The organism is Maribacter dokdonensis DSW-8 (genome assembly GCF_001447995.1).
In the GTDB taxonomy this organism is placed as follows: domain Bacteria; phylum Bacteroidota; class Bacteroidia; order Flavobacteriales; family Flavobacteriaceae; genus Maribacter; species Maribacter dokdonensis.
Window position 1 is genome coordinate 346,030 of sequence record NZ_LDPE01000001.1, and the last position, 230,686, is coordinate 576,715.

General features: G+C 35.6%; 223 protein-coding genes, 1 other RNA gene, 1 pseudogene and 2 riboswitches (2 of these 227 running past the window's edge). Of the genes and pseudogenes, 137 read left to right on the forward strand and 88 right to left on the reverse strand.

Annotation, left to right across the window (positions count from 1 at the left end; genetic code table 11):
* From I600_RS01565 to I600_RS19375, 10 genes are all read left to right on the forward strand, one after another.
* Positions 1–531, forward strand: the 3' portion of a protein-coding gene (locus I600_RS01565) for a YHYH protein (protein WP_082642866.1). 492 nt of this gene lie to the left of the window's left edge; the window shows 531 of its 1,023 coding nt (coding positions 493–1,023); its start codon lies off the left edge, out of view; its stop codon occupies positions 529–531.
* 6 nt (positions 532–537) lie between these two features.
* A complete protein-coding gene (locus tag I600_RS01570) occupies positions 538–1,170 on the forward strand; it encodes a hypothetical protein (RefSeq protein ID WP_058102757.1) in 633 nt (210 codons plus the stop codon).
* A gap of 117 nt (positions 1,171–1,287) precedes the next feature.
* Positions 1,288–2,079 carry a YHYH protein gene (locus tag I600_RS01575; protein WP_058102758.1) on the forward strand — a complete coding sequence of 264 codons (792 nt, stop codon included), beginning with the start codon at positions 1,288–1,290 and terminating at the stop codon, positions 2,077–2,079.
* A gap of 2 nt (positions 2,080–2,081) precedes the next feature.
* Positions 2,082–2,702, forward strand: a complete 621-nt coding sequence (locus I600_RS01580; protein WP_157490827.1) for a toxin-antitoxin system YwqK family antitoxin — start codon at positions 2,082–2,084, stop codon at positions 2,700–2,702.
* Positions 2,699–3,373 (forward strand): SCO family protein, encoded by a 675-nt coding sequence (locus tag I600_RS01585; protein WP_058102759.1) that lies wholly within the window; start codon positions 2,699–2,701, stop codon positions 3,371–3,373. The genes I600_RS01580 and I600_RS01585 overlap by 4 nt, the downstream gene beginning before the upstream one ends.
* A 187-nt stretch (positions 3,374–3,560) precedes the next feature.
* Positions 3,561–4,631, forward strand: a complete 1,071-nt coding sequence (locus I600_RS01590; RefSeq protein ID WP_058102760.1) for a nickel-binding protein — start codon at positions 3,561–3,563, stop codon at positions 4,629–4,631.
* A 118-nt stretch (positions 4,632–4,749) separates the two neighbouring features.
* Positions 4,750–5,526: a methanethiol S-methyltransferase gene (gene mddA / locus I600_RS01595; protein ID WP_058102761.1), complete on the forward strand. Its 777-nt coding sequence runs from the start codon at positions 4,750–4,752 to the stop codon at positions 5,524–5,526.
* Between the two features lie 22 nt (positions 5,527–5,548).
* A complete protein-coding gene (locus tag I600_RS01600; protein WP_058102762.1) occupies positions 5,549–6,940 on the forward strand; it encodes an FAD-binding oxidoreductase in 1,392 nt (463 codons plus the stop codon).
* 158 nt (positions 6,941–7,098) lie between these two features.
* Positions 7,099–7,242 carry a hypothetical protein gene (locus I600_RS19370; RefSeq protein WP_209439178.1) on the forward strand — a complete coding sequence of 48 codons (144 nt, stop codon included), beginning with the start codon at positions 7,099–7,101 and terminating at the stop codon, positions 7,240–7,242.
* A 49-nt stretch (positions 7,243–7,291) separates the two neighbouring features.
* Complete coding sequence (locus I600_RS19375; protein WP_209439184.1) at positions 7,292–7,552, forward strand: dihydrofolate reductase family protein; 261 nt, start codon at positions 7,292–7,294, stop codon at positions 7,550–7,552.
* 17 nt (positions 7,553–7,569) lie between these two features.
* Here I600_RS19375 and I600_RS01610 read toward each other — a convergent pair whose 3' ends face one another.
* The 4 genes from I600_RS01610 to I600_RS01625 form a co-directional block, all read right to left on the reverse strand.
* Complete coding sequence (locus I600_RS01610) at positions 7,570–8,247, reverse strand: type 1 glutamine amidotransferase domain-containing protein (RefSeq protein ID WP_058102763.1); 678 nt, start codon at positions 8,245–8,247, stop codon at positions 7,570–7,572.
* Between the two features lie 43 nt (positions 8,248–8,290).
* Positions 8,291–9,289 (reverse strand): NADP-dependent oxidoreductase, encoded by a 999-nt coding sequence (locus tag I600_RS01615; RefSeq protein WP_058102764.1) that lies wholly within the window; start codon positions 9,287–9,289, stop codon positions 8,291–8,293.
* Between the two features lie 231 nt (positions 9,290–9,520).
* The gene (locus tag I600_RS01620) at positions 9,521–10,915 is read right to left on the reverse strand and encodes an NAD-dependent succinate-semialdehyde dehydrogenase (protein WP_058102765.1); all 1,395 of its coding nucleotides are present in this window, start codon (positions 10,913–10,915) and stop codon (positions 9,521–9,523) included.
* A 109-nt stretch (positions 10,916–11,024) separates the two neighbouring features.
* A complete protein-coding gene (locus tag I600_RS01625; RefSeq protein ID WP_058102766.1) occupies positions 11,025–11,765 on the reverse strand; it encodes an SDR family oxidoreductase in 741 nt (246 codons plus the stop codon).
* Positions 11,766–12,005: 240 nt separating this feature from the next.
* On the opposite strand from I600_RS01625, the gene I600_RS01630 reads away from it, so the two are divergent.
* Positions 12,006–12,761 (forward strand): aspartate/glutamate racemase family protein, encoded by a 756-nt coding sequence (locus tag I600_RS01630; protein ID WP_236973409.1) that lies wholly within the window; start codon positions 12,006–12,008, stop codon positions 12,759–12,761.
* Here I600_RS01630 and I600_RS01635 read toward each other — a convergent pair.
* Positions 12,758–13,654, reverse strand: a complete 897-nt coding sequence (locus I600_RS01635; protein ID WP_058102767.1) for an AraC family transcriptional regulator — start codon at positions 13,652–13,654, stop codon at positions 12,758–12,760. The two genes, I600_RS01630 and I600_RS01635, sit on opposite strands and share 4 nt — an antisense overlap.
* 186 nt (positions 13,655–13,840) lie before the next feature.
* Between I600_RS01635 and I600_RS01640 the strand changes: the two genes are divergently transcribed.
* The 17 genes from I600_RS01640 (at position 13,841) to I600_RS01720 (ending at position 30,626) form a co-directional block, all read left to right on the forward strand.
* The gene (locus I600_RS01640; protein WP_058102768.1) at positions 13,841–14,140 is read left to right on the forward strand and encodes a putative quinol monooxygenase; all 300 of its coding nucleotides are present in this window, start codon (positions 13,841–13,843) and stop codon (positions 14,138–14,140) included.
* A gap of 207 nt (positions 14,141–14,347) precedes the next feature.
* Positions 14,348–15,022, forward strand: a complete 675-nt coding sequence (locus I600_RS01645) for an NAD(P)H-dependent oxidoreductase (protein WP_058102769.1) — start codon at positions 14,348–14,350, stop codon at positions 15,020–15,022.
* A gap of 27 nt (positions 15,023–15,049) precedes the next feature.
* Entirely contained in the window at positions 15,050–16,063 is a 1,014-nt protein-coding gene (locus I600_RS01650; protein ID WP_058102770.1) for a zinc-binding alcohol dehydrogenase family protein, read from the forward strand.
* A gap of 22 nt (positions 16,064–16,085) precedes the next feature.
* Complete coding sequence (locus tag I600_RS01655) at positions 16,086–16,925, forward strand: DUF4437 domain-containing protein (RefSeq protein ID WP_058102771.1); 840 nt, start codon at positions 16,086–16,088, stop codon at positions 16,923–16,925.
* A 56-nt stretch (positions 16,926–16,981) separates the two neighbouring features.
* Positions 16,982–18,625: an FAD-dependent oxidoreductase gene (locus tag I600_RS01660; protein WP_058102772.1), complete on the forward strand. Its 1,644-nt coding sequence runs from the start codon at positions 16,982–16,984 to the stop codon at positions 18,623–18,625.
* 14 nt (positions 18,626–18,639) lie between these two features.
* Entirely contained in the window at positions 18,640–19,506 is an 867-nt protein-coding gene (locus I600_RS01665) for an AraC family transcriptional regulator (RefSeq protein WP_058102773.1), read from the forward strand.
* A gap of 122 nt (positions 19,507–19,628) precedes the next feature.
* Positions 19,629–20,474, forward strand: a complete 846-nt coding sequence (locus tag I600_RS01670; protein WP_058102774.1) for an enoyl-CoA hydratase/isomerase family protein — start codon at positions 19,629–19,631, stop codon at positions 20,472–20,474.
* Between the two features lie 168 nt (positions 20,475–20,642).
* Positions 20,643–21,626 carry a zinc-dependent alcohol dehydrogenase family protein gene (locus I600_RS01675; RefSeq protein ID WP_058102775.1) on the forward strand — a complete coding sequence of 328 codons (984 nt, stop codon included), beginning with the start codon at positions 20,643–20,645 and terminating at the stop codon, positions 21,624–21,626.
* A gap of 204 nt (positions 21,627–21,830) precedes the next feature.
* Positions 21,831–22,793, forward strand: a complete 963-nt coding sequence (locus tag I600_RS01680) for a hypothetical protein (RefSeq protein ID WP_058102776.1) — start codon at positions 21,831–21,833, stop codon at positions 22,791–22,793.
* Between the two features lie 93 nt (positions 22,794–22,886).
* Positions 22,887–23,666, forward strand: coding sequence for an SDR family NAD(P)-dependent oxidoreductase (locus tag I600_RS01685; RefSeq protein WP_058102777.1), 780 nt, complete (start codon positions 22,887–22,889; stop codon positions 23,664–23,666).
* A 181-nt stretch (positions 23,667–23,847) separates the two neighbouring features.
* Positions 23,848–24,963: an esterase-like activity of phytase family protein gene (locus I600_RS01690; RefSeq protein ID WP_058102778.1), complete on the forward strand. Its 1,116-nt coding sequence runs from the start codon at positions 23,848–23,850 to the stop codon at positions 24,961–24,963.
* A gap of 161 nt (positions 24,964–25,124) precedes the next feature.
* Positions 25,125–25,748 carry a MarC family protein gene (locus I600_RS01695; protein WP_058102779.1) on the forward strand — a complete coding sequence of 208 codons (624 nt, stop codon included), beginning with the start codon at positions 25,125–25,127 and terminating at the stop codon, positions 25,746–25,748.
* Positions 25,749–25,791: 43 nt separating this feature from the next.
* Positions 25,792–26,343: an NAD(P)H-dependent oxidoreductase gene (locus I600_RS01700; protein ID WP_058102780.1), complete on the forward strand. Its 552-nt coding sequence runs from the start codon at positions 25,792–25,794 to the stop codon at positions 26,341–26,343.
* Between the two features lie 41 nt (positions 26,344–26,384).
* Positions 26,385–28,283, forward strand: a complete 1,899-nt coding sequence (locus tag I600_RS01705) for a monovalent cation:proton antiporter-2 (CPA2) family protein (protein WP_058102781.1) — start codon at positions 26,385–26,387, stop codon at positions 28,281–28,283.
* Positions 28,284–28,477: 194 nt separating this feature from the next.
* Positions 28,478–29,062, forward strand: a complete 585-nt coding sequence (locus tag I600_RS01710) for a DUF6515 family protein (RefSeq protein WP_058102782.1) — start codon at positions 28,478–28,480, stop codon at positions 29,060–29,062.
* Positions 29,063–29,223: 161 nt separating this feature from the next.
* Positions 29,224–29,838, forward strand: coding sequence for a DUF6134 family protein (locus tag I600_RS01715; RefSeq protein WP_058102783.1), 615 nt, complete (start codon positions 29,224–29,226; stop codon positions 29,836–29,838).
* A gap of 26 nt (positions 29,839–29,864) precedes the next feature.
* A complete protein-coding gene (locus I600_RS01720; RefSeq protein WP_058102784.1) occupies positions 29,865–30,626 on the forward strand; it encodes a patatin-like phospholipase family protein in 762 nt (253 codons plus the stop codon).
* A 7-nt stretch (positions 30,627–30,633) separates the two neighbouring features.
* Here I600_RS01720 and I600_RS01725 read toward each other — a convergent pair whose 3' ends face one another.
* From I600_RS01725 to I600_RS01750, 6 genes are all read right to left on the reverse strand, one after another.
* A complete protein-coding gene (locus I600_RS01725) occupies positions 30,634–31,245 on the reverse strand; it encodes a DEAD/DEAH box helicase (RefSeq protein ID WP_058102785.1) in 612 nt (203 codons plus the stop codon).
* An 87-nt stretch (positions 31,246–31,332) separates the two neighbouring features.
* Positions 31,333–32,232, reverse strand: coding sequence for a DMT family transporter (locus I600_RS01730; RefSeq protein ID WP_058102786.1), 900 nt, complete (start codon positions 32,230–32,232; stop codon positions 31,333–31,335).
* 126 nt (positions 32,233–32,358) lie between these two features.
* Complete coding sequence (locus I600_RS01735; RefSeq protein ID WP_058102787.1) at positions 32,359–33,516, reverse strand: iron-containing alcohol dehydrogenase; 1,158 nt, start codon at positions 33,514–33,516, stop codon at positions 32,359–32,361.
* A gap of 39 nt (positions 33,517–33,555) precedes the next feature.
* Positions 33,556–34,188 carry a nitroreductase family protein gene (locus tag I600_RS01740; RefSeq protein ID WP_058102788.1) on the reverse strand — a complete coding sequence of 211 codons (633 nt, stop codon included), beginning with the start codon at positions 34,186–34,188 and terminating at the stop codon, positions 33,556–33,558.
* A 13-nt stretch (positions 34,189–34,201) separates the two neighbouring features.
* Complete coding sequence (locus I600_RS01745) at positions 34,202–34,867, reverse strand: NAD(P)H-binding protein (RefSeq protein WP_058102789.1); 666 nt, start codon at positions 34,865–34,867, stop codon at positions 34,202–34,204.
* A gap of 1 nt (position 34,868) precedes the next feature.
* A complete protein-coding gene (locus I600_RS01750) occupies positions 34,869–35,453 on the reverse strand; it encodes a TetR/AcrR family transcriptional regulator (protein WP_058102790.1) in 585 nt (194 codons plus the stop codon).
* 223 nt (positions 35,454–35,676) lie between these two features.
* Between I600_RS01750 and I600_RS01755 the strand changes: the two genes are divergently transcribed.
* The 4 genes from I600_RS01755 (at position 35,677) to I600_RS01770 (ending at position 40,907) form a co-directional block, all read left to right on the forward strand.
* A complete protein-coding gene (locus I600_RS01755; RefSeq protein ID WP_058102791.1) occupies positions 35,677–36,885 on the forward strand; it encodes a patatin-like phospholipase family protein in 1,209 nt (402 codons plus the stop codon).
* 102 nt (positions 36,886–36,987) lie between these two features.
* Positions 36,988–38,025: a leishmanolysin-related zinc metalloendopeptidase gene (locus I600_RS01760; protein ID WP_058102792.1), complete on the forward strand. Its 1,038-nt coding sequence runs from the start codon at positions 36,988–36,990 to the stop codon at positions 38,023–38,025.
* Between the two features lie 200 nt (positions 38,026–38,225).
* Positions 38,226–39,542, forward strand: coding sequence for a DEAD/DEAH box helicase (locus I600_RS01765; protein ID WP_058102793.1), 1,317 nt, complete (start codon positions 38,226–38,228; stop codon positions 39,540–39,542).
* A gap of 9 nt (positions 39,543–39,551) precedes the next feature.
* Positions 39,552–40,907, forward strand: a complete 1,356-nt coding sequence (locus I600_RS01770; protein WP_082642868.1) for a M24 family metallopeptidase — start codon at positions 39,552–39,554, stop codon at positions 40,905–40,907.
* Between the two features lie 67 nt (positions 40,908–40,974).
* Here I600_RS01770 and I600_RS01775 read toward each other — a convergent pair whose 3' ends face one another.
* Complete coding sequence (locus I600_RS01775) at positions 40,975–42,270, reverse strand: Na+/H+ antiporter NhaC family protein (protein ID WP_058102795.1); 1,296 nt, start codon at positions 42,268–42,270, stop codon at positions 40,975–40,977.
* A gap of 51 nt (positions 42,271–42,321) precedes the next feature.
* Positions 42,322–42,418, reverse strand: a riboswitch (SAM-I-IV-variant riboswitch).
* Positions 42,419–42,701: 283 nt separating this feature from the next.
* On the opposite strand from I600_RS01775, the gene I600_RS01780 reads away from it, so the two are divergent.
* The 3 genes from I600_RS01780 to I600_RS01795 all read left to right on the forward strand — a co-directional run bounded on the left by I600_RS01780 (position 42,702) and on the right by I600_RS01795 (position 45,373).
* Positions 42,702–43,976: an arylsulfotransferase family protein gene (locus tag I600_RS01780; RefSeq protein ID WP_058102796.1), complete on the forward strand. Its 1,275-nt coding sequence runs from the start codon at positions 42,702–42,704 to the stop codon at positions 43,974–43,976.
* 230 nt (positions 43,977–44,206) lie between these two features.
* Positions 44,207–44,944 carry a hypothetical protein gene (locus I600_RS19380; RefSeq protein ID WP_058102798.1) on the forward strand — a complete coding sequence of 246 codons (738 nt, stop codon included), beginning with the start codon at positions 44,207–44,209 and terminating at the stop codon, positions 44,942–44,944.
* Positions 44,945–45,073: 129 nt separating this feature from the next.
* A complete protein-coding gene (locus tag I600_RS01795) occupies positions 45,074–45,373 on the forward strand; it encodes an EF-hand domain-containing protein (RefSeq protein ID WP_058102799.1) in 300 nt (99 codons plus the stop codon).
* 123 nt (positions 45,374–45,496) lie between these two features.
* Here I600_RS01795 and I600_RS01800 read toward each other — a convergent pair whose 3' ends face one another.
* From I600_RS01800 to I600_RS01840, 9 genes are all read right to left on the reverse strand, one after another.
* Entirely contained in the window at positions 45,497–46,354 is an 858-nt protein-coding gene (locus I600_RS01800) for an outer membrane beta-barrel protein (protein ID WP_058102800.1), read from the reverse strand.
* Between the two features lie 257 nt (positions 46,355–46,611).
* Positions 46,612–47,823 carry a cytochrome-c peroxidase gene (locus I600_RS01805; protein ID WP_058102801.1) on the reverse strand — a complete coding sequence of 404 codons (1,212 nt, stop codon included), beginning with the start codon at positions 47,821–47,823 and terminating at the stop codon, positions 46,612–46,614.
* Positions 47,824–47,973: 150 nt separating this feature from the next.
* Entirely contained in the window at positions 47,974–49,428 is a 1,455-nt protein-coding gene (locus tag I600_RS01810; protein WP_058102802.1) for a vanadium-dependent haloperoxidase, read from the reverse strand.
* A gap of 169 nt (positions 49,429–49,597) precedes the next feature.
* Entirely contained in the window at positions 49,598–52,099 is a 2,502-nt protein-coding gene (locus tag I600_RS01815) for a TonB-dependent receptor plug domain-containing protein (RefSeq protein WP_058102803.1), read from the reverse strand.
* Between the two features lie 23 nt (positions 52,100–52,122).
* Positions 52,123–53,034, reverse strand: coding sequence for a FecR family protein (locus I600_RS01820; RefSeq protein ID WP_058102804.1), 912 nt, complete (start codon positions 53,032–53,034; stop codon positions 52,123–52,125).
* A 37-nt stretch (positions 53,035–53,071) separates the two neighbouring features.
* Positions 53,072–53,593, reverse strand: coding sequence for an RNA polymerase sigma factor (locus tag I600_RS01825; protein WP_058102805.1), 522 nt, complete (start codon positions 53,591–53,593; stop codon positions 53,072–53,074).
* Positions 53,594–53,757: 164 nt separating this feature from the next.
* On the reverse strand, positions 53,758–54,414 hold the full coding sequence (locus tag I600_RS01830) for a hypothetical protein (protein ID WP_058102806.1): 657 nt from the start codon (positions 54,412–54,414) through the stop codon (positions 53,758–53,760).
* 178 nt (positions 54,415–54,592) lie between these two features.
* Positions 54,593–54,976: a response regulator gene (locus tag I600_RS01835; RefSeq protein WP_058102807.1), complete on the reverse strand. Its 384-nt coding sequence runs from the start codon at positions 54,974–54,976 to the stop codon at positions 54,593–54,595.
* Between the two features lie 300 nt (positions 54,977–55,276).
* The gene (locus tag I600_RS01840; protein ID WP_058102808.1) at positions 55,277–55,657 is read right to left on the reverse strand and encodes a Fur family transcriptional regulator; all 381 of its coding nucleotides are present in this window, start codon (positions 55,655–55,657) and stop codon (positions 55,277–55,279) included.
* An 81-nt stretch (positions 55,658–55,738) separates the two neighbouring features.
* Here I600_RS01840 and I600_RS01845 point away from each other — a divergent pair, with 81 nt between their 5' ends.
* The 10 genes from I600_RS01845 to I600_RS01890 all read left to right on the forward strand — a co-directional run bounded on the left by I600_RS01845 (position 55,739) and on the right by I600_RS01890 (position 67,250).
* A complete protein-coding gene (locus I600_RS01845; RefSeq protein ID WP_058102809.1) occupies positions 55,739–56,143 on the forward strand; it encodes a MerC domain-containing protein in 405 nt (134 codons plus the stop codon).
* Positions 56,133–56,798 (forward strand): GTP cyclohydrolase I FolE, encoded by a 666-nt coding sequence (folE, locus tag I600_RS01850; RefSeq protein ID WP_058102810.1) that lies wholly within the window; start codon positions 56,133–56,135, stop codon positions 56,796–56,798. Before I600_RS01845 ends, folE begins: the two co-directional genes overlap by 11 nt.
* Positions 56,799–56,897: 99 nt before the next feature.
* Positions 56,898–57,140: a hypothetical protein gene (locus tag I600_RS01855; protein ID WP_058102811.1), complete on the forward strand. Its 243-nt coding sequence runs from the start codon at positions 56,898–56,900 to the stop codon at positions 57,138–57,140.
* A 151-nt stretch (positions 57,141–57,291) separates the two neighbouring features.
* Positions 57,292–59,661 carry a TonB-dependent receptor gene (locus I600_RS01860; RefSeq protein ID WP_058102812.1) on the forward strand — a complete coding sequence of 790 codons (2,370 nt, stop codon included), beginning with the start codon at positions 57,292–57,294 and terminating at the stop codon, positions 59,659–59,661.
* 106 nt (positions 59,662–59,767) lie between these two features.
* Positions 59,768–60,592: a DUF4625 domain-containing protein gene (locus I600_RS01865; protein WP_082642932.1), complete on the forward strand. Its 825-nt coding sequence runs from the start codon at positions 59,768–59,770 to the stop codon at positions 60,590–60,592.
* Positions 60,593–60,649: 57 nt separating this feature from the next.
* Positions 60,650–61,129, forward strand: coding sequence for a DUF4625 domain-containing protein (locus I600_RS01870; RefSeq protein ID WP_058102813.1), 480 nt, complete (start codon positions 60,650–60,652; stop codon positions 61,127–61,129).
* Between the two features lie 135 nt (positions 61,130–61,264).
* Positions 61,265–62,002, forward strand: a complete 738-nt coding sequence (locus tag I600_RS01875; protein ID WP_262493597.1) for a DUF5995 family protein — start codon at positions 61,265–61,267, stop codon at positions 62,000–62,002.
* 299 nt (positions 62,003–62,301) lie between these two features.
* Positions 62,302–65,529 (forward strand): WD40/YVTN/BNR-like repeat-containing protein, encoded by a 3,228-nt coding sequence (locus tag I600_RS01880; protein ID WP_058104241.1) that lies wholly within the window; start codon positions 62,302–62,304, stop codon positions 65,527–65,529.
* Positions 65,530–65,785: 256 nt separating this feature from the next.
* Positions 65,786–65,950 carry a Lacal_2735 family protein gene (locus tag I600_RS01885; protein WP_058104242.1) on the forward strand — a complete coding sequence of 55 codons (165 nt, stop codon included), beginning with the start codon at positions 65,786–65,788 and terminating at the stop codon, positions 65,948–65,950.
* A gap of 46 nt (positions 65,951–65,996) precedes the next feature.
* Complete coding sequence (locus I600_RS01890) at positions 65,997–67,250, forward strand: NAD(P)/FAD-dependent oxidoreductase (protein WP_058102815.1); 1,254 nt, start codon at positions 65,997–65,999, stop codon at positions 67,248–67,250.
* A 25-nt stretch (positions 67,251–67,275) separates the two neighbouring features.
* Here the strand turns inward: I600_RS01890 and I600_RS01895 are convergent, their stop codons facing one another.
* A complete protein-coding gene (locus tag I600_RS01895) occupies positions 67,276–68,190 on the reverse strand; it encodes a helix-turn-helix domain-containing protein (RefSeq protein WP_058102816.1) in 915 nt (304 codons plus the stop codon).
* 149 nt (positions 68,191–68,339) lie between these two features.
* On the opposite strand from I600_RS01895, the gene I600_RS01900 reads away from it, so the two are divergent.
* Genes I600_RS01900 through I600_RS01920 form a run of 6 tightly spaced genes read left to right on the forward strand, consistent with a single transcriptional unit; the run spans position 68,340 to position 72,007 of the window.
* Positions 68,340–69,104: a hypothetical protein gene (locus tag I600_RS01900; RefSeq protein ID WP_058102817.1), complete on the forward strand. Its 765-nt coding sequence runs from the start codon at positions 68,340–68,342 to the stop codon at positions 69,102–69,104.
* A 46-nt stretch (positions 69,105–69,150) separates the two neighbouring features.
* A complete protein-coding gene (locus I600_RS01905; protein ID WP_245188825.1) occupies positions 69,151–70,077 on the forward strand; it encodes an alpha/beta hydrolase in 927 nt (308 codons plus the stop codon).
* A gap of 18 nt (positions 70,078–70,095) precedes the next feature.
* Positions 70,096–70,266, forward strand: coding sequence for a hypothetical protein (locus I600_RS19440; protein ID WP_245188826.1), 171 nt, complete (start codon positions 70,096–70,098; stop codon positions 70,264–70,266).
* Positions 70,267–70,277: 11 nt separating this feature from the next.
* Complete coding sequence (locus I600_RS01910) at positions 70,278–70,751, forward strand: cupin domain-containing protein (protein ID WP_058104243.1); 474 nt, start codon at positions 70,278–70,280, stop codon at positions 70,749–70,751.
* Positions 70,752–70,761: 10 nt separating this feature from the next.
* Positions 70,762–71,535, forward strand: coding sequence for a carboxymuconolactone decarboxylase family protein (locus I600_RS01915; protein WP_058102818.1), 774 nt, complete (start codon positions 70,762–70,764; stop codon positions 71,533–71,535).
* 10 nt (positions 71,536–71,545) lie between these two features.
* Positions 71,546–72,007 carry a cupin domain-containing protein gene (locus I600_RS01920; RefSeq protein ID WP_058102819.1) on the forward strand — a complete coding sequence of 154 codons (462 nt, stop codon included), beginning with the start codon at positions 71,546–71,548 and terminating at the stop codon, positions 72,005–72,007.
* Between the two features lie 36 nt (positions 72,008–72,043).
* On the opposite strand, the gene thiH is transcribed toward I600_RS01920, so the two are convergent.
* The 6 genes from thiH to thiS form a co-directional block, all read right to left on the reverse strand.
* A complete protein-coding gene (gene thiH / locus I600_RS01925) occupies positions 72,044–73,156 on the reverse strand; it encodes a 2-iminoacetate synthase ThiH (RefSeq protein ID WP_058102820.1) in 1,113 nt (370 codons plus the stop codon).
* Between the two features lie 5 nt (positions 73,157–73,161).
* The gene (locus tag I600_RS01930) at positions 73,162–73,926 is read right to left on the reverse strand and encodes a thiazole synthase (RefSeq protein ID WP_058102821.1); all 765 of its coding nucleotides are present in this window, start codon (positions 73,924–73,926) and stop codon (positions 73,162–73,164) included.
* A 1-nt stretch (position 73,927) separates the two neighbouring features.
* Entirely contained in the window at positions 73,928–74,581 is a 654-nt protein-coding gene (thiE, locus tag I600_RS01935; protein ID WP_058102822.1) for a thiamine phosphate synthase, read from the reverse strand.
* Positions 74,582–74,593: 12 nt separating this feature from the next.
* Positions 74,594–75,235: a thiamine phosphate synthase gene (locus I600_RS01940; protein ID WP_058102823.1), complete on the reverse strand. Its 642-nt coding sequence runs from the start codon at positions 75,233–75,235 to the stop codon at positions 74,594–74,596.
* Positions 75,236–75,338: 103 nt separating this feature from the next.
* Positions 75,339–77,198, reverse strand: coding sequence for a phosphomethylpyrimidine synthase ThiC (thiC, locus tag I600_RS01945; RefSeq protein WP_058102824.1), 1,860 nt, complete (start codon positions 77,196–77,198; stop codon positions 75,339–75,341).
* 70 nt (positions 77,199–77,268) lie between these two features.
* Positions 77,269–77,472: a sulfur carrier protein ThiS gene (gene thiS, locus I600_RS01950; protein ID WP_058102825.1), complete on the reverse strand. Its 204-nt coding sequence runs from the start codon at positions 77,470–77,472 to the stop codon at positions 77,269–77,271.
* A 101-nt stretch (positions 77,473–77,573) separates the two neighbouring features.
* A riboswitch (TPP riboswitch) is annotated at positions 77,574–77,667 on the reverse strand.
* Between the two features lie 336 nt (positions 77,668–78,003).
* Here thiS and I600_RS01955 point away from each other — a divergent pair.
* From I600_RS01955 to I600_RS02050, 21 genes and pseudogenes are all read left to right on the forward strand, one after another.
* Positions 78,004–79,671, forward strand: coding sequence for a DUF6377 domain-containing protein (locus I600_RS01955; protein ID WP_157490829.1), 1,668 nt, complete (start codon positions 78,004–78,006; stop codon positions 79,669–79,671).
* 275 nt (positions 79,672–79,946) lie between these two features.
* Positions 79,947–83,060: a SusC/RagA family TonB-linked outer membrane protein gene (locus tag I600_RS01960; protein ID WP_058102827.1), complete on the forward strand. Its 3,114-nt coding sequence runs from the start codon at positions 79,947–79,949 to the stop codon at positions 83,058–83,060.
* Between the two features lie 12 nt (positions 83,061–83,072).
* Entirely contained in the window at positions 83,073–84,587 is a 1,515-nt protein-coding gene (locus I600_RS01965; protein ID WP_058102828.1) for a RagB/SusD family nutrient uptake outer membrane protein, read from the forward strand.
* A 17-nt stretch (positions 84,588–84,604) separates the two neighbouring features.
* Positions 84,605–85,477: a PKD domain-containing protein gene (locus tag I600_RS01970; RefSeq protein WP_058102829.1), complete on the forward strand. Its 873-nt coding sequence runs from the start codon at positions 84,605–84,607 to the stop codon at positions 85,475–85,477.
* A 165-nt stretch (positions 85,478–85,642) separates the two neighbouring features.
* Positions 85,643–87,127: a glycoside hydrolase family 30 protein gene (locus tag I600_RS01975; RefSeq protein ID WP_058102830.1), complete on the forward strand. Its 1,485-nt coding sequence runs from the start codon at positions 85,643–85,645 to the stop codon at positions 87,125–87,127.
* Positions 87,128–87,152: 25 nt separating this feature from the next.
* On the forward strand, positions 87,153–88,223 hold the full coding sequence (locus I600_RS01980; protein WP_058102831.1) for a glycoside hydrolase family 16 protein: 1,071 nt from the start codon (positions 87,153–87,155) through the stop codon (positions 88,221–88,223).
* A 206-nt stretch (positions 88,224–88,429) separates the two neighbouring features.
* Complete coding sequence (locus I600_RS01985; protein WP_058102832.1) at positions 88,430–89,104, forward strand: NUDIX hydrolase; 675 nt, start codon at positions 88,430–88,432, stop codon at positions 89,102–89,104.
* A gap of 97 nt (positions 89,105–89,201) precedes the next feature.
* Complete coding sequence (locus tag I600_RS01990) at positions 89,202–89,639, forward strand: nucleoside 2-deoxyribosyltransferase domain-containing protein (RefSeq protein WP_058102833.1); 438 nt, start codon at positions 89,202–89,204, stop codon at positions 89,637–89,639.
* Between the two features lie 10 nt (positions 89,640–89,649).
* Positions 89,650–91,104, forward strand: a complete 1,455-nt coding sequence (locus I600_RS01995; protein ID WP_058104244.1) for a nicotinate phosphoribosyltransferase — start codon at positions 89,650–89,652, stop codon at positions 91,102–91,104.
* Positions 91,105–91,115: 11 nt separating this feature from the next.
* Entirely contained in the window at positions 91,116–92,114 is a 999-nt protein-coding gene (locus tag I600_RS02000) for a hypothetical protein (protein ID WP_058102834.1), read from the forward strand.
* Positions 92,115–92,117: 3 nt separating this feature from the next.
* The gene (locus I600_RS02005) at positions 92,118–92,882 is read left to right on the forward strand and encodes a phosphoribosyltransferase family protein (protein ID WP_058102835.1); all 765 of its coding nucleotides are present in this window, start codon (positions 92,118–92,120) and stop codon (positions 92,880–92,882) included.
* 239 nt (positions 92,883–93,121) lie between these two features.
* On the forward strand, positions 93,122–94,171 hold the full coding sequence (locus tag I600_RS02010) for a serine hydrolase domain-containing protein (protein ID WP_058102836.1): 1,050 nt from the start codon (positions 93,122–93,124) through the stop codon (positions 94,169–94,171).
* Positions 94,172–94,282: 111 nt separating this feature from the next.
* The gene (locus I600_RS02015; RefSeq protein WP_058102837.1) at positions 94,283–95,014 is read left to right on the forward strand and encodes an NAD(P)-dependent oxidoreductase; all 732 of its coding nucleotides are present in this window, start codon (positions 94,283–94,285) and stop codon (positions 95,012–95,014) included.
* 15 nt (positions 95,015–95,029) lie between these two features.
* Positions 95,030–95,599, forward strand: coding sequence for a hypothetical protein (locus tag I600_RS02020; protein WP_058102838.1), 570 nt, complete (start codon positions 95,030–95,032; stop codon positions 95,597–95,599).
* 223 nt (positions 95,600–95,822) lie between these two features.
* Positions 95,823–96,545: an alpha/beta hydrolase gene (locus I600_RS02025; protein ID WP_082642870.1), complete on the forward strand. Its 723-nt coding sequence runs from the start codon at positions 95,823–95,825 to the stop codon at positions 96,543–96,545.
* Between the two features lie 77 nt (positions 96,546–96,622).
* Positions 96,623–97,222 (forward strand): DUF6642 family protein, encoded by a 600-nt coding sequence (locus I600_RS02030; protein WP_058102840.1) that lies wholly within the window; start codon positions 96,623–96,625, stop codon positions 97,220–97,222.
* Positions 97,223–97,770: 548 nt separating this feature from the next.
* Positions 97,771–98,385, forward strand: a complete 615-nt coding sequence (locus I600_RS02035) for a hypothetical protein (protein ID WP_245188827.1) — start codon at positions 97,771–97,773, stop codon at positions 98,383–98,385.
* Between the two features lie 33 nt (positions 98,386–98,418).
* Positions 98,419–98,616: a hypothetical protein gene (locus I600_RS19275; RefSeq protein WP_167342506.1), complete on the forward strand. Its 198-nt coding sequence runs from the start codon at positions 98,419–98,421 to the stop codon at positions 98,614–98,616.
* A gap of 101 nt (positions 98,617–98,717) precedes the next feature.
* Positions 98,718–99,635, forward strand: a complete 918-nt coding sequence (locus I600_RS02040) for a TolB-like translocation protein (protein WP_058102841.1) — start codon at positions 98,718–98,720, stop codon at positions 99,633–99,635.
* A gap of 9 nt (positions 99,636–99,644) precedes the next feature.
* A complete protein-coding gene (locus tag I600_RS02045; RefSeq protein WP_157490830.1) occupies positions 99,645–100,325 on the forward strand; it encodes a DUF6624 domain-containing protein in 681 nt (226 codons plus the stop codon).
* Positions 100,322–100,714, forward strand: a pseudogene (locus tag I600_RS02050) (DUF6642 family protein); the annotation flags it as partial. The gene I600_RS02045 and the pseudogene I600_RS02050, both read left to right, overlap by 4 nt.
* A 12-nt stretch (positions 100,715–100,726) precedes the next feature.
* Here the strand turns inward: I600_RS02050 and I600_RS02055 are convergent.
* Positions 100,727–101,605 (reverse strand): LysR family transcriptional regulator, encoded by an 879-nt coding sequence (locus I600_RS02055; RefSeq protein ID WP_245188828.1) that lies wholly within the window; start codon positions 101,603–101,605, stop codon positions 100,727–100,729.
* 100 nt (positions 101,606–101,705) lie between these two features.
* On the opposite strand from I600_RS02055, the gene I600_RS02060 reads away from it, so the two are divergent.
* From I600_RS02060 to I600_RS02080, 5 genes are all read left to right on the forward strand, one after another.
* Positions 101,706–102,614: a DUF1338 domain-containing protein gene (locus I600_RS02060; protein WP_058102844.1), complete on the forward strand. Its 909-nt coding sequence runs from the start codon at positions 101,706–101,708 to the stop codon at positions 102,612–102,614.
* 192 nt (positions 102,615–102,806) lie between these two features.
* Positions 102,807–103,004, forward strand: a complete 198-nt coding sequence (locus I600_RS02065; RefSeq protein ID WP_167342508.1) for a hypothetical protein — start codon at positions 102,807–102,809, stop codon at positions 103,002–103,004.
* A gap of 724 nt (positions 103,005–103,728) precedes the next feature.
* Positions 103,729–105,018 (forward strand): DNA (cytosine-5-)-methyltransferase, encoded by a 1,290-nt coding sequence (dcm, locus tag I600_RS02070; RefSeq protein ID WP_058102846.1) that lies wholly within the window; start codon positions 103,729–103,731, stop codon positions 105,016–105,018.
* Entirely contained in the window at positions 105,011–106,447 is a 1,437-nt protein-coding gene (locus I600_RS02075; protein ID WP_058102847.1) for a MutH/Sau3AI family endonuclease, read from the forward strand. Before dcm ends, I600_RS02075 begins: the two co-directional genes overlap by 8 nt.
* A 47-nt stretch (positions 106,448–106,494) precedes the next feature.
* Positions 106,495–107,166, forward strand: a complete 672-nt coding sequence (locus tag I600_RS02080; protein WP_058102848.1) for a hypothetical protein — start codon at positions 106,495–106,497, stop codon at positions 107,164–107,166.
* 902 nt (positions 107,167–108,068) lie between these two features.
* On the opposite strand, the gene I600_RS02085 is transcribed toward I600_RS02080, so the two are convergent.
* The 11 genes from I600_RS02085 to I600_RS02135 all read right to left on the reverse strand — a co-directional run bounded on the left by I600_RS02085 (position 108,069) and on the right by I600_RS02135 (position 122,246).
* Positions 108,069–108,866 carry a CPBP family glutamic-type intramembrane protease gene (locus I600_RS02085; protein WP_058102849.1) on the reverse strand — a complete coding sequence of 266 codons (798 nt, stop codon included), beginning with the start codon at positions 108,864–108,866 and terminating at the stop codon, positions 108,069–108,071.
* Between the two features lie 66 nt (positions 108,867–108,932).
* Positions 108,933–109,763, reverse strand: a complete 831-nt coding sequence (locus I600_RS02090; RefSeq protein WP_058102850.1) for a class I SAM-dependent methyltransferase — start codon at positions 109,761–109,763, stop codon at positions 108,933–108,935.
* Between the two features lie 21 nt (positions 109,764–109,784).
* Complete coding sequence (locus tag I600_RS02095; protein ID WP_058102851.1) at positions 109,785–111,548, reverse strand: efflux RND transporter periplasmic adaptor subunit; 1,764 nt, start codon at positions 111,546–111,548, stop codon at positions 109,785–109,787.
* A 2-nt stretch (positions 111,549–111,550) separates the two neighbouring features.
* Positions 111,551–112,042, reverse strand: coding sequence for a DUF305 domain-containing protein (locus I600_RS02100; RefSeq protein WP_058102852.1), 492 nt, complete (start codon positions 112,040–112,042; stop codon positions 111,551–111,553).
* A gap of 12 nt (positions 112,043–112,054) precedes the next feature.
* A complete protein-coding gene (locus I600_RS02105) occupies positions 112,055–112,762 on the reverse strand; it encodes a PepSY domain-containing protein (RefSeq protein ID WP_058102853.1) in 708 nt (235 codons plus the stop codon).
* Between the two features lie 8 nt (positions 112,763–112,770).
* Positions 112,771–115,281 (reverse strand): heavy metal translocating P-type ATPase, encoded by a 2,511-nt coding sequence (locus I600_RS02110; protein ID WP_058102854.1) that lies wholly within the window; start codon positions 115,279–115,281, stop codon positions 112,771–112,773.
* Between the two features lie 237 nt (positions 115,282–115,518).
* On the reverse strand, positions 115,519–116,103 hold the full coding sequence (locus I600_RS02115) for a DUF3347 domain-containing protein (protein WP_058102855.1): 585 nt from the start codon (positions 116,101–116,103) through the stop codon (positions 115,519–115,521).
* A 67-nt stretch (positions 116,104–116,170) separates the two neighbouring features.
* The gene (locus I600_RS02120; protein ID WP_058102856.1) at positions 116,171–116,737 is read right to left on the reverse strand and encodes a helix-turn-helix domain-containing protein; all 567 of its coding nucleotides are present in this window, start codon (positions 116,735–116,737) and stop codon (positions 116,171–116,173) included.
* A 3-nt stretch (positions 116,738–116,740) separates the two neighbouring features.
* Complete coding sequence (locus I600_RS02125; RefSeq protein WP_058102857.1) at positions 116,741–117,958, reverse strand: TolC family protein; 1,218 nt, start codon at positions 117,956–117,958, stop codon at positions 116,741–116,743.
* Complete coding sequence (locus I600_RS02130; protein ID WP_058102858.1) at positions 117,955–121,707, reverse strand: efflux RND transporter permease subunit; 3,753 nt, start codon at positions 121,705–121,707, stop codon at positions 117,955–117,957. Before I600_RS02130 ends, I600_RS02125 begins: the two co-directional genes overlap by 4 nt.
* A gap of 125 nt (positions 121,708–121,832) precedes the next feature.
* Positions 121,833–122,246: an HYC_CC_PP family protein gene (locus I600_RS02135; RefSeq protein ID WP_058102859.1), complete on the reverse strand. Its 414-nt coding sequence runs from the start codon at positions 122,244–122,246 to the stop codon at positions 121,833–121,835.
* A 534-nt stretch (positions 122,247–122,780) separates the two neighbouring features.
* Between I600_RS02135 and I600_RS02140 the strand changes: the two genes are divergently transcribed.
* Complete coding sequence (locus tag I600_RS02140; protein ID WP_058102860.1) at positions 122,781–123,251, forward strand: FKBP-type peptidyl-prolyl cis-trans isomerase; 471 nt, start codon at positions 122,781–122,783, stop codon at positions 123,249–123,251.
* Here the strand turns inward: I600_RS02140 and I600_RS02145 are convergent.
* The 3 genes from I600_RS02145 to I600_RS02155 all read right to left on the reverse strand — a co-directional run bounded on the left by I600_RS02145 (position 123,244) and on the right by I600_RS02155 (position 125,517).
* A complete protein-coding gene (locus I600_RS02145; RefSeq protein WP_058102861.1) occupies positions 123,244–124,485 on the reverse strand; it encodes a hypothetical protein in 1,242 nt (413 codons plus the stop codon). The two genes, I600_RS02140 and I600_RS02145, sit on opposite strands and share 8 nt — an antisense overlap.
* Positions 124,485–124,994 (reverse strand): TlpA family protein disulfide reductase, encoded by a 510-nt coding sequence (locus I600_RS02150; RefSeq protein WP_245188830.1) that lies wholly within the window; start codon positions 124,992–124,994, stop codon positions 124,485–124,487. The genes I600_RS02145 and I600_RS02150 overlap by 1 nt, the downstream gene beginning before the upstream one ends.
* Positions 124,995–125,088: 94 nt before the next feature.
* A complete protein-coding gene (locus I600_RS02155; RefSeq protein ID WP_058102862.1) occupies positions 125,089–125,517 on the reverse strand; it encodes an FKBP-type peptidyl-prolyl cis-trans isomerase in 429 nt (142 codons plus the stop codon).
* Positions 125,518–125,778: 261 nt separating this feature from the next.
* On the opposite strand from I600_RS02155, the gene I600_RS02160 reads away from it, so the two are divergent.
* The gene (locus I600_RS02160) at positions 125,779–127,287 is read left to right on the forward strand and encodes a TolB family protein (RefSeq protein WP_058102863.1); all 1,509 of its coding nucleotides are present in this window, start codon (positions 125,779–125,781) and stop codon (positions 127,285–127,287) included.
* A 28-nt stretch (positions 127,288–127,315) separates the two neighbouring features.
* Here I600_RS02160 and I600_RS02165 read toward each other — a convergent pair whose 3' ends face one another.
* From I600_RS02165 to I600_RS02175, 3 genes are all read right to left on the reverse strand, one after another.
* Positions 127,316–127,861 carry a DUF4251 domain-containing protein gene (locus tag I600_RS02165; protein WP_082642872.1) on the reverse strand — a complete coding sequence of 182 codons (546 nt, stop codon included), beginning with the start codon at positions 127,859–127,861 and terminating at the stop codon, positions 127,316–127,318.
* A 55-nt stretch (positions 127,862–127,916) separates the two neighbouring features.
* Positions 127,917–128,189, reverse strand: a complete 273-nt coding sequence (locus I600_RS02170; protein ID WP_091603929.1) for a hypothetical protein — start codon at positions 128,187–128,189, stop codon at positions 127,917–127,919.
* Positions 128,190–128,360: 171 nt separating this feature from the next.
* Positions 128,361–128,693: a hypothetical protein gene (locus I600_RS02175; protein ID WP_058102866.1), complete on the reverse strand. Its 333-nt coding sequence runs from the start codon at positions 128,691–128,693 to the stop codon at positions 128,361–128,363.
* Between the two features lie 232 nt (positions 128,694–128,925).
* Between I600_RS02175 and I600_RS02180 the strand changes: the two genes are divergently transcribed.
* Complete coding sequence (locus tag I600_RS02180) at positions 128,926–129,228, forward strand: HPF/RaiA family ribosome-associated protein (protein WP_058102867.1); 303 nt, start codon at positions 128,926–128,928, stop codon at positions 129,226–129,228.
* 24 nt (positions 129,229–129,252) lie between these two features.
* Here the strand turns inward: I600_RS02180 and I600_RS02185 are convergent, their stop codons facing one another.
* Complete coding sequence (locus tag I600_RS02185; RefSeq protein WP_071342334.1) at positions 129,253–129,582, reverse strand: hypothetical protein; 330 nt, start codon at positions 129,580–129,582, stop codon at positions 129,253–129,255.
* 308 nt (positions 129,583–129,890) lie between these two features.
* Between I600_RS02185 and I600_RS02190 the strand changes: the two genes are divergently transcribed.
* Complete coding sequence (locus I600_RS02190; RefSeq protein ID WP_058102869.1) at positions 129,891–130,850, forward strand: TerC family protein; 960 nt, start codon at positions 129,891–129,893, stop codon at positions 130,848–130,850.
* 5 nt (positions 130,851–130,855) lie between these two features.
* Here the strand turns inward: I600_RS02190 and I600_RS02195 are convergent, their stop codons facing one another.
* From I600_RS02195 to I600_RS02240, 10 genes are all read right to left on the reverse strand, one after another.
* Positions 130,856–131,107, reverse strand: a complete 252-nt coding sequence (locus tag I600_RS02195) for an acyl carrier protein (RefSeq protein WP_058102870.1) — start codon at positions 131,105–131,107, stop codon at positions 130,856–130,858.
* A gap of 44 nt (positions 131,108–131,151) precedes the next feature.
* On the reverse strand, positions 131,152–132,426 hold the full coding sequence (locus I600_RS02200) for a beta-ketoacyl-[acyl-carrier-protein] synthase family protein (protein WP_058102871.1): 1,275 nt from the start codon (positions 132,424–132,426) through the stop codon (positions 131,152–131,154).
* A 3-nt stretch (positions 132,427–132,429) separates the two neighbouring features.
* Entirely contained in the window at positions 132,430–132,867 is a 438-nt protein-coding gene (locus I600_RS02205; RefSeq protein ID WP_058102872.1) for a 3-hydroxyacyl-ACP dehydratase FabZ family protein, read from the reverse strand.
* 11 nt (positions 132,868–132,878) lie between these two features.
* The gene (locus I600_RS02210) at positions 132,879–133,661 is read right to left on the reverse strand and encodes an SDR family oxidoreductase (protein ID WP_058102873.1); all 783 of its coding nucleotides are present in this window, start codon (positions 133,659–133,661) and stop codon (positions 132,879–132,881) included.
* Between the two features lie 12 nt (positions 133,662–133,673).
* Positions 133,674–134,729, reverse strand: a complete 1,056-nt coding sequence (locus I600_RS02215; RefSeq protein WP_058102874.1) for a type III polyketide synthase — start codon at positions 134,727–134,729, stop codon at positions 133,674–133,676.
* Positions 134,730–134,751: 22 nt separating this feature from the next.
* A complete protein-coding gene (locus I600_RS02220) occupies positions 134,752–135,459 on the reverse strand; it encodes a methyltransferase domain-containing protein (RefSeq protein WP_058102875.1) in 708 nt (235 codons plus the stop codon).
* Complete coding sequence (locus I600_RS02225; protein ID WP_058102876.1) at positions 135,459–136,580, reverse strand: NAD(P)/FAD-dependent oxidoreductase; 1,122 nt, start codon at positions 136,578–136,580, stop codon at positions 135,459–135,461. The genes I600_RS02220 and I600_RS02225 overlap by 1 nt, the downstream gene beginning before the upstream one ends.
* A gap of 81 nt (positions 136,581–136,661) precedes the next feature.
* Entirely contained in the window at positions 136,662–137,345 is a 684-nt protein-coding gene (locus I600_RS02230) for an OmpA family protein (RefSeq protein WP_394332422.1), read from the reverse strand.
* A 37-nt stretch (positions 137,346–137,382) separates the two neighbouring features.
* Positions 137,383–137,862, reverse strand: a complete 480-nt coding sequence (locus tag I600_RS02235; RefSeq protein ID WP_058102878.1) for a lipocalin family protein — start codon at positions 137,860–137,862, stop codon at positions 137,383–137,385.
* A gap of 148 nt (positions 137,863–138,010) precedes the next feature.
* Positions 138,011–139,987 (reverse strand): alpha-ketoacid dehydrogenase subunit alpha/beta, encoded by a 1,977-nt coding sequence (locus I600_RS02240; RefSeq protein ID WP_058102879.1) that lies wholly within the window; start codon positions 139,985–139,987, stop codon positions 138,011–138,013.
* A gap of 121 nt (positions 139,988–140,108) precedes the next feature.
* Between I600_RS02240 and I600_RS02245 the strand changes: the two genes are divergently transcribed.
* The 6 genes from I600_RS02245 (at position 140,109) to I600_RS02270 (ending at position 146,226) form a co-directional block, all read left to right on the forward strand.
* Positions 140,109–141,059 carry an isopenicillin N synthase family dioxygenase gene (locus tag I600_RS02245; protein ID WP_058102880.1) on the forward strand — a complete coding sequence of 317 codons (951 nt, stop codon included), beginning with the start codon at positions 140,109–140,111 and terminating at the stop codon, positions 141,057–141,059.
* Between the two features lie 5 nt (positions 141,060–141,064).
* The gene (locus tag I600_RS02250; protein WP_058102881.1) at positions 141,065–141,394 is read left to right on the forward strand and encodes a translation initiation factor; all 330 of its coding nucleotides are present in this window, start codon (positions 141,065–141,067) and stop codon (positions 141,392–141,394) included.
* A 107-nt stretch (positions 141,395–141,501) separates the two neighbouring features.
* On the forward strand, positions 141,502–142,434 hold the full coding sequence (locus I600_RS02255) for a DUF1835 domain-containing protein (protein ID WP_058102882.1): 933 nt from the start codon (positions 141,502–141,504) through the stop codon (positions 142,432–142,434).
* Position 142,435: 1 nt separating this feature from the next.
* On the forward strand, positions 142,436–143,302 hold the full coding sequence (locus I600_RS02260) for a nucleoside phosphorylase (RefSeq protein WP_058102883.1): 867 nt from the start codon (positions 142,436–142,438) through the stop codon (positions 143,300–143,302).
* A 55-nt stretch (positions 143,303–143,357) separates the two neighbouring features.
* Entirely contained in the window at positions 143,358–145,394 is a 2,037-nt protein-coding gene (ppk1, locus tag I600_RS02265) for a polyphosphate kinase 1 (RefSeq protein ID WP_058102884.1), read from the forward strand.
* A complete protein-coding gene (locus I600_RS02270) occupies positions 145,381–146,226 on the forward strand; it encodes a substrate-binding domain-containing protein (RefSeq protein ID WP_058102885.1) in 846 nt (281 codons plus the stop codon). Before ppk1 ends, I600_RS02270 begins: the two co-directional genes overlap by 14 nt.
* A gap of 2 nt (positions 146,227–146,228) precedes the next feature.
* Here I600_RS02270 and I600_RS02275 read toward each other — a convergent pair whose 3' ends face one another.
* Together I600_RS02275 and ung are read right to left on the reverse strand one after the other, a co-directional pair.
* A complete protein-coding gene (locus tag I600_RS02275) occupies positions 146,229–146,657 on the reverse strand; it encodes a response regulator (RefSeq protein ID WP_058102886.1) in 429 nt (142 codons plus the stop codon).
* Positions 146,658–146,737: 80 nt separating this feature from the next.
* On the reverse strand, positions 146,738–147,424 hold the full coding sequence (ung, locus tag I600_RS02280) for a uracil-DNA glycosylase (RefSeq protein ID WP_058102887.1): 687 nt from the start codon (positions 147,422–147,424) through the stop codon (positions 146,738–146,740).
* Positions 147,425–147,600: 176 nt separating this feature from the next.
* On the opposite strand from ung, the gene I600_RS02285 reads away from it, so the two are divergent.
* The 5 genes from I600_RS02285 (at position 147,601) to I600_RS02305 (ending at position 153,531) form a co-directional block, all read left to right on the forward strand.
* Positions 147,601–149,772 (forward strand): endonuclease MutS2, encoded by a 2,172-nt coding sequence (locus I600_RS02285; protein WP_058102888.1) that lies wholly within the window; start codon positions 147,601–147,603, stop codon positions 149,770–149,772.
* Positions 149,773–149,852: 80 nt separating this feature from the next.
* On the forward strand, positions 149,853–150,770 hold the full coding sequence (locus tag I600_RS02290) for a polysaccharide lyase family 7 protein (RefSeq protein ID WP_058102889.1): 918 nt from the start codon (positions 149,853–149,855) through the stop codon (positions 150,768–150,770).
* 254 nt (positions 150,771–151,024) lie between these two features.
* Positions 151,025–151,444 carry a thiol-disulfide oxidoreductase DCC family protein gene (locus I600_RS02295; protein ID WP_058102890.1) on the forward strand — a complete coding sequence of 140 codons (420 nt, stop codon included), beginning with the start codon at positions 151,025–151,027 and terminating at the stop codon, positions 151,442–151,444.
* A gap of 130 nt (positions 151,445–151,574) precedes the next feature.
* Positions 151,575–152,684: a DUF748 domain-containing protein gene (locus tag I600_RS02300; protein WP_058102891.1), complete on the forward strand. Its 1,110-nt coding sequence runs from the start codon at positions 151,575–151,577 to the stop codon at positions 152,682–152,684.
* A gap of 55 nt (positions 152,685–152,739) precedes the next feature.
* On the forward strand, positions 152,740–153,531 hold the full coding sequence (locus I600_RS02305; RefSeq protein ID WP_167342511.1) for a DUF1206 domain-containing protein: 792 nt from the start codon (positions 152,740–152,742) through the stop codon (positions 153,529–153,531).
* Positions 153,532–153,536: 5 nt separating this feature from the next.
* Here the strand turns inward: I600_RS02305 and I600_RS02310 are convergent, their stop codons facing one another.
* Entirely contained in the window at positions 153,537–154,838 is a 1,302-nt protein-coding gene (locus tag I600_RS02310) for a dicarboxylate/amino acid:cation symporter (protein WP_058102893.1), read from the reverse strand.
* A 60-nt stretch (positions 154,839–154,898) separates the two neighbouring features.
* Positions 154,899–155,963, reverse strand: coding sequence for a chorismate synthase (gene aroC, locus I600_RS02315; protein ID WP_058102894.1), 1,065 nt, complete (start codon positions 155,961–155,963; stop codon positions 154,899–154,901).
* 229 nt (positions 155,964–156,192) lie between these two features.
* Between aroC and I600_RS02320 the strand changes: the two genes are divergently transcribed.
* Positions 156,193–157,059, forward strand: coding sequence for a UDP-2,3-diacylglucosamine diphosphatase (locus tag I600_RS02320; protein WP_058102895.1), 867 nt, complete (start codon positions 156,193–156,195; stop codon positions 157,057–157,059).
* On the opposite strand, the gene I600_RS02325 is transcribed toward I600_RS02320, so the two are convergent.
* Positions 157,056–159,974, reverse strand: a complete 2,919-nt coding sequence (locus I600_RS02325; protein ID WP_058102896.1) for an FAD-binding and (Fe-S)-binding domain-containing protein — start codon at positions 159,972–159,974, stop codon at positions 157,056–157,058. The genes I600_RS02320 and I600_RS02325 overlap by 4 nt on opposite strands.
* Positions 159,975–160,064: 90 nt before the next feature.
* Between I600_RS02325 and I600_RS02330 the strand changes: the two genes are divergently transcribed.
* Positions 160,065–160,559, forward strand: a complete 495-nt coding sequence (locus I600_RS02330; protein WP_058102897.1) for a hypothetical protein — start codon at positions 160,065–160,067, stop codon at positions 160,557–160,559.
* A gap of 102 nt (positions 160,560–160,661) precedes the next feature.
* Positions 160,662–161,780: a TlpA disulfide reductase family protein gene (locus tag I600_RS02335; RefSeq protein ID WP_058102898.1), complete on the forward strand. Its 1,119-nt coding sequence runs from the start codon at positions 160,662–160,664 to the stop codon at positions 161,778–161,780.
* 71 nt (positions 161,781–161,851) lie between these two features.
* Here I600_RS02335 and I600_RS02340 read toward each other — a convergent pair whose 3' ends face one another.
* Positions 161,852–163,510, reverse strand: coding sequence for an LVIVD repeat-containing protein (locus I600_RS02340; protein ID WP_058102899.1), 1,659 nt, complete (start codon positions 163,508–163,510; stop codon positions 161,852–161,854).
* Between the two features lie 127 nt (positions 163,511–163,637).
* A complete protein-coding gene (locus I600_RS02345) occupies positions 163,638–164,288 on the reverse strand; it encodes a rhomboid family intramembrane serine protease (protein ID WP_058102900.1) in 651 nt (216 codons plus the stop codon).
* 36 nt (positions 164,289–164,324) lie between these two features.
* On the opposite strand from I600_RS02345, the gene I600_RS02350 reads away from it, so the two are divergent.
* Positions 164,325–165,242: a lysophospholipid acyltransferase family protein gene (locus I600_RS02350; RefSeq protein WP_317038717.1), complete on the forward strand. Its 918-nt coding sequence runs from the start codon at positions 164,325–164,327 to the stop codon at positions 165,240–165,242.
* A gap of 67 nt (positions 165,243–165,309) precedes the next feature.
* Here the strand turns inward: I600_RS02350 and glmM are convergent, their stop codons facing one another.
* Positions 165,310–166,698 carry a phosphoglucosamine mutase gene (gene glmM, locus I600_RS02355; protein ID WP_058102902.1) on the reverse strand — a complete coding sequence of 463 codons (1,389 nt, stop codon included), beginning with the start codon at positions 166,696–166,698 and terminating at the stop codon, positions 165,310–165,312.
* A gap of 94 nt (positions 166,699–166,792) precedes the next feature.
* Here glmM and I600_RS02360 point away from each other — a divergent pair, with 94 nt between their 5' ends.
* From I600_RS02360 to I600_RS02375, 4 genes are all read left to right on the forward strand, one after another.
* Positions 166,793–167,386, forward strand: a complete 594-nt coding sequence (locus I600_RS02360) for an acyl carrier protein phosphodiesterase (protein WP_058102903.1) — start codon at positions 166,793–166,795, stop codon at positions 167,384–167,386.
* Positions 167,387–167,450: 64 nt separating this feature from the next.
* Positions 167,451–169,142, forward strand: coding sequence for a gamma-glutamyltransferase (gene ggt / locus I600_RS02365; RefSeq protein ID WP_058102904.1), 1,692 nt, complete (start codon positions 167,451–167,453; stop codon positions 169,140–169,142).
* Between the two features lie 74 nt (positions 169,143–169,216).
* Positions 169,217–169,915 (forward strand): hypothetical protein, encoded by a 699-nt coding sequence (locus I600_RS02370; protein ID WP_058102905.1) that lies wholly within the window; start codon positions 169,217–169,219, stop codon positions 169,913–169,915.
* A gap of 14 nt (positions 169,916–169,929) precedes the next feature.
* Positions 169,930–170,364: a GNAT family N-acetyltransferase gene (locus I600_RS02375; protein ID WP_058102906.1), complete on the forward strand. Its 435-nt coding sequence runs from the start codon at positions 169,930–169,932 to the stop codon at positions 170,362–170,364.
* Here I600_RS02375 and I600_RS02380 read toward each other — a convergent pair.
* Positions 170,361–171,128 (reverse strand): XRE family transcriptional regulator, encoded by a 768-nt coding sequence (locus I600_RS02380; RefSeq protein ID WP_058102907.1) that lies wholly within the window; start codon positions 171,126–171,128, stop codon positions 170,361–170,363. The genes I600_RS02375 and I600_RS02380 overlap by 4 nt on opposite strands.
* A 139-nt stretch (positions 171,129–171,267) precedes the next feature.
* On the opposite strand from I600_RS02380, the gene I600_RS02385 reads away from it, so the two are divergent.
* The 6 genes from I600_RS02385 (at position 171,268) to I600_RS02410 (ending at position 176,908) form a co-directional block, all read left to right on the forward strand.
* Entirely contained in the window at positions 171,268–172,527 is a 1,260-nt protein-coding gene (locus I600_RS02385) for a putative DNA modification/repair radical SAM protein (protein WP_058102908.1), read from the forward strand.
* Positions 172,528–172,735: 208 nt separating this feature from the next.
* On the forward strand, positions 172,736–173,509 hold the full coding sequence (locus I600_RS02390) for a TIGR03915 family putative DNA repair protein (protein ID WP_058102909.1): 774 nt from the start codon (positions 172,736–172,738) through the stop codon (positions 173,507–173,509).
* 216 nt (positions 173,510–173,725) lie between these two features.
* A complete protein-coding gene (locus I600_RS02395) occupies positions 173,726–174,289 on the forward strand; it encodes a TetR/AcrR family transcriptional regulator (RefSeq protein ID WP_058102910.1) in 564 nt (187 codons plus the stop codon).
* A 212-nt stretch (positions 174,290–174,501) separates the two neighbouring features.
* Entirely contained in the window at positions 174,502–175,248 is a 747-nt protein-coding gene (locus I600_RS02400) for an SDR family NAD(P)-dependent oxidoreductase (protein WP_058102911.1), read from the forward strand.
* Positions 175,249–175,395: 147 nt separating this feature from the next.
* Positions 175,396–176,367 (forward strand): alpha/beta fold hydrolase, encoded by a 972-nt coding sequence (locus I600_RS02405; RefSeq protein WP_058102912.1) that lies wholly within the window; start codon positions 175,396–175,398, stop codon positions 176,365–176,367.
* A gap of 133 nt (positions 176,368–176,500) precedes the next feature.
* Positions 176,501–176,908: an OsmC family protein gene (locus tag I600_RS02410; RefSeq protein ID WP_058104247.1), complete on the forward strand. Its 408-nt coding sequence runs from the start codon at positions 176,501–176,503 to the stop codon at positions 176,906–176,908.
* 61 nt (positions 176,909–176,969) lie between these two features.
* On the opposite strand, the gene I600_RS02415 is transcribed toward I600_RS02410, so the two are convergent.
* Positions 176,970–177,974, reverse strand: a complete 1,005-nt coding sequence (locus tag I600_RS02415; protein ID WP_058102913.1) for a sugar kinase — start codon at positions 177,972–177,974, stop codon at positions 176,970–176,972.
* A gap of 182 nt (positions 177,975–178,156) precedes the next feature.
* Here I600_RS02415 and I600_RS02420 point away from each other — a divergent pair, with 182 nt between their 5' ends.
* On the forward strand, positions 178,157–178,798 hold the full coding sequence (locus I600_RS02420) for a GyrI-like domain-containing protein (protein ID WP_058102914.1): 642 nt from the start codon (positions 178,157–178,159) through the stop codon (positions 178,796–178,798).
* Between the two features lie 119 nt (positions 178,799–178,917).
* A complete protein-coding gene (locus tag I600_RS02425) occupies positions 178,918–179,958 on the forward strand; it encodes an alpha/beta hydrolase (protein WP_058102915.1) in 1,041 nt (346 codons plus the stop codon).
* Positions 179,959–179,977: 19 nt separating this feature from the next.
* Here I600_RS02425 and I600_RS02430 read toward each other — a convergent pair whose 3' ends face one another.
* The gene (locus I600_RS02430; RefSeq protein ID WP_058102916.1) at positions 179,978–180,508 is read right to left on the reverse strand and encodes a hypothetical protein; all 531 of its coding nucleotides are present in this window, start codon (positions 180,506–180,508) and stop codon (positions 179,978–179,980) included.
* 162 nt (positions 180,509–180,670) lie between these two features.
* Here I600_RS02430 and I600_RS02435 point away from each other — a divergent pair, with 162 nt between their 5' ends.
* Positions 180,671–181,714, forward strand: a complete 1,044-nt coding sequence (locus tag I600_RS02435; RefSeq protein ID WP_058102917.1) for a ThuA domain-containing protein — start codon at positions 180,671–180,673, stop codon at positions 181,712–181,714.
* 11 nt (positions 181,715–181,725) lie between these two features.
* Here I600_RS02435 and I600_RS02440 read toward each other — a convergent pair whose 3' ends face one another.
* Positions 181,726–182,193, reverse strand: a complete 468-nt coding sequence (locus tag I600_RS02440; protein ID WP_058102918.1) for a hypothetical protein — start codon at positions 182,191–182,193, stop codon at positions 181,726–181,728.
* A gap of 136 nt (positions 182,194–182,329) precedes the next feature.
* Here I600_RS02440 and panB point away from each other — a divergent pair, with 136 nt between their 5' ends.
* Genes panB through I600_RS02455 form a run of 3 tightly spaced genes read left to right on the forward strand, consistent with a single transcriptional unit; the run spans position 182,330 to position 184,430 of the window.
* The gene (gene panB, locus I600_RS02445; protein ID WP_058102919.1) at positions 182,330–183,148 is read left to right on the forward strand and encodes a 3-methyl-2-oxobutanoate hydroxymethyltransferase; all 819 of its coding nucleotides are present in this window, start codon (positions 182,330–182,332) and stop codon (positions 183,146–183,148) included.
* A gap of 18 nt (positions 183,149–183,166) precedes the next feature.
* Positions 183,167–183,865, forward strand: a complete 699-nt coding sequence (locus tag I600_RS02450; protein WP_058102920.1) for an RluA family pseudouridine synthase — start codon at positions 183,167–183,169, stop codon at positions 183,863–183,865.
* A gap of 31 nt (positions 183,866–183,896) precedes the next feature.
* On the forward strand, positions 183,897–184,430 hold the full coding sequence (locus I600_RS02455; RefSeq protein WP_244745109.1) for a DUF4252 domain-containing protein: 534 nt from the start codon (positions 183,897–183,899) through the stop codon (positions 184,428–184,430).
* A gap of 5 nt (positions 184,431–184,435) precedes the next feature.
* Here I600_RS02455 and I600_RS02460 read toward each other — a convergent pair whose 3' ends face one another.
* Positions 184,436–185,296 (reverse strand): DMT family transporter, encoded by an 861-nt coding sequence (locus I600_RS02460; protein ID WP_058102922.1) that lies wholly within the window; start codon positions 185,294–185,296, stop codon positions 184,436–184,438.
* Positions 185,297–185,311: 15 nt separating this feature from the next.
* On the reverse strand, positions 185,312–186,856 hold the full coding sequence (locus I600_RS02465; RefSeq protein ID WP_058102923.1) for a hypothetical protein: 1,545 nt from the start codon (positions 186,854–186,856) through the stop codon (positions 185,312–185,314).
* Positions 186,857–187,001: 145 nt separating this feature from the next.
* Between I600_RS02465 and I600_RS02470 the strand changes: the two genes are divergently transcribed.
* Together I600_RS02470 and leuB are read left to right on the forward strand one after the other, a co-directional pair.
* The gene (locus I600_RS02470) at positions 187,002–188,174 is read left to right on the forward strand and encodes a 2-isopropylmalate synthase (protein ID WP_074674129.1); all 1,173 of its coding nucleotides are present in this window, start codon (positions 187,002–187,004) and stop codon (positions 188,172–188,174) included.
* 2 nt (positions 188,175–188,176) lie between these two features.
* Positions 188,177–189,295 (forward strand): 3-isopropylmalate dehydrogenase, encoded by a 1,119-nt coding sequence (gene leuB, locus I600_RS02475; protein WP_058102924.1) that lies wholly within the window; start codon positions 188,177–188,179, stop codon positions 189,293–189,295.
* A gap of 1 nt (position 189,296) precedes the next feature.
* Here leuB and I600_RS02480 read toward each other — a convergent pair whose 3' ends face one another.
* On the reverse strand, positions 189,297–190,520 hold the full coding sequence (locus tag I600_RS02480; protein ID WP_058102925.1) for a TlpA family protein disulfide reductase: 1,224 nt from the start codon (positions 190,518–190,520) through the stop codon (positions 189,297–189,299).
* Between the two features lie 127 nt (positions 190,521–190,647).
* On the opposite strand from I600_RS02480, the gene pheT reads away from it, so the two are divergent.
* Complete coding sequence (pheT, locus tag I600_RS02485; protein ID WP_058102926.1) at positions 190,648–193,077, forward strand: phenylalanine--tRNA ligase subunit beta; 2,430 nt, start codon at positions 190,648–190,650, stop codon at positions 193,075–193,077.
* On the opposite strand, the gene I600_RS02490 is transcribed toward pheT, so the two are convergent.
* Positions 193,078–193,650: a fasciclin domain-containing protein gene (locus tag I600_RS02490; RefSeq protein WP_058102927.1), complete on the reverse strand. Its 573-nt coding sequence runs from the start codon at positions 193,648–193,650 to the stop codon at positions 193,078–193,080.
* Positions 193,651–193,857: 207 nt separating this feature from the next.
* Here I600_RS02490 and I600_RS02495 point away from each other — a divergent pair, with 207 nt between their 5' ends.
* Positions 193,858–194,580: a hypothetical protein gene (locus I600_RS02495; protein WP_058102928.1), complete on the forward strand. Its 723-nt coding sequence runs from the start codon at positions 193,858–193,860 to the stop codon at positions 194,578–194,580.
* A gap of 12 nt (positions 194,581–194,592) precedes the next feature.
* Here I600_RS02495 and I600_RS02500 read toward each other — a convergent pair whose 3' ends face one another.
* A complete protein-coding gene (locus I600_RS02500; protein WP_058102929.1) occupies positions 194,593–195,714 on the reverse strand; it encodes a hypothetical protein in 1,122 nt (373 codons plus the stop codon).
* A gap of 35 nt (positions 195,715–195,749) precedes the next feature.
* A complete protein-coding gene (locus tag I600_RS02505) occupies positions 195,750–197,372 on the reverse strand; it encodes an ABC-F family ATP-binding cassette domain-containing protein (RefSeq protein WP_058102930.1) in 1,623 nt (540 codons plus the stop codon).
* Positions 197,373–197,551: 179 nt separating this feature from the next.
* Between I600_RS02505 and I600_RS02510 the strand changes: the two genes are divergently transcribed.
* Entirely contained in the window at positions 197,552–198,934 is a 1,383-nt protein-coding gene (locus I600_RS02510) for a hypothetical protein (RefSeq protein WP_058102931.1), read from the forward strand.
* On the opposite strand, the gene I600_RS02515 is transcribed toward I600_RS02510, so the two are convergent.
* Together I600_RS02515 and ffs are read right to left on the reverse strand one after the other, a co-directional pair.
* Positions 198,931–199,740, reverse strand: a complete 810-nt coding sequence (locus I600_RS02515; RefSeq protein WP_058102932.1) for an SDR family oxidoreductase — start codon at positions 199,738–199,740, stop codon at positions 198,931–198,933. The two genes, I600_RS02510 and I600_RS02515, sit on opposite strands and share 4 nt — an antisense overlap.
* An 89-nt stretch (positions 199,741–199,829) precedes the next feature.
* Positions 199,830–199,928, reverse strand: an RNA gene (gene ffs, locus I600_RS18805) — signal recognition particle sRNA small type.
* A 134-nt stretch (positions 199,929–200,062) separates the two neighbouring features.
* On the opposite strand from ffs, the gene I600_RS02520 reads away from it, so the two are divergent.
* The 8 genes from I600_RS02520 to I600_RS02550 all read left to right on the forward strand — a co-directional run bounded on the left by I600_RS02520 (position 200,063) and on the right by I600_RS02550 (position 207,919).
* On the forward strand, positions 200,063–201,118 hold the full coding sequence (locus I600_RS02520) for a glutaminyl-peptide cyclotransferase (RefSeq protein ID WP_058102933.1): 1,056 nt from the start codon (positions 200,063–200,065) through the stop codon (positions 201,116–201,118).
* Between the two features lies 1 nt (position 201,119).
* Entirely contained in the window at positions 201,120–201,509 is a 390-nt protein-coding gene (locus I600_RS02525) for an acyl-CoA thioesterase (RefSeq protein WP_058102934.1), read from the forward strand.
* 26 nt (positions 201,510–201,535) lie between these two features.
* Positions 201,536–203,062 carry a hypothetical protein gene (locus I600_RS02530; RefSeq protein ID WP_058102935.1) on the forward strand — a complete coding sequence of 509 codons (1,527 nt, stop codon included), beginning with the start codon at positions 201,536–201,538 and terminating at the stop codon, positions 203,060–203,062.
* 144 nt (positions 203,063–203,206) lie between these two features.
* Entirely contained in the window at positions 203,207–203,938 is a 732-nt protein-coding gene (locus I600_RS02535) for a LytR/AlgR family response regulator transcription factor (protein WP_058102936.1), read from the forward strand.
* Positions 203,939–204,074: 136 nt separating this feature from the next.
* A complete protein-coding gene (locus I600_RS19145; protein WP_157490831.1) occupies positions 204,075–204,251 on the forward strand; it encodes a hypothetical protein in 177 nt (58 codons plus the stop codon).
* A 92-nt stretch (positions 204,252–204,343) separates the two neighbouring features.
* Positions 204,344–206,380: a tetratricopeptide repeat-containing sensor histidine kinase gene (locus tag I600_RS02540; RefSeq protein ID WP_058102937.1), complete on the forward strand. Its 2,037-nt coding sequence runs from the start codon at positions 204,344–204,346 to the stop codon at positions 206,378–206,380.
* 76 nt (positions 206,381–206,456) lie between these two features.
* Entirely contained in the window at positions 206,457–207,125 is a 669-nt protein-coding gene (locus I600_RS02545; protein WP_058102938.1) for a response regulator, read from the forward strand.
* A gap of 155 nt (positions 207,126–207,280) precedes the next feature.
* On the forward strand, positions 207,281–207,919 hold the full coding sequence (locus I600_RS02550) for a hypothetical protein (RefSeq protein ID WP_058102939.1): 639 nt from the start codon (positions 207,281–207,283) through the stop codon (positions 207,917–207,919).
* 26 nt (positions 207,920–207,945) lie between these two features.
* Here I600_RS02550 and glyA read toward each other — a convergent pair whose 3' ends face one another.
* Positions 207,946–209,220 carry a serine hydroxymethyltransferase gene (gene glyA, locus I600_RS02555; protein WP_058102940.1) on the reverse strand — a complete coding sequence of 425 codons (1,275 nt, stop codon included), beginning with the start codon at positions 209,218–209,220 and terminating at the stop codon, positions 207,946–207,948.
* Positions 209,221–209,466: 246 nt separating this feature from the next.
* Here glyA and I600_RS02560 point away from each other — a divergent pair, with 246 nt between their 5' ends.
* Entirely contained in the window at positions 209,467–210,651 is a 1,185-nt protein-coding gene (locus I600_RS02560; RefSeq protein WP_058102941.1) for a hypothetical protein, read from the forward strand.
* A gap of 27 nt (positions 210,652–210,678) precedes the next feature.
* Here I600_RS02560 and ytxJ read toward each other — a convergent pair whose 3' ends face one another.
* Entirely contained in the window at positions 210,679–211,074 is a 396-nt protein-coding gene (gene ytxJ, locus I600_RS02565) for a bacillithiol system redox-active protein YtxJ (RefSeq protein WP_058102942.1), read from the reverse strand.
* Between the two features lie 157 nt (positions 211,075–211,231).
* Between ytxJ and clpB the strand changes: the two genes are divergently transcribed.
* Both clpB and I600_RS02575 read left to right on the forward strand, forming a co-directional pair.
* Complete coding sequence (gene clpB, locus I600_RS02570; RefSeq protein ID WP_058104248.1) at positions 211,232–213,832, forward strand: ATP-dependent chaperone ClpB; 2,601 nt, start codon at positions 211,232–211,234, stop codon at positions 213,830–213,832.
* Between the two features lie 110 nt (positions 213,833–213,942).
* Positions 213,943–214,536 carry a TetR/AcrR family transcriptional regulator gene (locus I600_RS02575; protein WP_058102943.1) on the forward strand — a complete coding sequence of 198 codons (594 nt, stop codon included), beginning with the start codon at positions 213,943–213,945 and terminating at the stop codon, positions 214,534–214,536.
* A gap of 55 nt (positions 214,537–214,591) precedes the next feature.
* Here I600_RS02575 and I600_RS02580 read toward each other — a convergent pair whose 3' ends face one another.
* Positions 214,592–216,226, reverse strand: a complete 1,635-nt coding sequence (locus tag I600_RS02580; protein ID WP_058102944.1) for a PorP/SprF family type IX secretion system membrane protein — start codon at positions 216,224–216,226, stop codon at positions 214,592–214,594.
* An 84-nt stretch (positions 216,227–216,310) separates the two neighbouring features.
* On the opposite strand from I600_RS02580, the gene I600_RS02585 reads away from it, so the two are divergent.
* Positions 216,311–216,853, forward strand: a complete 543-nt coding sequence (locus tag I600_RS02585) for a SixA phosphatase family protein (RefSeq protein ID WP_058102945.1) — start codon at positions 216,311–216,313, stop codon at positions 216,851–216,853.
* An 80-nt stretch (positions 216,854–216,933) separates the two neighbouring features.
* Positions 216,934–217,395, forward strand: coding sequence for an SsrA-binding protein SmpB (smpB, locus tag I600_RS02590; RefSeq protein ID WP_058102946.1), 462 nt, complete (start codon positions 216,934–216,936; stop codon positions 217,393–217,395).
* Here the strand turns inward: smpB and I600_RS02595 are convergent.
* Positions 217,392–218,033, reverse strand: a complete 642-nt coding sequence (locus tag I600_RS02595; protein ID WP_058102947.1) for a protein-L-isoaspartate(D-aspartate) O-methyltransferase — start codon at positions 218,031–218,033, stop codon at positions 217,392–217,394. The two genes, smpB and I600_RS02595, sit on opposite strands and share 4 nt — an antisense overlap.
* Positions 218,034–218,180: 147 nt before the next feature.
* Here I600_RS02595 and I600_RS02600 point away from each other — a divergent pair, with 147 nt between their 5' ends.
* The 7 genes from I600_RS02600 to I600_RS02630 are packed head-to-tail and all read left to right on the forward strand — an operon-like array spanning position 218,181 to position 224,376.
* Positions 218,181–219,155, forward strand: a complete 975-nt coding sequence (locus tag I600_RS02600) for a Gfo/Idh/MocA family protein (protein WP_058102948.1) — start codon at positions 218,181–218,183, stop codon at positions 219,153–219,155.
* A complete protein-coding gene (locus tag I600_RS02605; protein WP_058102949.1) occupies positions 219,152–220,042 on the forward strand; it encodes a 3-hydroxyacyl-CoA dehydrogenase family protein in 891 nt (296 codons plus the stop codon). The genes I600_RS02600 and I600_RS02605 overlap by 4 nt, the downstream gene beginning before the upstream one ends.
* 21 nt (positions 220,043–220,063) lie before the next feature.
* Positions 220,064–220,717, forward strand: coding sequence for a YggS family pyridoxal phosphate-dependent enzyme (locus tag I600_RS02610; protein ID WP_058102950.1), 654 nt, complete (start codon positions 220,064–220,066; stop codon positions 220,715–220,717).
* A gap of 38 nt (positions 220,718–220,755) precedes the next feature.
* Positions 220,756–222,123, forward strand: a complete 1,368-nt coding sequence (locus I600_RS02615) for an exonuclease domain-containing protein (RefSeq protein WP_058102951.1) — start codon at positions 220,756–220,758, stop codon at positions 222,121–222,123.
* A 1-nt stretch (position 222,124) separates the two neighbouring features.
* The gene (locus I600_RS02620; RefSeq protein ID WP_058102952.1) at positions 222,125–222,982 is read left to right on the forward strand and encodes an ion transporter; all 858 of its coding nucleotides are present in this window, start codon (positions 222,125–222,127) and stop codon (positions 222,980–222,982) included.
* Positions 222,975–223,895, forward strand: a complete 921-nt coding sequence (gene miaA / locus I600_RS02625; RefSeq protein WP_058102953.1) for a tRNA (adenosine(37)-N6)-dimethylallyltransferase MiaA — start codon at positions 222,975–222,977, stop codon at positions 223,893–223,895. The genes I600_RS02620 and miaA overlap by 8 nt, the downstream gene beginning before the upstream one ends.
* Positions 223,888–224,376 (forward strand): gluconokinase, encoded by a 489-nt coding sequence (locus I600_RS02630; protein WP_058102954.1) that lies wholly within the window; start codon positions 223,888–223,890, stop codon positions 224,374–224,376. The genes miaA and I600_RS02630 overlap by 8 nt, the downstream gene beginning before the upstream one ends.
* 53 nt (positions 224,377–224,429) lie before the next feature.
* On the opposite strand, the gene I600_RS02635 is transcribed toward I600_RS02630, so the two are convergent.
* The 7 genes from I600_RS02635 to recN form a co-directional block, all read right to left on the reverse strand.
* Positions 224,430–225,143: a response regulator transcription factor gene (locus tag I600_RS02635; protein ID WP_027067244.1), complete on the reverse strand. Its 714-nt coding sequence runs from the start codon at positions 225,141–225,143 to the stop codon at positions 224,430–224,432.
* A 6-nt stretch (positions 225,144–225,149) separates the two neighbouring features.
* The gene (locus I600_RS02640; protein ID WP_058102955.1) at positions 225,150–226,733 is read right to left on the reverse strand and encodes a sensor histidine kinase; all 1,584 of its coding nucleotides are present in this window, start codon (positions 226,731–226,733) and stop codon (positions 225,150–225,152) included.
* An 83-nt stretch (positions 226,734–226,816) separates the two neighbouring features.
* The gene (coaE, locus tag I600_RS02645) at positions 226,817–227,401 is read right to left on the reverse strand and encodes a dephospho-CoA kinase (protein ID WP_058102956.1); all 585 of its coding nucleotides are present in this window, start codon (positions 227,399–227,401) and stop codon (positions 226,817–226,819) included.
* Positions 227,398–228,363: a YbbR-like domain-containing protein gene (locus tag I600_RS02650; RefSeq protein ID WP_058102957.1), complete on the reverse strand. Its 966-nt coding sequence runs from the start codon at positions 228,361–228,363 to the stop codon at positions 227,398–227,400. Before I600_RS02650 ends, coaE begins: the two co-directional genes overlap by 4 nt.
* On the reverse strand, positions 228,363–229,370 hold the full coding sequence (locus I600_RS02655; protein ID WP_058102958.1) for a glycosyltransferase: 1,008 nt from the start codon (positions 229,368–229,370) through the stop codon (positions 228,363–228,365). Before I600_RS02655 ends, I600_RS02650 begins: the two co-directional genes overlap by 1 nt.
* 55 nt (positions 229,371–229,425) lie before the next feature.
* Positions 229,426–230,232, reverse strand: coding sequence for an enoyl-ACP reductase FabI (locus I600_RS02660; protein WP_058102959.1), 807 nt, complete (start codon positions 230,230–230,232; stop codon positions 229,426–229,428).
* 83 nt (positions 230,233–230,315) lie between these two features.
* Positions 230,316–230,686: the final stretch of a DNA repair protein RecN gene (gene recN / locus I600_RS02665; protein WP_058102960.1), read on the reverse strand. 1,282 nt of this gene lie beyond the right edge of the window; the window shows 371 of its 1,653 coding nt (coding positions 1,283–1,653); the start codon falls outside the window, past its right edge — the gene reads right to left on this strand; it ends in the stop codon at positions 230,316–230,318.

Below are 230,686 nucleotides of genomic sequence, written 5' to 3' on the forward strand. Positions count from 1 at the left end.
AATGTTGGTGCTGAATATGAAAATTTTTGTGTGGAATGTCTGCCTTCCTATATTACCAACCTAAACCAAACTTGGACAATTCCCATAACCCCAGTTGTACAAGATACTCCCGTTCTTTTTAACTCTGGCGGACAAGGACCACAAACCACTCAGGCCCCATCTACACGTGGTATTGCACTTAATGGCATTGAGTTTTCTGCACCGGCTCCGGTAGATAATATTCTTGGCGCCTATACTTTGGCTCCTTTTGATGATGCTGGTGGTCATATTAATGTACACCAAGGTTATCACTATCACGCTGCTACAGGCTACGGTACAAAGGTTGTACAAGATGATGGACATGCCGCTTTAATTGGATATGCTTTAGATGGATTTGGAATTTACGAATTGGAAGATAGTGAAGGCTTTGAAGCTACCGATCTAGATGAGTTAAGAGGTCATGAAGATGACACCAGAGGCTATCACTACCACGTAGATGCCGCCGGTAACAACAATTTTATTAACGGGCTTAAAGGGGCCTACGTAAACTAAGGTTATATGAAAACGTATTTATTAATTCTGGCAAACCTTCTATTCATAATTATTGGCCATGCCCACAGCCCAAATGCTTCAACAACCATGTTGGTCGAAAAAAGTAATGGCTCTTGGATATTACAGATCAGCTCTTCTTTGACCGCTTTTCAGCAGGAAGTAAGAACCCATTTTACCGAAACTCCGTATAAATCCCCCGAGGAGTTTCAACACATGGTTCTTGAACATTTAAAAAACAATATTGATATAGATTATAACAATGGTTCTTCAGTAAAAATTGGTAATGGTAGTGTAAAACTAGGGCATGAAACCAAAGTGATTTTTGAAGTTTTTGGAATAGATGAAAATATGAAAACACTTAACATGAGAAATACTGCGTTCAATGATATTACGCAAAGTCAAAGTGCACTGTTTATATTTAAAAATGGGTTTAAAAAAGACCAATTCATTTTAAACAATGAAAATGAACATTCTATTGCATTAAAAGTTGATGATAACAAATTTGTGGAAATAGATAAACAAAAAGCCGGAATTGACCCATGGATAGTTATTTTTCTCTTAACAGGTTTATTGCTCATTGGGCTATTGACCAAAAGGTTAATTGAAACTAACGCACTATATCTACCAAGAAAATATTAAATAAAATACAATTCCACTTAAAATTAGGGGCTGTTCACTGATTTCCAAAAATCCATAGTAATCAAGACATTAGTTTTATACAGCTTTATTAACATTAATCAATTTAAAAAGTCAATTATGAGAAAAAATAACATCAAAAGAATACCCTCTATTTCTTTTGCTCTTGCATTAGCATTTATAACCTTTGTTGCCTGTAGTAGCGACAGTGTAGATGATGGAGTGATAGATGATAGTACAACAGATGATAGTGATATAGATGATGATGAAGTGGTTACTGAGCTTCATGCTGCCTATAGTGCGTTTAATTCAGATGCCGTGACTGTGTATTTAGATGGTTCTGAAGTTGTTATAGAGACTACCGGACTTCCAAATCATGAAACGGTTTATTGGGGAGAGGGTAATTCCCTATATAAAGAAGAGCCAGATGTTGCCCTTACTCCAAGTATCATGTCCAGTAATAACAATGCTTATACCATACGTGTAGATGCTACTCCCGATTTAACGGGTAGTACTGTACAAACAGAATTAGGAACTGTTGGTATTGCGGTAAGCGGCTCTTCAATATTCAATGATCAAGAAGGTGGGGGTGCCTTAGATCAAGCTGCTGCTAGTTTAGATTGGACAGGTGCCCATATTGGTCCCGGAGTATATCATTATCACCTAGAGCCAAAGGCTTTTACCAATGACGACGATAACCTAGTAGGTATATTATTGGACGGAGTATTTCTTTACGGACGTAAATGCAGTGCAACGGGAGATTACCCAACGGATTTAGATGCTTCTGGCGGACATACTTCTACCACACAGTATACTGATGGTGAAGAAGAATACCATTATCACATTATCAATGAAGTGTATTCTACTACTGGATCCTATTTAGCATTTGCCGGTCCATATCAAGGCTACTAAAAATGAATAATAAACACTTCCATATCCTTTGCCTTGCACTGATGTTGCAAACCGGTTGTAAACAAAGTTCCGGTTCAAAGCATCAGGTAGCAACCCCAGTTGAAGTCAGTCAAGTAACTAAATTCAAGGAAGAGTTGACCCTTAATCAATTAGAAGGTACCTGGTATTACAAAAACTCACCTTATGATGGTTATGCATTAACCTTACATGAGAACGGCACATTGGCAGAAAAGGTGGGTTTTGTTAAAGGAAAAAGAGAAGGAGTCGCCAAAAGATGGTCTGTCAATGAAGTTCTTAGGGTTGAGTATCATTATAAAAATAACCGACTTGAAGGTTCTTACAAAACATGGTGGGAAAACGGTCAGTTAGCTCAAGAAGCTAATTACGTAAATGGTAAAATGGATGGTGTGGAGAGAAAATGGTATCCTGATGGGCAATTGGCAAAAGAAAGACAATTGGTAAACGGTAGGGAAGAAGGACTACAAAAGGCTTGGTTACAAAACGGAACCTTATATGTAAACTATGAAGCCAAAAACGGACGCATATTTGGTCTACGAAGAGCAAATTCTTGCTACCAATTAGAAGATGAAGTTGTAGTTAGATCAGAAAATGAACCTTTATGAAAAAGACTTTATTTTACGTAGCAGCTATACTAGTTTTGATTTCCTGTAAACAAACAGTAAAAAAAAAGCATATTCAGGTAACTGAAACTAGCCGGGTAGCGTATTTGCCTTATTATAATGACGAATCTTTTACACCACATTGGTTGACCCCAAACTCTGAAGAGGAGAAAAAATTTCATAAAATACCGGACTTTAAACTGGTTGATCAATTAGGTGATACATTGACACAGAAGTCATTTGAAAATAAAGTATATATTACCGACTTCTTTTTTACTACATGCCCCGGCATTTGTTTGAAGATGACGAACAATATGACCAAGGTACAAGAGGCTTTTCTAGATAATCCTGAAGTTGCTATCCTTTCCCATTCCGTAACACCATCCATAGATTCTGAGGCTGTGCTTAAAACGTATGCGGAAAAAAACGGAGTAATAGATTCTAAATGGCACTTGGTTACTGGTGATAAAACTGAAATTTACAACTTAGGTAGAAACGAATATTTTGTGGAGAACGATTTAGGTATACCAAAGGACATCAATGACTTTTTACACACAGAAAACTTCTTGCTCATAGATAAAAATAAACACATACGGGGTATCTACAACGGACTCAACCGTGCTTCAATAGCACAATTGATTACAGATACTGAAGCATTATTGAAAGAAATGTAATTCGCTCTACACTAGTTTTACAAATCAAATAGTGCAAACATATAAATCTAATATTATGTGTCTTTTTGTTAAATATTGATTTACAGACTTTTAAGCATCTATGGTCTATAAAAAATCCTTACTTTTATAGGCTTACAAAACATAATCCTCCGGTTTTTACGAGCAATAATCTAGTAAAAAAAACAACATGCCCATATACATGGATAGGCACGATGTGTCAAAAGGAGTAACCGCAGAGGATGTAGCCGCACTACACAACCAAGATTTAATTATACAGCATAAGTATTGCTGTAAAGGACTTAGTTATTGGTTTGACGAAGATCGTAGCACAGCTTTCTGTTTAGTAGAAGCACCAAGTATGAAAGCGATTGTTGAAATGCACACTAAGGCTCATGGCGATGTACCCAATACCATAATTGAGGTAGATGCCAGTATCGTTGAATCTTTTTTAGGACGTATTGAAGATCCCAGTAAATCACAAAAGAAAGAACTTAATATTGTAAATAATCCTGGGTTTCGAATTTTGGCTGTTCTTAAATTTATGGATGCTCAACATTCAACTTCTCCGAAAAAAGAAGTTATGAAACAATTGGTAACCATCATAGAAAATTTTGAAGGTCGCCTTATAGATAGCCATAATGAATATTTACTGATATCATTTACATCTACCACCAATGCTTTAGATGGTATTTTGAAATTAAAAGATTGTTATCTGTCAACAAAAACTAGTACGGAACAAATTCGTATAGGCATTGCTGCTGGCGTACCCGTTACCCAAAACCATGGTTTCTTTGAAGAAACGATTAAAACTGCCAAACGTTTAACTGATATTCAACATTCATACATCATTATAACTACTGAAGTTAAAGAGTTATATGAAAGTGAAAACCAGAACAAAGAATTAAATCCTAAAACATTTAAAACCCTGCTTTTTCAAGAAGAAGAATTTTTAAACGATGTTATGAATTATTTAGAAAGCGAATGGCAAAACTCCAATTTAGGTGTAGACGATTTTTGTTCTCATTTAGGGTTAAGTACTTCGCAACTTTATCGTAAAACCAAAAGTTTATTACAGACATCAACTAATAATTTAATTCAAAGTCATCGTTTAAATAAGGCTATTAAACTTCTGCTAAAAAAGGACCGTAATATTTCTGAAGTAGCTTTTGAAACGGGTTTTAATAGTGCTGCGTATTTTACAAAATGTTTTCAAAAGAAATATAAAGTACTACCTTCTAATTACTTAAAGAGTATTTAAACATATTTTTTGTTCCTTTCTATATTGAACGAAATGTTATAGTGTTTGGTTGAAATGTAGAATTAACAATGAAAAAGCATGATTAGTTTTGGAATGTATAACCAAAACAAACAATGTCATGAAAAAAATCATCATCCTTATTTACGGTATTTTAGCTTATATCATTTTTCTAATCGCATTTCTATATGCAATTGGTTTCGTCAACAATTTATGGGTGCCAAAAAGTATAGATTCCGGGGTAGAAATTGATACTATGAATGCATTACTTATCAATATTGGTGTGCTCAGTGTTTTTGCTTTTCAACATAGTATTATGGCAAGACCGGCATTTAAAAAGTGGTGGTTTAAAATAATTGGCAAGGCAGCGGAACGGAGCACCTATATTCTTTTATCAAGCTTGGCACTCATACTGATTTACTGGCAATGGCAGCCTATGACCGCTGTGGTATGGTCTGTTGATAATGTAATCTTAGCTACTATTGTTCAAGTTGTATTTTTTATAGGATGGTTAATTGTTTTATTATCCACATTTATGATAAGCCATTTTGAACTTTTTGGTCTTACCCAAATCGTGGATAATCTAAAAAATAAGGTTACAAAAGAACCTTCCTTTAGAGTAAATTATTTTTACGGATTGGTACGTCACCCAATAATGCTAGGATTCATAATCGCTTTTTGGGCTACACCAATTATGACCGCAGGTCACCTGTTATTTGCTTTAATAACAACTAGTTATATCCTAGTTGCCGTTAAATTTCTAGAAGAAAAAGATCTTAAAAAGGCATTAGGCAAAACCTATGAGGAGTACCAAAAAAAGGTTCCCATGATTATTCCTTTCACAAAATTTTCTAACAATAATACCATAGAGTCAAAAGGTGTGCAAAGCGGACTATAATACCAATCTAAAAATTTAAATTATGAAAATAGAATCACAATCCTTTTCAAAAAAATTAGTTGACGACCTACGCAACTTAATAAACTGTACTATAATAACACCTACAGACCAGGAATATAATATTTCGCGTAAGGTGTATAATGCAATGATAAACAAACATCCGGGGGCTATAGTCATTTGCACTAATACCACAGAAGTTCAAACCGCTGTCGATTTTGCACGGAAAAACAATTTACTTGTTGCTATAAGAGGTGGCGGTCATAATGGGGGTGGTTTAGGCTTATGTGATGATGGTATGGTCATTGATTTATCGGGTTTAAAATCCATCAGCGTAAATGCAGAAAATAATATCGTAAAAGTCGGCGGTGGTTGTATTTGGAACGAGGTAGATAATGTTACACATGAATATGGTTTGGCAATCCCTTCTGGCATGGTATCAAGCACTGGTGTTGGCGGACTCACACTTGGTGGAGGTGTTGGTTATCTTTCTCGAAAATATGGCTTAACCATTGATAATCTTTTAGAAGCTGAAATGGTTTTGGCAGATGGATCAATTGTTATAACTAATAAGGATGAACACTCTGACCTTTTTTGGGCTATTCGCGGTGGTGGTGGCAATTTCGGAGTAGTAACGGAATTTACTTTTCAAGCACACAAACAAAAAATGGTCTATGGCGGACCAACATTATGGCCTATAGAACAGACTGAAGAAATTATGGGTTGGTTTGATGGTTTTATTAGAACTGCACCAGATGATATTAATGGGTTTATAGCCACCATGATAATTCCTGAATCTCCATTTCCTGAGCATCTTCATAACAAGAAATTTTGCGCCATTGTTTGGTGCTATACAGGTGCTATGGACCAAATGGAAGAGACTTTTGCTCCTATATTAGATAAAAAACCGATTTTTGCCCATACAGCAGAAATGCCTTACCCAGCGCTGCAAGCTATGTTCGATGGTTTGTTTCCTACAGGAATGCAATGGTATTGGAGAGCTGATTTCTTCAAATCGCTGACACCTGAAATAAGTGCTCAACATTTAAAATTTGGTTCTAAAATACCTACTCCTTTATCACAAATGCATTTATACCCAATAACAGGTGCCGCAAGTAGGGTAGGAGCAACCGAAACTCCTTGGGCATACCGTGATGCTGATTATTGTGGTGTATACGTTGGTGTTGATCCCAACCCAAATAATGCTACTAAAATTACGGAGTGGTGCAAAGGATATTATGATGCATTGCATCCATATTCTGCAGGTGGTGCCTATTCCAATTTTATGATGAATGAAGGGCAAGAACGGGTACAAGCGAGTTATAAACACAACTATAATCGTTTAACTTCTATTAAACGTCAATACGACCCAACAAACTTATTTAGAGTTAATCAGAATATAATTCCAAAAGCGTAACTTGATATCTTAAAGGATATGATGAGAAAGGTAGTGTATTATGTAGCTATTTCCATTGATGGATATGTGGACCCAATGCCGATATAAGCGGATTTGTTGGCGAAGGTGATGGTGTTAGGCAATACCTAGATGATTTAAAAGCATTTGAAACTGTAATCATGGGACGAAAAACCTATGAATTTGGGTATGCATACGGATTAAAACCTGGGCAGCCAGCTTATGCGCACATGCAGCATCATATTCTCTCCAAATCTTTACAGTTTGATGACAAAAGTGATCAAGTACATATATATTATTTCTGAATATGACTTAGATAAGATTACAGAACTGAAATAAAACTCAACCACAGATATTTACTTATGTGGAGGTGGCGTTTTCGCCGGATGGCTTTTTAACAATAAACTAATAGATGTCATAAAGGTAAAAATCAACCCCTTGATTTTAGGAGTTGGCGTACGGTTATTTGGTGAATCTATATCTTGTTATAAATTAGAACTCACAGAAACCGAAACTTATGATGGCGGACTGGTATTCAACACGTATTCTATAAATTATAATCTTTTAAAACAAAATAGTCCAGAAAACCAAGTGATCTTCTGGACTATTAACTAACAACCAAACTAAACTTCTTATTTCAGTGCTGCCAATAATTTTTCAGCTACCAATTCTGATGAGGCAGGGTTTTGACCTGTAATTAAATTACCATCTTGTACTGCATATGCCGCCCAATCCTCTTTCTTAGAGTATATTCCGCCGTTTTCTTGTAGCATATCTTCTACCAAAAATGGTACAATCTCAGTTAGCTGTACAGCTTCCTCTTCACTATTAGTGAATCCTGTTACTTTTTTACCTTTTACCAAAGGATTACCATCTGTACCAGAAACTCTTTTAAGAGCAGCAGGTGCATGACATACAAACGCAATTGGCTTTTCTTGCTCATTAAAAGCCTCAATCAATTTTACAGAAGTAAGGTCGTTTGCCAAATCCCATAACGGACCGTGACCACCAGGGTAGAAAACGGCATCAAAATCATTGGCATCTACATCTGCCAATACTTTTGTGTTGGCAATTACCTCCTGCGCTTCTTTATCTTCTTTAAAGCGTTTGGTATCTTTTGTTTGTGCATCTTCAGTATCACTACTAGGGTCAATTGGTGCTTGACCTCCTTTTGGTGTTGCTACCGTAATTTCTGCTCCTTTATCTAAAAGAGCATAATATGGAGCTGCAAACTCTTCAACCCAAAATCCTGTTTTCTTTCCCGTGTCTCCCAATTGATCGTGAGACGTTAATACAAATAATATTTTCATTTTATCCTCTTTTTAGTTACGCAATTATTTTGAAGTCTTATTATTAGACTTTTACTATCATTTTACCTTTGTTCTTACCATCCATCATATCCAAGAATGCTTGTGGCGTATTATCAAAACCTTCTACTATTGTTTCTTTATAGGTCAGTTTTTCTTCGCCCAACCATGTAGACAATTGTTTCATTGCCTGTGGAAATTTGTCGGCATAATTAGACACAATGAACCCTTGCATTAATGCACTGTTCTTTACCAAGAAAGGCTGTACGGCTACCGCCATGGGCAATTCGGTTTTATTGTAGACCGATATAGCCCCACAGATAATAATACGGGCAAACTGATTTATATTGAATAATACCGCATCAGATATTGGTCCGCCAACATTATCAAAGTAGACATCCACTCCGTTTGGTGCTGCTTCTTTAATAGCAGCTTTCATATCTTTGGTTGTTTTGTAATTGATACCGTGATCAAAACCGAATTCTGATTTCAGCATATCAATTTTTTCATCAGTTCCAGCGATACCGATGACATTTAAACCAAGAATTTTACCGATCTGTCCTACAACACTACCCACAGCACCCGCAGCACCAGATACTACCAAGGTTTCACCTTTTTTAGGCTTCCCAATTTCATGAAGGCCTAAATAGGCGGTCAATCCGGTCATACCGACAATACCTAAAAAGGCACTTAATGGTGCTTTGCTTTTATCTATTTTCTGCAAGCCTTCGCCTGTAGAAATTTGCTTCTCTTTCCATTGTAATAGACCTGAAACAAAATCTCCTTTTTGGAAATTACCATTTTTAGATTCCAACACTTCTGCTACAATACCGGAACTTATAGGTTCTCCCACTTTAAATGGAGGAACGTATGATTTTGCATCGCTCATTCTACCGCGTAAATAGGGGTCAACGGATATATATTTCGACTCTAATAAAAGCTCACCGTCAGAGACCTTTAATTCATTGTCCAATTCTTTAAATTCAAAATCGGAAAGGGTAGGGGTTCCTACCGGACGTTGTTTTAAATTAATTGACTTATTCATAAGTTATCTTTTAAATTATATAATAATTCTACAACTGGAACGCTGGTCTATACCGTTTTAAAAAGTGCATTTACTCACTTAGAATTCCAGTGTATTTTTCGCTATTTCTAACTACAGTTCAAAGGTATTCAAAAAAAGAATGAATATTCATTTATTAACAAAGCTTTAAAAAATTGAACTGTAGAACAGGTATAAAAAAAGCACCATTTAGGTGCTTTTAAAACTTAATTATTATTCCATGATCATTATAGATTTCACATTTACGAATTCCTTCATTCCAAATCCGCCATGTTCTCTACCATATCCTGAATCTTTCACTCCACCAAATGGCATACTTGGTTCTGCCAGACCAAATGAGTTTATAAATACCATACCGGTGTCAAAATGTTTTTCAGCAAGTTCTGTCGCCTTCTTTATATCTTTAGAAAATATACCACCACCTAAGCCAAATCTACTGTCATTGGCTATACGCATGGCATCTTCATTATCTTTCGCTTTAATTAATGAAGCCACAGGTCCGAACAACTCATCATCATACGCTGGTTGCCCCGGCGTAACATTGGCAAGTACCGTTGCAGGGTAGAAGTAACCCTCACCGTCTGGTATTTTTCCTCCACATAATACATTGGCTCCTTTCTCTACACTTTCTTGTACTTGTTCGTGAATTTTCTCTCTAAGATCTTCACGAGCCATTGGTCCCAACTCGGTATCCTCATTCTTTGGGTCTCCTACTTTTAAGGCATCCATGGCTTTTACGAATTTTTCCTTGAATTCATCATATACCTTCTCGGTAGCTATGAATCGTTTGGCAGCAATACAGGTTTCCCCATTGTTATAAATACGTCCCATGACACTCTTTTCTACCGCTACATCTATATCTGCATCATCCAGTACCAAATAAGCATCGTTACTACCTAATTCCAAAACCGTTTTCTTTAGTTGGGCACCTGCTTTTTCTCCAATTTTCTCACCTGCCACTGGACTTCCGGTCAGGGTAACACCTCTAACCAAATCATTTTCGATTATGGCATTCGATTGGTCATGTTCTATAACCAGGACATTGAAAAGATGTGCTGGCAAACCAGCCGTATCAAAAATGGTCTTCAATAATTTAGCAGTACCGGTTACGTTAGATGCATGTTTCAGTAAAATACTATTACCTGCCATTAGGTTTACAATAGTATATCGCAATACTTGATAACTAGGGTAATTCCAAGGCTGTATACCGTAAATAATTCCCATAGGGGAATAGGTGATAATTCCTTTTCCTCCATTTGATAGTTCACGCTCTTCATTCTTTAAAAACTCTGGTGCGTGTTCTGCAGAGTACTCACATATTGCAGTACATAAGTCGACCTCTTGATTACTTTGCTTAAGTAATTTTCCCATTTCATCGGTCATTAACTCCGCAAGTTCTTTCTTATAATTTTGAAGCTCCTTACCAATTGCTTTTATGATTTCACCACGTTCTTCAACGCTTTTCATCTTCCATTTTAGAAAAGCCTTATGAGATTGTTGAATGCTTTCTTCAACTTGGTCATCGGTCATGTATGCATGAGATGCTATTTCTTTTCCCGTTGTGGGGTTAATTGTTTTAAATGTATCTTGTTTTGTTGTCGTAGACATAATGTTATTTTTAAGTTACTCGATAATCGAGGTTTTAATACTTCATTGATTAAGCGGAAATATTAATTTGTTTTCAATTCATAGCTTTGGGGCTTACCCCAGAGATTGTTTACTGTTGCTCGCTTGGCACTAAATAAACATCGTTGATATTTACTCTAGCTGGCTGAGTTAACACGTAATAAATGGAATTTGCAATATCCTCCGCCTCAAGCGTTTCCATTTTTTGCATTTCCTTCATCTTATCTTTAATATCCTCATCGGTTATCGTGCTGGTTAAATTTGTAGCCACCGCACCAGGTTCTATAGAGGTAATGTTGATACCATATTTTGGTGCCAATTCTTGGCGCAAACCTTCCGAAAACATTTTCACTGCAGATTTCGTTGCACAATACACCGCTCCACCAGGAAAATACCTGTTGGCGGCCATAGACGATATATTTATGATATTACCGCCTTTATTTTCTTTCAATGCAGGTAGCACTGCCGCAACACCATTTAATACACCTTTAATGTTAACATCCACCATTTTATTCCATTCGTCTGTCTTCAATTTTTCAACAAACGATAACGGCATTAAACCTGCATTGTTGACCAATCCTGTAATTTTACCGTATTCTCTCTTTGTTTTGGAAACGACCTTTTCAAAATCTTCTTTTTTAGTTACATCTCCGGTAACCACAAGAGCTTCTCCACCTTTTTTGGTGATGTCTGATTTTAAATCGTTCAATTCATCTTCACTACGTGCCATTAAAACTACTTTAGCTCCATTATCCGCTAATTTCATTGCTGTAGCTCTACCAATACCACTAGATGCTCCTGTTATAATAATTACTTTATCTTCTATTTTCATTACGTTTTAATTTGATTTAAGCACAAGATAGGAGCAGTTTTTGAGTTCTATTGACCAGATGAACTCAACTATTGACGTATATAGTTTTACGATACTTCTTTATTGATTTAAGTCAAAAAAAACCTGCTATTTAGAGTGTTAAAAAGGATACTGAAGAAATTATAGATTTATTAAGACCATTACTTATTTAAATGCCATTAATTTGACGCCTTATTTCTTTTTCTAAATAAAGGTAGAGTTATGATGACAAACAAAATGATAGGCATTGTGGGTGGTGTTGGTAGTTATGCGGGCATAGATTTAATTAAAAAAGTCTACGACCTTACGGAAGCCACATCTGATCAAGAACATTTACCGGTATCTATGCTATCTGTACCTCATAAAATTATTGATCGTACCAAATTTTTATTGGGTGAGACCGATGTGAACCCTGGCATTGCCATTTCTGAAATCATAGCTTCGTTGATTGCTAGTGGAGCCGGTATTATTGGTATTCCCTGCAACACCGCGCATGCCAAGCCTATTTTAAGTTTCATTGAAAAGAGCATTCCTGAATCCTGTATTTTGGTAAACTTAATTGAGGAAGTTGGTAAATATATTTCGGAAAAACATCCAGAAATTACTAGGGTAGGTGTATTGGGAACTACTGGTACAATTTTGGCGAAAGTATATCCTGAAGTACTGTCAAAATACGGTATTGAGGTAATACAACCTTCTGAAGATATTCAAGATTTATTTGTGCATCCGTCAATTTATGATACTAGTTATGGTATAAAGGCTTTCTCTAATCCTGTTCATCAAAAGGCAAAAGAAAATTTGAGTATGGCAGCCACATATTTATCTAGAAAAGGTGCCCAAGCGGTAATATTAGGTTGTACCGAAATTCCATTAGCTATTCAATATGAAAAAATAGAAAACAGTTTAATTATTGATGCCACTACGGTATTGGCAAGTGCCCTTATCAGAGAATCTAAAAAAATGGAACAATTAGTTTAAGTATGCATAGCAGGCATACAAGTTGCTCTTTTCAATAACATATATTCGCCTTTAATTTTAAAATCCCGAATAGATGAGCCTGTGTAACGTTTAAAGGTTTTTGAAAGATGACTTACATCTGTAAAACCTAAATCATCTGCTATTTGGGTAAGGGTAAAGTCTGAATTTAAGAGGCGAATTTCAACCAATTTCAATTTTGCCTTTATTATATATTCACGTAAAGACATACTTACTTGTTTTTTAAAATATTCACTTACATAGGTGGGCGACATGTTAAATACCTTGGCTAAATTTTCGACCTTTAATAATTCTGTCTTATCGATATGGGTATTAATATAGGTGAGCATTTTAGTGATGCGATCATCAACTTGGTTCTTTGGTAATTCAAAATAATTGCTCTTTTTAATATTGCGAATCAAAATTTCTAAAATACTCGTCATTAAACTAGTGACCAAGTTTATAGATTCTTCTCCATAATTTCTAGACTCTTGAAGAATCATACCTATTAAATTTTCTAGATAGTTACGATCCATTTCGTTCTTAATGATATCGCCTGGCAATTGATTGTAGTTAGATAGTATGTACGACGCTTCTTTAAACCATTCATTTCTATCAATGGTTATCCTATTCGCATTTTTAAAAAACGAATCGGTTAACTTTAAAAAAATAAAACGTGTAGGTTTTTCTATGGTAAAAGAATGGCACTTTAAGGGTGGTAACAAAAACATACTATTTTTACTATAGTTATAGTCATTATAGTTTATGCACTGCGTACCTTCACCTTCTTTAATTAAAACCAGTTCAAAAAAATTGTTCTTCACCGGGCGTTGCTTCCAGCTAGTCAATTCAATTTCTTGTATTTCAAAAGGTTTATGTGCTTCTAATACCTGCATTTTACGAACATTTGGATGGAAAATTACAAAATAAGTATAAAATTGAATACAAAACATCAAAAACAACCTTAAAAAATACATGTTACATTTATCTCACTTACCTTTTATTTAAAAGCTGAAGTTTATTTTACTTAGTTTTAGTTTTTATTTTTCCTATTTTCAAATCATTTAATTAGAAACATTTTCATGAAGAAATCTTATTTAACCCTAGTAGTACATATTTTAGTAAAAGAAGCATATAGAGAAGAAATAAAAGCTGAATTACTAAAGCTTATTAGTCCTACAAGAGGCGAAGAAGGTTGTATTGCTTATGATTTACACCAAGATAATGACAACCCAAACCTATTCCTATTTCATGAAAAATGGGTAAATCAAGAATATTTAACCAAACATTCTCAAAGTGACCACATTGCGGCATATAGAATTATTTCTAAAGATAAATTAGAGAATGTTACTGCTTACAAAATGACGGAGCTTACCAACTAGACTAGTAAAAATAAAGGTTTTATATCTAAAACATATAATATAAACCACTATTTATATTGGCTTACAGCTTATTTTGGCAATATTTTAATATTTGATTGCTCTAAAACCTGTTTTTGTACATACATCACCTTTTTTTATACTACAACATAGGCTCATTACCTATATATCTTTGTCTCAAAATTAAATAACAGACATAAAATATATATAATGAGCACACCTAATATTGCCAAAGAAGACATCCTAAACGCTTTTAATTACAGACACGCTACTAAGGAATTTGATGCTACAAAGACCATTTCTGATGCCGACATGAAATTCATCTTAGAAACGGCACATTTATCGCCTAGTTCATTTGGTTTTGAGCCTTGGCATTTTGTGGTCGTACAAGACAAAGAGTTAAGAGAGCTTTTAAAACCGGTTGCTTGGGGCGCTCCTTTAAAATTAGATACTGCCAGTCACTTTGTTTTAGGTTTGGCTATGAAAGCACCAATGGTAAAACACAATGCGCCTTACATAGAACACATGATGAAAGAGGTAAAACAAATGCCTGCCGAAGTTATAGAAATGTACTCTAAATTTTATAGGGAATTTCAGGAGCGCGATTTTAACCTGAATACGGATAAAAAGTTATTCGATTGGTCTTCTAAGCAAACCTATATTGCATTGGGTAATATGATGACATCAGCGGCACTAACAGGCATAGATTCTTGCCCAATTGAAGGATTTCATCAGGAAAAAGCAGAGGCTTTATTACAGGAGAAATTTGGAATTGATACCGATAAATACGGACTAGCTTTTATGGCCGCCTTTGGATATAGAAAAGCAGACCCAGAGTTTCCAAAATCTAGAAGGAATTTTGATGATATCGTAACTTGGAAATAAGGACAAGTTCATTTAAAAATCACATTTATGAAAGCAATAGGATATAAAGAAAATCTTCCGGAAACAGATGTTAATTCGCTTCAAGATATAGAAGTAGAAACGCCAAAAGCAACTGGTAGAGATATTTTAGTTGAAGTAAGAGCCATTTCGGTAAACCCTGTAGATTATAAAATTAGAGCCAATAGACCAGCTCCAGATGGAGAATGGAGTGTTATTGGTTGGGATGCCACAGGTGTTGTTAAGGAAGTAGGAGAAGATGTATCTCTTTTTAAAGTAGGTGATGAAGTTTGGTATGCTGGTGATTTAAACCGACAAGGTAGTAATGCCCAATATCAGTTGGTTGATGAACGTATTGTAGGTAAGAAACCTGCAAGTTTATCATTTGCTGAAGCCGCTGCCTTACCATTAACTACGCTAACGGCTTACGAAATGCTATTTCATAGATTAGAGGTTTCTAAAGATGATGCCAAAAAATCTATTTTGGTTATTGGTGCTGCTGGTGGCGTGGGTTCTATTTTGGTGCAACTGGCTAAAAAGCTTACAAAATTGAATATTATTGGTACCGCTTCTAGAGAAGAAACTACTTCTTGGTTAAAAGAATTGGGTGCAGATACGGTAATTAATCACAGAAATAAGCTTAGTGATGAATTTGTAAAATACCACTTGCCAGCACCTGAATACGTAGTGAGTTTAAATGCCACGGAACATCACGTGGATGAAATTGCTAAACTGATTAAACCACAGGGGAAATTTGGATTTATAGATGACCCAAAATCATTAAACGTGATGCCTTTTAAGGGTAAAGCGGTATCTACACACATTGAGTTAATGTTTACACGCTCTATGTTCCAAACCGATGATATTATAGAGCAACATAATATCTTAAACGAAGTTTCTGAGCTTATAGACAACGGAACAGTAAGAACCACTTTGGGAGAAAACTTCGGGACTATAAATGCTGAAAATCTTAGAAAAGCACACGCTTTTTTAGAGACCGGAAAAGCAAAAGGCAAAATTGTTTTAGAAGGATTTCAAGATTAACTATTTAGATACTGAAAATAAAATGAAAAATATATTATCAATTTTAGCTGTAGCGGCTGTATTTGCAAGTAACAAGATAACTGCACAAACACCAACAACAGACGACATTAAGTCTGTAAATGAAGTGGTAACCGCAGATAATGTAGAGTGGGGTTGGTTAAACCCTTTGCGAGGCGATAAAAGTCCGGCTGCACGAGAACTTTGGGGCGACAGAACCAAAAACGAACCAGCGGGATTTTTGGTGAAATTCAAAAAAGGATTTTCATCACCACCACATATTCACAATATAACCTATAGAGGTGTAGTAATTAAGGGATTGTTACATAATGATGATGAGAATGCCGAGAAACAATGCCTGCCAGCAGGTTCTTATTGGCAACAGCCAGCGGGAGAAGCGCATATTACCGCTGCTGACGGTGAAGAAAATTTAGCTTTTTTAGACATTCAAGAAGGTCCGTATTTGGTAAAACCAACATCAGAAGCTTTTGATAATGGCGAAAGACCTGTAAATGTTGATAAAACAAACTTGGTTTGGTTAAATGCTAACGACATCCAATGGGTTTCTGAAAAGAGCAATGTAGAAACTGCATTTTTATGGGGAAGTCACGAAAAAAATCAGCTACGTGCCGCACTTTTAAAATTGCCAGCTGGTTTTAATGGAAAGATTAAAAACTTAAGTCCTAATTTTAGAGCAGTGGTCATTTCTGGTGAAGTAACACATCAGTTTTCTAAAAAAGATACTAAAAATGAGTTGCAGCCCGGTTCTTATTTTGGAGCTGAAGAAAATGCAACTTCAATCATTTCCACAGCTAAAGAAACAGTTATCTACATTAGAAGTAATGGAGATTATGAGGTAAAATAGATTACAAACATTATCTTATGTTCAAGGTTATCACTATCTAAACAATCAAACCAATTATGATCGATCCAAAATTTCCTGAATTAACCAATGTTCAGGTAGAAAAACTTAAGAAGTACGGTGAAATAGAGTTCTATAAGGAGCCAACGGTCGTTTTGGATTTTGGAAACCGGCATTATGATTTTTTTGTGGTGCTTACTGGCGGAATCAGAATTATTGATCCTGATAAAAAAAATGAAAATATTGCCATTCATACCAGGCATCAATTCTCAGGTTCAAGTAGTATTCTTTCGCACAGAGCCGTTGGGGTTTGTGGTGAAACCTTGGCAAATACCCAGCTTATAAGAATTAGTCCTGATAATCTAAAAAGTGCCATTGCCAAATTCAGTGATATTAGCGATGTACTTCTGAATGCATTTTTATTGCGTGAAGATGCGCTGAAAAACAATGTTCAGGGTATTAAGCTCATTGGTTCTGAACATTCCAATGAAACCTATGCTATTCGTGATTTCATGGATAAGAATGATATTTGGTACAATTTTATTGATTCTGATAAAGAAGACGGATTGGTACAGCTATTGGAAACTTTCAATTTAAAAGAATCTGACCTGCCAGTTTTGATCAATAGTCAGAATGAGATTTCCGTTCGCCCATCCATAGATGAAATTGGTACGTGTACCGGTGTTAGATTACAATTGGATGATGATATTTATGATGTTCTGGTGGTAGGTGCTGGTCCCGCTGGCTTGGCTGCTAGTGTTTATGCCGCTTCAGAAGGCTTAAAAGTGTTGACCATAGATAGTAATTCCCCTGGCGGACAAGCCGGTAAAAGTTCTAAAATTGAGAACTATCTTGGGTTTCCTACCGGAATTTCAGGACGTGACCTTGCGAATAATGGCTATATACAGGCACAAAAATTTGGTTGTACCATATCCGTGCCGCATAGGGTAGAGGGCATAGTGCGCAAAAATGGTTATTACGAAGTTAATTCTAACAACACATCTATATTAAAGGCTAAAACGGTCATTGCCGCAACAGGTGCCGCGTATAGAAGACTGCCTTTAGAAGGTATTGAAAAATTTGAAGGTTCCGGAGTGTACTACAGCGCCACTTCAATGCATGCCAATATGTGTAAAAACAGCGAAATAGGTATTGTGGGCGGTGGCAACTCCGCAGGTCAGGCGGCATTGTTTTTAGCAAACCATGCGCATAAAGTATATGTAATCATAAGAAACGAGGATATTGGTGCAAAAATGAGCGACTATCTAGTGCAGCGAATTTTCGCATGTGATAATATTGAAGTTTTAACAGGTAGTAATGTCGTTAAGGTTGACGGCGATACGTATTTGGAAAAGGTAGAAATCAAGCAAAACGATACTTTAGTCCAAAACAACATTAATTACCTATTTACATTTGTTGGCGCAAAACCGTGTACGGAGTGGTTAGACAACATTATAGACACAGATGCTAAAGGCTTTGTACATACAGGGCTCACTATTTGCGACAATGCTTTAAATGGCGAATCAGTTTTTAAACATAGAAAGCCTTACACTTTTGAAACCAGTTTACCAGGACTTTTTGCTGTTGGCGATGTGCGTTCCGGGTCGGTTAAACGTGTAGCTTCGGCAGTAGGTGAAGGGTCTATTGTAGTTAGTGACATCCATAAATTTTTAGCGCTTGAAACCGAAGCCAAAACTATATAGTACTTTTAAGCCCTATGCCACGTACCATAATCGAAAATATTGTAATTCAAGAATACAAAGACCAAACCTTTTTTGAGTTTTGTAAGTATACTACCATCAGGTTTTTTGAAATCGTGTATTTTGAAAAGGGTAGCGGCACCATAAAGATTAATGGGAAAACAGTAAACTATTCGGCTAACAGCATTTTTGTTTTTGTACCAGATGATATTTATATCGTAAATCCGGAATCGGCAACTACTACCATTGCCATTAAATTCTTGAAAAGCTTTTTTAGGGGAGATGCGCCACAAAATGCAAATCTTCCAGTGAACGATTGGTTTCGTAAAATTGAAGGGATTCTAAACAGTGAAAGTCATCAATTACGTGAAATGCGTTTTGAAACCGAATCGGACAAAATACATTTATTATCATTGATAAAAATGGTGGCTGCAGAAAACGATAAAAAGAAATCATACGATCTGTTTATCATTCAAAATTCACTTTCTGTAATTCTTCACGTTATTGCCCGTAACATTCAGTTTCTAAATGCTGATATGAGTACCAAAATTGTGGAGTCTTCTAAAATTCAGCAAATCATCAACTTTATTCACACCAATATTTACAATCCGGAATTGCTGACCACCAAAAACTTGGCAGAAGAGTTTCATATGGCGGACAATTACATCAGTGAATATTTTAAAAAACATACTGATGTGTCGCTAAAAAAGTACATTCTTAACTACAAATTAAAACTGGTAGAAACCCGATTAAAATATACGGATCTGCAGTTCTCAGAAATTGCAATGGAATTAGGCTTTACAGATTCTAGTCACCTTAACAAGACTTTCCAAAGTTATAAGGGGATGACTATTGGTGCTTATAAGGCAAGTATTTCCCAATAAATTACCATTTACCTCTTTTTTTACTAAAAGCCCTTTGTTTTTTACTTATCCAAAGCTTGAGTGCCTAGGTAACTTTGTCCTGTAATACTAACAGAACAATAATTAACCAAAAACTCAATACTATGGAATACAAGAATTTTCAAACATTTAAAGCAGAACAAAAAGGAGGAATTTTAACAGTGACTATCAATTTTGGTCCTGTAAACGTACAAGGGCAAGAAATGCTTGCAGATTTAAGTAGTCTTTGTTTACGACTGGAGCGCGACAGAAGCGTAAAAGTAGTAGTTTTTGAATCTTCAAATCCAGATTATTGGGTATGTCATTATGATACCAACTTACTTAGAGATATGTCTATGGAAGCGGTGCCAAGAAACGAAGTACAGTTATTAGACTTACAAGCTGTATTAGAAAGATTAAGCAACGTACCGCAAGCAACTATTGCTAAAATTGAAGGTTTTGCACGTGGGGGCGGACACGAAATGGCTTTGGCACTGGATATGCGTTTTGCAGCAAGAGGTAAAGCCAAATTTATGCAAATGGAAGTAGGTATGGGCATTTTACCTTGTGGTGGCGGAGCTTCACGTATGGCAAGACAAACAGGTTTAGGTAAGGCATTGGAAATTATTTTAGGTGCCAAAGATTGGGATGCAGACGAAGCTGAAAAGTTCGGAACTATTAACAAAGCATTAGATGCAGACGAAATAGGACCTTATGTAGATGCTTTGGCAGAGCGCATTTCTAAATTTCCGGCAGATTCTATTGCAGCTAGTAAACGTGCAGTTTATGCATCCATAGACTTACCAATTAAAGAGGCTTTAAAAGAAGAAGCCTACCAATTGTTTCAGGCTACGAGCAGAACACCTGCCATAAAAAGATTCACCTACGCCGATGAGAATGGCGCTCAGTTTGACCATAACAACCAAAAGAATTGGGAACAAATGGTAATGGATATTCAAGAAGTAAATTAAGGGCGCCGAGCGCCTTGCGCTACACACTTTACGCCAATCGCATATCGCAGTTTGCGTAGAGCGTGTTGCGCACAGCGAAAAGGAAAAGCGAATAAAATAAAGTCTCTGTCTAAGGCTAGAGATATTTCCACAAATAAACAGATTAAAACAATAAAAAGAAGAAAGATTATGAAAGCAATGCTTATAAACAACTACGGAGAAAACGGAAATTTCGAAGTATCAGAAATTGAAAAACCAACAGTAAAGGCAAATCACGTATTGGTAAAAATAGCGGCATCTAGTGTAAATACAATTGACACTATGATTAAGAATATGGGAACCGATTTACCATTATCACCAGCTACACCAGCCTTATTAGGTATGGATTTTTCAGGAACTGTTGAAGCAGTTGGCGATGGCGTAGAAGGTTTGAATGTAGGCGATGAAGTGTACGGTTGCGCTGGCGGATTAGCCGATTTACCTGGAACCTTAACGGAATATATTGTAGCAGATAGCAACCTCGTAGCGCACAAACCAAAATGCTTAACTATGCGAGAAACTGCAGCCTTACCATTAGTAGCTATTACAGCTTACGAAGGTTTAACAAGAGCAGGGGTAAAAGAAGGTCAGAAAGTATTGGTACACGGTGGTTCTGGTGGTGTTGGTCATTTAGCGGTACAATTGGCAAAGTATTTTGGAGCAGAAGTTTTTGCTACAGGTACTGGTGATAATCAAAAAGCTATTGTTGAAAAATTTGGTGCAACCTTCATCGATTTTAAAACTGAAAAAGTAGCAGATTACACAGCAAAATATACCGATGGTGGTTTTGATGTGGTTTTTGATACGGTTGGTGGTGCAAACCTTACCAATTCTATTGAAGCTATTGCCTTAAACGGACACATTTCTACTACGGTGTCGTTATGTGAATTAGATTTAACGCCATTGCATTTTAAAGGAGCATCATTACACGTAGTATTTATGCTAATACCAATGTTGCACAATTTTAAAAGAGAGGAACACGCTACTATTTTAGAGCGTTTAGCTGAAATTTCTAATGAAGGACATTTAACGCCAATAGTAGATGAAAACAAGTTTTCCTTAGAAGAAGTTGGTGATGCTTACGCACATTTACAAAGCGGAAAAGCTATTGGTAAAATAGTAGTTGAGAACTAAAAACAATAGGGATTTGCAATGTATCCTTATGGTTGATTAATAGTGTTAAATGCCTCTAAAAAGAGGCATTTTTCATTTAATACATAGCAAAACCTTGTTTTTTACTAAAACCTCCATTTTTACTACCAAAGTCAAACAGGGGTCTGTGCTTAATTTTGTTGTAGATAAAAACAATAGCAGTAGCTATACTTAAAACATATAATTATGAAAACAATAGAACATACCAATGCACTTGCTGAAGCTCGTGTGCTAGAAGTACCATCAAGAGAATTATCCTTAAGACGCGATCCATCTGTTTCTCAATTTTGGAATGAAAACCGTAAATTGTTAGAAGCTGCTTGGGCAGAATGGGAAATAGAAAACAAAGACGATTTACTAGTTCCTGACGAAACTTTGCTAGATCCGAGTTTACGTAAAGCAATTAAGGACGCTTGGGAAAATCCGGAAAAAGAATCTGCTGTTGCCGATTTATGGGAAGAAGTTATACCAGGAGTTTATGTAGCGCAGTTTTTTGATGTAGATCGTCTAGCGGATTTTCGCAACTACTTAGAAGCTATTGCAAACTCAAGAGTACCAAAACGTGCGCCTTATGGCATACAGCTAAACCGATATGGAATGATGCTAGACCCTCGTTCTGAAGGGCATTTGGCAGCACCTAATTTTCAGGCTTTTTATAATGATATGATGGACCGTTTTATGCGTCCGATAGCACGTTTATTATTGGGAACTTACGGTTATGACAATCAGACTTTTGGATTTTCAATCCAGTACAATCCAGATAAGGACAAGGATTTACACGCACATACCGATGCTTCAGCCGCTACCTTGAATATCAACATTAACTTACCGGATGAAAAGTTTACAGGATCTGAAGTAGATTTTTATGATAAAGCTTCTGGAAAAACGGTACAAGCTATTTTTGAGCCAGGAAAAGCCATCATACATAGAGGTAATGTGCCACACGCAACACACCCAATTACAAGCGGACAACGTAGTAATTTAGTTGTGTGGCTATACGGAGACCGTATGCAAATACCACGTGGTAGTACTAGCAGTTACGGAAATAGTAGCAATGACAACATTAAAGATGTTGCATTGGAAAGCGTTACCGCTCGACAACGTTGGAGTCTACCTGACGGTCCTAAAGATACCGTTGCACCATTTTAATTACAGCAAGCGTAGTTTATTATATTAGACAAAAATGAAACAATAAAACTGGCTATAGTTGTATTGCCAGTTTTCATCAACATAAAAAATACAATGAAACATATTTTAATAACAGGAAGTACAGACGGCATAGGAAAATTACTAGCCTTGCGTTTGGCTAAAGAAGGGCACTTTGTTGCCATTCACGGTAGGAGTGATGCTAAATTAAGCGCTACTTTAAAAGAAATTAAACAACAATCTAATAATGAAAATGTAATAGGCTTTTTAGCGGATTTTTCAGACTTAATTGCGGTTAAAAATATGGCTGAAGAAGTTGCTGAAAAAATGCCAATAATTGATGTTTTGGTCAATAATGCAGGCGTTTTAATGACAAACAGCAATAGTGGTACTACAGATATTCGGTTTGTGGTAAATTACTTTGCGCCTTATATATTAACCAATAGCGTATTAGCAAATTTAAAAGCATCGGACGCACCAAGAATTGTGAATTTAAGTTCTGCAGCGCAAACTACCATAAACATACAGGCGTTAGAAGGCAAAACGGGCTTAGGCGCCAACGAAGCTTACGCACAAAGCAAACTGGCATTAACAATGTGGAGTTTTAATTTAGCGGAACAAGAACCATCAATCACGGTAGTGGCGGTAAATCCGGGTTCCTTATTAAATACCAAAATGGCTAAAGAAGCTTATGGGCAGCATTGGTCTCCTGCAGAAAAAGGAGTTGACATTCTGTACAATTTAAGTATGACAGATTTAGCAAAATCAGGTGAGTATTTTGATAATGATAAAGGTTCATATGCCACAGCACACGCAGATGCATACAACACTCAGAAAATTGAAAATTTACTTTCTATAACAAATACATTGGTTTAGGACTTTTTTGTTCTTTTAATTTGATACAACCTTTTTATTATGAATAATTTTGCTAAAGTAAAACACCTCAGGATAACCCCATGAGACATTCAAAGGAAACAAACTTTTAAATTCGAGGCAAGCCTCGGGGTATTATACCCTTTGGCGGTGCCAATAAAATTTCCCTATTAACACCAATAAAATGAGGATTGTAGTAAAATTGCTATTTGCATGCACAGCTTTAATAATAACGTCTTGCGGTGGTAAAAAGGATAGCAAGAAAGCCGAAAACACTATAAACTTACGTTTTGTAGATGAGTATGTTCTGCCGGCAGAATCAGCTCTTAACAGTACTAAAGTTGGTGGCTTATCCAGTATTGATTATGCAAATGGCAGTTATTATTTAATCAGTGATGATACTGAATCTCCAAGATTTTATCAGGCTGAGATTTCGTTTGACTTAAATGGCTTTGATTCCATCTTCATGAAATCGGTCACACTCCTTAAAGATAAAAATGGTCTAGGTTTTTCTAAAGGAAGTATTGATCCAGAATCTTTAAGATATGATAACGGCTCGTTCATTTGGACTAGTGAAGGTAATATCAATAATGGAGTAAACCCATTTGTACGTATTTCAGATTCAAACGGAAAATTCGTTAAAGAAATTGATATCAGAGACCGCTATTTAATTCACGCTGACCCAAAGTTTGGGCCTCGTCATAATGGTGTTTTTGAAAGTATAACCTTAAGTCATCACCAAAAAGGGTATTGGGCGGCAATGGAATTGCCACTAAAACAAGATGGCCATGAACCAACAGTAGACGAGACTGATTCGCCAGTAAGAATTGCTTTTATCAATAAAGAAACCGGTAGTTTTGAAAAAGAAATAGTGTACGAATTAGATAATGTGGCTAGGCAAGCTATAAATGGGCATTCTTTTGAATTGAACGGTGTTGTAGAAATTTTGGAATATGATACCAATAAGTTTTTAGTATTGGAACGTTCTTACGCTATGGGGTACAAAGATGGTGGTAACACGGTTAAAATTTATGATGTAGATGCCAGTAATGCAACAGACGTAAGTAATTTTAAAAGTTTAAAAGACAGAAACTACACAAAGGCAACCAAAAAGCTTTTGTATAATTTTGATACTATCCGAAATGATTTAACAAACGGTGTTGTAGACAATATTGAAGGTATTACGTTTGGCCCAAATTTTGAAAATGGTAAAAGGTCTTTAATTGTGGTTGCCGATAACAACTTCAATCTTTACGGCAGTCAACTCAATCAGTTTATTTTGTTTGAAATTGGCAAGTAATTTAAAACCTGTACCCTTAAAGTATTTGAGTTTAAAAATGAGATTAATTTTAAAATGGTCCAAGCTTTTCTTATTTTTCAATAATTCCCAAAAGTTTCAAAATTATTTAGGAATTTAAAATGGAATTGAAGTTCTTGCACGATTAATTTTTGCTCAGAATAATGGATGACTTAATTACATTTTCAATTGCCGTTTTTACTGGTTTCTTTGCCATTACAAACCCAATTTCTAACATGACCGTTTTTTTATCGTTAACTCAAGGTGCCGATAATAAAACTAAGGAAGATATCAATAAAAGAGCAAACCTAATTGCGTTTATTATTGTATTGGTATTTGTGCTTTTAGGCAAGTATATTTTTGAACTTTTCAATATCAGTATTCCTGCGTTTAAGATCACGGGCGGAATTCTAATTTTCTATATCGGTTTTGAGATGCTACAATCAAAACAATCTAACGTAAAAAATATAAAACACGTTAATATTGATGAGAATATTGCCGTGTCTCCACTTGCCATTCCAATTTTGGCCGGTCCGGGAACTATTGTTACCGCAATGAACTTTGTGTCCAGTGCACAACCGGTACATATTGCTATAGTTATTGCCGTATTCGGTTTTATGAGCCTTCTCACTTATTTCACGTTCAGACTTAGTAATTTAATAGTAAAATTAGTTGGCTTTAACGTTATTTCGGTAATTGGAAAAATAATGGGTCTTATCATAGCCATTATTGGTACGGGTATGATCATAGAGGGTATTAAAATTTCCTTTAATTTAATTACGAAGTAATTGGCTTACTAAACCATAGGTCATTATTCTTAATTGATATAACATGAAAAAAGTACTTGTTTTGTTTGCTCACCCAAAGTTTGAAAAATCTAGGGCAAATACCATTTTGGTCAATTATATCAGAAATAAAGAGGGTGTAACCTTTCACGATTTGTATGAAGAGTATCCAGATTTTCATATTGATGTTTCCTATGAAAAAAAATTATTGGAAGAACATGATGTAATCGTTTGGCATCATCCAATGTACTGGTACAGTTGTCCGCCTTTATTAAAGCAATGGATAGATATGGTGTTGGAATTTAATTGGGCATACGGACCAAAGGGCAAGGCCCTAACTTCAAAAATATGTTTAAATGCCATTACTACCGGTGGAAGTAAAGAATTGTATTGCTCACAAGGTAGCAATAGCTATACCATTACCGAGTTTTTAAGACCTTTTGAACAGACCGCCAACCTTTGTCTAATGAATTATAGACAACCATTTACCGTAATGGGTACCTATAGATTAACTGATGAACAGCTTAGCGAATACGGTTCGCAATACAGTTCTTTGATAGATAGCCTACAAAATGAAAAGACGGTGCTTAGTACTTAAGTTTGAGTTCTATTAAAAGCACCAAATAAACCAAACCAATTATGACCGGAAGCCTTCTTTTTGATGCCATTGTATTTTTATTGGGAGCGATCATCTGTGTCTCAATAGCTAAAAGATTAGGCTTGAGCTCTGTTTTGGGCTATCTGATCGCCGGAGTTTTAATTGGTCCGTATGTTTTGGGATTTATAGGTGAAGAGGGAGAAGACATCCTTCATTTTGCTGAATTTGGGGTAGTGGTCATGCTTTTCTTGATTGGGCTTGAAATTGAACCAAAGAACTTCTGGAATATGCGTAAATCCATTGCTGGTATGGGTGGTTTACAAGTTGCCGGGACCATGCTGCTCTCTTATCTCTTTTTTATACTAATTGATTTTGATTGGAAGGTTGCCTTGGTGATATCTATGGCGGTTGCCTTATCATCAACGGCTATAGCCATGCAAACTATTGATGAAAAAGGCCTTATGGAAACTACCTTTGGTAATTCGGCATTTTCCATATTATTATTTCAAGATATCATCGTGATCTTTATGTTGGGAGCAATTCCTTTGCTTTCCAATACCGAGGTTGAAGCAGCTACAGATAGTCATGAAACTACCGGTAATCTTTTAGATGGTTTGCCCATGGGCTACCAAACATTGGCCATTATTCTATCTGTGGTGTTGATCATAGGTGCCGGTCAATATTTAATTGTTCCCATGTTAAGAAGAGTCGCTAAAACGGGAGTAAGGGAACTGCTGTTTGCCTCTGCTTTGTTAATCGTATTCAGTATTTCATTCTTAATGGAGTATGTTGGTCTATCACCTGCTTTAGGTGCCTTTTTAGGCGGAGTGGTACTTTCTAGTAGTGAGTACAAACATGAACTTGAAAGTAACCTTGAACCTTTTAAAAACCTTCTTTTAGGTTTGTTCTTTATAGCCGTAGGTGCGTCCATCAATTTTGTGGTCATTGCCAAAATTCCTTTGACCATTGGCGGTATATTATTGGCAATAGTATTGATAAAGGCTTTGATACTTTTTATTACGGGAAAGGTATTCAAACTAAAACTGGACCAAAACTTGTTGTTAACATTTAGCTTGGCCCAAATTGGGGAATTCGCTTTTGTATTGCTATCCTTCGCATTTCAATTAAATATCCTAGATCAGGAACAGATGGATATAATGCTGGTAATCACGGCACTGACTATGTCCATTACTCCCATTATCAGTATCATAAACGAACGTTTCATCTTACCAAAAATTGGAACTAAAGAATCCATCAAAAGACCTATGGATCATATTGCGAAATCACAAAATGTTATTTTGGTAGGTTTTGGTCATTTTGGAAGTACGGTCGGAAGATTTTTACGGTCTCATGGTATTGAAGCTACTATATTAGATCAAGACTCCAATAGGGTAGATGTACTCCGCAAAATGGGTTTTGAAGTATATTATGGTGATGCCACTAGAATAGATCTTCTTGAAGCTGCAGGTATTGCAAAGGCTAAAATATTGATATGCGCCATAGATAATCCTCCTATAACACAAGAAATTACCAAACTTGTGAAAGAAAAATATCCTCATGTAGAATTAATGATACGTGCCCAGAATAGAAATGATGCATATGAATTGCTGAATTTGGGCTTTGAGAATATTTACCGAGAATCATTAGATACCTCTTTAGCATTGGCAAAAGATGTTTTAAGTAAACTAGGTTTTAGAAAATACACCTTAATTAGACAAGTCCAGAATTTTATTAAATATGATGAATCTAGTTTAAGAAGGCTGGCAATGGAACCCAAAGGCGATGATGATTACCTTTTTAAGGTTAGAAAAGAACTTGAAGAGCAAGAGCGATTATTGGAGGAGGATTTTAAAAGAGGCATTGTTGAATATGATATTCATTGGGATAGTGAGTCTATTAGAAAAGTATTGAAAAACCAACAGAACAATGCCAAATCTTAAACGCTAAACCAATAGCGTAAAGTACCACCAAAACTCAATCTTAAAACTTCTATACAATTTACTCATTCGTAGATCAAATTCCCTAAATCATCAATTAGTACAGTTTTTTCATCTGTTTCATTTAAACCACTTGCCATATTACTTGTCAAAGTATGGAACGATAAAGTAAAGTTTAACTTTTAAAACTAAAACAGATGAAAACAAATACTAAAACATATGCAATACTTGGTTTGTTATTAATTGCTTTTGCTTTACCTAGCAATGCCCAAACACGTAAAAGAACAACAACAAAAACTACCACTACCAGGACTGTAACTAAAACACCTGGAAGGGTTTCCAGTAAGAAAGTAGTATACAGAACACCAACGAAAAAGGTGGTTTCGGTGAGATCGATTCCTAATAAAACCGTGGTTAGACACAATGGTCAAAATTATTACTATGCCAATAATAAATATTATACGGCTTCTAGAGGTAGATATATTGCTATTGCACCAAAAGTAGGATTTAGAATCAACACTTTACCTGCTAATTCAGTAAGAGTAAGATTTAATAATCGACTTTATTTTAATGTAGGGGGCACTTTTTATATTGAAGCAAATTCTGGATATGAGGTAGTTGAACCAGAAATTGGCACCGTAGTTTATGAATTACCAGACGGGTATGAAAAAGTTACTATTGACGGTTTAACATACTATGAATATGCTAACATACTTTATGAAAAAATACAACTGGACGGTTCTAGAGCCTATGAAGTGGTAGGTATTATTGATATGGAATAATTAGATTATAATTGAATTTGTAAAGGGCTTACCCATAATGGGTAGGCCTTTTCTGTTTATGAATAGTAGTGAAATATGACAACGGTTAGTTTTTACAAGAACACGTTTTGTTAGATTTACTACTTCATTACATTATTCATCATCAAAACAATAATTAACCAATGCTGTCAACAAATCAACTACTTGGTATTTTCATTTTTGCTATGACTCTGCTAAGTGCTACCTCAAATACTTTTAATACCAGTAAGAACACCCTAAACTTTACCATTATCAACAAAGACAAAGCCATTGGCACCCTAAAAGCTACCAAAGTTGTTAATGGTTCAAAAACTCATTATCAAAGTATTACGGCAATTAAAACAAGGGTGATCAAGGAAATTGAAGTAGATTATAAATATGATGTTGTATTTGAGGATAACCTATTAAAAAAGGCTAGCGTAATCATTGGGGTAGATGATAAACCCTATGCCGATATCATCACTAACCGTGCAGACAAAACCTATCTAATTACTAAAAACAAAAAGAAAGAATCGGTTATAGAAAATGCTATACATTACGCGACCATAGTTTTATATTTTAAAGAACCAATAGGTATTGATAGTTGCTATTCTGAACAAGATGGTAGCTTTAACACCATTGTACCTTTAGGCAATCATGTCTATAAAAAGATCAACGCCAAAAAACATGAAAATGTGTACTATTATGAAGGTGGATATTTACAGAAGGCTGAAATTGATGGCGGATTGATAAAATTTGAAATAGTGGCGGAAAATTGAATTTTAACCTATTAAAATAAATGGTCATGAATACAGGATTAGTGTTATCTGGAGGTGGTATTAGGGGTGTAGCCCATATTGGAATCATAAAAGCCTTGGAAGAATATAATATTTTTCCGACCCATATTTCAGGTACCAGTGCAGGTGCCATAGTTGGTGCCCTATACGCAGGTGGTATTCAATGGCAAGAAATTTTAGACTTTTTCAAGGCAATTCCAATTTTTCACACCAATAGGTTCGCAAGAAGAAAACCCGGATTTTTAGATACCGAAAAGTTTTATGACGAGTTTAAAAAGTTTTTTCCAAATGATAATTTTGGCGCCTTACCAAAACCATTGTTTATTACTGCTACCGACATTATAAAGGGCGAATTGGTCATTTTTGAAAAAGGAGAATTGATCAAACCAATTTTAGCCTCGGCAACTTTTCCCGGTGTTTTCTCTCCAATTGATATAGAAGGGTCTTATTATATAGATGGCGGTGTACTGAACAATTTCCCTGTAGAACCTCTATTAAGCTCTTGTGAAACTATAATTGGCAGCTATGTAAACGCTCTTAAACCTGTAGCCATCAATGACCTAAAACATTCTTACAATGTTCTTGAAAGAGCATACAAAATAAAATCAGCCGCAGAATCTCTTGCAAAATTCCCTACTTGTAAATTTGTAATATCACCTAATGAACTTTGTGAGTTCGCAACTTTTGATATGCGTAATATAGATACGATCTTCAAAATTGGTTACGAAAGCACCATTAAGGTTTTAAAGGATTTAGAATATAAAAAGTAAAACGTATTTACTCAGAGACATACTGTGCGCGTTCCATGAAGAAATCTTCAAATCGCTCTAATTTTGGAGACAATTTTTCAGCATATAGTACATACTGGCATTTTCTAATACTTTGTGAAACCGTAACCATTGCGGTATAATCGGATTTCTGAATTAAAAAATCACCGTCATCAATACTGCAAATTTTTAATTGTGAAGTACTTACACCATTTAACAAAAACAATTTATGTAGGGTAGTAGGGGTGGTAATCAATACATCGATTCCCTCAAAAATTTCCGACTTCTGAATGTCTATATGCAGTTCTTTATAACTGGCATAGAGCCTCATATCCGTATACTTGGTATACTCAAAAAACTTATCATAGAGCTCCAGCACTTTTTCTTTGTTTTCAACAACGACCACTGCTCTAGGCGCATTTCCTTCTGCCTTACATTGTAATTTCTGTAATGTTGTCAAAATTAAAGCGGTGGTTTTTCCACTCTCCTTAGGACCATAACAATATACATTTGCTCCACTTTTAATAACCGGTATACTCTTCTTCTGAAGTGAAGTGGGCTTTTCAATTGCCAATGCTGTCAACCTTTCAAGTAAATGCGGATTCAGTTTTTTAAATGCCATAGCTAATGATACAAATTAAACGAGCTGTTCATTTGCAAAGATACTACCTACAAGGGGGCAATACCAATTAGAAGGAATATTTAAACACTAGCTATACAGTATTAGAAAAACGCCCAGCATAATACCTGCCAACGGAACTAGTTTTTTACGTTTATTTTGCTCTTTGAAGATAAAGCCACCTATGACCACGGCAATAAGAATTTGACTTCGTTTAATGGCCGATAAAAGCATGATCAATGCATCTGAATCCTGTAATGCCTTAAAGTAAAAGTAATCTGCAATTTGAAGTAAAATACCCACCAATGGTATGGTCCATTTCCAAGTAAATGCCTTTCTTTTTTCGGCATACGGAAACCAAGTTACCGTAAGTATGATCAATAAAAATAGAACTGTGTAAAAGCAAAACCAGAATTGCAATGTCTGCGGATTCAAGGCTAAGCTTTGAATTAAAAATTTATCGTACAAACCACTTGAAGCTCCTAAAAAAGTTGCCCCAACAATAGCAAAGATCCATTTATTTCGCTTAAAATGGATTCCTTCTTTTTTACCGATTCGTGAGTAGAGAATCACAGAAAATATGATAAGAAAAAAACCGATCCACTGCCATGAATTCGGTTTTTCCTGATAAATGGTGATGGCACCTATAAAAGTAAAAAATGGTCCCGCAGATCTTATGGGCGTAACAATGGTTATGGGCAAATGTTTTAATGCTTGGTAGGCCAGCACCCATGATGCCGCCATGATCGCTGATTTAATTGCAATAAATCCGTGAGTTTCAAGAGGAATATTGGTGATATAAAAATCTATGGATAACATATATTCCTTGAAGAACAAGGAGCCAAAATAAAAGGGCAGGAGCAATAAAAACCCAGACGAAATCGTACCCAACAATACAGGAAAAACCTCATTGCCCTGTACAGCATGTTTTTTGCATAAGTTGTGTAATCCTAAAAATAACGCCGCTAAAAGTCCAAGGTACATCCACATAATGCGCGCGAAGATATTGGTTTTATCTTATTTGTTCATAACCGAAAAACCTTGTGTTGCACCTTTAAAACAAAAAGGGGATGCCTTTTGTAAAGACACCCCCTTTTTCAACACTCAAACTTAATGTTAATATGCCATTTTTACGATTTTTTCAGCGTCTTCAGGCATTAAAGCTTGTCGCTCACCTAATTTCCAACCTCGGTCTGTAAAACGTTTAGCAATCTCTTCAGCAGTACCTTCGTATTCTTTGGTATAATCTGACAATTTGGTATCTATGCCCAATTCTTGAAAGAAAGCTTCGGTTTTCTCAATAGCCGCATAAGCCTTGTCATCAACACTTCCCTCGGTTATATTCCATACACGTTCGCCATATTGAGCCAATTTTTCCTTTTTGGCCTCAAAATTATACTTGTAATGACTTGGTGCCACAATTGCCAATGTACGTGCATGATCAATACCGAACAATGCGGTTAATTCATGCCCCATCATGTGTACGGCCCAATCTCCAGGTACTCCTTTTTGAATTAATCCGTTCAAGGCCATGGTACAGCTCCACATAAAATCGGCCGCAGGTTTATAATCCGTAGGGTCTTTAATCACCTTTGGCGCTACTTCAATCAACGTTTGCATAATACTTTCTGCAAATCTATCTTGTAACGACGCTTCTATAGGATATGTCATGTACTGTTCCAAAACATGTGTAAACGCATCGGTAATACCGTTTACCAATTGACGTTCAGGAATAGATGTAATCACTTGTGGGTCAAGTACGGAAAACTCTGGGAACAATCCTGGTCCGCCCATGGCTAATTTTTCCTTTGTTTCCGCTCTTGTGATTACCGCTCCTGAATTCATTTCAGAACCTGTTGCCGGTAACGTCAACACCGTACCAAATGGCATTCCTTTTTGGGTTCTCACATTTTTAGTAAGTATATCCCATGGGGTGTCACCTTCATAAACAGCTGCCGCAGAAAGGAATTTTGTCCCGTCAATTACAGAACCGCCGCCTACTGCCAATAAGTAAGATATATTTTCATCCTTAATAACCTTCAACGCCTTAATCAATGTATCATATTCAGGATTGGCAGGAATTCCGCCAAACTCAATAACATCAAAATTGGACAGTGCCTTGGTTACCTGATCGTAAATGCCATTTTTCTTAATACTTCCGCCACCGTAGAGCATAAGTACTTTAGCATTGGCGGGTATTTCACTTTCTATTTTTTTAATCGTATCCTTTCCAAAAATTATTTTGGTGGGATTCTTAAATTCAAAATTGTTCATTTTCTTTCTCTTTTAATTTTTAATTGTTCATTGGCTTTACTATTCTATAACAGTAACCAAATCTTTCATTGGTTTTCTCACCTTTACAAGGTTCACCAACCAATCTTCACTTTCATTCCTATAGCCTAACGGCAATAATACCGCACTTCTTAATCCTTTTTCACGAAGACCCAATATTTTATCTACAGCTGCAGGATCAAAACCCTCAATAGGCGTTGCATCTACTTTTTCAAAAGCTGCCGCAGCAATGGCTTGTGAAAAAGCAATATAAGCTTGCTTTGCCGCGTGGTTAAAATTCTCCTCTTCATCTTTTTGTGGGTATGAATCCAACAACATCTTTCTATAGTTTTCCCAACCTTCATTTTTAAAACCACGAATTTCATTGGTAAGGTCGAACATATAGTTAATGCGTTCTTCCGTATACGTGTCCCAAGCGGCAAATACCAAAAGGTGAGAACAATCTGTAATCATAGATTGGTTCCATGCTACCGGTCTAATCTGTTCTTTTATATCTTGATTTTTGACCACTATAATTTCAAAAGGTTGTAAGCCACTAGAAGTAGGAGCCAAGCGTGCCGCCTCTAATATGCGTTCCACTTTATCTTCAGCAACTTTTTCACCATTCATGGCTTTAGCTGCATATCTCCAATTCAATTTATCCAATAATTCCATTATCTAATTTTAATTAAGTTGTTTTTGCTAATTGTTCTATATCATCCGACGTAATTATAACATCGGTATTACTCGTGGCATTTGCCAAATTGAGCATTGCTTGTGCAATACTATCGGCATTAATTATTCTATATTTCTTTAAGGGACCAATGAATAGGGGCTGAATTACTTTAAAAACTATTAGACCTATCTTTTCTAGTAATCGTTGTTCATTTCTTTCCCCGCCTATTAAAGAAGGTCTTAAAATGGAAGTTCTCGGTATTGCCTGATTTAAAACCTCTTGCTCCATTTCTCCTTTAGTACGGTTATAGAAAACACTACTTTTCTTATTTGCGCCCATTGCGGAAATAACCAAAAAAGTGTTGATTCCATTATCCTTTGCCAATTTTGCCGCGGCTACAGGTATACCATAATCAATGTCTCTGTACAAAGATTTATCCGGAGTCTTTTTTGCGGTGGTACCTATACAACAATAGACTTCATTACCGGTAAAATCATTTTTAAACTGTTCCAATTCTAAAAGATCGCCTATATACTGCTTCACTTTATTGGGCAAACCCTTTATGCTAGACCTTGAAAACAACTTTATGCTTTCATATCTATCATCAACAATAAGTTTCTCTAAAAGCAAGCCACCCGTTAAACCAGAAGCTCCTAAAATAATTGCCGTCTTTTTCATCCTATTCGCATACTTTTATACTGCTCCAAGCTGCCTCAAAAGCTAATTCCAATTGTTTATCGTCCAAAACTAAGGCACCACGATTTTGAGCAATGGTTAAAAAGGAAAGCGGATTTATAGCATAGGCATACAACATATAATCTGACATGGGTTTTATGACTCCTTCTTTAATTCCTCTTTTCCATAAATCTAACAACGGTTGTAAATGCCTTATCCCTTCTTGTCTGCTTTCTTCATCAATCATGGGCGTATTATCACATTGGGCCAAGAACATGGCGTATGCATCTTCTTTCAGTTTAAATTCAGCAATACGTTTCCAGATTACTTCAAAACCTTTTTTGACCGACATGGTTTCATCATAAGTAGCAAAAGCGTAAGCAGTGTAACTTGATTTCACCTCTAAATATGTCTTGTTTACCAAATCTTGCTTGTTTTCAAAATAGAGGTAAATAGTGGCAGGAGAAACACAGGCCATTTTAGCAATTTTGCTCATAGGCGTTGCATGAAAGCCGTCGTTATTAACAAGCTCTATAGTTGCATTTATTAATGCGTTGCGTTTGTCTATACTTTTTTGAAGTGCTGCCATGAATTAAAATCTTTGTACAAAGTTACAGAAAATGAACGTTCATTCTTTTTTATTAACAGAACTTTAATTGGTCATATTAAAATATAATATCCTCATAAATTCTAAGAACATCCTATAACGGCTCTAACTGATAATTCACTAACTTTAAAATGTCTAATAAAGGTAGTTCCCACGTCCTTTTCATTTACTACATCATCTAACCTGAGTAGGTATTCCATAACACATGTATAAAATTCTATCTTTAGATGGCGGCGGAAGTTGGGCAATAATTCAATTGCTTACCTTAAAAGATCGTTACGGAAATTTAAACGGTCACCAAATACTTCAAAAATTTGATTTAATTATTGCAAACTCAGGGGGCAGTATCGTGTTGGCGGCATTGGCAGAAAATTATACATTAGACAAGGCAATTGCCCTTTTTAAGGAGAAAAGAAACAGGGAGCTTATATTTCATAAAAATACTTTTAAAGACCGCTATTTTCCGGTGGATTATCTCGGACTCTTCAATGCAGGTTTCGGACCTAAATATAGTACCAAAAGAAAAAAGGAAGCGTTTGAGAGCTTATTTCCCGAAATCGATAAAATACAAATGGATGAACTTCCAAAACTCATTGGAAAGGATTCACTTAAAATTGTTGTTGCAACATACGATGCACTGAACAATCGTGCAAAATTCTTCAAATCGTTCTCATCGAATTCCGAAGGAGATGATTCCGTTAGACTTACACAGGCCATAAACGCTTCATCTAACGCTCCCGTACAATATTTTGATTTTCCTGTACGCTTTAAGTCTAAGGGTAGCGATATATTCTATGAGCTTTGGGACGGTGCTCTCGGCGGATTCAACAATCCTATTTTAGCGGGAATCATTGAAGCGTATAAATTGGGTGTTGACCTAGATACCATTCGCGTTGTTTCTTTAGGTACCAGCAATTCCTTAATGTCAGCAGATTCTAAAAGGGACTTTTGGAACTGGAAACAAATTGCGCTTCAATTCAGAAGAAAGAAATTCCATTTTTCAAAATGGAAACCTCAATTTAATTTTTTTAAAGAAACGGTACTGCACCAAGCTAAAACCATATTATATCAACCGCCAGACACCGCCAATTACATTGCTATGATGTTCTTAAAAGCTGCAACGGGCAATAAACCCAATGAGCAGATTATTAGATTATCTCCTTTAATACATTATGATAGCCAAAGTTCTGAAGAAATTATTCCATTGATCCAACAGCTCTATAAAATGGATATGGACTTAACTACAGATGAAGAAATCGATAAATTAATAAAGTGTTTTATTGGTTGGAAAAACGGACTGATCTATAACCAACCTATTGAATTTAGAGTAGAACGCAGTAATGACCTTCTGTTCTTACAGGGCGATAAATGGTACAAAGACGGTATGGATAGGTGGATTACTTGGGAACTTTGATTTAAAAATTGCACATTTAGAATTATTATGTTAAATTTAACATAATTTTATTACCAAATTAGATAATACAATACACTTTAAACATTAAACACTATATATTTTATGAAAAATGCTTTTAAAACCGGTAAATTTTTAGCGATGACATGTGCCTTTAGCACATTGATTTTCACATCTTGTTCAGAGGAAAAATTAGATACAGAAATTGAAACTGTACAAGAAGTTAAGACGCTTGAAATTGCCTTAAAATCCCCCACTGAAAATCCTATTATTATTGATGATCTGGGGATGACCAATATACAATCCGCAAAATCAAGTAATGCAACCAAAGGCCGTTATAATATTACTTTAAAGTATTTGTTACCACCCACCGAAAGACAAGTTGAAGTTTTTGAAGCTGCGGCAGCAAGATGGGAAAGAATTATTATTAAAGATGTACCAGATGTAGCAGGACCAATACCTTCTGCTTTCGCTGGTTTTCCTGATATTGAAACTATAGATGATTTGGTAATTGAAGTTGCCTTGGCGCCAATTGACGGACCAGGTGGAATTTTAGGCCAAGCAGGTCCTCAATTTGTTAGAACTGAAGATTTCTTATCATTGACCGGAGTTATGTTCTTTGATGTGGATGATCTTGATTTTCTTGAGGAAATAGATTTATTTGAAGAAGTAATTGTTCATGAAATGGGCCATGTTTTAGGTATTGGTACATTATGGAACACAGCTCCTTTTGGCTTTGACAGAACCCTTAGAGCAGGACCTGATAGCAACCCTTATTTTACAGGAAGAAAAGCCAATGTGTTCTGGAATGCAGAAGGTGGTACAAACGAATTACCTATTGAGAATATGGGCGGTCCTGGTACTGCTTTAGGTCATTGGAGAGAATCTACATTAAACAATGAGTTAATGACCGGTTTCTTAAATCTTGGTGAAAACCCATTAAGTCGTATTACGGCCGGGTCAATGAAAGATTTAGGCTATGGATCTGCATCTGTTGGGGAGTCTTATGATTTACCTCGTGGAACTGAAGGTGTTGACATTAATGATCTTGGTGATTTTGGCACTGCTGAAAATCAAGGTTTAAACATAGCCAAAATGGAAGAGTTAGTGCCTTTGAGAGGTTTTGTAAATGTTAAAAAATAACACACACCCTCTTACAAGGATATCATAACCCTTAAACCGTTTAAATTATTAAGCTTGCACCATTTCTCCAATGGTGCAAGCTTTTTATTTTCCCGCACATCTACATATACCCTGTGGTTATTCTACATTTTATATACAACCTTTAGGCGTAAGTAGTCTTAGCTACTAAAAGTGTACCTATCTTTGTTTAAAATCATTTTATGCCAAGCCAATTTTCAGATTTAGGAATATCTAAGGATTTACAAAAAAGTCTAGATGAATTACAGATAACCGAACCCACCACTATTCAGAAGAAATGCATTCCTATAATTTTGGAGAAAAAGGATGACCTTGTTGCCTTAGCAAAAACCGGAACTGGAAAAACCGCTGCCTTTGGTCTACCATTATTGCAAATGATAAACAGCAAAAGTACAGCTGTACAAGCTATTATTTTAGCACCAACAAGAGAATTGGCACAGCAAATTCATGCCAACTTAATATCGTATACCTCAAATAACCCTGATATTTCCATTGCTGCTTTATGTGGTGGTATTCCCATTAAACCCCAAATAGAGGTACTTAAAACTCCTACCCAAATTATTGTCGCTACACCTGGTAGATTAGTTGATTTAGTAAAACGCGAAGTTTTGGATATTACTAAACTGAAGTATTTGGTTTTAGATGAGGCCGATGAAATGGTAACTGCATTAAAAGACGATTTAGATACCATTATTGCTGGCATACCTAAGGCTAGACGTACTTTTCTATTCACTGCAACCATGTCCGGTGCTATTAAACAAATGGTGCAAAATTATATGTCCAAACATGTGGTGCATATTGAAGCTGATATGTCTACCCTTGGTCATAAAGGCATTGATCATAAATATGTAGTTGTGGAGCCCATTGAAAAACTAGATGTATTAACTCATTTTTTGAATTCAAAAGAGGGACAAAGCGGAATCATATTTTGTAAGACCAAGGCCGCCGTAAACAAACTGGCAAAAAAATTGGCTATAAATAAATTTTCTTCGGGAGCGTTGCACGGTAGTCTATCTCAACCCATTAGAGATCGCATTATGGGGCAATTTAGAGAGGGACATATTAAAATTCTTGTGGCTACCGATTTAGCTGCCAGAGGTATAGATGTTAAAGAATTGGGTTACGTAGTAAATTACCATTTACCAGACACCTATGATGCCTACGTGCATAGAAGTGGACGTACGGCCAGAGCAGGGGCAAAGGGACTTTCTTTGACCATTTTACAAAAAGAAGAGGTTGCAGAGGTTTTCGATTTTGAGAAAGAATTAGGTATTTCCTTTTCTAAATATCAAAAAGCGGATGCCAAAAGTATTGAAGAGAACAACACTTTATTATGGGCCAAGAAAATATTTAAGACAAAACCGAACAAAGAAATTTCAGATGAACTTAGAACGAAAGTTAAAACGGTATTTCACCATTTGACTAAAGATGAACTCGTTGAGAAAATTTTGGCACATTACTTATCTGAGCATAGCACTTCTGATAACCAATCTAAGTAAAAGTAGAAAATGAAAGTAATTTTAACATGTTTAGTATCAATTTTAGCTATGGTGGTTGTAAATGGTCAAACACCGGTGCAATCTTATTTTGAGTGGACTGATTTACCTTTTACAAAAGAAGAATTAAACACTAGACGAGAAAATCTGATGACTGAATTAGCCCGATTAAATAAAAAAGGGCTAGTATTAATTCCCGCGAAAGACGGATTTTCATTTGGTGAAACATTTAGGCAAACAGATGATTTTTATTACTTTACTGGTTTAGAATTGCCAAATGCCATTTTAGTTTTTAACTTGGACAATCAAAAAGTTACTATCTATACTCCAGAACAGGATATACGGTTTGAAAACAGTTCTAGAAAAAATGATTTTCCCGGAAGACCTCTATTAAATGATAAAAAGATCATAAACAGAACAGGTATCCCACTCGCTTCCATAGAAGATTTTACTAATCTGTTGAATTTAGAAAACTCCAATAAATCTAAAATATTAATAAATAACGGTAGACCTGGTGAAGTAAAATTTGCACCCAATGACTACATAGCTACCTATTCTCCTGTTCAAGTTCTTTTAGAGGCAATCAAAAAGAAACATACAGATTTAAGTTTTGAAAATATCTACGAAGCAATTGCCAAAGTACGTATGATAAAATCTGAAAATGAAGTAAAAATCTTAAAACAGGCGGCAAATATAACAGTTAAAGGTATTAAAGAGGCGGCAAAAGCTATAAAACCAGGAATAGACGAACGTTATTTAGAAGGCGTTTTAGAAGGCGATTTCAAGAAAAATGGTTCACAAAGGCTAGCCTTTGGGTCCATCATAAAATCCGGACCAAACTCTCATTGGCCCTGGAGAATTTTAGCAACACATTATAATCGAAGAAACCGTATTATGCAAAATGGGGATCTTGTTATTTTTGATGTGGGGTGCGAATATGAACAATACGTAAGTGATATAGGAAGAACATTTCCGGTTTCTGGCAAATTCACAAAAGAACAAAGAGAGATTCTGATGATGGAAACCAAAATTGCTGATGAAATTATTAAGTTTTTAAAACCAGGTATAACCTTTAAGGATGTGCAGAAATTCACCAATACCATTATTCCTGAACACTCAAAAAAATATATGCAAGTAGGTTTGTTTTTTGGTCACCATTTAGGCTTATCAACAGGCGATCCAAACTTATCGAATGCACTTTTAAAACCAGGCATGGTATTTACTGTAGAGCCGTGGTATTATAATCATGATAACAATATTTCAGTATTTACAGAAGATATGATTTTAATCACGGAAGATGGTTGTGAAGTGTTAAGTTCGGACTTACCTAGAACACCTGAAGATTTAGAGAATTTGATGAAAAGTTAATCGCTACATTTTATTATACCTTATTTTAATGCTATTGAGAATGTTTTTTAATATTCCTGTAGGCTATTTACTTCTTAGATTTTAATCCTACAACCAACACAGTAGACACCAATAATAACAATAGATACCAAGTATTACTTACAAGGTCCAAATAAGTTATACTACCCTTTGCAAAGCTCAAAATCATAAGCACCTGGGCTCCATAAGGCAATAATCCTTGAGTTATACAAGCAAAGACATCTAAGATAGATGCAGTCTGTTTGTTCTCTAAAGCATACTCATCATTAATAGATTTAGCAATGGGTCCAGATATAATTATGGAGACCGTATTGTTCGCAATTGCCATGTTAATAGTTGATACCAGTGTTGCAATACCAAACTGTGCCGACTTCTTACTTTTTACAAAAGTTTTAATTTTTAATAGTATAAACGCTATACCGCCATTGAACGTCACCAAAGCGGCCAAACCGCCCGTTAATAATGATAAAAGAAATATCTCCGTCATATTGGTAAAGCCTGTATATGATATTCTTGTAAATTCCAACACTGTGAAATCACCATAAAAGACACCTAAGATTCCAGCCGAAATTGCGCCCAATACAAGCGTCACAAAAACGTTCACACCTATTACTGAAAGTATAATTACAATTAAATAAGGCAAAATTTTAAGAATGGAATAATGATACTCTTCCATTTCCATTCCTACGGTATTCATGCTTAGACCTTCATACATTAAAATGGCCATACTTATAATGGCAGCAGGTACGGCTATTTTGATATTCGCCTTGAACTTATCACTCATTTTTACGTTCAGTGATTGTGTAGCGGCAATGGTGGTATCTGAAATTACCGATAGATTATCACCGAACATGGAACCTCCTAACAAGGCACCGCATAAAATACCCAGCGAAAAATTACCGGTATCCGCAAAACCAATTACAATTGGAGCCAGCGCTACTATAGCGCCAACAGAGGTACCCGTAGAAATAGACAAAAATGCAGCAATTACAAACACACCTACATATATATAGTGTCCGCTGATAACATCCAGACCTAAATGAACAATAGCATCTACACTGCCCATAGCTTTGGTTGTCGCTGCAAATGCTCCTGCCAATAAGTATATAAGACACATGGTCAAAATTTTATCATTACCGCACCCTTCTAAAAGAATGGCAATTTTCTCCTTCATAGATTGCTTAAACATGAGAAATGCTACCAGTATACCAGCAATTACGGCAATAGGAGCGGGTAGGGCATAAAAATCATTTTGAAAAATGCCTACGCCTAGAAATATTGCAATGAATATTAAAAATGGAATAAGTGCCTTTGCATTGGCTGTTACAGCTTTTACTTGAGTCATATATGGTTATTTGAAGAATCACGTTTAGAGCTATAACAAATACAATAGGAAGGATTTAACGTTTTTTCCAAGGTATTGGCTTATCGCTTTTAGCACCTTGCTCGTTATTGCAGGTTGCTATCTCTATTTGAGATTCTTGATAATTTAAGGGCGCAAAATTAATAAACCATCGGTACATAAAACCAAAAATTATACTAATTATATCTTAATTTAAACCGTTTTGACCAATTGCAGAAAATGCCATTTTAAGATGACAAAAGGCTAAAAAATTTCACTTATACAAAAGGGCCGTTTGCTGAATTATAAGCTCCATTCGCTGAGAAGCTTCATTTTCATTTAAACTTCGAACTACATTTAAAATCTAAACGGAGACTGGTATCTATACCTACTTAGATGCTTAAACCGTATAACAACCCTAAAAATTAAAATCGATGAGAAAAATGAATCTTAACTTAGGAACAACTGCATTATTTGTATGCCTGCTTTTCTTAACTTCTTGCAGTAATGATTCCGATGATGTTTCAATCACCGAAGAAGAAACAACAGATGATACTAGCGACACCAATGAAGCAAGTAGTACTGTGGACAGTGACTCCTACATTTTAGCCGTTGCACCGGACAATGGGGTATATTTAATTGATCATGATGGCAATACCTTATTTGATTGGGATTTCAATGGTGACCAATTGGGTAATGATGCCATGCTTCAATCTGATGGCAGCTTGGTAGCTACGATAAAAGCTGATAATCCACAGATAACCTTTGGTGGTTATGGTGGCGGTTTTAGAAAAATAAATGCTGACCAATCCATTGAATGGGAAGTGGACTATTCTACTAATACCTACATCTCACATCATGATGTTAATTACTTATCGAACGGAAATATCATATTTCCCGTATGGGAAGAAGTAAGTGCTGCAGATGCTGCGGAGATGGGATTTTCGGGTAATTTTAATATTTACCCTGAAGCTATTATTGAAATGAATCCATTAACCCAAGAAATAGTTTGGGAGTGGCATGCTACGGACCATATTGTTCAAGATTACGATGAAAGCAAATTAAACTTTGGTGTCGTGGCCGATGTTCCCAACCTTATTGACATCAATTATAATAATGATCAAACTGATGGTGACATTATGCATGTAAACGGTATAACCCTAGATGAAACGAACGACCTTTTATACATGACCGTTAACTTTTATAGCGAGGTTTGGGTTATTGATCATAGCACCTCAACAGAAGAGGCTGCCACCAATACCGGCGGAAACTATAATTTAGGTGGTGACCTGGTTTACCGTTTTGGAAACCCCCTTACTTATGACAATGTTGGTGAAGTGACCATGAACAGGGTACATTATCCTAATCTTTTTGATGATAATAAAATGTTGGTTTTTGTAAATAACAAATACGATAACCAGTCTGCAGTAGCAGAATACCAATTGAGTCCGCCTTATGAACTGGTAGCCGGTCAAGATAATGAGCCTGAATTAATATGGGAATTCACAGATACCGATTTATATAGTAATGGTTTAGGCAGTGGGGTTAGAATGAGTAATGGCAACACCCTTATCTGCGAAGGCACAGGTGCTATTTGGGAAGTTAATAGCGACGGAGATGTGCTGTGGAGATTTACAAATTACAATAGACCGTGGCGTGCGTATGCATTTACAAAAGACGACGATGCAATAACCGCATTAGGTCTATAATTAAAGATAGTTTTTTTGATTGATTGATTGATGACGAAGGGCTCCAATAGCAATATTGGAGCTTTTCTATTTTTAAAATTCATCTACATGATGAAATATAAGCAACTAGCATTGTTCAAATATGTAACTGGTAAAGATTCAGGTATTCGCTTTAAATCTTATGGCATCCACTTAAAACTCCTCTTTAGTCTTTGTTTTATCAATAGGTTTACCATTCCAGAATTACTAAGATGAAAATATATACTACGCTATTATTGTTATTTGGTTGGGCAATTGGCCAAGCTCAAAATACAGAGGATAACATTACTTATCAAAGCATTATAGACGCAGAACATATTATGGTCCAATTAAGTACAGTAGACCAAGCTACTATGATGTCTATGTTGCACCAGGGCTTTTACGTGTATTTTGATGTTAAAGGAAAAAAGAAGAAAAATGTTTCCATTCAATATCCAATCAATATTACTCCGCCAGAACGTCCAGAACGAAATGAAAAAGATAATTCTCGTAAAAAAACGGATGAACAAGAGCGTAAAGGACCAGACATGAACAAGCTATTGGAAGAAATGCCCAGAACGGCACGCTTTATTAATTTTGACCATGAAGAAGAATTTCATTTAGACCTAAACAATCTAGGTGTTACCATAAACTACAATTTTGACGAAGCTAAAGAACTTCATTATCACTTAAAAATACCAAAAAATAGCATTGTTGATAATGACACCAAGCTATCCAAATTATCCATTGGTATTATGACTCCAAAAATAAAATCCGAAACAAAAACTGAAAGCCCAAATGTAAGTTTTGGTGCTGGAGGTCAAGGTAGCGGACCTGGAGGTCGCAGAGGTGGTCAAGGTGGTGGTCCTGGCGGTGGAGGTAGAGGAGGTTCTCAAGGAACACCACCACAAGATCAGCGACCAGAAGAAGTCTCCTTTAATATTTGGTTTAAGGCCGATGCTAACAATTAAGTATTACAAAATTTTTCATCTATTGATTCTATAGATACGTAGTAATAATTACACTATTGGTATATATTGTTTTCACTTACTAAGAGGTAAATATACTTTTGTAACACATAAATATTAAAACACATAACCATGAAAAAAGTAATTGCAACGTTTATCATTATTGCTTCAATAACCAGTTGTAACAGTGTAAAGAACATGAACACCTCATCTATGTCCGATGCTGCTACATTATTAAGCTCACTAAGTTCTAATTCTACGGTACAGCAGGTGGCGAGCTTATTTAGCCTATTGGATACCAACAATGATCAAGCTATTAGCTCAACTGAAGCTATTGGCGAAGTTTCTGAAAATTTTGATGTATTGGACACTGATAATAACGCTAGCCTTAATTTAACCGAATTGGAAGGTATACTTGGTTTGTTAAAATAAAATCTTCCATATAAACGTATTCCCCCCGAATACGTTTATTTTCATTTTGAGTTATTTGCTAAGAACCCCCTGTTTATCTTAAACAGGGGGTTCTTTTTTTTGTAAAAGATTAATAATGAAAACTTAATTCGTTGCTTTATTAAATTTGTAAGTAATACCAATATTTAATCCAAAAGAAGAGTATGGTACTTTCTGGGACAGTTCTTTAGATGTATCAGTATTGGTATTGGATAGGTTATCTACGTAGGTAGTAGTTCTATTTACGCCTTCTGGCAAATTATCAATGGTATATAGCCCACTAACCGCTATAGTACCATCAGGTAGTTTTAAATCCGTATTGAATTCGGATATTTCCGAATCTTTACGCTTTAAACTAATACCGTAATATTCAGCTTCTACAAACAGGCTAAAGTTATCATCTAAATCATATTTATATCCAAGAGCTCCCACGAACCCTAAAGGAAAATGTCCATGAAAATCCTCTTTATAGTTCGTTTCGGAATAAGAGCCTTCCGGTACACCAAAAGCCTCGGCTTCAGCTTCAGAAAAAACAGATTTTTGGTAAATGACACCTTCCGTTTTACCTCCCAATTTTAATAATGCTCCAAAACGTCCATATATATTATTGGTGAATTTATATACCACGGATGCGGAAGCACCAAATGCCCTTGCCCTTGCAACAGCATTCACTTCTGTATCCGGTAGACTAACAATAGAAATATCCTGGTCAGAACCATGCAAATAACCTACTCCAAGATCAAAACCGAAAGAGTCGTCAAAAAAATAGGTGCCTCTAAGTTGAAAGTTTGTGCCTTCTCCATAACTGCCATATGAGTTTTCTGTTTCCGTTGTCGTAATTCGTTCTCCCAATTTCATACCTGCACTTCCAACGGCATAGCCAGAACTTGCCGAGACTTGCCATTGCCCATATGCCGTTGTGCTAAAAATTGCCAAAACAGCTATTAACATTTTATACTTCATAATTCATTATTTATGTATTAGACTAAGTAAATTTCATTCTATTCATTAAACCCAATTTTTCTTATAAATACCTAATAAATATTACGTTTAACACTTGCTAGAGTGCGTATAAAAGAGGTAGAATAAGAGTTTTAGTATTGAGCTTTTTTTAAATTGAACGCCAAATTTACATCAAACCAATAATACAGCTTAGCTTAAAAGATTTTTTAACTAATTATATTAATTTGAATTATAAACCTATTGAAATAAATGAATGGTTAATCCTCTATAAACGGATCGGCATATTTCTCATCAGTGATAAATTCTGTATCGGTCAAGGTATGTAGAAAATCAACTAATGCTTGTTTGTCATTATCGGATAAGTTTAGTCTGCGAACGTTATTACCTTGCGTAAGTCTATTATCCAAATTTGGGTTGTTCTGTACTCCGCTATTGTAATGCTCTATAACCTCTTCTAGAGTTTCAAATCTACCATCGTGCATGTAAGGTCCTGTTAAAGCAATGTTTCTTAAAGATGGTACTTTAAATTCGCCCAAATCGTTATTATTACCGGTTATACTGCCCACGCCCGGATCTGTAATAGTAGCATCTAGCCCGTTGTTTCTAGCAGCATCACCCACAAAAACATTGGTAGCATGACAATCAAAACATCTGGTCTGGTTGCTCATAAAAAGTTGCTTACCTCTATTTTCTGAATTTGTAAAATTTGGAAAGTTGTCATCTATATCGTTTACTTGTGCCAAACCTTCATCAAATTTAGATTCATATGAAACCATAGAACGTATAAATTGAGATAACGCTAATGCTATACGCTCACTGGTAACATTGTCATCACCGAAGGCATTAGTGAATAAAGCTTCATAATAATCTACGACCGACAGTTTTGCTTCCAATTCAGGCAAAGTTAGTCCCATTTCCACAAGGTCTTGAATTGGAACCAATGTTTGCTCTTCTAGACTAACCGCTCTTTCATCCCAAAAAAACCTTCCATTTTCATAAAACCTGGCATTTGCCAGTCCCATGGAATTCCTAGAAGTTAATTCACCATCAAACCCTGTACTTAAGGCAGTAGGATCAGAAAAACCATGTTCTTGAATATGGCAAGACGCGCAAGAAATAGTATTGTTCCTAGATAAATTAGTATCATAGAACAACACCCTGCCTAAAGTTGCTCCGTAATCTGTTATTTCGTTATTGTTAGGGGTATTTTCTTCATTTCTAACATCGTTATCTAAAAAGAAATCCGGCAAAAGTATATTGGCATAATTGAATGGAGAATCTGGCAAGGCTAAAATAGATGAATCAACGGCAAGGTCATTAGTATTTTCTTCATTATCATCAACAACCGTATCATTATTTTCATCATTGACCAATAGTTGTTCTTCTTCGGTTATATCTATATACTCATCTTTACTACACGAACTTAAAGTAATCACTAGTAAGCAAATTGGGACAAAACACTTTTTCATATTACATTGTTTTTTAAAAGATTGATAAAAATTAAAAAGTAGTTTTCTGTCATATAGGCCAATTAAATTAGGGTAGGGTAGCGGTAGGAATATGGTATTGCAAAAGCTTCGCCATTACTGGCGAAACTTCTACAATCCAAGGGTTAAGAATTAAAAATTAGGGGATAAACTAAAGTTGTTCACTGCGGCTGAAATCTCATAACCTAAACGAGCGCCTTCATCGCTATCAGCTTGTATATGTACACCCAATGGTATTCTAGAATATCCATTTTCTTCGGCCATTTCCGTAAAAGAACTGAACCTTCTAGGGGTGCCATCAAAATCTGATCTTCCTGCATGGGTTCTATCGGTAAAGTTAATGGCGTCTCCCCCAAATATGTCTATAAATACTCCCGATGCCGCCGCTGCAAATGTAGCATGCCCTGACGGATAAGCCGGAAAAGCTGGATTGGGGCTGGAAATGAATCGTGCTAAATTTGTTTGAAAATCATCGTTGATGTACTCCAGAATAAATCTACTTGGTCTTTCTGAATTATAGGTGTATTTATCATCCCAAGCAGAAACCGCAGCATCATTAGTTGCAAAACCAAGCTTTAACAACAACTCCAATGCTTGTTCAAAATCCAAGTCTTCCTGTTCAATTAATTGATTGGCAATGGAAAACTGTCTACCAGGAGGACTCATCATTAACCCTTCTACATCATCTGACCAAAATTCGGCTATCCAAAGATCTTCGTTATCTGATAACCTAGCGGTTGTAGCAGAAATCTCAACTTCTTCCATTTGCTCATAATAGCCACTATTTCTATTAGTGTTGTGGGAAAATGGCGGCGGTGTGCTAGAGGTCTGTTCCGGACTGATCACAAATGTTCTTACCCTGTTCCAATAAGGAAACCACGCACTTTCTCCTTCAGATGCCGCCCATAAGCCTTCACCAACAGGTGCTACATATGATACAGGATTAGGATCTAACTGTTGAGATTCTGCTTCGGTATCGGTTTGGCTATAGGCAATTACACTTTCTGCGACCAAAGTCCCCCATGCTATGGAATTCTCAATTTCTTCCTGTGAAAGTTCTTCCGTTAGTTCATCTGCCAACTCATTCTCTAAAGTTGCAATACCCGCTTTTGCATTATTGGAAACACTGAACATAAAATGGTCCATTACCAGGGCGTAACAAGTGTTAAGTGCCAAGTCTCTATCTACGTTATTTGCTCTTTCATCTAAATCAAGATTAAAGCCCTGTAATTGACTCTGTGTAGATCCATAACCATCCATATCCGCTACGGCAGTTTCGTACCCGGCCAAATGAATGTAGGCTAAAGCTCTTGCTGTAGTATTAGGTCTTAAGCCATCAGTATATCTATCCAAAACCAGCCAAAGATCATTCCAATCCACAATTAATTGCACAGTCTCCTCAGATGGGTTCAAGCCATTGTTACGGTTATTTTGCCTTCTAGCGGTCAAAGAGTCTTGGGCTACTGTTTCAAAATCATCTGTGTCCGTTTCACTAATTTCAAGTACGTCTAACTCATCTTTTGCACAAGCCTGTAGTAGGATCACCGATAGGATAATCAACACCCATCTTAAATTATAATTTCTCATAAATTTCTGTATTAAAGGTTAATGTTTAACTAAAGGCCATTTGTGCCTTTCCCTTAATACGCTGAGGTAGTACATATACCCAACCCTCTTTTTGAAAAAAAATAAAATCTATTGATTTACTACCTAATTAATGGAAAAACCAAAGTAGTATTTGAAGTATAATTAGTTATTAAAAATGTATGCTGAACTGTAGGTTGGGGGCAAAACCAATAGTTTTACGATAAGGTTCATCTACTGGTGGTTCATTTTGAAAAATATTGACAATATTGTCCTGATCAAATAAATTAACGATTGACAAGCCCACAATTCCTTTCCAACTTTTCTTAGTGTTCGTAAAGCCATACGTGGCAGAAACATCAAATTGATGCATACTTGGAAAACGTTCTGTATACGCTATATCCAAACTATTTTGTGAGGTATTGCTGTCTTCATCAAAATCTGGAACAACTACGGGCATACCTGAAAAGTAACCCCAGGTCACCGCCAAATTAAAAGGATCTAAGTGCCATAAACCCGTAACGTGTAAGATATGGCGTTGGTCAAAAAAAATGGGTAAATCAGTATCAAATTCGGTATCTACCTCACTTAATGAATAACTGAATAACGATTCAAAATTATTCCAACGCTTTTTTATAAATAAATCAGCCCCTTTGCTTTTTAACTTTCCTTCTTCAAGTGTACTAGTGTTGGTCTGTACGGTTACGTTTTTCGTATTCCTACTGTACAACTCTACATCAAACAGCCAGCCCGATCTATTGTACAAAGCTCCTATCATGGCTTGGTAGCCCTCTAAAACGGATGTAGTTGCATCTGGCAGATACCAAAATTGAGATTGATCGTTAAAATCATCAAAATCGTCACGTAGTTTTTTTTGAATAAATTGATGTGAACGACCGGCAGATGTTTTTAAATACAATGCATCACTTAGACTTATATTTATTGATAACCTGGGATCCGCATAAAATCTTTTATTGGGTTCAAAATAGTCCGCATGCATGCCTAAATTGGCCGTCACTTTATCATTCCAGTTTTTATTGTATGAAATGAAAGTACTATGGGTCAATGCATTTTGATCCCTACGACTGTCAATACTATTTTCATCATTTCGCTGATCAAACCGTAAATTATAATCGGTAAGGGTGTACCCGGTTTCTAAAGTAGTATTCTCGTTCAATTGTAGCTGAACTTCACTAATAAACCGAGTATCGTTTATCGTATTTGAATATTTTTCAAAACTTGAGCGTACATCTGCAGAAAAGCCCTCACTTTTATTATCAATATACAAGGACGATGTACTTACTCTTGCCTGTGCACTTAATCTGTCCGAAAATGTACCTTCCCATTTTATAGTCATTCCCCAATTATCCAAATATAAATCCCTGAAATCCCTGTTATCTTTATCATCCGAATCCTCTAAAACTGCAGACAGTCTATTCTGTATATTTATATAACTAATTGTTGCTTTATGATTCTCATTAATATCATAAATCAATTTTGAATTTATATCATAAAAGCCAACTTTAAAATAATCACTATTTACATCGTTGGCAACAGATTCTAAGCGGCTGCCTTGAAAATTTAAATTTGAAAAAGCCCTTAATTTAGGTGAGTTAACTCCTGGATAGTTAGATCTACCTGCCACATAAAGTGCAAGTTTATCTTTTACCAAAGGTACTTCTACCGTTGCACCAGCATAAACCGTATTCGCTTGAACGGTATAAGAAGTTGAATCTGGCACCTTGTTTTTTGTGGTCATGTGAATAAGTCCGCCAACACGACCTCCCCATTTGGCAGAAAGCGTATTTCTTTGAATCTCAATTTCACTTACAGTAGTTGGGTTATACGGTGCGATAGCTCCAAAAAAATGTCCATTATGGTATATTGGTATATCATCAATTTCAATAAGGGACTGATCAAAGGTATTGCCCCTAAAATTTAAACTACCTGGCTTACCGCTGGGGGTGTGTACACCTGGTATATTTTTAACTACATTAAAAACATCTCCGTCCGTTTCACCGGCAAGCAAACCCAAAGATTCCATGTTTATTTGAAACGTATTATCACTAATTTTAGCATTGACCCCCCTGGTCAAATAATCTGTTATTTGAACCTCATTTAAATGAATCATTGCGTGTTGTAGTCGCAATGGAGATTTTAGTTCATTTAGATCCATGGCTTTAATATGTATGGTATTATAAAAAGCCGAATGGATATGAACGGAATCTAATGGAAATAAATTCTTAATGGTATAAGTAGATTTTATAGGATATAAAAACCGTTCTTCTCCTGAATTTATCCGAATAGTAACATTACTTACAAATTCTTCAGATTCTGAATCTACTACCGTAAATGTTACATTTTGCCTAACTGGAATAATCATAAAGGAATTGGTCCCGTTCTCTACAAATTTGACAGGAGCTATTTCTTTAATAGCATTTATGCAATGAATTAAATTATCACATTTAAAATTAGAGGGTAGAACTACTGGGGCTAAAAGGGTATGGTTATAAGTAAAATCTACATTGTAAACATCTTTGAGTTGCTCTAAACGATCAACCAACTTTAAAGCAGGTTCATTTTGTGAATATGCAGAATGATGATAAAATATACAGAAGAAAATACTAAGGAGAACCGTTATTATTGCACTCTTTTTCTGTTTATAATTTATCATACTAGGCTTTAACTGATTCAATGTTATTCAAAAATAACCTTATTACGGTCTTTAATCCGGTATTCAATCTCCATAGTGGTAAAAATAGTGGTAAGAGTATGTTGCAAATCTTTATGTTCTATTGTTCCTGTAAATTGTAATGACTCATAAGCTTTGGGAAGATCTATTTCCACATTATAATATCGTTTAACATCAGCAATTACATTTTTTAGCGGTGTTTTTTCGTAATTGCTAATACCGCTCATCCAATCTGGACGAGACAATTGATGGGTTGTTAATTGGAGTTCTCCATTATGCAGCGTTACGCTTTGACCCATGGTTATTATTTTGTCATTTTCTTGGTATGAAACTTTTATTTTACCTTCATAACAATACACTTTAAATTGATTATTTTGTGTATTGATATTGAATTGTGTTCCTAAAACCGAAACTTGTGCTGTAGGTGTATTGACCACAAATGGTGACCCACTGGTCACCTTAAAATAAGCTTGCCCTTTAAGTGTAACAAGCCTACTTTCTTCCCATTTGTTTTCATTATACGTAATACTAGAACCAGCATCAATTGCTACCTGTGAACCCAATGGCAAGTCTATTGTTTTATTTTCTGCAATTTCGGTTGTGATGGTAGTTGCCCCGGTAGACATAAAATACCAAACGATGCTACATGTAAATAGTACGGCCAAACCTGCGGCAATACCCAACCAATTTTTATTTGTAGATTTTTTGATAGGTACAACCGTAGCATTCGCTTCTTTTAATCTGGACAAACCCGCATCTGCATTAAATGGTTTAACTTTCCAAGTATCAATATCATCTATAACCGTTTTGAGCGCATCTAATTCACCCGATGCTTTCAGTTGTTCTTTCTCCTCGTCACTTAAACGATCATCCATCCAACGGGCAATTAAATTATTATCTTCTAAATGCTTGCTCATACCACTAATACGTTTGAAAAACTATTTAACCAACCCGTTAAATTGAAAAATCTTTAATTTCTGAAATATTGTTCAATTTTATCAAGGCTTTTGAAATGCGTTTCTCAATTGCTGTTTCACTAACTTCTAATCTTAATGCAATTTCTTTATAGGTTAATTTATCTATCCTGTTCATTAAAAAAGCTTCTCTTTGCTTTTCTGGCAGATTAGATATAACAGTTTCAAGCTTTAACCTAAACTCTTTGGTTCTAAGTTTAAAATAAGGATCTTCATTCTCTTGTTCAAGCACTAAACCCCTTTCAAATTTTAATGCTACTTTTTTATTACGGAGCGTATCTATCATAAGGTTTCTTGCCATTTTATATAAAAAACCAGCTACCCTATTGTAAAGTACGGCACTACATTTAGACCACAATTTCACGAATGAATCATGCACAATATCCTCTGCACGTTGCATATCCCCAAATTTGTAATACAGGTAATTACGTAAACTTTCTGCATGGGTTCTATACACTTGATTGTAAACCTGCTCTTCACAAATAGATGGTTCTTGCCCCATTAATCTAAATTAATTCCTTTATCTATAATAATCCGTACTACTATATTTAACAGCCTTTAAAGCTTAAGATGCAATATACTATAAAAATAAAAGCCTATAGATTACTATAGGCTTTGATATATTCATTGTTGACTATTTTGACGATGTTCAAGGAGCGTATTTAATTACTTACTACAGTTTTGATTATAATACAGGACAATAGCTGCTAATTCTGCTCCCTTACCATATTCATCATCTTTAAAGTCCCCATTGTTCATTTTATCAATAAGTGCTTTGCAGTCTCCTAATTGCTTCTTCACCTTTTTCTTGTATCCGATCCAGTCTACATCGCCGACAATTAGCCTATATACCTGTTCAAGATCCGAACCTGGCTTTTTAATGAAGTATTTAATAATAGTACCTCTGGTACTTGGTCCCCTTACAACTCTTCTTGATACCTGTTTTGTTTGACTAGCGGTTAAGTTTCCACTTTGTACAGAATAGGTATCGTAATCAGTTTGTATACTACCATAATTGGTTTGAATATTTTTGGCCAAAAGCATAGTACTGCCATAAACCATAACTTGATATTCCTCTAATTTCTTAGATTTTGCGGAGGTTCTAAAATATTCAATGTCACCTGTCTTTATATGCTCAATTTCTTCATGTGCAATTTTAGCGGTTTCTGAACCTTCTACTGTAAATAGAATCTTACTACCCTTATTTTCTACTATACCCTCTTTAACATCTCCATTTTTAAAGGTTACTGTACCTTTGTGTTGTGCTGATAAATTTGATAATATTAAAAGTAATGCTACTAATGATAAAGTTTTGAATTTCATTTGTTAATGGTTTAAGAATTTTAGAAATTCTATAACGCACTACAAATAAATTAATTACATACAACTCAATCTTTGAAGAATCTTTGTCAAGTTCAAATACAATTGTTACAAACAAGTACTTGTATAGAATCTTCTGCAAAAAGCAGGTATAACCAGACATTTATAGTTACACGATAACCTACTTATAATTACTTACTTTTTCGCCAAACATGTGGCTATAAACCTCATCAATTGCATTATGAATATCTGATTTTGTAAAAGGTTTTGCTACAAAATCTATACAACCAAGCTCTTTTGCCACTACTTCAAATTCTTGTTTGGTTGAGGTTGATATAAAGGGCAACCTATCACTGAACATTTCTAAAAATGAGAGTCCGTTCATACCAGGCATTTCTATATCTGAAATTACAAACTGAGGTTTGTTGATCTGTATATGTACCCATGCATCATAAGAATCTTCAAAAGTGGTTATTTTACCTACTAAAGGGTGGCTTGCAGCCAACTTTTCAGCCAAGGACAACCAAAGATGAGAGTCATCTACAATAACTAGTTCGAGTTTCATACTTTTCGAGTTTAAAGAGGGAAAAGTATCCTATTGTCTCAAAATGAAAAATTAATTCGGTTGAACGGTTTAAAAAGGTCTTCAAATGTTGAAACAAGACATTGAAATCTCTCTTATTCAATACATTTATCTGTAAAAACAGGTGCCTAAAATATCCTGTTAAACCAGTGTTTGCCACAAAAGTAGAAGGCTAGAATTTCTTCTAGCCTTTTGTTCCTTATAACCTTCTTAGGTTTATACCTGTCAAGACTGTACTAATTATTGACAAACGGCTCACCATATCCGTGACCGCAAGTTAATTTAAACAAAACATGCTTCGCACTTACCTTGTATCAATAATTGTGATATCTCTATTTTTCTGTTTGGAATTTCGGGAAGTGATACATGTACGGGCAAACAATCTACCTTACCACATTGTAAACATTGAAAATGTGGATGAACATCTTTATGTTCTTTAGAGGTACAGCCGTTGCATTTTGCATACCATTTTAATCCATCTTTCCCTAAAAAGGAGTGTAGAACTCCATCATCTTCCAACTTATCCAATACACGATAAATAGTGGTTTTATTGAACGTATCTCCTAACTGCTCAATTAAAGTTTTTGCAGAAATGGCCACTGAGCCTGTGCTAAACTCATTAAGTAAAACCTCAACAGCCTTTGTTTTTCTAATTACTCCCATAAAACAAATATAACGCAACTTTGTTGCATTAACAAATATTATGATTACATTTGCAACTCAGTTGTATTAACAATAACATCAATGCTATTAATTAAACAAAAATCTGACATTTTAGGAACTTTTGCCAGTTCCTTATGTCTTATTCATTGTATTGCCACTCCATTTCTATTTCTGGCTCAAGCTAGCGCAGCAACCTTTCACAGTGGTCCGCCTGTGTGGTGGAAATCTTTAGATTACGTGTTCTTGGCTATTTCATTTCTTGCCATATTTTGGTCAACAAAAAACACAACAGTAAAATGGATAAAACCAATGCTTTGGTTAAGTTGGTCTGTACTGGCGGTAATAATTCTAAATGAAAAATTAGACCTTTTCCCAATACCAGAATTTGCTATTTATATTCCTGCTATTGCATTAGTTACATTGCATTTGTATAATAGAAATCATTGTAAATGCGCTACGGATAATTGTTGTATACATGAAGAATAAAGAACAAATAGAGATAGTAGGGGATAACCACTTTTCCTCAAGCATAGAAACCCCGTTAAGAACTGATGCTTTTGCTAAAAGCGATGATGAAAAAATAGAAAACATTCAGCATCATTTTGCCAAAATCATGGAAGAGCTAGGTTTAGATTTAACCGATGATAGTTTATCCGGTACGCCATACCGTTTCGCAAAAATGTATGTAAAAGAATTGTTTTATGGTTTAAACCCAAAAAACAAACCGAAGCTTTCGGTTTTTGAAAATAAGTATGAATACAAGAAAATGCTTATTGAGCAAAACATCACTATAGATTCATCTTGCGAGCATCATTTTTTACCCATTACCGGGCATGCAAATATTGCATACATACCAAAAGATAAAGTTATTGGTTTGTCAAAAATCAATCGCTTAGTAGATTATTATGCTCGTCGTCCTCAGGTTCAAGAAAGACTGGTTCTTCAAATCTTAAACGACCTGCAAGAAGCATTGGGTACTGAAGACGTTATTGTTTCAGTAACCGCCAAGCACCTTTGTGTATCTTCTAGAGGAATTAAAGACCAGAGCAGTTTTACCACAACCTTAGAGTTTGGCGGTCGTTTTTCAGAGACCGATATACGTAATGAGTTTTTAAAAATTATTGGACAGGAAAAGATATAGATCATTAAAGCTTATTACAATCATAAATTTTCAATGAAGGGTAGTCGTATAAAACATAGTATAACTAGAATACTTCTAGTACTTTATCTTTTCACGAATGTGTCTGGACTACATGTTTTATCCCATTCAAATGATGAACAAGAGCATGATACTTGCATTATTTGCGATTATGCCATAATAAATAACTTTACCCCAACTATTTCCCCCAGTTCAAGCTATTTCGGAATAGAGAATCCTGAATTTATAATACCACTTGAAATTGTCACCAATTACCATTTTACAATAGATAGTACTATTGTTACCAAGGCACTATTCTCTAGACCTCCACCTGTATTGCTATAAGTTTCACTACAATTTATGCTAAAAGTTGTCCGATCTATATACCTTATACTATTTGGCTATATAGACTCAATTCATACACTTTTAAGCTAAACGCACCTCTATCATTTTGCTTTTTTAAAGAGCAATAATTCAACTCTTATAGTTCATTATTATGTTTTATAAAATACTGGGTATATGGCTATTCTTTGGTCTATACTCAATGGCACTTGCACAAAATACTTATCAAATTAAAGGTGTTGTGTTACATGCTAAAGACTTATCACCGGCACAAGGCGCCACTATTGTTAGTAAAAATTTGTATGCCGTTTCTATGGAAGATGGAGCTTTTACGATAAACAATGTAGCTGAAGGTACTTACTCCTTTACCGTATCACATATTGGGTGCCAGCCTGCAACCATGAATGTTGAAGTACAGCAAAACATAAAGGAAATAAAAGTTTTTTTACTTGAAGCTGCCACTGAACTAGAGGAGGTAAAAGTCAACGGAAAGACCAAAAATAGGGAAGCCAAAGAAGTACCGATTGTTACACAAACCGTATCAAAGGAGTTTCTAGAACAAAATAGGGAAAACACCTTAATGCAAACTTTGAGCAAAATTGCCGGTGTAAGTACTATTAACATAGGTTCCGGGCAATCTAAACCTGTAATTCGCGGTTTAGGGTTTAATAGGGTTGCCGTCGTACAAAACGGCATAAAACATGAAGCACAACAATGGGGCAATGACCACGGACTGGAAATTGACCAGCACGGCATTGAAAACATACGTATTATTAAAGGACCGGCTTCTTTATTGTATGGTTCAGACGCTATAGCGGGTGTTGTAGATATTCAACCGAATAAAACTCCGTTAACCAATTCTTTTAATGGTGAAGTGAATATTCTAGGTGAAAGCAATAATGATTTGCTGGGTGTTTCTACAGGTATTACGGCTAGAAAAGATAAATGGTTTTATCGCGGAAGATTAACATATAGAGATTACGGAGATTACAAAGTACCTGCAGATAGAATCAATTATGAAAATTACATATTTGAATTGCATGAAAATAATTTAAGAAATACAGCCGGATATGAGGCTGATGCAAGTTTAGGTATAGGTTTTGTCTCTGAGGGTATTAAATCTGAAACCGTCTTTAGCAATGTTAATGCGAAAAACGGATTCTTTGCGAATGCACATGGTTTGGAGGTAAGAACTTCCAGTATAGATTATGACATCTCTAACAGAGATATTGATCTTCCATATCATAAAGTAAACCACTTTAAAATTACCAACAATACTGTTTTAAGCGCGGGTGCACATATTTTAAACATTGACCTTGGCTACCAAAATAACAATAGGGAAGAGCATTCAGAACCCGTACCACATGGGTATATGCCAACACCGCCCGATACCAAGGAAAGATTGTTTATTAAAAATACCTATTCCCTAAATTTTCGTGATACGTTCAAACCCACTGACCAACATAACCTGGTCTTGGGCTTAAATACGGAATACCAAAATAATAATATAGGAGGATGGGGCTTTTTAATCCCGGAATACAATCGGTTTACTGCTGGTGTTTTTGGCTATGATCAGTTTAAGGTAAATTCCAATCTTCATTTGCTAGCAGGTTTACGCTATGATATTGGTAGGGTAGACACCAAAGCGCATTATGATTGGTACCCGTCCACAGTAAATAACGATGATGGTTCCACATCATATATACACCTGCAAAGGTCTAAAAACAAAACTCTTGATTTTGGCAGTCTTAGTGCTTCTCTTGGGCTTAGCTACATTCAAAATAAGACCAGCTATAAAATTAACATTGGTAGAAGTTTTAGAATGCCTTTGGCAAATGAATTAGCATCTGACGGTGTCAACTATCACATGTACCGTTTTGAGCAAGGTAATCTTGATCTAGACCCAGAAATATCATATCAGTTAGATTTAAGTGTAGACCATGCTGAAGAAACTTTTAGTGTAGGGGTTAGCCCGTTCGTGAATTTTTTTCAAAATTATATTTACCTCAATCCAACTTCAAGCTATTTTGAAACCATACAAATTTATGAATATACACAAGCTAAGGTTTTTAGAATGGGAGGAGAGTTCAACGCAAGTGCCTCTATTTTTAAAAATCTGCAATTAGATGCATCTGTAGAATATGTGTATTCTAGACAGCAGAGCGGTCCAAAAGAAGGATTTACGTTGCCATTTTCACCGCCTTTATCTGCCTTACTTTCCGCAAAATATCAATTTAACAAGCTGCTATTCTTTGAGAAACCTCAATTGATCGCAGATTTTAGAATTACAGCCGATCAAGAAGACATTGTTCCTCCCGAAGAAAAAACAGATGGCTATCAAGTTTTAAACATGTCTTTCTTATCAGAATTAGATGCGTTTAGAAATAACGCCCCACTTGAAATGCGCATAAAACTGAATAACGTATTCAATACCAAATACTTTAATCATACCAGCTTTTACAGACTTATAGATGTTCCGGAGGCTGGCAGAAACATCTCATTGTCCCTAACAATACCTTTTTAAAATCAGAAATCAATAATCAATAATCAGTAATCAGTAATCAGTAATCAGTAATCAGTAATCAGTAATCAGTAATCAGTAATCAGTAATCAAATTAAAAATGAAAACAATGAAAACAACTATTATGAAACCAAATTTGAAATTTTTAGCAATCGTTGCGTCTGTCGGACTCTTTTTACAATCATGTAGTAGTGATGATGATGAAGGAGCTATTGAATTAAATGCTCCAGTAATTACCAATTTTGAATTTGGTGAAGGTCATCATGACGAAGATGGGGATGATGATCATGATCATGATTCAGAAGAAGCATACGCTTTTAAAGGTTCAGATATTCATTTAGCAGCAGAAATTGCTGCAGATGCTACCGTAAGTAGTATTACACTTTCTATTCATTCCGATGAAGTAACTGCCGGAGAAGGAGAAGTAGATTGGGATTTTGAACAAGTATTTACAGATGCCAAATACTTGGTGCTTAATCCTGAATTTCATGAGCATGTAGATGTACCAACAAACATTCCTTCTGGCGAATACCATATTGAACTTTTGGTTACCGATGAATTGGGGAACAGCACAGAAGTAGATGGTCACCTTATAATACTAGATGCCATAGCTATTAGTGGTTTTGAAATGGAAGAAACAGTAGCTAGAGGAGATGATTTCCATATTGAATTTATGATTCTAGCTGCGCATGGTATACATAGTATAACCGTAGATATTCATGCAGACGGAGTTACACCTGGAGAAGGAGAAGTAGCATGGGATTTTGAAGAAGAATTTTTAGAAGGTTACCATGAAGAAATGGAAGCGGAATTCCATGAACATATAGATGTACCTGCTACTGCTCCTGCTGGGGAATATCATATCATCTTTACTGTTGAAGATGAAGATGGTAATACCGTAGCATACGAAGCACATATTGATGTAACTGCTTAAATTATAAACAAAACCGCACGGCGTACCAACATGCTGTGCGGTCTTAAATCTAATCTTATGAAATCTACTTTTAAATATTTTTATATTTTATCCATTATAATGCTAACTGCGGCATGTACTAGTGACGACAGCGTTGAAATTGATGAAGAAAAGCCTACAATTACAGTTAACTATACGGCAGGATTTCCTCAAGGTTGCGCGTTACTTACTAGAGGAGAAACCTATAATTTTAGAGCTATGGTAACGGATAATAGTGAACTTGCAGCATACAGCATAGACATACATCATAATTTTGATCACCATACCCATGATGACCAAGTAACAGAATGTGATTTAGGTGAAATTAAATCAGCTGTAAATCCTTTGATCTATGTGGAAAACTTTACTATTGAAGGCGCCTTGTCCAGTTATGAAATCAATATCCCGGTAACTATACCAAATGACATAGATACGGGCGATTACCACTGTGCATATTCGGTTACAGATGCAACCGGTTGGCAAAGCAGAACATCTATAGATATTAAAATTGTGGAGTAAATCTTTATATTAGCGTATCCATTTTGCAGTTTAAAAATTTTAAATGTTCTACATTAGAACAATGAAATTCAATTTTCTTTTTATAAATACGTTTCATCAATAAACTAGATACACAAAATTAGCCGAGCAACCACCATACAACAGGTACTTGACCAATTGGACATCATTATTGATGATGCCATGGTCACGAATAGCCGCATTGGTTATTTTGCTTATCTATACAGAAGGGTAACCGCTGAAATTCAAAAGGAGATAATACTAGGCAATTTTGAAGACAATGCCCGAATGGAAATCTTTGATGTAGCCTTCGCCAATTACTATTTAGATGCCTACAATGGTTATAAAAAGCAGACGTCAATCAGTAAATCTTGGCAATTTTCCTTTGGTTCAAAAGATGAACCTTTGACCATTTTACAGCATATCATGTTAGGTATCAATACCCATATTAATCTTGATTTAGGATTAGCCGCAAGCGCTGTAATGCAAGGCAAACAAATTAGCGATATAGAAAATGATTTTAATATCGTAAATAATATTCTTGGTAATATCATCAATGAAATGCAAGACAGATTAAGTAGGGTTTCTCCCTTACTTTTTCTATTGGACATTGCAGGTAAGAATTCCGATGAAGAGATTATCAATTTTAGTCTGGGCAAGGCTAGGGCATTTTCATGGTACAATGCCAATTTGCTTTGGGGCTTGGGCGTTGGTCATCAAGATAACGCTATACGTCAAATGGATTTAGCGGTTTTACGATTAGGGGAATTCATTAAATCCCCGAAATCAACTCTTATCAACTATACCCTTAAGTTTATAGGGAAATTTGAAGAAAAGAACGTGGGTGCAGTAATTTCTAAATTGCGCAAGGATTAATTTTTATTAAATTGATCAAAACTATATTTACTTTAAAAATATTAATTAGAAATTACTAAAAATCGCAACTGTTTAATAACCAATTCTAAATAATATACCCTACAACTATTAAATTTATAATTGTAAGTTAAAAGAGTATTAAATAATCTTCTTAACCCTAGTAATTTCACTAATTTGAAGCTACATCTAAATAGTAAATTTGAGTTCTTTTTAAGGGACAGTTGGTAGATTTTCAACTTGTCTTTTACCCTTTATTTTCTATTTCGAAGTTACAACACAAATTAAACTACAATCAAACTATGAAAACTATTATTAAAACTGTACTACTATTGCTATGCATTAGTAGTATCGGGTTCTCTTTGCGTGCACAAGAAAAAAACAAAAATCCCTTTAGTGGACTAAAATTTAGAAATATTGGTCCTGCAATGACCTCTGGTCGTATTGCCGATATTGCTATTCATCCTGAAAATGAAAATATCTGGTACGTAGCCGTTGGTTCTGGCGGCATGTGGAAAACAATGAATTCTGGAACTACCTGGACACCTATTTTTGAAAAACAAGATGCCTATTCAATGGGTTGTGTAACCATAGACCCTAGTAATCCACACACTATTTGGGTAGGAACAGGTGAAAACGTAGGTGGTCGCCATGCCGGTTTTGGTGATGGGATCTATGTTAGTCATGATGATGGTAAAACATGGAAGAATATGGGTCTAGAAAATTCTGAACACCTTTCCAAAATTATTGTACATCCTACCGATTCCGACACCATTTGGGTAGCTTCACAGGGTCCTTTATGGAGTAAAGGTGGCGATCGTGGTGTCTATAAAACTATAGATGGTGGTAAAACTTGGAAACGTACCTTGGGTGATGCTGAATGGGTAGGAGCAACAGATATGCTAATAGATCCAACCAATCCTGATGTTCTATATGCGGCTACATGGCAAAGACACAGAACTGTTGCCGGCTATTTAGGCGGCGGTCCTGGTTCTGGACTTCACAAAAGTACGGATGGTGGTGAAACTTGGAAGCCTTTAAAAAATGGTATCCCAAAATCTAATCTTGGTAAAACGGGCTTGGCCATGTCCCCATTTAACCCAGAAGTTATCTATGCCGCGCTTGAGCTTGACAGAACCAAAGGTGGTTTCTATATGTCCAACAATGGTGGAGAATCTTGGGTTAAACAATCTGATGCCGTTTCTGGTGGTACGGGTCCACATTACTATCAAGAAATTATTGCTTCGCCACATGAAGAAGGTACGGTTTACTTTATGAACAATAGTGCATTGGTAACTAAAGACCACGGGAAGACCTTTACACAAATGAGCAGGTCTAACCAACATAGTGACAGTCATGCACTGGTATTTAAAAAATCGGACCCAAATTATTTATTAATCGGTACTGATGGTGGCTTATATGAAAGTTTTGATAATACCCAAAGCTGGAAATATGTAAGAAACCTGCCTATAACCCAATATTTTAAAATTGCCGTTGACGATGCTAAACCATTTTATAATGTGTATGGCGGCACGCAAGATAATGGTTCACATGGTGGACCTTCACGTACCAGAAGTTCCGATGGTATAGCTAGTGCAGATTGGTGGAAAACCCTAGGTGCGGATGGTGCACAAACGGCTACAGAACCTGGTAATCCTGATATTACATATGGTGAATTTCAGCAGGGGGCGTTATGGAGAATTGATAGTAAAACTTTAGAAAGTGTTTTTATACAACCTCAAGCCAGGGAAGGTGACCCGTTTGAACGTTTCAACTGGGATGCTCCAATTCTTGTGAGTCCACATAACCCAACTCGCTTATATTTTGCATCGCAACGTGTATGGAAATCAGAAAACAGGGGAGATGCTTGGGAACCTATTTCAGAAGACCTTACATTGAACCAAGAACGGATGGAGTTCCCTTATTATGGAACATCGCAAAGCTGGGACAATGCTTGGGATATTAAAGCGATGTCTAATTACAATACCATAACCTCACTAGCTGAATCTCCAAAACAGGAAGGTTTAATTTATGCCGGTACGGATGACGGACTTATTCAAGTTACTGAAGATGGTGGAGCAACGTGGAGAAAATTTAGCCTAAATAACATTAAAGGTGTTCCTGAAACTCCCTTTGTAAATGATGTTAGAGCTGATCTTTTTGACGCAAATGTGGTATATGCTGCATTGGACAATCATAAATACGGAGATTACAAACCATATATTATTATAAGTAGTGACAAAGGAAAATCTTGGACTTTAATCAATGGTAACCTACCGAATAAATTACTGATTTGGAGACTGGTACAGGACCATGTTAAAAAAGATATACTTTTCGCTGCCACTGAATTCGGTGTATACGTCACCTTAAATGGTGGTGGTAAATGGACTAAGCTTGAAGATGGTATGCCTAATATTCCTATCCGAGATATTACCATACAACGTCGAGAAAATGATTTGGTTGCAGGATCGTTCGCAAGAGGTATCTATATTTTAGATGATATCTCACCATTGCGTGAGTATGATGCTAGTGCTTCGGCTAAACTTTTCCCAGTTAAAACCGTGCCATGGTATAAACCATCTAGTAGGGTAGGTAGCCAAGGTGATGCTGAATGGATAGGTGAAAACCCACCTTTTGGCGCAACATTTACTTATTTCATGTCTAATAAACTAAAATCAAAAAAAGACATTCGTAAAGCTGCGGAGAAAAAAGGTACAGGCAAATTTCCTGGATGGGATGCGCTGGAAGAAGAGAAATTACAAGATGGACCATCAATCGTATTGGTAATCAAAGACGCTAGCGGAAATGTGATAAACAGCGTAAAAGGTACCAACAAAGAAGGCTTTAATCGCGTAAGCTGGAATTTGAGCTATCCAAATAAAAATGGAGAACGTTTAGAAGCCCCAAGAGGAAGACGTGGTCGCCGTGGAGGTGGCATTATAGTTACACCGGGCGAATATTCAGTAACATTAATGAAGCGTGAAGATGGAGTGAATACTGTTTTACAAGGTCCGGAATTATTTAATGTAACACCTGTATTTGAAAGTGCTTTACCTAGAAAGTCAAATGAAGAAATCAGTAATTTTAGAGAAGCTGCTTTTGCTTTTCAACAAGATTTAACAGCTACAAATATTGCCTTGTCCACAAGTCAAAAAACCGTTAATGCCATGTTACGTGCCTTGAACAAAGCACCTAATCCTTCTGAAGATTTGTATAAAAAATTATACGATACTAAAAACAACTTATTGGCTATCGATAAGGAGTTAAACGGTGATGAGATAAAAGAAGAAATAGGTGAACGTTCTAACCCTACAGCCAGTGATGGTAGTTCAATAGGGTGGAGAGCCTTAGGAACTACCTACGGACCAACAGGTGAACATAAAGCCTTTTTAAGTCGTGTACAAAGTCAGCTTAAGAAAGTAAAGACCAAGCTTCAGCCGATAATAGAAACCGAACTACCAGCACTTGAAGGTGAATTGAAAAAATCTGGAGCTCCTTGGATTGAAGGTCAAGGACTTATCAAAAATTAATTTCAAGAATAGTTATAAGCAGCACTAGTACTGCTCAACAAGAACATATACCGCTTAAAAACTTAGTCGTACAAATTCATATGTCTAAGTTTTTAAGCGGTATTTTTTTATGTTAGCACGTATAAATTTCAACTTAATTACTTCAATAACACCTAGGTTTGGATTATTTTGTTTAACTATTTATTGTATTAATTAAACATTATGTATTTTTAGTGTCTAATTTGTAGAGATAAAATTCATGAGTAATATTAAAATTATGTTCGGAATATTTAAAAAAAAGTCGGAAAAAGAAAAGTTACAATCTCAATATGAAAAATTGTTGAGTGAAGCTCATAAACTTTCTACCACCAATAGAAAAATGAGCGATCAAAAAGCTTTTGAAGCCGATGAAATAATGAAAAAAATTGAAATGCTTTCTTAATTAAACTTATTCAATTAGAAATAGTAATAAAGTGAAGTAGGTAAACATGGATAAGCAGGATTATAAAATACATATTATAGGTGCCGGAGTTAGTGGATTGATAGCTGCGACTGTTTTAGAACAAAACGGATTTTCTCCTATAATTATTGAAGCTACGGATAGAGTTGGAGGTAGGGTAAAGACAGATAAGATAAATGGTTATCAATTAGATCAAGGTTTTCAAGTATTGTTAACTGCATATCCAGCTGCTCAAAAATATCTAGATTATAAATCTTTGGAGCTACAACACTTTTTACCTGGCGCGTCAATTTTCAAGAATAAAAAACAAGAGGTAATAGGTGATCCGCTAAGGGATACATCGCTGCTGTTTTCAACTCTTTTTTCTAGTATTGGTTCATTTTCAGACAAATTAAAAATTTTAAAATTAAACACTAGACTTAAGAATAAAACTATTGATGAGATTTTCTCAGACAAAGAACAATCTACTCTTTCTTATTTAAAAGCACTAGATTTCTCTGAAAGTATGATCAATGATTTTTTCAAACCATTCTTCAGCGGAATATTTTTAGAAGACCAACTAGAAACCTCTAGCAGAATGTTTGAGTTTGTTTATAAAATGTTTGGTGAAGGCAGTGCTGCATTACCTAAAGGTGGCATTGTAGAAATTCCTAAACAATTATTACAGAAATTAGAAAATACTACAGTTACGTATGACTCAGCCGTATCCTCAGTCGTAGATGGTAAAATTATTCTTAGAAATGGACAAGAAATAGTAAGTGATTTTATTATCGTTGCAACTGAAGCTAGTAGCTTAATTCAAAACTTAAAGAATCAGACAATTGATTGGCAGCGTTGTGATACTTTATATTTTGAAACGGAAGACAGGGCAATTCAAAAACCGTTGATCGGATTAATTCCTGATCAAAACACATTGATCAACAATATTGTTTACCATACCGGTCTCAAAACATCCGTAAATGGCGGTAAAGAATTACTCTCGGTTACCGTGGTGAATAATCAGGGCTTATCCGGGAATACTCTTGTTGACCAAGTACAAAAGGAGCTAAAAGAATTTTGTGGTATTACCACTGGCTCATTTATAAAACACTACAGCATTCCTAAGTCACTACCAAAACTAAGTGATTTGCAATATGAAATATCACCTTCTGAAACTCGCTTGACGGAAACTATATATTTGGCAGGTGACGTACAATTAAACGGTTCATTAAATGCCGCAATGATTGCCGGTGAAAAAGCGGCGCTTGGTGTTATAGAAAATTTGCAGGGTTTATTTAAATAATGCTTATATATAGTCTTTACTCTGTTTAATTCAGAGAGGCCCTGAATTCCTTTGGTGAATGTCCCACCTTTTGCTTGAATAACCGACTAAAGTGTTGCGGATATTTAAATCCTAGTTCATAAGCAATTTCACTGACCGATTTATTTGAATCGAACACTTTCTCTTTTGCCACATCGATCAGTTTTGATTGAATATATTCTTGTGCAGATTTACCGGTTTCCTTTTTAACCAGATCACCAAAATAATTGGAAGATAAATGTAGTTCATCTGCAAAATAACCTACGGACGGCAATCCATTGGTTTTTGGCTTATCCGAAGAAAAATAGCTACTTAGAAGGTTGTCAAACTTTTCTAAGGTTCCTTTGTTCACCACTTCTCGTGTAATGAATTGACGATCATAAAAACGAAGGCAGTAATCTAAAAACAATTCAATATTGGTAACGATCAGATTCTTGCTATGCTTATCTATAGGCTGTTCTAGTTCAAATTGGATTTTATCCAATAAACTCAAAATTACTTTTCGCTCTTTTGCCGACAGATGCAAGGCTTCATTACTGGAGTAGGCAAAGAAATTAAATTCATGTATTTTTTTAGCCAAGTCCGTACCCAATAAAAGGTCCGGGTGAAATAACAAGGCATAACCTTTTGGCACATAACCCGGTTCATACCCCCCAAATTCTATAGTTTGGTTGGGCGCCATAAAAACCAAGGTACCCTCATCATAATCGTATGAACTACCGCCGTATTTTAATTTACAGCCTACGGCATCTTTCAAAAAAATAGCATAACAGCTATAATGAAATCCATCATAGGATTTATTGGTATATCCGCTTTCATCTACCCTAACAAAGTCTACAATACCCACCAACGGGTGAAGTACCTCGTAATTTCTTAGTTTAAAGTAATCTGCAATGGTTTTGATTTCCAATATATTTTTCACGACCGGTTGATTTTAAAATAAAGATAACCTATTGATAGACAAATCATCAAGTGTAATGATAATATCAGTAATAATGGTATAAACATCAGTTATTCGGGTAGTATAGTACCTGTTTTCTTAGCCTAATTTTGGCAATGTAATCACGTTAAATGAAGAAGATAGGAACTTTTTTGCTATTGCTATTAGGCATGACCTCTTATTCGCAGGAAAATGAACAAGAGAAAAACAACATGTTTTTAGATGATTTTAGAGGTACTGCCAGTATTACCCATAATGGCGTATCATTGGTTCCTTCTTTTTCTTTAGGTGATCCTGCTTTGTTGTTCGATTTAAAGTTTATTAAAAAGAAATTCAGTTTTGAACCAGATATGCGTTTTTCGCTCGAAGGCAAACCATGGACCATGCTTTTTTGGTTCAGGTACAAAGCAATGGAAAATAAAAAGTTCTCTTTAAGGTTAGGGGCTCATCCGGGATTAAATTTTAGAACGGTCAATATCATACGTAACGGACAAAGTGAAGCTCTTTTAGAATCTAGAAGATACTTAGGTGCAGAAGTGGTGCCTAAATATCAAATCACCAATAAAATAGGAGTAGGTATGTATTATTTATATGGTCGAGGTTTTGACGAAGGAGTGAAAGAAACTAATTTTTTGGTATTCAATCTTTCATTCAACCAAATAGCTCTCTCAAACTCGTTATTTTTAAACTTTACGCCACAAGTTTATTATCTTACTTCAGATGAACTTACGGGATACTATACTTCGGGATTTTTAACCATAGCGAAGAAGAACTGTCCATTTTCATTGACCGGAGTTATAAACAAAGGCATTAGCACACAAATATTGCCCGATGACGATTTTACATGGAGTATTCTTTTAAACTATAGTTTTCTATCAAAAAAAAGAAAGATTTAGGAAAGGGTACAACTTTATTAAATTGACTATTTAAACAAAGTAATACATGATAAAGCTAAAATATACATTAGTACTTGCAAGCCTACTTTTATTTGCTAGTTGTAATGAACAAAACAAGCAAATAGCAGATACATCTGTTGAAACAAATGATATTATTTCTATTCAAAAACAAGGGACTTTTGCCGTTGGTGGTTCGGTTAAGAAAAGCCCTGGAACTTTTGACCCCATTACCCATGGTGCTTTTAATCCTTCAAATCAAAGTACCCAAGGGCAGACTTTGCATGGAGACCATGCGTCAGTATTCTATCAAATTCCTATAAGGCCCCGTAAGCTTCCGCTAGTATTTTGGCACGGTTACGGTCAGTCCATGCGAACTTGGCAAAGTACTACAGATGGCAGGGAAGGGTTTCAAAGTATATTCCTTAAAAAACGGTATCCTATCTATTTATTGGATCAACCCAGAAGAGGATTGGCAGGACAAAGCTTAGAACCAAAAACATTGGAATCAAGAACTGAAGACCAACTATGGTTTGGTATTTTTAGATTGGGCGAGGGTACAAGTTTTTATCCAAACGTTCAATTTTCTAAAACTCCTGAAGCTTTAGATCAATTTTTCCGTCGTAGTACTCCAGATACGGGACCTTTAAACATCAACCTTAATATTGAAGCGGTTTCTCAATTATTCGGAAAAATTGGTGACGGAATTCTCGTTACTCATTCCCATAGTGGTGGACAAGGTTGGAGTGCAGCTCTAAAGAATGATCGCATTAAAGCTATAGTAGCGTATGAACCTGGTAGTAATTTTGTATTTCCAGAAAATCACATTCCTGAGCCAATTTCTTATGTGGGCGGAACATTACGTGCTAGTGGTATAGCTATGGAAGAGTTTCAAAAACTGACCAAAATTCCTATAGTAATTTATTATGGGGATTATATCCCTGAAAATGAGGTTGAAAACCCTGGTCAAGATTAATGGCGTGCCGCTCTTTCCATGGCGCGTAAATGGACAAAAACACTAAACGATGCTGGTGGTGATGTTACTTTAGTAGTCTTACCAGAAATAGGAATAAAGGGAAATACACACTTCCCAATGTCCGATTTAAATAATCAAGAAATAGCCGATCTGATGTACAATTGGCTAGAAGAAAAGAAATTAAACTAAAAAACAAGGAAATGAAAAATCTAATGACAATAGTACTGTTTATCCTTCCCATTTGCATTTTTGCCCAAAATACGGACTACAAAGTATCTTCATATAAAGACGAAGGCTTTAAAGCACCAAATACGCATTATATTGGCGAAGCATGGTTGAACGGTGTATTACAGGCAGATGATGAAACCGACTTTAATATTACCAAAGCCACTTTTAAGGCAAATTCTACATTAGACTGGCACAAACATTCAACTTCTCAAATTCTTATTTACGTTGACGGTGAAGGTTATTATCAAGAAAGAGGAAAAGACCCTGTGATACTTAAAGCAGGCGATGTGATTAAATGCGATAAAGAAACAGAACACTGGCACGCTTCAACCAAGGATAGTGATGTCACTTATTTAGCAATTTATGGAGGAGGACAACCCACCACATGGACCGAAGTGATATCTCAAGAATATTATGATAGCGTTGCCGATCAACTGAAAGACTAATATACCCCTTATGAAATTAAAGCAATTGAGTACTAAACCTATAATACGTTTAAGCAATATCCTTACTACGGCAACAGTATTGTTTTGGGTATTATTATTTATCAGTTTTCAATCTAACGCGCAAGAATTAACTTTAAACAATGCTTTAACTGATAAAGAAACCAGCATCATCAAAATTGCAAGTTATACTGCACAAGGTGATTTAGAGAACTTAAAGGTTGCGCTCCATGATGGGCTGGATAATAAGCTCACCGTTAACCAAATTAAAGAGGTGTTGGTACATGTGTACGCCTATGCCGGGTTCCCAAGAAGTATTCGTGGTTTACAAACTTTTTTACAAGTGCTTGATGACCGTAAAGAAATGGGCGTTATTGATGAAAGGGGAGTAGAGGCAACTCCTATTTCAGATACAGGCGAAAAATACATGCGAGGAAAGCAAATTTTAGAGACTTTGATAGGTAGATCCTTAGACGGACCTAAACCGGAATACCAAAAGTTTTCACCCGAAATGGACAGGTTTCTTAAAGAACACTTATTTGCCGATATTTTTGAGCGCGATGTACTTACGTATAAACAACGTGAACTGGTGACCATTTCTGTCATAGCTAGTTTAGGTGCCTTAGAGCCCATGCTAACCAGTCACCTAAACCTTTCATTGAATGTGGGTTGGCAACCAGTTCAACTGCATTACTTTATAACCACTATAGAACGCACAGCTTCACCTGAGCACGTAAAAACTGCAAAAGATGTTCTTGCCAAGGTTCTAGAAAATGTAACAGATTAAATAAGATATAATGCTAATTAGAAAATTAATATACATCAGTATCGTTATGGTAATTGCTGGATGTAGCGGAACCAGTCACCTTAAGCAGCAAGACACTATATTCCCAAAAGGAACGGAAATAACCAATGACCACTTTACAGGAACTGCATGGTTAAATATGTTAGCCCCTCCAGACGGATTAAATACCATGTATGCTGGTTTAGTCACCTTTGAACCCGGTGCACGTACCAATTGGCATTCACATCCTGCAGGACAAATATTGATTGTAACACAAGGAGAAGGTTATTACCAAGAGGAAGGAGAACCAAAGCGTATATTGCGTAATGGCGAGACTGTAAAATGCCTGCCAAATGTTAAGCATTGGCATGGTGCCACTCCAAATTCAACGGTTGCACATATTGCAATCTCGGACCGTCATCAAGGTCCGGCGCAATGGTATGATCCCGTTACGGACAATGAATTTCACAATTAAGGTTTTGGCGACATATATGTTACCCCAATAATATGTTTACCCCCAATTGTTAGACCAGTCTTTCCAAACCACATCTAATCCTTGTGCCTTCAGCATTTCTGTAATTTCCTCCGTTGGCCTTTCATCAGATATTTCAAATTGTTCCAATGATTCTGGCGCTACGGCATACCCACCTGGGTTGGTTTTGGATTCTGCGCTTATGGAGGTAATGCCTAAATTGACAATGTTATTTCTAAATATTTCACTTTCACGTGTAGATATAGAAAGTTCTACATCTTCATCCAATAACCGAAAAGCACAAATTAGCTGCACCAAATCTGGATCCGTCATTTCAACTTTAGGTTCCAGCCCGCCCGAATGTGGTCTTAACCGAGGGAAAGAAATGGAGTATTTTGTCTTCCAATAGGTTTTCTGTAAATATTTTAAATGTAGTGCTGTAAAAAAACTATCGGCTCGCCAATCTTCCAGCCCGAATAAAGTACCTAATCCAATTTTATGAATACCCGCCTTGCCCAAGCGATCGGGCGTGTCCAACCTAAAATCGAAATTCGACTTTTTACCTTTTGGGTGGTGTTTTTTGTATTCGTCCCTATGATAGGTCTCTTGATATACCAACACAGCATACAATCCGCTTTCGATCAATAGCTCATATTCATCTTGCAATAAAGGCTGAACTTCAATAGTAATGTTCGCAAATTGAGAACGAATCAATTGTAAGGCATTATTGATATAGTCTACACCAACTATTTTGTTTGCCTCACCGGTTACCAAAAGAATATGGTCATAGCCTTTAGATTTTATATAGGCAACTTCTTTTAAAATTTCAGCATCGGTCAAGGTTCTACGCGGTATTTTATTGGTCATGCTAAATCCGCAATAGGTACAAATATTTTGGCATTCGTTACTTAAATACATGGGCGAATACATTTGTATGGTATTGCCAAAGCGCTTTTTGGTCAACTGCCTACTTAACTGCGCCATTTGCTCCAAATAAGGTTTTGCAGCGGGCGAAATCAATGCTTTGAAATCTTCTAAATCGTGTTTAGAATTGCCCAGTGCACGTAACACATCATGCTCCGTTTTTACAAAAATACTCTCTAAGGTTTTATCCCAATTATAGGTATCAAAGACTGACTTAAAATTTCTCATGTTGCTTAGTTCAAGAAACTGGTTAACGGACTGCTTGCTTCGGCTTTTTTATGCACTACCGGAGCCAATTTTGCTTCATAGGCCATTCTGCCCGCTGTTACGGCCATTTTAAATGCTTTTGCCATTTCAACAGGATGTTGGGAAACCGCTATTGCCGTATTTACCAGCACTGCGTCTGCACCTAATTCCATCGCAAAGGCAGCATGTGATGGTGCCCCAATACCGGCATCAACGATAACCGGAACATTGCTCTGGTCTATTATAATCTCCAGAAAATCTTGCGTTTTCAGGCCTTTGTTACTGCCTATTGGAGCGCCTAACGGCATTACACTTTGCACACCGACTTCTTCCAAACGTTTGCACAAAACGGGATCGGCATGTATGTAGGGCATCACCACAAAACCTAATTTCACAAGCTCTTCCGCTGCATTTAAGGTTTCTAAAGGGTCTGGCAGCAAGTATTTTGGATCAGGATGTATTTCCAATTTCACCCAGTTGGTCTCTAGAGCCTCACGAGATAATTGGGCGGCAAATACCGCTTCTTTTGCCGTACGCACCCCAGATGTATTGGGCAATAAATTTATACGTTCATGTTGTAAATGCCGTAATATATCGTCTTGTGTATCTTCCACATCTACACGTTTAAGGGCAACGGTGACCAACTCACTTTCTGAAGCCAATAAAGCTTCTTTCATTAATGACGACGAGCTAAATTTCCCTGTCCCTGTGAACAATCGTGAACTAAACTTTTTATCTGCGATCTGTAACATATTATTTTATTTTTTCGTCTGAGATCCAACGCTGCTCATCAAGCGGACCTCCATTAATCAATTTTTTAAATTCTGATATGGAATTGAAGTTTCGGGTTATTTCGCCAGATACCGCAATACCATGAACACCGGTTTTCATTAGTTCCGTAACATCTTCCAAAACAATACCACCTATGCCGATAACCGGTACCTGCGATTTTAATTCTTCAAGGATGGTCAAATACCCGTTTATGCCTAAAACCGGACTCAAATTTTCTTTGGTCTTCGTAAAACGAAAAGGACCTAGACCTATATAATCCACTTTCTTATCCAATAAAGCTTCACAATCTTCTAAGGTATTGGCCGTACCGCCAATAATTTGCCATGATGCCAGTTCTTTTCTAGCAACGGTAGGGCAGGTATCGGTCTTTCCTAAATGTACTCCGTCCGCTTTTACCGAAGCTGCAATCTTATAAAAGTCATTGATTATTAATCTCGTCTGGTATTTTTCCGTGATCTCCCTTGCTTTTTTTGCGGTTTCCCAAACCACTTTTCCCGGTAACTTCTTTAGGCGTAGCTGCACCAGTTCCGCTCCTGCAGTACATGCTTTTTGAATGTGCTCTAAATGCTCTTCGGGTGTTTGTCCCTGTGATATATAGTGTAATTTCGGAATCATATATTTTACTGCTTAATTGCCTTTTGTATTGTTCTTTATTTGTGCCTTCCGCTTTTTCATCCATGCCTGTTCATATGCCGTTTTTAAGTTTATAAAGCTTTGTATAGGGTTGTCCATATTCCATACACCGCCTAAGACCCCAATTCCCCCAAATCCTAAACTTAAGGTTTCTGCTATGTTGGTATTGGTAATACCGCCCATACCTATAATTAATTTAGTACTATGGTTAACATTAAAACCTTTGCCTTCATATCCTTTTTTAGAGATGGATGTAAAAACGGGACTCAGCAAATGGTAATCGAACTCAAATTCACAAGCTTCCAATACCTGTGGGTCATGAAAAGAGGAACTTATGGTTTTACCATACATATTCAATTTTTTAAAGTACTGACCGGGGTTATCAATATGATCTATTCGCATTTGTTCTTGAAAATGCAACCCTTTAAGAGGATAATCATTGATCAGCTCATGATGTAAGTGTACTACGATCCTATTATGATATTTTGAATCTATCGAATTCAAATAATCACAATGTTCTTGATAGTCCTTAAAAGGTTTTCTTAGATGATAATATTCCAAACCTTCCTGAAACAATTGATGTAGCAGTTCAATTTCGTTAGGAATATCTTTTTCCGGTGCTATTAGTACGATCATTTTTTTGAGTTAAGGATTGCAATGAAAATCCTTTTGCCTTTTTGCAAAAGATTGAAATGGAAAGCCTGCCCACGCTTTTTAGCGTGGGAACTTCCTTAAACACTTAAAGATAGACTTCTGAACCTTTCTCTTTAAATTCTTTTGACTTTTCATCCATTACCTTTTGAATGACCTCATTGTTTACAATTTCATTGCTTGCAGCAAAATCACGTACTTCTTGAGATATTTTCATGGAACAGAATTTGGGTCCGCACATGGAGCAGAAGTGGGCAATTTTAGCCCCTGCCGCAGGTAAGGTTTCATCATGATACTCGCAGGCGCGTTCTGGATCTAAACCTAAGTTGAATTGATCTTCCCATCTAAACTCAAATCGTGCTTTGCTTAATGCATTGTCACGGTGTTGAGAACCCGGATGACCTTTTGCCAAATCTGCGGCATGGGCCGCCAATTTATAGGTTACCACACCTACACGCACATCTTCTTTATTGGGTAGGCCCAAATGTTCTTTTGGGGTTACATAGCATAGCATGGCGCAACCGTACCAGCCTATCATTGCTGCACCTATTCCTGAGGTTATATGGTCATAACCTGGCGCAATATCGGTAGTCAAGGGTCCTAAAGTATAAAAAGGTGCTTCATCACAAACTTGGATCTGCTTTTCCATATTTTCCTTGATCATATGCATGGGAACATGGCCAGGACCTTCAATAAAACATTGCACCTCATGCTTGCGCGCAATTTGTGTTAATTCCCCTAAGGTTTCCAGTTCTGCAAACTGAGCTTCGTCATTGGCATCTGCTACCGAGCCCGGGCGCAGACCGTCGCCTAATGAGAATGCCACATCATACTGTTTTAAAATCTCGCAGATTTCTTCAAAATGTGTATATAAAAAGCTCTCTTTATGATGCGCCAAGCACCATTTGGCCATAATAGACCCTCCACGAGATACAATACCCGTTACGCGCTTTGCGGTCATGGGTATATAACGCAGCAATACCCCGGCATGAATGGTAAAATAATCTACCCCTTGTTCCGCCTGTTCTATTAAGGTATCCTTAAAAATCTCCCATGTAAGATTTTCTGCAACTCCGTTCACCTTTTCCAATGCCTGGTAAATGGGTACCGTACCTACCGGAACAGGAGAGTTGCGGATGATCCATTCACGGGTTTCGTGAATGTTTTCACCTGTTGACAGGTCCATAATGTTATCCGCTCCCCAACGGCATGCCCAGACCGCCTTTTCCACTTCTTCTTCAATAGAGGAGGTCACTGCGGAATTACCTATGTTCGCATTTATTTTTACCAGAAAATTACGCCCCAAGATCATAGGCTCTGCCTCTGGGTGGTTAATATTAGAAGGTATTACGGCACGGCCACGTGCCACTTCGTCCCTTACAAATTCTGGCGTAATCTTTTGTGGAATAGACGCTCCAAAATGTTCGCCCTTATGTTGTTCCCTAATCTGGGTCATTTCATCTATACGCTGATTTTCGCGTATGGCTATATACTCCATCTCTGGAGTAATGATCCCTTTCTTAGCATAATGTAGCTGCGTAACATTTTCGCCTTTTTTTGCCCGCAACGGTTTCTTCAGCAGCTTAAAACGCATGTGATCTAAACTTTTATCGTTCAATCTCTCGTTGCAATATTTTGATGAGTACGTATCCAATTCTTCTACATTACCTCTTTCCCTGATCCAATTTTCACGAATCCGCTCAATACCGGCGTGCACATCTATTTCTATGTTAGGATCGGTATACGGACCAGAAGTATCATAAACGGTTACCGGTTCATTAGGAGTTTTCTTTTTGGTCAAGGAATCTATGGTATCCGTCAACGTTATTTCACGCATTGCTACCTTTATTTCAGGATACAATTTTCCCGGTACATAAATTTTTTGCGAATTGGGAAATGGTTTACGGGTTATACCGCCTTGTTTGGGTGCTGTATCTTTATTCTTCATATTCCTGTATGGTGATTTTTGTGGTCGTTATCTCTTGTACCTAGTGTTATTTACAATTTGAAGTGGAATTTTATCCTCCTTGTGTAGCCCTGATCACTAAAACTTTATCATTTTCGTTCAGCGTTTTGGTGTTCCAAGCACTCTTGGTAATAATATTCTCATTGACCGCTACGGCTATGCCATTTTCGGAAATCTTCAATTCTTTGATAATAAGGTCTAAAGTAGTGTCAGACCTAAATAGGTGAGGGGTGTCGTTTACAATTATGTTTATCATCTGCTAAAAAATTTAATCAAGAGCGCATGGCTACATTGATGTGATTACAGTGTAAACTAGGTGAATTTGAAATTGAAATGATAATTGGAAAGTACAGGTAGTTGTTCCCGATAACTTTTCCCTACGTTGATATTAATCAAATCAGGTTCTAAGGATATTTCTCAAACTATGAAATAGCTACTCCTAAAGTCTACATGGCTAAGTTAGGAATTAGATATGAGATATGATGGTGAAAGTGGTTATGATTGCAATAAAATTTTCATATCCATTTTAGGTATACCTCATAGACCAATATTCCCTAAACCTTCAAATACAAACAGAAATATATGATATTATCCATATTACTATTGATAACAGTAGTATTACAATTTGTTTTGAAGGTATAATTGAAATATCAAGCGTATAAAACCAAATAACCCAAAAACATGACGAATTAGATTGCTTACATAGACCTTTATCTAACTTAAAATCATTTTTTTCTTAAACTTTATAGATATTTGTTTTAATTGTAGAAAAAGTAAAAAACTGTCTTTGATACTTTCAAAAATTTATAGCATTAGAATACTGCTTTTCCTAGGGTTCCTGGTAGCTCCATTTATATCGCACGCACAAAACATTGACTCCTTACTTGTCGTAATGGAAGAGGTTATGTTAAAACGCAATGTGTACGATCTTACTAAAGAAGAAAGAATCAACAATCTAAAGTTGTTACTTGAGGATCCAGATGCTTCTATAGAAAACCAATACTATATTATAAATAGATTAATTGATGAATATGAATATTACAGTTTTGACGCTACCCTAGCCTTCATTGAAAAGAACATTGAATTAGCTAAAAAATTAGACCGTACTGAATTAATTCAAGAATCAACATTAAGACTTGCTAAACTTTTGGCAACTTCCGGTAGATATGATGAGTCTATAAATCTGCTTGAAGAAATATCTACATCTAATTTGTCAGAAGATTTAATTACTGAATATTATAGTGTCTATAAAAAATGCTATTATGAACTTAGAAATATTTCCAGAGTTAATAGCATAAGCGAAAAATACGAACAGTTCTACTTTATTTATAGAGATTCCCTAAATACACAAATTGCCAAACTAGATGGTAACTCCAAACTAGTTTTAGAAATTGAAGAACAGAATTTTAGAGATAAATCAGACACCAAAAAAGCGTTGAAGATCAATGCTAAAAGATTAGCACTTGCAGAAATAGGTACGCGTGAGTATGCCACGATAGCATTTAATAGGTCATACATGAGTTCTGAGGTGGATGGTAACAGAATTAACCAGAAAAAATTCCTAATATTATCTGCTATTTCAGATATTAAATCCTCTGTTAAAGATAATGCTTCAATGGCAAATTTGGCGGTCATTCTTTTTGAGGAAGGTGATGTCAAAAGAGCTCATAAATACATTAATTTTTCTTTTGAGGATGTAAAATTTTATAACTCAAAATTGAGGTTTTTAGATATTTCCAACGTCTTACCGGTTATCTCAAAGTCCTACGAAAAGGAGAGTGTTTTACAAAGCAGCAAACTAAAGAAACAGCTTATTTTTATTAGCTTCCTATCCATAATATTATTGATTGCCTTGTTTTTTATTTTTAGACAATATCAAAAGATCAGGTTAGGTAGAGAAAGTTTGAAAACGGCCAACATACAACTGCAAAACTTAAATGAACAGTTAAGTTTTAAAAATAGTGATCTTAAAAGATTGTACGAAGAACTTTCTGCCGTAGATTCCATTAAAGAGCAATACATAGGTACATTTTTAAACTTGTATTCTGAGTACATCGACAAATTGGATGTTTACAGAAAGACTGTCCGAAAATTTATTGTTACCAACAAAACAAATGATTTGCTCAAGCTCATTAAATCCAAGGATGTTGTAGATGAAGAATTGAAAATATTCTATATGAATTTTGACAAATCTTTTTTACACATCTATCCTAATTTCATTGATGATTTTAATAATTTATTGCAAGAAGGGGAAAAAATCAATGTAAAGAAAGAAGATAGCTTAACCGTAGAATTAAGAATTTTTGCTTTGATAAGATTGGGTATTTCCAATAGTTCTCAAATAGCAAAAATCTTAAGGTACTCGGTAAATACAATTTATAATTATAGAGTTAAAATTAGAAACAGCGCTATTGACAGAGAAACCTTTGAGGATATGGTAAAAAAGATAATGTAAAAATTATTTTGTGCTAAAATAATAGCACACAAATTGCCAAATTCATGATTTTTAGTTCTTAAAAATCGTATTTTTTCTATATGCCACTTATACTTTCACTACTTTATTTAGCTGCCAATATTTACACAACTAACTGAAAATTAAACAATTAATTTAATTTAAGTATTACAAAATTCTACTTATGTAATACTTCCCTTTGTACCTACACCCACTTCTAGGTTTAATTTGCTTCAAGGCATTTATCATTTGATGCCAAAAACTAAATCAAACTTAATATGAAACAAAACAAACTGATTTTAAAATCATTCATGATTTTATGCATTCTATCTTCATGGTTTTCTGTTGCGCAAGAAATTACCATTAATGGAATTGTAAATGACGAAACGGGTGTTCCTATTCCTGGCGCAAACGTCATTGAAAAAGGTACTACTAATGGTACCGTTACAGATTTTGATGGTGCATTCACAATTAAAACAGAGATTGGAGCATCACTAACTTTCAGTTACCTTGGTTATATAAGCCAAAACATCGTTGTAAAAAACAGCGCCGATCTAAACATTGTACTAACAGAAGATTTACAACAACTAGATGAGGTAGTTGTCGTAGGTTACGGTACACAGAAAAAGAGTGTAATAACAGGTGCCATTTCTGGTGTTAAGCAGAGTGAACTTGAAGATTTGCCTATTACACGTGTTGAACAAACATTACAAGGTAGGGTTTCAGGTATTACTATAGCCGCTAATTCCGGTCAACCTGGATCTTCTTCCACGGTTAGGGTAAGAGGTATTACCACATTGGGCAGCAATGAACCATTATGGGTCGTTGATGGCGTTGTGGTCGATGCTGGTGGTATTGGATATTTAAACCAATCCGATATCGAATCCATAGAAGTTTTAAAAGATGCGGCATCCCAGGCAATTTATGGAGCAAGAGCAGCAACTGGAGTTATTCTAGTAACTACTAAGAAAGGAAAATCAGGTAAATTAAGCGTTAACTACAATGGCTATACCGGTATATCATCCGCAGCAAGAAAATTAGATCTTTTAAACGCTACAGAATATGCTACCTTATTAAATGAAAAATCCGTTAATGGTGGTGGCAGTATTTTATATTCCAATCCCGCTTCATTGGGCGAGGGTACGGACTGGCAATCAGAAATTTTTAATAAAGGTGCTACTAGAACTAGCCATGAATTAAGTTTAAGTGGTGGTAACGACGTTTCTAAATATTATGCATCATTTGGATTTACAGATCAAGAAGGTATTGTACTAAGTGATATTTCTAACTACACAAGAAAAAATATTCGTCTAAATTCTACCCACAACATTACGGATAAACTTCGCTTTGGACAAACAGTTGGATACTCTAACGAAAAAAATGTGGGAATTGGTAATACCAATAGTGAATTTGGCGGTCCATTATCATCTGCCATAAACTTAGATCCGTTAACCCCAACTGTTGAAACCGATCCAATTTTAACTGCTCAAGCTCCATATACCAATAATGGCATTTGGAGAGATGAAATGGGCAACCCTTACGGCATTTCTACCTTGGTAGCACAAGAGATGTCAAATCCTTTGGCATACCAACAAACTTTACTGGGAAATTATGGCTGGGCAGATAATTTTGTAGGTAATGCGTATCTTGAATATAAGCCAATTGAAGGACTGACCTTTAGAAGTACTTTAGGCGGTAAACTCGCTTATTGGGGTTATGAGAGTTATACTCCTGTTTCTTACTTAAATGCTTCTTCAATTACTCCGCTGAATAATATCTCTAGAGGTACCAATAAAGGTTTTGGTTGGAATATAGAGAACACGGTTACCTATGCCAACAAATTGGGCAACCATAACTTTAGTGTATTATTGGGTCAAGGAGCATATGTCGATAATATTTCTTCAGGGGAAACAGTTACCTATTTTGATATTCCGGTAGATAGCTACAAAGATGCGTCGTTTAATTTTAGCGTTCCCACTGATCAAATTACCGCATCGGCCTATACGGGCAACGAGCACAAGGTAAATTCATTATTTTCTAGGTTAACTTACGATTATGATGAAAAATACCTGCTAACAGCAATTGTAAGAAGAGATGGATCTTCACGTTTTGGTGCCAACAACAAATATGGATTCTTTCCTTCCTTTTCTGCAGGCTGGGTGCCTTCCAGAGAAAATTTTTGGAAGGAAAATGAAGTCGTAAACCAATTAAAGTTCAGGGGTGGATATGGAGTTACAGGTAGTGACGCCATTGGAGATTTTCAATATCTATCAACGGTTAGTGGCGGTAGAAACTATACAATAGGTACTTCTGGATCTGTAATAATCGGTAATAGTCCAGATGCCCCCTCTAACCCAGATTTAAAATGGGAAGAAACAAGCCAGTTAAACATTGGGTTTGATACCAGATTGTTCAATGATTTCTCTTTGGCTTTTGATTGGTACAAAAAGGAAACTACCGGTATTTTACAAAGTGTTACTATACCGGGTTATGTTGGTGCAGTTGGTAGCCCTACCGGTAACGTTGCCGATATGGAAAATACCGGTATCGATCTAGAAATTGGCTACAACAAAAGTTTCAATGATTTTAATGTATCGTTGAACGGTAATGTATCGTTCTTAGAAAATGAAGTAACCTTCTTGGGTAATGGTGTAGATTTCTTGTCCGGTGGGGCTACATTACAATCAAGTACCTATCCAATTACCAGAACGCAAGTAGGGCAACCTGTAAATTCTTTCTTTGGGTTTAAAACAAATGGAATATTTCAAAATCAAGAGGAAATAAACAATTATGTGAATTCAGCTGGTACGGTTATCCAACCAAATGCACAGCCTGGTGATTTTAAATGGCAAGATTTAGATGATGATGGGGATATCGATTCTGATGATAGAGATTTCTTAGGTAGTTCTATACCAAAAATAACATTTGGTTTCACTTTTAATATCGATTATAAAAACATTGATCTTTTAGTTTTTTGTCAAGGTGCTAGTGGAAATAAAATTTTCCAGGGCTTAAGAAGGTTAGACGTGGAAAATGCTAATTATCAAACAGCGGCACTAAGTAGATGGGTAGGTGAAGGTACTTCCAATACCTATCCAAGACTGACAACAAACGATACCAACAACAATTTTTCCAATCCTTCAGATTTTTACTTGGAAGATGGTGATTACCTAAGATTCAAGACCATACAACTAGGCTATTCAATTCCTTCAGATATTCTAAACCAATACGGCATAAGCAAATTAAGAATTTACCTGACTTCAGAAAATTTGTTCACATTTACCAAATACAGTGGCTATGACCCTGAAATTGGAGGGGGAATCTTTGGTATTGACCGTGGTTATTATCCACAGGCCATTACAAACCAAGTTGGTATTAATTTACAATTTTAAAAAATTAGCAATATGAAAAGAGTTAACAATATAATCGCTGCAGGTGTTGCCATGGCAACCATGGTACTAACGGTATCCTGTAGTGAAGATTTCTTAGAAGTAGAACCTAAAGGAACTGCGTTAGAAGAAAACTATTATTCAAATGAGGCAGAAGCGTATTCTGGTCTAGTAGCTGTTTATGACGTTATTGGAAAACAATCGCGTGGATTTGAAAATATGATTGCACTTTTAAATTCTGGATCAGATGATCATTTTGCCGGTGGTGGTAGCTCTTCAGATGGTACACAGTTTCAAGTATTTTCTAATTATACTATAAGTGAGGCTACAGTGGGTACTAGCTACTGGAGCGATTTTTACCAAGGTATATTCAGGGCAAATACTTTATTGACAAAATTACCCGATGTTGATATGCCTAATACTACAAAGGCAAGATTTACCGCCGAAAGTAAGGCTTTAAGAGCCGTTTATTACTTTGAATTGGTGAGGTTGTTCAAAAACATACCCTTGATTACAACTCCTATTAGTACCGATGCAATCTATGATGTTACCCAAGCCGATCCTAGTGAGGTGTATTCACAAATTGAAACCGATCTGTTAGAGGCAATACCGGACCTACCTATTACCCTAGACCTTTCAAATGAGGCTGGACGCTTAACCCAAGGTGCAGCTAAAGCTCTATTGGGCAAAGTGTACTTATATCAGGGTAAAAACGTCGAAGCTGCTTCTCAATTGGCAGAAGTAAACGGCACACCTGGTTCTACCAGTGCCTACGGGTATAAATTACTGGACAATTTTTCCGATTTATGGATTGTTGGCAATAATTATAATAGCGAGTCTATCATTGAAATTGCACATACTGATAAAAGTAACGCAGACTGGTGGTTCTGGGGCGCTGGTGATGATGAGGGCAATAGCTTGAATGTGATGGTTGGACCACGTGGATTTGTTCGTACATCTGGCTCTACTGCGCCGGACTATGCCGCTGGATGGGGTTTTAATATCATTACCCAAGGTTTGTACGATGCACTTAGCGAAGACCCAAGGTTTGATGCTACCATTGAAGACTTACAATCCTTAAGGGAAGCTGGCGAGGTCGAATTAGAGGAGAATTACCAATATACGGGTTACTTCCTTAAAAAATTCATGCCTTTAAATGCCGATGTTTCAACCGGTGGTGGCGCTTCTGTTCTTAACTACAAGCAACATACTTATATGATGCGTTTAGCCGATACCTACTTACTGGAAGCTGAAGCTTTAGGTGGTTCAGGTGCTCGTGCTCAGGCATTATTAGATGCGGTGAGGGCACGGGTAGGCTTACCTTCCGTTCCTGTAACAATGGAAGCTATTTTAAACGAACGTCGTTTAGAACTTGCGGGCGAAGGTCACAGGTGGTACGATTTGGTTAGAACGGGTAGAGCCGCAACCGCTTTGGCTGATAGAGGTTTTGTTGCCGGAAAGCACGAAATATTACCTATACCGTTAACCGAATTGGAAAACACATTGTTGGAACAAAATCCTAATTATTAATCTCTAAACATATCAAAATGAAATTAGCTATAAATTTAAATAAGGGGATTAGGTATACTGCAATAGCACTGGCATCTCTTTTAATTGCATGTCAACCAGATGAAATAGGAGAAGGCAATGGTATTGAAGCAACCGAATTGGATGCGGGCTTTTCAATAACCGGTGTTGCCGATGCCAATAACACGTTTTTGTTAACCGCAAATAACAATTACTTGACTTCTAGTTGGGATTTGGGTAAAGGTGCAGGTTTTGTTTCCGGAGGAACCGAAGAAACTGTTTTTTATCCAGACGCAGGCACCTATACCGTGCATCATAAAGTTACTGGAATAGGAGGGGTATCCCAAACATTTACGCAGAGTATCGATGTAGAATCATCTGACCCCGTTGCAGGTAATTTGGTAGTAGGGGGAAAGTTTGAAAATGAGAGTGATCATGTGGCATGGACTATTTTAAATATAAGCGCTAGCGGAGCTAATTGGAGCTTTAATGACGCTAGTGCAACCATTACCGCCAGTGGTTATAATCAACAAGGCATTTATCAAGCCATCGATGTGGTTGCTGGTAAGGAATATGTAATCGACATGATTGTCTCCGGTGAGTCAAATGATGAAACTTGGTTTGAAGTTTTCGCCAGTACGGTTGAACCCGTACAAGGTAATGATTATACCAATAATGTTGTAATGGGACTTAATACCTGGGCGGGTTGTGGCACCGGGTCATTTAACGGTCCGCTTTCTTCCGTAGGCTGTGTCGATAATTCGTACACCGGTTCTAGAAGTAATCTTGTCTCTTTTGATGCCTCAGGTACAATCTACCTAGTTATTAAAAGTGGTGGAAACCAAACCAACGGTATTTCCATTTCAAATGTAGAAATGAGAGGAGCCAATTAAACCAATAATTATTTTAAAGAGTGTTTTATTTAAGTTAGTTAATTTAGGCAGCCCATGTCCTATTTTTTTAGAGATGTGGGCTTTAACTTAAAAAGGTATAATGTACAAGTTCACATTATCCGGCATAACGGTCATAAGCACTCAAATTAGATATAATCAATACTTATGATCAAAAAATCAATTTTCATCCTTTTTATCTCTTTTTTGGGCTTTTCCTGTACTACAAAAAAGAACAATGATGCTAATACCGTAACAGATGGCGAGCAAAAAAATGAGAAAATAAACTACCAAGGAAAAGAAGTAGGGGTCTATACGACCGCCAAGGATACCGATAAAAGATTGTCCGTCGATTCAAAAGCTATTTTTAAGTTAGCTACTCAACCAATGGAAAATGAAGTGGCCGTATTTGTGCATCCAGAAAAGCAATTTCAAGAGTTTTTAGGTATAGGTGGTGCAATTACCGATGCTGCAGCGGAGGTATTTTCTTCACTTAGCAAAGACAAACAAGAAGAATTGTTACATGCGTATTATTCTGAGGAAGGAATCAATTATAATATTATTAGAACAAGTATTCATAGTAGCGATTTTGGTTTGGGCAGCCATACGTATATTGAAGAAGGCGATAAGGAACTTAAAACATTTTCAATAGAAAAAGACAGGCAAAAGCGTATACCTATGATCAAACGTGCACAAGCCCTGATCAATAATGACATGGTATTTTATGCAAGTCCTTGGAGTCCGCCTGCCTTTATGAAAACGAACAACAATATGTTGCAGGGTGGTAAATTGTTGCCAGAATATAATCAAGCATGGGCCAACTATTACATTAAATTCATAGAAGCCTATGAGGGCGAAGATATACCTGTGTGGGGTGTAACCATTCAAAATGAGCCGATGGCCGTACAACGATGGGAATCTTGCATATATACCGCTGAAGAAGAAAGAGATTTTTTAAAGAATTATTTAGGGCCCACATTTGAAAAAGCGGGAATGAGCGATAAAAATATTGTAGTTTGGGACCATAATAGAGATTTAATATCGCATCGTGCAAACACAATTTTTGATGATCCAGAAGCTATGAAATATGCTTGGGGCATTGGTTTTCATTGGTATGAAACGTGGAGCGGTGGTGTACCTAAATATGATAATCTAAAAAATATCAAAGAGTCCTTCCCAACTAAAAACCTTTTATTTACAGAAGGTTGTCAAGAACGGTTTGATCCTACGCAATACCAAAGATGGTCTAACGCAGAGCGATATGGTAATTCTATGATCAATGACTTCAATAATGGGACCGTAGGATGGACAGATTGGAATATTCTATTGAATGAAAATGGCGGTCCAAATCATGTTCAAAATTTTTGTTTTGCACCTATTCATGCCAATACTAAAACCAACGAACTTATTTATACACCCTCTTATTTTTATATTGGCCACTTTTCAAAATTCATTAAAAAAGGTGCCCAAAGAGTAAGTACAACTACGAGCAGAAGCTCCATTGAAAGTACTTCGTTCAAAAACCCAGATGGGCAGCTGGTTACCGTGGTAATGAACAGAACAGATGAAGCCATTACCTATAAGTTATTGGTGGATGAATCTGAAATTAGCTACGAACTACCGCCTCATGCCATGCAAACTTTAATTTACTAAAGCTATAACCTTTAAAAAATAAATAATGAAAAATACATTCCTTTTAGTACTTACTGTACTACTATCCTTTTTATCCTGTAGTAGCAGCGAAAATGAGTCTGCCGAACTTAGTTTGCCTAGTAATTTATCTATAACCGGTGTAAAATTGGGTGCAGATGGCAATAATCCTAACGGTGATGGCAGCGGCATTGTAGATTTTACCATTTCCGCCACAAATGCTACCTCTTACAAGGTTTTAATTAACAATGAAACTATAGAGCTCACGCAGAACACGTTTAGCTATACGTTTACGGAAAGTGGTACTAATGATTATGATATTTTAGTAGTTGCCTATAACTCATCCGGAAATACAAGTATTAATTATGCTATTACCGTAGCTGTAGAGACAGAACTCAGTTTAGTATGGCAAGACGAGTTTGACCAAAATGGTGCACCTGATAGCACAAAATGGGGCTATAATACCGGAACAGGTGATAATGGTTGGGGCAATAATGAGTCACAATATTATACGGATAGGCCGGATAATGCCACCGTAGAAAACGGAGTCTTGAAAATCATTGCTAAAAAAGAGGATTACCAAGGTTCGGAATATACTTCGGCAAGACTACTAACTTCGGGCAAATTCGAATTTACCTATGGTAGAGTAGATGTAAAAGCCAAATTACCATCGGGTGGCGGGGTTTGGCCCGCAATTTGGATGCTTGGCGCAAACTTTGGTACTGTGGGCTGGCCGGCTTGTGGTGAAATAGATATTATGGAATATGTAGGGAATAATCCAGGGCAAATATCTAGCGCTTTACATACCACTTCTAGCTCTGGTGCCACCATTAATCATGATGTAACTGCTATAAATAATGAAACATCGGAATTTCATATTTATTCTACTATTTGGACAGAAAACAGTATCACCTTTCTGCTAGATGATGTGGCGTACTACACTTATGATCCAGCAACAAAAAATGATGCAACATGGCCGTTTTACAATGACCAATTTCTTATACTGAATATTGCCATGGGCGGTAACCTAGGAGGCACCATTGATCCTAATTTTGATGTCTCCACTATGGAAATAGATTATGTAAGGGTCTATCAATAATTACAATGATTAATTTAACAACAAAAAGGGAGGGTCCAAGTGGCCTTCCCTTTTTGCTTTGTATAATGATTACAGCTATCCATCAATTTAAGTCCTACACCAAGACTTTTATTTTATCCCTATATAAATGATGTAGTTTGAGCTACTAAAAGGAGCACTTTATATTCTATAATCTTTCATATATTAGCGTAAAATATACGCATAGTATGCAACAATCTATCAAGCTTTCTGTAGACGCCGTAGTATTTGGGTATGAATCTGAAACCATATCCGTATTACTCATCAAAAGAAAATATGACCCTTTTAAAGGAAAATGGGCAATACCCGGCGGATTCGTTTTAGATTCAGAGTCGCTGGAAGAAGCGGTAGAGCGGGAGCTAAAGGAAGAAACAGGTATTAAAATCAATTATCTGGAACAACTTTACACTTTTGGCAAACCGGATAGAGACCCCAGAAATAGGGTAGTATCCGTTGCGTATTTTGGACTCATTAAACCAAGTGCCTTTAAATTATTGGCATCCACTGATGCCGAAGAGGCACAATGGTTTACCATTAATAATCTCCCAGAACTTTCCTTTGATCATGCCGAGATTCTAAAACTTGCCATAACTAGGTTACAGGCTAAAATAACGTATGAACCTATTGGTTTTGAGCTGTTAGACACAAAATTCCCATTTTCAGATTTAGAGAAACTGTATGCTGCAGTACTAGGAAGAGCTATTGACAGGCGAAATTTTAGAAAAAAAATGCTAGGTCTTAATGTTTTAGATGAACTAGATGAAAAAGTCTCTAAAGGTTCCGGTAGGCCCGCAAACTTGTTCATGTTCAATAAAGACAGGTATTTCAAGCTTAAAAAGGAAGGAATCATCTTCGAGATATAATCGACTTTTTTTAATTTGCGTAAAATAAACACAAATAATTCTTTGTAAACTTAAATTATGTTCTATATTTGCGTCATAATTACGCAAATATAATTTTATGTTATTCACTTCCAAAAACACATTACCAATAAATAAGGACAACTTACGTTCTATTTTCCTAGCAGGTAGTATGGACCATAGACAGGAGCATAGTTGGAGAGATGAAATCATTGGCGAATTTGGTTCGCACCATATTTTTGACCCTACACATACACAGCATGATGATTTAAGCAATGCGGAATTAAAGCATCACATTATGTGGGAGTTAGAGGCCATGCAGCAATCAGATTTTATTTTGCTCAATTTTCTAAAAGATTCCAAATCTCCTATATCACTTGTGGAACTAGGACTATATGTACAGTCTGGCAAGCTGATCGTGGTTTGTCCGCAAGAATTTTATAAACACAATTATGTACATATACTTTGCGAAAAATACAGCACTCCAATTTTCAATACCATCAAAGAAGCAAAAACACTACTAAAAAACAGCATTTAAAATAATGATTATGAACGGACTATTATTAACCGACGGATACAAAACAGGACACCACCAACAATACCCTAAAGGTACAGAAGAAGTATATTCTAACTGGACACCAAGAAGCAACAAATACGCACCCAAAGGGTGCGACAAAGTAGTTTCTTTTGGGCAACAATATGTTTTTCAATGGTTACATGATTATTTTCAAGATAATTTCTTTTCCAAACCAAAAGCTCTGGTTTGTAATGAATTGAAAGAAGAGCTGTCGTTGTATTTGGGTACCGATTATGATGTTACGCATTATGAGGAACTACACGATCTTCAATACTTGCCCATTAAAGTAAAATCTATCATAGAAGGGGTAGAGGTACCTGTAAGGGTTCCCATGGTTACCGTTGTGAACACGGATAAAAAATTCTACTGGATCACCAATTTCCTAGAGACCATTTTATCTACCATGCTTTGGCAACCAATGACATCTGCATCTATTGCATTGTGTTACAAACGAATATTTAAAAAATGGACCTTAAAGACCGATAAGGACAACTTGGCTTTCATCGATTTTCAAGGACACGATTTTTCCATGAGAGGTATGGGCGGTCTGCAAAGTGCTATATCATCTGGTATGGGGCATGCATCTGTATTTTTGGGGTCAGATACCTTACCGGTCATTAGTAGCCTACGTAACTATTACAAAGCTAAAGGTTTTGTGGTAGGCTCTGTAAATGCTACCGAACACTCCGTTATGTGTGCAGGTACCAAAGATGATGAAATTGGAACGTTCAGAACCCTAATGCAAACCTACCCAACGGGCATTTTATCCGTGGTTAGTGATACGTGGGATCTATGGAAGGTATTGACCGAATACCTACCAAAACTTAAAGAAGAGGTGCTTTCTAGAGATGGCAAATTAGTGATCAGACCAGATAGCGGCGATCCTGTAGATATCATTTGTGGAGAGTCTCGTGAGCTTGGTAGCAACACTCCTAAAGAAAAAGGGGTAGTGGAGCTACTTTGGGATATTTTTGGAGGTACCGTAAACAAACAGGGGTATAAAGTGCTAGATGCACATATTGGCGCCATTTACGGTGATAGTATTACCACAGAAAGAGCAGAGGCTATCTGTCAACGCTTAAGCGATAAAGGTTTTGCCACAACTAACGTGGTATTGGGCATTGGATCGTTTACTTACCAATTTAATACTAGAGATACGTTTGGTTTTGCTATGAAAGCAACTTCTGTTGTAGTAAATGGTGAGCGTAGGGAAATCTTCAAAGATCCTATTACCGATGACGGTGTTAAAAAATCTGCGAAGGGATTGGTAAAAGTAGAATTACAAAATGGCGAATATGTATTGGTAGACCAGGTGACTCCTCAAGAAGAAAATACGGGCGAGTTACAAGTAATCTATGAAAATGGAAAATTTGTAAACCAGGTGAATATACAGGAGATAAGAGACCGTATTAATAGCAACCTTTAAAAAATCTTATCATGTGGTTTGAAGAATTGACGGGATTTGTAGAGTTATCACCTAGTAATGTACGTGATCATATCAGTATTGATGGAAAGCATTTAATTTCTAAAATCAATAACAGATCCTTTCAATTCGGAAAACTAGATGTTTCCTCTTTAGAAGAACTAAGAAAACAGGATTTACGGGTTAACACTTCTAACCAAATAAAGGTCTCAGAATTGGTGGCTGATATTCAAAAAGTACATTGCGATCCAAATAATGCAAATGCACTATTTCAAGCAGCCTCTCAATTTAATCTATTGGAAATGGTTGGTCCTGAGGTTTCGCCTAAAGCGGGAGTTGGTATTTACGAAAATGACTTTACCCAAGGACCGGCGTGCGCCATAGCTTGTGGTGCAGGTACCATTTACAGAAACTATTTTGTGCCTATTGAAAACCAAATTGGGCAAACGGGTTCCTATCAGATCGATTGTTTAGATGAAATCGGTAAAGAGCTTCATAATCAAGAGTTCCAATTATGGAAAATGACGAACGGTTATGCTGTTTTAAGTCAAGAAGGCTTGCTCAGTATTAATAAGCAGTTAGGACGCTTTACAGATGCCCAAAGAGAGAAATTAAAAGGTAAACTAAAGGTAGGAATACAATGGAATACAGAAGTTACCCTAACGGATGAAAAACAGATAGTATCTCAAATATATTGTGCTGCACTACCTGTAGCATATTCGCATATCGAATCTTATTATTGGGAAAATTTTGCTAGAATAATTTTAGAGGCTACTTATGAAGCCACATTATACACGGCATTATTAAATCTAAAAAACAACAAGTCAAACAAGGTCTTTTTAACCTTGGTAGGCGGTGGTGCTTTTGGTAATGATCTAGATTGGATATTAGAATCAATGTTCAAAGCGCTAGAGAAATTCAGAAAAACGCCTTTAGATGTGAGCATTGTAAGCTACGGAAACTCAAATCATATTTTGAAACAGGAAATTGATAATTTCAACAACAAGAATTAACACATGAAATACGAAAGCAAAAGATTTAAAGACGGACAAGTAACTGCCAAAATCATTGAAGGCGGGGATATTCATATAAAAATTAGAGGTAACAGTTACGAAGATTTGTTTAAAGCCGCAGCCATTAAAGAAGCCTGGGATGCAGAAAATACCACCAACAAAACTGCTGTTGCCAAACTAACTATCTTTTGTCTGATAGGGCAGCGTTCGGATAGGCGATTCAATAAAGGAGAATCGTTTGATTTAAAGGTAATTTGTAAGTTTATCAATGACATGAAATTCGACTCCGTGGCTATTTTACATCCACACAGTCCTATTTCTTTGGCGCTAATTGATAATTCCGAAAAAATATCTCATGTAGATTACGTTGAAAAGGCTTTCAAGCACATTGGTAACCCTGTATTGGTGAGTCCCGATGCTGGTGCGTATAAAACCACCCATGAAATTGCTGAAAAATTGAATGCCGATTTGGTACCGTCCAATAAAGTACGGGTAGATGGTGCTCCGATAATTAGTATTCAAGGTGATGTAAACGGCAAACAATGCTTAATTGTTGATGATCTAGCCGATGGAGGAAGAACATTCAAATTCTTGGCGGAAGCGTTAAAACAGCAAGGTGCCGCGGAAGTGTATTTATATGTTACCCACGCCCAATTCAACTATGGTTTTGATGAACTCAAAGAAACCATTGACCATGTGTATTGCACCAATAGCTACAAAGATATTGATGATGATTTTGTTACGCAGTTCAAGTTAGAAGGGTTGTAGACTTCTTAATAATAGTAAAATAAAAAATAGCGCAGAAATGCGCTTTTTTTTGTTCAAAATTTTTAAAACGTACTTACTCCGCTATATACTAACTGCCATCCTTTTAAATATGGTTTACTTATATTGAACCAATAGTATTCAATTCATCCTCAATAATATACATTTCGGTAATTCGTAATTTATTTCTTTACTGTTACGCTCTAAGTTTGTATCATCAATCAAACCAAAAGCAATGCATCATGGAAAATGCCCAACCTAAAGTCAGTAAGAATAAACAGATTTTTAGAATCATATTATTTACTGGTACATTCATTTCTTTATGGTTCGTCCCTTGGATTTTAGTAAAAGCATGGATTTTACCATTGCCCAATACGGTTCAAGAGCAGATAGACCAAACGTTAAGCCATGGTTTTGACGGAGTAATCGTGTATGTTGATGAAGCGGGCAAACCACCGGCATTCTATACCGCTGGGTACCACAATAAAGAACAGCAAATACCTGCCAAACCTAATGCTTTGTTCAAAATAGCTAGTATCAGCAAGTTATACGTTGCGGTTGCAATCACTAGATTAGCGTATGAGAACCAAATAGATTTGGACCAACCGCTTTCCGATTATTTTCCCGAGCTTATAGGTAGTATTGAAAATACAGATAAAATCACATTACGAATGATGGTTCAGCACCGTAGTGGTATTCCCAATTTTACCGATAATCCAGACTATTGGAAAAATCAACCGAACACCAATATAGATGTACTTACATATGCTCTCCATTTGCCAGCGGAATTTGAACCCAACAAGGATTATGGTTACTCCAATACCAATTACTTATTACTTTCTAGAGTTATAGAGCAGGTAACAGGCGGTAGTCGTCAAGATTATTTTAAACAGGAAATACTGATTCCTTTAGGGCTTAACCATACCTACGGATCGCTTAGCGAAGTAAACATAGATGATGTAATGAGCGGTTATTATGTGGGTGTCGATGAAGATTTTAAATATGAGGACAATGGCATGATGCTGGCTACCGCAGCAGATGTTGGCACCTTCTTAAGGGCATTGAACAACGGAACCTTGCTCAAAGAACAAGAAATGGAAATCTACACGTCACTGTATGAATTTAATCACGGTGGCTTGGCTGCAGGATACCAATGTCTGGCTGAATACCATAAAGATATTGATGCCGTGGTCGTGCAATTCATGAATACAACCGATTTTGAAGGCTATCAATGGAATTTGCTACAAATAACACATAGCAGAGTGGTTAAAATACTACGTAAAGGAAAATAACACCAAAATCTTATAACTATCTCAAAATTATATGATTACACACTTAAACATGTAACAATTATAGTTTTTCATCGTCCTACAGACAAATCATCAATCAATCCATCAATCAATATGAAAATTTTAGTGGTCGGCGCCAGTGGTGCCACAGGTAGTCAATTGGTAGCGCAACTTCTTTTGCAACAGCACTCCGTAAAAATTGTTGTTCGTTCTCCCCATAAGCTCCCTGAATCATGGAAGAACAATGAGCATCTTCAAATGATTATAGCTAGTATATTAGACCTTACCGATACCGAAATGCAAGATTTGGTAAGCGATTGCCATGCAGTGGCATCGTGCCTAGGACACAATTTAACTTGGAAAGGTATCTACGGTCAACCTAGAAGATTGGTTGCCGATGCTACCAAACGTTTATGCAATGCCATAGAAGCCAATAATTTGGAACGCACTACAAAGTTTGTTCTAATGAATACGACCGGTAATCGAAATCGTGATTTGGACGAACGGATTTCTTTCGCCCAAAAATGCGTAATCGGTTTGCTTCGCATACTACTTCCTCCTCATGTAGATAATGAAAAGGCGGCAGATTATTTAAGGACAGAAATTGGACAAAACAATACAGCCATTGAATGGGTAGCCGTAAGACCGGACGGGTTAATTAATGAAGAAAAAGTAAGTGATTATGAAATTTTTCCTTCACCCACGCGTAGCGCTATATTCAATGCCGGTAAAGTTAGCCGGATCAATGTTGGTCATTTTATGGCTAGCCTTATCAATGACAATAACTTATGGAGTACATGGAAGGGTAAAATGCCCGTTATCTATAGTTCATCGCAAAAAAATTAATTAAAGATTAGAAAAATGGGAAGAATCATTAAACAGTTAGAAAAACAACGATCAGGGAAAAAGGTTCTGGTGCTTTTCTTGTTAACCAATATCGTTTATGCGTATATGCTTTTAGTTACCATACCGGCAACAATGACTTTCTCTAACGGATTGCAATTATTAGATATGATGCCCGCCGGATATAATCTAGATTATGTAAACACCCTTTTGCAGACACTAGGAAATACCGGTCGCCAAATGTATCTTACCAAACAAATTCCTGTTGATATGATTTACCCATTACTCTTTGGTATTTCTTATGCAGCAGTTCTAGCATATTTCCTAAAGAAACTACCTGGACTAAATCAAAACTACCTATATCTGTGTCTTTTACCTGTAATTGCCGGTATAGCAGATTATTTTGAAAACATTGGTATTGTAACTATGCTGAATGCCTACCCAACTGTTACGGAAACTTCTGTACATCTCACCAGTATATTTTCAATTATTAAAAGTAGTGCTACCAGTATTTATTTTTTAGTTTTAATAGTCGTCTTAATCGTACTCGGTTTTCGTACATTGAAACCTAAAGGTAAAAATTTGTAATACTAACAAAATTCTAAGAACTGTCAATAGGAGGGAAGCACTATTTCATACAAAGCACTACACTGCCAAAAACACGTAAAAACAAATCATTGCTTTAATTTTATACTATACCATCCCAAAACAAATACACTTTATCTATAAAATTAAAAATATATAGTTACCACTACATGTAAGCAAATACCCTAAAGGCAGACTCATACACTTATAACCAACAACACTATTTATGAAAACGATTTTCTCCTTTGTCTTAAGCTTAAGCTCCATTTGTATGTTCGCACAGAAAACTATAGACTTTCCTTCTAAAGACGGTTTACTGATTACTGGAGATTATTATGAAGCCAAAGGGAGCGAAACCTTTATACTCCTTTTTCATCAAGCAGGGTGGAGCCGTGGAGAATATAAAGAAATAGCACCCAAACTAAACACTTTGGGTTATAATTGCTTGGCAATTGACCAACGTTCTGGCGGAGCGGTAAATTCCGTTACCAACCAGACCAATCAAAGAGCGGTAGCGGCAGGGAAGGAGACCACATACCTAGATGCTTTTCAAGATATTGAAGCAACCGTAGCTTATGTTAAAAAAGCATATTCCCCAAAGAAAATCATTATTTGGGGCAGTTCCTATTCTTCTTCTTTGGTACTTAAATATGCAGGTGACCATCCTGATCAGATAGACGCTGCCTTGGCATTTTCTCCCGGAGAATATTTTGGCAAAGACGATTTCATAAAAAATAGTGCCGCACACATTAAAGTACCTACGTTTATTACTTCCGCACAAAACGAACAAGATAATTGGGCGGCAATAAACCAAGCGATACCAACTACAAGAAAAGTAACCTATGTACCGGCAACGGCAGGAAATCATGGTTCGCGAGCGTTATGGGAAAAGTTCAAGGATAATGATGGCTATTGGAATGCCGTAAAAAACTTTTTAAAACAATTATAGTTTATCCCAAAAACGCTAAAAAGAATACAACAGTTGCTGTAATTTTGTATTTCATACACCCCAAATAATACAAAAGCTTGCTAGAAAAAAGACGACAATTACCCCAAACCCAATTAACAGATGAAGACCATTTCATTTACTGTTTAGAAGGTGTCGATGATATAGAAAACGAATTGCTGACCGAAGCGCAACAAAGCTTGGAACAACTGGCCATGAAATATGGTATTGCAAGTATTTATAAAACATGCGATACTATTGAGGGTCTGGAAGACAGTTTAAACGCACTGGTCTTAGATGATCACAATTTTAAGGACTATGAAATCATCTATTTGGTGATGCATGGTGAAGCCAATAGCATTTGCTTAAACGATTACTATTATACCTTACAGGAAATTGCAGAGATTTTTGAAGGACGATTAAAAGGAAAGATTTTACATTTCTCCAACGCAAAAATTCTAGATTTAGACGAAGAGGAATCGCAATACTTTTTAGATATCACTGGCGCAAAAGCTGTGTCTGGTTATGGCAATGCATTTAACGGAGTAAGTAGCGCCAACCTTGACAAGGCATTCTTCAACTTATTTAAAGAAGATGATGATATGTTTGAAGTGGTAGAAGAACTGCACCAAAGACATTACAATATCTGTAAAATGTTGGATTTTAGGTTGTATTATTAGAGTTGACGATAGCAACAAGTGTATACACACTAATTTTTCTTTATTCTCTGTTTGCTTTAGTTATCATTAACTAGGGTAACCTGCACTAGCTTTGGTTGAAAATCAAGATGATGTCTATTATGCCAAAGGCACCATTAACATGTATCAATTTTAAAAAGTAGTAGGAGAGGGACAAGTAAACAAAGCCCTGAGCCATTTTCTAGAGGACTGGAACACTACCAATAGAATACTCAAAACAAATACAAACCGATATGCCACAAGCGAAGATCTTATAGGTTATTTCAGAAAAGTTACGCCAGATTCGCTACAGTACTTGGCAACTGATTTATTTGAAAGTGTTAAGCCAGCGTCTGTAAAATAATAACTTCATTTTAGAAATTTACTATAATGCTAGCATCAGAACAATTCATCCCTATTATTTAACAGTTCAGTAATTCGTGTTTAATATTTACCTAAAGCTAATAGACATTTGCAGTATGAAACTCTATATCATTATAGAGTTTCATTAAAAAAGAAATCATCAATCATTAATCAAAAAACGAACAATCATGAAAAAAATTAAAATGTTATTAATCAAAAATCAAATCGTATCAAAAATAGCTTGTGTAGCCTTTGTATTAATAACTAGTATTACATACGCGCAGAACACAAATACCGGAACAACACAAAGGGAGGGTTTTATCTTTGAATTTGCAGTAGGAGGAGGTATTATCAGTTTAGAAGATAGTGCCGGTTTTCAAACTTTCGACAAATCTCAAGGAACTTTTGTATTTCCAGATTTAAAGTTTGGCTATATGTTAAATGAAAATCTTGCCATTACTGCCGCAATGCCTGGGAACATATATAAGTTTCAGGATAATGACAGGCATTTTGGAGCTTTTGTTCCATCGCTACAATACTGGGTAAAAGATCGTTGGTGGATACATGGAGGAATAGGTCTAGCTGTAGATTCGCCAGCACTATATGATATTGAAGACAATGTAAATGACGATTGGAACTTTGGTTGTGCTGTAATGGCAAGTACAGGTTACGAAATTTACAAAAAGAAAAACTTTGCACTTAATCTGCAGTCTAAATTAGTTCTTGGTCGTGCATCGTTAAGTGGTGACGCACATAGAGACGCTGTACTCTTTAATATAGGTGTAGGGTTTAGTTGGTTCTAAGCATTACAACCTATTCATATGTAAGCATTGCTAATGAATACAAAAACATTACAAAAAATAGGTGGGTTCTGTTCCATTTCTCTCGGATTAATCTACATCATAGCGTTTATAGTTTATGGTGGAATTTTAGATTATCCAAAAGCAGACGCAACGGATACTGAAAGTTTACATTTCTTAATTGACAATTATGTAAACATCCATGATTCGCAAACCAGATACATCCTTAGTTGAATACATAAGATCGTAATTATTTAAAATTCTGAATAACATCTTATTACCCTATTTATTACTAGTTTTAAAGTGTTCAAGCAAAACCAAAATAGAGCTTAAAAATGAAGAAAACCTATTTTATATCGACACTTATATTGTTTGCTTTACTGTATGCTTGTAAAACTGAATCAGAGCATACAAATAATCATATTACACCAACCTTTAAAAACGCATACTTAGGTCAAAAGCCACCGGGTTTAACTCCCATACCATTTGCTCCAGGTCTTGTGTCTACAGAAATTTATGAGTACGATGGTGCATTCTCCAAAGATATGAAAGCATTTTATTTTATAAGAAGAGGAGAAGAACATAAAAAATCAGCTTTTTATGAATACAAATACAATGAAACGAACGGAAAATGGGAAAAATCTGAAATAGCATCTCCATGGATTGGAAGACCGGTAATAGCTCCAGATGGTGAAACCATGCATTTAGGTGACAAGTATCTAAAAAGAACAGAATCTGGATGGTCAGAATTACAAAGCCTTGAGCCGCCTACGGTAAGTAATGATTCTATGTATATTATGAGGCTTTCATCTTCTTCGAAGGGTACATATTATTTTGACACCTATAAGGAGAACGATCCTACCTTTCCAATTCGCTATTCACGTTTAATTAATGGTAAACACGAAGAGCCCAAAGCATTACCCAAATCTATAAATACAGGAACTTTTTTAAGCCATCCATTTATTGCCCCAGATGAATCTTATATATTATTTGATGCTGAAAGAGAAGATGGTTTCGGAGATGCTGATATTTATATCAGTTTTAAACAAAAAGATGGTAGTTGGGGCAATAGTATCAATTTAGGTGATAAAATAAACACCAACGCGTGGGAAGCTTCTGCAAGTATAACCCCAGATGGTAAATACCTTTTCTTTAGTAGAAATGTAGGTACAGACGATTTTGCAAATGTAGATATTTTTTGGGTTGATGCCACAATCATTAATGCATTAAGACTTAATCAAACTAATCAATAGTTAAAACCAATGAAATATATAGTATTATTTAGTTTACTAATAACGATGAGTTGTTCCAATACAACGAAGTCGAAAGAAACATCGACAACTTCAAAAAATCAACAAAACTTTATTGCCGTTCTTGACACCATTTGGGCAACAGAGCAGAATCCGATTAGATCTAGAGATTCATTAATTTCTATATATGGTGTCGACTCTGAATTAGTGAAAGCAAAGCAATTGCTTATTGATAAAAATCACATAATCAATGAAAAAAAAGTAAAAGATATACTTGACACATATGGCTGGCCAACAAAAGAAATGGCTGGAGAGCGAGGAAATTGGACCATTTGCAACGTTATTCAACATTCAGATAATGAAGTTCGAATTCAATATCTACCCATGATGAGACAGGCTGTAAAAGAAAAAAAATTAGAACCTCGTTTTTTGGTTAGAGCAGAAGACAGAATTGCAACAGAACGAGGAGATTTACAAATCTATGGAGGACAGATGAAATACTACCCAGAAACCAAGAGTTTTAATCTATGGCCGGTTTTTGAACCTGAAAATATAGATAAAAGAAGAACCGAAATCGGACTCGATTCAATTGCTATATTCCTGAAGAATAGATTTGATTTTGAATGGAATCTCGAAGAACAGATAAAAAGAACAAAGGAGTTTGAATTAGCAAAGCAAAATGATAACAAATAGTCTTAGATGATCATAATTTTAAGGATTATGAAATAATCTACTTGGTCATGCATGGCGAAGCCAATAGTATTTGCCTAAACGATTACTATTATACTTTACAGGAAATTGCAGAGATTTTTGAGGGCCGATTAAAAGGCAAGATTCTGCATTTCTCTAACGCCAAAATTCTAGATTTGGACGAGGATGAAGCCCAGTATTTTTTGGACATCACCAACGCAAAAGCTGTCTCTGGTTATGGTAATGCTTTCAACGGCGTTAGCAGTGCCAACCTAGATAAAGCCTTTTTTAATCTTTTCAAAGAAGATGATAATATGTTCGATGTGGTCGAAGAATTACACCAAAGACATTACAATGTCTGTAAAATATTAGATTTTAGATTGTATTATTAGAATAGAACTGCGTTACAGCATCTCCAGAAAAAAGGGTAAAGCCAAATTCGTGTTGTTTTGGGACCAAACGGCAAACAGCTCGGTTTCCTGGGGTACATTATCCAATTCAATGAATTTAATTTTAGTATTGTGGTCATCCCTAAGGGAGTTGGGTACTATAGAAATACCCAATCCGCCTTCCACTAGCTTAAAAATCGTAGGGGCATGAATTGATTGATGCGATATTTTAGGCGCAAATCCATAATCGTTACAAAGCGCTACAATTTGGTCATAATACATTTGACTGTTCTCATTTGGCAATAAGATGAAAGACTCGTCTGACAATTGCGACACATCCTTAAAATTAGATGTAGAAATTGCATGATCTCTTGGCAATACCAAAGCGAATTTTTCTTTAAAGACCGACTTAATTTTCAGTGTACCGGGAACAACATTAGAGCGTATAAACCCAATATCAATTCTGCCTGCTTCCAAAGCGGAAAGTTGATCGGTGTTACTAAGGTCGTTCAGGTAAAATTCAATATTGGGGTGCGTTTCGGTAAATTTCTTGATAATAGTAGGCAAGTATGTTTGCATTGCAGAAGCTACAAATCCAATTTTAAGCAATCCTTGTTTGCCAGATACTGCAGATTTCCAACGTTCCATGGAAACGGTAGCCTGATTTTGTATCAGCATAGCCTCTTGTTTAAAAAGAATTCCCTCAGCACTTAAACGCACCTTTCTATTGTTGCGTATAAACAGACTTTTTCCCAAAATAAACTCTAAACGCTGTATTTGTTGGCTCAAGGCAGATTGTGAAATGTACAATTTCTCTGCCGCCTCACGGTAGTGTAAGGTATCTGCCAACACTAAAAAGTAGTGGAGATGTCTAAATTCTAATTGATTAGTCATACTTATCAATAAATGTACAATGTTAATTGTTAATTGTCAAATTAGATAAGAACTTTGTAAAATAATTATATCTAATATTTAGTTTTAATACCTGGTTGCTATGAATTTTCAACAAAATACTTCTTTAGATAAAGTGTTGACCGCTTTGTTTATTCCCTATAAAAAAAGCGTTACCGATGTAGAAAAAATCTCCAAGGCAATGATCGATGCCGATATGATTTCTAGCGAAGATGAAATCGTTAACGATCATATTGCTTTTAGAACGTTAGGTGTTCCTAATTTGGGAATTTCTTCTTTTGAAAAGATATTTTTGCACTACGGATACACCAAAATGGACTCCTATTATTTTCCAGGTAAAAAACTCGATGCCTATTGGTATGCACCGCCAAGCCCGGAGTATCCTAGAATTTTTATTAGTGAGCTAAGAGTACAAGACCTATCTAGTAAAGCGCAACGTATCATTTCTGAATATACCAACGCCATCAATACAGACCCTATGGATACCATTGATTTGGACGATACAAAGGCAGTTGGTGATTTTTTCTATCAGCCGTTATGGAAATTGCCAACCTTAGCCCATTTTCAACAACTATCGGAGGAAAGTGAATATGCCGCTTGGGTGATTTACAATCGTTACTATTTAAATCACTACACCATTAGTGTTCATGATTTGCCTTCCCCATATAATTCTTTGGAAGTATTCAATGAGTTTTTAGAAGGATTGGGAGTTGTGCTTAATACGTCTGGCGGAAAAATAAAAACCAGTAAGGACGGTTTATTACGCCAAAGTAGTTCGGTAGCTGAAATGGTTGAAGCAACCTTTGCACATAACGAAACCATGAAAATTTCAGGAAGTTATGTGGAATTTGCAGAGCGCTCCATACTGCCAAAATTTGCGTCTTTAGACAAGAATGAAATACAAAGAGAGCATAGGAGGGAAGGTTTTGAAGCTGCAAATGCTGATAAAATCTTTGAAAGTACTTATTTGGAGCAGACTTCAAAGAAGTAAGCATGTTTACTGTTGATATACAGCCAGTTTGTAAGTATTCATGAATTTCCTGCTTCAATTTCGCCATTATATCATCTCGCACAAAAAATATTTTGCCGTATCAAAAAAAAATATAAATTGAACAAGATATATTTTAACACAACATCTAATTCATCAAACAATATGTATAGCAAAGATGTATACGACAAATTAATGAATGAAGTATTGAAATCTAATGAGTATGCGATGAAAAAATTACTTAAATATCTAAAAGACAAAAGTCTGGAAGAAATAGTAATTGAAATTGATGATATGGATGAGGACGATTTAGAAAGTCTAAATAAATGGGCGTTAAAAGCAAAAACCTATGAAGTTTGCCAAGCAATACAAAATATTCTTTCTTCGAAGTAAATTCTAAATTATTACATCAAAATGTTCCGTATTTTTTTAGGTATGGCAAATAGATTTCAACAAACATTGTTCTGCGTAATGTAACTCTGCTTGAGTAAAGCAAAGTATTTGGTGCTATACATTCTTTAATGTATCTTTTAATAATTCTCTTTTATAAGGTAATGAAACCGAGGTACGAGCTTCATGAACTCCTTTAAAAAACAATAAATACCTTATGAATAAACACTTATTAACTTACCGATTTACATAACCCGTGACAAATAAAGTTAGCCAGTGGCTGATATTATTTGGCGGCGAGATGAAGCGGCTGCCTCAATTAGAATATAGTTGAACTTACCGTAATTTCGTTTTTACATAATTACTTTGTTATAATTCTGCTGCGTACCTTATAACGTAACTATATAAAATAGCGCGGAAATGCGCTATCCACTAAACTACTATATTTGTACTATAATGATCTGTATTATGTTACTTTGCTTTGGTAAAAGCAATAGTTTCATTTGCTGATTTTTCTTTTAAAAGTTTTCTTCTCCAAAGCTTTTTTTACTAATGCTAATGAAACACTTTTTACACGAAACGACGATAGGAGAGAAGTGAATGTGTGTGAAATGGGATTAAGTATAGAATATTGAAAAGTACTTCATCAATTTATTACTATCGCTGTTATATTTAGGTTTAAAAATCATATTTTTATTTTTTAAAATTTACATTTAAAGATTATTATATGCCAATTAGAGTTGTTGAACTTTTTGCTGGAGTAGGCGGATTTAGAATAGGATTAGAAGGATATCCAAAAAAGAATGATGCAAATTATGATGTTGTTTGGAGTAACCAATGGGAACCTAGTACTAAAGCACAACATGCAAACATGGTCTATGAGAATCGTTGGCCAAATGCTAATCATTGTGGAGAAAACATTGAAGAAGTAATAGAAAACAAATTTGATGAAATACCAGATCATGATTTATTGGTAGGTGGATTTCCTTGTCAAGATTATTCTGTAGCAACAACTTTAAAAAATTCTAAAGGTTTAATTGGAAAAAAAGGAGTTTTATGGTGGAGTATTGAAGCTATTCTACGAAGAAAAGCTGAAAACAGTCCAAGATATCTTATGCTTGAAAATGTAGATCGGTTGTTAAAATCTCCATCAAAACAAAGAGGTAGAGATTTTGCAGTTATGTTAGCTTCATTAAATAACCTTGGTTATGCTGTTGAATGGAGAGTCATTAATGCTGCTGAATATGGAATGCCACAGAGAAGAAGAAGAGTTTTCTTTTTAGCTTATCGTAATGATACTAATATCTACAACAGAATTTTAGAAACACAAGACAAAGAAGATTGGCTTGATTCTGATGGAGTAATAGCTTCGGCTTTTCCAGTTCGAGAGATAAATGAAAAAATAAATAGAGGTAATATTGAAGGAGATTTAATCAATATTTCTGAAGAATTTAATAAAGGTGAAAAAAATAGTCCATTTGAAAATTGTGGAGTGATGATTAATGGTGAGTTTACAACAGTTAAAGTAAAACCAGATTATCATGGATTAAAACAAACTCTTGGAAGTAAATTAATTGATATTGAAGAAGTGCCAAATGAGTTTTTCATATCACAAGAAGATATAAATAAACAAAAAGGCTGGAAGTATCTTAAAGGTTCTAAAAGTGAAGTAAGACAGACTAAAGAAGGCTTTAAATATAATTATAGTGAAGGGAGTATGATTTTTCCAGATGCATTAGATAATGCTTCTAGAACAATTATAACAGGAGAAGGAGGCAAGTCACCATCAAGATTCAAGCATGTGGTAGAACAAAATGGGAGATTAAGAAGATTAACTCCAAAAGAACTTGAACGTTTAAATATGTTTCCTGACAACCATACAGAGTTAGATGGAATATCCGACACTAAACGAGCTTTTTTTATGGGAAATGCTTTAGTTGTTGGAATAGTTAAAAAATTAGGAGAAGAATTAAGCGAAAGAGTAGATGCTGATATAAACGAGGAACAATTTGCATAAACAATTACCATATGATGAAAAAGACCCTATCTCAATTGAGAATTATTCTAAAGGTCTAGTTAATAAATCTTTGAGAGATTTATACGGTAATGATTTAGAAAATGCATATTCTGGCAAAGGCAAACTTGGACAATTAGTTGAATTCTTATATTTTGGGTATAAACCAAACTCTAATCCTGAACCAGACTTCCCTGAAGCAGGTGTAGAATTAAAAACCACTCCTATAAAAAAAACCTCAAAAGGGCTTGTTTCTAAAGAGCGATTGGTTTTCAATATCATAGATTTCGAGGAAGAATATAAATATACTTTTAAAGAAAGTAGTTTTTGGAAAAAAAACAGTTTTTTACTCTTATTGTTTTATTTATATGAGAAAGATAAAATAGATATAGATTATCTGTTTAAAATAGCTAGATTATGGCGTTTTCCTTTGACTGACTTAAAAATTATTAAAGACGATTGGAATACAATTGTAACTAAAATTAAGTCTGGAAAAGCTCATGAAATTTCAGAAGGAGATACTTTGTATCTTGGTGCTTGTACAAAAGGATCTACAGCTTTAAAATCAAGAAGAACACAACCATTTTCAAATGAAAAAGCGCAACAAAGAGCATTTTCATTAAAATCAAAATATTTAAACTTTATTATAGCGAAAAGTTTAAAAGGAGATAATAATTTAACAAAATTTGATGATGAATATCTTCAATTTTTGGATGAAGATATTAATGCATTAAATGAATCTAAACCTGGATATGGTAATTTATTTGAGAATCATGAATCTATAATTAAAGATGTTAATGATTATAAAAAAGGGCAAACTTTTGAAGATGTAATTATTGAAAAATTCTCAAAATATTATGGTTATTCTGAACAAGAGCTAAAAGATAAGTTCAACCTAAATGTTAACTTAAGAGCAAAAAATAAAAGTTATGTTTTTGCAAAAGCTATATTAGGCATTAGTAAAGACAAAATTGAAGAATTTGAAAAAGCAGAAATAGAATTAAAAACTATTAAGCTTGAAGTAACAGGTACTTTAAAAGAAAGTATGTCTTTCGCACAAATAAAGTATAAAGAAATCATTAATGAAGAATGGGAAGAATCGTATTGGTTTAACAAGTTAACCAAACGCTTTTTATTTGTAATCTTTCAAAAAGATGAAAATAAGATTGCGAGATTAAAGAAAGTAATGTTTTGGACTATGCCAATTAAAGATTTAGAAACAGCAGAAAAGTTTTGGGAACACACCAAAGATAATGTCCGAAAAGGGGATTATGAAAATTTCTGGAAATTGAAAGATCACAATATTTGCCATGTAAGACCAAAAGCTGTTAATTCTAAAGATTTAATGGAAACTCCTCAAGGAACTTTTGAAAAAAAGAAAAGTTATTGGTTAAATAGCAGATTTATCTTAAAACAAATTTTTAATGATTAACCCAATAAATAGGAATATAAATAATTGGAGAATAACTATAAATGATAATGGAACAAACAACTGGCCGTAATCATATTAATCGAAATAAGTTAAACCATTTAGCAAATGATAGAGTTTGTAAAATAGTCGGTTGTAATAATGATTTTAGAATCAATAGAACTTCCGGTTTTTGTGATAATCATGAATTTCATGAACATGATTTATATTTAGAATTACATGATCCTGCAGGAACTTTAGTTAATGCTCCTGCACACAAGGACATAATTGATGCTTTAATTGAATGGTCTTCAACTAGGAATTTTGGCTTATTACCTTTTTTTTCTAGTCTATCTTTTAATTCATTAGGAAATGTTCCTGACGTATCCACTTTAGCGGGAAAAGTTGTCCATCCAGGAATTACAGTTCCAACAATTGGTTCTATTTATGATTCATTAATTGAGGTAATAAATAATTACTTTCCTGTAAACAATAACTCTTCATATCAACCATTGAAAACTCCTAGAGGTGAAATTCCTGCTATAGTTTTAGCTTATACATTTGCTGGTTTACTAATTTGTGAAGAAGCAAATAGAGGTGATAGATGGTTTTGTAGAATGGTAAGGAAAGAAGAAGCAAAAACCACTCAATTAGGAGCAGCAATGCCTATAGCGTATTTTGCAACTAGAATATTTCCTTGGGGTGTAGAAATGAATAAATCGGCTAGAAATCTCACTAGGTAGAAATGACCTCATAAAACTTTGGCTAAAAAAATAGGAGAGTGGAGCGTTAAGAATTTTACAGGGCTGGATAAAAAAATAGTTTACCGCTACAATTGGTTAGATTGCCTTTAAGCGGTCTTAAGGGCTTTAAATGGTTCCTAAAATTTAGCGACCAACTCGTACACCTGCCTGACGGCAGGCAGGTTGTTTCTAAATTCCGATAGCTACCAGAACTGTAAGCCTTGTTTTTTTGTTTCGCGGCCGCATCATCTCGCTCAAAGATACTTTGCCGTATCAAGAAAAAAAGATAAACATTACACTTAATGGTTAAAATGTTTAAAGTCTATTTTACATAATATTAAAAGTACTTAAAGTAATTATTGAAACAGAGCTAAGTGGTAGCAAGTGCTAAGAATTTTACTCGCAGAGAAAATTTTAGCTCTTGCGGAAAGCTGACTAAATGTTCATGAAAAATTTATGCCGTATAGTTTCTTATAAATCCTTTATTTCAAAATAATCTAAAAGTTTTGCTTTTTTTGGCGCTGGCCAAGCGTTGGCAAATTGTGTTTAGAAATGAACGCATTAAAGAGTTTATTTTTAAAAAACAATCGAGCGCTTGGTAGCGGCTATTTTACATAACCCGTGACAAAAGTTTCGTTTTTACATAATTACTTTGTTATAATTCTCCTGCGGGCCTTATAACGTAACTATGTAAAATAGCGCGGAAATGCGCTATTCACTAAATTACTATATTTGTACTATAATTTATATTATGTAAAATAGACTTTTAAACAACCCACTATCCTATACAAATTTCATAATTATACATAACCTAGGAAATACTAACTTATAAGTCCACCTACATCGTCTCACCGACTTTTCATCAATAGGATAATTATAAGTTCACGTTAGCAAATTTCAAACTAAGAAACCTTTTTAGGTTCTGAGTGAATATTAAGCGGCATGAAATACATAAACACCAACATGATCAGAAAATATAATACGGCAAATATGGTATACGTATAATCACCGGCATCTGGAGAAATTGGTAATAATACCAAAGACATGTTCAACATAGATTGTATCACCAAAACACAAATACCGCTTTTAGTTTTTGAATACACTATGGCACACATACCTGCTGCGCCCATCATATTCAAGAATAAGGGCCACACCGGTAAATCTTCTATAACGCCCACATTGATATAAACAGACGGCAACCACCATAAAGACCATACAAAACCAATAATCTGAGTTGCCAAAAACGGATTTATTTTCTTTGACAGTACACGCACGGCATACCCGATCCAGACCACCTCTCCCAAAAATGCCCATGATAACAAGAACAACGTGAATTTTAAAGTGGGTATATACAATTGGAACTGAAGAAAAGATATATCATTATGGTATATGGCTTTGATCGATAAGGTGATGAGACCTATGGTAAATGCAAAGAGCAAACTAAACAAATACCATTTAGGGTGTAGCTTCCACACTGCCATTGGTCTGAACAAATTCTTGATACCTTCATTCCCCTTGGTAATTTTCACTATAAATACTAACAAGAAAAACAGTGCATAAAACCTACCATTGGTATATGGAAAAAAATCTATAATCCCCTTACTTTTTGCGTAGGTGATCACAAAATTCAACAATGGCGCCAGGGTTAAAAATATCCAGATTTCATACTTTTTTAAAAAGTTGATTATTTTTGTGGTCATCGGTATTCTCTTAGTTGTGGTTTGGTTATTTATTTGAAATACTAGGCTGAATCTTTATATGATATCCTAAAGGTTTATGGCGCCGAACACTCCAAAATCGGCTTCTTTTTGCACCCCTTCTATTACGGATTGGTACCATAAGCTAAATCCAGCATCTTCAAAAAGCTGTGTGTAGTTATGGGAAAATGACCGCTCTATTCCATAAGGTTGCGAATTTGGGTTTTTAGTGAAATCAACATCTACCCCAATGGGTTCTATGGCAATGAAGATAGTGTTTCTTAAATGGTTTAAATATTTAAACAAATGCTTTAATTGTTGTTGTGTAAAATACTCTAAAACACCACCTGAAGTAATAATAATTATATTGTCCGTTCCGTTTTTCCTAATCCATTCAGCACCATCCGCGGCAACGAAATTTAACTTATGATATTGCTGGTATTTTTTAGTATTAAATTCAATTTGATCAGTACTTAAATCTATACCTACGAATTTCTCTATTTGCGGAAACTGTCTACTCAAATACTCTAGAACCTCACCATTACCCGTACCTATTTCTATCATGGTATGGTATTTTTCAGGATTGCCCTTAAGGAGCTTTATAAGGCTTTGAAAAACAGGTAAACAATGTGGTAGAAAAAAATCGTTTAACACACTTCCTTTTTCCGAGAAATACTTTCTACCGGTATGTTTCCAAAAGTTTTTATGATAGTTGGCCAGTAGATTGAAATCTTCATTTTTCTCCGCTTGTTTTAAAAGGGCTGCACGCATTAATCGTTCATTAAAATTCAATTCATTACCCACATTAAAACTGATTCCCTTTTTTATGAGGGATTCAGCTTTTTTATATTGCAACTGTACTAAAATTGCACCTGTTAATTCTTTCAATTGTCTCTTCATTTCCTCTTCCTATTCAATGGTCTATTGAATCACCTGTATTACACTACCACAGGTTAACATACCACTATCGTAATAAGGGTTTCTAATTTCTTCATCAAGACTTAGCCATACCGCACCTTGGTTACTATTGGCCATAGGACAACGTTGTACGTATAAATTTTCTGAAGGTGATTTCAAATTCATGGCCATTGCTACCATATGTTCATTTAAGACTACTAAATGTTCCCTTTGTTGTCCTAGATGACCACTATTACCAATTGCCGAGAACATGGCTATACTTTTTTCCAAATGTTCTTTTTCAAGTGTACCCAAATCCTTTTTGGGTAATGATTTAAAAGCAGCAGCAGCTTTTTTGGCCAAAGAAGTAATTTGCTGGGGTTCACCAGAAACAAACGCATCTTTCATTTCCAAATAGGTATGCAAGGCCTTTGAAAAATCATCTTGAAAAGACTTTGAAAATTCCATCTCCATATGAGATGATGTTTCTGCTTTATTACTACTAGCTTCCATCCCAGTATGATGTTCATGTCCGGTCATTACCCTACCTCCCATTTTGTTCATCATAGATTTCTTACCCTGTAACTGTGCAGCAGCATCAATGGTAAACGTACCATTGGTAACAATTTCTTCTCCATGCTGTAAGCCGCTAGCTATACTTATGTTCTCACCGTTTCTTCCGTTGATCTTTACTTCCCGCATTTCAAAAATGGGTTGATCCACACTAGTTTTTACGTATACCAAAGACCGCTCCCCCGTCCACATTACAGCACTTGCAGGCACGGTTATAACATCCTCATTATGGTTGTTTTCACCAGAGATTTTACCGGTAACGAACATACCCGGTTTAAATAAGTCATCTGTATTTTTTAGAATGGCCCTAACAATGACCGTGCGGGTAGCATTGCTTAAAATTGGGTCTACAAAGGATACTGTTGCCTCAAATTCTTTTGCAGCATAAGCATTTGACACTACTTTTATTTTCTGTCCAACTTTTAAACTTGATATTTGATTTTCATAAGCATCGAATTCTGCCCAAACCGTAGTAAGATTACTCACTTTTAATATAGGCTGGCCTTGTTTTACGTAGTCCCCTTCCCTAGCCGTAACCTCTGTAACGGTACCGGTTACCGTAGCATAGATCGGAAAATTGTCCTTAACCTTACCTGTAGTTTCAATTGCGGCAATTTGAGCATCGGATAATTTCCACAATTTCAATTTATTTCTCACCGCTTCATATAAAGCCGGTTGAGATTCTTTAAGGGTTGCCGTGGTCAAAAGCTCTTGTTGTGCCGCGACCAAATTAGGGGAGTAAATGGTTGCCAATAGCTGGCCTTTCTGTATCTTTTGACCCTCATAATTCACATGTAAACGTTCTAAACGACCATCAAAATAACTGGCCTGTACCGCATTATTCTCATCATTGGGTACAATTTTACCGGAAAGTAAAATACTGTTATCCCCAGATGCACCAGCAACCGATCCTAAAATAGTTGTTTGAATATTTGCCAAGGCAATGGCATTTTCGCTCATTTTAATTTCGTTGGCCGAAAGTCCGTCCGCACCTGTCTCCGCAGGTATTAAATCCATACCACATATGGGGCAATCCCCTGGTTCTGGCTGCATGATCTGTGGATGCATAGAGCAGGTCCACATTTCACTGGACCCAACCTCTTCATGGTCATGATCATTGTGCACTGTTTCAGTAGAATTAGTGCCAAATATAAAATAGCCACAAAGCAACCCTACAAACACGGCGGCAACTAGGTAAAGAACATTTTTCCTCATGCTTATTTTTCGTTTTCAAGGCGCTGGATCATTGCCTTCATTTCTTCAATTTCCTTTTTTTGTGCTTTGATAATATCATTGGCCAACTTTTTGACCTCTGGATCCTGAATATCTGCACGTTCACTGGTTAAAATTGCAATAGAATGATGCGGTATCATTGCCTTCATCCACAACACATCGCCTACAATGGGCGCTTGTACCCTAACCAAGCCCAAAGCACCTAAAAACAAAGCTATACTGCCAATGATTATAACCATATTCTTCTTTCTGTTCTTATACATATTGCGCATGGCAAAAAACATGATCAATGCCATGGTTGAAATACCCAAACAACTCATATAAAACCTTGTGAGACTAAAATAAACATGGTCTATAGCATAGGTATTTAAGTACATGGTGATGTACATGGCCACAAACGATGCTCCTAGCATCAGCGCAAATTTTGTATAGTTATTGGTATCCATTTTATGATTTTTTTGTTCTTCTGTTTTCATGATTTTTTAGTTTTAATTCAATTTCTTTTTAATTTTCCTGATAGTAGGCGAACTTGTATACCACAACAAAAATCCGCTACCAACGGTAATCAATCCCAAAAGGGAAAAGGCCCTAAGTATTATATTATTAAAATTGTCCCTGCCTTGATAATCCATAGTGTGGGTCATCCAAAGAAAATCAAACCAGCGCCAATCTCTATATCTAACTGTTTGAAACCTGCCATTGTTGACAGCTACATAAGCCTTTAAGTTTTTATCTGTCTTATAAGAAATTTCATAAGCAGGTAGAGGTCTTCCGCGATATTCATGATGCTTGCCCACAGCATCAATTCTCTGTATTTGCCCAAGTTCTAAGTCAGAAAGCATAAAGCGGTCAGCAACATTTAATGCCTCTTGTTCTGTGAGCCCTTCTTTTATTGCCCCTGTACGTGCGTTAAAGATCTTTGTATTGTTGATCCAATAATACGGTTGCCCAGCAATTTCAAGCAATTCTAAAGTTTTGATAGGTTCTTGAATAGCTATTTGGGAGCTTCCTATCAAATTTGAAAAAGATGCCTGTTCAGGAACTACTTTCTTATAATGATCCCCGTGTATTTCATCTATATCCGTCCAGCTAAAATACATTCCACTAATAGTCCACATCAAAAACTGAATACCCAAAAAGATACCCAAATACCTATGTGCTTTTCTTATTCTTAATGCCGTTTTACGCTTTACCATTTTTTATATCAATCTAAATCCGAACCTCTTAACCTTAATGAATTTGCAATTACCGATACAGAACTAAAACTCATTGCCAAAGCCGCGATCATAGGCGACAACAGTATGCCAAAAAATGGGAATAACACTCCCGCAGCTATAGGCACACCAAGTGTATTATAGATCAGAGCAAAAAAGAGATTCTGTTTTATGTTCTGCATAACTTTATGACTAAGGTTTCTAGCTTTTACAATACCATGTAAATCTCCTTTTACCAATGTGATCATGGCACTTTCAATAGCAACATCCGTTCCTGTGCCCATGGCAATACCTACATCACTTTTAGCCAAGGCAGGAGCATCATTAATACCATCACCGGCCATAGCCACAACCCTACCCTGCTCTTGCAATTTTTCAACTTCATTGAGCTTATTCTCGGGTAACATTTCAGCTTTAAAATCGGTAAGGTTCAATTCACCGGCAACAGCTTGTGCCGTATTGTGGTTATCACCGGTTAACATTATCACCTCTATGCCTTTATCCTGTAGTTCTTTAATGGCCTTTGCACTAGAGGATTTAATTTTATCACCAATAACAACATACCCGACTACTTCTTCATTTACCGCTAAATATGAAACTGTTTTACCTTGCTTTTGATGGTCTTGAACTTCTGATTGCATTTGTGACGATACCGATGCATTTGCATATTCCATCATTTTAGCATTGCCTAAATAGAGAGACTTACCGTCTACACTACCCTCTACCCCTTTACCTGTTACGGAATTGAACTGTTCTGTTTTAGATATCTCTACCTGTTTCTCTTTTCCATACTTTACCGTGGCTTGGGCCAGTGGATGCTCGCTGGAGTTGTTCAGAGATGCAATTAGATGTAAAATCTCATTCTCAGTATAATCTTTAGAGAAAACCCCTATTTTATCAACAGTTGGTTTTCCTTCTGTTATGGTACCTGTTTTATCAACAATAAGTGTATTTACCTTATCCATTTTCTCAAGTGCTTCAGCATTTTTAATGAGTACCCCGTTTTGAGCTCCTTTACCAACACCGACCATTACTGACATGGGCGTGGCCAACCCTAAAGCACAGGGACAAGCAATTATTAAAACCGCTATTGCATTGACCAAGGCATAAACATACGCAGGATCAGGACCCCAGATCGCCCATACTACAAATGTTATTAGGGAAACAAGGACAACCACCGGTACAAAATACCCGGAAACGGTATCGGCCAACTTTTGTATAGGCGCACGACTACGGCTAGCATCGTTCACCATATGGATAATTTGAGATAAAAGGGTATCACTGCCTACCTTTTCCGCCTGCATTAAGAAAGATTGGTTTCCGTTTATGGTTCCACTATTAACATCATCACCAATGGTTTTATTTACCGGTATAGGTTCACCGGAGATCATGGACTCGTCCACAGTAGTGTCTCCTTCAGTAATCTTACCATCTACGGGAATTTTATCACCTGGCTTAACTCGTAAAACATCTCCTTTTTCAATGGTATCTATAGCTACTTCTTCCTCTTTGCCATCCACAACTTTTATGGCTTTATTTGGGGCAAGTTTCAATAGTTCCTTTACCGCAGAATTTGTTTTGCTATGTGCCCTGGCCTCTAATACCTGACCCATTAATACCAACGTCAATATCACCGTTGCGGCTTCAAAGTACACATGCACTGCACCGGATTCCGTTTTAAATTGTGCTGGAAAAAAATCTGGAAACAACATACCAAAGACACTAAAAAGCCATGCGACACCGGCACCGATACCAATTAAGGTAAACATATTAAGATTCCATGTCCTTATACTTCTAAACGCTCTTTCAAAGAACATGCGCGTAGCATAGAACACCACCGGAATTGATAAGGCAAACTGAATCCAGTTCCATAGTTTCTGGGGCATAACCTTATATAATGGGTTATCCGGAATCATTTCGCTCATAGCAATAATGAATATGGGCAAGGTAAATGCTAATGCGATCCAGAATTTTTTGAGCAATTTCTTATAGGTTTTCTCTTCTGCAGGACTATCAGCCTCCATAGGAACCAAATCCATACCACATATAGGACATGAGCCCGCTTCATCTTTAACTATTTCTGGGTGCATAGGACAAGTCCACTGTTCTGATGATGTAGAAGAGAGGTTCTGTTCTTCAACCAGATCCATACCACAAACCGGGCAATCACCCGGCTTATCATAAGTTTTATCACCTTCACAATGCATGGGACAATAAAAGGTGCCGTTGCCCTTCTTTGATTTCTTTACATGGTTATCTTTCTTAGATACATCCTTATTAAAGTCTTCACTAGAACCATGAATAGAATATGTACCGCCTTCTTTCTTCAGCACGTTCTGAAAAGTCTCTATTGGAATATGCGATTGCATTTCAATAGTTGCCTCCGCTTTTTCTAAATCTACAGATGCATTGGTAACACCATCAACTTTTGAAAGTGTTTGCTCAACATGACTTCGGCATCCGTTACATGTCATTCCGTGTATGTGATAAACGTGTTTCATAATGCACTTTAGTTTAATTTCTTAATCATAAGGTGTAGCATAGAAAACCGATTCTATAACGCCTTACTTGGACTACCATAAATTCAACAATTAATAGGGAACAGCTTAACCTGAACCGAAAAATAATTGCTATTAAACCTTAAAAAATGCCTGATACGGAAGTGATTAAACACTAACCATTAACATAAGAAATACACTTCCTGTACCAGGACTTTATTCTTTACTATCTTTTTAAACTTAGTTGATTTCCCTCTGTACCGTACCACATCTCAGCATAGAGCTGCCATAATAAGGGTTTAATACAGCTTTCTCTGTGCTTAACCAAGCCGTACCACCATCGTACATTGGACAATACTGCTCATATACCGTACTTTCACTACCTGTAATAGCAATCATATCAGTAATAATTACACTTAAATATTTAAAGTGTTCCCGTTGACTATCTAAATCACTACTTGAAATTTCTACCGCATATTCTTGAGCATCTTCAGCTATGGCAGCTAAGGTTTCTTGTTGACTATCCGTATAAGAAGACTTATTTAGATTACCCAATGAGGCTGCAAGTACACCGCCCAATTTTTTAGCAGTATTGTTATCATCTTCAGCCAATGCATTCTTTAAATTAAAATAATCTTCAAGTACACTTTCTGAACTTACATTCTGTTCACTGCCCATAGTCCCTGTTTCATCCAAAACCTCTTGCTTTTCTACACTTTCTTTAGCCGATGGTGTTGACTTTTTATTGGTTTCTTTGCATGATACTGATAGCATCAAAACAGTAACAAATACCACTGATCCTATATTTCTTTTAGTTGTTTTCATCGTATTAGTTTTAATTTCAAATTTATTATCTCGTTAAAAAGTTTTGTGTCATAATTATGGTTCTTATCTACGTAATTCCGTCTAAGGTGTTTCTTCTATTCAACTGATTGTTTTTATATTCCGTTAAACTCATACCTGTTTCTTTCTTAAAAAGCCTACTTAAATGATTTACATTGCTATAATCAAGTAATTGTGAAATTTCGGTAAAGTTGTATTCTTGCAATTGTACCAATTCTTTCACCTTTTCCAGCTTAAGTTTTATAAAGTACTTTTCAATAGTAACATTTTCATTCACGGAAAATATCTTACTGATTTTTGAATACTCCAAGCCCATTAAACCCTCTAAATACTTAGACAGTGCATGTTCTAAATGAAACGGTAATATTTGTAACAACTTAATGAGTTCAATTTTTATTTGTTCTACCAATCGTTGCTCTTGACCAAGTAATATTTCAAAACCATTTTGCTCTAATGCCGATTGTATATTTACAAAGTCATCATTAGAACTTTCTGTATAAGTAATTGAACCTAACTCAATGTTTTTCAATGTAATACCTAACTTTTTAATTTCACTTCTAATGACTTTAATACAGCGACTACACACCATATTCTTTACAAATAATTTCTTGTCCATAGCCTAGTCTATTAAGTAATTAATAATTGCCGATTGCAGGTAGTATTGCTGAATAGATGCTATTTGATTCAACTCAAATTTGAGCTGTAGTTCCTGTATGTCCAAAACATCATTAAAGTCAATTGTGCCGGTCTCGTAATTGGCAATTAGAATTTGCTCGGCATCTTTGGCCTGGGCTACATTTTTACTTTGAATGTTGTAGGCTATTCTAGCTTGGTTACGTTCTGATATCGCTTTTGCAAAAGCAGACTCCAATACATTAAGGCGACTATTCTTTTGAAATTCTATTTCTTGTTTTCGTAATTCATTTTGCTTGGAAATAGATTTATACCTTTGATTAAAAATGGGCACTGAAACTGAAACCATGGGCATTAAAATATCTTTGCCATTGTCATCTAAGTCCATATCGGTACGTTCGCTAACCGGCAAATAATCTATACCAAACCCAATTGCAGGTGCACTTTCACGCTGGTTAAGCAATTCTGATTTTACAACAGACTCATAAAGTTTATCATATTTTAATAGCTCTGGGTTAAGGGCAAGTTTTTCTGTATCTATACCAAAATCTTCATTGGGAATTTCCAATAAGGCAACTATTTCCACAGCTGAATTTTCTTCTCTATTGCGTAAAATATTGAAGGCTGCCCGTTCAGAAATAAAAGCTTCTTCTAGTATTTCTATTTGCTGTTGTAGCTCATTCTGGCGAATCTGTAATCGTAAAACATCTACCGCAGAAGCCTTTCCCACTTGTACCGAGGTCAATGCCAGGCGCTCATAGGTTTGTAGTAGTTGAATATTTTGTTCAAGTATTCCTTGCTTTGAACGAATTAGAAATAACTCATAATATGATCGGGATACCGATAGCGCCAATTTTCTTTTTGCGATAACGATTTCCACATACTCCGAATCTGCCATTGAGGTAGCGTAATTTTCACGGGCGGTAATTGTACCAAACCATGGCAACATTTGTTTTACCCCTATCCTTGCACGTTGTGCGCCAACCCTAGTTTCCGGTTCACTTACAAAATAGCCGGCACTTATTTCCGTATTAGGAATCCAAGCCGCCTCATTTACTTTTTCATCCGCAATTTGATATCTTAATTCCAGAGATTGAATCTCAGGATTATTTTCAACCGCTTCTTCTATATACTTTTGAACATGTTGTGCTTTTACGGAAAGAACAACAAACCAAAAACAGATATTTAGTATACTATTTTTCATCTGTTTAATTTTTTAAGTTGATATTCTTTTTTCCAGCTAAACAATACCGGAACTAAAAAGTATGAAGTGATATCTATAATCATTCCTCCAAATATTGGAATTGCCATAGGTATCATAATATCACTACCTTTTCCTGTGGATGTCAATACCGGTAGCAATGCCAATATTGTGGTTACGGTAGTCATTAAACAAGGACGAATACGTTTACCTGCAGCTTCTAAAGTTGCTTTTCTAATTCCGGTCTTATCCGTAGGTTTCTCACTATCAAATGTCTGGGTCAAATAGGTTGCCATGACCACGCCGTCATCTGTAGCAATACCGAACAAGGCAATAAAACCAACCCAAACGGCCACACTTAAGTTAATGGTCTTCATATTAAAAAGTGTGCGCAGATTTTCACCGAACAAGCTAAAATTGAAAAACCAATCTTGTCCGTAAAGCCAGATCATTACAAACCCGCCGGCAAAAGCAACTGCTATACCCGTAAACACCATTAAGGATGTGGTTACCGACCTGAATTGAAAATATAAGATCAAGAAAATGATCAATAATGCCATGGGCACCACAATAGAAAGGGTTTTCTCTGCTCTTAGTTGGTTTTCGTAAGTTCCCGTAAAGCGATAGCTTATACCTTGAGGTACCGTTAAGCTGCCTTCTTCAATTTTCTTATCAATTAAAGCTTGGGCACTCTCAACAACATTTACTTCGGCAAAACCATCTAATTTATCAAACAATACATAGCCTATTAAAAAAGTATCTTCACTTTTAATTACTTGCGGACCCTGTTCATACCTAATTGTAACTAGATCATCCAAGGGTACTTGAGACCCATTTTTTACAGGAACATATATGTTCTTTAAATCATCGGGATTGGACCTTAATTCCCTAGGGTAACGAACCCTTACCCCGTAACGCTCCCTTCCTTCAACGGTCTGTGTTAATGGCATACCCCCAACGGCAACCTGCAACACCTCTTGCACATCCATAATAGAAAGTCCATAACGCGCTAGCTGATCACGTTTAATATCAATTAGCAGGTATGGTTTACCAACAATACGATCTGCAAATACAGCTTGCTTTTTGACCCCATCTACTTCTTTTAAAATAGATTCCAATTGCAGCCCAAAATTCTCTATGGTTTTAAGATCAGGACCTTTCACCTTAATACCCATTGGAGCACGCATACCGGTCTGCAGCATTACAAGCCTGGTCTCTATAGGTTGTAATTTTGGGGCAGAAGTCACACCTGGAAATTTGGTCACTTTAACGATCTCGTTCCAAATATCATCTGGACTGTTAATTTCGGGGCGCCAATTTCTATAATATAATCCGTCTTCATCCGCTATCAGATCTTTATTTGTAGCAGTTGTCTTAAGCTGTGAAGCTTTGTAACTGGCGTCTTCATTAATCTGGTTATTCGGGTTAATGACAAACTGACCATTTTTGAGAACGAACAAGCCATCATTATTTACTTTGTAACGTTGTCTATCACCATTACTATTCCGCATATATTCAGACTTATACTGAATCATATTTTCATACATGGATAGCGGAGCTGGATCAAGTGCAGATTCCGTTCTACCAGACTTACCTACCACCGTCTCTATCTCAGGAATACCGGCAACGGCCATATCTAACTGCTGCAATACACGCTTATTCTCTTCTACACCGGCATGCGGCAAAGAAGTGGGCATTAAGAGGAAAGAACCTTCATTAAGTGCCGGCATAAATTCCTTACCCGTATTTTTCATGATCAAGAACCCCAATAGCAAAACAGTAGTGGGAATCGTTAAAAAGAGCAAACGATTTTTTAGTGCCCAACGTAGAATTTGATCATAATATCTTCTAAAAACTGCAAAAACCCCCAAAAGACCAAAGCAAATAATGGAGACAAAAATCAAGTTCAAAATAATACTTCGATCAAAACCAAGTGGTCTCCAATACGTTGCCAATAACATTACGATTGCTAAAGTAGAAACACCTATATTGATAAGATTTTCTTGGCTTGTAGAGATAAATGATTTCAACTTTAAAAAAGCAATTATCCCAAAGGCAACTAACAGCAATCCTAACCAAAAACCATATATAACTGCAGTGATACCCAGTATTACGAAAAGACCGTTTACAACATAGGCCGTACCTTTTTTTATATTTCTTTTTCTGAAAAGAAATGCGGCAATGGGCGGTATTAAGAAAAGTGCAATAACCAGTGATGCCGTTAATGCCATGGTTTTTGTAAATGCCAATGGCCTAAAAAGTTTTCCCTCTGCCCCTATCATGGTAAATACAGGCAAAAAGCTAATGATAGTGGTTAAAACTGCCGTTAGTATGGCTCCAGAAACTTCTGAAGTGGCATTATAAATAATTTCATTGGTAGTGTATTCCTCCCCATTGGCATTAAGGCGTAGTTTATCGTCCTCTTGATGTCTTATCATATTCTCCGCTAGGATTACACCTACATCTACCATAGTGCCAATAGCGATAGCTATTCCCGATAAGGCCACAATGTTAGCGTCTACATTAAATAGTTTCATTGCTATGAAAACCATTAATACGGCAACGGGCAATAATCCCGATATTAGGATAGATGCACGCAGATTATATACCATTACGATAATTACAAGAATGGTTATAAGAATCTCTAGGGTAAGCGCCTCATCCAAAGTATGCAAGGTTTCTTGAATAAGTTCCGTACGGTCATAAAACGGTACTATGGTCAATTGAGATGTACGACCGTCTTTTAATATTTTTGAAGGCAAACCAGAAGATATCTCTGTAATTTGTTCCTTTACATTGTTTATTACCTCTAACGGATTGGCGCCATACCTAGCCACTACAACTCCACCAACAACTTCTGCACCTTCCTTATCTAAAATACCTCTTCTAGTTTGTGGCCCCAAGTGAACGTTAGCTACATCCTTAACACGTATTGAAACAAAATCCTTTGAGGTAACTACGGCATTCTCTATATCTGCAATTGATTTTACATAGCCTAAACCTCTAACCAGATATTCCGCCTGGTTCATCTCTAAGGTTTGCACTCCAATATCCTGATTGGACTCCTTCACCGCTTTAACTACATCTCCCAATCCAATACCGTACTGCCTCATTTTTTCAGGCTCCACATCAATTTGATATTCCTGTACATACCCACCAATAGAAGCTACTTCAGATACTCCGCCAGCCGAGGCAAGACCGTACTTTACATAATAATCTTGTATGCTACGTAATTCTTGTAAATCCCATCCACCAGTTACATTGCCATCTTTATCACGCCCTTCTAAAGTGTACCAATAAATTTGTCCTAAACCTGTGGCATCTGGACCTAGAGTGGGATTTACTCCGTCCGGTAGCAGACCACTAGGTAGTGAATTTAGTTTTTCAAGAATTCTACTCCGTGTCCAGTAAAATTCAACATTTTCCTCAAAAATGATATATATACTGGAAAATCCGAACATAGATGAGCTACGGATAGTCTTAACCCCCGGTATACCCAATAGGGTTGTCGTTAATGGATAGGTAATTTGGTCCTCAATATCTTGAGGAGATCTACCTTCCCATTTACTAAAAACAATCTGTTGGTTTTCGCCAATGTCGGGAATGGCATCTACTGCTACCGGATTAGAAGGTAAAATACCCGTATTCCAATTAAAAGGAGTGCTTACAATACCCCAACATACAAACAAGACCAGTAACAATACAGCAACCAACTTGTTCTCTATGAGAAATTTAATGCTCTTATTTAGCATATATCATTGATATTAAATAGTTGAATTAAAAGTTTAGATGTTAAAACAATAACAAACAAAACATGCCCAAAACAGGTATCTTGTAGGGCTCAATTTCCGATCAAAAACCGGAACTATTTAATAAATCAAATTAAAAACGTCTGGTGCAGCACTTGCACATTCTGTTTGACAAACGGAGGGGAATAATCTTTATAGGAAAATTCATTAGAATCAATTCCTTGAAAAAGATTGATGTAAGAATACGTGAATGTAGCCACAAAAACCTGTTGATCAAAAGATAATTGATCAAATGATACTTTCATGCTTTCTGCTCCTTCAACATTCAATTGAGTATCTGTACAGCAAGATTTTTCGGTTATAGTGGTGTTCTCACAATCGGTTTTAACTTTTTCCATACCGCAAGTTTTCACTTGCTCCATGATAGAAAAATCAACCAACATATCTCCACAATAATGCATATCTACACTAAATGACATTGTAGATAAAAGCACTACAACTGCCATAACAACAGAGATAAATTTGTGAGCTAACATTTTCATTACATGCAAAATTACTAATTATCTTAATACAAAGGTGCTATTTTGCTAATTCTAATGATTTTATCCATCATAAAACAATCCAAATTAATCATTCACCATCTAAACAAATAGATGAACATCAACATTTTCTTCAGAAACAGTAAAAGTAAATTCATTACTATCTCAAGACCGTTCAACAAGGAAAAAAGAAAAAATTAGGATCAATAAAATAAAAACTTTATTTTAGTACCATAATTTAATAAGCGTGACAACGAAACCAAATTTTGTTCTCCTTTCTGAAAACAACACCTACTACGTAGAATACCTAATTGGGCATCTTGTTTTAGCCAACAGTATTACAGAAGCTGTTATTTTTGAGTCGCAATCCCAAGCACTTAAATTTCAAAAATACTTATATAAGCATTGTAGTGTAAGGTTCTCTGTGAACACCTTTATTGCCTAAAAGTTTAAGTTTATCATTTTTAAAATGGGTTAATTACTTCTTAAAGAGAAAAAGTATAATCAACCTAGAACGTATCTTACCTTAAAAAACATATGAAATATATTACCTGCTTTTTTATTTTTACCGCATTGGTTTCTTGCAAGTTATCGGATGATACCAATCCTATAGTTGTTGAACCAATTGATTATACTGAAATCAACGAAGAGCAAATTAATACGTATTTAGAAGATAATTTTCTTCAATCTCAAAAAACGGATTCTGGTCTACATTACATTATTGAAAACCAAGGAGAGGGCGCAAAACCTACAGCAACATCGAATGTAACCGTTGCTTACAAAGGATACTTACTTGATGGACGTGTTTTTGACCAAAATACGGATGGACTTACCATAGGATTAGACCAAGTGATTTCAGGGTGGACCGAGGGTATACCCTTATTTAATGAGGGAGGAAATGGCATATTACTTATACCGGCACACCTAGGTTATGGTAATTTTGATGTCAATGGAATACCAGGCGGTTCAGTATTAATATTTGAAGTTGAATTGATTTCGGTTAATTAAACGATAACGCTTCTACCTGCATTTTTACGGTTTTAACCTGGGTGACGGCTGCTTCCTGTTCCGTCCAAGCAAAGTACAAGGTCTCTTCCATAATTTCCATTTGAGGAAAACCGGATTTTCTAGAATCTACCATTTCGGTAATTACTTGTTGCTGAGATGTTTTCCCGTCCATAGTAATTGCCATTGCTTTGAACAATGCGGTCTTATCATTTGCTTCCATCCAACTCACAACAGCGGTTTCCTCATTTGCCCAAAGTACATCTACCCTACCCATTACCTTTCCCTCAACTATGGTAATAGGAGTTGAAAACTGAGCACCACCATCAGAGGAAAATACCAGTTGTACTTTTTGTTTGTTGCCCGCACCGGTAAACCAAGCTACGACCAAATTATTACCTAAAACATCAACTTTAGGACCGTTCACGGGGCATCCTTTAATCTGCCAATCATCTTCATGTATTACTTTAGGTGCCGACCACTCCCCGTTAACCTGACGAACTATACTTATATCACGAACTTCTTCATCTGATCGGTCCCTATAAATTACAATAGGGCCGTTATCGGTTATCGCGGAAGTTGTTTGGCAGCAATCGCAAGTCCTGTCATCTAATTCATATTCTTCAATTAGATTACCCGTTGCAGAAACTACACCACCACGCAGTGTCATTGCCCCGCGCTCCCCTACTTCCTTTGCTTCGGTATTTCTTCCATCTAGCCAATTCACAAAAAAATTGTTCTTATAAGGAACTATACTTACAAATCCATGTTCAGTGGGCGTGCCATCCGTATGCAAACGCAAATCTGTATTCCAATGTGTTTCTCCTTTTGGTTTCACGTTCATTTTAATATCATAAGAATACGTGCCAAGGCTAGATTTTTTTAAAACGTGAGACCAAAGGTTACCATTATTTTCAGAGATCATAGGATAATCTGCCCAATTCACGAACCAGTTTGTACCATTCAGTATATTTTCTGATTCTTGCCATTCACCATCCACTAATTCTGAATATTTTAAAGTGGTCAAAGTATCATCAACAGTTTCTACCCAAGACATTAAGGCAACATCTTTATTTACCATGATATGAGGTAAAGAGCTAGCCATGGCAGCAGGAGAAGTCATTTTTTGTACCAGTGGCAGTTGCTTATTGGGTTCCGGTTTAGTGGTTGAATTTTTGCACCCAAAACTGATACCTAAAACCAAAAATACAACAGCAGTACATATTAATTTACGCATTATTGAACAGCTCTAAGTTTTTCAATTATTTCTGGACTATCCCATTTTAAACCTCCATCAAAACGTAACACCTGATCACCTACTTCATTATAGATGAAGGTAGCCGGTAAGGCACTTACCCCTTTATTAGCATAGACACCATTAAATTTGATAAAATTCAGATTGAAGCCTCGTGCCTCTTTAAACTTTTCAATTTTTGCCACGGACTGGTCCGAAGCAAATAAGAATACATAATTTTCATTCTCTAATATAGCCTGTGCCTTTTCCATATCCGGCATTTCCGCTATACATGGCCTACACCACGTAGCCCAATAGTTTAAGAGAACGCGTTTGCCTTTATAATCGCTTAAGGAAATTGCATTGCCCTCCAAATCTTCATAGGTAGCAGTCAATTTCTTTTCAACTACACTACCTTCATTAACTGTTGCCTTTTGAGTGTTGGTGTTAACATCTTTACAACTTGCCATGGCAGTAGCCAAAACCATGATTACTAATGTTCTTAAATACATACCCAAATATAATATTATTAAGGTTCAAAACATTTAATATTGAACCAAAAAAAAACCGCCCTAATAGGCGGTTTTAATTTATTACCTAGTTTATTTATTTGATCTCAACAAGCTCTAGCTCAAAGGTCAAATCTTCACCGGCCAATGGATGATTTGCATCAACCACTATGTCATTTTCATTAACTTCTGCTACGCGCAATTGTCTTTCACTACCATCTGCATTAGTGGCCATTAAAGCCATATTTACTTTTGGCTCAATTTCCGCTGGTAATTCAGATTTTGGTACAGTTTGAAAAAGCTCTTTTTGCTTTTCCCCGTATGCATCTTCCTTAGCTATGACGATAGTCTTTTTCTCGTTAGGTTCCATATCCAACAAACCTTTTTCAAAACCGGGAATCAAACTACCTTGTCCTAATTTTACTTCAAGAGGTTCTCTGTCTACCGAACTATCAAATACCTGACCATCACTTAATTTTCCTGTGTAATGTACACGTACTTGACTATCTGCTTTTACTTTGCTCATACTATAAATTTCTACTATTTCACTTAATTAAGATACAAAGGTATTGTTCTTAGTAGGGAATAACGAAGATTATAGAAAAACCTTCCCTTTTTAGCCTCATCTTAACAAAAACAGCGTATAAAATCTTTAAACAGTAGGGAGATCGAATAAAAATCAACAAAAATTCAGCGAATAAAACTAGGCTTTTTACACCCTACTAAGTAAACAACTAAATTATTAGGTATATTTAGAAGACAATCAACCAACAATCAACTTATAATCATGAAATCGCTAATCTATCTATTTGCTTTCGTATTCACCTTTTTCTGTTCAATTCTACAAGCTCAAGAAACAATAGGAATTTTTGACAACCAAATAGGTATAGGCAGTCCTAGTTTGACCGGTTCTGCCAGTTATAATAAAAATGAACAGACTTATACCATAAATGGTGCTGGCAAAAATATGTGGTTTAACAACGATGAATTTCAATACCTCTGGACTACCATTCAAGGCGATTTTATTTTAAGAGCCACCATCAACTTTAAGGGAAAGGGCAAAGACCCGCACAGAAAAGCAGGATGGATTATAAAAAATGACCTAAAATCTAACACACCCCATGTTAATGCAAGTATTCATGGGGACGGATTAACTTCTTTACAATATCGAAGAATTATTGACGGACCTACCGAAGAAATTAAATCTAACGACGAATCACCTACTATAGTTCAGTTAGAAAGACGTGGCACTACGTACATAATGTCCACTGCTAAATTTGGAGAGGAATTTACACATGTTGAACTTAATGATGTGGCTTTGGACAAAGAAGTATACATAGGATTGTTCGTTTGTTCCCACAACCCTAAAGTATTGGAAACCGCAACTTTTAGCAATGTTAGGATTATTAAACCTATAAATAAAGATTTTCAACAATACCAAGATTATATTGGTAGCAACCTAGAGCTTATGGATGTTTCTACGGGACATCGGACCATAATTTACAAATCGGCTCACTCCATACAAGCGCCTAACTGGACTGTAGACGGTAAAAGGTTAATATATAATTCAAAAGGTCTATTATATAATTATGATCTAGACGCCAACGCTATAAGTATTCTCAACACAGGTTTTGCCACTAAAAATAATAATGACCATGTACTTAGTTTTGATGGTAAACTTTTAGGAATTAGCCATCATAACCCAGAGGACAATAATACTTCGTCTATTTATTATTTACCAAGCGAAGGAAGCAAAGAACCTATAAAAGTAACTAAGCCTGGTGTTGGTGCTTCTTATTTACATGGTTGGTCTCCAAACCAAAAAGAAATGCTGTTTACAGGAGAAAGAAATGGAGCATATAATATTTATTCAATTAACGTTAAATCTGGCAAAGAAGAGCAATTAACAAATTTTGAAACATTGGACGACGGTGCGGAATATAACAAAAACGGTAAGTATATATTTTTCAACTCAGCTCGTTCAGGCACAATGCAATTGTATAGAATGAAAGCAAATGGAAAAAAACAAACTCAATTAACTTTTGACGAATATAACGATTGGTTTCCTCATGTGAGTCCGGATCAAAAGTGGATTGTTTTTATTTCCTTCCCTAAAGATATTGATCCAGGGGAACATCCTTTTTACAAACATTGTATGCTAAGAATCATGCCAATAAATGGTGGAAAACCTAAAGTTTTAGCTCATATCTATGGAGGTCAAGGAACTATTAATGTACCTAGTTGGTCACCAGACAGTAAAAGAATTGCCTTCGTAACCAACACAGACAACTACTAAACTATTACTTTAAACACTAAAAGATAAATTATTTATTTTCAGTATTTAATATTTTAACATTACCATTATATTGAATAGTATTTCTATTGGTAGTATTTACATTTACCAAACAAGACTTGTTTGGAAATATATGCATAGTTATAGTATACCGATCCGTTTTGTTGCTTATTTGAAAGTTAATGATATACTTTTGTTTGTCTTCACTGAAAACTTGTTCGTATTCGCTGGGAACACTATTAAACTCAACCCCCTCCGCAATACCGTAAGTACCTCCAAATTGTCTTTCACCGTAGTAAGGCAAATTTGCGGAAACACTATCATTGAATACTTTTAAAAAATATCCATTACCATTTAAGTCTATTCTTGAAACACTATTACCAGGTGGTAAAAGTCCGCTGTTGGCAATAGCATTTAAACTTTGCGTAGCCATCGGACTAGCAGATTTAGCTGAAAACTCAAAATTCTTTGACGAAACTAAGGAATGTATTGGGTGCGCATCATCAATTAAGGTTTTAGATGATTTACAACTAAACATGATACAACAGATAAGTACAAATAAAAATGGTGCTTTCATAAGGTTTAACTTTACACACCCTAATCGCTACCAATTTTATGCCAAAGAGTGTAAATTAATCTTCAAATTCTTCTTCCTCGAACTCGGTATTCGCTAAAACCGATTTCTTAAAATTGACACTGTGGGACTCTTTGTACAATGCCTTTATCAATCGTTGACGTTTTCTATCTGAAATATCCAATGTATCAAGTGCCTTTATTTTTTGCTTTAAAGCTGCCCTTTGCAACATAACGGCAGTTTCATAATTAGGCTCAAACTGAAACATTATTGGTCCTTCATCTTCTTCATTAGGTTTTACAGAAGGCGTAGTGTTCTGTTGTGAGTACAACAAACTAGTACAAAAAAATGTGCAGCAAATAGCTAGCCGCATAAATAGTTTCATATCAATTTCATAAGTGTTCTACCTCTAAATTAAGAACAATTATTTTAAAATGTAAAGAAACCCAATAGTTAAAGAAAAATAATATTCAAATTTACCAATCACCTAAGAAATAAGCTTTTAAACGGTTTGTCTTGAATCAATACGCTTTCTAAATTTTAACGTGTACTCCATAAAATCGAATTCAAGTTCAGAAGTTTCCCTGATATGAAAATTGACCATGTTGTATTGTTCCGGCAATAGATCATTAGTAGACTTTAAATACTCAAGCAAACTTTTATTAACCTCTGAAAGCTTCTTAATCGTATTTTTTAAATGCACCTTGGTTTCAAACAATGCCATCGTTGTAGGTTCATACAAATATGAATCTACCCTAATTTTAAAATGTTGGATAGTGTTTTTACAACGTTCCAACTTACCTAAGCACTGAGATTTATCCTGTACATTTTCCATGGCGGTTGATTTAAAAGTAAAAATGTGGGAATTTTACTTCAATTTAAGATAAACACTTCATATTTGTACTATGTTTGTGTAAGTTTAACTTAATTTTAAAATGGAACCGAAACTGCTAACCTTATAAAAACAAAACAGTTAGCAAAACTTAATATTGACCTACCATATTATTAAGATATTTTTAATTGTGAAGCATTACCAAAATGAGTATCTTAAACTAAACTTATAGCCTATGAATATCAATTTTGAATACGACGATGTAAAAGCCAGTAATCGTTTAGAGATTATGGCAGCGCAAAAATTAGAGAAATTATTGGATAAGTATGATTTTATTGTAAGATCCGATGTTTTCTTCAAAAAAGAGAATACCTCTTCCCCCGACACAGGTATGGTTTGCAACATACGCTTAAGTGCACCGGGACCGCGATTATTTGCGCAATCCTCTTCAGCTAGTTTTGAAGCTTCCATAGCTTCTTCGATTGAGGATTTACACCGACAATTAGAAAAAAGAAAAGCAAAAATGCAGTCTCATTAGACTGCATTTTTTTTATACCACTTCCTATTCTTCAATTAACGTATATTCCGCGACCGCTTCTTTAATTTTTTCAGAGAAAGGATTTCGCTTTAATTCTAAAAGCAACCGTTTTCTTTTACGATCCGATATTTCAACAGAATCCAAGATTTCCTTTACACGATATTGATATGCGATACGACTTTGTTTCAATGCAATTCGTTCCGAAGCAGTTAAAACGTAATCGGATTCAAATTGATTTAACAAAGGGCGTTTGTTTACTTTTGCACTAACGCTATCTGAATTTTGTGCAACAGCAGTGTTCATCCCCAAAAAAAGGCACATGAAAACACCACCCCAAAGAGCTAGTTTTTTCATTTCATATAGTTGTTCTACCCTTAAAGTAGCAATTTTATTACTACCGGTCAAAAAACTAGAAACTTACTTGCACTTCATCGAAAGTATTGCTCGCTTTAACTGCAAAAGGTAATCTGCCAAGCTTTTTAGATACTTATGGCAAATAGGCTAAAAATATAGTCAAAAGATGTAATGCTTTTTAAACACAAATATCACCTTTGCAAAAACGATAAGGTATTTAAATAAATGATAATCAAGCATTAACGTTTTAAACAAATCACAGTGCTACTTTCCATTTTTTAATACCTTTGCAACTTCAAAAATTTTATATGATAGTCTGGATAGTCTTTATCGCATTTGTACTTGTATTTCTTGCCCTTGACCTAGGGGTATTCCACAAGAACGAACATGTAATCAAATCTAAGGAGGCAGGCATCTGGACCGCTATATGGGTAACCGTTGCCCTAGCATTTAGTGGTGTTATTTATTGGCTCTTCAATGCGGAAATTATTGACAACCCAACTGCACTTACGCCAAATGACGCCGTTTTAAAATATATAACGGGTTATCTCATTGAGCTTTCACTTAGTGTGGACAATGTATTTGTAATCGCCGTTATTTTTTCATCCTTTAAAATTCCGCCTTTATACCAACACCGTGTGTTATTTTGGGGAATTCTAGGGGCAATCGTATTTAGAGCATTAATGATTTTATTTGGTGTTGCATTAATAACCAAATTCGAATGGATCATTTATGTTTTTGGAGTATTCTTATTGTATACCGCATTTAAAATGCTAAAGGGCGATGACGATAATTTTGACCCAAAAAATTCTTTTGTCTTTAAACAAATAAAGAAGATTTACCCCGTAACGACGACTATGCATGGTCACGATTTCTTTGTTAAACGAATGGGGCTCAATGCTGCTACACCGCTTTTTGTTGCATTAATAGTGATCGAATTGACAGATATTCTTTTTGCACTTGATAGTATACCTGCCATATTAGCAATAACAGCTGACCCGTTTATTGTATTCAGCTCTAACATACTTGCTATTTTAGGTTTACGTTCTATGTATTTTTTAATATCCAGAATGCTAGAAAAATTCAGGTACATCAATTATAGCTTAGTGGTTATTTTAGCTTTCGTAGGTCTAAAAATGCTTTTCTCTCATTATGTTCATTTACCGGAATGGGTCTCGCTGACCGTAATTTCGGTAGCACTGATTTCCGGTATTCTTGCATCTACTCTAATTAAGGATAAGAACAAGGAACACGGTACCGAGAGCTAACATTATTATGTATTTAATTTTGCATCTATAATAGCAACGGCATCATTAACGGTCTGCATGTTTTCCATATCCTCGTTCTCTAACCGGATATCAAAAGCATCCTCCACATCCAACACAATATCTACCAAGTTGGCAGAGTTGATATTTAAGTCGTTCATCAGATGGCTATCTTCTGAAATATCAGAAAACGCTACGTCTTCGGGAAGGTAGACTTTGATAATATTTTTTAATTTTTGATACTTTTCTTCTTTTTGCATACTACTATTCAATTTTTAATACTATTCGGTATAAACTTATAGGGTCATTTAGTAAACGCTTTAAAAATTACACAGGCATTGACATCTCCAAATCCAAAACTGGCTTTGGCTATTATACTAGGTGCATGTTCTAACGTCTTTCTTGGGATACATGAATCTGCGATCAGTTCAGTTATTTCAGGGTGAACATCTTCACAATTGATATTTTTAAAAACAACTTGTTCTTTAAATTGAAGAATAGCCGCCACACATTCTATACTACCTGCAGCTGCCAAACAATGACCTACTGCACCTTTAAAAGAATTGATTAAAGGAAAATCCGCCCCTTTTCTATTTAAGGCCACGCTCCAATTCTCAATTTCCAAGCTGTCTTTTGAGGTAGCCGTCAAATGTCCGTTAATAACATCTATATCCGATGCTTCTATACCGGCATTGACTACAGCATTCTTAATACAGCGTTGTACCGCCAAGCTATTGGGTGCTGTCATAGAACCTTCGCCTACTTGCCCTCCACTATTGATTTCCCCACCTAAAACTTCGGCGTATATGTGTGTACCACGTTCTTGCGCACTTTCTAAAGATTCTAATACCAAAGCTCCTGCCCCGCTACCCGGTATAAATCCGCTTGCAGTTGCACTCATTGACCGGCTCGCCTTTGCCGGGTCATTATTATATCCCCTAGGCAATATACGCATGGCATCAAAACCTCCCCATACATAAGGTCCGCTGTCACTACAACTACCTGTGAGCATAATTTCCGCCTTTCCTTGGCTTATTCTATCATAAGCCATAATTATACCTTCTGTTCCCGTGGTACAAGCTGCAGAATTGGTGGTCACTTGATTTCCACACCCTAACATACCCCCTAAATAAGCACTAATTCCACTTGCCATGGTTTGAATAACCGAAGTACTACCCAATCTTCTCACATTGCCATCATCTATTAAATGAATGGCTTCCCTAAATTTATCTACCCCTAGTATACCTGTTCCAAAAACAATTCCACGATCCCAACTAGGCTCATTTGTCGTGTTCTTAACAAGTCCCGCATCATTCCAAGCATCCACACCTGCAATTACACCATACACAATTCCCGAAGCATTTAGCCCCCTTCTTTCTAAGGGAGTAAAATAAGAATTGATCAAATTATCTTTCACCAAGGGCTCTCCCGCTACTTGACAACCAAAGCCAAGTTTCTCTAAATTTGGTTGATGCCTAATGCCACTTTTACCATCCAATAATGCCTGGGTAAAATCAGTAAGACCTACACCATTTGGCGCACAAACTCCTAAACCTGTAATTACAACACGTCTACCCATTAGCTATCTCATCATGCCTGCCAATATACCTTTACAGACCAGTTTATCTTGTTCATTATACATTTTTACATGGCACTTTAATTTCTGGAATCTAAAATACTTCAGTTCTGAAATTACTTTTACCCGTTCTCCAGGAAAAACAGGTAATAAAAAATCCATTTCCGAACTGCTCATACTTATACCAACCGTTTTCTCTGCCTCATCTTTCCCCATTAAATATATGCCCAAACAAACCAAACCTATTTGGGCACAACACTCCGTCAATATGACTCCAGGCGTTACAGGGTTATTCTTAAAATGACCACTATAAAAATCAGCATCAGCCTTAAACGTATATGAGCCATCAACACCAGTATCATGCGCATTTAAAATTTTATCTACAAATAAAAAAGGATGCGCATAAGGCAATTGGTCCAATATATAAGAATATGATTTTTTCATAGGTTTTACATTTACAATAAACTTTCACCACCATCTACCTTGATTACGGTACCCGTTATCCATTTTGCCTCATCAGTGGTAAGTAAATACACTGCATTGGCAATGTCTTCTGGAGTGGTTAAACGATTATTAGGGTTTCTACTCAGGGCATTTTCTTTAATTTGTTCAAAACCGGGAATCATTGATAATGATTTGGTTATTGTAATACCCGCTTGTATACAATTTGCCTTTATACCTACGGAAGCGAACTCCAGTGCAATACTTCTTGTCAATGCCTCTAATGCCACCTTAGCCACTGAAACAGCGCTATAATTAGGTAAGGCCTTGGTATTACCTTCACTGGTAAACGATATAACCCTAGTATCATCAGCAAACAACCCTGCTGTTTCCAAGGCTTTTGTCCAATCGAACAAGCTTAATGCCATTGCGTCAAAAGTTATTCTGAAATCTACATCTACTAAAGTAGGTGCTGTTTTGGAGTACATAGGCTTTAATGTGCCTTTTGCCACGCTATGTACCATTACCTTAATCTTATGCCCTAAAGGCAACTTCTGCCTTATATCATCAATAATTCCTTTTCTTTTCTCAGCATTTAAGGCATCTACATTCATTGCCAGTAATTGATTGCCTAATGCTTCAATTTCATTGAAATGTTCTTCGATGATATCCATATCTGCCCGTCTATCCCTATGAATTATGATTATATGGTAGCCATGTAAAGCCAATTTCTTTGCCGTTGCCAACCCTAACCCGCTACTACCGCCTAAAATTAATGCCCAATACCTATTTTCCATACCTAAAATATACTACCATTCTATTAATACCCGTTGTGCCGAAAATCCTGGCCCAAAACTTAGAATGAGCCCTTGCTCTCCTTCCGGAATTTTCTTATCCATGAAGCGCTCTAAAACGTAAAGCACCGTAGCACTACTCATATTTCCATAAAGACGCAATACCTCTCTAGTGTCATCAATGTTTTTCCCTAAAGCGCCAAATAAAGCTTCTACGGTCTGCACAATTTTTCTTCCACCAGGATGAAATACCAAGTGGTCTACTTTCTGAATGGAACTACCGTACTTTTCTAAAAAAGGATGTACTATTTCTGCAAAATGATCAGCAATGGTTTCGGGTACTGCGGGATCAAGTATCATTTTCAATCCGTGGTTGGTAAGGTCAAACCCCATCATTTGGGTAGCATTATGAAAATGGTACATTTCCTCTCCAATTATTTTAGGTCCAATTGCATTTTCTTCGGATGATAATAACACACATGCCGCCCCATCACCAAAAATTGCCGCACTGACCATATTTGCCATGGAATAGTCTTGAAGCTGAAAGGTTGCGGTGGGACTTTCTACCGATACCAAGGCAATGCGCTTACCCGGATTGGATTTCAAAAAATTGTGTGCATATATGAGCCCGGAAACGCCAGCTGCACAACCCATTTCTGTTACGGGAAGTCTAACTACATCTTGTCGCATACCCAATTCATTGATCAAATATGCATCTAACGATGGAATCATTATACCTGTACAACTAACCGTAATAATGTAATCTATTGATGAAGCCGCCCAATTACTTTTGCCCAAGGCTTTCTTTAAAACATTGCCCCCCATACGTTTGGCTTCTCTGCTATAAATCTTGTTCTTATCTTCAAAAGAAGTTGTTTGAAACACATCTTCCGGTGGCATAATTGAATAACGTTTATCTACCGCAGCGCCTTCAAATATTTTAACCACTTTTCTGGTAAACCGTTCCTCTTGCCCACTTAACCAATATTCAACAAGGGGAATAATATCCTCGGTATTTCTATAATACGGTGGTAATTCTTTGGTGACAGTTACAATTCTTGTGTAATTCATAGCTTTCTTAATCTTCAATCTACTACTTCTTTTTTAAAACCCATACATATCTAAATGCCCATTTCCATTGTATATGATGCGTTACATTAGAAACCTTATGAGCTATTTGTCGCAATTCATTTATTTTAATTGCTCTTCGAATAGATAATAAGCCATCTTTTTTGCCAATTTCAGTTTTTATAAAAAACCAACTAAATATTTTAAACAAGTAATAGGCAACCGGACTACGCTCCAAATCATTGATGACCACCCCAATTGAAGCTAATTGTACAAACCGATTTACAAACTTTAAAACACCATCATCCGTAAAGTGGTGAAGGGTCAATGTAGACATCACAATATCTATTTTTAAATCGGAGAAATCGTGTAAAAGAATATCAGCCTGTATATAGCTAATTTCTGGATAATCTATGGTATTCCGCTTTGCCAACTCCAGTGCTTTTGCATTTAAGTCTATTCCTATTAATTTAAGGTCAATATTCTTCTTTCTGGCTGCAGACGCAAGCTTTTTCAGCATGGTTCCATCGGAACAACCCATATCTAAAATCGTATACGATTTTTTATTTTTAAACCTAAGTAATTCAAAAACAGCATTTAAAGTAATACGGTAACCACCTAGCAAATTATTGACCCTATTAATATCATTTAATATTAACTCAAGCTCGGAGATGGTACCTTTGTAGGTATCCATAATCTCCACTTCTTCACTTCTATACTTAAAATCTATCATTAAACTATAGGCTTACCATGTGTTTTTGAAATAATATATCTTAATACTGTTATTGATCTTCCAATGGTTTTTAAGCCTATTGAAACCCATTTTTCATTTAATAATATGCCTTGTAATATTCTGCCAAACCATAATCTTCTAGCAAAATTTTTAGACCAAGCTTTCCGGTAATCTTGCTCTAAAGCAACACGACTATATTTACCTTGACCGTAAAATTGAACAATCAGTTCTGAAGCAATTTTAGCACTGTGTATTGCCATAGCCATACCATTGCCACAGAGTGGATGTATAAGTCCCGCAGTATCTCCACACATCAGCATATGGTCTACTACACTGTCTTTTTTATCAAAGGATATTTGTGCTATGGTCATGGGATTATCAAAAACAGGTTCGGAATTTTCTAGAAATTTTCTCAAAGACGGATTTTCCCCAACAATTTCCTGTGTGTAGCTATCCACATCTTTACAAGCTTTAAAACTGTTGTAGTGTGCTAAATAACAGAAATTTATTGCTCCACTTTCCGTTTGGGACAAGCCACCATAACCTCCTTTAAAATTGTGTAATGCTACTATACCCTTTGGAAAATCAGAAACCTTATAATGTGCCTTTACCGCCAACCAAGAATGCTTCTTTCTACTGAAGTTTCTATCAAGTTTCTTATCTAGTACAGAACGCTTACCATATGCACCAATGACTATTTTTGCCGTATAGTTCTTTACATTTGTTACCACGGTAAATTGATCATCTTTAAACGCCGTAGAAATTACTTTTTCAAAATAAAAAATGACCCCAAGTTCTTTTGCCCGTAGATATAGGTAATTATCAAATGCATATCTACTAATACCAAATCCGCCCAAAGGCAGTTCGGTTTCTATACTATAACCATCAATGGCACTCATACTAAACCGGGTAATTTCTATAGCTCCTTTAGCTCTTAAGTCTATACCCAAACGTTGTAAATATGGCTCAACTTCTTTAGACACATATTCACCGCATACTTTATGATGTGGATAAGTCTGTTTCTCCAATATGGCAACATCCAATCCTTCCATAGCCAAATGAACCGCGGCGCAAAGTCCCGCTAGACCACCTCCAATTATCAGTATGCTATGCTCCTTCATTGCATGGAAGTTACACCAAAAACAAAAAAGCCCTGCAAATGCAGGGCTTTTATTTTTAACTCAATACCAAACTTGAAAATCTTAGTTCGTCTGGGTTTTAGCTTCTTGTTTTAGAGACTCACTGGCAACAATTGCCAACTCCACACGTCTGTTCTTTGCTTTTCCCGCAGCGGTACTGTTATCACCAACTGGCTGTGTTTCTCCATACCATTTGGTATCAAAACGACTAGCGTCTATCCCTTGGCTTATTAAATAATTGGTTACCGACTCCGCTCTTTGCTTAGAAAGATTAAGGTTATACTCTTCTGCACCTGCACTATCAGTGTGGCCCTCTACCAAAATATTTGATTTTGGGTATTCTTTGAAAATACCAACCAATTTGTTCAATGTAGTTGCAGATGTACCTTGTACATTTGATTTATTGGTGTCAAAATAAACTCCGGCATCTTCGTTAAACGTAACATTGATACCTTCACCTACTCTTTTCACTTCTGCTCCTGGAATTTCCTCTTCTATACGCTCAGCTTGGCGGTCCATTCTATTTCCTATGTATCCACCGGCAGCGCCACCTATGGCAGCACCTAAAATTGCACCCAGAGCGGTATTATTTCCACTACCTACGTTATTTCCTAAAACACCACCGATTACGGCTCCACCCGTTGCGCCTATTACCGCACCTTTTTGGGTTTTATTTGCATTTTTTACTGTACTACAGCTCATTACCATGGCAAGAGCGATTATGTAACTAGTTTTGCGTAATATCATTGTTTTCATATACTTTATTTAATTTATAAGTAGGTAATTATTTTTTACTGAATTCATAAACTACGTTCACGGGTGATCCTTCTACCATAACGTTAGACTTTAGGGTCATTGCATACTCCGTAAGGTTTTCAATATTTAAACGGTAACCCGCACCTCCGGAAATATCTTGGTTTTTCTCGTTAATGAATTTGAACTGTAGTTGGCTTGTATAATTTTCTTCACGTTCTACAACAGACCATCTAATATAACGATCGCCCCCTGTACAAAAAGTGGATTGGTCAATGGTATATCTACCAGTGCTGTTATTATCTCTAAAGAACCATTCGCTGCCCTCTAAACAAATATCTTCAACATCATTGAACAAAACAGCCTTAACATTGCCCGTATTACCCTCAAAAGAAACATTGTTCAAGGTCCAAGTACCGCTTAGTAGATTGCGCTTGCCCCTAGCATCCTTCGAAATTGAGCATGAGGATATTAAGAGTACCACACTAAAAAGCAAAATCATTTTTTTCATAAGTAAATTATTTAGGTTTGATCTATATACGTCGTTTGTCATTATTTGGACGGAAACTTTTTATATTTTCGACCAATTGACACTGCAAAGATGCTCTTAAACAATCATACTTATTACCTCTTTTAACATTTTTGTTGACCTGTTTCCTTTAATAAGCTATGAGCTCTAACAAATCTTTTTCAAACCTAGATTTTGCAAGATACTGTGCTTCCAGTTCGGCATTAAAAGGTATTGGCGTTTCTAAGCTACCAACTCTTTTTATTGGACCATCCAGGTACTCAAAACAATTCTCCATGACCATTGCAGAAATATCACTTGCAATTCCGCCGAAAAGGCTATCTTCCTGTAGTATTATAACTTTTCCTGTTCTTATAACCGAATCATAAATAGCTTTTGTATCTAGGGGTTGCAAGGTTCTTAAATCCAATACATCTGCCCTAATTTCCGTATGATCATCTAAAGTTTCCAATGCCCAGTGCACTCCTGCACCATAGGTAATAATAGTTATTTGATCTCCCTGCCTTAAAAGACTGGCTTCCCCCAAGGGAAGGGTATAGTAATCAACAGGTACTTCTTGGTATACACTTCTGTACAACCCTTTATGTTCAAAAAACAATACCGGATTCGGATCTTCAATTGACGTAGCAAGCAATCCTTTTGCATCATATGGAAACGCGGGGTACACAACTTTTAAACCGGGTGTTTTGGTAAACCATGCTTCATTGGTCTGGGAGTGAAAAGGACCTGCCGCTACCCCACCACCACAGGGCATTCGTATAACTACATCTGCGTTTTCTCCCCATCTGTAATAGCTCTTTGCCAAATAATTTACAATAGGATTAAATCCGCTACTGGCAAAATCCGCAAATTGCATTTCCATAACCGCCTTCATACCGTTTATGGACAAACCCATAGAAGCCGAAACAATTGCCGATTCGCAAATAGGTGTATTGCGTACTCTCTCTTTACCAAAATCGTTAACGAACCCGTCGGTAATTTTAAATACCCCACCGTATTCAGCGACATCTTGTCCCATTATCACCAGGTTATCAAACTTCTTCATAGCCTGTCTCAAACCTTCTGATATGGCATCTACCAAACGGATTTTTGTAATAAATTTACTAGGTCTAACTTCTTTATAATCAAATTTTTGATACACATCACCTAACTCTATAGTTTCATTAGGTTTAATAGTATCCTCAGCAAAAGCAATTCTCAAATGTTCATCAATTTCTACCTGTATTTCAGTTTTGTAAGCCGCTATACTTTCTGGGGTCAACAAATTTTCGCCGATTAAATAAGTCGTAAAATTTTCTAGCGGATCTTTAGCCGCCCAGGTATCTAGAAGCTCTTGAGGCACATATTTTGTTCCACTGGCCTCTTCATGTCCGCGCATGCGAAACGTCTTAAATTCCAACAAAATTGGTCTTGGATTTATACGCATATCCCTTACCAAATGAGCAACTTTAAAATAAACTTCTAAAATATTGTTCCCGTCAATAATATGCGATTCCATACCATAACCCACACCTTTATCGGCAATATTATCACACTTAAACTGCTCGTTTGTGGGAGTAGACAATCCATACCCATTGTTTTCAACACAAAAAAGTACAGGAAGTTCCCAAACAGCGGCGACATTTAACGCTTCATGAAAATCTCCTTCACTAGTTGCTCCTTCCCCTGTGAATACAGCAGTTACTTTTTTCTCCTTTTTGAGTTTATGAGCCAAAGCGATACCATCCGCAACACCTAACTGCGGACCTAAATGAGAGATCATACCGATAATCTTGAAATCTTGTGTGCCAAAATGAAAGCTACGGTCCCTACCCTGTGTAAATCCGCTAGCTTTACCTTGCCATTGGGCAAATAATCTATATAATGGAATTTCCCTGGTTGTAAAAACACCCAAGTTTCTATGCATGGGCAATATATATTCATCTTCCTTTAAAGCTGTAGTTACCCCAACAGAAATAGCCTCTTGACCAATACCGCTAAACCATTTGGAAATTTTGCCCTGTCTCAGTAATATCAACATTTTCTCCTCTACCATACGAGGTTTAAGCATTGATTTATAAAGTTTTAACTTAACGTCTTCCGTTACTTTAAAATCGGTGTAATTCATTGATAAGGTCAATTTAGACTATTAAACTATAAATGTAACAAAAATGGATATAGCAAGTATCGATTATAACAACGCTATTAAATCAGCAATAATTATTAATTTTACGTAAAATCTTTAAAATATGAGTTTGGTACCTAGTGTAGACTTGACTGACTTTCTTTCGGAAGATCCAAAAAGAAAACAGAAATTTATAAATGAAATTGGAAAAGCCTTTGAAGAGATTGGCTTTGTTGCGTTGGGCGGACATTTCCTGTCCGATGAGCTGGTAGATTCGCTTTATGCAGAGATAAAAGCTTTTTTTGATTTACCTGATGATGTAAAAGACGGGTACCAAATTGAAGGCATAGGCGGGCAACGTGGTTATACTTCTTTTGGTAAAGAACATGCCAAAGGTAGAAAAGAAGGTGATTTAAAAGAGTTTTGGCATTTTGGACAGTATGTTGAGGATAATGATAAGTTAGAAAAGGAATATCCTGCAAATGTCATTGTAAAAGAATTACCTGAGTTTAACAAAGTAGGTAAGGAAACGTATAAAATGTTGGAAAAAACGGCAAAATACGTTTTACGTGCATTGGCCCTTCACTTAAACTTAGATGAGTTTTATTTTGATAACTTCATCAAAAACGGAAATTCAATTTTACGTCCAATCCACTACCCTCCTATAAAGACAGAGCCAAAGAATGCCGTTAGAGCTGCTGCACATGGCGATATAAATTTGATTACCCTTTTAATGGGTGCACATGGTAAAGGTTTACAAGTGCAAAACCACGAAGGCGAATGGGTAGATGCCATTGCAAAACCAGATGAGTTAATGATCAACGTTGGCGATATGCTGTCACGATTAACAAATAATAAATTGCTTTCCACAATCCATCAGGTGGTTAACCCTCCTAAGGAACTTTGGGGCACTTCTAGATATTCTGTTCCGTTCTTTATGCATCCTGTTAGCGAAATGCCGTTAAACTGTTTAGAGAACTGTATTGATGATGAACATCCTAAACTATATGAAGATATTACCGCTGGAGAATTTTTACATGAAAGATTAATTGAGTTAGGGTTAATTAAAAAATAATAACCATGGATCTAAAAGACCAGTTAAAAAATCTTTTTCCAGACCACAAACCCGAAGAAAATGAGGTAGAAAATAAGGCGGACAACCCTATTTGGCTTCAAGACGACCCAATAATCTGTAAGTACGAAAAACGCAAAGGTAAACCCATAACAATATTGGAAGGTTATACCGGTGCAGACGAAGATTTTAAGAAATTAGCCAAAGAACTAAAGACGAAATTGAGTGTTGGTGGCAGTTTTAAGGACGATAAAATTATAATTCAAGGAGATTATCGCGATAAAATCATGTCAATACTTAAAGATAAAGGCTTTGCAGTGAAGCGTGTAGGCGGTTAATTTAACATTATTTCAGTCTTTAAAACTATCATTTGTTTTCTGTTAAATAATTTTATAACGTTGTTATAAGTATTATTTTTAATCATTCTAACTAAATCAAACCTGGTATGAGTTCTCTCTTACACATTACCAATGGAGATGTTTTTACCGAACGCCTTCAGAAATTAAATTTAGACGGTGACGTCATTACATGGCGCGAAATGCTTTGTGAAGGCCAAACACTGCCCAACGTAGGTACGGAAACATTTTGGAAAGCACGTTTTGAGTTTCTCCATAAAAATTATAAAGTTTCAAAATCGTGGTTTATAGAAAAGACACTTAAAGAATACAGATCGCTCTGTAGTCATAAACAACAAGATCATATCGTACTTTGGTTCGAATATGATCTTTTTTGTCAAGTGAATATGCTAGCGGTCATTAGCTGGCTTCTCACCCATAGAAAATATGCCCAAATATCTTTGGTATGTAGTGGTAAGGAAGATGAATCAGATAAGATGTATAGCCTTAACGAGCTATCTGACGAACAATTATTGGGTCTTTACAAAAACAAAAAGGTATTAACACAAGATGATACCGAATATGCCGATTATGTTTGGCAACTTTACTGTAGCAATAACCCTATACGATTAGAAAACCTGACCGACTTTAAGGATTATCAGTTTGATTATTTAGGTGATGCCGTAAAATCCCACTTAAAACGTTTTCCAAGCATTAATAACGGACTTAATGATATGGAAAATACCATTTTAAAATTGGCCATTGACAAAAAACCAAAGTCCAAAACAGAATACATGGATGTGCTGCTTAAAAATCAGGGAAATCTTGGTTTTTCCAATACTCAATATGATCGTGCCATAACACGATTAAAACCTTTGATCACCAGCTTAAATCCTGTCCGTATTTCCAAAAAAGGAAAGGAAATCCTAGAAGGCAAAACAAGCTATTATTCTTGTATTCAAGACAACGATGTGTATTTAGGAGGTGCTTTAAAGTACAATTTCCTCTATAACACCACTACGAACCGAATCTTAAAATTATAGCATGCAACTAAAGCCTGCTGAGCTTGTCATCAATGAAGATGGCAGTATTTATCATCTGAATTTATTACCAGAAGATATTGCAACCACAGTTATCACGGTTGGCGACCCAGATAGGGTTGGTCAGGTTTCCCGTTTTTTTGATACCATTGAGGTCAGAAAAGGAAAACGGGAATTCCATACCCATACCGGGCATTTGAACGGCAAACGAATTTCTGTTATTTCTACCGGCATAGGTACGGATAATATTGATATTGTCTTAAACGAGTTGGATGCATTGGTTAACATTGATTTTAAGACAAGAACATTAAAAAAAGAGCACACTTCTTTAAATATTATTAGAATAGGGACCAGTGGCGCCATACAACCCAACATACCCATTGATTCGTTTTTAATAAGTGAATATGCTATAGGATTTGATGGGCTTCTGCATTTCTATGAGCACAGTAACATTAATTATCCAGAAATAGAAGAATCATTCATAGCACACACCTCTTGGCATAAGACCAAAGCAAGGCCATACGTGCTATCCTACTCAAAAAAACTAGGTGAACTGTTTACGGATAATCGTATACGATTAGGATTCACAGCAACAAATACAGGGTTCTACGGTCCTCAACAGCGACAATTAAGAATTAAGCCAAGTCAAATGGAATTAATGGAGAAACTATCATCTTTTTCCTATAATGCTCTTCGGTTGACCAACCTTGAGATGGAAACTTCGGGTATTTATGCCCTTTCACAGCTACTAGATCACGAGGCCGTATCACTAAATTGTATTTTAGCCAACAGGTCAACCGGGGAGTTCTCTACTACCCCAACCGCTTCGGTAGATAAACTTATTGAGTTCTGTTTGGAAAGATTGGCTTAACATAGATTTACAATAATCTTAAAATTGCACTACTTATTTTTACGCAAATCTTACAATGAAAAAAGACAATTTAAAGCATAGGGATATTAATTGGCTCTATTTTAACGAGCGTGTTCTACTTGAAGCTAAAAGTGATGACACACCGTTGTTAGAACGATTAAAGTTTTTGGCGATATTCTCATCTAATCTAGATGAATATTTTAAGGTTCGTGTCTCTCAGCTTCGTCAAATTAAAAATCTTGATAAAAAGTTTCGTAAAAAATTAATTTTCAAGGCAAATTCTACCTTACAGCATATTTTACAAACCGTAAACGAACAACAAGTACAATTTGGCAAAGTCATAGCTTCTACCCTAGCTCAATTGGAAGAACATGACATATTCATTAAGAATTCCAAAAACATTAGTGAAAATCAGAAGCAATTTTTAGAAGAGCTGTTTTTGAATGACATAAAAGATGCATGTGAGATTCATGAGGAAAATGCATTTTTAACCGATGGTGCGCTTTATTTAGTAGTAGCACACCCTGGAGATGAATATAGCCTTGTTAAAATACCAACAGATGGACAAGAACGTTTTATTCCTATTCCAGGAGGTGGCCATCAATTTTGCTATATAGATGATGCCATAAGGCTTAACATTGATAAATTTCTTCCGTCAAAAGAGGTCCTTGGTTGTTATTCTATTAAACTATCTAGAGATGCGGAATTATATTTGGATGACGATTACTCTGATGTAGAACTTGTTGAGAAAATTTACAATTCTTTGGACAAACGCCTATCCGGTCAGGCCACCAGACTACTTTATGATGAGTCAATGCCAAATTGGCTAATAGATTCATTGAAACGTGATTTTAAACTGGGAGACGTTGATCTTTCACCAGGCGGCACTTACCATAATTTATCCGATTTTTTCTCTTTTCCCGCTCCAGAAGGAACTGCACATTTACAATACCAAGAGAAACCGGCATTGCCTCACCCAGAATTATCATTTACAACGGATATATTTAATAGTATCGCCACAAAAGACCAATTGGTACATTTTCCGTACCAAGATTTTAAGGTGGTTGAAGATTTTTTGACAGCAGCAGCCACAGACCCACAGGTAAAAGCTATAAAAATGACCATTTACCGTATTGCCAAGTCATCATCTCTAGCAGATGCCATATTGACCGCATTGGATAATAATAAAGAGGTCACTTTATTCGTAGAGGCACAAGCAAGGTTCGATGAAGCCAATAACATTAAATGGGGACGTATTTTTGAGGAGAAAGGCGCTAAAGTAATTTTCAGCATACCACAAGTAAAGGTGCATTCAAAAATTGCCATGGTATATAGAACGGAGGGTGAAATTGAAAAGCGCTATGCCTATATTGGCACTGGTAATTTTAATGCCAAAACATCCAAAATTTATTGTGATCACGGTTTATTTACTGCTCATAAGAAAATAACCAAAGATTTAAGCCAGGTGTTTCAGGTGCTGGAACGTAAATTGATCGTACCTAAATTGAAGCGTTTAATGGTTTCGCCGTTTACAACCAGAATTACGTTTATGAACCTTATTCAAAATGAGATTACGGCGGCATTAAACGGAAAGAAAGCTGGTATTACTGCGAAAATGAACAGCCTTGAAGATTCTAACATGATCAAGGCATTGTACAGAGCTGCTAATGCAGGTGTCCATGTTAGATTAATCGTAAGAGGGTTCTGTTGCTATTTAACATCTAACGAAAACCCTAGTGACGGCATGAAAGATAACGTGTACATTACTAGTATTGTAGATCGGTATTTGGAACATGGGCGTATCTATTTATTTGAAAATGGCGGAGACGAACTAATGTACATTGGCTCAGCTGATTGGATGACCCGTAACCTTGATAGAAGAATTGAGGTATTAACACCTATTTTAGACGAGGACATCTTTAACGAATTGAAGCATATTCTGTCATTGCAGCTTGATGACAATCAAAAAGCACGTATACTTGATGTAAACAACACCAACAAAAAAGTTGATATGGCAGATGGTGACGCCCCAATACGATCACAATACGCCATCTATGACTATCTAAAAAGTAAATTGAATGAAAACGGTTAAGATAATTGGAGTTCCAGAACATTTTAACCTTCCTTGGCATCTAGCCATTGAAGAAGGTGCTTTTGAGGAGCGTGGTATTCAACTTGAATGGACAGATATACCTGAAGGAACAGGTAAAATGAGCCAAATGCTAAAAGATGGCGAAACAGATCTGGCAATCATTTTGACAGAAGGTATTGTTAAGAGCATCACCGAAGGTAACCCCGTAAAAATTATTCAAGAATATATTGCATCTCCCCTGCTTTGGGGTATACATGTAGACGCCAAAAGTTCGTTCCAATCATTAAATGAGTTAGAAAATACCACTGCAGCCATTAGTCGCTTTGGTAGTGGCAGCCATTTAATGGCTTACGTTCAAGCTAAGCAAATGGGATGGGACACCCATAATTTAAAATTCAACATTATAAACAATCTTGAAGGTGCAATTAATGGTTTAGCTTCTGGTGATGCCGATTATTTTATGTGGGAGCGTTTTACCACAAAGCCATTGGTAGATAAAGGAACTTTTAGACATTTAGGAAATTGCCCTACACCATGGCCTTGTTTTGTTCTTGTAGGTACCAACACCTTTCTTGAAGAAAATAACGGAATTCTAGATCATATACTTGAGATAATCAATACCTATACTAGAGAATTTAAACAAATACCTAAAATAGATACTACGCTAGCAAATAGGTATCATCAACAATTGGAAGACATTCAAGAGTGGTTGCAAATAACCGATTGGAGTCAAAAACAGCTACCCGCAGAGACTTTGACCCATGTACAAAACACATTACGGGAACTAAATCTTATAGTAGATTCAATTCCCGTAACAGATATTTTAAAATAGTTTTAGATTGTCGCTAAACTAAAATGCTTTTGAATTAATGCTTTAAAGGTATCATCTGACAAAGGCTTTTGCGCATAATCGGCAACATATTTGTTTGTATTAGCTCTCTCTTTATCGTCTTTATTATCACTAATTGTAACTAGAACAATGGTTATTTGATCTTTAAGCTTTTTAGGAACCATATCCTCATAAGCTTTCATGAACTGCCAACCGTCCATCACCGGCATTCTAAGGTCTAACATGACCATACAAGGTAATTCTAACTGCTCTTGACCTTTACCTAGAATAAAATCTAAAGCTTCTTGACCGTTTAATGCAGAATTAATATTGACGTCCATATCCAGCTTATTGATAAAAATAGAATGCAAGAAGTTGCTTGCATCATCATCATCGACCAGTAAAATGGTATTCAGCCTGTCTAAGTTATTCATTTAAGTAGTTTTAGTTTGTTTGATTGAGTGGTGTACCTTTTGATACCTACTAAATTTAAAGCATTTATTTATTATCTAACTTACCACGTTATCATTTTATTGCCTAAATCATTCAAAATTTTATTACTGGCAGAAAAATGTCCATTATCAAACCAGTACCCACGATTAGCACTTAATGGCGATGGGTGACCCGATGTTAAAATCGAATGCTTCTTTGCATTGATCAGTTTCGCTTTTTTTTTGGCAAAGCCACCCCATAATAGAAAAATCAATTGCTCTCTGTTTTCTGAAAGCGATCTTATAACAGCATCGGTAAATGTTTCCCACCCCTTTTTCTGATGACTTCCGGCTTCATGTTCCCGTACGGTAAGCGTAGCATTTAATAATAAAACACCCTGTTTAGCCCAATCTTCAAGATTTCCACTCTGTGGGTATGTTTTGCCTATATCATTTTCCAGTTCCTTAAATATATTCACTAATGATGGCGGATGTTTTACACCATCCTTTACCGAAAAACATAATCCATTAGCTTGATTAGGACCATGGTAGGGATCCTGCCCTATAATTACAACTTTTACATCATTAAAATCACAATAATCAAATGCCGCAAAGATGTCATTTTTACCGGGGTAGCAAGTGTGCTCACTATACTCATTGTACACAAATTGTATAAGATCTTTAAAATAAGGCTTTTCAAATTCACCCTTGAGTTGATGTCGCCAACTTGGAACTAGTTTATTTTGTAAGGTATTCAATAGATCATTCATCTTTTTCAAATGTAATATTATGATTATCACAAGTCAACTCATGTCATAACAATTAAATACTAAACATAATTCCATTAATTAGACCCAGAACACATTTCATCGGATCAGCCGATAATTGCTCCATCTATTAAATTTCATTGTCAATGTGTACCTTTGCCACTTATTATTAAGATAACGTGGCCAACATACATTCCAAAACATTACAAGACCTAGAATTTCCATCGGTATTACAACAAGTATCCCTTAGGTGCCATACTGAACTAGGTAAAGAAACCGCTTTACAAATTGCCCCTTTCATTACGGAAGAGGTTATCAAAATTGAACTGGGCAAAACTGCTGAATACCTATCTTCATTAGTAAGTGAAAATCGTATTCCAAATCATGGTTTTGATAGTATCAATGCCGATCTAAAGCTATTGAAAATTGAAAACACCACTTTAGAACTCCAAGGTTTTAAACGTATAGCCAGTATTTGCTTAACGGTTGCACAACATCAAAAATTTTTTAAAAAATTCAAGGATTACTATCCATTATTAAATGATTTTGCCGTTAAACTTGAACCCAATACTGAAATACCCAATCTAATCAATGGCGTAATTGATCGATTTGGAGAGGTTAAAGACAATGCCTCCGATCAGTTATTTGCCATAAGACGGCAAATTAATGCCGTAAGGGGAAAAATCAGCCAAAGTTTTGGTGCTGCCCTTAACACCTACCAAGCCTCGGATTACCTTGATGAAATAAGGGAATCGGTCGTAGAAAATAGACGCGTGTTGGCGGTCAAGGCCATGTACCGTAAAAAAATCAAAGGTGCCGTCATGGGTACATCAAAGACAGGAAGTATAGTTTACATAGAACCGGAAGCGGCCTTAAAGTACAGCAGAGAGCTAAACAACCTAGAATTTGAAGAGAAGAAAGAAGTACAGCGTATCCTTAAGCTGTTAACTTCCCAAATTAGACCATTTAGAGCTCTTTTAAGCGCATATCAAGAATTTCTAACACAAATAGATGTCATAGCAGCAAAAGCTAAGTACGCTGAAGATATCAACGCTTTAATGCCTGAAATCAATGCAGACAATAGGTTGTACCTGAGGGAAGCATATCATCCGTTGTTATTTTTAAACAATAAGCGCAAAGGGGAAAAGACTTTTCCACAGACTATAGAACTTCATCAAGAAAACAGGATCATTGTTATTTCCGGTCCCAATGCTGGTGGTAAGAGTATTACATTAAAAACCATTGGCTTGCTTCAAGTAATGCTTCAAAGCGGAATGTTGATACCTGTTCACGAGAGAAGTGAAGTTTGCTTCTTTAAAAAGATTTTAACTGATATAGGAGACAACCAAAGTATTGAAAACCACTTAAGTACATATAGTTATCGTTTAAAGAACATGAACCAGTTTTTAAAGCGGTGCGATGATAACACCCTGTTTTTAATAGATGAATTTGGAACAGGTAGTGACCCTGAATTGGGCGGTGCGCTTGCCGAAGCGTTTTTAGAAGTGTTTTATGAACGCGGGTCTTACGGAGTCATAACTACACACTATGCCAATTTAAAGGCTCTTGCCAATGAATTACCGCACGTAACCAATGCCAATATGCTTTTTGACGGCAAAACATTGGAACCTACCTTTCAATTAATTTTAGGACAAGCCGGTAGTTCATTTACTTTTGAAGTAGCCCAAAAAAATGGTATCCCCTATTCATTGATCAACAAGGCGAAAAAGAAAATTGAACGAGGTAAAGTAAGGTTTGATGCCACCATTGCAAAATTGCAGAAAGAACGCAATAAAATGGCGCAAACAGGGTCTAGATTAAAAGAGGAAGAAGACAAGGCCAGAGAAGAAAGTCAGCGTTTGGAAAAACTAAATGCAAAAATAAAATCTAAACTTGAAAACTATCAAGAGCTCTACGATCATGATCAGCGAATGATCCAATTGGGGAACAAAGTAAACGTTGCTGCAGACAAATATTTTCAAGACAATAAGAAACGACCTTTGGTTTCTGAACTTTTGCGAATTGTAGAAACAGAAAACAGTAAAAGAAAAAAGAAAACGGCGCACCAGGCCAAATTGGAAAGAGCCAAAAAAGCTCAAGTTGCACAGGAAGTACAAAAAGAAGTAAAGGTAATTCGCGAGAAAAAGAAGGTAGAGAAGAAAAAGGCGATTATTAAAGAAAGGAATAAACCAAGACCAGTTTTTAAGGTTGGTGATCGGGTACGTATGCAAGATGGTAAAGCTGTTGGGAGCATAGATTCTCTAGAAAAAGGGAAAGCAATTGTTAATTATGGCATTTTCACCACCAATGTCAGTGTTGACCAATTAGAAATGGTTGAAAAGAAAAAATAGCTTATTCGGTACTCATAAGAATTCAATGATATATACGTTCTATTAAAACAATATAATCCCCCAAAAGTTAAGTAAACGATATGAAAAAACATTTTTGTAGTCTATTATCATTAGGCATTGTTCTTAATGTATTATCATGTTCTTCATCTGACAATACGGTTATTGAACAAGAAGAAACGACCGAAGTTTTAGTAGAAGAGACCGAGATTAATGAAGAGGAAGAACCAGAAGAAGAACCAGAAATTGAAAATGAAGAAAGTCTCATTGTTTGGGAAAATTGGTACTTATCTGTTCCTATTGACAATGGCGATGGTAAGGCCACCTCTATTTTTTACGAGGATATTGTAAATGAGCAATTAACTAATGAGGAGTCCGAGTATTTTTATAAAAATGATGATGGTACGTATACCATGTTCACGAGATTTACAGGATTCACCACTTCTGGTACTTCTGAATTGGGCGATAAATATTGCAGAACGGAATTAAGAGAATTCTGGCAAGGCAATCAAAGCACGGATGATAACTGGTATATGGATGAAGGAACTCATATATTGGAAACTACCTTGAACGTTGATTTTGTTGAAGGTAACGGTAGAACAATAATTGCACAGATTCACGGAAAAGAAACTGAAGGTTTAGAGGGGTCACCAGCAACTGTTAAGATAAGATGGAACAGCGGAACCATTCAATTAGATTACTACACCGTACCTAATGATAACGAGCCATGGACCAGTACATACGACAACAAGATAGATGTGGCCGACGTTGATAACGAAATATTTACTTTTAAATTAAAAATAGAAGATGGTAAGTGTTACTACGCATTAGAATGTGAAGCAAAAGATATTTCTATTGACTACACCCTAATGTATGATTATGTTGGTAATGGATATGCTTATCAAAATTATTTTAAAACCGGAAACTACTTTGGCTGGCATGATGACTACGAGCAAACCGCACAAGTTACCCTAAGAAAAGTTGTAACTGATCATTACTAAAAAAGATGAATTCAAATTAGACCATAATGGTTTGATTAGAATTTATATCAATTGACAATCAAACACTTACAAAAAATCGTATATGATTTTTTGTAAGTGTTTTTTTATTTAAACCATACCCCTATTCTCGCTCCAACTTGAATTTCTTTATAATCGAACTTAAAATTTTTGCTTTATCCTCTTAGCGGACTTATTTAAACTTACTTTCATTTCCTTAAATAGATCATAAAATTTAATTAGGTACACTTACTCTAATGTATCTTTACAATGTGGAACAATCTAAAAAAATAATTCTCTTTGATGGCGTTTGCAACTTATGCAACAATAGTGTGCAATTTGTAATTAAGCGAGATGTTAACGATGTATTCCAATTTGCCGCGTTACAAAGTGAAACAGGAAAAAGGCTATTAACAGAACGAAATATTGACACCCAAGAAGTTGACTCTATAATTCTTATAGAACCCAATATTGCCTATTACACAAAATCCACAGCAGCTCTTGAAATTGGAAAACATTTAAAAGGACTTAAGGCAATATCTTCCATTTTACTGTGGCTACCCGAGTCTTTAAGAAATATCGTATACGATTTTATTGCCAGAAATAGATACAAATGGTATGGTAAAAAAGATAATTGTATGATTCCGAGTGAAGAATTAAAAAGCAAATTCATCTAATCTCTTGAATTCCCCTCCTAAATTTAAATTTTAATTCTAATAAGTATAGTTTTACTCCAATTAACATTTAAGCTCATACATTTATTATCAATGACTTATATTATCAACATTGATATAAACATTGAATTTAATGAGCGATTTAAATAGGAAACGGTATAAGAAAAAAAGATATGTAATACCTATCACACTAATAGTTTTTCTAATTGCTATACGGCTCTCCCTACCCTACATCGTAAAAAATTACGTAAATAATGTTCTTGCGGACATTCCTGGATATTATGGTCAAGTTGAAGACATTGATCTATCTATTATTCGGGGTGCCTACACCATACACGGTATGTACCTCAATACAGTTAACGGCAATACGGAAGTGCCGTTTTTAGATTTTAAAGAAACGGATATTTCCATTGAGTGGAATGCCCTATTTAATGGAAGAATCGTTAGTGAAATCGAAATGAGAGAACCTACGGTCATTTATATTTTTGAAGACCAACAAGACTCCACTACACAGGCTGATGCTGAAGATTGGACAAAAGCTTTAACCGACCTAGTTCCTATTGATATTAACCGATTTACAGTTAAAAAAGGAAAACTTGCATTTTTACAGCTGCAAGCTGACCCCAACATAGATCTGCACTTGTCTCATGTAGAACTCTCCGCAACCAACTTAAGAAATGTAGTTGAAAAATCAAGAACGTTACCATCTAACATTAAGGCTACTGCCACTTCTATCGGTAATGGTGATGTAATATTAGAAGGTGATATGAATTTGGTAAAAGAAATACCGGATATGGATATTACTTTTAGCTTGGAAAATGCCAATGCAACGGCTCTTAACGACTTTACCAACCACTACGCCGGAATTGATTTTGATGAAGGTTCATTTGATTTGTTCGGAGAACTTGCCATTGCCGATGGATATTTAAAGGGTTCGTTTAAACCTATTTTAAAAAATGCCAAACTCATTGGAAAAGATGACGGCTTCTTGAAAACCTTATGGGAAGGCTTTGTTGGCTTTTTTAAATTCATTCTTAAAAATCATAAGCAAGATACGCTCGCCACTAAAATTCCGGTTGAAGGAGACCTTAACAGCGTCAAAACAAAAATCTGGCCCACAGTTACGCGAATTTTCAGAAATGCATGGATACAGGCTTATAAGGATATTACAGATGATGATTTAAATTTTAAGGATGCCGCCGATGGAGCCGATAAGTTAAATGAGAAATCAAAAAAGAATTAAATTAAAATATCCAATTGCTACCCAATCCCAGGAAAACTTATTCATCCAAACAATAATGAACGATACTATAAAAAAAATTGCCCTTAGCGGTTACATTTCCAAAGGCATCGTATTTTCCATTACAGGAATTCTAGCTTTCTTATCGGCATTTAATATGGGAGGAAGAAAAGCTGGAAAAATTTCAATTATTAGCTATTTGGAACAACAAACCCTAGGCTCTGTAATTATAGTTTTACTAGGTGTAGGACTTATTTGCTATGGCATTTGGAGATTGATACAAGGGGTAAACGACCCTGAAGGCATTGGAACCGATTTTAAAGGTTTGGTAAAACGAATTAGTTTTTCCATAAGCGGAATCATTTATTTCTCACTAGGCTTAATTGCCATTGCCGAAGCGTTCGGTTTATTTTCTATTTATAGTACAGGTGAAAACAGCAAAGAACCTATATTAAATACATCCACCCGCTCCCTGATTTTTATTATCACTGGAGGTGCCCTTGGCATAAAAGCGGTATATCAATTTGTTAAAATCTATAAAGGTAATTTCATTAACAACTTTGCCATACAATCCGTCACATCACTGAACACACGAAAATATATTAAAAGAATGGGTTATGCCGGTTTACTATCCAGAGGCATTGTCACCAGTATTATTTCCTATTTTTTTCTGTCAACAGGAATTGATTTAAATGCCTCTTCTAAACAAGTCAAAGGTACTGCGGAAGCTTTTTCATTTATACAAGATCAAGCTTATGGAAAATATTTATTAGGTTTTGTTGCTGCCGGTTTGGTTTGCTACGGGTTGTTCATGTTCAGTACCGCAGCCTACCGCAAGTACAATGATTGAAAAAGTTATTTTTTATAATTATCGTCCCAATTCTTAACCTTTGGTTCGTGCAACTTATCAACTGACTTCGCTACCATCATAGAAACGGAAGCGTCACCAGAGACGTTTATTACCGTTCTACACATATCCAATGGTCTATCTACAGCAAATATGAGCGCTAATCCAGCTTCAGGTATTCCTGCTTGCGCAAGAACAATAACCAGCATTACCATACCAGCTCCCGGTACCGCAGCGCTTCCTATTGATGCAAGGGTAGCCGTTACAATAATACCCAATTGCGCGGAAAGACTAAGCTCCATACCAAAAGCTTGAGCAATAAAAACCGCTGCAATAGCTTGGTATAAACTAGTACCATCCATATTTATAGTTGCACCAATTGGCAATACAAAACTTGTTACTTCTTCATCTACCCCCAAATGCTCCTCTACCCTTTCCATGGTGACCGGCAGCGTAGCAGCACTAGAACTTGTTGAAAAAGCTAGAAGTTGTGCCGGTGACATACCTTTCATGAACTTACTTGGAGAAGTTTTAGTAAAAATCCAAACCAAAAGTAGATATACACCTAACATTAGCGAAAGCCCAAGAACAACACAGAAAGCATACCAAGCCAAGGCTTTAAAGAGGTCCATACTTGGAGATTCCACGATTAAGGCAGCCAATAAAGCAAATACACCATATGGTGCCGCCAGCATAATTAAATCTATAAGCTTTAGAATTACTTCATTAAAACCATCAAAGAACTTTTTTACAGGTGTTGCTTGTTCTTCAGGTATGAGTATCAATCCTATACCAAAGAAAATGGCAAAAAATATCACTTGCAGCATGTTTCCATTATCAGAAGCTGCATTAAATATATTACTAGGCACCAAATCTTCTAGAGCTTGTAACGGGCCCGCCTCTTTTTGCTTTTCCGCTTTAGACTTTATGGCATCGGCATCACCTTTGTAGTTTTCAACCAGTTCAGTTCTTGTCTGTTCGGTAATTGAGCCTCCAGGTTTCACAATATTTACTACCCCTAAACCTATGGTAACGGCAATAACGGTAGTGGCAATGTATATAGCTATTGTGCGCCCTCCCATCTGTGAAAGCTTAGAAATATCCTTCAAATCCGATACTCCTTTTATTAACGAGCCCAAAATAAGTGGTACCGCTATTAATTTTAATGAGTTGATAAAAATGTTACCAAATGGTTTGATCCAATCTGAAATAAATTTTGGACCCCATTCCAATTGAACCATTGCTAAAGCAAATAAAACCCCTGCCAACATTCCCAATAGAATTTGCCAATGCAACTCAAGCTTCCTCATAAATAATTTAGTTTAGGGAAGTAAGATAGTATTTTGCAAGGAAAAGTGCTAAAAACGAACCTATAATTTAATAGTTCTATTCATAAGTGTATAGTCCGCTAATACCAATGCCGTCATAGCTTCAACAATGGGTACCGCTCTTGGTACTACACATGGATCGTGTCTTCCCTTACCCTGTGTTTTCACCATATTACCCTCTTTATCAATAGTTTCATAGCCTTGTATTACTGTAGCCACTGGTTTAAATGCAACATTGAAGTAAACATCCATTCCGTTACTTATTCCCCCTTGAATACCACCACTGAAATTAGTCTTTGTAGATCCGTCACTATTAAATTGATCGTTATGTGCACTACCTTTCATCTTTACACCTTCAAAACCACTTCCATATTCAAAGCCTTTAACAGCATTGATCGATAGCATTGCCTTGCCCAATTCAGCGTGTAACTTATCAAATACAGGTTCACCCAAACCAATCGGTACATTTTTGGCGACACAGGTAATTATTCCACCTATGGTATCACCTTCCTTTTTAATGGATTTTATATACTCTTCCATCTTAGCGGCCATTTCCGAATCAGGACATCTCACCACATTGGATTCCGTTAGAGAAAGATCTAATTCCGTATAGTGCTTACCTAAGCCCAAATTACCCACTTGTGAAACAAAGGCTTGTATCTCAATTCCTTTTAAGAACTGTTTTGCAATGGCACCTGCCACTACCCTACTAGCTGTTTCCCTTGCTGAACTTCTTCCTCCACCACGATAATCTCTAAAACCATACTTTTGATCATATACATAATCTGCATGAGACGGTCTGTAAGAATCTTTAATATGACCATAATCCTTAGACTTCTGGTTGGTATTACGTATAGCAAAACCAATTGGAGTACCTGTGGTCTTACCTTCAAAAATACCGGAATAGAATTCTACTTCATCCGGCTCTTTACGCTGGGTAACTATAGCAGACTGCCCAGGTTTACGACGATCTAAATCTCTTTGTATGGCTTCAAAATCCAATTCAATTTCAGAAGGACAACCATCTATCACTCCACCAATTGCCCTACCATGAGATTCTCCAAATGTGCTTACCCTAAATATATTTCCAAAGCTATTACCTGCCATAATTAAGTACGTTCTTTTTATGTACGTAAGTTATCACTACTTACCATTTCACAAGCTTCAAAGGTAAATGTTAAATGCATGAAAGAAAAATTTATAAAGTGCTTAATATTACCTTAACCTAACTGTTTTGTGATAATGATTAATTAACCTAATCATTATAGATTGTTGACCCTCCAAATGACTGGCATGTATACCATTAGGTTTAATTTTGTCCTAAAAATTACCCTCATTGAAAAAACGTCGTCTTGAAATAGCGGTTCTATCTGATATTCACTTAGGCTCATACGCTTGTCACGCGGAAGAATTACTAACATACCTATCTAGTATTGATCCTAAAATACTAATTCTTAACGGTGACATTATTGACGCAAAAAGAATGCGCAATAATTACTTTCCTCCAGCACATTTAAAGGTGGTCAAGAAAATATTCTCATTAGCGGCAAAGGGAACTGTGGTACACTACATAACAGGCAACAAGGACGAACCTTTTAGAAAAATAGATGACATCTATATGGGTACCATTCAAGTGTCAAATAGACTTTCTCTAAAGCTAAATGGCAAAAACACACTTTTTTTTCATGGCGATATTTTTGACTTTTCATTTAGACATTCCCATTGGTTATTGAATTTTGGTGAAGCGGGTTTTGATACCTTGTTAAAACTAGCAAAATTAAAGACCAAGGTTTTAGGACTGTTCGGTAAGAAAAACAAGCCGTTCTCCAATCCTGAATTAGATTATGGTGAAAGAGATCCAAGCCAAATCTCCCTATTTGAAAATAACGTTGTAAAAATGGCGGTAAACCATCATTATGACCATGTGGTCTGTGGCCATAGCCATTCTCCCAACAAACAGCTTTTTGAAACCAAAAAGGGCGAATGTCTATACTTAAATTCTGGCGATTGGGTAAAACATATGACCGCCCTGGAATATTCTTTTAAACGTTGGAAACTATACCGATATGAAAATGACAAACTAGCATCTTTCTATATGGATGAAGAACTCAAATCTATGAACATGAACGAGCTAATTGCTACCATTACCCAAAGAAAAGAACGGGAGTCTAAAAAAGCAAAAGACGGTTTTACCGATAACTAAGCAATTAAAGCTTCTTTTAAAACACTCACCGGATGTTTCGCGATTCTCTTGGTCCCGTCAAAAATTTGGTGCCTACAACTTGTTCCATTTGCAGCTATAATGGTTTCTACCGAAGATTTATTTACTGCAGGAAAAAGTTTTAAACTACCAATTTTCATACTAGTCTCGTAATGTTCTTCCTCATAACCAAAAGAACCTGCCATACCACAACACCCAGAAGGTATAATAGTCACTTTATAATTGCTGGGGAGATTCAAAATATCAAAGGTAACTTTCTGGTTACTCAGCGCTTTTTGATGACAATGATTATGAATCTTAATGTCTTTGGCATTAGTTGTAAAACTGGTCGCATCTAAATTGCCATCGCTTACCTCCTTTGCTAAAAACTCCTCAATTAAAAATGAATTATCAGCAATTTTCTGTGCAACTTCTCTATCACCGGTCATTCGCTTATATTCATCCCTAAATGACAAAATTGCCGAAGGCTCCAAACCTAAAACCGGCAACCCGGCATCTGCGAATTTCTGTAATTGTTCAGAATTCTTGATAGCTAATTTTTGAGCCTGTTTCAAAAACCCTTTTGAAAGGAATGTTCTTCCGCTTTCAGCATAGTACAATGAAACATCATAACCAAGTTTTGTCATCAATTCAATAGCATCTTTACCAACTTCAATATCCAAATAGCGAGTAAATTCATCTATAAACAGTACAACCTTCTTACTTTTTATAACTTTCTTATTATCAAATTTTTGAAGATGTTTATCAAAATTAAAGCTATAAACCTTTGGCAAGCTTCTTTCTTTTGCCACACCGCTGGTTTTCTTCAATAATCCTCCAAGAAATTTAGAATCGTATACCGCATTGGTCAAGCCAGAGACCTTACTGCCCAAACCATTTAATTTAGTATTATAGGCAAACAATTTACCGCGTAAAGAATATCCGTTCGCTTCTTGATATTGATACAAAAACTCTGCTTTTAAAGTAGACACATCTACATTGCTGGGACACTCACTTGCACACGCCTTACAACTTAAACAGAGATCAAAAGCCTCTTTAATTTCAGGGCTGTCAAATCTATTTTTGGCAGAACTATTTGGGTTGGTCAAAAATTCCCGTAAGGTATTGGCTCTACCCCTTGTGGTATCTTTTTCATTTTTTGTAGCATGGTAGCTCGGACACATTCCGCCTTTTGCTTTGTCTGTTTTTCTACAGTCGCCGCTTCCATTACATTTTTCAGCAGCTTTCAAAATACCTTGACTATCAGAGAAATCCATCAACGTATCAACCTCTGGCTCTTTACGGTCAACTTCGTACCTAAAAGACTGGTCCATTGGGTAGGCATCAACAATTTTACCGGGATTGAAAATTCCTTTAGGGTCAAAATATGATTTTATCCTTCTTAACAATTCATAGTTTTTTTGCCCAATCATTAAGGGTATGAACTCGGCACGCACAATACCGTCTCCGTGCTCCCCACTAAAAGAACCTTTATATTTCTTGGTCAACTTGGCAACATCGGTTGTTATTGCCCTGAACAAGCCCACATCGGCAGATTTTTTCAGGTTGAGAATTGGTCTTAAATGGAGCTCACCCGCCCCTGCATGGGCATAATAAACCGCACTTTGACCATAACCCTTCATAATCAAGGAAAACTCAGCAATAAAATCTTTTAAATCTGGCAATGCTACAGCCGTATCTTCTATACATGCTACCGCCTTCATATCTCCCACAATATTACCTAAGAGCCCTAAACCTGCCTTGCGCAGCTCAATAGCCTTGGCAATTTGATCACCGTACAATACAGGATTGGCATAACTTAAACCTGAATTTGCAATTGTTTTTTGCAATGCCGCAACCGCATCTTCCAATTCCTTCTTTGTATGCGCAGATACTTGCAGCATCAACAAGGCCGCTGGATCACCTTCAACAAAAAACCTATTCGCCAATTGAGCGCGGTTATTCTTAGTACAATCCAGAATAACCTTATCCATCATTTCACATAGTTGTAATGGATGCTCCATCACCGGAACAACATCCATCAAACAATCTTCCAAGGTGGTATAATGGGTGATTACCATAGCAGAAAGTGCAGGCGGTAAAGAGTCTAATTGCACGGTTATTTCTGTTGTAAAAGCTAATGTACCTTCGCTTCCACATAGTAGTTCCGCCATATTAAAATAAGACAAATCACCCCCAAAAATATCTGTTTTCAATAGCTCATCAACAGCGTACCCAGTACTTCTCCTATGAATTTCTGGTTTTGGAAAATTCTCCTTAATTTCCGAAGCTATTTCCTTATTTGATAGCTCATTATATACCTTTTTATAAAGTGAAGCTTCAAATGTATTTTCCTGTAGTTTTTGTTTAAATTCTTCTGTAGAAATCCTTCCGAACTCTGCTTCGCTACCATCGGACAATACAGTTTTCATCGAGATAACTTTATCTCTGGTAACTCCATACTGAATAGATGTGGTACCAGAGGAATTATTACCTACCATACCACCGATCATACACCTATTAGATGTTGATGTATTAGGACCAAAAAACAATCCGTATGGCTTTAGATATTCGTTCAGTTCATCCCTAATGACTCCCGGTTGAACAGTAACCTGTTTTTTAGCCTCATCCACACGAATAATGCCGGTTAAATGTTTTGACACATCTACAACCAAACCATCGCCAACACATTGGCCCGCTAATGAAGTACCTGCAGTTCTAGGTATAAGACTAATGTTTTCATCATTGGCAAAACGCACTATTTTCTTTATATCCTCAACAGATTTTGGAAAAGCCGCACCTAATGGTATTTTACGATACACCGATGCATCGGTAGCATAAAGTGTTTTGGTAAGATTATCAAATTGTACATCTCCCTCTAAATCTTCTCGTAACTTTGAAAGCAAATTATTATCCAACGTAACACAATTTTGATTGCTAAATTAAGTTTTATTGTGTGAGCCACATTATAAATTAGCTCATTTTTCATCACAAAAACCTATAACTATATGAAGATTTTTAAAAGTATTATAGCGTTGTCCTTACTGGCAACATGTACAATTTCCGCTCAAGATATTGCCGATCACGCACTTGGATTAAGATTAGGAGATAGCGATGGCTTTGGCGCAGAGATCAGTTATCAAAAATCACTAACTAGATACACTAGAGCAGAATTTGACCTAGGATGGAGAGATAGCAGAAACTTTGACGCTTTTAAGTTAGCCGGTCTTTACCAATGGGTAAGACCTATTGAAGGAGATTTCAATTGGTATTACGGTGTTGGTGGCGGTTTAGGAAGCGTAGACTTCCCAAACAACCCCAATAACGACAATGATGGCGGTCTTTTTATATTTGCGGCCGGAGATATAGGTATTGAATACAATTTTGACATACCCCTAATTCTATCTCTAGACTTTAGACCAGAACTTGGCGTCATAGGATATGATGGGTTCTCGGACAATTTTGATTTTGATATAGGACTAGGAATTAGATACCAGTTCTAACTACAATAATAGTATTAGAAAAAAGACCTTTAACCTTGCGTTAAGGGTCTTTTTTTATATCTCATATATAAGTACATTTGTAGCTTAACCTAAGTGAGATATATGAAAAATAGTATTGTAATACTGCTTGCCGGAATTTTATTGTTCAGTTGTAATTCTAAACCGGAAAGCTTTACCCTTAACGGCAAACTAAGAGGGGAATTGACGGATGGAACCCGTGTTTTTCTCAAAACCATTGGCGAGAACAACCAACCAATGGATATAGATACCGCAACCACTACCAATGGTGAGTTTACATTTACCGGTAAAGCCGATATACCAGAACTGCATTATATTTTTGTAGAACAACTACCAGGATATACCGCGGTAATACTAGAAAATGGAGAAATTGATTTTAGCGCCCAAAGAGACAGTATGGGGTTTGCTGAAATAAGCGGAACATTTCAAAATGATGCTTTTGCCGATTACATGAAACAGTCAAGAGAAATCTCCCTTCAAGCCCAATCTATACAGCAAGATATGAAATCAGCTTCTGGTGAGGCCGCTATTGCCCTGCAGGATGAAATGAAAGAACTTCAAGAAGAGTACAAAACCTTTGAATTGGACTACGTTAAAAGCCACCCAAAAGCACTTATCTCCGCATTAGTGTTAGATAGAGCCATTGCAACAAAAGCGGTAGGATTGGAAGAAGTCGAGGAAATTTACAAAACGTTGTCCGAAGAGATCAAAAACAGCAAGACAGGAAAACAAATTCAAGAAGGCATAGAAAAATTAAAAGCTTCTGAAGAGGCCGGAAAAAATTCAAGTATTGGCGCTAAGGCTCCAGAATTTTCAGGACCTAGTTTAGATGGTAGCGTTCTTGCATTAAAAGATGTAATGGGAAAAGTTACATTAATAGATTTTTGGGCAGGATGGTGCAGACCATGTAGAGCTGAAAACCCCAATATTGTTGCTGTTTACAACAAGTACCACGATAAAGGGCTAAATATCTTGGGCGTCTCTTTAGACCGTACCGAAGAAGCCTGGAAAAAAGCGATAGCCGAAGATGGTTTGGAATGGAATCATATCTCCAACATCGCTTACTTTGATGATAAGATTGCAAAATTATATAATGTTGATGCCATACCAGCTGCTTTTCTTTTAGATGAAAACGGTGTTATCATTGCTAAAAATTTAAGAGGACCTGCCTTAGAGGCTAAGGTTGCAGAATTACTGAACTAGTTTTTGAGTTCATTTATAAAAAAATCCCCTAGGTGTTGCCTAGGGGATTTTTTTATAACTTGATTTTAGTCTTAAAACTTGTTGTAGTAGTCATTAAAATTACCCGTAACGGTAACATCACCATTTTTAATTACCTCACCAGTTACGGCAATTACAGAATCATCACCTAAAAATGCTATGGAAGCTCCATCATTTAGTACCAAATTACCATAGATAACTAAATCACCTTCTACAATTAAGGTTGCACCAGAATTGATGGTTATATTTCTTTGACGGTTATTTCTACCCACAACCAAGGTACCGTTCATTTCGAACAAGCCATTAGCATTAATAACCACACCTTCTTTAACTGTCCATGATCCACAAAGTAATAAGGAACCATTAACATTTACGTTATTAAACCTCTTTGACCCACTGTAAGCCAGCTCTTCTCCGCTATTCACGTTCAGATTAGCGCTACCAGAATAATTTGAAAGCTCTGAACATCTTTCTTCTAAACTCTCACTTGGTCTATTCAGTTTAATAATCTGAAAGCCCGATTTACCAGAGGCAGCAAAAATATAATCATCTTTTGATGCCACATAATTTATGGAGCCCGTAAGCTCAATAACGCCTACACCAACAGTATTATCAGCTTTAGTTTCTGAAAGACTTAATCCGCCAGCTCCATTTGCCATTAAAAGAACATCATCATTTACTGCAACACCATTGGTTACAATTTCTCCAGGCTCTGCATTATCAGGATTAGTTAAAATAGGTAAATACTCAACAAAGCTTCCAGATGCACTATTATACACTCCAGCTCCTTTTGTGCCTTCAGAAACAATAATATTATTGCCTAAAAAATCCAATGTTCGCTTAGCATCTATTCCAAAATCTGATTGTATAACTATGCTTCTAACAGTATTTAAATTGGTATCTAAAAAACTAACGCCTTCCGCAGCATCTAATACCGCCAACTCGCTACCGTTATACGCTACAGAGCGCAAATCTGAAAAAGCAGCTTCATTTTTTACGCTTAAATCGTTTTTATCATAAATAACTACAAAGCCGTCTTGTCCACTAGTTACCACAACATCATTATTTACAATACGAACATCTGTTGCATTAAAACCTTCTTGGAACCCATAGCTTATGTTAGATGTATTTATTCTACCACCACTAACAGCTATTTTAGCAACCAACGAGTTTGCCGTGGCGGTTACAGATTGTTCTGAGTCTACACCACCGGCTACATATATATATCCATTATCATAAGCAATGGAATTCAAATCTGCATTGGTGTAATACACTCTAGATGTAACTCTAGGATTGTTAGGGTCACTAATATCTACGACATCAATGGCTCCAACATAGTCTTGCCCTACAGTGTTATAAGAGACATAACCATAATCACCGTCTAATGCGACATGTGTTGCTGCTAAATTTTCTCCATTGGTAAATGTTGGAGGATCAATTTGAGCTACCAAGGTCAACGGATAGTCACCAGCAGGTTCTGCCTTGCCAGTAGTATTATACCTTTTAGCGCTAGCAGATGGGTCTTCATAAATATCAAGAACACCTGCTTCATCAAAACTTACACTATTTAAAAGCTTTGACTGATCTGTTTCATTTACTAAATTATCTTCGGGGTTTTCAAAAACCGTGGTTTCATCACTACAACTTGTAATAAAAAATACTGCCGAAATAGCTAGTAGCCATGATTTTCTGATAGATAGGTTTGATTTCATTTTAAATTCGGGTTTTTGCATTAACGACCCGAATTGCCGTATTGTTGTCTATTCACAGAGAAATCCGATGAAATGCACTATATATTAGACCATCTTACAGAATAATATTACAAAACTTAAGAAAAACTTAAATTTTTCCCATTTTGCCTAAAACAAAAAGCAAAATAATTGGCAATGCCAATAACCCCACCATTAAAGTATCGGTCTGTAATAAGCTAGGCATAAACAACAATGTACAGGCATAACCACCAATAGCGCCACCAAAATGGGCCGTATGACCTATATTTCCCAATCGTTTTTTCATACCATATATAGAATATAATAAATAACCAATACCAACAACATATGCCGGAACAGGAATTGGTATGAACATAATACCCAATTGCATATTTGGTTGTAATAATATTGCAGCATATAAAATACCGGTTACCGCACCACTAGCACCAACAGCAGAATAATACGGCTCATCTTTATGAAAATTTAATGCCAAAAGACTACCAGCCAAAAGACTAACAGCATAAATTATTAAAAACTGGGTTTGACCAAACCAATTGATCACAACACCAGCAAAAAAGTACAACGTCAACATATTAAACAACAGATGCGAAATATCCACATGTAAAAAACCAGAAGTTGCCATACGATCTTTCTGTCCCGCTTTAATAGCCCCTATACTAAATTTATATCTTTCAAAAAAGGTGGTATCATTAAACCCTTTCATTGAAACCAATACATTTGCCGCAATTATTGCTATTGTCGCTAAATCTAGGTTGTACATTATCTACTGTTTATTTGGCTTCAAATATAGTTATATTTGCCCATAATTTTTTTCAGCATGCAACTATTGGCCTTTGTTTTGATCTATCCTTTTTTATGGGTTGTTTCTATTTTGCCGCATCGTTTGTTTTATGGATTATCTGATTTTGCCTGCTTTTTCATTTACCGCGTTTTTGGTTACAGAAGAAAGGTTGTTCAAGAGAATTTAAACTTGGTCTTTCCCGAGAAATCCAAAAATGAAATAAATCGTATTGAAAAAGACTTCTACAAACATTTGTGCGACACCTTTCTTGAAATGGTCAAAACCATGAACCTCAGTAAAGAGTCCGTTGCTAAAAAATATCAAATAGTTAATCCGGAAGTTTTGCTTGAAATTGAAAAAGAACGTAGCATCATTATATTATGCGCACATTACGCCAATTGGGAGTGGAACGTTAGCATAAATAATTATGTACATTCCAAAGGCTATGCCGTTTACCAAAAAGTAAACAATTCTTATTTTGACAATTTTATTAGAAAAGTAAGAGCCAGATGGAACACCACATTAATTACCCAAGCACAAACCGCTAAAACGGTAATTAAAAATTTCAGAAATAACGTAAGGGCAACTTACGGTATGGTAAGCGACCAATCTCCACAAGCTCATAGAGCTCATTATTGGACCGATTTTATGGGAATTACCGTACCCATATTCAACGGAGGTGAAATTTTAGCGCGCAAAACAGGATTGGCCACGGTCTTCTTAAAAGTAAGCAAGGTGAAACGAGGTCATTACAAAGCCGAATTCATACCTATTGCCCTAAACAGCAAAGAAACCAAGGAACACGAGATAACCAACACTTTTCTTAGACTAACAGAAAAACAGATAAGAGAAAAACCGGAATATTATCTATGGACCCATAAACGTTGGAAACATAGAGATAAAAAAGCGGCGGCTTTTGCAGACGTAAATTAACATGCAACAAAAATAAACCCGAAAGTAGATTGTTTACTTTCGGGTTTTTAAATAGGTATAATTAAAGCTATAAACCTGCAATAGATTTTATTTCACCAATAATTCTATCTGCCAAATCATTGGCTTCGGTTTGGCTTTTAGCTTCCGTATAAATTCTTATAATAGGTTCTGTATTGGATTTTCTAAGGTGTACCCAGTTCTCTGCAAAATCAATTTTAACACCGTCAATGGTAGATAATTCTTCATCGGCATATTTTTCCGCCATTGACTTTAAAATTCCGTCTACATCTAAACCTGGTGTAAGCTCAATCTTCTTTTTGCTCATAAAATAGCTAGGATAGCTTGCCCTTAATTCTGCAACAGTACCGCCTTTCTCAGCCATTAACATTAAAAACAATGCGGTACCCACCAAAGAATCTCGACCATAGTGACTCTCTGGGTAGATAATACCTCCGTTACCCTCACCACCAATGATAGCATTATTGCTCTTCATTTTTGTTACCACGTTCACTTCACCAACTGCCGCAGCTTCATAGGTACCTCCGTGTTTTTGAGTGATATCACGTAATGCTCTTGAAGATGACAAATTAGAAACCGTATTCCCCTTGGTCTTACCAAGCACGTAATCTGCACAAGCAACCAAAGTATATTCTTCGCCAAACATTTCACCATCATTGCTAATAAAGGCCAAACGATCAACATCTGGATCTACAACAATACCAAAATCCGCATTTTCCTTCACGACTAGGTCACAAATATCTTTTAAATGCTCCTTTAACGGTTCTGGGTTATGTGGAAAATGACCCGTTGGCTTGCAATATAGCTCAACTACTTCTACTCCAAATTCCTTTAATAATTTTGGAATGGCAATACCTCCTGTAGAATTCACACCATCCACAACAACTTTAAACTTTGCTTTTTTAACGACTTCTGCATCAATCAAAGAAAGATTCAACACTTCATCGATATGGATATCTATATAACTATCATTCTTGTTTATCTGCCCTAAATCATCAACATCAGAGAAATCAAAATCTTCTTTTTCCGCAATTTCTAAAATTTTAGCACCTTGGGCGGCATCCAAAAACTCCCCTCTTTCATTGAGTAATTTCAAAGCATTCCATTGCTTAGGGTTATGACTAGCGGTTAGAATAATTCCGCCGTCCGCCTTTTCCATAGGTACCGCTATTTCTACTGTTGGCGTTGTTGACAAATCAAGATCAACCACATCTATACCTAAACCTACCAAAGTAGATACAACAAGATTTTGGATCATTTCACCAGACAAACGAGCATCACGACCAATTACCACTTTTAACTTTTCTTTTTTAGAGTATTCTTTTAACCAAACCCCATAAGAAGCAGCAAATTTTACTGCATCGATCGGTGTAAGGTTGTCTCCTGGCTTACCTCCTATTGTTCCTCGTATTCCTGATATGGATTTTATAAGTGTCATATTTCTTAATAAGTTTTTGCAAATATAAACGGTTAGTTTTTACCACTATTGCGCTTCTTTGTAAATTCGACTTTATAAGCATAAAAATAATAGCGTGAATTTTTTAGCACATATCTTTCTATCATTCGGAGACAAAGAAATCACCATTGGCAACTTTATTGCCGATAGTATTCGGGCTAATAAATTTCAACACTTACCTACAAAAGTTCAAAAGGGCATAAAACTACACAGACATATTGACACCTATACAGATGCCCATAGTATCCCAAAGATTAGCAGTAGAAGATTGCATGCCAATTATAGTCACTATAGCAGAGTTATCGTAGACATCTATTACGACCATTTTTTAGCTAAAAATTGGTCCAAATATTCTGACACACCTTTAGACATATTTGTAGAAGATTTTTACGACCTCTTGGAAGATAATTATGAAATTTTACCTGAAGGTGTAAAACGCATGATGCCGTATATGATTTCTGACAATTGGCTTTACAACTATTCTAAAATGGAAGGCATTGGCAATGTACTGAATGGTATGAACCGAAGAACGAAAAACAAATCTAAAATGAATTTTGCCATTATAGACCTAGAAGAACATTATTATTCTTTTGAAAAAGAATTCACCGAATTTTTTGAAGAGTTAATTACATTTTCAAAACATAAGTACATATCATTATTAAGTAAATAACACCCTATAAATCTAATTATCAAAATATTAAATACATTTAATTAACCTAAATATTTAACCAACTATGAACCATCTAAAATTAGCCATTACACTGATAGCTTTCGTGATTTTTGGCAGCTGCAAAGAGAATCCACCCGCACCAACCGGAACAGTTACCAGCAAGGCAATGGTTGTTTCCGCACGTGAAGAAGCTTCAAAGATAGGAAGTGACATTATGCAAAAAGGAGGTAATGCATTTGATGCCATGGTTGCTACGGAAATGGCTTTGGTAGTTGCTTATCCTTTTGCCGGAAATCTAGGTGGTGGAGGCTTTATGGTCTATAGAAAAGCAAACGGAGAAACAGGTGCACTAGATTACCGTGAAAAAGCTCCACTATCTGCCCATAGAGACATGTATTTGGATTCCCTGGGCAACGTAATACCAAACAAAAGTACTTTAGGAGCAACCGCGATTGGGGTACCCGGTACAGTTGCCGGTATTATAGAAGTACACAAAAAATTTGGTTCATTACCTCTTGAAGAGATTATGGCCCCAGTAATTGCCCTGGCAGAACGTGGTGTAGTGGTTACTGCAAATCAAGAAAAAAGACTTGCCAGTCAAAGAGATAAGTTTATAGAAGTAAATAGTGACAGCACCAAATTTGCTACTGAATTCAAAGAAAACGATACCATTAAATATCCTGCATTGGCAAAAACGTTTAGAAGTATCGCCAAAAACGGCAGAGATGGTTTTTACAAAGGTGAAGTCGCTCAAAAATTAGCAGCGTTCATTCAAGAAAAAGGTGGATATATTACAGAACAAGACCTAGAAAAATACCAAGCAGTATGGAGAGATCCAATTACGTTTGACTATAAGGATTTACATATTATTTCCATGAGTCCACCTAGTAGCGGCGGGGTTACCATAAATCAAATTTTTAAGATGATGGAGAAATATGATGTTGAGGAATTTGGACACAACAGTCCTAAAATGGTACAACTATTTACCGAAGCATCTAGAAGAGCTTATGCGGATAGAAATTACTTTTTGGGTGATCCCGATTTTGTAGATATACCTTTTGACCGATTATTAAGCGAGGATTACCTAAACGAAAGAATGGCTAATTTTTCTTTTGATCAAGCCACCAAATCTTCCGAAGTACAACATGGCAATATTGAAATTGTTGAGAGCATGGAAACCACGCACTACTCCATCATAGACCAAGAAGGTAATGCGGTATCTGTTACAACGACTCTCAATGGTGCTTACGGCTCTAAACTTTATTCAGATGAGCTAGGCTTCTTTTTAAATAATGAAATGGATGATTTTAGCGCAAAAGCAGGCGTACCAAATATGTTTGGACTGGTAGGTGCGGAAGCAAACAGTATTGCTGCTGAAAAGAGGATGTTGAGCAGTATGACCCCCACCATTGTTGAACGTAATGGTAAGCTTTGGATGGTTGTTGGCACACCTGGAGGTTCAACCATTATAACCGCCGTAGCCCAGACTATTTTAAATAGTTATGAATTTAAAATGAGCATGCAAGATGCTGTCAACGCACCAAGATTTCACCATCAATGGCTTCCTGATATGGTAATTTTTGAACCAGACGGTTTTTCTACCACTCTTACAGATGAGCTTAAAACAAAAGGGTATATTATCAACGAGGAAAGAACACCCATTATAGGTAAAGTAGATGCTATACGTGTTTTGGACAACGGCAAGCTTGAAGGTGGTGCAGACAAACGCGGTGATGACGCTGCAGTTGGGTTTTAGATGTATCTAAAAATTATAATTTTAGGAATTAAATATTATTATAATAAATTTTAAATCAATATCTTATAATACATATGATAAAGAAACTATTTAAGTTTATTGGAATACTTGCACTAGTGCTTGCCATGGGTTATGGTGTATTATATTATTTATATAATGAACCCCTACCTACAGGAGAATCTGGTCCGGAAGCAGATGCTTTAGCCTATAGAATGTTAGATGCCCTTAATTACAAAAATTATAATAACACCAATGTCTTGGAATGGTCATTTCGTGGTGACCATCATTATAAATGGGATCGAAGAAAAGAAATTGTCTCCGTTTCATGGGATGATATCACGGTACATTTAGACCTGATCACCCCTTCTTCCAGTAAAGCTACAATCAACAATTCAAGTACCTCTTATGAGAAAACTAAGGATTTAATAGAAAAAGCCCAAAGCTATTTCAACAATGATTCTTTTTGGTTAGTAGCCCCTTTCAAAGTTTTTGACCATGGAACAGAACGTTATTTAGTGGATCTAAAAGATGGTTCTGAAGCATTATTGGTAACCTATACCCAAGGTGGAGATACACCTGGTGATTCTTATATGTGGATTATAGAACCTAGCGGAAAACCAAAAAGCTTTAAACTTTGGACCAAGATCATTCCCATTGGCGGAGTTGAAGCTACGTGGCAAGATTGGACAAAAACAGAAAGCGGAGTATTTTTACCTACCCTCCATAAACTTGGTCCTTTATCTATATCTATGGGAGAGGTTGTGGGTAAATAATTATATTTTAAACTATGGATCTAATCATTAAACTAATCACATTTAACGAAGTTACAGCAGATTTACAATCTCAACTTACGGAATTATATAAAGAGCTCAATGCCGAAATAACTCAATTGGACTTAGCATCCGCTCTATCGGATTACAACACTACAGATGTTGTCGTTTGTTTGGACAAGGAAAAACTGGTTGGCATAGCCATGATGGCAAAATATAAAGTAGTCTCTGGCCATAAAGGCATGATTGAAGATGTTGTAGTTTCTTCGCAATATAGAGGACAGGGTATAGGGAGAAAACTAATGAAAAAACTGCTTGAACACGCAAAACAAGAAAAGCTTAGTACGGTACTATTGTTTAGCGGACACCATAGAACAGCCGCCATTTCACTCTACAAAAGCTTAGGATTTAAACTAAAAGAAAGCGGTTTATACGTTAAACCAATTCTTTAGTTAACTTTCTTAACATGCTGTAATTGATCTTTTAACTCTTTCATAGACTCTTGTAGTTGTCGTAACAATCCACTATCGGTATTTGCATCAACATTAAAAGTTATCTTACTACTAACTTCCCAAATTTCTTGTATTTGAAAAGGCTTAATATCATAAGGAGGATAAGTTTCATTTAAAGAAACCAGCGTGATATTATTTGAGTTAGGTCGTTTCTCTATTTTCTTTACCATAATGGAATCTTGCAAAACAACGACATACATTTTATTAGCACTTACATAATCTATGTGTTCAATAGCTCTAGCCAACACCCATTCTCCCGGATGTAAATTAGGCAACATACTATCTCCTTCTACCTGAAACCCTCTATAGGTTGCATTTCTAAATTCTGGAATAGGCAAATCAAATGCTGGCAATTGTTTATACCAACTGGTATCTGAAATATTTTGCGGATACCCTGCTGCTGCCTTGGCGTTTACCAAAACCATATTATCCCGGTTGGCAGAATCAACCGTAACTACTTTTGGTATGACACTGGTTTTTGATGTTTCCAAATACTGCTCTTCACTTTCCCCAAACAACCAAAGAGGATTGATCTTAAATTGTTTTAATAACTCTAATACTACTTTACCTGAAAGTTTTGTTCTTCCACGTTCTATATCTGCTGTGGTGTTCGATACGCCGATTAGTGAGGCAAACTCCGCTTGGGTATAACCCAATTCCCTACGTAAATCTGTAAATCGTTTTAACGTCAATTCATTTTCCATAGTAAGTCATTTTCTATCAAGACATTATCTTTCCTGACACCTCAAATATACTAATTATGGATTATATCCAATTAATTATTTGGATTATTTCCATAATTAGGAATATTTCCATAATTTTGGATTAATTACAAATCGAAATATGGATTTTAACCGAATAAAAGAAAAACTGAACATATTAGCAGATGCCGCTAAATACGACGTTTCTTGTTCTAGCAGTGGAAGTAACCGAAAAAACAAGAATAATGGTCTAGGCGATACCGGTAATGGTATTTGCCATACCTATACAGAAGATGGGCGATGCGTTTCATTGTTAAAAATCTTATTGACCAATCATTGCATTTTTGACTGCGCGTATTGCGTTACGCGAAAAAGTAATGATATTAAAAGAGCTGCTTTTAAAATTCAAGAGGTTGTAGACCTTACCATCAACTTCTATAGAAGAAACTACATTGAAGGCCTATTTTTAAGCTCCGGTATTTTCAAAAGCGCAGACCATACCATGGAGCGTTTAATTGCAGTAGCTAAAAAACTACGTGAAGAAGAAAATTTTAATGGATACATTCATTTAAAATCCATACCAGGTGCAAGCGATGAATTAATGTATGAGGCCGGTTTATATGCTGATCGTTTATCGGTCAACATTGAAATCCCCACTATTTCCGGCCTTAAACTTTTGGCTCCAGACAAAAAACATGAAGATTTCATTAAACCTATGCAAAAGGTAAAGGATGAAATTATACGCTACAAAGAGGAGAAGAAGATTATTAAAAGCACCTCTAAATATGTACCCGCCGGTCAAAGTACTCAAATGATTATTGGTGCTACCGGCGAAAGCGATAAGGACATCATGTATTCTGCCACCCACTTTTACAAAAATTTTAATATGAAGCGTGTGTATTATTCTGGCTACGTACCTATATCCAGTGATAGCAGATTGCCCTCTTTGGGTTCTGAAGTACCAATGTTAAGAGAAAATAGATTGTACCAAACAGATTGGTTACTTCGATTTTATGGATTCAGTGTAAATGAAATTTTAGATGTCAACAACCCCAATCTTGATATGGATATTGATCCTAAATTAATGTGGGCACTACGTAATCTTAATCATTTTCCTATTGATATCAATAAAGCAGATGCCCGAATGTTAGCACGTATACCAGGCATAGGAATGGGTTCTGTACATAAAATAATAAGTGGCAGGAAATATAGAAATCTCAACTGGGAACATCTTAAAAAAATGGGAGTAGCCCTAAATCGTGCTCAGTATTTTATCATATGCAATTCTAGTGATTGGGAACGTAGAGATCTTGATGCCAATAAAATAAAAGGTATGATTTTACAATCACAAAATAGCAAGTATAAAAATATACATAACAATCAACTATCCCTATTTAATTAAAGTAACCATTTAATAAATTAACACATTATGGAAACCCTTGACAACACCTTAACCACTTCTCAAATTTCAATTCTGAATACCATAATTGCTCGTGTTCAAAGTAAAATATTATGCACTGGATACCATTTGGTATTTATAAAAAGTAAAATTAAAAAAAGACTTAAAATAATTTCTAGAATCTTTTTCTTCAACTTTTAAAACTATAGGTATGAACACTTCTAAAACCTTAATTTACGATGGCAGTTTCAACGGATTTTTAACTGCTGTATTCACCGGATTTGAGCAGAAATTAACGCATGCAGATATTCAGAAGAACAATCAGCTACAAAGCGGACTTTTTGCAGAAAATGAAACCACTTTCACCAATGTTGAAAAAGCACAACGAGTATGGAACGGTGTTCAAAAAAAGAGTAATACAGCAATAAAGAACATCTATTTTTCCTTTCTAAGCGAGCACAATAATATTGAAGCCCTACTCTATCATTATATTCAAAAACTTATGGGCAGTAAATATTACGGTTCTACAGATTTTAGCGATGACGGAGTTTTAAAAATCAATCAACTTGCACATAAAGTAGGGAGAGAAAAACACCGTATGGAAGCTTTTGTACGTTTTCAACTAACAAAAGATGATGTCTATTTTGCAAACATAGAACCAGATTTTGATGTTATACCTTTAATCTCCAAACATTTTAGAAATAGATACGCAGACCAACAGTGGATCATTTATGATGTAAAACGTAAATACGGAATCTTCTATGATTTACATACTGTTGAAATCATTTCGCTTGATTTAACCGATATACATTCAAATACAATTGAAAAAAGTTCTGTGTTTATCGATGAAGAATTTGAATATCAGGACCTTTGGAACAATTATTTTAAAAGTACCACCATTAAATCTCGTATTAATACAAAACTACATGTGCAACATGTACCTAAGCGTTATTGGAAATACTTATCGGAAAAGAAAGTATCATAGCTTAAACTCATATTGTATTATTATATCGTGTTAGTTTAGAGGTACTTCATTATTAATTTTCTATTCTAAACCGGCAATCTTAACAGGTAAATAATCGCTATATATGCTACGCTAATATCAGCTTTTACTTATAATGTACAATCAAGTCTGAATATTCAAAATCCAAAAAAAACAGACAAGTCTGTCTGTTTTAATATATTTGTATATATTTGCAATATGAAACATGCCGAGGTTAAAAAAAGAATTACAGAAACTGCTTCTTATCTATTTTATAAGAACGGTTACAATTCAACTGGTATCAATGAAATTATTTCAGAAGCTGGTATAGCAAAAGCTACCTTATACAATCATTTTAAATCAAAAGAAGAAATTTGTTTAGCATATCTTCAATACAAGAATCATAATTTTCTAAAAGATTTTGAGTCTTTTACCACATCTAAACCTAAAGGCAAAGATCAAATATTAGCCATATTTGATTTCTTACAAATGTTTTACCAAGAAAAAGATTTTAATGGCTGTTGGTGTATAAAAACCGTATCTGAAATTCCTAAAGAAAACGAACTCATTAGAAATGAAATTCAATCTCAAAAAAAAGAATTTATTGAGGAAATTGAAAAATTAATTGTCAATAATTTGAATTATCTAACTAGTAATGAAGCGCCTACCCTTGCAAGGCAAATTTACTTACTTTATGAAAGCGCGGTAGGTGAAAGTCATTTGCATCAAAAAGATTGGCCAATTACCGAATCTAAAAATTTGTGCATAAAAATATTGGAGTAAAAAAATTTACCCGTTTACAGACAGACTTGTCTGTCTGTTTTTGACCACTTTTCATTTCTTTAACTAGCATTAACAACATGATTTATAAACACAATCCTCTTTCAATATTAAAGTTTAAGCGTAAAAATCAAATAATAACAAAAACCTATACAGTGTGTGTTTAACAAAACACTGGAATTAGAATTAATCATTATTTATAAATAAAAACTATTATGGAAAATTTAGAAAACAAAGTAGCCCTAGTAATTGGGGGAACAAGTGGAATTGGATATGCAACCTCGAAAGCTTTATTGGCTGGTGGTGCCACTGTACATGTCGTTGGAAGAAATACCGATAAAATTGACGACGCACCAAATTTGATAAAACATACGGCAAACATATCTAACATAGCCGATGTAGATGCTTTAATAGCTGAGATTGATGCTCTGGAAAACTTGGACTATTTAGTGAATGCATCCGGTATATTTGGTCCTAAACCATTTTTAGACCACACTATGGAAGATTACAACTCTTATTTAGACCTTAATAGAGGATTCTTTTTTATTACACAAAGTGCTGCCAAGAAAATGAAAGACACCAATGGTGGCTCTATAGTTAATGTGGGCTCTATGTGGGCTAAACAAGCGGTAAAAGCAACACCCTCTTCGGCATACTCAATGCAAAAGGCAGGTTTACACTCTCTTACCCAACACTTAGCAATGGAGTTGGCAGATGATAACATTCGTGTAAATGCTGTATCCCCTGCTTTAGTCAACACACCGGTATATCATGGAGTTTTTGGTAGCGAGACCGCTGCAAAGGAAGCTTTAGTGGGTTTTAACGGTTTTCATCCCATTGGACGTTTTGGTGAATCAGAAGATATTGCCAATAGTATTGTTTTCCTATTATCAGATAAAGCCTCTTGGGTTACTGGTGCCATATGGGATACCGATGGTGGAGTAATGGCTGGTAGAAACTAATATTACATTTAAAATTTAACCATAACCCTAAGTTACAAGGGTTATGGTTTTATATTAAGTTACCATACTCATTGCATTTTGTCCCAACCATTGACTTAGTTAGTGGGTTTTAAACAATTTAACATATCTAATTTTTAAACTGAAGTAATGAAATATAAACTTGCAATGGTAATTATGACCTTGTTCATATTCGCTTGTAACGACCTGACCGAGCTTTACGTTAAAACTAAAAGCACAAATTACTTTTTTCCACCTGCCACAACTTACAACTATATGAACATTGATAGTGTAAAGTTGTTCTACAGGGAAGCGGGTTTCAAAAACAAACCTACCATTGTACTTTTGCATGGCTACCCGTCTTCTTCACATACATATAGAAATTTGATTCCTATGTTGGCAACACAATATCATGTTATCGCTCCCGATAATTTAGGTTCAGGTTTTAGTACACATTTAGATCCTGATCATATTACATATACGTTTGATTTATTAGCAGATTACACTGAAAGATTACTTAATAAATTAAATATTGACACATACGTTATGTATATGCAAGATTTTGGAGCACCTGTTGGATATAGATTAGTGATGAATAATCCTGACAGAATTGAAGCCCTAATAGTTCAAAATGCCAATGCATATTTAGATGGGCTAACTATACAACGACAAGAATTTTTTAAATCCGCACAGATAGACAGCTCACAAAAGAATGTTGATTTTTTATATAGTTTAACCGGTAGAGATGCCATAATCAACAAACAATACTTGTTTGACCTAGACAGCTCCAATATAAACACCCAAAGTCCAGATGCTTGGGTACATGATTTGGCTTTTTTATCATCTGAAAAAGATCGCAAAATTCAAGTACAACTTTTTCAAGATTACTACACGAACTTATTGAGATATCCAAAATGGCAACAAATGCTAAAGAAAAAACAACCGAAAACATTAATTGCCTGGGGTAAAAAAGATGTCAAATTTAACTACAAAGGAGCCGAAGCCTATTTACAGGACCTACCAAACGCAGAAATACACTTACTAGATGCCGGACATTTTGCCGCTGAAGAAAAAACAAGGGAAATTGCTAAGCTTATCCTAGATTTTTTGAACGTTAATTAACGTAAACAAAAACTAGTACTTGAAGTAGATAGATGAAGATGATATTTGTCAGTAATTATTTGCTTCTACAGGTATAATTTTGAATGAGTTAAAAGAAAGATATACCAAATACTTTACTTTAAATTATTTCAAGATGAATTACAGCATACTTGCCACTTCCCAATCAAAGAACGATGCCACCATCCATGTAAAAGAATCCGTTATTGATTTTGGGACAACCGCTAAAACAACAAATACACTCCCTAACCCAGCGGAACTATTTTTGAGTTCCTTTGCTGCCTGTATGCTCAAAAATGTGGAACGTTTTTCTATGATGATGAAATTTGATTACCAGAAAACATCTTTAGAAGTATCTGCGGTAAGACTAGAAAATCCCTCAAGAATGAATGATATTGAGTACTCTTTAACCATTTATAGTGATGATGACGCAATAAACAAATCGCTTTTGAAAAAGAATATTGAGAAGTATGGTACCATTTATAATACCTTAAAACAATCATGTACTATAACCGGCAGCATTAAAATAACCGCGACTAGCTAACGTGTAAACGATAGTATTTTATTTGATAAAACCAATTTAATCAATGTTGGCAAAATAGCATTTACCGAACCAACCTACCCGTTACATTTCCGGCAATAATATTATTCACCTCGCTCACCGTCGCAAAATTAACATCCCCTTCATACGTATGTTTTAAAGCACATGCTGCGCTTGCAAATTCCATAGCCTTATAATCATCATATTGCTGAAGTCCGTAAATTAAGCCTGCAGCAAATGCATCTCCAGTCCCAATACGATCTACAACATGTGTAATATCAATATCTTCAGTTTCCCTAAATTCTTGACCGTTCCACATTCTAGCTCTTATTTTGTGCCATGATGAATTTAAAGAAGTTCTAATTTTATCAAAAACTTTTTCAATACTCGGAAATTCAAGAATCAACTGTTTACTTGCTTTAATGAAATCTTCATTATCATAACCAAAGTTTGTTCCTAAAACTTCATTAATTTCATTTACTCCGCCTATAAAAATGGTTGAGTAATTTAAAAGATTGATCAAAGCTTCTTTAGGATCTTGTCCATATTTCCAAAGTCCACTACGGTAAGTTGGATCTGCAGAAACCGCCATCCCTTTTTCTCTTGCCAGTTTTAAACCGTCTTTTAGCAAGTCATAAGCACCTTTTGACAGCGCAGGTGTTATACCGGTCCAATGCATCCATTCACCATTCTCTAAAGCCGTTTGCCAATTTACCTTAGATGGTTCAATTTCTGAGAATGCCGAATGTGAACGGTTATAAGAGATCATACTAGGTCTAATTACCGCACCTACTTCTAAAAAGTAAACGCCAAGAGGTCTTTTTGATTTTACGATAGCGGAAGTATCAACACCAAATTTTTGAATATAGGTCATTGCCGTATCACCAATAAAATCATCTGAAACGGCACTAATATGCTTTACTTTTCCTCCAAAATTAGAAATGGATATACCAACGTTCAGTTCTGTTCCTCCAAAATAAAATTCCACAATATTAGATTGCACAAATTTCTTATTGCCGCGTGGTGATATTCGCATTAAAACTTCGCCAAATGTTATTATCTGTCCCATAAAATAATTTTAATCCTAAAATAACCAATGATTATCAAAAAACTATAGTTCCAAAAAAATATATCAAAACTAGGCTGAAATGAGACATAACTTCCTGTTTGCATAAACACTGCGGTTACTTTTATAATTCATTTAGATATTTTTAAATGCAACCTTTGTACATATTTATTTACTTTGTTTATATGGCGCACTCCCTTAAACACGAATGGCGAAAAAAAGAAAAGAATATTTACCTTCCCAAAAAGGAACCTGTACTTATTACCATTCCGCAATTTCAATATATCACGATTAAGGGTTCTGGTAACCCTAACAGCAAACTTTTTCAAGAACACATACAAGCTTTATACAGTACGGCTTACACAATTAAAATGAACCTAAAACAAATGGAACTATTACCAAACAATTATATGGATTGGACAGTTTACCCTTTAGAAGGTTTTTGGGACATCTCTGAAAAAGCAAAATTAAATTTCACCGGAGAAATCAATAAAGATGAATTGGTTTTTGAGTTAATGATACGGCAACCCGCTTTCATTACAAGTAATTTCTTTTATGAAATGCTTGAACTTGTAAAGAATAAAAAGCCTCAAAAAGTGCTTGACAAGGTAAAATTCAAGACAATTGATGAAGGTGATTGTATTCAAATGTTGCACATGGGCAGTTTTGACAAGGAAGACGAAACATTTAAAATAATGGAAACATATGCCAAGAATAAAGGGCTTAAGAGAAAATCTAAAATTCACAAAGAAATCTACTTGTCCGATTTCAGGAAAACGCCTGAAAGTAAGCTAAAAACAGTATTACGGTTTACAACCGAACCTTAAATCTCAACAGAAAGTAGTAAATATCAAATTTTTATTAAACTTAAAAATGCACACAACATAATTAAAAAATTGCTCACATCTTTGTATCTTAAAGTATTCATCATCAATCCATCCTTAAAATGCCTGTAAAACCATTTCCACTTAGTGTTATACTTTTATTATTTAATATGGTTGCTGGTCAAACCAAAATATCAGAAGAACAATTTATAACCATTGGTGGTATTGAACAATGGATTACCATTAACGGCAATGACATCACCAATCCAATTATTTTATTTGTACACGGTGGACCGGGTAGTACAATGAGCCATTACAAAGACGAGCCATTTACCAATTGGGAAAAAGAGTTCACCCTTGTACATTGGGACCAACGCGGGGCCGGCAAAACATTTGGAAAAAATGCTCCTGAAGAAGTCAATGAAACATTTTATCAGAACAACCCGCTTTCCATTGCAGAAATGACCGAGGATGGTATTGCGGTCTCTACATACTTACTTGAGCGCTTTAACAAAAATAAAATCATACTAATAGGTACCTCTTGGGGATCAATCCTTGGTACCTTAATGGCTCAAAAGAATCCTAATTTATTTCATGCGTATATTGGCCATGCACAATTTGTCCACTTTTCAGAAAACATTAAAAACGCCTATTCAGAAGTGTACCAAATAGCACAAACAAAAAAAGATGAATCCATAATTTTAAAACTTAAAGATTTAGGACAACCTCCTTATTCAAAAGCCAAAACCTATGGTCAACTATTACGTATAACCAAACAGTATGAAAAAGAAAACGCTGCCCCTGCTCCAACTTCATGGTTCAAAATAGACCCTGCATATGAAAACAACCAAGACAGTAAAGACCGCTACAACGGAGATGATTATTCATTTTTAAACCTTGTTGGCGATGTGGATCTTGGTATAAAATCAATGGTTCAGGACATTAATTTCAACAAAACGGCACAATCTTTTCACCTACCTGTCATCTTAATACAAGGTGAAGGTGATATTCTTTGTTCAAAAAAATTAAATCAATCTTATTTTGAAAAAATCAGGGCTCCAAAAAAAGAATATGTTTTAGTCTCCAATGCAGCCCATGGTTTAAACGAAGCTATTGTTAAAAAACAATATGAAATCTTAAAATCACTTTATATCCAGAAATAACATATTTCCATTGAGCAGCTTATTTGCTCCCCTTATCACCCACAAAATGATCGCTTTTAGCTTTAAACAACACATTAAAGGTTGTTAAACTGCCATAGATACGGGTAATGTATTGTTGAAGATCTATCTTCTCTTGATCATCTAAATTTTTACTGGAATTTATTTTTTGCTCCATAACCCGTATACGATCACGAACCATCACTATTTTATGAAAAAAAGTATTTATAGGTATCTCTTTATTACTTAAACCAGCCTCACCTGGTTCTAATATTAAATTACCACCTTTCCATTTATCGGCTATGGCAACACGCTGGGTAGCGTCGCTCCATTTTTGTAAAATGGAGACCAATGAACTTTCCACGTCAAAAAAACTTACAGTATCCACTTCATTTTCAATTGCCTCGATTACCTCGTAGTCAGAATCTATATCAATAGCTTCTAAACCACTATCCATAAATGTCACCCAATACATACTACTGGATACGTTTGTAATTACACCATTACCAAATTCCGTATGTGATATTCTAGAGCCTATTCCTAATATTTTCATTGTTTTCAACTTTTATGCATCGCTAATTTAAGATCAGTTTTGATGATCAGCAAATAAGAACTTACTTTTTACAACCAATGAAGTCAATATTGATTTTTTGTTATCTAGTCTACTTCATGTACATTTAGTGACAATATTTGTACACAACCTTAATCCATCAACATGAAAAATATAATGGCAATTGCCTTTTTTAGTTTTCTATTTATTTCTTGCGGAGAAAAAAAGAAAGAAATAGCCGAACATATACAGTCACCTAAAAAAATAAAAGCCCTTGTTATTGACGGACAGAACAACCATTACGTGTGGCCAAAAACAACGATGATGATAAAGGACTATTTAGAACAGACCAATTTATTTGCAGTAGATATTGAAAGAATGGACTCTATATGGTTAGGAATAAAATATAATAAAACACGCCCCGAAGCTTATGAATCTTTTATTGAGACCTACCCTTTGAAAGATAAAACATATCAAACTTCTCACAGCCCTATTAAAACATCGGACTTTTCATTCAATTTTGACAATTATGACGTTATCATTTCCAACCTTGGTGCCGATTCTCCTTTATGGCCCGTTAAAACTAGGGTAGCTTTTGAAAGTTATATGAAAAATGGCGGAGGACTTGTGGTTATACATGCTGCAGATAATGCATGGGGAGAATGGGAAGAATATAATAAAATGATCGGATTAGGTGCATGGGGTGGCCGTGATGAAAAATCAGGACCTTACGTATACTATAATGAACAAGGAGAAATTATAAAAGATACCGTAGTTGGTGTTTGCGGTTCTCATGGACCAGAATACGAATTTCAAATTACTACAAGGGCAGCGGAACATCCTATCATGAAAGGTTTACCTGAAAAATGGTTGCACACACCAGATGAAATGTACGAACGTATGAGAGGACCATTTGAAAATGCTACTATACTAGCCACGGCATATGCCGATGTTGAAAAGAATGCTCCACCCTGGGACCCCAATGTTCCCGGCTTAGGACAACACGTACCACAATTAATGGCTATTAATTATGGCAAGGGTCGTGTTTTTCACTCCACACTAGGACACTTTGATTATTCTATGGAATGTACAGGCTTTATAACTACGCTTCAACGAGGATCTGAATGGGCGGCAACGGGAGTAGTAACACAGGAAATCCCTAAAGATTTCCCTTCAGCCGATGCCTCAAATTCTAGACCTTGGAAATAACATATAATTATTTATTCTGAAACCGGATCACAGTCCTCTCTTCTTCTGGAATCTATTAGGTAGATTATTTTCCAGGCATCTTTCTCTTTAAACAACTGAAATGAATTAACACCACAATGACTGAATTCACCTTTGTACCAAAATTCGTACGGAGCCCAAACATGGGCCATGCCGCCATCTATTTGAATTTTGTAGTCTAGTACTTTTTCGTGAAAGGTAATGGAATCAGGCGTGGTAATCATAAAATTAATTATGTCATTAAAGTTATTATCCCGAATACTCATTCTACCCAGCACATTTAAATTTACAGTTTGCATTTTAAGATCGGGGTCAACAACGCCTTTCATGGCAAATTCATTTTTGCCATTAAAAGCATAAAAAAAAGTCTCAACGGCATACTTAACCTTTACCTCTTCGTCTATTTGCGCATTTACTACATTTATCATAAAAAGCATCAATAGCAAAGAGAAATATTTCATTGGGATTCTTTTGAAAAGTTATTTACGGTAAAAATAGGTAAAATATGAATGATGACTTTTCAAATGGATTCTAATTAGCGAGTGCTTAGTCTCATTAAAACTCCTTACTTTTATGGCGCAAAACCAAAATTAAGTTATGTCAACAGCTAAAAAAGAATACAAAAGAGTTACGGTCAAATCTTTAGTGGATATGAAGAAGAACGGAGAAAAAATCTCCATGCTTACAGCATATGACTATTCAATGGCCAAAATTGTAGATGCTGCCAAAGTCGATGTTATTTTGGTTGGTGATTCTGCCAGTAATGTCATGGCGGGTCATGAAACTACTTTACCTATCACTTTAGATCAAATGATTTATCATGCTTCTTCTGTTATTAGGGCTATTGACCGTGCGTTAGTGGTTGTAGATTTACCTTTTGGAAGCTACCAAAGCGACCCTAAAGAAGCTTTGCGATCGGCAATTAGAATTATGAAAGAAAGTGGTGCACATGCTGTAAAGCTTGAGGGTGGTGCAGAAATTAAGGAATCCGTTAAAAGAATACTTGCAGCCGGTATTCCGGTAATGGGCCATTTGGGCCTTACACCACAATCCATCTATAAGTTTGGAACATATACCGTTCGTGCCAAAGAAGAGGAAGAAGCAGAGAAATTAATGGAAGATGCCAAACTACTTCAAAAACTGGGTTGCTTTGGTATAGTTCTAGAAAAAATACCTGCAATGCTCACAAAGCAAGTCTCTGAAAATTTGACCATACCTACCATAGGTATCGGTGGTGGTAAATATGCAGATGGTCAGGTATTGGTTGTTCATGATCTTTTAGGAATGACACATGAATTCAACCCACGTTTTTTACGTAGATATATGAATCTTTATGAAGAAATGGGAAATGCCATCTCCAATTATGTCAGTGATGTAAAAAGTCAAGATTTCCCTAATGATGACGAGCAATACTAATTATTATCATCATATTCTTTGTCAAAAAAAACACATTCTACCGTAGACAATCTTCAAGTACTTTTTGAAGACAATCACCTTATCATCATTAATAAGCGACCTGGTGATATTGTACAGGGCGACAAAACCGGAGACCAACCTCTTAGCGATACCGTTAAGGCATATTTAAAAATTAAATACAATAAACCTGGTAATGTATATTTAGGTGTAGTTCATCGTTTAGATAGACCTACATCTGGTATTGTGGTGTTCGCAAAGACATCAAAAGCGCTACCAAGATTAAATAAGATGTTTGCTGAAAAAGATGCAAAGAAAACATACTGGGCAATTGTTAAAAATAACCCTAAAGAACCGGAAAAAAGGCTGGTTCACTGGATGAAAAGAAATACAAAGCAAAATAAATCTTACGCAAACAATAAAGAGGTTCCCGATAGTAAAAAAGCGATGCTTACCTACAGAACCATAAAAAAGCTTAACCATTACTTTCTTTTGCAGATTGATTTGGAAACAGGTAGACACCACCAAATTAGATCACAATTAAGCGCTATTGGCTCGCCAATTAAGGGCGATTTAAAATATGGTTTCAATAGAAGTAATGATGATGGCAGTATACATTTACACGCCAGAAAATTACGTTTAACACATCCTGTAAAAAAAAAACCTTTAGAGATCATTGCCCCACCACCAAATGACCCTATTTGGAATGCATGTCTTTAATTTCACTATTTTTAAGGAAAACACTATGACCATGATAAAGAAATTATCGATTTTAAGCGTTTTCTTACTAATTACGTCTTGCAGCAGCTATAATTCAATTGATTCATTCTACAACGCGCACAAAAACGATAATCAGGTTACAGCGATTAGAGTACCACAATTTATGCTTACCATGATCAGTGAAATTTCACCAGAAATGAAAGCTATGGTAGGTAACACTAAAGATTTAAGATATATGCAATTCCCTAGTACAACTACTAGTCGCACTCAATTTTTAAATCAGCAGATGAATGGTATTACCGGAAATTCATTCATAGAGATATTTCGTAAGAACGATGAACTTAAACGAAATGTAGTATCTGTTCGTGAAAGAAAAAATTTAGTCAAGGAAATACTGATTTACAATAACAACAACCAAACCGGGTCCTTTTTATATTTCAATGGAGATTTTGATCCTGCAAAGGTTAGGGAAATGGCAAAAAACGAGCAATTCACCAAATTTGGAGATAATATCATTAATCAATTTGGAGCAAGTACACCTGGCATCAACTCCCAGAACAAATAAGTTACTTAAGTAGCTTTTTTTGAACGTATACTTTCTATAACCACAGAACTTAATATTAGTATACCTCCAATAATAGTTGTGCCCCTTGGTATTTCAGAAAGAAAAATTGCTCCTATTATAATCCCGTAAACAGGTTGAATACTACTCAAAATACTTACCGTAGTAATATTAAAATGTTTAAATGTCATTAAAAATAAGGTATGCCCAATAGCTGTAGTCAATATAGCTAAGGCCACAAGCACGTGCCACTGAGCCACAATGGCCTCTGAAGTGACCGTAAATAAAAATGGAAATAATATCACCCCAACTATTGCTGTTTGGTAGGTCATTAACATTGACCCATTATACTTTGAAACTTTCTTTTTTAAAAGAATGTTTCTTAACGCATAGGCCAAAGCAGAAAACACACCAAAGCCTATAGCTATTGTATATGAATCTTCAAAATTTAAAGTTGGACTAAGAAAATACATTCCGGTTAATACCAGAACAGCAAGTAAAATATGTACCAGCTGAAATTTGGTTTTTAAGAGAAATGGTTCTAGCAAAGCCGTAATTACAGGATAAGTGAAAATAGACAGCATGCCAATGGCTACGTTGGATAATTTTAAAGCATAGAAATAGGCAATCCAATGAGTGCCCATTAATAACCCACTTAATAAGATAACCCCTGTATCTTTTTTATATATTTTTAAACCAAACCCCTTCCATTTACAATACAAAAACAATGCAATAAATGCCAAAATTGCCCGTGCACCTATTGCCACTGGCACCGGTAATTGTACATATCTACCCAATGCCCCCGATGTGGAAATAAACAGCATGGCCAAATTGATTTCCAATAAATGCTGAAAATGGTTATTTTTCATTTACTCATCACTTCCCTATCGTGTTCTTGCCAAGGCTTTTTCACGTATAATTTCTGAAACTGACTTATTCTGTAGGTGACTTTCTAACCAAGACAGGATATCTAAATATAAAAATGCTCTTTTCTCATATGGATGATGCTCATATTTTTTAAGCTCCGTATACAATTTCTGAAACTCTGCCCTCAATTGGTTTGGATAAATACCACCAAGACTTCTTAAGAACTTTATCATCTCCTTTTGTACGGCATGCATATCGTTCATTTTTAAAAGAAACTTATATGTACTCTTTAATTGAATTTCCAAATGATAGTCCATACCTGCCTCATAATGGGCAACTAAACTTAAAACTCTAGCAAAGCACATTAAATCTTCGCGCATTTTTAAATTCTTGTTATCAATGATTTTTTTCAAGTATTGAATACACGTTTTATTGTCACCAATTCCAAAATACAGACATGCTATTTTATAATACAGTACCATTACATGATGCACATCTATTCTATCTCTGTGCTTGTTAATTCCGTATTCAATAATTTTTACCAAATACAATCCTTTTTCAAAGTTGCCTTCCAAAAAATGCAAATTCAATTTGTTGGCATTTAAATACATAAACGCTAATGAATTGATATTGTCGTTATCTGGAAAGTTCTTTTCCTTGATGGTAGTTTCTAAACGCTCAAGCACTTCTTTGAATTGAGAACTATATTGTACGTAAAAAAGAGATTCCAGTAAATAATGATTGCCTTTTAAAAAGAATACCGGGTTTAAATAGATCATATCTTTATGATCATAAAAAAGATCTACCCATTTGCTCGCATATTTAAAACAAGATAAGAAGTCTTGCGTTAAAAAACTGTACCATAAGTGGGCCTTGTACAACCATAATTTTTCCCTAAAACCTAAGTCTTCTATGTTATACAGCGGCAAATGGTCGTTAAAATAGGTTTTTACCTTTTGAAAATCCTCATTACTTCTAACGTAGCCAACCTTTAACATCATCCCATAAAGTTGTAATGAAAGGTTAGATAGCTTACTGGTCATAACATTATGCCCAGACAATTCTTTTGCCTGTATTGCAAGTTCATCTGCACGGTCAGGAATACTACGGGTTATATATTGCGTTTCAATGATTTTTTCCAACTCAACTATTTCATAGGCAATATTCTTCTCTTCATTTTCAATAGCTATTGCTTTTACCTTATCCAATATTTTTAGGCTTTGTTTATAAAGACCTTTCTGATATAGAATTGTAGCAAAATCCAATTGTTCCCTTATTTGAACCCTTATATTCTGGTTAACCGGATTTAATCTAAGGCTCACCAAAATCTGTTTATATAGATGAGCTTTTAGGTTAGAAAGCTGAGCTTTTTTAACAATCCCACTTTCTAGTATTGTTTTCTCATCATATTGTTTAATTTTATCCAATAAATTGAACAGAGCTAAAAATTTGGCATCGGTATTCACTCCTAATCTACCCACGTAAAGCTTAAATTGACGCTTCTCAGATTTAGAAAGTGATTTAACCAGAACGAACAAAGCATCTTTATGCGCATTTGTCATCGTAAAAATAATAGTTTAAAGAATTGTAATTCAATGTTTTATATACCTAAAAAACTGACTTAACGTTGTAAACATGTTCACAAAATTAGTATGTTTTGTGTTTTAGGTTATATATTCGTTTGACGAGTAAAACTACGTAAATTATATGAGTAAAGATATCGTACAAATATTTGACACTACTTTAAGAGATGGAGAACAAGTACCTGGCTGCAAACTAGACAGGGAACAAAAATTGGTCATCGCTGAACGCCTAGATATTTTGGGTGTAAATGTGATTGAGGCCGGTTTTCCCGTATCTAGTCCAGGAGATTTCCAATCTGTGGAAGCTATATCCAAACTTGTAAAAAATGCAACTGTTTGTGGCTTAACAAGAGCGGTAAAAAATGACATTGAAGTAGCCGCGGAAGCACTTAAGTATGCCAAAATGCCCAGAATACATACAGGTATAGGCACATCTGATTCTCATATAAAATTCAAGTTCAACTCAAATAGGGACGCTATAATAGAACGTGCAGTGGCTGCGGTCAGTTATGCCAAAACTTTTGTAGAAGATGTTGAATTCTATGCTGAAGATGCCGGTAGAACGGACAATGAGTTTTTAGCACGTGTATGTGAAGCCGTAATAAAGGCAGGAGCCACTGTATTGAATATACCTGATACCACTGGTTATTGTTTGCCCGATGAATACGGAGCAAAAATGAAATACCTTCGTGAAAACGTAAAAGGAATTGAGAAAGCAACACTTTCTTGCCATTGCCACAACGATTTAGGTTTAGCGACCGCCAATTCAATTGCAGGTGTCATCAATGGTGCCAGACAAATAGAATGCACCATAAACGGAATTGGAGAAAGAGCTGGTAATACTTCTTTAGAAGAAGTGGTCATGATTATGCGTCAGCACCCGGATTTAAATTTAGACACCAGTATAAACAGCAAATTGTTATACGACACTAGCTTAATGGTTTCCAATAAAATGGGAATGATGGTTCAACCGAACAAAGCAATTGTTGGAGCCAATGCCTTTGCCCACAGTTCTGGAATTCACCAAGATGGAGTAATTAAAAATAGGGAGACCTATGAAATTATAGACCCTGCAGATGTAGGTGTCACAGAATCTTCAATTGTGTTGACCGCCAGAAGTGGTAGAGCAGCCTTGGCCTATAGAGCAAAAATTGTGGGTTACGAATTAACCAAAACACAACTAGACCAAGTATACCAAGAGTTCTTGAAATATGCCGACGTTAAAAAAGAGGTGAAAGACGATGACATTCATCAAATAATTGAGACCTCAAAAATAGATTTACAAAGTATAAGCTAATTATGCATTTAGATATTGCTGTTTTAGAGGGAGATGGTATTGGACCAGAGGTTGTTGCACAATCTATAAAGTGCCTGCGTTCTGTTGAAGAAACTTTTGGGCATAGTTTTACATTTAAGAACGGTCTAATTGGTGCATCAGCCATTAAGCAGACAGGCAGCCCTTTACCTAAAGAAACTTTAAAACTTTGCAAAAGTACAGATGCTACTCTTTTTGGTGCTTTGGGCCTTCCTGAATTTGATGACAATCCTAAAGCCAAAGTATGGCCAGAACAAGGTCTTTTGAAATTACGGAAAAAATTAGGGCTGTTTGCCAATATTAGACCCGTAAAGGTGTTCCCTTCATTGGTAAGGCAATCACCACTTTCAAAGACACAAGTTCAAAATACCGACCTAATTATTTTCAGGGAATTATCAGGCGGAATCTATTATGGTAACAAATCCAATGATGAGGATAAAAATTCAGCAACGGACACTTGTACCTACACTGAGTCTGAAATCAGTAGGATAGCCCACCTAGCCTTCAAATCTGCCAGGTCTAGAAAGAAGAAGGTAACATTGGTAGACAAGGCTAATGTTCTTGAAACATCTCGTTTATGGAGACGCGTAGTTCGTGCTATTTCAGAAAGTTATCCAGATGTGGAATTGAATTGCCTATTTATTGATAATGCTGCGGTTCAGATGATTTTAAACCCATCACAGTTCGATGTTATTTTGACCGACAATATGTTTGGCGATATACTATCTGACCAAGGAAGCGTTATTGCCGGATCTATTGGGTTACTGCCTTCTGCTTCAGTTGGGCTAGAGCATGCCATGTTTGAACCTATTCATGGATCTTACCCTGATGCAGCCGGTAAAAACATTGCAAATCCAGTAGCCTCTATTTTAAGCGTCGCAATGCTATTGCAACATTTTAAAATGAACGAGGAATCTGATGCAGTAGTAGCAGCGGTCTTAAAATCTTTTTCTAAAAAAATAGTAACACCAGATATATTAGGAAGCTCTAAATATGGGACCAATTATGTTGGTGACTTTATTGCTGATAACATTATGGAATTAGATGGTAGTTTTAATATTAACGATGAAAACATAGGCTTAGGTAAATCTACCATTATTTAAGCTACTCATTATTTAATTGGGTCACCAATTCATTGAACTCCTTTTTAAATTCAATATACTTCTCCCCTGTTGCCGGTCCGTTGAAACCGGTATGAATTTTCCTAATATTACCTTTTTTGTCGATAAAAATGGTTGTGGGATACGACAGCACATGATTAAGCATAGGTAGTTTTTCTTGAGCTTTAAATTTATCGTAAGTACCGTATTGCGCAAGTAAAATTGGGTAACCCACCCCTATTCTATCTTTTAGACGCTGAATGCCTTTAAAGGCTTTATCTTCTGTTTTTGCCGACTCAAAAGCTAGCCCTATGACTTCTATATCTTTATTTTCAGCCATATATTCCACTAGAAACTTTGTTTCATCTAGACAATTTGGGCACCAGGTTCCCATTAATTGCACAATAACGACCTTGTTATGAAATCTATCATCTGACAATGAAACCTTATCGCCATTACTATCCGGAAAGGTAAATGCCAATTTATCATAACCTTCGTTCAAAAATGTAAGTGAATCTGGATCCGGAAGTTCAAAATCATCATTTCTAGTAGCCACAAATGGCTCTTTAAAATGATTTCCAGAATAGAAAACACCATTCATACTAGAGTCCGTAACTTTTGCGGTAAACAGAAAAGCATGGGCACCATCAAATGCAGATAATTTAAGAGAATCGCCATCCATTACACCATCTAAAAACCTATAGTCTCCCGTAGTAGTTCTAAACGTTCCGGTTACCTTATGTCCTTCCTGTAAAAAAATACCTTTACCTACGTATTCTTCTTCCAAATTAGGACTAAAATAAGTTTCCCATATGCCGGTTACGTTCTCCTTACCTTTCTTATTTGCAACCTTAAACCTTTCATTAACACCATGAATTGCCTTAAAAGGAACTATTCTATCTAGACTTTCTTTAATAAATTGCCCCTCAATGGTACTATCTGTAAAAGTGCCCGCCAAATATCCTTCAAAAACCGGTGTATACATAAAAATAGAATCTCCCTTAACTTCCACTTCATCTATTCGTATAACTTCATCGGCATTTATAATATTCATTTCATAATCACCATTTATGTTCTTTTCAACTTTTAAGTTAAAAGGTAACACTTGGTTATCCATTACTTCTAGCTCAACTAACCAATTGCCCTCAGCTAAGTTTTTAACCACCTTTTCTTCTTTACAACCTACTAATACCATGAACACAAAAAGTACTGCAATACTTATTCTCATATTTTATTATTTAAAGAACTTCTAATAAACAATTAAAAAGGCAGAATTAAAAATTAAAATAAAGACTTCATAGCTTATTGAATGTATTAGGGCATTGTTTTATCTTTGCGGCCTATAAATGTTTTGAATGAAAATATCATATAACTGGCTTAAACAGTTCATACAAATAGATTGGGAATCACAAAAAACCGGTGAACTTTTAACGGATTTGGGTTTAGAGGTCGAAGGAATTGAAAAATTTGAATCTGTAAAAGGCGGATTAAAAGGTATTGTTGTAGGACACGTTTTAAGTTGTGAAAAGCATACAAACGCCGATAAACTTAAGGTGACCAAGGTTGACATAGGTCTAGATGCCCCTGTACAAATTGTTTGCGGAGCTAAAAACGTAGCTGCCGGGCAAAAAGTACCTGTAGCTACTATAGGCACTACACTTTATACTTCGGAGGGTGAAGCATGGACCATTAAAAAAGGTAAAATAAGGGGCGAAGAAAGTTTTGGTATGATATGCGCCGAAGACGAACTAGGTCTTGGTGATAGCCATGATGGAATTATGGTTTTAGAAAAGGACCTAAAACCTGGTACACCTTGTGCCGATATCTTTGCTATTGAAGAAGACGAAGTATTCGAAATTGGCTTAACACCTAACCGTGCAGACGCCATGAGCCATTTTGGTGTTGCAAGAGACCTTAAAGCAGGCTTAAAACAAAAAGAAATCACTAAAGAACTGATCACCCCTTCTACTAGTCATTTTAATATTAATGACCGATCATTAAAAATTGATGTAGATGTAGTTAAAACCGAATTAGCTCCTCGTTATTGCGGAATTACGATTAGCAATCTAATCATACAGCCCTCTCCTACTTGGTTACAGAATAGATTAAAAGCCATAGGATTAACTCCTAAAAACAATGTAGTAGATGCTACCAATTACGTACTACACGAGCTTGGGCAACCTTTGCACGCTTTTGATGCAGCTAAAATAAAAGGCAATAAGATCATTGTTCAAACCTTAGCTAAAGGCACTAAGTTTACCACTTTGGACGGAGTTGAAAGAACACTACATGAAGACGATTTAATGATTTGTGACACCGAAAAGCCATTGTGCTTGGCAGGCGTTTTTGGCGGTTTGGGTTCTGGTGTAACTGAAGAAACAACGTCTATTTTCTTAGAGAGCGCCTATTTTAACCCCGTATCTATTAGAAAATCAGCAAAAAGACACGGCCTTAACACTGATGCTTCGTTTAGGTTTGAGCGTGGTATTGACATTGAAAATGTGGAGTACAGCTTAAAACGTGCAGCACTTTTAATCAAAGAAATTGCAGGAGGAGAAATTACCTCTGACATTTATGACCTCTACCCTAAGAAACACCCTAATTTTGAAGTGTTTCTTGCTTTTGAAAAAATCAATAAGTTAATTGGACAAGAAATTCCTCAAGATACCATAAAATCTATCTTGGCTTCTTTGGACATTAAGGTAAAGAACGTAACTGAAGCCGGCATGGGTCTTGAAGTACCTTCTTACAGAGTAGACGTACAAAGACAAGTTGATGTTATTGAAGAAATTTTAAGGGTATATGGTTACAACAACGTTGCATTTAGCCAAAAACTAAACGCCTCTATTGCAACCACTACCGCTGCTGCAGACCATAAAATACAAAGCACCATTGGTAATTCACTGGCATCTAAAGGTTATAATGAAATTTTAACCAATAGCTTGACCAACCCTGAATATACTACATTAATTGAATCTGATGAAGATGAACATAGGTCAATTGAAATCATTAACCCTTTAAGCGGTGACCTATCAATTTTAAGAAGAACATCTTTATTTTCAGCATTGGAAGCTGCTAGCTACAACATAAACCGTAGACGAGCCAGTCTTAAATTATTCGAGTTCGGAAAAACATATTATGCAAAAGGTGATAAAAGAATTGAGCCTAAATACCTTAGCATCTTATTAACCGGGAATACTGCACCGGATAGCTGGACAAGTAAAACAATGGCAACTAATTTTTTCGAATTAAAATCAATTGTCCAATCAGTACTATTAAGATTGGGGTTAGACAATTTAAAAAGTGAACCTACATCTTCCCCTATCTTTTCAGAGGGGCTAACATTTACCTTTAAGAAGAACTCGTTGGTATCATTTGGATTGGTTAAAAAGTCCATATTAAAACATTTTGACATTAAGCAAGATGTATTATTTGCGGACTTTGACTGGGGCACTATTTTAAAGCAAATTAATACCACGCCCGTAAAGTACAAGGAAATCCCTAAACATCCTGAAGTAAAAAGGGATTTTGCCCTTCTACTTGATCAAAAAGCTACATATCGTGAACTGCATGAACTTGCTTTCAGTGCAGAAAGAAAATATTTAAAGGATATGACCTTGTTTGATGTGTACGAAGGAAAAAATTTACCGGAAGGGAAAAAATCCTATGCCGTAAGCTTTACCTTGCAAGATGACAAGAGTACTTTGACCGAAAAGCAAATAGAAAAAATTATGTCAAAGCTACAAAATAGCTACGAACGTAATTTAGGAGCCAGCCTAAGGTAACTACAACATTTTTTCAGGAACAAAAACGGTATCAATCTCATGAATGATGCCGTTTGATTGATTTGAGTCTGCCGTAGTAATCATAGCATGATTACCAAATTTATCGGTTAAGACAATATCAATACCTTGCATTGAAGCCGTAATTTCATCGCCTTGTATGGTCGTAAATTTAGCTATGCCATTTCCTCTACACATTGCTTTAAGTATACTAGATGCCGATAATTTATCTGCAATGATATGATAAGAAAGCATTGCCTTTAAGGTCCTTTTATTTTCCGGATCAAACAATTTATCCAATGTTGATTTTGAAAGTTTTTCAAATGCGAGATTAGAGGGCGCAAAGACAGTAAATTCCCCATTATAATTTAAGACTTTATCCAAATTAACCGCTCTTAATGCATTTAACAAACTAGAATGGTTTTCAAAGCTTTCCGTTCGTTCTAAAATAGATTTTTCCGAAGGTAATTTTGAAATTAAATTATCGAACTTAAATTCAATTGCATTGTCCTGCGCATGCATACTAAACCCAAAAAATAGGGCACACAGGGACACGAGGGATGTCCATTTTTTCATAATAGCTGGTTCTTAAGGGGCAAATGTTCTAAAAATCGACGAACGGGTCAATTTCATCGTCAATATACAATTTGAACCCATTTGCACCTAGTTCAAATTATCGAAAAAACAAATTTTAACATTTTATTAACTTTTAATTAAGTTGAACAGAATTTACATGAAAACACTAATTACTTAATTTTGAGTGTATTGCTTAAAAAAGAATATATGTTACTGCCTAAAACAAATATTGAACAGAAGCTATCTTCTATTAAAAAGAAACGAATTTTAGCTGAAGACATAGACCTTAAACAAGTGTATTCCATATTATCCAATCTTGATAATGAATTAGATAGAATAGAGAACAATGTAATTATTGGTAATGGCGTTGCGAACAATAAATTCAATATTGATTTATTGAACAGTGACAAGATTTATCACATCAAAGAAATTAAACAGATATGTATAGATTATCGATTACGTTTTCTTGATACCAAGTATTTTAAAGGCACTATACCAGCTGAAGGGCTTTCAAAAATTAAAGCCCTTGAAAAAGAACACGATACGGAAATCAAGGGTTTTAAAATTATTGCTCCTTCTAAGCTATTTAAGTTAGAGGATAAAGATGATCCACTATTGTTTGCCCCTATTGGAAATGGCTATTACTATTTAATACACCAATGGGGCAATGACCTTCATCCTTTTAGAAAATTATTAATGTGGCCTTTTAAAAACATGGCGAACCTTATCATACTAGTATTACTAATTAGTTTCCTAGTTACTTTAATGATCCCAAACGGTCTATTTTCCAAATCAAGTACAAACGCTCAATTTTGGATTCTTTATTTCTTCATGTTTAAATGTATAGCCTCTGTAGTTATTTTTTATGGCTTTGCATTAGGTAAAAACTTTAGTCCTGCTATATGGAACAGCAAATATTATAACAGTTAAACCAGTTAAATTTTAATTGACAAATATGGTTTGAGGTATACCGGAGACGTCTATATTATCTATCAATTTAAAATCGGGCGAAGGTGTTATTCTTAGTACACCTCCTTCATTGTTCGCTCCCCTTTTTTGATAACCAATTAGCATGTAATTGTTCTTATCATCATATGCAATAGCCGTTGTACCAGCTATATTATATTTTACATTTAATTCAGAATCCGATAAAAAGTTCTCAAACAAATAAACTACAGTTCCGTTCCTATTAAAATCATAGGTAGCTGGCACTTCTTTAATAGCTGCATTTGGCATGTATTTTTGAAAATAAAATTTACCATCATTACCAATATGATAATCCTGAGTAGAAATAAATCCCGGTGCTGTATCTTCCCAATAGGTAGTATAGACCTTATCTAAGGTCATTGGATCAATTATCGTATGCAATTCAGGATAACTCACTATTATTTCACCAGAATCATTCTTAAACAACCTTAACGCGTCATAACCTAAATCTACATTGACCATTTCATCTAAGGTACTTAAGTCTATTACCAATAAATGATATTCATTGGACACAAATTCATTTAAAGTTAAAACAAAAAGTTTGCCCGAGGATTCCACAATATCTACAGGTTTATTATCAATGATAACCTCTGAGAAAGCTGAAGGATTGTCCAAAGAACTTACCCTTACTACATAATGTTTGTCCTTACCCGCCAAATCTACTTCATATGCAGCAAACACATTATCTTCATTATAAGTTACAGAAGCTACGCTAACATCACAGGCATTTAAATCATTGAACAGCCGAACTGAACCAGAAGTCTGATTTTCTGAATTATACCATTGTAAAGCAGCTTCGCAATTGGCTGTATAAAAATACCCTAAGCCATTTACAGATTTTATTTTTATAGCACTTGTAGGTATATTGCCTAAAGAGACTACTTCACTTTCCGTAGCCAAATTACCCTCATTATCGCGCACAATAACGGCATTCACGTTATCGTTCGTTTTTAAAAAGACCGTATAGTCTACAGCTATATTAGTTGATGTTTCTTCTTGTTGCTCATTGGTAGATTTATCGCAGGCAACGAAACTTAAGGCCAGCACAAAGCAGGCCACAAAATTGTAGGTTTTCATAAAACATTGATTTGGGTTAATCTATTATTCTATGCTTAAACAGCGTACATTTTATTACGCTGGTCTTTTAATGCCTTGTCAGACATATATTCATCAAACGTAGAATATCTATCAATGTTGCCTTTTGGAGTCAATTCTATAATTCTATTTGCCACAGTTTGAGCAAATTCGTGATCATGTGTTGTAAAAAGCACCGTTCCTTTAAAGTTCTTCAAAGAGTTGTTAAAAGCTGTAATACTTTCAAGATCCAAGTGGTTTGTTGGCTCATCCAACATTAATACATTAGCACGCATTAACATCATTCTACTTAACATACAACGAACTTTTTCACCTCCTGAAAGTACCGTACATTTTTTAAGTGCCTCTTCTCCACTAAACAACATTTTACCTAAAAAACCTCTAATATAAACCTCTTCTCTTTCCTCCTCGGTTTTGGCATACTGGCGCAACCAGTCTACAAGGTTAATGTTATCTGTAAAGAAATCAGAATTATCTGCTGGCAAGTATGATTGAGTGGTAGTAACACCCCACTGGTAAGATCCTTTATCAGCCTTTTTATTACCGTTTATAATTTCATAGAATGCAGATGTTGCTCTAGAATCCCTAGATATAATAGCAACTTTATCTCCCTTAGCCAGGTTTATATTAATATTATTGAACAACACCTCTCCTTCTTCCGTAGAAGCGGAAAGACCTTCAACGTTCAAAATTTGATCACCTGCTTCTCTTTCCCTATCAAATATAATTGCCGGATATCTACGGCTAGACGGTTTAATATCATCAACCTTTAACTTGGAAAGCATTTTTTTACGTGAAGTTGCTTGTTTACTTTTTGCAACGTTTGCACTAAATCGAGAAATAAACTCCTGTAATTCTTTTGCTTTTTCTTCAGCCTTCTTGTTTTGCTGTGCACGTTGGCGAGCAGCTAACTGACTACTTTCATACCAAAAAGTATAATTACCTGAGTATAGGTTTAGTTTACCAAAATCTATATCTCCTATGTCTGTACATACCGTATCTAAAAAGTGACGGTCATGACTCACTACTATTACCGTATTCTCATAATCTGCCAAGAAATTCTCTAACCAACTAATTGTTTCATAATCCAAGTCGTTGGTAGGCTCATCCATAATCAGCACATCTGGATTACCAAATAACGCCTGTGCCAACAACACTCGTACTTTTAGTTTAGAATCTAACTCTGACATTAGGGTATAATGCATATCGGCATTAATACCAAGGTTAGAAAGTAGGGCGGCCGCATTACTATCTGCATTCCAACCGTTCATTTCCTCAAACTTCACTTGTAACTCCCCTATTCTATCTGCATTCTTATCATCATAATCAGCATAAAGAGCGTCTATTTCTTTTTTGATTTCATACAGTGGTTTATTACCCATAACCACAGCTTCTAAAACCGTATATTCATCTGCAGAGTTGTGATTTTGCTCCAGTATAGACATTCTTTTACCAGGCTCCAAATGTACATGACCAGAAGTTGGATCGATCTGTCCTGCCAATATCTTTAAAAATGTAGACTTACCAGCTCCGTTAGCACCAATAATACCATAACAATTACCTTGCGTAAAGGCAACGTTTACTTCATCAAATAAAACTCTTTTCCCAAATTGTACAGAAAGATTAGAAACAGATAACATAGAAACTAAATTTTAAAAATCCGTGCAAAAATACAGAATTTATAGGCTTACACGGCTTAGATTTTGATCTAATTCTCTAAAAGATGCTTAAGTTAGCACTTCATAACATTTAACTAGCTATTAACAACATCTGGTGATCTTGTTTATTATTTTTGACTATCACCAGTCCCATATACTATATGATAAGAATTTTACTCTCTACTTGCGTAGCCTTATTAGTGGGTTGTTCCTCCACAAAAAAAGATTCTGACACCGTACTTTTTGCTGGTGAAATTGTAAACCCAACAAGTGATCAAGTAATTTTACTTAAAGGTGGATCAAAAGTAGATTCAGCAAAACTTGATGAAAATAACAGGTTCAAGTTTAAATTATCTTCAATTGAAAATGGTCTTTACCATTTTAATATAGCTCCAGAACACCAATATGTGTATTTAGAAAAAGGTGATAGCCTTATGGTTAGGCTCAATACAATATATTTTGATGAATCTTTAGTTTTTTCTGGCAGTAATGAAGAAACAAATAATTTTCTCTTAGATCTTTTCTTGGCAACAGAAGTAGAAGATTCTGACATGTATTCTGAATACTACGAATTGGAACCCTTGGAATTTTTAGAGAAAATCAAATCTCTAAAGCAACAAAAAGTCAATAAACTAAATGAACTGAATGCTGAAAATTTAATTTCCAATCAAGCTATTAAATTACTAACGGGGAGCATTGACTATACCTACAACAGATACAAAGAAATATATCCTTTTAGACATAAAAGAAAAACAGCAGAGGAAAATTTTCATGATTTACCAAAAGACTTCTATACCTATAGAAGCGACATAAATTACGATGACCATACACTAACTTACCTTAGACCCTATTATGACTTCATGAAAGCTCATTTAGGAAATTTATCTTACATGACCTGTATGGATAACTGTGGTGATATTCATGAAAACGTAAGCAAACAATTACATTACAAAAAACACAAGCTCCATTTAATAGATAGCCTTGTCGTTGAGAAGGAATTAAGGGACAACTTATTTAGAAATGTTGCATTTGACTACCTATTAAAGAAAAAAGATGCTCCGGAAAACACTGAAATTTTCATCAAAGAATTTAAGAAGGTCTCAAAGAACAATATGCACTTAGCGGAAATTGAGAATCTTTATCAGGGAATTGCAAATCTTCAACCCACCAAAATGATTCCCAATCTTTCTGTTCTTACTTTTGAAAACGAATCAAAAACTCTAACGGAGATTGCCGCAAACAAAAAGGTATTATTCTATTTTTGGTCTGGCACCAATAGAAAACAGTATTTAGATATCTTCAAGAGAATTGCTGTTCTGAAAGAAAACAAGCCTGATCACGAACTTATAGGTATTAATATTAAAACCGACTATGACCAGTGGAAGAACATACTAACCACACTTGGTGTAGACCCAACATTACAATATCATAGTAACGATTTTAAGGAACTTACCGAAAAATTGGTGTTATATCCCATCAATAAAGCTATCATAACGGACAACTCTGTAATTGTTGACGGTTTTTCAAATATTTACAAAAATTAATGAGAGCTATGGCTTTCCAACAATTTCTCAAACCAAAGTCCTGGTAATATATTTTTAAGTGTCAATGAAAATTTTTGAATGAAGGAACCAACTTTATAGTGAGGTTTTGGATTTTTTGTTTCAATAATTTTTGCAATTTTTCTACCTACATCTGCCGGGTCCCCCCCACTATCAACATCAGCATCAATAGCCTCAAGAGTATTCTTGTAAGCACTTTTATACGGAGAATTATCATACACAGGAGTATGGTACCTACCAGAAGCAATATTTGTTGCAAAATCTCCCGGAGCCAATGTGGTAAGCTTAACCCCAAATTGCTTGGTTTCCATTCTATAGCTTTCGGTAACAATTTCTAAAGCCCCTTTAGATGCCGAGTAAATACCTCTATAGGGCAGCCCCATATAACCGGCAATTGAAGTAATATTAATAATAAGACCATTTTTTTGACTGCGCATGATGGGCAAAATGTTGTTCATTACGTTTAATGGACCATTAAAATTTGTTGCAAAAGCATTAAGTACTTCTTCATGCGGTGTTTCTTCCATAGGACCGGTAATACCTATACCTGCATTATTGATCAATACATCAATCTTATTTTCTTTCCCTAAAAGTGTATTGATACATTGTTTAATGGTTTCTACATTTCTGACATTCATTTCCAAAAGAGGAAAATCCGTAAATGAAGGATATCTACTTACATCACGAGTTGTACCGTATACGATGTACCCTTTACTCTTTAAATGTATGCCTATTGCTTTTCCAATTCCTGAAGACCCACCTGTTATTAGTACTACTTTTGTTTTCATTTTAAAGAAAATAAGTGATGCTAAATTTTATATAGAGTTGATTTTGAATATATTACCCAAGTTTAAGTTCTTTCACTTTTGGGTACAAAAAAAGGCAAGCTACCTACATCGCACCGCTACGACCGTATACCCTTGCTGCGTTCCCACCCTGGGGGATTCTACAGGAGCTGGTCGTGTAGGACTTGCCGGGTGCAAATATACAATCTTTTAAAACTTTGACAATCCTTTTAGTTTCTAATTTTAATGAATTAAATTGCCTTTTATTAACAATCACTCATGCTTTTAGTGGATTACCACTAATTCTAAAACACCGATTTACTTAATGAATATCTTCAAAATAATCTGTATTATTCTTATTACCAGCATTTTCACTTCTTGCGGCAGTGGCAACCAAAAAGCCTCTTCATTATTTGAAATTAAATTAGAGAATAATTTAAAACAAATAAATCAAAATCAAGAAATAGGTGTTTCCATCAACAACAAGAAAGAAAAACAGATAGAAAGTGTGGAATATAGTATTGACAACACTATTTTATCTGTGAATAATGGTAAAATTAAAGTCAATCTGCCTACACTAGGGCATAAAGTTTTAACTGCTAAAATTACTTTTGATGGTGAAACTGTTGAAATAAACAAGAATCTCAAATTACTATCAGAAGAGGCTCCGGAGATATATACATATAATATCATAAATGAATTTCCCCACGATACCAAAGCCTACACCCAAGGTTTAGAATTTTACAACGACACTCTTTACGAATCAACAGGTAAAAAGGGTCAATCTTTTTTAAGAAAATTGAACTTTAAAACTGGGGAAGTATACAAGCAAATAGATTTAGACGCCGCGTATTTTGGTGAAGGCATTACAATTCTCAATGACAAAATCTACCAACTTACTTGGCAAAGTGGCTTGGGCTTTATTTACGACCTAAATACTTTTAAAAAACTTGATAATTTTCAATATGGAAAAAGTCGAGAAGGTTGGGGATTAACCAATGATGGCACAAAAATTTTTAAAAGTGATGGTACGGAAAAAATTTGGTTCATAAACCCCAACACCATGACAGAAGAAGGTCATATAGAAACAGTGACCAATTCCTCTATTTTTAATTCTGCCAATGAACTGGAATATGTAGATGGCAAGATATATGCCAACGTATACCAAAAACCCAGCGTTATGATCATTGACAGCAAAACCGGTGCAATTGAAGGGGTTATTAATTTTAGCGGCTTAAGCGATAAAATAACCAAAACAGATAATTGGGACAAAGTAAATTATGTTCTCAACGGTATTGCCTACCATCCAGAACGAAAGACATTTTTTGTTACCGGCAAATTTTGGGATAAAATGTTTGAAGTTCAAATACAGAAAAAATAGAATGAATTCATTTCAAAAGGAAATTACAGTTTCTGTAGATGACTTAGATGATTTAAACCATGTTAATAACGTAAGATACGTTCAATGGATTCAAGACATTTCTAAAGAGCATTGGCAAACAAAAGCATCTCCCATAATGCAAGATGAAGTTATCTGGGTAGTATTAAGTCATCATATTGAATATAAACGTGCGGCGGTTTTGAACGACCGAATTAAAATAACTACCTATATAGACTCCAGTTCAGGTGCAAAGTCAATTAGAGTGGTTGAGATGAAACACGCTGTTACCAACAAGCTACTTGTAAAATCAAGCACAGAGTGGTGTCTTCTAGAAAGCAAATCTTACAAACCCATGAGAATTCCAGACGAAATAAAGGAAATTTTCATATAACTTAGGTGTTGTAAAATTAGAATCACGTGCGTACCAAAATATTTATCATCTTACCGCTACTATTTGCCATTTTATGGTCCGCAGCATGTAGAAAAGATTTTGAATATGCACCCAGTAATGGTCATCTTTCTTTTTCCAAGGATACTGTCTATCTAGATACGGTATTTTCAAATATTGGTAGTAGCACGTACACGCTAAAGGTTTTTAATGACACGAAGGACGATTTGGTAATACCTAATATAGCTCTTGAAAATGGCACCGCGAGTTTCTACAGACTTAATGTTGATGGTGTCGCCGGTAAAGAATTTAATAATATACCTATTTATGCAAAGGACAGCCTTTTTATTCTAATTGAAACAAACATTGATATTGTAGAACCCACGGCTAATGAATTACTTTATACAGACGCTATTCAGTTCGATAGTGGGTCATATCAACAATCTGTGCAATTAGTAACCTTAGCAAAAGATGCCATATTCCTTTACCCAAACGACGAATTAAAGAGTCAATCTGAAATAATAGATGTTCAAGTTGACGAATCAACGGAACCTATAGAATTAGAAGGATTTGTGCTAACAGACGACTATTTAACCTTTAAAAACGATAAACCCTACGTAGTTTATGGCTACGTTATAGTTGAGGAGAACAAAAAATTAAATATTGAGGCTGGATCTAGAATACACTTCCATCAAAATTCTGGTATTTTGGTAAAAAATGGAGGTTCTATTTCAATAAATGGAGAGCTCAGTGACAACCAGGAACTCTTAGAAGGGGAAGTACTATTTGAAGGTGATAGGCTTGAACCGGATTTTGACAACGTCACAGGGCAATGGGGCGCCATCTGGATAAGCTCTGGAAGTCAGAACAATACCATTAATTATTTAACCATTAAGAATGCACAAATTGGTTTGTTTGTTGAAGGAAGGGAAAACAATCCTGAATCTACCCTAACCATAAAAAATACCAAGATTTTCAACAGTTCTACCACTAATCTTTGGGCAAGAAATGCAAATATTACTGGGGAAAATTTAGTAATAGGCAGTGCTGGCAATTCGTCTTTACTTATAGAAAATGGTGGATATTATAGCTTTACACATTCAACTATATCCAATTATTGGAACAAAGGTTTTAGGTTCAATGCCGCTTTGGAAATTAGAAACGATACTAGAACCAATCCTGAATTAACATACGACTTGCAAAAAGCAGAATTCAAAAATTCAATTATTGATGGCAATAGTCAAATTGAAATTTCATTGAACCCTAACGGGCAAGATACATTTAATTATTCCTTTGAAAATTGTTTTATCAAAATCAATGAAAGTAATGCTTCAAATTACCCCGATAACACGGCATTTTTTAGCAATATCATTATGTCCGGAGAACTAGATTATTTTTCACCCATTGATAACGATTTTAGAATAGGATTTGAAAGTGAAGCCATTAACAAAGGGGATGTAAATACAGCAAACACCGTACCCTATGATATTTTAGGAATTTCAAGAATATCTTCTCCAGATTTAGGAGCCTATCAAGCAATTGAAGAGGAATTTTAGTTATAATTCTTATTTAACTGCAAGATTTTTCGCTCACAAACCCCATAAACATTGATTTTATAAATATATCCTCTGTTTTTATAAGGACATTCTAGGTCAACCTTTTATAACCTATGTTTAATTTCGTGGTATACGCTATATCATTTGAATTATACTTACACCATAATAGACTCTGATGCTGTTTCAAATTTACAGCTACATGCTTTCTTAGATGAGTATGGCGATTTTGAGTGTATAAATACAACGAACAACCCTTCTGATGGTTTAAACGATATTCTTAAATATTCCCCGGATATTGTTTTCATAAACCTAAATAATGACTATGCCTCTGTTTTTTTAATGATTACCGAGATTCATCAATATATGAATCAGCTTCCTATTTTGATCGGTATTGCTACAACCAAGAATTACGCATATGATGCAATCAAAAACGGTTTTTTTGATTACTGGTTGCAACCATTCAATGAATTTGATATTCGTAAATCATTGATGAAGCTTCAAAAGCGCATGCCAAAGGAAAAAGCACCGGCTACCCTATGCTTAAAATCATATAACGATTTTCAATATTTGGACACCAATGATATTTTATATCTAAAAGCCGATAATAATACAACGGAGTTTTTCATGAAAGACGGCACAATTATTAACGCCTATAAGACGTTAAAGACTTTTGAGAATACCTTGCCCAAGAACTTTATGCGTATTCACCAAAGCTATATTGTAAACACCAATTATGTCTCTCGTATAAACTTTGGTAAATCTATATGCGCCATAAAAAAGGTAAACGAAAATATCCCATTCTCTAAATCTTACCGTGAGAATATGGACAATTTAAAAAGTATACTCAACAAAAACACACTTTCCGCCTTAAATTAATGAATTCTCTCAAAATTAGGTCATATACTCACAGAACCTAACCATCCACTCATAGCTGTGATTTTATCATTTGTTACTGACTTTATCATATTACTTTGGTAGTATAATAAACCAAAAACCCCTTAAAACACACAGTATGAAAAAAGTAACAAGTATTTTAGCAGTAGCAGTAATGACTTTAGGACTAGTTTCAACGGCTATTCAAAACACAAATAACGAATTTGACTTTCTAAACGACATCTCAAAAGCTCTTACATGTAATGATTGCGACGCTCCTTTAGGAGACAGAATTCCACCGAAAAAAATTGCATAGAGATAAAAAATATTAATACAAAAAAAGCCTTTAACGCGAACGTTAAAGGCTTTTTTTATACCTTGGTTTTATTATCATATTAAAACCCATTTTTGAATAAGTACTATTTATCATTAATATTATCTTGCTTACTGCTTAGCTTTAGCTGTTCTAAAACAGAATCCGCAAAACCAACTATAGTAGAAAAGCAGGAAAATGACAGCATATCTATATGGATAGATGAAAGTTACAACGCAAATTCAGAAAGAAAATTAGAATTACAAAATAAAGCCTTTCAACTAGCAAAGAATACATCTAATGACACCTTAAAATCAAAGTATTTTTCTAATCTTTCATTTAACCAGCAGTTTCTTTCAGATAGCTTATTATTTCGGAAAATAAATAAAGAAGCCATCTTAATAAATAAGCAAATTAAAGATTCTACCGCTTTAGGATATGCCTATTGGGACCTAGCATATTTTTTTGATAACCATATTGTAAAAGATAGTTCTTTTTATTTTTACACAGAGGCACTCAACATTTTTACCGGTATTGGAGACAGAGCAATTATTGGACGAATGTATTTAAATATGGCCGGCATTCAAATGAAAATTAAAGATTATGTAGGTAGCGAAGCCAATACCATAAAGGCAATAGAGAATTTTAAAATTATAGAAGATAATGAAAAACTCTATAGATGCTACAATCTATTAGGAATTGTACTGGGGGATTTGAAAGAATTTGACAAATCTTTAGCGTATTACAACGAAGCATTATTTTATTTAGAAAAGACACCAAATAGTACTATTGAAAAGGCAAGTGTTTCTAATAACATAGGTGTAAATTATAGGCATCTTAAACTTTACGATAAAGCAATTCACAACTTTGAAAATGTACTGAAAATAAATAATTTACACATAAAACACCCCAGTTTATTTGCCAAAGCGATTAGTAATTTAGCCACTTCTAAATTATATGCACAGGACACTTTGAATGTAGAGAATCTGTTCAAAAAATCAATTGAAATAAAAAAAGAAGAAAATGAACTTGCCAGTTTATCTTCAAGTTATTTCAACTATGCTGAATATAAAGCATATGCAAAAGACACTATAAATGCTATTGAAAAATTAAAGAAATCAGAAAATTTAGCACGGGAATCTAGTTCAAACGAACAGTTATTAAAAACTTGGCAGTACTTAGCCATTTTAGATAAAAATAACGCTTCAGATTATTTCAAAAAATTTACTAAACTAAATGATAGTCTACTATTTGAAGAACGCAAACAACAGAATAAATTTGCTCGAATACGCTTTGAAACTGACGAATTTATTGCAGAAAATATTGAGTTAGAAAGTGAAAAACAGGTTCTGTCCAAGCAAAAGCAAATTTGGATCGGTATTGCTACCGGTTTCTTTTTACTGGGGCTATCTGTCTACATCATTATCAACCAACGTGCAAAAAATCAAAAATTAAGGTTTGACCAGCAACAGCAAGCCAACAACCAAGAGATTTTTAATTTGATGTTAATGCAAAAGCAAAAAGTAGATGAAGTAAAAAGGCTAGAGCAAAAACGAATTTCAGAAGAACTACATGATGGGGTTTTAGGTAAAATGCTGGGTGCAAGAATGATACTAACAGGTTTAAATAAACGTGCCACGGATGAAGCTATTCAAGAAAAATCAAAAGCCCTGGGATCATTACAAGAAATTGAAAATGAGATACGAGCAATTTCACATGAATTGAGCCATAGCGCTTATCAAAAAATTAGCAACTTTACAGATTCTGTAGAAACACTGCTTGCCAATAATCGCAATACTAAAATCAAAACCATTTTCCACTTTAATGAAGATGAAAACTGGGATAGCCTAGCTGGTGAAATTAAAATTAACGTATACCGAATTATACAAGAAACTTTTCAAAATGCAATTAAGCATTCAAAATGCTCATTCTTTGAAGTTACGTTTTACAGAGATGATGAACAGTTTAATGTCATTATGAGTGATAATGGTATAGGCTACAATGTAAATAAGGGTAAAAAAGGAATAGGAATTAGAAATATTACTTCTAGAATTGAAAAATTAAATGGTTCATTTCATATAGACTCAACAGAAGGCCAGGGCACTACCATATCTTTAAATATCCCCATTTAAAATAGAAAGTAATAATTTTACAAATAATAATAGTTTATATTAATACGTTTAGTAAATTAGATTAGAATCACAACTTATGAACACTGTACGAATTTTAGCGGTAGATGATCATGAAATGACTGCTCTTGGATATAAATATATCTTAGAAGATTCTGAATTTGACAACTTTAATGTTAAAGTTGAAATAGCCACGAACTTCGAAAAAGGAAAGAGCAAAATTGAAATGTCAAAAAGAGCAGTACCTTATGACATTATTTTATTGGATATTCAGTTGTTCTCTCCAGAATCCAAAGACCCAAGAACTGGTATAGATTTAGGTATAGTTGCAAGAAATGAAGTCCCTAAATCAAAAGTTGTTTTCATGTCATCTTACAGTGATAACTACAGAATTAATAACATTTTTAAAACGGTTAATCCTGATGGTTACATGGTTAAATCCGAGATTGATGAAATGTCTCTTAAAACCATGGTTGAAACAATAGCAAACGATTCACCTTACTATACCGCTAGTGCATTATCTGCAATTAGACGAAGAATGTCAACAGACATTGTTATTGATGAGCAAGATCAGAAAATATTATATCATTTATCTCAAGGAATACACACTAGAGACATAGCCCCATTAATTGGATCTGCAAATACAACTGTTGAAGCTAGAAAAAGGCAACTAAAAGCACTTTTTGACGTTAAGAACGGAAATGACCTTGCCTTAATTAACGAGGCTAAAACAAGAGGATTTCTATAGAATTAGCATATTTTCAAAATATTGATTTACAGGGTTTTATAAAAAATTAATTCATTTTATAATAATATCCTCTGAAATTCTAAGGTTTTCCTATATCAGATTTTGAAGTTAGAAAAGTATCTTTATGATAAAGAATGCTATAAATTTCTACTCGTATGCCATTTAATTACGAAAATTTTATTAATAATTCTAAATCCGAATATACCAAGGAAATCATTGGTATAGATGAGTTTTTAAAATCGTTAGACTTCCATTATTTCTCTAGTGTTAAGCTAAATAACAAGCATATTACATTTAACTCAATTAGCTTAGTTTTGGAAATTTCCTGCAATTTGGATTTATTAGAACTACTAGCCCATTTTAATACGGATAGATGGGGGCATAACGGTAAAGAAAAATCTCCACTACAACAAGAATTAGAAATTCTTGACTTAAAAAACAAGTACCATATTGATATTGAAGAACTAACATTCTTTTTAAACGACACAAGTGTTGTTATAAAACGTATTTATGACAAAAGCATACCCACCCAGCTGAATGACATATTAAAACAGATTGCGTTTAATTATGTGTTTCTAACAAGAGGATTAACGCAAAAACCATATGAAATTTTTGTCCCCATTTTTGAAGACACGCTTGAAAACCCGGACAATAACGAAGATGAAATGAATATTGCTCCTAAATCGTACTCTGAATTTTGGGGCATATATCTAGATAAAGATGATGAGGCCTCTATCTATGATGTAAATAAAAATACATATGTAAGTGGTGATTTGGAGTTTTTATCTGAATAAAAACCCCAAATCATTACTAAACTTACTTAGGCATTAAAAATTGGTCTTGTTTTCATCATTTCGTTGACCTTACCTCTAACCTCTTTTATTATTGATTCATTCTCAGGATTCATAATTACCTGATCAATAAATTCAACAACCTTTTCCATATCAGATTCCACTAGACCTCTAGTAGTAATTGCTGCAGTCCCAAATCTAATACCAGATGTTACAAACGGAGATTTGTCATCAAATGGCACCATATTCTTATTTGCAGTGATATCAGCCAACACTAAGGCTTTCTCCGCATCTTTACCAGAAATATCTTTGTTTCTTAAATCAATAAGCATCATATGGTTATCGGTACCATCAGAAATAATATTGTAATCAAGTTTTACAAAGGCCTTAGCCATGGCATCGGCATTTTTCTTTACTTGAGAAATATAAGTAGCATATGAATCTGTCAAAGCCTCACCAAAGGCAATTGCTTTACCGGCAATAACATGCTCTAACGGTCCACCTTGATTTCCTGGAAAAACCGCTAAGTCCAATAATGCCGACATTTTTCTTAAGTTTCCATTCTTAAGTTTTATACCAAACGGATTTTCAAAATCCTTGCCCATCAATATTAAACCTCCCCTTGGTCCTCTTAACGTTTTGTGAGTTGTTGTCGTAACAATGTGACAATGCGGAATTGGATCACTTAAAAGCCCTTTAGCAATTAAACCTGCAGGGTGAGAAATATCTGCAAGTAAAATAGCATTTACACTATCGGCAATTTTACGAAAACGTTCAAAGTCCATATCCCTTGAATATGCAGATGCACCAGCAATTATCAATTTTGGTTGTTCTTTTGTTGCTATTTCCTGAATTTTATCATAATCCAACCTTCCGGTTTCCTTGTCTACTCCATAAAAAACAGGGGTATACAATCTTCCAGAAAAATTTACGGGAGAACCATGCGTTAAATGACCTCCATGTGATAAATCAAAACCTAAAATTTTATCTCCTGGCTTTAAACATGCATGATATACAGCTGCATTTGCTTGCGACCCAGAGTGTGGTTGTACATTCGCATATGCTGCACCAAATAACTCTTTTGCCCTATCTATGGCCAATTGCTCTACTTTATCTACTACTTCACAACCACCATAATACCTTTTACCAGGGTATCCTTCGGCATATTTATTGGTAAGTACAGAACCTTGAGCCTCCATTACTTGAGGACTTGTAAAATTTTCAGAGGCAATTAACTCAATGCCGTTGATTTGGCGTTGTTTCTCTTCTTCAATAAGATTAAAAATTGTGGTATCGCGTTGCATGTGCTATATCTTTTAAATAAGTGGCAAAAATACAAATAGCACACTTAAAGAAATATAAAAAATGACACAATCACATAACTTTTTTATTAAAATAAGTTAATAACTACACCTCTATCAAAGGCTTATATAATGACAACCATATGTCGTTTATCTAAAATATACTATTAAGCGTCTTAAAACGTTAACTATAAAATGAATTATGGCACGGCTGTTGAATAACATCTATAAATTTTAAAAATATTAGATATGAAAAAATTTCTACTATTTAGTTTTATTGGACTACTACTAGCTTGTAGTGGAGTAAAGAAAACGCAGGAGGCTCTAAATTCGGGAAATTATGAGACTGCCATTAACAAAGCAGTAATCAATATTGCCGAAAACAAGACCAAAAAAAGCAATCAACAATATATTGTTCTTTTAGAGGAAGGGTTTAAAAAGAATACCGAAAGGGAACTACAGCACATTAAGTTCTTAAAAAAGGATGGTAATGCCGCGAACTATGAGGAGATATTCAATACATACAATAGATTAAAGTCTATACAAGAGAGAATTCGTCCTTTACTACCATTGCATATTCAAGATGAAGGTAGAAAAGCTCAGTTCAATTTTAAAAATTATGATGACGATATCATAGCCTCAAAAACAGCTTTATCTGAATTTCTATATAACAAAGCAACTACCTTATTGTCAAATGCTAATTATAAATCCGATTATAGAAATGCTTATAGCGACCTTAATTATTTAAATGAAATAAACCCTAACTATAAAGATGTGGTCTCTAAAATTGATGAAGCATACCTAAAAGGGCTAGATTATGTTATTGTGAACATGACCAATAATACTGACCAGATAATTCCAAAAAGATTGGAAGATGAACTTTTAAATTTAAATACGTACGGATTAAATACAAACTGGACAGAATATCATACCAACAGAATTCAAAACCAGTTGTATGATTACCAAATGGAGGTGTCTTTTCAAGACATAAATATTTCTCCTGAACAGATCAGGGAAAAACAAATAAGTAAAGAAAAACAAATTAAGGATGGTTATACTTTTGTTGAAGATCAAAATGGCAATGTTGTTGCTGACAGTCTTGGCAATAGTATTAAAGTGGATAAGTTTAAAACTGTTAGATGTGATTTTTACCAATTTACGCAATTTAAAAGCGCACAAGTTACAGGTGTCGTAAGCTTTATCGACTTAAAAAAACAACAAAAAATTAATCAATATCCTTTATCTAGTCAATTTGTATTTGAGCATGTTTATGCCAATTACGATGGGGATAAAAGGGCTTTGGATAATGACTTGGTTTCTTTATTACAATTGGCCAGAGTACCATTTCCCAGTAATGAACAAATGGTTTATGATGCCGGTGAAGATTTAAAGAACAATCTTAAAAACATACTGAACAATCAACGCTTTAATTAAAAAAAGCCCCGTAATTACGGGGCTTTTTTATACATATTGATGTATATTTATTTCTGAAATTGACCCATGTGAATCATGTACCACTACTTCCCCATTTTTTATGATCAAAAGTTGTGGAGATTGATGGGTTACCCCAAATTCTGACGCAACACCATTAGAGACATCTCTATGAGCTAGTAGATCTAGAAAATACAAATTCATTTGTCCTTCTTCCAAACTATAACTGCTTTTAAACATATTTAAAACCATTCTGCTTATTCCACACGTGGTAGAATGCTTAAATATGAGTTGGGGCTTACTATTTGAAGCTTCTTTAATATCCTTTAACTGATCTATAGATGTCAAAGATATCCAAGGTATATTAGATGAATTATCACCTTCCCCACTCTTTGAACCTCCAAATAATCCACCAAATAATCCCATAAAATCCTTAATTTAATATTGTTTTCCAATTACAGTAAAACTGACTAAATGTCGTTTATTTAAGCAAAAAATACGCCATTTTGTCTTGCAATCTTAAATGGTAAGATTGTTGAAATACCATGTTCAAAAGTATTACAATAAACTAAAATTAAAGATAATGAACATAAATAATTTCACAATAAAATCACAAGAGGCTATTCAACAAGCCCAGCTGATTGTCCAAAATTACGGACATCAGCAAATTGAAAACGAACATCTATTCAAAGCTCTTTTAGGCGTAGAGGAAAATGTAATGCCTTTTTTAATTAAAAAATTAGGTATCAATTTTTCTTTGGTTCAACAAATTCTTGATAAGGAGTTATCCAGTTTTCCTAAAGTACAAGGTGGTGAGTTGCAATTTTCTAGAGAAGGTGGTAAAACTTTAAATGAAGCCAGTATTATTGCCAAAAATATGGATGATGAATACGTATCCATTGAACATCTCTTTTTAGCTATTTTAAAATCCAAAAGTAAAATAGCACAGATTTTAAAAGATCAAGGTGCCACCGAAAAGCATTTGGTTTCAGCAATTAATGAATTGCGAAATGGTGAAAAGGTTACTTCCCAAAGCGCCGAAGACAGTTATAACTCTTTAAAGAAATATGCCAAAAACTTAAATGAATTAGCTGATAGCGGTAAATTAGATCCGGTGATCGGGCGTGATGAAGAAATTCGCAGAATCCTACAAATACTATCTAGACGTACCAAAAACAACCCTATTTTGGTGGGTGAACCAGGTGTAGGTAAAACAGCAATTGTAGAAGGCTTGGCCCATAGAATTATTCAAGGAGATATTCCAGAAAACTTAAAAGATAAGGTAATTTATTCTCTAGACATGGGTGCCTTAATTGCAGGTGCAAAATATAAAGGTGAGTTTGAAGAGCGCCTTAAGGCCGTTATTAAAGAAGTTGTTAGTGCAGATGGCAATATCATCCTTTTCATTGACGAAATCCATACACTAATTGGAGCTGGTGGTGGCCAAGGAGCTATGGATGCCGCAAATATTCTTAAACCTGCTCTTGCCAGAGGAGAGCTTCGCTCAATTGGTGCAACAACTTTAGATGAATACCAAAAGTATTTTGAAAAGGATAAAGCCCTAGAACGAAGATTTCAAAAAGTCATGGTAGATCAACCAGATACAGAGAGTGCCATATCAATTCTTAGAGGTATTAAAGAAAAATATGAAGCACATCATAAAGTACGTATTAAGGATGAAGCCGTAATTTCTGCCGTTGAGCTTTCTCAACGTTATATTACCAATAGGTTTTTGCCAGATAAAGCAATTGACCTAATGGATGAAGCTGCCTCTAAATTAAGAATGGAAATCAATTCTAAACCAGAGGAATTAGATGTGCTTGATCGCAAGATCATGCAAATTGAAATTGAGATCGAAGCCATAAAAAGAGAAAATGATAAACAAAAGCTACAGGTTTTAAACCTAGAGCTTGCAAACATTAAGGAAGAACGAAATGAAATTTTTGCACAATGGGAAAGTGAAAAATCTGTAGTTGATAATATACAACAGACAAAACAGGATATTGAAAATTTCAAAGCTGAAGCAGAACGTGCGGAACGTAATGGAGATTATGGTCAAGTTGCGGAAATCAGATACGGTAAAATAAAGGAAGCGCAAGAGAAGCTTACACAATTACAAGATGACCTTAGCAATCAACAACACTCGGGAACATTGATTAAAGAGGAAGTTACCAGTGATGATATTGCCGAAGTTGTAGCTAAATGGACAGGTATACCTGTGACCAAAATGCTGCAAAGTGAGCGTGAAAAACTGTTGAAGCTAGAAAGTGTACTTCATAAAAGGGTTGTAGGACAAGAAGAAGCCATTGAAGCCGTATCCGATGCAATTAGAAGAAGTAGAGCTGGTTTACAAGATGCAAAGAAACCAATTGGATCATTCCTTTTCTTAGGTACTACTGGCGTCGGTAAAACCGAGCTTGCCAAAACCCTTGCCTCATATTTATTTGATGATGAAAATGCCATGACTAGAATTGATATGAGCGAATATCAAGAAAGACACTCGGTTAGTAGATTAGTTGGTGCACCTCCAGGATATGTGGGGTATGACGAAGGCGGACAATTGACGGAAGCCGTGCGAAGAAGACCTTATTCCGTTGTATTATTGGATGAAATTGAAAAAGCACACCCAGATACTTTCAATATTTTATTGCAAGTATTGGATGAAGGCAGATTAACGGATAATAAAGGTCGTGTAGCAGATTTCAAGAATACTATTATTATCATGACCAGTAACATGGGGAGCGATATTATACAGGAAACCTTTGAAAATACTGATGATGTTTATAGCGCATCTGAAACCGCAAGAATTGAAGTTCTTGGACTTTTAAAGAAAACGGTTAGGCCCGAGTTCATTAACAGAATTGATGACATTGTAATGTTCACACCTTTAACTAAGGATAACATTAAAGAAATTGTTAGACTTCAATTAGAGCATTTGAAGAAAATGCTTGATAAGCAGCAGATAACTCTTGACGCTACAGAAGAAGCTATCGATTACTTGGCAGAAAAAGGTTTTGACCCACAATTTGGTGCAAGACCGGTTAAAAGAACCATTCAGAAAGAGGTACTGAACAATATGTCCAAATCCCTTTTAAGTGGAGAAATCAAATCTGACAGTGTTGTGTTGTTAGATGCTTTTGATAACAGTTTAGTATTTAGAAATCAAGAGGATATTACCGTTTAATTTAAACAATTAGGATAAATGGCGTTCATATTTTTATATGGACGCTTTTTTTATGAACATTATATACCATACAGTATAGATTTTTTTATATTCGCATAAAACAGTCTTATATGTCCACAAAAGCCGAAAGAACCACCGCTTATATTATTGAGACTGTCGCACCTGTTTTTAACAAACATGGTTACGTAGGTACCAGTATGAGCGACTTAACAGAGGCCACCAATCTTACTAAAGGTGCTTTGTATGGGAATTTTGAAAATAAAGAAGCTTTAGCCTTAGCTGCATTTGAGTTTAATAGAAATCTACTTCTCACGGCTATAGATGAACATCTGTCAATTGATGGAAATGCTATGGGAAAGATCAAGAATTTAATAGAATTCTATAAAAAATATGACGTATTCACTTTAAATATGGGAGGTTGTCCTATTTTAAATGTTGGTATAGACGCTCAACATAACAACAGATTACTTGCCGCTGCCGCTAAAGAAACCATTAAGGAAATTGAAGGTAAAATTGCCTTGGTTTTTGAAAATGGAATAAATGGTGGTGAATTCAAATTACCGGTTACACCATTACAGTTTTCAAAGCAATTGTTCACTATAATACAAGGATCCATTGCAATGGCGACTTTAACCAAAGACCGTAAATATCTATTAAATACGGTTAGCTATTTAGAAGTACTTATAAAAAGAGAACTGAAATAAGCAAAAGCCTATTTCAGTTCTAACCAAGGGTGTATTTTGTAAGAGATAAAGTTCTTTACTCACCTGTAACCCTGAATATCCAGATTTTATCGGTGTACTTACCATTCAATTTAGAGTCTCTTGCTTGTCTCGCATCTTTGATAAAATCAAACTTAGCTAAGTATACATAATTATATTTATTCTTTTCCCTAAAGAAAGATTTGGCATTTATCCCTCTTTTTTTCATGTCTGCCAAGAAAGCATCCAAGTATTTTTTAGTTCCGAAAACGTTGGCAATCAAATAATACCCCGGTTCCAAAGCACCCTCTTTGGTAACTTCTTCATATTTTTCGCCAGCTTTTACTTCCACGACCTCATTTCTCATTGCCAAAGCCTTACTTTCAGCTATAGAATCTTGTCTTCTTTGCTGTGCCAGTGCAACCGCTTCTGCCTCTCTCTTCATTACGGCCGCTATGGAGTCTTTTTGCCTTTGTTGCTGCAAAGCCTTTGCTTCTGCCAAAGCTTGCTCTGCTTTGGCATTCTCTAGCGAGTCACGCTTTCTTTTAATATCCCTTTTAGATTGTTTAACTGTCAAATCTGATTGTCTAGATGCATTTTGAATAGAATCTTTTAACCTTTTACTTTCTATAAGCGCTAAACGTTCTTGTTTTTTAGACTCACGTTTTAGAGCCAATTTTTCCGCTTTGGTCAATTCAGTAGAAGCCACTTCAATTTCCTCTTGCTGAACAAGTGATTCTTCCTTCTTTTTCTCCTCAGCAATTAATTGCTCCTCAAGCTCTTCTGCCGGTGTCTGTTGTTTTCCTAATTTATAAGAAGTGACCAACTCAAATGTAGGATCTTGACCCTTTAAATCTGAACTTGTACCCACTTCAACCAATGCACCAAAAGATAATCTCTTAAAGAAACGACCACCAATACCACCTGAAAATCCATAAAAACTATTATACCCAGCTTGCGCCCAATATTTATTAGTTGTCAATAAGGTGATTAATCCGATTTGATTGTCCAATCCTGGAATTGTTTTATAATACAGCATTGGTCTAAATACTGAACTATCGTCACTACTTAACACACTTACAGGAAAATCGTAACTTACCAATGCCTGAAACATCCTATCATCAGGACTAGTGTTACGTTCGTTAGTGGTAAAATTATAATCGAACAAATTTTCAGAAGTTAACCCAATATTAAATCTATCGATACTTAAATTTATACCAGGAGCCATTTGTAGTATAAAATCATTTTCAGCGGAGGTTTGTATAGGATTAGGAACAAAAAAACGATCGTCAGCTAATTTTTGTTGAAAGGCAAAAACATTTAACCCAACCCCTAAGAAGATATCTTCACCAAGTGCAATATTATACGCATAATTTAAGTTTGCCCCTGTATTTAAAAAAATACCCGTATTGTGTTGAAAAAAGCCAATACCAGCAGCCGAAACATCATTTAATCTAGCTGAATAATTTAAGAAGAGAGAAGTTGGATCACCGTCATAAGTTTGCCACTGCCATCTAGACCAAAATGCAATAGAAGATGGATTATTACGGTCTAAACTATATGCAGGGTTTACTATACTCCCGTTGTATTCAGTTAAGTTTTGTTGCCTAAAATCGGTAGGAAGTACTACTTCCTGAGCCTTAAGACCAAGAACTACAAAACCAATAAGAAGTGTCCCACAAAATTTTTTCATATGCAAAAAAACAAAAATTAGACTATTTATAGTACTATTTTGAAGTAATTTTAGTTATTAAATTAATACACCAAACATATTTTCATGAAAGCATTCAAATATATCCTTTTTATTTTGCTGGCTATCAATCTTTCTTGCAAAGATGAACCCACCATTGATAAATCTCAAGAAGAAACTTCCATTTCTACTTTTTACTTGATAAGGCATGCGGAAAAAGATAGAAGCAATCCTGATGATGCAGACCCAGAATTAACACAGCAAGGTTTGGGAAGAGCCATGCACTGGGCAGAAATATTGGCAGACGTAGAATTAGATGCCATATATTCCACTGATTATAATAGAACGTCTATGACCGCTGCTCCAACTTCGGTAAAACAGAATATAGATGTTCAATATTACGACCCAACCTTAATTGATATTGCCCAATTTAAAAGCGAAAATTTAAATAAGAACGTTTTAATTGTAGGACATAGTAATACAACACCTGAATTTGTAAACAAGTTAATTGACGAACAAAAATTCTATACCATTGACGACAGTGAAAACGGTACTTTATTTATAGTTAAAATCACTAATGGCACACCATCTGTGGATAAACTCATATTTAACTGTAACTGTCCAAAATAATACTATTTTATCCGATTAATACGTTTAATTAGTTACAAAAGATCAAATCATTAAATGAATAGTTCTTACTTTTGTAGTTAATGCAGAATACAATAAACATTAAGAACAAAAGAGCTCGTTTTGAATATGAGCTACAGGACAAGTTCACGGCAGGTATCGTTTTGGCCGGTACCGAGATCAAAGCCATTAGAGAAGGTCGTGCATCAATTTCTGAAAGTTTTTGTGAATTTAACGACAATGAAGAACTATTTGTAATCAATATGCAAATAGACGAGTATTCACATGCATCGCATTTTAATCATAAACCTAAAGCGGAACGTAAATTACTTCTTCAGAAAAGAGAACTTAAAAAGCTTAGCAAAGAAGTAAAAACATCTGGTCTTACCATAGTTCCACTTAGAGTATTTATAAATGACCGCGGACTAGCAAAAATGCAGATAGCACTAGCAAAGGGTAAAAAACTCTACGACAAAAGAGAAACCATTAAGGATCGAGATAACAAAAGAGATCTTGACCGAATTAAAAAGAACTTTAATAATTAATTCTTATTTTCCAATAAGGGTACAAATCTAAAAGACCCGTACTCTGTCTTTGAAAATTCTTTTTCCGTAGTTCTGACGAAAAGGGTCATTATTTGTTCTTCAAAACCAATAGGGATTACTAACCTACCCCCCACTTTTAATTGTGACAACAATGCTTTGGGTACCTCTGGGGCACCTGCCGTAACAATGATACGATCAAACGGAGCTTCTTTTGGCAAGCCTTTATAACCATCACCAAAAATCACCTGCTTTGGTCTATATCCCATTTTCTTGAAAAAAATATTGGTTTTTTTAAAAAGTTCCAATTGTCGTTCAATGGTATACACCTTCACCTTAAGTTTTAATAGAACCGCTGTTTGGTAACCACTACCTGTACCGATTTCCAATATTTTTTGACCAGGCTCTACTTGTAATAACTCTGTTTGGAAAGCTACGGTATAAGGGTGTGAAATAGTTTGGTTTGCAGCAATGGGAAATGCCTTGTTTTGATAGGCATGACCTTCAAAACTACTATCCATAAACAAATGTCTTGGTATTTGCCTTACGGCGTCCAGGACCTTTTTATCTGCTATTCCTTTGTCAATCAATACTTGCGCTAGGTGGTTGCGCATTCCCCTGTGTTTTAAGGTATCTTTCAATGGTAGTCGGTTTGTTCTTCAAAGTTAACAAAGTTCTTTTAACGATGGAAGAACCTATTAAAACTAATATCCATTTTTTGATAAAATTGAAATAACCGATAACCTAAAAGTACCTAACTATGCGTATTTTTGGGGAAAACGATACAAATGTTAAAAGTTGGTGTTTTAGGAGCGGGGCATCTAGGTAAGATTCACCTTAGACTCCTAAATGATTCTAAAAAATATGAACTTATCGGTTTCTACGATGCCGATAGTACAAATGGCGAAAAAGTTAGCAAGGAATTCGGATATACCTATTTTGCAAAGCTTGAAGATTTAATGAATGCCGTAGATGTGGTGGACATTGTTACCCCTACCCTTTCTCATTATGAATGTGCCAAACAGGCCATAGAAAAGGGCAAGCATATTTTTATAGAAAAACCCATTACACATACATTAGAAGAAGCAAACTCTCTATTGGCCTTAGAACAAGAATATAACGTTAAAGGTCAAGTTGGCCATGTTGAGCGTTTTAACCCTGCATTTACAGCTGTAAAACACGCTATAAAGGACCCAATGTTCATTGAGTCCCATAGATTGGCAGAATTTAACCCAAGAGGTACAGATGTACCAGTTGTTTTAGATTTAATGATACACGATATAGATGCTATTTTAAGTGTCGTTAATTCTGAAGTTGTGCAGGTTAATGCGAGCGGGGTATCTGTAATAAGCCAGTCCCCAGATATTGCAAACGCTAGATTGGAATTCGAAAATGGTTGTGTAGCCAATTTAACGGCAAGTAGAATTTCATTAAAAAATATGCGCAAGTCGCGTTTCTTTCAAAAGGATGCCTATATCTCAGTAGATTTTTTGGAAAAGAAAGTTGAAGTGGTCAAAATGAAAGACGCTCCAAAAGAACCTGGTGATTTTGATATGATCCTTCAAAATGCTGAAGGAATAAAGAAGCAGATATATTTTGAAAATCCGTCCATTGAAACCAACAACGCCATTTTAGACGAATTAGAATCTTTTGCCGAAGCCATTGAAAACAATTCAACACCAGTTGTTAGTTTAAAACAGGGCACACAAGCATTAAAAGTAGCTTTACAAATTATCGCAGCATTCAATCCAAAAAAAATATGAATAAAATAGCAGTTATAGGTGCTGGTACTATGGGTAACGGAATAGCTCATGTATTTGCGCAAAGCGGATTTCAAGTTCACCTAATAGATGTTTCGCAAGAAGCACTTGACAAAGGTTTAAGTACTATTGCCAACAATTTAGATCGTATGGTGGCAAAAGAAAAAATAACCAATGACGAAAAGACAAATACATTGGCCAACATTACACTGTTTACTGAATTAAAAACAGGGGTAAAAAATGTAGACCTTGCCATAGAGGCAGCCACAGAAAATGTAACTATAAAACTGAACATTTTTAAGGAGCTAGACGCTGTTTGTAACAACAATACAATTTTAGCCTCAAATACATCATCAATTTCCATTACGCAAATAGCAGCTGTAACCAATAGAGCTGACAAGGTAATAGGTATGCACTTCATGAATCCTGTTCCAATTATGAAGCTAGTTGAAATCATTCGTGGTTATAGTACTTCTAACGAGACGACTAACATTATTATGGAACTTTCTAAAAAATTAGGAAAAATACCTACCGAGGTCAATGACTATCCTGGTTTTGTAGCAAACAGAATTTTAATGCCAATGATCAATGAGGCCATAGAAACATTACATCATGGTGTTGCAGGCGTAGAAGAAATTGACACGGTTATGAAACTTGGAATGGCACACCCCATGGGACCTCTTCAATTAGCAGATTTTATTGGTTTAGATGTATGCCTTTCTATTTTGAACGTTATGTACGATGGATTCAAAAACCCAAAATATGCTCCTTCTCCATTATTGATAAATATGGTTATGGCCGGAAAGAAAGGTATAAAATCCGGTGAAGGATTTTATGATTATGCCGAAAGCAAAAAAGCCGAGGTGGTGTCAAGTCAATTTAAAAACTAAGTAGTAGTTGAAATCAAGTGTATGTCCATAAAAGAAAATCTTTTAGCTGTTAAACAAACCATACCCAATTCCGTAACATTGGTTGCCGTATCTAAAACAAAACCGATTTCTGATATTCAAGAAGCGTATGACCAAGGCCAGCGTATTTTTGGAGAGAACAGGGTGCAAGAAATGACCGAAAAATGGGAAAAAATGCCAAAGGATATTGAATGGCATATGATTGGTCACCTTCAACGAAATAAGGTAAAGTACATGGCTGAATATGTTAGCTTGGTTCATGGTGTAGATAGTCCAAGACTTTTAGCCGAAATCAACAAACAAGCTGAAAAACATAATAGAACCATACCATGTCTTTTACAAGTTCACATTGCTGAGGAAGACACCAAATTCGGATTTAACGAAGAAGAATTGCTAGACTTAGTACGTAACGAAAATTTCAAATCGCATAAAAATGTAAAAATAGTGGGATTAATGGGTATGGCTACTTTTACCGAAAATATGGATCAAGTAAGGCGTGAGTTCAAAAGCTTACAATCGCTATACTTAAAACTTAAAAGTGAATATGCAGATTTTACAACGCTTTCAATGGGCATGAGCGGTGACTACCAAATTGCAATTGAAGAAGGTAGCACTATGGTACGTATAGGAAGTAGTATCTTTGGCTCCAGAAATTAACGCTAAAAACTACCGCCGTCCAAAACAGATAATTATACATGTACGCAATTTTAGATATTGAAACCACGGGAGGAAAATTTAATGAGGAAGGAATTACTGAAATTGCTATTCACAAATTTGATGGTCAAAAAGTAGTAGACAAGTTCATAAGCCTAGTAAACCCCGAGAAAGAGATTCAGCCTTTTGTAGTAAAACTTACTGGGATTAACAGTAAAATGTTGAGAACTGCACCTAAGTTTTACGAAGTAGCCAAACGGATAATAGAAATTACGGAAGATACCGTTATTGTAGCCCATAATGCACAGTTCGACTACAGAATCTTAAGGACTGAGTTTAGGCGCCTAGGGTACAATTTTGAACGCAAAACGCTTTGTACCGTAGATCTTTCAAAATTATTACTGCCAGATGCAGAATCCTATAGTTTAGGAAAATTGGTTAGATCCTTGGGCATACCTGTTAGTGACAGGCACCGGGCAAATGGCGATGCTTTGGCTACGGTCAAACTTTTTAAGCTCTTATTGGCCAAAGATTCTGAAAAGATTATCATCAAAGACGCTATTAGAAAAGAAACCCAAGGGGAACTGTCTGAAAAGCAATTGGATATCGTAAGAGACCTACCCAATGAAACCGGAGTATTCTATATGCACAATAAGGACGGGGACATTATTCACCTAAGTAAAACCAGTGATCTAAAGAAAAAGGTGAATCAAATCTTTACCAAGTCCAACCAAAAATTTAAAAAGCTCGCCAAAGAAACCAAGAAAGTAACTTATGAACTCACTGGGAATGACTTGGTAGCAATTTTAAAAGAACATCAAGAACTGCTTAAAATAAGGCCTAAATACAGTACTATTCCTAAAAAACGAATGTACAGTCATGCAATTTGCACAACTATTGATGAATATGGGTATTATAAGTTAAAAATAGAGCCTTATAGAGAATGTAAAGAACCTCTAGGTCTTTTTAACGGTGTATTTAGTGCAAAAAACTATCGTTATAAGATTACTAAGGAGTTTGGTCTGTGCGAGAAACTAAATGGCATTAGCGAAGCTAGAAATAATTGCTCAGGTTATGATGAAGGCACGTGCCAAGGAGCATGTATCAATAAAGAAGATGTAGCCGAGTATAACAAAAGGGTAACTGCGGCAATAACCAAAAACAGTATTAAGGGCAACAAGGTTTTGGTAATAGACAAAGGCAGGGAAATAGGCGAACAAAGTGCTATTTTACTTAAAAACGGATCTTTGGTAGGTTTAGGTTTCTATGATTTGAACCATCAAATAAATAATATTCATATCTTAGAAAGTATAATTACCCCTATGAACGGTACACGAGATGCCAATTATCTAATTGAATCTTACTTAAGAAAAAAACGAGTACTTAAAATATTGGAATTAAACGATTAGTTTGAAAGAAGACCAAAAATTATCTCCATGGAAACAAAAACTTCATGAAATCATTTATGAAGCAGATACCCCTATGGGTAAATTGTTCGATATTATTTTGTTCATCATCATCATTTTCAGTGTTATACTTATAATGCTGGAAAGCGTAAAAGCTATAGATGCAGAATATCATGAAATACTATTTATATTAGAATGGCTGGTAACTATTTTCTTTACTATTGAATATATCGCAAGAATTATATGCATTAAAAAACCAAGTAATTATATATTCAGTTTTTATGGTATTATTGATTTTCTATCCACTATACCATTATATATCTCCTATATTTTTGCGGGTTCTCAGGTGCTTTTAGCGGTTAGAGCATTTAGGTTACTACGTGTTTTCAGAATATTAAAATTAGCACGTTTTCTTGGTGAAGCATCGCAACTGAAAAGAGCATTAAAAGCAAGTAGGGCAAAAATCACGGTATTTCTATTTGCCGTTCTTATTGCATCTGTTATGATGGGTACTTTAATGTACTTGGTTGAAGGTGACGAAGCTGGGTTTACAAGCATACCTACTAGCATATATTGGACTATTGTTACACTTACTACTGTTGGTTATGGAGACATTGCCCCTATAACACCACAAGGCCAAGCTATTGCTACCATTATTATGTTATTGGGTTATGGCATTATTGCCGTACCTACAGGTATGGTAACCGCTGAGTTTGCAAAACAAGGTAAAGACACCTCTACTTTAAAGAATTCTGGCAGCTATGTACATGTTAACACACAGTGTTGCCCAACATGCACCAAAGAGGGTCATAGAGATGATGCTACCCATTGTTATAATTGTGGATCTTTATTGAATGAATAATATTTTAATTTCTGTTGTGGGGCCAACTGCCATTGGCAAAACCAAATTAGGTATTCTATTAGCAAATCATTTCAAGACCGAAATTATATCTGCGGATTCTAGACAGTTCTTTAAAGAAATGAATATTGGCACCGCTGTTCCTGACAAAGAAGAACTGGCACAAGCCAAACACCATTTTATACAACATAAAAGTGTTTTAGAAACATATACGGTAGGCGATTTTGAAAGAGAGGCTTTACAAAAATTATCTCACCTCTTTGAAAAACACAAAGTAGTAATTATGGTTGGCGGCAGTGGTCTTTATGTAAATGCAATAACAGAAGGATTAAATAATTTCCCCACAGTAGACCCAATCATTCGTAAACAATTGAATGCCGAATTAGAAAATTCCGGGATAGCCGCTTTACAGACAAAACTCAAGGAATTGGACCCAACCTATTACGGCAAAGTGGATATCAACAATCCGCAACGTGTCATTAGGGCGCTTGAAGTTACTATTGGCAGCGGTACACCTTACTCTTCTTTTGTAAATCAACCTAAGGAAAAAAGAAATTTCAATGTTTTAACTATTGGGCTAAAGGCGGAAAGACCAATGATTTACGACCGTATCAATAAACGAGTTGATTTAATGATCGATAACGGGTTATTGGAAGAGGCAAAGAATACACTAGCTTTTAAAAACTTGAATGCTCTACAAACCGTTGGATATAAAGAATTATTCAAGTATTTTGAAGGAGATTGGACTTTAGACTTTGCCGTTTCAGAAATTAAAAAAAATACCAGAAGATTTGCAAAGAGGCAACTTACTTGGTTCTTACGCAATAAAAATACCATTTGGGTCAATTATGATTATGAGCCTAAAAAACTTTTAAATGAAATTGACGATGAAATTAAAAAACTAAAGCATGGTTAAAAAACAGATTCTATATGTAATGGGTGTTTCGGGCAGCGGAAAGTCTACTATTGGGAAATTATTGGCCAATAAACTTCAGTTTCCGTTTTTTGATGGTGATGATTTTCATCCAGTAGCGAACGTAAAGAAAATGAAAGCAGGTCACCCCTTAAATGATGATGACCGCCAAGGCTGGTTAGAAAAATTAAATGAGGTAGCAATAGAAAATTTAGCTACTGGTGCCGTAATTGTATGTTCTTCCCTTAAAAAAAAATATAGAACTATTCTTAGTAAGAATTTAGAGGACAAGCATAAGTTCGTTTATTTAGAAGGAAGTTTTGACCTTATAGACAAAAGGTTGAGTGCAAGAAAAAATCATTATATGCCCGCGGGACTGCTACAATCTCAATTTGATATTCTTGAAGTACCTTTAGAGGCAATAACCGTATCAATTGACCAAGAACCCAATGATATTGTCAAGGACATTATGAGAAAGCTCTAAAACAAAAAAGCATCCAATAAATTGGATGCTTTTTTAGTATCTGGAATAGTGAATTATTCACCTTCTGTCTTTACGACCAAACGGAATCCTTCACCGTGAATATTCAAAATCTCAACAGTATCATCCACTTTTAAATACTTACGTAATTTGGCTATGTAAACATCCATACTACGAGAAGTAAAATAGTTATCATCTCTCCAAATCTTTGTTAACGCCAATTCTCTTGGCATAAGATCGTTTTCATGTAAGGCCAACAAACGTAACAATTCATTCTCTTTTGGAGATAATTTTATTGATTCTTCATCTTTGTACTTCAAGAATCTTAATTTAGAATTCAAATGGAAACCACCAATAGTAAATTCAAATTTCTTACTGTCCGCCAATCCGTTAGAAGCCTTTCTTTGAAGAATAGCTTTTAGCTTCATTAACAATACCTCAGAATCAAATGGTTTATTCAAATAATCATCTGCACCTGCCTTATACCCTTTAAGAACATCTTCTTTCATTGTTTTCGCCGTCAAGAAAACAATTGGCACGTTCTCATTCTTTTCACGAATCTCTTTCGCCAAGGTAAAACCATCTTTATAAGGCATCATAACATCCAATATACAGATGTCATAATTATCTTTTTTAAACTTCTCAAAACCTTCCATTCCATTCTTAGCCAAGGTGACATCGAAATCGTTCATTGACAAATAATCTTTCAACACAATTCCAAAATTTGGATCGTCCTCAACTAAAAGTATCTTCTTGTTTATTGTTTCCATATTTTTTTATATTAACGGCAATTTGATGTAAAATGTACTTCCTTTTCCTTTTTCACTTTCGGCATAAACTTCGCCTTGGTGGTCTTCTACTATTTTCTTTACGTAGGCCAGTCCTAATCCGTGACCTTTAACGTTATGTATATCTCCAGTGTGTTCCCGATAGAATTTTTCAAATACTTTCTTGACTACACCTTTACTCATACCAGCTCCTTGATCTTGAACTTTAATTATGATATAGTTCTTAGCTCGTTCCGTGAAAACATCTATTTTTGGTGCATCTTCAGAGTACTTAATGGCATTATCCAACATATTCACAATTACATTCGTAAAATGCATTTCATTCGCCAATACTTCTGAACGTTCCGCATCTAAATGAGTGTGAATATAACCGCCCCGATCATCTACGATCAATTCTACGTGGGTAATTGCATCTTCTATAATGTCGTGCACATTAACCCTATCCTTACTAATATCCAGCTGATTTTTTTCCAACTTAGATATTCTTAGAACGTTTTCTACTTGGGCATGCATACGTTTGTTCTCATCACGTATCATCTGCAAGTACCTTAAAACCTTTTCTTTATCAACAATTATCTTAGGATTCCTGATTGCCTCAACAGCTAAATTAATGGTCGCAATGGGAGTTTTGAACTCATGCGTCATGTTATTAATAAAGTCAGTTTTAATTTCAGATATCTGTTTCTGACGGATCAACTGGTATATTGCCCCTGCATAAGCTACCACAATAATAATGGTAAACAATAATGAAAGCATTGCCAGACCTAAAATAGACTGCACCAAGAAACGTTTTTTCTTAGGAAACGAAACTAACAAATCGAAATTTGAAACCCCTTCAAAATCTACGAACATAGGAGATTTATAGATATTTGCTTCGGCATATTTAAACTTAGATGACTTTACTTTGGTAGGTAAGCCATTGCTGTACACACCATATTCAAAAGCGATATCTACACCTCTATTCTCAAGTTCACGCTGCAATAACAATTCTATTTCTTGTTTTGATACACGTTTATGAATTGGAACGCGTTTGGCATGAACCATAAACATTTCTTCCATTGCGGCCTTTTCCATTTTATTAAGACCTCCAATTTTCTCAATTCGTTGAATAGGATTTAAACGTGGTGTATTTCCTTCTAAATCAAAATCTTCTTTAAAAATAGAAGTAGTTCGTTTACTGGTATAATTTTTAATGATGGTGGTATCCGCACCATCACTACTATCAAAGAACGTAGACGAGATTCCGTAATCCTCTTCTAAAATACCGTGCTCATACAGTAAGATTTCGTTAGAATTGATATCTCGATCAATAAAGAAAAAATTTGTAAGCTGTGCCCCTTTTAGTTCACCACCTGCACTATCCTTCGCATGTAAATATCTATCGAAGTAATTTTTTGATTCTCTTTCCGTAATCTTATTGGTAACACTGTTTAACGCTTCTGAAACACTGCTTGAAAACTGTTCTTCACTACTATCAATGGATTTGCTTATCCAAAAACTTTGAACGAAAATCAGACCAATAAGTGAAAGGCTCATTAAAACTACTAAGAGCACAAATAACTTTTTGTTCATTGGGGGATAAAATTAAAGATTTAACAGTTAGACGATAGTACGTTTAACCTAACCTTAACAAAAATGTTAAAATTGCTAAATTACTAGCAATCAGTTATGATTGCAGCGTGTACTTGAAGGACAATTGACCTAGTTCTTTCTATGTCAATATTTTCTATAACGAAATCACTTAAGTTCAATTTCTCTTCATCGTCCATTTGATTGTTCATTCTGGCAATTACTTGTTCCCTTGTGCCATTATCCCTACTTACTACCCGTGAGATACGTTCTTCTTTTGGCGCGGTTACCAAAATAATACTATCGTATAAATGCTGCGCATTATTTTCGAACAACAAGGCCGTTTCTTGAATTACATAACAATACTCTTGCTCACCTGTCCATTTAAGAAAATCTTCTCTAACTACCGGATGCACAATAGCATTAAGCTGCGCCAACAATGTGGTATCATTGAATACCTTTTTTGCGATATATGCTCTGTTTAACTTTTCTTCATGGTAAGATTCTTTACCCAAAAAAGAAATAATTTGATTTTTTATCTCCGCAGATGTATTCATTAATTTTTTTGCTCGCTCGTCTGAATTGTACACGGGAACACCCAACTCTAAAAACATTTTGGACACAGTAGATTTACCACTGCCTATACCACCGGTTAGACCTACCACTTTCATTCTCTTCGCAAAATAAATTCTACCTCATTAACACTTAGAACAACATTATGCAATGTTCTAGGATATTGCACCAGTTGAATTGACAATCTATTACCTGTTTCTTTATTTGTTTTAGCGTAATCTGCCTCAACAACAAAATCCTCTTCTTCCAATTCTTTTAAATGATCTAGAGTACCTTGACAGCGCACTTCCACTACCTCTGGAAACGTACGCACTTGAACATTATCAGGTAAATTAATTACTTGTACAGGAACCGCTAACACCTTTTCAGAAAACTTCACCACTTTACCTGAGATTTGTACTTTGTGGTCAGAAAACGAAGTACCATTCAAGTTTTTTGGCAAGTTTAGATCCACCTCTTCAACAAAGGAATTATTTAAATTGTCTTTTATAACTTTCATTGACCTTACAACTCTTACGGAATCAATCTGGCTTTTTGGACCAGAAACTTGTATGGAATCTGGATATACTTTAATGTCTCCTTCAAGTATATGGTTTGCAGAAAAATCTAGTTGCAATACAGCCTCAACCGGTATTTTCTTAGTCTCCAAAGAAGTAAAATCAAAATAAATGGCATCACTTTCAAAATCTACCAAAGCACTTGAATTACTCAATTGAGCTTCTAATTGTATTCTTATTTGATCAGAGGTGAGGTAATATCTATCATTGTCATACATTACCTTACTTACATCTAATTGAATGTGTTTAGGCTTTAATTCATAGCCTAAAAATTGAAATCCGACAGCTTTTAGTCTTACAGCTATTTCATCTTTAGGGCTAGTTGCCAGTAAAAAATCATCTGGTATATTAATATATTCAACTTTAAAACTGGTGTTACTTGTATATGTTAAAGACAGTTTATTGATCAACCAAGCAAGTGAAGCACATAACAAGAATATTAGAAAGATTTTCACCTTTCTTTTTTTTAATCCTGTTTTGATCCATTCTAGCAAACGCTCCATTACTTCACTCTAAAAAATAATTTAGGAAAAATCTCCTCTGGTTCTTTATTAGAAAAATTAATATACAGGGTTGATTTTAAAAATCCGTATCCATATCCAAAAAATTGTATCGCAGTTGCCAATAATGCCAAAAACGAAACTTTTATATTTCGTGTTTTCAAAAGCGCATCAATAAACAAAACCAAAAAGTATGTGCAATACATAAACCATAACACCTTAAAACCTAAAAACAACAAAATCAATGCTATTATAAATCCTAAACAAAAAACGGTTGGAAACCAATATGTAACCTTTTTTGTTTCCGGGTGCCATTTATTTAAAATGGGCCTAACCATTCCAAATTTGTTGACCTGAATATAAAACTTGTTCCAGTCTATTCTTCTTTTATGATACACAAAAGCTTCTGAAATCAATTTTGTTCTATAGCCTTTGTTCCAAATACGAATAGTAAGATCCGGATCTTCACCTGGGTGTATATTACCGTAACCACCAACATTTTCAAAGGCTTCTTTAGATATACCCATATTAAAACTTCTGGGCTGAAATTTGTCTACCGCCCTCTTACCTCCACGTATGCCACCAGTAGTTAAAAATGAAGTCATGGCATGATTAATTGCCTTTTGCACCGTAGAAAATGATTCATGAGCAGCATCTGGACCTCCATAACAATGCACAAAATCATCCTTTAGACTTTTATCCGCTTCTTTTAAATATTGTGGAGGTAATATACAATCAGAGTCCAACACAATAAAATAATTGCCCTTTGCCTTAGCCATACCGTAATTACGGGAATCACCTGGACCAGAATTTGCTTTTTTATAATATGAAATGGACAAATAGTCTACGTACTCACCTATAACTTCTTCTGATGAAATAGTTGAACCATCTTCAACGATTACTACTTCAAAAGATTGATCATAGGTCTGTAAACGTAGACTATCCAATAACTCTTTAATTTCATTGGGTCTATTGTATACAGGAATGATAAAAGAAAACGATAAGTTCATTATAACTCTCCTTTTATGAATAGGCTCCAATGAAATTGGAAAACTAAAATATTGATTAAAATTTCTCTATAACCTCTTGACTAACTCCTGTGTTAGAGAAACCACCATCATGAAACAAGTTCTGCATGGTCACTTTTCTTGTAAGATCTGAAAATAAGGTTATGGTATAATCAGCACAATCCTGAGCCGATGCATTACCCAAAGGAGACATTTTTTCCGCATAACTAATGAATCCGTCAAAACCTTTTACCCCTTGTCCAGCAGTAGTGGCCGTAGGTGATTGTGAAATGGTATTTACACGAACTTTTTTCTCTTTACCAAAGAAGTATCCAAAACTACGAGCAACAGATTCTAAATACGCCTTATTATCTGCCATGTCATTGTAATCCGGAAAAGTTCTTTGAGCCGCCATATAAGTCAAGGCCACAATACTACCCCACTCATTCATTGCATCTGCTTTATATAACGATTGCATTACCTTATGAAATGATAATGCCGAAACATCCCAACCTTTTTGGGTAAAATCATATTTCTCATCTGTATACGCTCTACCTTTACGTACATTTACCGACATACCAATAGAGTGTAACACAAAGTCAATTTTTCCTCCTAAAATCTCAACAGATTTAGCAACTAAATTATCCAAATCTTCCACACTAGTAGCATCTGCAGGAATAATTTCTGAACCGGTTTTCTTTGCCAACTCGTCTATTTGACCCATTCTCATGGCAATTGGGGCATTTGTCAAAACAAAAGTACCACCTTCATCATGTACAGTTTGTGCTGTTTTCCACGCAATAGAATTTTCATCCAATGCTCCAAAAATAATTCCCCTTTTTCCTTTTAATAAGTTATATCCCATGATGGTAAATTGTATAGTTTGATTTAATATTCAAAGATATCTAAAATATGTTAAAACAAAATTGAAGTGACCAGTAAAAACCCTTAATTTAAAAGTTGTTTTGCATGTGCCAGTGCCGAATCTGACAAATCTTTACCACCTAGCATATGTGCTAGTTCCACAACTCTTTCCTCATTGGTAAGCTCTTTTAAATTTGTCATGGTACGTTTAGCGCCTTCAGTTTTAAAAACCTTAAAGTGATGATTTCCTTTAGATGCCACTTGAGGTAAATGGGTAATGGAAAATACCTGAAGGTCCGCACTCATATCTTTCATAATATCTGCCATTCTATTAGATATTTCGCCAGACACCCCAGTATCTATTTCATCGAACATAATGGTAGGCAACTTTTCATATTTGGCAAGCAATGCTTTTATAACCAGCATAATTCTTGATAGCTCACCGCCTGATGCTA

Bases quoted from the DNA above. Each gene is read 5' to 3' on its own strand.
- I600_RS01570 (WP_058102757.1), top strand. From the start codon at position 538: ATGAAAACGTATTTATTAATTCTGGCAAACCTTCTATTCATAATTATT.
- I600_RS01575 (WP_058102758.1), top strand. From the start codon at position 1,288: ATGAGAAAAAATAACATCAAAAGAATACCCTCTATTTCTTTTGCTCTT.
- I600_RS01580 (WP_157490827.1), top strand. From the start codon at position 2,082: ATGAATAATAAACACTTCCATATCCTTTGCCTTGCACTGATGTTGCAA.
- I600_RS01585 (WP_058102759.1), top strand. From the start codon at position 2,699: ATGAAAAAGACTTTATTTTACGTAGCAGCTATACTAGTTTTGATTTCC.
- I600_RS01590 (WP_058102760.1), top strand. From the start codon at position 3,561: ATGCCCATATACATGGATAGGCACGATGTGTCAAAAGGAGTAACCGCA.
- mddA (WP_058102761.1), top strand. From the start codon at position 4,750: ATGAAAAAAATCATCATCCTTATTTACGGTATTTTAGCTTATATCATT.
- I600_RS01600 (WP_058102762.1), top strand. From the start codon at position 5,549: ATGAAAATAGAATCACAATCCTTTTCAAAAAAATTAGTTGACGACCTA.
- I600_RS19370 (WP_209439178.1), top strand. From the start codon at position 7,099: ATGGGACGAAAAACCTATGAATTTGGGTATGCATACGGATTAAAACCT.
- I600_RS01610 (WP_058102763.1), bottom strand. From the start codon at position 8,247: ATGAAAATATTATTTGTATTAACGTCTCACGATCAATTGGGAGACACG.
- I600_RS01615 (WP_058102764.1), bottom strand. From the start codon at position 9,289: ATGAATAAGTCAATTAATTTAAAACAACGTCCGGTAGGAACCCCTACC.
- I600_RS01620 (WP_058102765.1), bottom strand. From the start codon at position 10,915: ATGTCTACGACAACAAAACAAGATACATTTAAAACAATTAACCCCACA.
- I600_RS01625 (WP_058102766.1), bottom strand. From the start codon at position 11,765: ATGAAAATAGAAGATAAAGTAATTATTATAACAGGAGCATCTAGTGGT.
- I600_RS01630 (WP_236973409.1), top strand. From the start codon at position 12,006: ATGATGACAAACAAAATGATAGGCATTGTGGGTGGTGTTGGTAGTTAT.
- I600_RS01635 (WP_058102767.1), bottom strand. From the start codon at position 13,654: ATGCAGGTATTAGAAGCACATAAACCTTTTGAAATACAAGAAATTGAA.
- I600_RS01640 (WP_058102768.1), top strand. From the start codon at position 13,841: ATGAAGAAATCTTATTTAACCCTAGTAGTACATATTTTAGTAAAAGAA.
- I600_RS01645 (WP_058102769.1), top strand. From the start codon at position 14,348: ATGAGCACACCTAATATTGCCAAAGAAGACATCCTAAACGCTTTTAAT.
- I600_RS01650 (WP_058102770.1), top strand. From the start codon at position 15,050: ATGAAAGCAATAGGATATAAAGAAAATCTTCCGGAAACAGATGTTAAT.
- I600_RS01655 (WP_058102771.1), top strand. From the start codon at position 16,086: ATGAAAAATATATTATCAATTTTAGCTGTAGCGGCTGTATTTGCAAGT.
- I600_RS01660 (WP_058102772.1), top strand. From the start codon at position 16,982: ATGATCGATCCAAAATTTCCTGAATTAACCAATGTTCAGGTAGAAAAA.
- I600_RS01665 (WP_058102773.1), top strand. From the start codon at position 18,640: ATGCCACGTACCATAATCGAAAATATTGTAATTCAAGAATACAAAGAC.
- I600_RS01670 (WP_058102774.1), top strand. From the start codon at position 19,629: ATGGAATACAAGAATTTTCAAACATTTAAAGCAGAACAAAAAGGAGGA.
- I600_RS01675 (WP_058102775.1), top strand. From the start codon at position 20,643: ATGAAAGCAATGCTTATAAACAACTACGGAGAAAACGGAAATTTCGAA.
- I600_RS01680 (WP_058102776.1), top strand. From the start codon at position 21,831: ATGAAAACAATAGAACATACCAATGCACTTGCTGAAGCTCGTGTGCTA.
- I600_RS01685 (WP_058102777.1), top strand. From the start codon at position 22,887: ATGAAACATATTTTAATAACAGGAAGTACAGACGGCATAGGAAAATTA.
- I600_RS01690 (WP_058102778.1), top strand. From the start codon at position 23,848: ATGAGGATTGTAGTAAAATTGCTATTTGCATGCACAGCTTTAATAATA.
- I600_RS01695 (WP_058102779.1), top strand. From the start codon at position 25,125: ATGGATGACTTAATTACATTTTCAATTGCCGTTTTTACTGGTTTCTTT.
- I600_RS01700 (WP_058102780.1), top strand. From the start codon at position 25,792: ATGAAAAAAGTACTTGTTTTGTTTGCTCACCCAAAGTTTGAAAAATCT.
- I600_RS01705 (WP_058102781.1), top strand. From the start codon at position 26,385: ATGACCGGAAGCCTTCTTTTTGATGCCATTGTATTTTTATTGGGAGCG.
- I600_RS01710 (WP_058102782.1), top strand. From the start codon at position 28,478: ATGAAAACAAATACTAAAACATATGCAATACTTGGTTTGTTATTAATT.
- I600_RS01715 (WP_058102783.1), top strand. From the start codon at position 29,224: ATGCTGTCAACAAATCAACTACTTGGTATTTTCATTTTTGCTATGACT.
- I600_RS01720 (WP_058102784.1), top strand. From the start codon at position 29,865: ATGAATACAGGATTAGTGTTATCTGGAGGTGGTATTAGGGGTGTAGCC.
- I600_RS01725 (WP_058102785.1), bottom strand. From the start codon at position 31,245: ATGGCATTTAAAAAACTGAATCCGCATTTACTTGAAAGGTTGACAGCA.
- I600_RS01730 (WP_058102786.1), bottom strand. From the start codon at position 32,232: ATGTGGATGTACCTTGGACTTTTAGCGGCGTTATTTTTAGGATTACAC.
- I600_RS01735 (WP_058102787.1), bottom strand. From the start codon at position 33,516: ATGAACAATTTTGAATTTAAGAATCCCACCAAAATAATTTTTGGAAAG.
- I600_RS01740 (WP_058102788.1), bottom strand. From the start codon at position 34,188: ATGGAATTATTGGATAAATTGAATTGGAGATATGCAGCTAAAGCCATG.
- I600_RS01745 (WP_058102789.1), bottom strand. From the start codon at position 34,867: ATGAAAAAGACGGCAATTATTTTAGGAGCTTCTGGTTTAACGGGTGGC.
- I600_RS01750 (WP_058102790.1), bottom strand. From the start codon at position 35,453: ATGGCAGCACTTCAAAAAAGTATAGACAAACGCAACGCATTAATAAAT.
- I600_RS01755 (WP_058102791.1), top strand. From the start codon at position 35,677: ATGTATAAAATTCTATCTTTAGATGGCGGCGGAAGTTGGGCAATAATT.
- I600_RS01760 (WP_058102792.1), top strand. From the start codon at position 36,988: ATGAAAAATGCTTTTAAAACCGGTAAATTTTTAGCGATGACATGTGCC.
- I600_RS01765 (WP_058102793.1), top strand. From the start codon at position 38,226: ATGCCAAGCCAATTTTCAGATTTAGGAATATCTAAGGATTTACAAAAA.
- I600_RS01770 (WP_082642868.1), top strand. From the start codon at position 39,552: ATGAAAGTAATTTTAACATGTTTAGTATCAATTTTAGCTATGGTGGTT.
- I600_RS01775 (WP_058102795.1), bottom strand. From the start codon at position 42,270: ATGACTCAAGTAAAAGCTGTAACAGCCAATGCAAAGGCACTTATTCCA.
- I600_RS01780 (WP_058102796.1), top strand. From the start codon at position 42,702: ATGAGAAAAATGAATCTTAACTTAGGAACAACTGCATTATTTGTATGC.
- I600_RS19380 (WP_058102798.1), top strand. From the start codon at position 44,207: ATGAAAATATATACTACGCTATTATTGTTATTTGGTTGGGCAATTGGC.
- I600_RS01795 (WP_058102799.1), top strand. From the start codon at position 45,074: ATGAAAAAAGTAATTGCAACGTTTATCATTATTGCTTCAATAACCAGT.
- I600_RS01800 (WP_058102800.1), bottom strand. From the start codon at position 46,354: ATGAAGTATAAAATGTTAATAGCTGTTTTGGCAATTTTTAGCACAACG.
- I600_RS01805 (WP_058102801.1), bottom strand. From the start codon at position 47,823: ATGAAAAAGTGTTTTGTCCCAATTTGCTTACTAGTGATTACTTTAAGT.
- I600_RS01810 (WP_058102802.1), bottom strand. From the start codon at position 49,428: ATGAGAAATTATAATTTAAGATGGGTGTTGATTATCCTATCGGTGATC.
- I600_RS01815 (WP_058102803.1), bottom strand. From the start codon at position 52,099: ATGATAAATTATAAACAGAAAAAGAGTGCAATAATAACGGTTCTCCTT.
- I600_RS01820 (WP_058102804.1), bottom strand. From the start codon at position 53,034: ATGAGCAAGCATTTAGAAGATAATAATTTAATTGCCCGTTGGATGGAT.
- I600_RS01825 (WP_058102805.1), bottom strand. From the start codon at position 53,593: ATGGGGCAAGAACCATCTATTTGTGAAGAGCAGGTTTACAATCAAGTG.
- I600_RS01830 (WP_058102806.1), bottom strand. From the start codon at position 54,414: ATGAAATTCAAAACTTTATCATTAGTAGCATTACTTTTAATATTATCA.
- I600_RS01835 (WP_058102807.1), bottom strand. From the start codon at position 54,976: ATGAAACTCGAACTAGTTATTGTAGATGACTCTCATCTTTGGTTGTCC.
- I600_RS01840 (WP_058102808.1), bottom strand. From the start codon at position 55,657: ATGGGAGTAATTAGAAAAACAAAGGCTGTTGAGGTTTTACTTAATGAG.
- I600_RS01845 (WP_058102809.1), top strand. From the start codon at position 55,739: ATGCTATTAATTAAACAAAAATCTGACATTTTAGGAACTTTTGCCAGT.
- folE (WP_058102810.1), top strand. From the start codon at position 56,133: ATGAAGAATAAAGAACAAATAGAGATAGTAGGGGATAACCACTTTTCC.
- I600_RS01860 (WP_058102812.1), top strand. From the start codon at position 57,292: ATGTTTTATAAAATACTGGGTATATGGCTATTCTTTGGTCTATACTCA.
- I600_RS01865 (WP_082642932.1), top strand. From the start codon at position 59,768: ATGAAAACAACTATTATGAAACCAAATTTGAAATTTTTAGCAATCGTT.
- I600_RS01870 (WP_058102813.1), top strand. From the start codon at position 60,650: ATGAAATCTACTTTTAAATATTTTTATATTTTATCCATTATAATGCTA.
- I600_RS01880 (WP_058104241.1), top strand. From the start codon at position 62,302: ATGAAAACTATTATTAAAACTGTACTACTATTGCTATGCATTAGTAGT.
- I600_RS01885 (WP_058104242.1), top strand. From the start codon at position 65,786: ATGTTCGGAATATTTAAAAAAAAGTCGGAAAAAGAAAAGTTACAATCT.
- I600_RS01890 (WP_058102815.1), top strand. From the start codon at position 65,997: ATGGATAAGCAGGATTATAAAATACATATTATAGGTGCCGGAGTTAGT.
- I600_RS01900 (WP_058102817.1), top strand. From the start codon at position 68,340: ATGAAGAAGATAGGAACTTTTTTGCTATTGCTATTAGGCATGACCTCT.
- I600_RS01905 (WP_245188825.1), top strand. From the start codon at position 69,151: ATGATAAAGCTAAAATATACATTAGTACTTGCAAGCCTACTTTTATTT.
- I600_RS19440 (WP_245188826.1), top strand. From the start codon at position 70,096: ATGGCGCGTAAATGGACAAAAACACTAAACGATGCTGGTGGTGATGTT.
- I600_RS01910 (WP_058104243.1), top strand. From the start codon at position 70,278: ATGAAAAATCTAATGACAATAGTACTGTTTATCCTTCCCATTTGCATT.
- I600_RS01915 (WP_058102818.1), top strand. From the start codon at position 70,762: ATGAAATTAAAGCAATTGAGTACTAAACCTATAATACGTTTAAGCAAT.
- I600_RS01920 (WP_058102819.1), top strand. From the start codon at position 71,546: ATGCTAATTAGAAAATTAATATACATCAGTATCGTTATGGTAATTGCT.
- thiH (WP_058102820.1), bottom strand. From the start codon at position 73,156: ATGAGAAATTTTAAGTCAGTCTTTGATACCTATAATTGGGATAAAACC.
- I600_RS01930 (WP_058102821.1), bottom strand. From the start codon at position 73,926: ATGTTACAGATCGCAGATAAAAAGTTTAGTTCACGATTGTTCACAGGG.
- thiE (WP_058102822.1), bottom strand. From the start codon at position 74,581: ATGATTCCGAAATTACACTATATATCACAGGGACAAACACCCGAAGAG.
- I600_RS01940 (WP_058102823.1), bottom strand. From the start codon at position 75,235: ATGATCGTACTAATAGCACCGGAAAAAGATATTCCTAACGAAATTGAA.
- thiC (WP_058102824.1), bottom strand. From the start codon at position 77,198: ATGAAGAATAAAGATACAGCACCCAAACAAGGCGGTATAACCCGTAAA.
- thiS (WP_058102825.1), bottom strand. From the start codon at position 77,472: ATGATAAACATAATTGTAAACGACACCCCTCACCTATTTAGGTCTGAC.
- I600_RS01960 (WP_058102827.1), top strand. From the start codon at position 79,947: ATGAAACAAAACAAACTGATTTTAAAATCATTCATGATTTTATGCATT.
- I600_RS01965 (WP_058102828.1), top strand. From the start codon at position 83,073: ATGAAAAGAGTTAACAATATAATCGCTGCAGGTGTTGCCATGGCAACC.
- I600_RS01970 (WP_058102829.1), top strand. From the start codon at position 84,605: ATGAAATTAGCTATAAATTTAAATAAGGGGATTAGGTATACTGCAATA.
- I600_RS01975 (WP_058102830.1), top strand. From the start codon at position 85,643: ATGATCAAAAAATCAATTTTCATCCTTTTTATCTCTTTTTTGGGCTTT.
- I600_RS01980 (WP_058102831.1), top strand. From the start codon at position 87,153: ATGAAAAATACATTCCTTTTAGTACTTACTGTACTACTATCCTTTTTA.
- I600_RS01985 (WP_058102832.1), top strand. From the start codon at position 88,430: ATGCAACAATCTATCAAGCTTTCTGTAGACGCCGTAGTATTTGGGTAT.
- I600_RS01990 (WP_058102833.1), top strand. From the start codon at position 89,202: ATGTTATTCACTTCCAAAAACACATTACCAATAAATAAGGACAACTTA.
- I600_RS01995 (WP_058104244.1), top strand. From the start codon at position 89,650: ATGAACGGACTATTATTAACCGACGGATACAAAACAGGACACCACCAA.
- I600_RS02000 (WP_058102834.1), top strand. From the start codon at position 91,116: ATGTGGTTTGAAGAATTGACGGGATTTGTAGAGTTATCACCTAGTAAT.
- I600_RS02005 (WP_058102835.1), top strand. From the start codon at position 92,118: ATGAAATACGAAAGCAAAAGATTTAAAGACGGACAAGTAACTGCCAAA.
- I600_RS02010 (WP_058102836.1), top strand. From the start codon at position 93,122: ATGGAAAATGCCCAACCTAAAGTCAGTAAGAATAAACAGATTTTTAGA.
- I600_RS02015 (WP_058102837.1), top strand. From the start codon at position 94,283: ATGAAAATTTTAGTGGTCGGCGCCAGTGGTGCCACAGGTAGTCAATTG.
- I600_RS02020 (WP_058102838.1), top strand. From the start codon at position 95,030: ATGGGAAGAATCATTAAACAGTTAGAAAAACAACGATCAGGGAAAAAG.
- I600_RS02025 (WP_082642870.1), top strand. From the start codon at position 95,823: ATGAAAACGATTTTCTCCTTTGTCTTAAGCTTAAGCTCCATTTGTATG.
- I600_RS02035 (WP_245188827.1), top strand. From the start codon at position 97,771: ATGAAAAAAATTAAAATGTTATTAATCAAAAATCAAATCGTATCAAAA.
- I600_RS19275 (WP_167342506.1), top strand. From the start codon at position 98,419: ATGAATACAAAAACATTACAAAAAATAGGTGGGTTCTGTTCCATTTCT.
- I600_RS02040 (WP_058102841.1), top strand. From the start codon at position 98,718: ATGAAGAAAACCTATTTTATATCGACACTTATATTGTTTGCTTTACTG.
- I600_RS02045 (WP_157490830.1), top strand. From the start codon at position 99,645: ATGAAATATATAGTATTATTTAGTTTACTAATAACGATGAGTTGTTCC.
- I600_RS02055 (WP_245188828.1), bottom strand. From the start codon at position 101,605: ATGACTAATCAATTAGAATTTAGACATCTCCACTACTTTTTAGTGTTG.
- I600_RS02060 (WP_058102844.1), top strand. From the start codon at position 101,706: ATGAATTTTCAACAAAATACTTCTTTAGATAAAGTGTTGACCGCTTTG.
- I600_RS02065 (WP_167342508.1), top strand. From the start codon at position 102,807: ATGAATGAAGTATTGAAATCTAATGAGTATGCGATGAAAAAATTACTT.
- dcm (WP_058102846.1), top strand. From the start codon at position 103,729: ATGCCAATTAGAGTTGTTGAACTTTTTGCTGGAGTAGGCGGATTTAGA.
- I600_RS02080 (WP_058102848.1), top strand. From the start codon at position 106,495: ATGGAACAAACAACTGGCCGTAATCATATTAATCGAAATAAGTTAAAC.
- I600_RS02085 (WP_058102849.1), bottom strand. From the start codon at position 108,866: ATGACCACAAAAATAATCAACTTTTTAAAAAAGTATGAAATCTGGATA.
- I600_RS02090 (WP_058102850.1), bottom strand. From the start codon at position 109,763: ATGAAGAGACAATTGAAAGAATTAACAGGTGCAATTTTAGTACAGTTG.
- I600_RS02095 (WP_058102851.1), bottom strand. From the start codon at position 111,548: ATGAGGAAAAATGTTCTTTACCTAGTTGCCGCCGTGTTTGTAGGGTTG.
- I600_RS02100 (WP_058102852.1), bottom strand. From the start codon at position 112,042: ATGAAAACAGAAGAACAAAAAAATCATAAAATGGATACCAATAACTAT.
- I600_RS02105 (WP_058102853.1), bottom strand. From the start codon at position 112,762: ATGGTAAAGCGTAAAACGGCATTAAGAATAAGAAAAGCACATAGGTAT.
- I600_RS02110 (WP_058102854.1), bottom strand. From the start codon at position 115,281: ATGAAACACGTTTATCACATACACGGAATGACATGTAACGGATGCCGA.
- I600_RS02115 (WP_058102855.1), bottom strand. From the start codon at position 116,103: ATGAAAACAACTAAAAGAAATATAGGATCAGTGGTATTTGTTACTGTT.
- I600_RS02120 (WP_058102856.1), bottom strand. From the start codon at position 116,737: ATGGACAAGAAATTATTTGTAAAGAATATGGTGTGTAGTCGCTGTATT.
- I600_RS02125 (WP_058102857.1), bottom strand. From the start codon at position 117,958: ATGAAAAATAGTATACTAAATATCTGTTTTTGGTTTGTTGTTCTTTCC.
- I600_RS02130 (WP_058102858.1), bottom strand. From the start codon at position 121,707: ATGCTAAATAAGAGCATTAAATTTCTCATAGAGAACAAGTTGGTTGCT.
- I600_RS02135 (WP_058102859.1), bottom strand. From the start codon at position 122,246: ATGAAAATGTTAGCTCACAAATTTATCTCTGTTGTTATGGCAGTTGTA.
- I600_RS02140 (WP_058102860.1), top strand. From the start codon at position 122,781: ATGAAATATATTACCTGCTTTTTTATTTTTACCGCATTGGTTTCTTGC.
- I600_RS02145 (WP_058102861.1), bottom strand. From the start codon at position 124,485: ATGCGTAAATTAATATGTACTGCTGTTGTATTTTTGGTTTTAGGTATC.
- I600_RS02150 (WP_245188830.1), bottom strand. From the start codon at position 124,994: ATGTATTTAAGAACATTAGTAATCATGGTTTTGGCTACTGCCATGGCA.
- I600_RS02155 (WP_058102862.1), bottom strand. From the start codon at position 125,517: ATGAGCAAAGTAAAAGCAGATAGTCAAGTACGTGTACATTACACAGGA.
- I600_RS02160 (WP_058102863.1), top strand. From the start codon at position 125,779: ATGAAATCGCTAATCTATCTATTTGCTTTCGTATTCACCTTTTTCTGT.
- I600_RS02165 (WP_082642872.1), bottom strand. From the start codon at position 127,861: ATGAAAGCACCATTTTTATTTGTACTTATCTGTTGTATCATGTTTAGT.
- I600_RS02175 (WP_058102866.1), bottom strand. From the start codon at position 128,693: ATGGAAAATGTACAGGATAAATCTCAGTGCTTAGGTAAGTTGGAACGT.
- I600_RS02180 (WP_058102867.1), top strand. From the start codon at position 128,926: ATGAATATCAATTTTGAATACGACGATGTAAAAGCCAGTAATCGTTTA.
- I600_RS02185 (WP_071342334.1), bottom strand. From the start codon at position 129,582: ATGAAAAAACTAGCTCTTTGGGGTGGTGTTTTCATGTGCCTTTTTTTG.
- I600_RS02190 (WP_058102869.1), top strand. From the start codon at position 129,891: ATGATAGTCTGGATAGTCTTTATCGCATTTGTACTTGTATTTCTTGCC.
- I600_RS02195 (WP_058102870.1), bottom strand. From the start codon at position 131,107: ATGCAAAAAGAAGAAAAGTATCAAAAATTAAAAAATATTATCAAAGTC.
- I600_RS02200 (WP_058102871.1), bottom strand. From the start codon at position 132,426: ATGGGTAGACGTGTTGTAATTACAGGTTTAGGAGTTTGTGCGCCAAAT.
- I600_RS02205 (WP_058102872.1), bottom strand. From the start codon at position 132,867: ATGAAAAAATCATATTCTTATATATTGGACCAATTGCCTTATGCGCAT.
- I600_RS02210 (WP_058102873.1), bottom strand. From the start codon at position 133,661: ATGGAAAATAGGTATTGGGCATTAATTTTAGGCGGTAGTAGCGGGTTA.
- I600_RS02215 (WP_058102874.1), bottom strand. From the start codon at position 134,729: ATGAATTACACAAGAATTGTAACTGTCACCAAAGAATTACCACCGTAT.
- I600_RS02220 (WP_058102875.1), bottom strand. From the start codon at position 135,459: ATGATAGATTTTAAGTATAGAAGTGAAGAAGTGGAGATTATGGATACC.
- I600_RS02225 (WP_058102876.1), bottom strand. From the start codon at position 136,580: ATGAAGGAGCATAGCATACTGATAATTGGAGGTGGTCTAGCGGGACTT.
- I600_RS02230 (WP_394332422.1), bottom strand. From the start codon at position 137,345: ATGATATTACGCAAAACTAGTTACATAATCGCTCTTGCCATGGTAATG.
- I600_RS02235 (WP_058102878.1), bottom strand. From the start codon at position 137,862: ATGAAAAAAATGATTTTGCTTTTTAGTGTGGTACTCTTAATATCCTCA.
- I600_RS02240 (WP_058102879.1), bottom strand. From the start codon at position 139,987: ATGAATTACACCGATTTTAAAGTAACGGAAGACGTTAAGTTAAAACTT.
- I600_RS02245 (WP_058102880.1), top strand. From the start codon at position 140,109: ATGAGTTTGGTACCTAGTGTAGACTTGACTGACTTTCTTTCGGAAGAT.
- I600_RS02250 (WP_058102881.1), top strand. From the start codon at position 141,065: ATGGATCTAAAAGACCAGTTAAAAAATCTTTTTCCAGACCACAAACCC.
- I600_RS02255 (WP_058102882.1), top strand. From the start codon at position 141,502: ATGAGTTCTCTCTTACACATTACCAATGGAGATGTTTTTACCGAACGC.
- I600_RS02260 (WP_058102883.1), top strand. From the start codon at position 142,436: ATGCAACTAAAGCCTGCTGAGCTTGTCATCAATGAAGATGGCAGTATT.
- ppk1 (WP_058102884.1), top strand. From the start codon at position 143,358: ATGAAAAAAGACAATTTAAAGCATAGGGATATTAATTGGCTCTATTTT.
- I600_RS02270 (WP_058102885.1), top strand. From the start codon at position 145,381: ATGAAAACGGTTAAGATAATTGGAGTTCCAGAACATTTTAACCTTCCT.
- I600_RS02275 (WP_058102886.1), bottom strand. From the start codon at position 146,657: ATGAATAACTTAGACAGGCTGAATACCATTTTACTGGTCGATGATGAT.
- ung (WP_058102887.1), bottom strand. From the start codon at position 147,424: ATGAATGATCTATTGAATACCTTACAAAATAAACTAGTTCCAAGTTGG.
- I600_RS02290 (WP_058102889.1), top strand. From the start codon at position 149,853: ATGAAAAAACATTTTTGTAGTCTATTATCATTAGGCATTGTTCTTAAT.
- I600_RS02295 (WP_058102890.1), top strand. From the start codon at position 151,025: ATGTATCTTTACAATGTGGAACAATCTAAAAAAATAATTCTCTTTGAT.
- I600_RS02300 (WP_058102891.1), top strand. From the start codon at position 151,575: ATGAGCGATTTAAATAGGAAACGGTATAAGAAAAAAAGATATGTAATA.
- I600_RS02305 (WP_167342511.1), top strand. From the start codon at position 152,740: ATGAACGATACTATAAAAAAAATTGCCCTTAGCGGTTACATTTCCAAA.
- I600_RS02310 (WP_058102893.1), bottom strand. From the start codon at position 154,838: ATGAGGAAGCTTGAGTTGCATTGGCAAATTCTATTGGGAATGTTGGCA.
- aroC (WP_058102894.1), bottom strand. From the start codon at position 155,963: ATGGCAGGTAATAGCTTTGGAAATATATTTAGGGTAAGCACATTTGGA.
- I600_RS02330 (WP_058102897.1), top strand. From the start codon at position 160,065: ATGAAGATTTTTAAAAGTATTATAGCGTTGTCCTTACTGGCAACATGT.
- I600_RS02335 (WP_058102898.1), top strand. From the start codon at position 160,662: ATGAAAAATAGTATTGTAATACTGCTTGCCGGAATTTTATTGTTCAGT.
- I600_RS02340 (WP_058102899.1), bottom strand. From the start codon at position 163,510: ATGAAATCAAACCTATCTATCAGAAAATCATGGCTACTAGCTATTTCG.
- I600_RS02345 (WP_058102900.1), bottom strand. From the start codon at position 164,288: ATGTACAACCTAGATTTAGCGACAATAGCAATAATTGCGGCAAATGTA.
- glmM (WP_058102902.1), bottom strand. From the start codon at position 166,698: ATGACACTTATAAAATCCATATCAGGAATACGAGGAACAATAGGAGGT.
- ggt (WP_058102904.1), top strand. From the start codon at position 167,451: ATGAACCATCTAAAATTAGCCATTACACTGATAGCTTTCGTGATTTTT.
- I600_RS02370 (WP_058102905.1), top strand. From the start codon at position 169,217: ATGATAAAGAAACTATTTAAGTTTATTGGAATACTTGCACTAGTGCTT.
- I600_RS02375 (WP_058102906.1), top strand. From the start codon at position 169,930: ATGGATCTAATCATTAAACTAATCACATTTAACGAAGTTACAGCAGAT.
- I600_RS02380 (WP_058102907.1), bottom strand. From the start codon at position 171,128: ATGGAAAATGAATTGACGTTAAAACGATTTACAGATTTACGTAGGGAA.
- I600_RS02385 (WP_058102908.1), top strand. From the start codon at position 171,268: ATGGATTTTAACCGAATAAAAGAAAAACTGAACATATTAGCAGATGCC.
- I600_RS02390 (WP_058102909.1), top strand. From the start codon at position 172,736: ATGAACACTTCTAAAACCTTAATTTACGATGGCAGTTTCAACGGATTT.
- I600_RS02395 (WP_058102910.1), top strand. From the start codon at position 173,726: ATGAAACATGCCGAGGTTAAAAAAAGAATTACAGAAACTGCTTCTTAT.
- I600_RS02400 (WP_058102911.1), top strand. From the start codon at position 174,502: ATGGAAAATTTAGAAAACAAAGTAGCCCTAGTAATTGGGGGAACAAGT.
- I600_RS02405 (WP_058102912.1), top strand. From the start codon at position 175,396: ATGAAATATAAACTTGCAATGGTAATTATGACCTTGTTCATATTCGCT.
- I600_RS02410 (WP_058104247.1), top strand. From the start codon at position 176,501: ATGAATTACAGCATACTTGCCACTTCCCAATCAAAGAACGATGCCACC.
- I600_RS02415 (WP_058102913.1), bottom strand. From the start codon at position 177,974: ATGGGACAGATAATAACATTTGGCGAAGTTTTAATGCGAATATCACCA.
- I600_RS02420 (WP_058102914.1), top strand. From the start codon at position 178,157: ATGGCGCACTCCCTTAAACACGAATGGCGAAAAAAAGAAAAGAATATT.
- I600_RS02425 (WP_058102915.1), top strand. From the start codon at position 178,918: ATGCCTGTAAAACCATTTCCACTTAGTGTTATACTTTTATTATTTAAT.
- I600_RS02430 (WP_058102916.1), bottom strand. From the start codon at position 180,508: ATGAAAATATTAGGAATAGGCTCTAGAATATCACATACGGAATTTGGT.
- I600_RS02435 (WP_058102917.1), top strand. From the start codon at position 180,671: ATGAAAAATATAATGGCAATTGCCTTTTTTAGTTTTCTATTTATTTCT.
- I600_RS02440 (WP_058102918.1), bottom strand. From the start codon at position 182,193: ATGAAATATTTCTCTTTGCTATTGATGCTTTTTATGATAAATGTAGTA.
- panB (WP_058102919.1), top strand. From the start codon at position 182,330: ATGTCAACAGCTAAAAAAGAATACAAAAGAGTTACGGTCAAATCTTTA.
- I600_RS02455 (WP_244745109.1), top strand. From the start codon at position 183,897: ATGATAAAGAAATTATCGATTTTAAGCGTTTTCTTACTAATTACGTCT.
- I600_RS02460 (WP_058102922.1), bottom strand. From the start codon at position 185,296: ATGAAAAATAACCATTTTCAGCATTTATTGGAAATCAATTTGGCCATG.
- I600_RS02465 (WP_058102923.1), bottom strand. From the start codon at position 186,856: ATGACAAATGCGCATAAAGATGCTTTGTTCGTTCTGGTTAAATCACTT.
- I600_RS02470 (WP_074674129.1), top strand. From the start codon at position 187,002: ATGAGTAAAGATATCGTACAAATATTTGACACTACTTTAAGAGATGGA.
- leuB (WP_058102924.1), top strand. From the start codon at position 188,177: ATGCATTTAGATATTGCTGTTTTAGAGGGAGATGGTATTGGACCAGAG.
- I600_RS02480 (WP_058102925.1), bottom strand. From the start codon at position 190,520: ATGAGAATAAGTATTGCAGTACTTTTTGTGTTCATGGTATTAGTAGGT.
- pheT (WP_058102926.1), top strand. From the start codon at position 190,648: ATGAAAATATCATATAACTGGCTTAAACAGTTCATACAAATAGATTGG.
- I600_RS02490 (WP_058102927.1), bottom strand. From the start codon at position 193,650: ATGAAAAAATGGACATCCCTCGTGTCCCTGTGTGCCCTATTTTTTGGG.
- I600_RS02495 (WP_058102928.1), top strand. From the start codon at position 193,858: ATGTTACTGCCTAAAACAAATATTGAACAGAAGCTATCTTCTATTAAA.
- I600_RS02500 (WP_058102929.1), bottom strand. From the start codon at position 195,714: ATGAAAACCTACAATTTTGTGGCCTGCTTTGTGCTGGCCTTAAGTTTC.
- I600_RS02505 (WP_058102930.1), bottom strand. From the start codon at position 197,372: ATGTTATCTGTTTCTAATCTTTCTGTACAATTTGGGAAAAGAGTTTTA.
- I600_RS02510 (WP_058102931.1), top strand. From the start codon at position 197,552: ATGATAAGAATTTTACTCTCTACTTGCGTAGCCTTATTAGTGGGTTGT.
- I600_RS02515 (WP_058102932.1), bottom strand. From the start codon at position 199,740: ATGAAAACAAAAGTAGTACTAATAACAGGTGGGTCTTCAGGAATTGGA.
- I600_RS02520 (WP_058102933.1), top strand. From the start codon at position 200,063: ATGAATATCTTCAAAATAATCTGTATTATTCTTATTACCAGCATTTTC.
- I600_RS02525 (WP_058102934.1), top strand. From the start codon at position 201,120: ATGAATTCATTTCAAAAGGAAATTACAGTTTCTGTAGATGACTTAGAT.
- I600_RS19145 (WP_157490831.1), top strand. From the start codon at position 204,075: ATGAAAAAAGTAACAAGTATTTTAGCAGTAGCAGTAATGACTTTAGGA.
- I600_RS02545 (WP_058102938.1), top strand. From the start codon at position 206,457: ATGAACACTGTACGAATTTTAGCGGTAGATGATCATGAAATGACTGCT.
- I600_RS02550 (WP_058102939.1), top strand. From the start codon at position 207,281: ATGCCATTTAATTACGAAAATTTTATTAATAATTCTAAATCCGAATAT.
- glyA (WP_058102940.1), bottom strand. From the start codon at position 209,220: ATGCAACGCGATACCACAATTTTTAATCTTATTGAAGAAGAGAAACAA.
- I600_RS02560 (WP_058102941.1), top strand. From the start codon at position 209,467: ATGAAAAAATTTCTACTATTTAGTTTTATTGGACTACTACTAGCTTGT.
- ytxJ (WP_058102942.1), bottom strand. From the start codon at position 211,074: ATGGGATTATTTGGTGGATTATTTGGAGGTTCAAAGAGTGGGGAAGGT.
- clpB (WP_058104248.1), top strand. From the start codon at position 211,232: ATGAACATAAATAATTTCACAATAAAATCACAAGAGGCTATTCAACAA.
- I600_RS02575 (WP_058102943.1), top strand. From the start codon at position 213,943: ATGTCCACAAAAGCCGAAAGAACCACCGCTTATATTATTGAGACTGTC.
- I600_RS02580 (WP_058102944.1), bottom strand. From the start codon at position 216,226: ATGAAAAAATTTTGTGGGACACTTCTTATTGGTTTTGTAGTTCTTGGT.
- I600_RS02585 (WP_058102945.1), top strand. From the start codon at position 216,311: ATGAAAGCATTCAAATATATCCTTTTTATTTTGCTGGCTATCAATCTT.
- smpB (WP_058102946.1), top strand. From the start codon at position 216,934: ATGCAGAATACAATAAACATTAAGAACAAAAGAGCTCGTTTTGAATAT.
- I600_RS02600 (WP_058102948.1), top strand. From the start codon at position 218,181: ATGTTAAAAGTTGGTGTTTTAGGAGCGGGGCATCTAGGTAAGATTCAC.
- I600_RS02605 (WP_058102949.1), top strand. From the start codon at position 219,152: ATGAATAAAATAGCAGTTATAGGTGCTGGTACTATGGGTAACGGAATA.
- I600_RS02610 (WP_058102950.1), top strand. From the start codon at position 220,064: ATGTCCATAAAAGAAAATCTTTTAGCTGTTAAACAAACCATACCCAAT.
- I600_RS02615 (WP_058102951.1), top strand. From the start codon at position 220,756: ATGTACGCAATTTTAGATATTGAAACCACGGGAGGAAAATTTAATGAG.
- miaA (WP_058102953.1), top strand. From the start codon at position 222,975: ATGAATAATATTTTAATTTCTGTTGTGGGGCCAACTGCCATTGGCAAA.
- I600_RS02630 (WP_058102954.1), top strand. From the start codon at position 223,888: ATGGTTAAAAAACAGATTCTATATGTAATGGGTGTTTCGGGCAGCGGA.
- I600_RS02635 (WP_027067244.1), bottom strand. From the start codon at position 225,143: ATGGAAACAATAAACAAGAAGATACTTTTAGTTGAGGACGATCCAAAT.
- I600_RS02640 (WP_058102955.1), bottom strand. From the start codon at position 226,733: ATGAACAAAAAGTTATTTGTGCTCTTAGTAGTTTTAATGAGCCTTTCA.
- coaE (WP_058102956.1), bottom strand. From the start codon at position 227,401: ATGAAAGTGGTAGGTCTAACCGGTGGTATAGGCAGTGGTAAATCTACT.
- I600_RS02650 (WP_058102957.1), bottom strand. From the start codon at position 228,363: ATGGAGCGTTTGCTAGAATGGATCAAAACAGGATTAAAAAAAAGAAAG.
- I600_RS02655 (WP_058102958.1), bottom strand. From the start codon at position 229,370: ATGAACTTATCGTTTTCTTTTATCATTCCTGTATACAATAGACCCAAT.
- I600_RS02660 (WP_058102959.1), bottom strand. From the start codon at position 230,232: ATGGGATATAACTTATTAAAAGGAAAAAGGGGAATTATTTTTGGAGCA.